This is a genomic window from Kribbella sp. NPDC051137 (genome assembly GCF_040682535.1).
Taxonomy (GTDB): Bacteria; Actinomycetota; Actinomycetes; order Propionibacteriales; family Kribbellaceae; genus Kribbella; species Kribbella karoonensis.
The window spans coordinates 678,477-909,162 of the sequence record NZ_JBFBBI010000004.1 but is presented as its reverse complement, the minus strand read 5'-3'; the positions used below and the strand labels follow the sequence as shown (position 1 = coordinate 909,162).

The 230,686-nt window shown below is 69.1% G+C and carries 207 protein-coding genes, 2 tRNA genes, 1 pseudogene and 2 riboswitches (1 of these 212 running past the window's edge); of the genes and pseudogenes, 136 read left to right on the top strand and 74 right to left on the bottom strand.

Annotation, left to right across the window (positions count from 1 at the left end; all coding sequences use genetic code 11):
• The 6 genes in view from AB0M51_RS25485 to AB0M51_RS25460 are tightly spaced (at most 60 nt apart) and all read left to right on the top strand, a layout consistent with a single transcriptional unit that may run on beyond the window.
• Positions 1-187 carry the end of a class I SAM-dependent methyltransferase gene (locus AB0M51_RS25485; RefSeq protein WP_344194701.1) on the top strand. The gene continues 407 nt to the left of window position 1, outside the view, so only the last 187 of its 594 coding nucleotides appear in the window; its start codon lies beyond the left edge, outside the window; its stop codon occupies positions 185-187.
• A gap of 10 nt (positions 188-197) precedes the next feature.
• Complete coding sequence (locus AB0M51_RS25480) at positions 198-773, top strand: TetR/AcrR family transcriptional regulator (protein ID WP_344194703.1); 576 nt, start codon at positions 198-200, stop codon at positions 771-773.
• Complete coding sequence (locus AB0M51_RS25475) at positions 770-1,129, top strand: DoxX family protein (protein WP_344194705.1); 360 nt, start codon at positions 770-772, stop codon at positions 1,127-1,129. The genes AB0M51_RS25480 and AB0M51_RS25475 overlap by 4 nt, the downstream gene beginning before the upstream one ends.
• Positions 1,130-1,173: 44 nt before the next feature.
• Positions 1,174-1,515 carry a GNAT family N-acetyltransferase gene (locus AB0M51_RS25470; protein WP_344194707.1) on the top strand — a complete coding sequence of 114 codons (342 nt, stop codon included), beginning with the start codon at positions 1,174-1,176 and terminating at the stop codon, positions 1,513-1,515.
• 60 nt (positions 1,516-1,575) lie between these two features.
• Complete coding sequence (locus tag AB0M51_RS25465) at positions 1,576-2,439, top strand: SDR family NAD(P)-dependent oxidoreductase (protein ID WP_363750715.1); 864 nt, start codon at positions 1,576-1,578, stop codon at positions 2,437-2,439.
• Positions 2,440-2,457: 18 nt separating this feature from the next.
• The gene (locus AB0M51_RS25460) at positions 2,458-2,931 is read left to right on the top strand and encodes a GNAT family N-acetyltransferase (RefSeq protein WP_344194713.1); all 474 of its coding nucleotides are present in this window, start codon (positions 2,458-2,460) and stop codon (positions 2,929-2,931) included.
• A gap of 15 nt (positions 2,932-2,946) precedes the next feature.
• Here AB0M51_RS25460 and AB0M51_RS25455 read toward each other — a convergent pair whose 3' ends face one another.
• A complete protein-coding gene (locus tag AB0M51_RS25455; RefSeq protein ID WP_344194715.1) occupies positions 2,947-3,759 on the bottom strand; it encodes a sigma-70 family RNA polymerase sigma factor in 813 nt (270 codons plus the stop codon).
• 120 nt (positions 3,760-3,879) lie between these two features.
• Here AB0M51_RS25455 and AB0M51_RS25450 point away from each other — a divergent pair, with 120 nt between their 5' ends.
• Positions 3,880-5,802: an aconitate hydratase gene (locus tag AB0M51_RS25450; protein WP_363750712.1), complete on the top strand. Its 1,923-nt coding sequence runs from the start codon at positions 3,880-3,882 to the stop codon at positions 5,800-5,802.
• Positions 5,803-5,825: 23 nt separating this feature from the next.
• Here AB0M51_RS25450 and AB0M51_RS25445 read toward each other — a convergent pair whose 3' ends face one another.
• Positions 5,826-6,266 (bottom strand): SRPBCC family protein, encoded by a 441-nt coding sequence (locus tag AB0M51_RS25445; protein ID WP_344194719.1) that lies wholly within the window; start codon positions 6,264-6,266, stop codon positions 5,826-5,828.
• A gap of 149 nt (positions 6,267-6,415) precedes the next feature.
• Between AB0M51_RS25445 and AB0M51_RS25440 the strand changes: the two genes are divergently transcribed.
• Positions 6,416-6,715 carry a DUF1360 domain-containing protein gene (locus AB0M51_RS25440; protein WP_344194721.1) on the top strand — a complete coding sequence of 100 codons (300 nt, stop codon included), beginning with the start codon at positions 6,416-6,418 and terminating at the stop codon, positions 6,713-6,715.
• Between the two features lie 10 nt (positions 6,716-6,725).
• On the opposite strand, the gene AB0M51_RS25435 is transcribed toward AB0M51_RS25440, so the two are convergent.
• Complete coding sequence (locus AB0M51_RS25435) at positions 6,726-6,977, bottom strand: hypothetical protein (protein WP_344194723.1); 252 nt, start codon at positions 6,975-6,977, stop codon at positions 6,726-6,728.
• Positions 6,978-7,098: 121 nt separating this feature from the next.
• Between AB0M51_RS25435 and AB0M51_RS25430 the strand changes: the two genes are divergently transcribed.
• Both AB0M51_RS25430 and AB0M51_RS25425 read left to right on the top strand, forming a co-directional pair.
• Positions 7,099-8,115: a DNA topoisomerase IB gene (locus tag AB0M51_RS25430; protein WP_344194725.1), complete on the top strand. Its 1,017-nt coding sequence runs from the start codon at positions 7,099-7,101 to the stop codon at positions 8,113-8,115.
• Positions 8,116-8,118: 3 nt separating this feature from the next.
• Positions 8,119-9,204, top strand: a complete 1,086-nt coding sequence (locus tag AB0M51_RS25425) for a YbdK family carboxylate-amine ligase (protein ID WP_344194727.1) — start codon at positions 8,119-8,121, stop codon at positions 9,202-9,204.
• Here the strand turns inward: AB0M51_RS25425 and AB0M51_RS25420 are convergent.
• On the bottom strand, positions 9,141-9,386 hold the full coding sequence (locus tag AB0M51_RS25420) for a CDGSH iron-sulfur domain-containing protein (protein WP_344194729.1): 246 nt from the start codon (positions 9,384-9,386) through the stop codon (positions 9,141-9,143). The genes AB0M51_RS25425 and AB0M51_RS25420 overlap by 64 nt on opposite strands.
• A gap of 42 nt (positions 9,387-9,428) precedes the next feature.
• Between AB0M51_RS25420 and AB0M51_RS25415 the strand changes: the two genes are divergently transcribed.
• Positions 9,429-10,394 (top strand): iron-containing redox enzyme family protein, encoded by a 966-nt coding sequence (locus AB0M51_RS25415; RefSeq protein WP_363750708.1) that lies wholly within the window; start codon positions 9,429-9,431, stop codon positions 10,392-10,394.
• 6 nt (positions 10,395-10,400) lie between these two features.
• Here AB0M51_RS25415 and AB0M51_RS25410 read toward each other — a convergent pair whose 3' ends face one another.
• The 3 genes from AB0M51_RS25410 to AB0M51_RS25400 form a co-directional block, all read right to left on the bottom strand.
• On the bottom strand, positions 10,401-10,913 hold the full coding sequence (locus AB0M51_RS25410) for a GAF domain-containing protein (RefSeq protein ID WP_344194733.1): 513 nt from the start codon (positions 10,911-10,913) through the stop codon (positions 10,401-10,403).
• A gap of 228 nt (positions 10,914-11,141) precedes the next feature.
• Positions 11,142-12,365: a divalent metal cation transporter gene (locus AB0M51_RS25405; protein ID WP_344194735.1), complete on the bottom strand. Its 1,224-nt coding sequence runs from the start codon at positions 12,363-12,365 to the stop codon at positions 11,142-11,144.
• Positions 12,362-12,745 (bottom strand): hypothetical protein, encoded by a 384-nt coding sequence (locus tag AB0M51_RS25400; RefSeq protein ID WP_344194738.1) that lies wholly within the window; start codon positions 12,743-12,745, stop codon positions 12,362-12,364. Before AB0M51_RS25400 ends, AB0M51_RS25405 begins: the two co-directional genes overlap by 4 nt.
• Here AB0M51_RS25400 and AB0M51_RS25395 point away from each other — a divergent pair.
• From AB0M51_RS25395 to AB0M51_RS25385, 3 genes are read left to right on the top strand one after another with little or no spacing between them, the layout of a single operon-like run.
• Positions 12,744-13,151, top strand: a complete 408-nt coding sequence (locus AB0M51_RS25395; protein ID WP_344194740.1) for a hypothetical protein — start codon at positions 12,744-12,746, stop codon at positions 13,149-13,151. The two genes, AB0M51_RS25400 and AB0M51_RS25395, sit on opposite strands and share 2 nt — an antisense overlap.
• Positions 13,152-13,184: 33 nt before the next feature.
• Positions 13,185-13,640 carry an SRPBCC family protein gene (locus AB0M51_RS25390; RefSeq protein WP_344194742.1) on the top strand — a complete coding sequence of 152 codons (456 nt, stop codon included), beginning with the start codon at positions 13,185-13,187 and terminating at the stop codon, positions 13,638-13,640.
• Positions 13,637-14,119, top strand: coding sequence for a PPC domain-containing DNA-binding protein (locus AB0M51_RS25385; RefSeq protein WP_363750704.1), 483 nt, complete (start codon positions 13,637-13,639; stop codon positions 14,117-14,119). Before AB0M51_RS25390 ends, AB0M51_RS25385 begins: the two co-directional genes overlap by 4 nt.
• Before the next feature lie 268 nt (positions 14,120-14,387).
• Here AB0M51_RS25385 and AB0M51_RS25380 read toward each other — a convergent pair whose 3' ends face one another.
• From AB0M51_RS25380 to AB0M51_RS25370, 3 genes are all read right to left on the bottom strand, one after another.
• The gene (locus AB0M51_RS25380; protein ID WP_344194750.1) at positions 14,388-15,131 is read right to left on the bottom strand and encodes a hypothetical protein; all 744 of its coding nucleotides are present in this window, start codon (positions 15,129-15,131) and stop codon (positions 14,388-14,390) included.
• Positions 15,132-15,203: 72 nt separating this feature from the next.
• The gene (locus AB0M51_RS25375; protein ID WP_344194752.1) at positions 15,204-16,340 is read right to left on the bottom strand and encodes a hypothetical protein; all 1,137 of its coding nucleotides are present in this window, start codon (positions 16,338-16,340) and stop codon (positions 15,204-15,206) included.
• A complete protein-coding gene (locus AB0M51_RS25370) occupies positions 16,337-17,866 on the bottom strand; it encodes an FAD-dependent oxidoreductase (protein ID WP_344194753.1) in 1,530 nt (509 codons plus the stop codon). The genes AB0M51_RS25375 and AB0M51_RS25370 overlap by 4 nt, the downstream gene beginning before the upstream one ends.
• A 36-nt stretch (positions 17,867-17,902) precedes the next feature.
• Between AB0M51_RS25370 and AB0M51_RS25365 the strand changes: the two genes are divergently transcribed.
• A complete protein-coding gene (locus tag AB0M51_RS25365; RefSeq protein WP_344194754.1) occupies positions 17,903-18,655 on the top strand; it encodes an AraC family transcriptional regulator in 753 nt (250 codons plus the stop codon).
• Positions 18,656-18,669: 14 nt separating this feature from the next.
• Here AB0M51_RS25365 and AB0M51_RS25360 read toward each other — a convergent pair whose 3' ends face one another.
• A complete protein-coding gene (locus AB0M51_RS25360) occupies positions 18,670-19,500 on the bottom strand; it encodes a ZIP family metal transporter (RefSeq protein ID WP_344194756.1) in 831 nt (276 codons plus the stop codon).
• 206 nt (positions 19,501-19,706) lie between these two features.
• Here AB0M51_RS25360 and AB0M51_RS25355 point away from each other — a divergent pair, with 206 nt between their 5' ends.
• The 5 genes from AB0M51_RS25355 to AB0M51_RS25335 all read left to right on the top strand — a co-directional run bounded on the left by AB0M51_RS25355 (position 19,707) and on the right by AB0M51_RS25335 (position 23,357).
• Complete coding sequence (locus tag AB0M51_RS25355) at positions 19,707-20,171, top strand: hypothetical protein (RefSeq protein ID WP_344194758.1); 465 nt, start codon at positions 19,707-19,709, stop codon at positions 20,169-20,171.
• 4 nt (positions 20,172-20,175) lie between these two features.
• Positions 20,176-20,264: riboswitch (ZMP/ZTP riboswitch) on the top strand.
• Positions 20,265-20,283: 19 nt separating this feature from the next.
• On the top strand, positions 20,284-21,114 hold the full coding sequence (gene folP, locus AB0M51_RS25350) for a dihydropteroate synthase (protein ID WP_344194760.1): 831 nt from the start codon (positions 20,284-20,286) through the stop codon (positions 21,112-21,114).
• A 32-nt stretch (positions 21,115-21,146) separates the two neighbouring features.
• The gene (locus AB0M51_RS25345; RefSeq protein ID WP_344194762.1) at positions 21,147-21,923 is read left to right on the top strand and encodes a phytanoyl-CoA dioxygenase family protein; all 777 of its coding nucleotides are present in this window, start codon (positions 21,147-21,149) and stop codon (positions 21,921-21,923) included.
• Positions 21,924-21,990: 67 nt separating this feature from the next.
• On the top strand, positions 21,991-22,485 hold the full coding sequence (locus AB0M51_RS25340) for a SigE family RNA polymerase sigma factor (protein ID WP_344194764.1): 495 nt from the start codon (positions 21,991-21,993) through the stop codon (positions 22,483-22,485).
• Positions 22,482-23,357, top strand: a complete 876-nt coding sequence (locus tag AB0M51_RS25335) for a hypothetical protein (protein WP_344194766.1) — start codon at positions 22,482-22,484, stop codon at positions 23,355-23,357. The genes AB0M51_RS25340 and AB0M51_RS25335 overlap by 4 nt, the downstream gene beginning before the upstream one ends.
• 14 nt (positions 23,358-23,371) lie before the next feature.
• On the opposite strand, the gene AB0M51_RS25330 is transcribed toward AB0M51_RS25335, so the two are convergent.
• Both AB0M51_RS25330 and AB0M51_RS25325 read right to left on the bottom strand, forming a co-directional pair.
• Positions 23,372-24,580 (bottom strand): MFS transporter, encoded by a 1,209-nt coding sequence (locus tag AB0M51_RS25330; RefSeq protein ID WP_344194768.1) that lies wholly within the window; start codon positions 24,578-24,580, stop codon positions 23,372-23,374.
• A 55-nt stretch (positions 24,581-24,635) separates the two neighbouring features.
• Positions 24,636-25,592, bottom strand: coding sequence for a VWA domain-containing protein (locus tag AB0M51_RS25325; protein WP_344194770.1), 957 nt, complete (start codon positions 25,590-25,592; stop codon positions 24,636-24,638).
• A 122-nt stretch (positions 25,593-25,714) separates the two neighbouring features.
• Here AB0M51_RS25325 and AB0M51_RS25320 point away from each other — a divergent pair, with 122 nt between their 5' ends.
• The 7 genes from AB0M51_RS25320 (at position 25,715) to AB0M51_RS25290 (ending at position 34,520) form a co-directional block, all read left to right on the top strand.
• Complete coding sequence (locus AB0M51_RS25320; RefSeq protein WP_363750697.1) at positions 25,715-26,725, top strand: LacI family DNA-binding transcriptional regulator; 1,011 nt, start codon at positions 25,715-25,717, stop codon at positions 26,723-26,725.
• A 119-nt stretch (positions 26,726-26,844) separates the two neighbouring features.
• Positions 26,845-27,765: a sugar ABC transporter permease gene (locus AB0M51_RS25315; RefSeq protein WP_363750695.1), complete on the top strand. Its 921-nt coding sequence runs from the start codon at positions 26,845-26,847 to the stop codon at positions 27,763-27,765.
• Between the two features lie 2 nt (positions 27,766-27,767).
• A complete protein-coding gene (locus tag AB0M51_RS25310; protein ID WP_363750693.1) occupies positions 27,768-28,631 on the top strand; it encodes a carbohydrate ABC transporter permease in 864 nt (287 codons plus the stop codon).
• A gap of 27 nt (positions 28,632-28,658) precedes the next feature.
• Positions 28,659-30,101: an extracellular solute-binding protein gene (locus tag AB0M51_RS25305; RefSeq protein ID WP_363750691.1), complete on the top strand. Its 1,443-nt coding sequence runs from the start codon at positions 28,659-28,661 to the stop codon at positions 30,099-30,101.
• The gene (locus AB0M51_RS25300; RefSeq protein WP_363750690.1) at positions 30,098-33,040 is read left to right on the top strand and encodes a DUF5722 domain-containing protein; all 2,943 of its coding nucleotides are present in this window, start codon (positions 30,098-30,100) and stop codon (positions 33,038-33,040) included. Before AB0M51_RS25305 ends, AB0M51_RS25300 begins: the two co-directional genes overlap by 4 nt.
• A gap of 140 nt (positions 33,041-33,180) precedes the next feature.
• Entirely contained in the window at positions 33,181-33,957 is a 777-nt protein-coding gene (locus AB0M51_RS25295; RefSeq protein WP_363750688.1) for an LLM class flavin-dependent oxidoreductase, read from the top strand.
• 71 nt (positions 33,958-34,028) lie between these two features.
• The gene (locus AB0M51_RS25290) at positions 34,029-34,520 is read left to right on the top strand and encodes a DUF2231 domain-containing protein (RefSeq protein ID WP_344194774.1); all 492 of its coding nucleotides are present in this window, start codon (positions 34,029-34,031) and stop codon (positions 34,518-34,520) included.
• Positions 34,521-34,574: 54 nt separating this feature from the next.
• Here AB0M51_RS25290 and AB0M51_RS25285 read toward each other — a convergent pair whose 3' ends face one another.
• Positions 34,575-35,105, bottom strand: coding sequence for a DinB family protein (locus AB0M51_RS25285; protein WP_363750685.1), 531 nt, complete (start codon positions 35,103-35,105; stop codon positions 34,575-34,577).
• A gap of 83 nt (positions 35,106-35,188) precedes the next feature.
• Here AB0M51_RS25285 and AB0M51_RS25280 point away from each other — a divergent pair, with 83 nt between their 5' ends.
• Positions 35,189-36,418 carry a hypothetical protein gene (locus AB0M51_RS25280; protein WP_344194776.1) on the top strand — a complete coding sequence of 410 codons (1,230 nt, stop codon included), beginning with the start codon at positions 35,189-35,191 and terminating at the stop codon, positions 36,416-36,418.
• Here the strand turns inward: AB0M51_RS25280 and AB0M51_RS25275 are convergent.
• Positions 36,405-37,328, bottom strand: a complete 924-nt coding sequence (locus tag AB0M51_RS25275; RefSeq protein ID WP_344194778.1) for a proline dehydrogenase family protein — start codon at positions 37,326-37,328, stop codon at positions 36,405-36,407. The genes AB0M51_RS25280 and AB0M51_RS25275 overlap by 14 nt on opposite strands.
• Before the next feature lie 120 nt (positions 37,329-37,448).
• On the opposite strand from AB0M51_RS25275, the gene AB0M51_RS25270 reads away from it, so the two are divergent.
• The 5 genes from AB0M51_RS25270 (at position 37,449) to AB0M51_RS25250 (ending at position 42,779) form a co-directional block, all read left to right on the top strand.
• Positions 37,449-38,609: a helix-turn-helix domain-containing protein gene (locus AB0M51_RS25270; RefSeq protein WP_344194780.1), complete on the top strand. Its 1,161-nt coding sequence runs from the start codon at positions 37,449-37,451 to the stop codon at positions 38,607-38,609.
• A gap of 21 nt (positions 38,610-38,630) precedes the next feature.
• The gene (locus AB0M51_RS25265) at positions 38,631-39,536 is read left to right on the top strand and encodes an ornithine cyclodeaminase family protein (RefSeq protein ID WP_344194782.1); all 906 of its coding nucleotides are present in this window, start codon (positions 38,631-38,633) and stop codon (positions 39,534-39,536) included.
• An 86-nt stretch (positions 39,537-39,622) separates the two neighbouring features.
• Complete coding sequence (locus AB0M51_RS25260; protein ID WP_344194784.1) at positions 39,623-40,252, top strand: TetR family transcriptional regulator; 630 nt, start codon at positions 39,623-39,625, stop codon at positions 40,250-40,252.
• The gene (locus tag AB0M51_RS25255; protein WP_344194786.1) at positions 40,249-41,181 is read left to right on the top strand and encodes an ABC transporter ATP-binding protein; all 933 of its coding nucleotides are present in this window, start codon (positions 40,249-40,251) and stop codon (positions 41,179-41,181) included. Before AB0M51_RS25260 ends, AB0M51_RS25255 begins: the two co-directional genes overlap by 4 nt.
• On the top strand, positions 41,178-42,779 hold the full coding sequence (locus AB0M51_RS25250; protein ID WP_344194788.1) for a hypothetical protein: 1,602 nt from the start codon (positions 41,178-41,180) through the stop codon (positions 42,777-42,779). The genes AB0M51_RS25255 and AB0M51_RS25250 overlap by 4 nt, the downstream gene beginning before the upstream one ends.
• Here AB0M51_RS25250 and AB0M51_RS25245 read toward each other — a convergent pair.
• Positions 42,751-43,377 carry a TetR/AcrR family transcriptional regulator gene (locus AB0M51_RS25245; protein WP_344194790.1) on the bottom strand — a complete coding sequence of 209 codons (627 nt, stop codon included), beginning with the start codon at positions 43,375-43,377 and terminating at the stop codon, positions 42,751-42,753. The genes AB0M51_RS25250 and AB0M51_RS25245 overlap by 29 nt on opposite strands.
• A 36-nt stretch (positions 43,378-43,413) precedes the next feature.
• On the opposite strand from AB0M51_RS25245, the gene AB0M51_RS25240 reads away from it, so the two are divergent.
• From AB0M51_RS25240 to AB0M51_RS25220, 5 genes are all read left to right on the top strand, one after another.
• On the top strand, positions 43,414-43,761 hold the full coding sequence (locus AB0M51_RS25240) for a hypothetical protein (RefSeq protein WP_344194792.1): 348 nt from the start codon (positions 43,414-43,416) through the stop codon (positions 43,759-43,761).
• A gap of 87 nt (positions 43,762-43,848) precedes the next feature.
• Complete coding sequence (locus AB0M51_RS25235; protein WP_344194794.1) at positions 43,849-45,612, top strand: chloride channel protein; 1,764 nt, start codon at positions 43,849-43,851, stop codon at positions 45,610-45,612.
• On the top strand, positions 45,609-46,073 hold the full coding sequence (locus AB0M51_RS25230; RefSeq protein WP_344194796.1) for a nitroreductase family deazaflavin-dependent oxidoreductase: 465 nt from the start codon (positions 45,609-45,611) through the stop codon (positions 46,071-46,073). Before AB0M51_RS25235 ends, AB0M51_RS25230 begins: the two co-directional genes overlap by 4 nt.
• A gap of 43 nt (positions 46,074-46,116) precedes the next feature.
• Positions 46,117-46,632: a MarR family transcriptional regulator gene (locus AB0M51_RS25225; protein WP_344194798.1), complete on the top strand. Its 516-nt coding sequence runs from the start codon at positions 46,117-46,119 to the stop codon at positions 46,630-46,632.
• 28 nt (positions 46,633-46,660) lie between these two features.
• Positions 46,661-47,185, top strand: coding sequence for a GNAT family N-acetyltransferase (locus AB0M51_RS25220; protein WP_344194800.1), 525 nt, complete (start codon positions 46,661-46,663; stop codon positions 47,183-47,185).
• A 73-nt stretch (positions 47,186-47,258) separates the two neighbouring features.
• Here the strand turns inward: AB0M51_RS25220 and AB0M51_RS25215 are convergent, their stop codons facing one another.
• A complete protein-coding gene (locus AB0M51_RS25215) occupies positions 47,259-47,759 on the bottom strand; it encodes a hypothetical protein (protein ID WP_344194802.1) in 501 nt (166 codons plus the stop codon).
• Positions 47,760-48,074: 315 nt separating this feature from the next.
• Here AB0M51_RS25215 and AB0M51_RS25210 point away from each other — a divergent pair, with 315 nt between their 5' ends.
• The 6 genes from AB0M51_RS25210 to AB0M51_RS25185 all read left to right on the top strand — a co-directional run bounded on the left by AB0M51_RS25210 (position 48,075) and on the right by AB0M51_RS25185 (position 60,267).
• Positions 48,075-53,015 (top strand): PKD domain-containing protein, encoded by a 4,941-nt coding sequence (locus tag AB0M51_RS25210; RefSeq protein ID WP_344194804.1) that lies wholly within the window; start codon positions 48,075-48,077, stop codon positions 53,013-53,015.
• Between the two features lie 219 nt (positions 53,016-53,234).
• Positions 53,235-53,324: a K(+)-transporting ATPase subunit F gene (gene kdpF, locus AB0M51_RS25205; RefSeq protein ID WP_344194806.1), complete on the top strand. Its 90-nt coding sequence runs from the start codon at positions 53,235-53,237 to the stop codon at positions 53,322-53,324.
• A complete protein-coding gene (gene kdpA / locus AB0M51_RS25200) occupies positions 53,324-54,985 on the top strand; it encodes a potassium-transporting ATPase subunit KdpA (protein ID WP_344194808.1) in 1,662 nt (553 codons plus the stop codon). Before kdpF ends, kdpA begins: the two co-directional genes overlap by 1 nt.
• Before the next feature lie 65 nt (positions 54,986-55,050).
• Positions 55,051-57,063, top strand: coding sequence for a potassium-transporting ATPase subunit KdpB (kdpB, locus tag AB0M51_RS25195; RefSeq protein ID WP_363750829.1), 2,013 nt, complete (start codon positions 55,051-55,053; stop codon positions 57,061-57,063).
• Positions 57,064-57,076: 13 nt separating this feature from the next.
• Complete coding sequence (kdpC, locus tag AB0M51_RS25190) at positions 57,077-57,709, top strand: K(+)-transporting ATPase subunit C (protein ID WP_344194810.1); 633 nt, start codon at positions 57,077-57,079, stop codon at positions 57,707-57,709.
• 17 nt (positions 57,710-57,726) lie between these two features.
• Positions 57,727-60,267, top strand: a complete 2,541-nt coding sequence (locus tag AB0M51_RS25185; protein ID WP_344194812.1) for a DUF4118 domain-containing protein — start codon at positions 57,727-57,729, stop codon at positions 60,265-60,267.
• A gap of 41 nt (positions 60,268-60,308) precedes the next feature.
• Here AB0M51_RS25185 and AB0M51_RS25180 read toward each other — a convergent pair whose 3' ends face one another.
• Entirely contained in the window at positions 60,309-61,070 is a 762-nt protein-coding gene (locus AB0M51_RS25180) for a DUF4118 domain-containing protein (protein ID WP_344194814.1), read from the bottom strand.
• A gap of 130 nt (positions 61,071-61,200) precedes the next feature.
• Between AB0M51_RS25180 and AB0M51_RS25175 the strand changes: the two genes are divergently transcribed.
• Positions 61,201-63,189, top strand: a complete 1,989-nt coding sequence (locus tag AB0M51_RS25175) for an APC family permease (protein ID WP_344194816.1) — start codon at positions 61,201-61,203, stop codon at positions 63,187-63,189.
• A 6-nt stretch (positions 63,190-63,195) separates the two neighbouring features.
• Here the strand turns inward: AB0M51_RS25175 and AB0M51_RS25170 are convergent, their stop codons facing one another.
• A complete protein-coding gene (locus AB0M51_RS25170) occupies positions 63,196-65,061 on the bottom strand; it encodes a hypothetical protein (RefSeq protein ID WP_344194818.1) in 1,866 nt (621 codons plus the stop codon).
• 172 nt (positions 65,062-65,233) lie between these two features.
• Here AB0M51_RS25170 and AB0M51_RS25165 point away from each other — a divergent pair, with 172 nt between their 5' ends.
• A complete protein-coding gene (locus AB0M51_RS25165; protein WP_344194820.1) occupies positions 65,234-66,472 on the top strand; it encodes a DegT/DnrJ/EryC1/StrS family aminotransferase in 1,239 nt (412 codons plus the stop codon).
• Entirely contained in the window at positions 66,469-67,230 is a 762-nt protein-coding gene (locus AB0M51_RS25160) for an SDR family oxidoreductase (RefSeq protein ID WP_344194822.1), read from the top strand. Before AB0M51_RS25165 ends, AB0M51_RS25160 begins: the two co-directional genes overlap by 4 nt.
• A 40-nt stretch (positions 67,231-67,270) precedes the next feature.
• Here the strand turns inward: AB0M51_RS25160 and AB0M51_RS25155 are convergent, their stop codons facing one another.
• Positions 67,271-68,311 (bottom strand): LacI family DNA-binding transcriptional regulator, encoded by a 1,041-nt coding sequence (locus tag AB0M51_RS25155; RefSeq protein ID WP_344194824.1) that lies wholly within the window; start codon positions 68,309-68,311, stop codon positions 67,271-67,273.
• A gap of 168 nt (positions 68,312-68,479) precedes the next feature.
• Here AB0M51_RS25155 and hrpB point away from each other — a divergent pair, with 168 nt between their 5' ends.
• Positions 68,480-71,065 carry an ATP-dependent helicase HrpB gene (gene hrpB, locus AB0M51_RS25150; protein ID WP_344194826.1) on the top strand — a complete coding sequence of 862 codons (2,586 nt, stop codon included), beginning with the start codon at positions 68,480-68,482 and terminating at the stop codon, positions 71,063-71,065.
• A 38-nt stretch (positions 71,066-71,103) separates the two neighbouring features.
• Here the strand turns inward: hrpB and AB0M51_RS25145 are convergent, their stop codons facing one another.
• The 7 genes from AB0M51_RS25145 to AB0M51_RS25115 form a co-directional block, all read right to left on the bottom strand.
• A complete protein-coding gene (locus AB0M51_RS25145; RefSeq protein ID WP_344194828.1) occupies positions 71,104-72,546 on the bottom strand; it encodes a glycoside hydrolase family 28 protein in 1,443 nt (480 codons plus the stop codon).
• Between the two features lie 31 nt (positions 72,547-72,577).
• Positions 72,578-75,034: a glycosyl hydrolase family 28 protein gene (locus tag AB0M51_RS25140; RefSeq protein ID WP_344194830.1), complete on the bottom strand. Its 2,457-nt coding sequence runs from the start codon at positions 75,032-75,034 to the stop codon at positions 72,578-72,580.
• 42 nt (positions 75,035-75,076) lie between these two features.
• On the bottom strand, positions 75,077-76,633 hold the full coding sequence (locus AB0M51_RS25135) for a family 43 glycosylhydrolase (protein ID WP_344194832.1): 1,557 nt from the start codon (positions 76,631-76,633) through the stop codon (positions 75,077-75,079).
• A gap of 32 nt (positions 76,634-76,665) precedes the next feature.
• Positions 76,666-77,988, bottom strand: a complete 1,323-nt coding sequence (locus AB0M51_RS25130) for an extracellular solute-binding protein (protein WP_344194834.1) — start codon at positions 77,986-77,988, stop codon at positions 76,666-76,668.
• A 75-nt stretch (positions 77,989-78,063) separates the two neighbouring features.
• Positions 78,064-78,642 carry a hypothetical protein gene (locus AB0M51_RS25125; protein WP_344194836.1) on the bottom strand — a complete coding sequence of 193 codons (579 nt, stop codon included), beginning with the start codon at positions 78,640-78,642 and terminating at the stop codon, positions 78,064-78,066.
• On the bottom strand, positions 78,639-79,499 hold the full coding sequence (locus tag AB0M51_RS25120) for a carbohydrate ABC transporter permease (RefSeq protein ID WP_344194838.1): 861 nt from the start codon (positions 79,497-79,499) through the stop codon (positions 78,639-78,641). The genes AB0M51_RS25125 and AB0M51_RS25120 overlap by 4 nt, the downstream gene beginning before the upstream one ends.
• Before the next feature lie 2 nt (positions 79,500-79,501).
• Positions 79,502-80,476 (bottom strand): sugar ABC transporter permease, encoded by a 975-nt coding sequence (locus AB0M51_RS25115; RefSeq protein ID WP_344194840.1) that lies wholly within the window; start codon positions 80,474-80,476, stop codon positions 79,502-79,504.
• Positions 80,477-80,686: 210 nt separating this feature from the next.
• Between AB0M51_RS25115 and AB0M51_RS25110 the strand changes: the two genes are divergently transcribed.
• Entirely contained in the window at positions 80,687-81,682 is a 996-nt protein-coding gene (locus tag AB0M51_RS25110) for a LacI family DNA-binding transcriptional regulator (RefSeq protein ID WP_344194842.1), read from the top strand.
• Entirely contained in the window at positions 81,679-82,665 is a 987-nt protein-coding gene (locus AB0M51_RS25105) for a LacI family DNA-binding transcriptional regulator (protein WP_344194844.1), read from the top strand. Before AB0M51_RS25110 ends, AB0M51_RS25105 begins: the two co-directional genes overlap by 4 nt.
• Before the next feature lie 39 nt (positions 82,666-82,704).
• Here AB0M51_RS25105 and AB0M51_RS25100 read toward each other — a convergent pair whose 3' ends face one another.
• The 3 genes from AB0M51_RS25100 to AB0M51_RS25090 form a co-directional block, all read right to left on the bottom strand.
• On the bottom strand, positions 82,705-83,238 hold the full coding sequence (locus AB0M51_RS25100; protein ID WP_344194846.1) for a hypothetical protein: 534 nt from the start codon (positions 83,236-83,238) through the stop codon (positions 82,705-82,707).
• Between the two features lie 233 nt (positions 83,239-83,471).
• On the bottom strand, positions 83,472-84,560 hold the full coding sequence (locus tag AB0M51_RS25095) for a beta-propeller fold lactonase family protein (protein ID WP_363750668.1): 1,089 nt from the start codon (positions 84,558-84,560) through the stop codon (positions 83,472-83,474).
• A gap of 55 nt (positions 84,561-84,615) precedes the next feature.
• Positions 84,616-84,846, bottom strand: a complete 231-nt coding sequence (locus tag AB0M51_RS25090) for a hypothetical protein (RefSeq protein WP_363750666.1) — start codon at positions 84,844-84,846, stop codon at positions 84,616-84,618.
• A gap of 266 nt (positions 84,847-85,112) precedes the next feature.
• On the opposite strand from AB0M51_RS25090, the gene AB0M51_RS25085 reads away from it, so the two are divergent.
• From AB0M51_RS25085 to AB0M51_RS25055, 7 genes and pseudogenes are all read left to right on the top strand, one after another.
• A complete protein-coding gene (locus AB0M51_RS25085; protein WP_363750664.1) occupies positions 85,113-86,339 on the top strand; it encodes a hypothetical protein in 1,227 nt (408 codons plus the stop codon).
• A gap of 55 nt (positions 86,340-86,394) precedes the next feature.
• Entirely contained in the window at positions 86,395-86,697 is a 303-nt protein-coding gene (locus tag AB0M51_RS25080) for an urease subunit gamma (protein ID WP_363750827.1), read from the top strand.
• Between the two features lie 8 nt (positions 86,698-86,705).
• Positions 86,706-87,002: pseudogene (locus AB0M51_RS25075) on the top strand (urease subunit beta); the annotation flags it as partial.
• 80 nt (positions 87,003-87,082) lie between these two features.
• On the top strand, positions 87,083-88,801 hold the full coding sequence (gene ureC / locus AB0M51_RS25070; RefSeq protein WP_363750662.1) for an urease subunit alpha: 1,719 nt from the start codon (positions 87,083-87,085) through the stop codon (positions 88,799-88,801).
• Complete coding sequence (locus AB0M51_RS25065; RefSeq protein ID WP_363750660.1) at positions 88,801-89,532, top strand: urease accessory UreF family protein; 732 nt, start codon at positions 88,801-88,803, stop codon at positions 89,530-89,532. The genes ureC and AB0M51_RS25065 overlap by 1 nt, the downstream gene beginning before the upstream one ends.
• A gap of 18 nt (positions 89,533-89,550) precedes the next feature.
• Positions 89,551-90,252, top strand: coding sequence for an urease accessory protein UreG (gene ureG / locus AB0M51_RS25060; protein ID WP_363750658.1), 702 nt, complete (start codon positions 89,551-89,553; stop codon positions 90,250-90,252).
• Between the two features lie 71 nt (positions 90,253-90,323).
• Complete coding sequence (locus tag AB0M51_RS25055) at positions 90,324-91,187, top strand: urease accessory protein UreD (protein ID WP_363750656.1); 864 nt, start codon at positions 90,324-90,326, stop codon at positions 91,185-91,187.
• An 18-nt stretch (positions 91,188-91,205) separates the two neighbouring features.
• Here AB0M51_RS25055 and AB0M51_RS25050 read toward each other — a convergent pair whose 3' ends face one another.
• Entirely contained in the window at positions 91,206-92,675 is a 1,470-nt protein-coding gene (locus AB0M51_RS25050; RefSeq protein WP_363750654.1) for an ATP-binding protein, read from the bottom strand.
• A 172-nt stretch (positions 92,676-92,847) separates the two neighbouring features.
• On the opposite strand from AB0M51_RS25050, the gene AB0M51_RS25045 reads away from it, so the two are divergent.
• From AB0M51_RS25045 to AB0M51_RS25035, 3 genes are all read left to right on the top strand, one after another.
• Positions 92,848-93,774, top strand: coding sequence for an alpha/beta hydrolase (locus tag AB0M51_RS25045; protein ID WP_363750652.1), 927 nt, complete (start codon positions 92,848-92,850; stop codon positions 93,772-93,774).
• Positions 93,771-94,544: an SDR family oxidoreductase gene (locus AB0M51_RS25040; RefSeq protein WP_363750650.1), complete on the top strand. Its 774-nt coding sequence runs from the start codon at positions 93,771-93,773 to the stop codon at positions 94,542-94,544. The genes AB0M51_RS25045 and AB0M51_RS25040 overlap by 4 nt, the downstream gene beginning before the upstream one ends.
• A gap of 165 nt (positions 94,545-94,709) precedes the next feature.
• Positions 94,710-97,430, top strand: coding sequence for an AAA family ATPase (locus AB0M51_RS25035; RefSeq protein WP_363750648.1), 2,721 nt, complete (start codon positions 94,710-94,712; stop codon positions 97,428-97,430).
• A 20-nt stretch (positions 97,431-97,450) separates the two neighbouring features.
• Here the strand turns inward: AB0M51_RS25035 and AB0M51_RS25030 are convergent, their stop codons facing one another.
• Positions 97,451-100,282, bottom strand: coding sequence for an AAA family ATPase (locus AB0M51_RS25030; protein ID WP_363750646.1), 2,832 nt, complete (start codon positions 100,280-100,282; stop codon positions 97,451-97,453).
• 273 nt (positions 100,283-100,555) lie between these two features.
• Between AB0M51_RS25030 and AB0M51_RS25025 the strand changes: the two genes are divergently transcribed.
• The 8 genes from AB0M51_RS25025 (at position 100,556) to AB0M51_RS24990 (ending at position 107,596) form a co-directional block, all read left to right on the top strand.
• Positions 100,556-100,882 (top strand): hypothetical protein, encoded by a 327-nt coding sequence (locus tag AB0M51_RS25025; RefSeq protein ID WP_363750644.1) that lies wholly within the window; start codon positions 100,556-100,558, stop codon positions 100,880-100,882.
• Positions 100,883-101,032: 150 nt separating this feature from the next.
• Positions 101,033-101,629 carry a sulfite oxidase-like oxidoreductase gene (locus AB0M51_RS25020; protein ID WP_363750642.1) on the top strand — a complete coding sequence of 199 codons (597 nt, stop codon included), beginning with the start codon at positions 101,033-101,035 and terminating at the stop codon, positions 101,627-101,629.
• A complete protein-coding gene (locus AB0M51_RS25015; protein ID WP_363750640.1) occupies positions 101,599-102,354 on the top strand; it encodes a ferredoxin reductase in 756 nt (251 codons plus the stop codon). Before AB0M51_RS25020 ends, AB0M51_RS25015 begins: the two co-directional genes overlap by 31 nt.
• Complete coding sequence (locus AB0M51_RS25010) at positions 102,351-102,587, top strand: DUF6510 family protein (protein WP_363750638.1); 237 nt, start codon at positions 102,351-102,353, stop codon at positions 102,585-102,587. The genes AB0M51_RS25015 and AB0M51_RS25010 overlap by 4 nt, the downstream gene beginning before the upstream one ends.
• A 144-nt stretch (positions 102,588-102,731) precedes the next feature.
• The gene (locus AB0M51_RS25005) at positions 102,732-105,461 is read left to right on the top strand and encodes an AAA family ATPase (protein ID WP_363750636.1); all 2,730 of its coding nucleotides are present in this window, start codon (positions 102,732-102,734) and stop codon (positions 105,459-105,461) included.
• 76 nt (positions 105,462-105,537) lie between these two features.
• Positions 105,538-106,983 carry an NAD(P)/FAD-dependent oxidoreductase gene (locus tag AB0M51_RS25000; protein ID WP_363750634.1) on the top strand — a complete coding sequence of 482 codons (1,446 nt, stop codon included), beginning with the start codon at positions 105,538-105,540 and terminating at the stop codon, positions 106,981-106,983.
• 14 nt (positions 106,984-106,997) lie between these two features.
• The gene (locus tag AB0M51_RS24995) at positions 106,998-107,285 is read left to right on the top strand and encodes a hypothetical protein (protein WP_363750632.1); all 288 of its coding nucleotides are present in this window, start codon (positions 106,998-107,000) and stop codon (positions 107,283-107,285) included.
• Positions 107,285-107,596: a hypothetical protein gene (locus AB0M51_RS24990; protein ID WP_363750630.1), complete on the top strand. Its 312-nt coding sequence runs from the start codon at positions 107,285-107,287 to the stop codon at positions 107,594-107,596. Before AB0M51_RS24995 ends, AB0M51_RS24990 begins: the two co-directional genes overlap by 1 nt.
• 39 nt (positions 107,597-107,635) lie before the next feature.
• Here the strand turns inward: AB0M51_RS24990 and AB0M51_RS24985 are convergent, their stop codons facing one another.
• Both AB0M51_RS24985 and AB0M51_RS24980 read right to left on the bottom strand, forming a co-directional pair.
• Complete coding sequence (locus AB0M51_RS24985; RefSeq protein WP_363750628.1) at positions 107,636-108,118, bottom strand: peroxiredoxin family protein; 483 nt, start codon at positions 108,116-108,118, stop codon at positions 107,636-107,638.
• Between the two features lie 331 nt (positions 108,119-108,449).
• Positions 108,450-111,158: a LuxR family transcriptional regulator gene (locus AB0M51_RS24980; RefSeq protein ID WP_363750626.1), complete on the bottom strand. Its 2,709-nt coding sequence runs from the start codon at positions 111,156-111,158 to the stop codon at positions 108,450-108,452.
• A 323-nt stretch (positions 111,159-111,481) separates the two neighbouring features.
• Between AB0M51_RS24980 and AB0M51_RS24975 the strand changes: the two genes are divergently transcribed.
• The 10 genes from AB0M51_RS24975 to AB0M51_RS24930 all read left to right on the top strand — a co-directional run bounded on the left by AB0M51_RS24975 (position 111,482) and on the right by AB0M51_RS24930 (position 132,268).
• Entirely contained in the window at positions 111,482-112,339 is an 858-nt protein-coding gene (locus AB0M51_RS24975; protein WP_363750624.1) for a DUF427 domain-containing protein, read from the top strand.
• Positions 112,336-114,003: an MOSC and FAD-binding oxidoreductase domain-containing protein gene (locus AB0M51_RS24970; protein WP_363750622.1), complete on the top strand. Its 1,668-nt coding sequence runs from the start codon at positions 112,336-112,338 to the stop codon at positions 114,001-114,003. Before AB0M51_RS24975 ends, AB0M51_RS24970 begins: the two co-directional genes overlap by 4 nt.
• Before the next feature lie 334 nt (positions 114,004-114,337).
• Complete coding sequence (locus AB0M51_RS24965; RefSeq protein ID WP_363750620.1) at positions 114,338-115,108, top strand: caspase family protein; 771 nt, start codon at positions 114,338-114,340, stop codon at positions 115,106-115,108.
• Between the two features lie 6 nt (positions 115,109-115,114).
• On the top strand, positions 115,115-119,002 hold the full coding sequence (locus AB0M51_RS24960; RefSeq protein ID WP_363750618.1) for a hypothetical protein: 3,888 nt from the start codon (positions 115,115-115,117) through the stop codon (positions 119,000-119,002).
• Positions 119,003-119,878: 876 nt separating this feature from the next.
• Complete coding sequence (locus AB0M51_RS24955; RefSeq protein WP_363750616.1) at positions 119,879-120,514, top strand: cation-translocating P-type ATPase C-terminal domain-containing protein; 636 nt, start codon at positions 119,879-119,881, stop codon at positions 120,512-120,514.
• 169 nt (positions 120,515-120,683) lie between these two features.
• Positions 120,684-126,020 (top strand): IPT/TIG domain-containing protein, encoded by a 5,337-nt coding sequence (locus AB0M51_RS24950; RefSeq protein ID WP_363750614.1) that lies wholly within the window; start codon positions 120,684-120,686, stop codon positions 126,018-126,020.
• Positions 126,021-126,205: 185 nt separating this feature from the next.
• Positions 126,206-127,372: a multicopper oxidase domain-containing protein gene (locus AB0M51_RS24945; protein ID WP_363750612.1), complete on the top strand. Its 1,167-nt coding sequence runs from the start codon at positions 126,206-126,208 to the stop codon at positions 127,370-127,372.
• An 11-nt stretch (positions 127,373-127,383) separates the two neighbouring features.
• On the top strand, positions 127,384-128,673 hold the full coding sequence (locus AB0M51_RS24940) for a multicopper oxidase domain-containing protein (protein ID WP_363750610.1): 1,290 nt from the start codon (positions 127,384-127,386) through the stop codon (positions 128,671-128,673).
• 11 nt (positions 128,674-128,684) lie between these two features.
• A complete protein-coding gene (locus AB0M51_RS24935) occupies positions 128,685-131,720 on the top strand; it encodes a multicopper oxidase domain-containing protein (RefSeq protein ID WP_363750608.1) in 3,036 nt (1,011 codons plus the stop codon).
• A 65-nt stretch (positions 131,721-131,785) separates the two neighbouring features.
• Positions 131,786-132,268 (top strand): hypothetical protein, encoded by a 483-nt coding sequence (locus tag AB0M51_RS24930; RefSeq protein WP_363750606.1) that lies wholly within the window; start codon positions 131,786-131,788, stop codon positions 132,266-132,268.
• A 5-nt stretch (positions 132,269-132,273) separates the two neighbouring features.
• Here AB0M51_RS24930 and AB0M51_RS24925 read toward each other — a convergent pair whose 3' ends face one another.
• Together AB0M51_RS24925 and AB0M51_RS24920 are read right to left on the bottom strand one after the other, a co-directional pair.
• A complete protein-coding gene (locus AB0M51_RS24925; protein WP_363750604.1) occupies positions 132,274-133,389 on the bottom strand; it encodes a HAMP domain-containing sensor histidine kinase in 1,116 nt (371 codons plus the stop codon).
• On the bottom strand, positions 133,361-134,017 hold the full coding sequence (locus tag AB0M51_RS24920) for a response regulator transcription factor (RefSeq protein ID WP_363750602.1): 657 nt from the start codon (positions 134,015-134,017) through the stop codon (positions 133,361-133,363). Before AB0M51_RS24920 ends, AB0M51_RS24925 begins: the two co-directional genes overlap by 29 nt.
• 280 nt (positions 134,018-134,297) lie before the next feature.
• Between AB0M51_RS24920 and AB0M51_RS24915 the strand changes: the two genes are divergently transcribed.
• The 4 genes from AB0M51_RS24915 (at position 134,298) to AB0M51_RS24900 (ending at position 138,267) form a co-directional block, all read left to right on the top strand.
• Positions 134,298-136,097, top strand: coding sequence for a copper resistance protein CopC (locus AB0M51_RS24915; protein WP_363750600.1), 1,800 nt, complete (start codon positions 134,298-134,300; stop codon positions 136,095-136,097).
• Between the two features lie 290 nt (positions 136,098-136,387).
• Entirely contained in the window at positions 136,388-136,699 is a 312-nt protein-coding gene (locus AB0M51_RS24910) for an FMN-binding protein (protein ID WP_363750598.1), read from the top strand.
• Between the two features lie 569 nt (positions 136,700-137,268).
• Positions 137,269-137,790, top strand: a complete 522-nt coding sequence (locus AB0M51_RS24905) for a recombinase family protein (protein ID WP_363750596.1) — start codon at positions 137,269-137,271, stop codon at positions 137,788-137,790.
• 111 nt (positions 137,791-137,901) lie between these two features.
• Entirely contained in the window at positions 137,902-138,267 is a 366-nt protein-coding gene (locus AB0M51_RS24900) for a hypothetical protein (RefSeq protein WP_363750594.1), read from the top strand.
• Between the two features lie 120 nt (positions 138,268-138,387).
• Here the strand turns inward: AB0M51_RS24900 and AB0M51_RS24895 are convergent.
• A tRNA-Leu gene (locus tag AB0M51_RS24895) sits at positions 138,388-138,476 on the bottom strand.
• 115 nt (positions 138,477-138,591) lie between these two features.
• Here AB0M51_RS24895 and AB0M51_RS24890 point away from each other — a divergent pair.
• Entirely contained in the window at positions 138,592-139,080 is a 489-nt protein-coding gene (locus AB0M51_RS24890) for a VOC family protein (RefSeq protein ID WP_363750592.1), read from the top strand.
• Between the two features lie 48 nt (positions 139,081-139,128).
• Here the strand turns inward: AB0M51_RS24890 and AB0M51_RS24885 are convergent, their stop codons facing one another.
• Positions 139,129-139,302, bottom strand: coding sequence for a CsbD family protein (locus tag AB0M51_RS24885; RefSeq protein WP_344194862.1), 174 nt, complete (start codon positions 139,300-139,302; stop codon positions 139,129-139,131).
• Between the two features lie 128 nt (positions 139,303-139,430).
• On the opposite strand from AB0M51_RS24885, the gene AB0M51_RS24880 reads away from it, so the two are divergent.
• Both AB0M51_RS24880 and AB0M51_RS24875 read left to right on the top strand, forming a co-directional pair.
• Complete coding sequence (locus AB0M51_RS24880) at positions 139,431-139,967, top strand: AAA family ATPase (RefSeq protein WP_344194864.1); 537 nt, start codon at positions 139,431-139,433, stop codon at positions 139,965-139,967.
• Entirely contained in the window at positions 139,964-141,289 is a 1,326-nt protein-coding gene (locus AB0M51_RS24875) for a M20/M25/M40 family metallo-hydrolase (protein WP_344194866.1), read from the top strand. Before AB0M51_RS24880 ends, AB0M51_RS24875 begins: the two co-directional genes overlap by 4 nt.
• On the opposite strand, the gene AB0M51_RS24870 is transcribed toward AB0M51_RS24875, so the two are convergent.
• The gene (locus AB0M51_RS24870) at positions 141,280-143,703 is read right to left on the bottom strand and encodes a glycosyl hydrolase (RefSeq protein ID WP_363750589.1); all 2,424 of its coding nucleotides are present in this window, start codon (positions 143,701-143,703) and stop codon (positions 141,280-141,282) included. The genes AB0M51_RS24875 and AB0M51_RS24870 overlap by 10 nt on opposite strands.
• 110 nt (positions 143,704-143,813) lie before the next feature.
• Complete coding sequence (locus AB0M51_RS24865; RefSeq protein ID WP_363750587.1) at positions 143,814-144,674, bottom strand: LysR family transcriptional regulator; 861 nt, start codon at positions 144,672-144,674, stop codon at positions 143,814-143,816.
• Positions 144,675-144,747: 73 nt separating this feature from the next.
• Here AB0M51_RS24865 and AB0M51_RS24860 point away from each other — a divergent pair, with 73 nt between their 5' ends.
• Positions 144,748-145,950, top strand: a complete 1,203-nt coding sequence (locus AB0M51_RS24860; protein WP_363750585.1) for an MFS transporter — start codon at positions 144,748-144,750, stop codon at positions 145,948-145,950.
• Positions 145,916-146,650, top strand: coding sequence for an N-acetyltransferase (locus AB0M51_RS24855; protein ID WP_363750583.1), 735 nt, complete (start codon positions 145,916-145,918; stop codon positions 146,648-146,650). The genes AB0M51_RS24860 and AB0M51_RS24855 overlap by 35 nt, the downstream gene beginning before the upstream one ends.
• On the opposite strand, the gene AB0M51_RS24850 is transcribed toward AB0M51_RS24855, so the two are convergent.
• The 5 genes from AB0M51_RS24850 to AB0M51_RS24830 form a co-directional block, all read right to left on the bottom strand.
• On the bottom strand, positions 146,647-147,456 hold the full coding sequence (locus tag AB0M51_RS24850; RefSeq protein ID WP_363750581.1) for an ABC transporter permease: 810 nt from the start codon (positions 147,454-147,456) through the stop codon (positions 146,647-146,649). The two genes, AB0M51_RS24855 and AB0M51_RS24850, sit on opposite strands and share 4 nt — an antisense overlap.
• Positions 147,416-148,225: an ATP-binding cassette domain-containing protein gene (locus AB0M51_RS24845; protein ID WP_363750579.1), complete on the bottom strand. Its 810-nt coding sequence runs from the start codon at positions 148,223-148,225 to the stop codon at positions 147,416-147,418. Before AB0M51_RS24845 ends, AB0M51_RS24850 begins: the two co-directional genes overlap by 41 nt.
• Positions 148,222-148,680 (bottom strand): MarR family transcriptional regulator, encoded by a 459-nt coding sequence (locus tag AB0M51_RS24840; protein WP_344194880.1) that lies wholly within the window; start codon positions 148,678-148,680, stop codon positions 148,222-148,224. Before AB0M51_RS24840 ends, AB0M51_RS24845 begins: the two co-directional genes overlap by 4 nt.
• 99 nt (positions 148,681-148,779) lie before the next feature.
• Positions 148,780-148,965 (bottom strand): DUF5703 family protein, encoded by a 186-nt coding sequence (locus tag AB0M51_RS24835; protein WP_130385444.1) that lies wholly within the window; start codon positions 148,963-148,965, stop codon positions 148,780-148,782.
• A 21-nt stretch (positions 148,966-148,986) separates the two neighbouring features.
• Positions 148,987-149,928, bottom strand: a complete 942-nt coding sequence (locus AB0M51_RS24830; protein ID WP_344194882.1) for an aldo/keto reductase — start codon at positions 149,926-149,928, stop codon at positions 148,987-148,989.
• Positions 149,929-149,979: 51 nt separating this feature from the next.
• Between AB0M51_RS24830 and AB0M51_RS24825 the strand changes: the two genes are divergently transcribed.
• Both AB0M51_RS24825 and AB0M51_RS24820 read left to right on the top strand, forming a co-directional pair.
• Positions 149,980-151,032, top strand: coding sequence for an LLM class F420-dependent oxidoreductase (locus tag AB0M51_RS24825; protein ID WP_344194884.1), 1,053 nt, complete (start codon positions 149,980-149,982; stop codon positions 151,030-151,032).
• Positions 151,032-151,859: an undecaprenyl-diphosphate phosphatase gene (locus AB0M51_RS24820; protein WP_344194886.1), complete on the top strand. Its 828-nt coding sequence runs from the start codon at positions 151,032-151,034 to the stop codon at positions 151,857-151,859. The genes AB0M51_RS24825 and AB0M51_RS24820 overlap by 1 nt, the downstream gene beginning before the upstream one ends.
• Here the strand turns inward: AB0M51_RS24820 and AB0M51_RS24815 are convergent.
• From AB0M51_RS24815 to AB0M51_RS24805, 3 genes are read right to left on the bottom strand one after another with little or no spacing between them, the layout of a single operon-like run.
• Positions 151,846-153,099, bottom strand: a complete 1,254-nt coding sequence (locus AB0M51_RS24815) for a vanadium-dependent haloperoxidase (RefSeq protein WP_363750575.1) — start codon at positions 153,097-153,099, stop codon at positions 151,846-151,848. The genes AB0M51_RS24820 and AB0M51_RS24815 overlap by 14 nt on opposite strands.
• 31 nt (positions 153,100-153,130) lie before the next feature.
• On the bottom strand, positions 153,131-153,577 hold the full coding sequence (locus AB0M51_RS24810) for a hypothetical protein (protein ID WP_363750573.1): 447 nt from the start codon (positions 153,575-153,577) through the stop codon (positions 153,131-153,133).
• Between the two features lie 29 nt (positions 153,578-153,606).
• Positions 153,607-154,155: a sigma-70 family RNA polymerase sigma factor gene (locus AB0M51_RS24805; protein ID WP_363750571.1), complete on the bottom strand. Its 549-nt coding sequence runs from the start codon at positions 154,153-154,155 to the stop codon at positions 153,607-153,609.
• Between the two features lie 112 nt (positions 154,156-154,267).
• Between AB0M51_RS24805 and AB0M51_RS24800 the strand changes: the two genes are divergently transcribed.
• Entirely contained in the window at positions 154,268-154,666 is a 399-nt protein-coding gene (locus AB0M51_RS24800; protein ID WP_363750569.1) for a BlaI/MecI/CopY family transcriptional regulator, read from the top strand.
• Positions 154,663-155,658, top strand: a complete 996-nt coding sequence (locus AB0M51_RS24795) for a M56 family metallopeptidase (protein WP_344194896.1) — start codon at positions 154,663-154,665, stop codon at positions 155,656-155,658. Before AB0M51_RS24800 ends, AB0M51_RS24795 begins: the two co-directional genes overlap by 4 nt.
• A gap of 6 nt (positions 155,659-155,664) precedes the next feature.
• On the opposite strand, the gene corA is transcribed toward AB0M51_RS24795, so the two are convergent.
• Positions 155,665-156,636: a magnesium/cobalt transporter CorA gene (gene corA, locus AB0M51_RS24790; RefSeq protein WP_363750567.1), complete on the bottom strand. Its 972-nt coding sequence runs from the start codon at positions 156,634-156,636 to the stop codon at positions 155,665-155,667.
• Positions 156,637-156,695: 59 nt separating this feature from the next.
• Between corA and AB0M51_RS24785 the strand changes: the two genes are divergently transcribed.
• The 3 genes from AB0M51_RS24785 to AB0M51_RS24775 are packed head-to-tail and all read left to right on the top strand — an operon-like array spanning position 156,696 to position 158,776.
• Positions 156,696-157,391, top strand: coding sequence for a histidine phosphatase family protein (locus AB0M51_RS24785; protein ID WP_344194900.1), 696 nt, complete (start codon positions 156,696-156,698; stop codon positions 157,389-157,391).
• Positions 157,392-157,403: 12 nt separating this feature from the next.
• On the top strand, positions 157,404-157,985 hold the full coding sequence (locus tag AB0M51_RS24780; RefSeq protein ID WP_363750564.1) for a DUF3090 family protein: 582 nt from the start codon (positions 157,404-157,406) through the stop codon (positions 157,983-157,985).
• Positions 157,982-158,776: an SCO1664 family protein gene (locus tag AB0M51_RS24775; protein WP_344194904.1), complete on the top strand. Its 795-nt coding sequence runs from the start codon at positions 157,982-157,984 to the stop codon at positions 158,774-158,776. The genes AB0M51_RS24780 and AB0M51_RS24775 overlap by 4 nt, the downstream gene beginning before the upstream one ends.
• A gap of 13 nt (positions 158,777-158,789) precedes the next feature.
• Here AB0M51_RS24775 and AB0M51_RS24770 read toward each other — a convergent pair whose 3' ends face one another.
• The gene (locus tag AB0M51_RS24770) at positions 158,790-159,482 is read right to left on the bottom strand and encodes a DUF6882 domain-containing protein (RefSeq protein WP_344194906.1); all 693 of its coding nucleotides are present in this window, start codon (positions 159,480-159,482) and stop codon (positions 158,790-158,792) included.
• Between the two features lie 102 nt (positions 159,483-159,584).
• Between AB0M51_RS24770 and mshC the strand changes: the two genes are divergently transcribed.
• Positions 159,585-160,805, top strand: coding sequence for a cysteine--1-D-myo-inosityl 2-amino-2-deoxy-alpha-D-glucopyranoside ligase (gene mshC / locus AB0M51_RS24765; protein WP_363750561.1), 1,221 nt, complete (start codon positions 159,585-159,587; stop codon positions 160,803-160,805).
• Between the two features lie 115 nt (positions 160,806-160,920).
• Here mshC and AB0M51_RS24760 read toward each other — a convergent pair whose 3' ends face one another.
• The 3 genes from AB0M51_RS24760 to AB0M51_RS24750 form a co-directional block, all read right to left on the bottom strand.
• Positions 160,921-161,814 carry a hypothetical protein gene (locus AB0M51_RS24760; protein WP_363750559.1) on the bottom strand — a complete coding sequence of 298 codons (894 nt, stop codon included), beginning with the start codon at positions 161,812-161,814 and terminating at the stop codon, positions 160,921-160,923.
• 10 nt (positions 161,815-161,824) lie between these two features.
• Entirely contained in the window at positions 161,825-162,601 is a 777-nt protein-coding gene (locus tag AB0M51_RS24755; RefSeq protein WP_363750557.1) for a L,D-transpeptidase, read from the bottom strand.
• Between the two features lie 158 nt (positions 162,602-162,759).
• A complete protein-coding gene (locus AB0M51_RS24750; protein WP_363750555.1) occupies positions 162,760-163,608 on the bottom strand; it encodes a PAC2 family protein in 849 nt (282 codons plus the stop codon).
• A gap of 186 nt (positions 163,609-163,794) precedes the next feature.
• Here AB0M51_RS24750 and AB0M51_RS24745 point away from each other — a divergent pair, with 186 nt between their 5' ends.
• From AB0M51_RS24745 to AB0M51_RS24715, 7 genes are all read left to right on the top strand, one after another.
• Positions 163,795-164,448, top strand: coding sequence for an HAD family phosphatase (locus AB0M51_RS24745; protein ID WP_363750553.1), 654 nt, complete (start codon positions 163,795-163,797; stop codon positions 164,446-164,448).
• Between the two features lie 75 nt (positions 164,449-164,523).
• Positions 164,524-166,092 carry an ABC transporter substrate-binding protein gene (locus AB0M51_RS24740; RefSeq protein ID WP_363750551.1) on the top strand — a complete coding sequence of 523 codons (1,569 nt, stop codon included), beginning with the start codon at positions 164,524-164,526 and terminating at the stop codon, positions 166,090-166,092.
• Between the two features lie 230 nt (positions 166,093-166,322).
• A complete protein-coding gene (locus AB0M51_RS24735) occupies positions 166,323-167,315 on the top strand; it encodes an ABC transporter permease (protein WP_344194922.1) in 993 nt (330 codons plus the stop codon).
• 56 nt (positions 167,316-167,371) lie between these two features.
• Positions 167,372-169,150, top strand: coding sequence for an ABC transporter substrate-binding protein (locus AB0M51_RS24730; RefSeq protein WP_344194924.1), 1,779 nt, complete (start codon positions 167,372-167,374; stop codon positions 169,148-169,150).
• 95 nt (positions 169,151-169,245) lie between these two features.
• Positions 169,246-170,259, top strand: a complete 1,014-nt coding sequence (locus tag AB0M51_RS24725; RefSeq protein ID WP_344194926.1) for an ABC transporter permease — start codon at positions 169,246-169,248, stop codon at positions 170,257-170,259.
• A complete protein-coding gene (locus tag AB0M51_RS24720; RefSeq protein ID WP_344194928.1) occupies positions 170,256-171,326 on the top strand; it encodes an ABC transporter ATP-binding protein in 1,071 nt (356 codons plus the stop codon). Before AB0M51_RS24725 ends, AB0M51_RS24720 begins: the two co-directional genes overlap by 4 nt.
• 12 nt (positions 171,327-171,338) lie before the next feature.
• Positions 171,339-172,388 carry a dipeptide ABC transporter ATP-binding protein gene (locus AB0M51_RS24715; protein WP_344194930.1) on the top strand — a complete coding sequence of 350 codons (1,050 nt, stop codon included), beginning with the start codon at positions 171,339-171,341 and terminating at the stop codon, positions 172,386-172,388.
• On the opposite strand, the gene AB0M51_RS24710 is transcribed toward AB0M51_RS24715, so the two are convergent.
• The 4 genes from AB0M51_RS24710 to AB0M51_RS24695 are packed head-to-tail and all read right to left on the bottom strand — an operon-like array spanning position 172,385 to position 176,134.
• Positions 172,385-173,515, bottom strand: coding sequence for a hypothetical protein (locus AB0M51_RS24710; RefSeq protein ID WP_363750547.1), 1,131 nt, complete (start codon positions 173,513-173,515; stop codon positions 172,385-172,387). The genes AB0M51_RS24715 and AB0M51_RS24710 overlap by 4 nt on opposite strands.
• On the bottom strand, positions 173,512-174,018 hold the full coding sequence (locus AB0M51_RS24705) for a SigE family RNA polymerase sigma factor (protein ID WP_344194934.1): 507 nt from the start codon (positions 174,016-174,018) through the stop codon (positions 173,512-173,514). Before AB0M51_RS24705 ends, AB0M51_RS24710 begins: the two co-directional genes overlap by 4 nt.
• A gap of 20 nt (positions 174,019-174,038) precedes the next feature.
• Positions 174,039-174,839: an SGNH/GDSL hydrolase family protein gene (locus AB0M51_RS24700; RefSeq protein WP_344194936.1), complete on the bottom strand. Its 801-nt coding sequence runs from the start codon at positions 174,837-174,839 to the stop codon at positions 174,039-174,041.
• Complete coding sequence (locus AB0M51_RS24695) at positions 174,836-176,134, bottom strand: alpha/beta hydrolase-fold protein (protein ID WP_363750544.1); 1,299 nt, start codon at positions 176,132-176,134, stop codon at positions 174,836-174,838. The genes AB0M51_RS24700 and AB0M51_RS24695 overlap by 4 nt, the downstream gene beginning before the upstream one ends.
• A 290-nt stretch (positions 176,135-176,424) precedes the next feature.
• Here AB0M51_RS24695 and AB0M51_RS24690 point away from each other — a divergent pair, with 290 nt between their 5' ends.
• From AB0M51_RS24690 to AB0M51_RS24680, 3 genes are read left to right on the top strand one after another with little or no spacing between them, the layout of a single operon-like run.
• Entirely contained in the window at positions 176,425-177,258 is an 834-nt protein-coding gene (locus tag AB0M51_RS24690; protein WP_344194940.1) for an MIP/aquaporin family protein, read from the top strand.
• A 39-nt stretch (positions 177,259-177,297) separates the two neighbouring features.
• On the top strand, positions 177,298-178,815 hold the full coding sequence (gene glpK / locus AB0M51_RS24685; protein WP_344194942.1) for a glycerol kinase GlpK: 1,518 nt from the start codon (positions 177,298-177,300) through the stop codon (positions 178,813-178,815).
• A 16-nt stretch (positions 178,816-178,831) separates the two neighbouring features.
• On the top strand, positions 178,832-180,544 hold the full coding sequence (locus AB0M51_RS24680; protein ID WP_344194944.1) for a glycerol-3-phosphate dehydrogenase/oxidase: 1,713 nt from the start codon (positions 178,832-178,834) through the stop codon (positions 180,542-180,544).
• A gap of 49 nt (positions 180,545-180,593) precedes the next feature.
• Here AB0M51_RS24680 and AB0M51_RS24675 read toward each other — a convergent pair whose 3' ends face one another.
• The 6 genes from AB0M51_RS24675 to AB0M51_RS24650 all read right to left on the bottom strand — a co-directional run bounded on the left by AB0M51_RS24675 (position 180,594) and on the right by AB0M51_RS24650 (position 187,770).
• A complete protein-coding gene (locus AB0M51_RS24675; protein WP_344194946.1) occupies positions 180,594-180,968 on the bottom strand; it encodes a hypothetical protein in 375 nt (124 codons plus the stop codon).
• 114 nt (positions 180,969-181,082) lie between these two features.
• Positions 181,083-182,588: a glycerol kinase GlpK gene (glpK, locus tag AB0M51_RS24670; RefSeq protein WP_344194948.1), complete on the bottom strand. Its 1,506-nt coding sequence runs from the start codon at positions 182,586-182,588 to the stop codon at positions 181,083-181,085.
• 165 nt (positions 182,589-182,753) lie between these two features.
• Positions 182,754-183,512 (bottom strand): IclR family transcriptional regulator, encoded by a 759-nt coding sequence (locus AB0M51_RS24665; protein WP_344194950.1) that lies wholly within the window; start codon positions 183,510-183,512, stop codon positions 182,754-182,756.
• Positions 183,513-183,561: 49 nt separating this feature from the next.
• The gene (locus tag AB0M51_RS24660) at positions 183,562-186,084 is read right to left on the bottom strand and encodes an FtsX-like permease family protein (RefSeq protein ID WP_344194952.1); all 2,523 of its coding nucleotides are present in this window, start codon (positions 186,082-186,084) and stop codon (positions 183,562-183,564) included.
• Positions 186,084-186,836, bottom strand: a complete 753-nt coding sequence (locus tag AB0M51_RS24655) for an ABC transporter ATP-binding protein (RefSeq protein WP_344194954.1) — start codon at positions 186,834-186,836, stop codon at positions 186,084-186,086. The genes AB0M51_RS24660 and AB0M51_RS24655 overlap by 1 nt, the downstream gene beginning before the upstream one ends.
• Positions 186,837-186,885: 49 nt before the next feature.
• On the bottom strand, positions 186,886-187,770 hold the full coding sequence (locus tag AB0M51_RS24650) for a PD-(D/E)XK nuclease family protein (protein WP_344194956.1): 885 nt from the start codon (positions 187,768-187,770) through the stop codon (positions 186,886-186,888).
• Between the two features lie 121 nt (positions 187,771-187,891).
• Here AB0M51_RS24650 and AB0M51_RS24645 point away from each other — a divergent pair, with 121 nt between their 5' ends.
• The 11 genes from AB0M51_RS24645 (at position 187,892) to AB0M51_RS24595 (ending at position 200,795) form a co-directional block, all read left to right on the top strand.
• Positions 187,892-189,046, top strand: a complete 1,155-nt coding sequence (locus AB0M51_RS24645; protein WP_344194958.1) for a M50 family metallopeptidase — start codon at positions 187,892-187,894, stop codon at positions 189,044-189,046.
• Positions 189,047-189,086: 40 nt separating this feature from the next.
• Positions 189,087-190,049 carry a tRNA (adenine-N1)-methyltransferase gene (locus tag AB0M51_RS24640; RefSeq protein WP_344194960.1) on the top strand — a complete coding sequence of 321 codons (963 nt, stop codon included), beginning with the start codon at positions 189,087-189,089 and terminating at the stop codon, positions 190,047-190,049.
• Between the two features lie 99 nt (positions 190,050-190,148).
• Positions 190,149-191,894: a proteasome ATPase gene (gene arc, locus AB0M51_RS24635; RefSeq protein ID WP_363750538.1), complete on the top strand. Its 1,746-nt coding sequence runs from the start codon at positions 190,149-190,151 to the stop codon at positions 191,892-191,894.
• A 110-nt stretch (positions 191,895-192,004) separates the two neighbouring features.
• The gene (locus tag AB0M51_RS24630; RefSeq protein ID WP_344194964.1) at positions 192,005-193,141 is read left to right on the top strand and encodes a hypothetical protein; all 1,137 of its coding nucleotides are present in this window, start codon (positions 192,005-192,007) and stop codon (positions 193,139-193,141) included.
• Positions 193,138-194,961: an AAA family ATPase gene (locus AB0M51_RS24625; protein WP_363750535.1), complete on the top strand. Its 1,824-nt coding sequence runs from the start codon at positions 193,138-193,140 to the stop codon at positions 194,959-194,961. The genes AB0M51_RS24630 and AB0M51_RS24625 overlap by 4 nt, the downstream gene beginning before the upstream one ends.
• Positions 194,937-195,599 (top strand): 4Fe-4S cluster-binding domain-containing protein, encoded by a 663-nt coding sequence (locus AB0M51_RS24620; RefSeq protein WP_363750533.1) that lies wholly within the window; start codon positions 194,937-194,939, stop codon positions 195,597-195,599. Before AB0M51_RS24625 ends, AB0M51_RS24620 begins: the two co-directional genes overlap by 25 nt.
• Positions 195,587-196,180 carry an FHA domain-containing protein gene (locus AB0M51_RS24615; RefSeq protein ID WP_363750531.1) on the top strand — a complete coding sequence of 198 codons (594 nt, stop codon included), beginning with the start codon at positions 195,587-195,589 and terminating at the stop codon, positions 196,178-196,180. The genes AB0M51_RS24620 and AB0M51_RS24615 overlap by 13 nt, the downstream gene beginning before the upstream one ends.
• Positions 196,177-196,947, top strand: coding sequence for a PP2C family serine/threonine-protein phosphatase (locus AB0M51_RS24610; RefSeq protein WP_363750529.1), 771 nt, complete (start codon positions 196,177-196,179; stop codon positions 196,945-196,947). Before AB0M51_RS24615 ends, AB0M51_RS24610 begins: the two co-directional genes overlap by 4 nt.
• Positions 196,944-197,714 (top strand): hypothetical protein, encoded by a 771-nt coding sequence (locus AB0M51_RS24605; protein WP_363750527.1) that lies wholly within the window; start codon positions 196,944-196,946, stop codon positions 197,712-197,714. The genes AB0M51_RS24610 and AB0M51_RS24605 overlap by 4 nt, the downstream gene beginning before the upstream one ends.
• Positions 197,711-200,377: a protein kinase gene (locus AB0M51_RS24600; protein ID WP_363750525.1), complete on the top strand. Its 2,667-nt coding sequence runs from the start codon at positions 197,711-197,713 to the stop codon at positions 200,375-200,377. The genes AB0M51_RS24605 and AB0M51_RS24600 overlap by 4 nt, the downstream gene beginning before the upstream one ends.
• Before the next feature lie 70 nt (positions 200,378-200,447).
• On the top strand, positions 200,448-200,795 hold the full coding sequence (locus AB0M51_RS24595; protein WP_344194978.1) for a hypothetical protein: 348 nt from the start codon (positions 200,448-200,450) through the stop codon (positions 200,793-200,795).
• Positions 200,796-200,824: 29 nt separating this feature from the next.
• On the opposite strand, the gene AB0M51_RS24590 is transcribed toward AB0M51_RS24595, so the two are convergent.
• The 3 genes from AB0M51_RS24590 to AB0M51_RS24580 form a co-directional block, all read right to left on the bottom strand.
• A complete protein-coding gene (locus tag AB0M51_RS24590; RefSeq protein WP_363750523.1) occupies positions 200,825-201,718 on the bottom strand; it encodes a hypothetical protein in 894 nt (297 codons plus the stop codon).
• Positions 201,715-202,299, bottom strand: coding sequence for an RNA polymerase sigma factor (locus AB0M51_RS24585; RefSeq protein ID WP_344194982.1), 585 nt, complete (start codon positions 202,297-202,299; stop codon positions 201,715-201,717). Before AB0M51_RS24585 ends, AB0M51_RS24590 begins: the two co-directional genes overlap by 4 nt.
• Positions 202,300-202,371: 72 nt before the next feature.
• Positions 202,372-203,598: a phosphotransferase gene (locus tag AB0M51_RS24580; RefSeq protein WP_344194984.1), complete on the bottom strand. Its 1,227-nt coding sequence runs from the start codon at positions 203,596-203,598 to the stop codon at positions 202,372-202,374.
• 73 nt (positions 203,599-203,671) lie between these two features.
• Here AB0M51_RS24580 and dop point away from each other — a divergent pair, with 73 nt between their 5' ends.
• The 13 genes from dop (at position 203,672) to AB0M51_RS24515 (ending at position 214,263) form a co-directional block, all read left to right on the top strand.
• Positions 203,672-205,192, top strand: coding sequence for a depupylase/deamidase Dop (dop, locus tag AB0M51_RS24575; RefSeq protein WP_344194986.1), 1,521 nt, complete (start codon positions 203,672-203,674; stop codon positions 205,190-205,192).
• 57 nt (positions 205,193-205,249) lie between these two features.
• Positions 205,250-205,459: a ubiquitin-like protein Pup gene (locus AB0M51_RS24570; protein ID WP_130448384.1), complete on the top strand. Its 210-nt coding sequence runs from the start codon at positions 205,250-205,252 to the stop codon at positions 205,457-205,459.
• 8 nt (positions 205,460-205,467) lie between these two features.
• Positions 205,468-206,310: a proteasome subunit beta gene (gene prcB, locus AB0M51_RS24565; RefSeq protein ID WP_344194988.1), complete on the top strand. Its 843-nt coding sequence runs from the start codon at positions 205,468-205,470 to the stop codon at positions 206,308-206,310.
• 25 nt (positions 206,311-206,335) lie between these two features.
• Positions 206,336-207,265 carry a proteasome subunit alpha gene (gene prcA, locus AB0M51_RS24560; protein ID WP_344194990.1) on the top strand — a complete coding sequence of 310 codons (930 nt, stop codon included), beginning with the start codon at positions 206,336-206,338 and terminating at the stop codon, positions 207,263-207,265.
• Positions 207,262-207,873, top strand: coding sequence for an NUDIX hydrolase (locus AB0M51_RS24555; RefSeq protein ID WP_344194992.1), 612 nt, complete (start codon positions 207,262-207,264; stop codon positions 207,871-207,873). Before prcA ends, AB0M51_RS24555 begins: the two co-directional genes overlap by 4 nt.
• 12 nt (positions 207,874-207,885) lie before the next feature.
• Positions 207,886-207,971: riboswitch (ZMP/ZTP riboswitch) on the top strand.
• A gap of 19 nt (positions 207,972-207,990) precedes the next feature.
• On the top strand, positions 207,991-208,851 hold the full coding sequence (locus AB0M51_RS24550; RefSeq protein ID WP_344194994.1) for a tetrahydrofolate dehydrogenase/cyclohydrolase catalytic domain-containing protein: 861 nt from the start codon (positions 207,991-207,993) through the stop codon (positions 208,849-208,851).
• A gap of 30 nt (positions 208,852-208,881) precedes the next feature.
• On the top strand, positions 208,882-209,250 hold the full coding sequence (gene aroH / locus AB0M51_RS24545) for a chorismate mutase (RefSeq protein WP_344194996.1): 369 nt from the start codon (positions 208,882-208,884) through the stop codon (positions 209,248-209,250).
• 10 nt (positions 209,251-209,260) lie between these two features.
• A complete protein-coding gene (locus AB0M51_RS24540; protein WP_344194998.1) occupies positions 209,261-210,325 on the top strand; it encodes a prephenate dehydrogenase in 1,065 nt (354 codons plus the stop codon).
• Positions 210,326-210,355: 30 nt separating this feature from the next.
• A complete protein-coding gene (gene cmk / locus AB0M51_RS24535) occupies positions 210,356-211,036 on the top strand; it encodes a (d)CMP kinase (protein ID WP_363750519.1) in 681 nt (226 codons plus the stop codon).
• A 34-nt stretch (positions 211,037-211,070) separates the two neighbouring features.
• Positions 211,071-211,796 carry a lysophospholipid acyltransferase family protein gene (locus AB0M51_RS24530; RefSeq protein ID WP_363750517.1) on the top strand — a complete coding sequence of 242 codons (726 nt, stop codon included), beginning with the start codon at positions 211,071-211,073 and terminating at the stop codon, positions 211,794-211,796.
• Entirely contained in the window at positions 211,793-213,160 is a 1,368-nt protein-coding gene (der, locus tag AB0M51_RS24525) for a ribosome biogenesis GTPase Der (RefSeq protein WP_344195004.1), read from the top strand. Before AB0M51_RS24530 ends, der begins: the two co-directional genes overlap by 4 nt.
• A gap of 71 nt (positions 213,161-213,231) precedes the next feature.
• Positions 213,232-213,305: transfer RNA gene (locus tag AB0M51_RS24520), tRNA-Pro, on the top strand.
• 49 nt (positions 213,306-213,354) lie between these two features.
• Complete coding sequence (locus tag AB0M51_RS24515; RefSeq protein WP_363750515.1) at positions 213,355-214,263, top strand: group I intron-associated PD-(D/E)XK endonuclease; 909 nt, start codon at positions 213,355-213,357, stop codon at positions 214,261-214,263.
• Here AB0M51_RS24515 and AB0M51_RS24510 read toward each other — a convergent pair.
• Both AB0M51_RS24510 and AB0M51_RS24505 read right to left on the bottom strand, forming a co-directional pair.
• Positions 214,171-216,345 (bottom strand): MMPL family transporter, encoded by a 2,175-nt coding sequence (locus AB0M51_RS24510; RefSeq protein WP_363750513.1) that lies wholly within the window; start codon positions 216,343-216,345, stop codon positions 214,171-214,173. The genes AB0M51_RS24515 and AB0M51_RS24510 overlap by 93 nt on opposite strands.
• Positions 216,346-216,427: 82 nt before the next feature.
• Positions 216,428-216,976 (bottom strand): TetR/AcrR family transcriptional regulator, encoded by a 549-nt coding sequence (locus AB0M51_RS24505; protein ID WP_363750511.1) that lies wholly within the window; start codon positions 216,974-216,976, stop codon positions 216,428-216,430.
• Between the two features lie 119 nt (positions 216,977-217,095).
• Between AB0M51_RS24505 and AB0M51_RS24500 the strand changes: the two genes are divergently transcribed.
• Positions 217,096-218,040 carry a trypsin-like peptidase domain-containing protein gene (locus tag AB0M51_RS24500; protein WP_363750509.1) on the top strand — a complete coding sequence of 315 codons (945 nt, stop codon included), beginning with the start codon at positions 217,096-217,098 and terminating at the stop codon, positions 218,038-218,040.
• Here AB0M51_RS24500 and AB0M51_RS24495 read toward each other — a convergent pair.
• The 5 genes from AB0M51_RS24495 to AB0M51_RS24475 all read right to left on the bottom strand — a co-directional run bounded on the left by AB0M51_RS24495 (position 218,027) and on the right by AB0M51_RS24475 (position 220,509).
• Complete coding sequence (locus AB0M51_RS24495; RefSeq protein WP_363750507.1) at positions 218,027-218,395, bottom strand: hypothetical protein; 369 nt, start codon at positions 218,393-218,395, stop codon at positions 218,027-218,029. The two genes, AB0M51_RS24500 and AB0M51_RS24495, sit on opposite strands and share 14 nt — an antisense overlap.
• Before the next feature lie 10 nt (positions 218,396-218,405).
• Entirely contained in the window at positions 218,406-218,939 is a 534-nt protein-coding gene (locus AB0M51_RS24490; RefSeq protein ID WP_363750505.1) for a GNAT family N-acetyltransferase, read from the bottom strand.
• A gap of 130 nt (positions 218,940-219,069) precedes the next feature.
• Positions 219,070-219,330 (bottom strand): VOC family protein, encoded by a 261-nt coding sequence (locus tag AB0M51_RS24485; RefSeq protein ID WP_363750503.1) that lies wholly within the window; start codon positions 219,328-219,330, stop codon positions 219,070-219,072.
• Between the two features lie 108 nt (positions 219,331-219,438).
• Positions 219,439-219,846 carry an Imm7 family immunity protein gene (locus tag AB0M51_RS24480; protein ID WP_363750501.1) on the bottom strand — a complete coding sequence of 136 codons (408 nt, stop codon included), beginning with the start codon at positions 219,844-219,846 and terminating at the stop codon, positions 219,439-219,441.
• A 3-nt stretch (positions 219,847-219,849) separates the two neighbouring features.
• Complete coding sequence (locus tag AB0M51_RS24475) at positions 219,850-220,509, bottom strand: MBL fold metallo-hydrolase (RefSeq protein ID WP_363750499.1); 660 nt, start codon at positions 220,507-220,509, stop codon at positions 219,850-219,852.
• 201 nt (positions 220,510-220,710) lie between these two features.
• Here AB0M51_RS24475 and uvrA point away from each other — a divergent pair, with 201 nt between their 5' ends.
• The 5 genes from uvrA to AB0M51_RS24450 all read left to right on the top strand — a co-directional run bounded on the left by uvrA (position 220,711) and on the right by AB0M51_RS24450 (position 225,373).
• Complete coding sequence (uvrA, locus tag AB0M51_RS24470; protein ID WP_344195024.1) at positions 220,711-223,719, top strand: excinuclease ABC subunit UvrA; 3,009 nt, start codon at positions 220,711-220,713, stop codon at positions 223,717-223,719.
• 247 nt (positions 223,720-223,966) lie between these two features.
• Positions 223,967-224,305 (top strand): hypothetical protein, encoded by a 339-nt coding sequence (locus AB0M51_RS24465; RefSeq protein ID WP_344195026.1) that lies wholly within the window; start codon positions 223,967-223,969, stop codon positions 224,303-224,305.
• Positions 224,306-224,319: 14 nt separating this feature from the next.
• Positions 224,320-224,625: a pore-forming ESAT-6 family protein gene (locus AB0M51_RS24460; RefSeq protein ID WP_344195028.1), complete on the top strand. Its 306-nt coding sequence runs from the start codon at positions 224,320-224,322 to the stop codon at positions 224,623-224,625.
• Between the two features lie 92 nt (positions 224,626-224,717).
• The gene (locus AB0M51_RS24455; protein ID WP_344195030.1) at positions 224,718-225,092 is read left to right on the top strand and encodes a DUF6507 family protein; all 375 of its coding nucleotides are present in this window, start codon (positions 224,718-224,720) and stop codon (positions 225,090-225,092) included.
• On the top strand, positions 225,089-225,373 hold the full coding sequence (locus tag AB0M51_RS24450) for a hypothetical protein (RefSeq protein WP_344195032.1): 285 nt from the start codon (positions 225,089-225,091) through the stop codon (positions 225,371-225,373). The genes AB0M51_RS24455 and AB0M51_RS24450 overlap by 4 nt, the downstream gene beginning before the upstream one ends.
• 214 nt (positions 225,374-225,587) lie before the next feature.
• On the opposite strand, the gene AB0M51_RS24445 is transcribed toward AB0M51_RS24450, so the two are convergent.
• Complete coding sequence (locus AB0M51_RS24445) at positions 225,588-226,364, bottom strand: hypothetical protein (protein ID WP_363750495.1); 777 nt, start codon at positions 226,362-226,364, stop codon at positions 225,588-225,590.
• Here AB0M51_RS24445 and AB0M51_RS24440 point away from each other — a divergent pair.
• Positions 226,363-230,686, top strand: a 4,324-nt coding sequence (locus AB0M51_RS24440) for a hypothetical protein (protein ID WP_363750493.1), incomplete at its 3' end; no start/stop codon positions are given. The genes AB0M51_RS24445 and AB0M51_RS24440 overlap by 2 nt on opposite strands.

Below are 230,686 nucleotides of genomic sequence, written 5' to 3'. Positions count from 1 at the left end.
CTCGTACTGGCCGGACCTCGTCCGCGTCCTCGAACCGGGCGGCCTGCTGGCCGTCGACAACGTCCTCTCGCACGCCGACCAGGTCGCCGACTTCCGCGCCCTCGTCACCGCCGACGCGCGCGTCAGCGAGGCGCTCGCACCGACCGGTGCCGGCGTACTGCTGATCGTCCGGGATCCCGTCTGCTAATCTGCTGAACATGTTCAGTGAACGTGTTCAGTCTCGCGCCGCCCAGCGGGAGACCACGCGGCAGCGGGTGCTGGCCACCGCCGAGCGGCTGTTCCGCGATCAAGGGTTCGCCGCGACGACGATCCGGCAGATCGCCGCCGCCGCGGGCGTCAGTTCCGGGACCGTGATGGCGGTCGGCGACAAGGACGCGCTGCTCGTCGCGATCTTCGACGGCTGGATCGGCGCCGCGCATCGCTCGCGTGCCGGATCGGCCCCGGCTCCGACGGTGGACGCGATCGTGGCCCTGTTCGAGCCGTTCATCCGGTACTTCGCTCTCGACAAGGGCCTGTCCCGCGAGTACGCGGCGATCATCGTCCGCGGCGCCCACGAGTCGGCGATCTTCGAGGACCTCGCGCGGTCCTTGCTCGGCGAGATCACCTCCGTACTGGAAAGCGCGGGCTCCGGCGACGCCGAACGGGCGGCGCGGGTCGTCTACTTCTCGTACCTCGGGATCCTGATGACGGTCTCGCACGGCACCCTCGGCGAGCCCGAGGCCGTCGACCGGCTGCGCGAGGTCGTCGCGTTCGTGATCGGAGCAGCCGCATGATCGACGTACCGCACGTCTGGTGGCCGACGGCTCTGCTCGCTCTCGCGCTGCTGAGCGACGCCGTGATGTCCGTACGACCGCCGGCCTTCATCCGGCGCTGCCTCGACGGGGTCGGGCTGCCCCGCGACTGGTGGTGGATCCTGATCGTGATCAAGTCCTTCGCGGTCGCCGGGTTGCTGGCCGGCCTCAAATACCCGGGCGTGGCGTTCGCCACGAACGTCGCGGTCATCGGGTACTTCGTGTGTGCGTCGTACGCGCACTACCGGGCGCGGTTCCTGAAGCAGGAGTTCTGGGTCAACTGCCTCGGGATGCTGACGCTCTCGGTCGCGACGCTCGTGCTGTCCAACGCGCTGTGACTACCATTCCAGGACGCGAAAGAGACCGGACAAGAAGGGCGACGATGACCGATCAACGCTTCGAAGTACAGAACCGGCCCGGGGAGTCCAGATACGTCCTGATCGACACTGAGTCCGGTGAGGTGATCGGTGAGGAGGACTACGTCGACGTCGAGAACCAGCGGGTCCTCTTCCACACCGGAGTCTCCGACGCCTACAGCGGCCAAGGCCTCGCCTCCCAACTCGTCCGCGCCGCAGTCGACGACGTCATCGCCAACGGCTACGCCATCGTCCCCGTCTGTCCGTACGTCGCCGCCTGGCTCCCCAAACACCCCGAGTACGCCGACCACGTCACCAAGCCCCGCCCGGAACACCTCAAGGCCGTCGCCGCCCACGAGAAGAAGTAGCGCCGCGGCATGGCGGGCTGGTCCGAGGGTGATATCGGGGATCAGGGTGGGCGTACGGTCGTGATCACTGGTGCCAATTCGGGGCTGGGGTTGCGGGCGGCGACTGTGCTGGCGGGTAAGGGGGCGCGGGTCGTGCTGGCCTGTCGGTCCCGGGAGCGGGGGGAGCGGGCGGCGGCTGCGGTTGGCGGGGAGCTCGTGGTGCTGGATCTTGCTGATCTGGCTTCGGTGCGTGCGGGGGCTGCGGAGATCCGGGAGCGTACGGGTGATCGGGTCGACGTGCTGATCGACAACGCGGGCATTCCGGCGGGGCGGTTGCGGCGTACCGTCGACGGGCACGAGTCGATCCTCGCGACCAACTACCTCGGGCACGCCGCGTTGACGTGGCTGCTGATGCCGGCGCTGCGTGCGGCGGGCGCGGCGCGTGTCGTGGCCGTGTCCAGCATTGCCCATCGTGGCAGGGGGTTCGACGTCGAGGATCTCAACTTCGAGCGGCGGCGGTTCCGGATGGCGTCCGCGTACTCGCAGTCCAAGCTGGCCGGGCTGATGTTCGCACTGGAACTGCAGGAACGTCTGCGCGGCGAGGGATCCGAGGTGATCAGCGTCGGCGCACACGCCGGCTTCACCGGCACCGAGATCGGCGCCGCGGGGGCCCGCAACCAGGGCCTCGGCGCTGTCGCGGGACCCCTCAACGCGCTGACGAAGGCGCTGTCCCAGTCGGTCCCCGAAGGCACGTTGCCGATCTTGTACGCCGCTACCGGCCCCGGCGTACAAGGTGGTGACTACTACGGCCCGCAGAAGTTCGGCGAGTTCTTCCGCGGCGTCGGCCCGGCCCGCCTCGACGCGCGGGTCCACGACCGCGACGTCCGCGCACGACTCTGGGACCGCACCGCCGAACTGACGGGCGTCCAGCCGGACCCCGCCTGACCGGCTATCGTCTCGTCGGTGACCCTGAGCGTGCGCACGTACGAACCCGACGACGCGGAACCGACCTGGGAGTCGTACTTCCACGCGGTCCGCGACACAGCCTCGAAGGACTACTCACCTGAGCAAGTCGCCGCCTGGGCGCCGGCCGAGGCCGACCTGGTGGAGTGGCACGAGCGCCGCGCCGCCGCGCACACCTTCGTCGCCGTACTCGACAGCCGTGTCGTCGGCTTCAGCGACGTCACCGACGACGGCCTGCTCGACATGCTGTTCGTGCACTCGGACGCCGCCGGCCGCGGAGTCGCCCGCGCTCTGGTCGAGGCAGTCGTCGCCAAGGCCCGCGAACTCGGTCTCTCCGAACTCCACACCCACGCGAGCCGAACGGCCCGCCCCGCCTTCGAACGCTTCGGCTTCGAAGTCACCCGCGCCAACGAACAGAACTGGATCCGCGGCCAGAACCTCCCCAACTACGACATGCGGCTGGAGCTGAGCTGAGTCCGGTGACGACACTCATCCGGCTCGTTCGCTGGTGTCGGTGGTCCAGGGGGAGAGGGCCAGTTGCAACTGGTTGAGGATCGCGCGCAGGCGGCGGGAGACCTGCATCTGGCTGACGCCGATCTCCGCGCCGATCTCCGCCTGGGTGCAGTGGTCGACGAACCGCCGGCGCAGGATGAGCTGATCGCGGTCCGGTAGCTTCTCGACCACCAGGCGGAGACTGCTCACCTGGTCGACCAGCTCGAAGGTGTCTCCCGGATCGGCGAGCGTGCGGCCGATGCTGACCACGCTGCCGTCGGCCGGCCGCGGTGCGTCCAGGGAGTCGGGCTGGAAGCAGCCGCGGGCCTGTTCCGCCTCGACCACCTCCGCCACCTCCACGCCGAGCGCTTCGGCGATCTCGCGGTGGCTCGGCCAGTGCCCGAGCTCGACGACGAGAGCGGTCTGGGCGGCGTTCACCCGGGTCTGGATCTCCTGCAACCGCCGAGGCAGCCGGATCGCCCAGGCCCGGTCGCGGAAGTGGTGCCGGATGCCGCCGCGGATCGTCGGTACGGCGTACGACCGGAAGTCGGAGCCGTCACTGGGGCGGTAGTTGCGGACGGCAATGATCAGGTGTTCGCAGGCGATCTGCTCGAGGTCCTCGTCGTCGACCCCGCGGCCGCGGTACCGCCGGGCCAGGGTCCGGGCGAGCGGCAGACCTGCCGCGATCGCCTGATCGAGAAGTTCTTCGCGCTGCCGTCCCCGGGCGGCGTGTGCGGAGCGGAGCAGCCGCTCCAGCCGGGCGGACTCGTCGGCGCGGGACTGGGACAGTGCGACCGGGCCACGTGACATGTGCGTTGTCCTGTCGAGCTCACCCCGGTCGACGCAGCACACTCTTGTACCACCACCGGGACGACGTTCGAGTACCCCGCCGTATGCGTCCTAACCCGGCGAGCGGGGTACTGGGGGGCCGTGAACGTCGCGCAGCAGCTGATCGCCTCGCACCTGGTCTCCGGTGATCCGGTACCGGGTGCCGGCATCGAGGTGCGGATCGACCAGACGCTGACGCAGGACGCGACCGGCACGATGGTGATGCTCGAGCTCGAGGCGATGGACCTCGACCGGGTCCGTACCGAGGTGAGCGTGCAGTACGTCGACCACAACCTCCTGCAGGCCGACGAACGCAACGCCGAGGACCACCGGTTCCTGCGCAGCGCCTGCGGGCGTTTCGGCGTGTGGTACTCCAAGCCGGGCAACGGTGTCTCGCACCCGACGCACATGCAGCGCTTCGGCCGTCCGGGCGCGACGCTGCTCGGCTCGGACTCGCACACCTGCGCGGCCGGTTCGCTCGGCATGCTGGCGATCGGGGCCGGCGGCATCGACGTCGCGCAGGCGATGGCCGGTGAGCCGTTCCGGTTCCGGATGCCGGAGATCTGGGGAGTCGAGCTGACCGGCGAGCTGCCGTCCTGCGTGTCGGCGAAGGACGTGATCCTGGAGATGCTGCGCAGGTACGGCGTCAGCGGCGGGGTCGGCCGGATCGTCGAGTACCACGGCCCGGGGCTGGCTTCGCTGTCCGCGATGGACCGGCACGTGATCGCGAACATGGGCGCCGAACTGGGCGCGACGACGACGGTGTTCCCGGCCGACGACGCGGTCCGCGAGTTCCTCCGGGCCGAGGGTCGGGAGGACGAGTTCACCGAGGTGGTGGCGGACCACGACGCGACGTACGACGTCTCGGACGCCATTGACCTGGCCGGCCTGGACCCCCTGGTTGCCACGCCGTCGTCGCCGGGCAACGTCGTACCGGTCCGGGAGGTCGCCGGGACCGAGGTCGGCCAGGTCGTGATCGGGTCCAGCGCGAATCCGGGACTGCGGGACTTCGCGATCGCCGGCGCGATGGTCCGCGGCCGGCAGACCGGTGCGGCGGTCAGTTTCGACGTCAACCCGACGTCGCGCAGCATCCTGGAAGACCTGACCCGGATGGGCGTGACGCTGGACCTGGTGCGGGCGGGGGCGCGGGTTCACCAGGCGGGTTGCCTCGGCTGCATCGGGATGGGGCAGGCACCGGCCGGCGGGACGAACAGCCTCCGGACGATGCCGCGGAACTTCCCCGGCCGCAGCGGCAGCGCGGACGACGCGGTGTACCTGTGTTCGCCGGAGACCGCGGCCGCGAGCGCGTTGAGCGGCGTCATCGTCGATCCGCGCGACTGGGCGCAACAGGATGCGGTCTCGTATCCGGCACTCGGGCTGCCCGCGCGGCACAGCGTCAACCGGGCGATGCTCGAGCCGCCGCCCGCGGACCCGGGCGAGCTGCAGAAGGGGCCCAACATCGGTACGTTGCCGGACTTCGACGGCCTGCCGGACCGGCTCGAGGTGCCGGTGGCGTTGAAGGTCGGCGACGACGTGTCGACGGACGAGATCTCCCCGGCAGGAGCGGCCGCGCTGCCGTACCGGTCGAACATCGCGAAGCTGGCCGAGTTCACCTTCCGGCCGGTCGATCCGGAGTACGCCGGCCGAGTACGTGACCTGGGCGACCACGCGGTTGTCGGCGGCACCAACTACGGCCAGGGGTCGTCGCGCGAGCATGCCGCGATCACGCCGAGATACCTCGGTCTGCGGCTGGTCGTCGCCCGCTCCTTCGCCCGGATCCACTGGCAGAACCTGGCGAACTTCGGCGTCCTGGCCTGTGAGTTCGCCGACGCCGCGGACTACGACCGGATCCAGGCCGGCGACGTGATCGTCGTCGACCGTTTGCACGACGTACTGCGGTCGTCCGAGGGGCTCGACGCCCGCGTCGGTGACCGGACCGTCCAGCTGCGCCATCAGCTGTCGGCTCGCCAGATCGACACGCTCCTGGCCGGCGGGGTGATCCCGCTGCTGCGCGGCCGACAGTGACCCGGTAGTGACCCGCTAGTGACTCAGGACTCGGTGGGCTGGTGGTGTTCGACGGTGGACTTGATCGTGGTCAGGGTGTGCTCGAGTTCGTCGTCGACCGGGGCGGCGGCGGTGGTGTGGACGCGGACGGTGAGTTTCGAGGTGCCGTCGGCGACGAAGCCGACGGTGAGCTCCCCGCCGTACTCGTGTGGGCCGTCGGTGCCCCAGCGCAGGGTGCGTTCTTCGTCCAGTACGTCGATCCAGCCGCCGCGGCGGCCGCCGCCGACGGTGACGTCGACGTCCTCGCGCACGGCCTGGTGCGGGCGCCGGGCCTCGGGTCCCTGAGCGGTGACGGGGGACTCCGCGGTCCGGTGGAGCGAGGTAAGCCACGGGAGGTACTCCGGCAGCCGGTCGACGTCGGACAGGCGGTCGAAGAGGATGTTCGGTGCGACGTCGATCGTGATCGAGGCTTCGTGCGCGTCCATGGAAGCACTCCTTCCCGAGACGGTTCCAGTACTGCTTCAGAACTCCTTCAGTACTCCGGGTGCCCGCTGCGACGGCCGGCAATCCCGCGTTTCCCGGGTGCGGGGGTGGGCACCGCGTCGGCGACAAGGGGTGATGCGCGACGACGAAGGTGTCCGAGTCGGTTCGTTCCGAGGCTGACGAGTATCGGCAGGGAGCGAAGCGGCCGCTGGGCGGCTACGCGGTCGTGATGGAGGACGTACGCGAGTCCGGATCGCTGCGGCACGCGGTGGGGGAACTGCTGAGCTGCCCGTTCTGCTTGGCGATCTGGGTGGCGACCGGGTTCAGCGCCGGGTTCCTGTTCGCGCCGAGCTTCACCCGTGTGATCGCGTCGGCTCTGACGGCGGTGGCCGGGGCCGACTACCTGCAACTGATCTACGCCTGCCTGCAACAGGCGGCCGAGAACGAATAGGCAAGCCTGATCAGCCGTCGGACGTGTCCTTCATGTGGCGCGCTCGCTGCTCAGCGCCGGTTTCGCCGGTGACGACGTCGTCATCACCTGCGACCCGTCCGACGAACTCCTCGTTGGTGCCCGTGCCGGTCGTGGTCGGCGTACCCAGGTCGGGATTCCCGCCCATCGCCCGGGTCATCGCCACGCTGCTGTCGGACGGCGCGTCCGCCTCGTTGACCTCGTGCGTCAGGCGCCACCGTTTGAACCTCTCCCAGATCCCCATAGCCCGCCCCAATCACTCGTAGGAGGTTCTGGTACCCGCCCACCTCCGGCCGAAAACGGCACGTTGCGCAGGTGTCCGCACGGGTACCGGTGAGCCGACCGACGAAGGGGGGACGAGGCCCATGCGACTGCGACGCAGTCATCCGGAGGCCGAAGGGTTCGGCCGCCGGCGATGCGGCCGCGGCTTCCGGTACGTCGATGCCGAGGGCAACGCGATCCACGACACCGACGTCGTCGAACGGATCCGGACGCTGGCGATCCCGCCGGCGTGGGAGGACGTGTGGATCTGTCCCTACCCGAACGGGCACATCCAGGCGGTCGGCACGGACCAGGCCGGTCGCCGGCAGTACCTGTACCACGACGACTGGCGTACGGCGCAGGACGCGGACAAGCACGACCGGGTGCGGCTGCTGTCCCGCAAGCTGCCGGCGTTCCGCGAGGCGGTCGACGCGGACCTGGACCGGAAAGGTCTCGACCGGCGGCGGGTACTGGCGGTCGCGTTGCGGATGCTCGACCACGGCGTGTTCCGGACCGGCAACACGCGGTACGCCGAGGAGAACGGCAGCCGCGGCGTGGCGACGTTGCTGCGCCGCGACGTCCGGGTCAGCCACGGCCGCCTGGTCTTCGACTTCCGCGCGAAGGGCGGGCAGCGCCGTACGGTCGAGCTCGACGACGACAAGCTGGTGACGGCGGTGCGGTCGCTGAAGCGGGGGCGGCACAAGAGCCCGCGGCTGCTGATGTTCCGCGACCGGGACGGCTACCACGAAATCGACGCCGTCCAGATCAACGAACGCTTCCAGGAGCTGGTGGGCGACGGCTTCACGGTGAAGGATCTGCGGACCTGGACCGCGACCGTGCACGCAGCGGTGGATCTGGCCGAGGCCGATCCGCCGGACACGAAACGCGAGCTGGACACGGCGGTGAAGGAGATGCTCGAGGACGTCTCGGAGCACCTCGGCAACACGCCGGCGGTGGCGCGTTCCTCGTACGTCGACCCGCGGGTCGTCGAGCAGTACGAGCGCGGCCGCACGATCGCCGGCACGGTACGGCGGGTCGGGGACGACCTGGAGGACGAGGAGACGCGCGCGGGCCTGGAACGGTCGGTGAACAAGGTGCTGGACGCGGACGCCCGGGAGTAGCTGATGGGTGCGGTCAACGATCTGTCGCTCGGGGCGGTCTTCGCCGGCACGGTTGCCGGAACCGTCGGGCTCGAAGAGGAACTGGTGCTGGTCGACCGCGGGAACTGGCTGCCGGTGGGAGCCGCCGACCTGCTGGCCGACGTCGACGATCCGCGGATCAAGCCGGAGCTGCCCGCCTGCCAGGTCGAGATCGCGACCGCGGTGCACCAGGATCCGTCCGCGGCCGTCGACGAACTGCGTCGGTGCCGATCCCTGCTGGCGAAGGCGTGTGACCCTGACCGGGCGGTGATCGCCGCACCGGTGCATCCGTTGATCGACGGACCGGTGGAGCTGTCGGCGACGGCGCGGGCCGGCGGCCTCGACCGGCGGTACCGGGAGGTGATCAGGCGACAGCTCGTGTCGTCGCTCCAGATCCACCTGGCGTTCGGCGACGCCGGCTGCACGCTGGCCGTCTACCACGCGCTACGCGACCTCTTGCCGGAGTTGGCGGCACTGGCGGCCGGCGCTCCGTTCGCCGGCGGGCGGGACACGGGCCTGTGCTCTGTTCGTCCGGTGATCGCGGGGCAGCTGCCACGTCAGGGCGTGCCGCCGATCATCGCGTCGTGGGCACAGCACGCCGACGACCTGGAGTGGGCGGCGCGCGGGGGTGCGGTGACGGATCCGTCGGAGTGGTGGTGGGAGCTGCGCCCGCACGTCCGTTTCGGGACGCTGGAACTGCGCGTTCTCGACGTACCGGCGACGACCGGTCGGACGGGGGCGATCGTTCGGTTCGTGTATGCGCTGGCGGCCGGACTGACCGAGCGGCATCACCTCGGAGAGCTGCCGGCACCGGCGCCTACCTGGCGGATCGCGGAGAACCGGTGGGCCGCGCTGCGCGACGGGGTCCACGGTGAGCTGTTGGACCTGCATACAGGAGTTGCGCGATCGACGCGGCGACGATTGCACGACCTCGTCGATGCCGCGGAGCCGTACGCACCAGGCGGGCTGGACGACGTACGAGGGCTACTGGACGACCCGCCGGTGGATCACTTCCGGGCGCTCGGCCCGCGCCGGCTGGTGCCGTGGCTCGCGGAGGCGTTCGGCGCCTGAGACGTTCCCCTGACCGGGAGGGTGTGCGTGCCGTCGCACAGCGGTGGGATCGCGCTCCGGCCGCAGCGGCAGAGCGCGATGGTACGGCGGTTGGCCGGCACCGGGTCGCCGTTCTCGTCCAGGAGTTCGAACTCGCCGCGGACCAGCAGCGGGCCGTCCGGGTAGGCGCGGATCTCTGTCATGTCCTCGCGGTACCCGCCTTTACGCGTGGGTACCGGTGCAGCATGCAGCTACCACCGGCCCGTGGGCCCCTCAGCGCCTGGATGGCCGACAGCCTCACGGGGGCGGATGCCGTTCCAGTCCCGGCCGTCGCGGCCACCGATCCGTATGACGACGACCTGCAGCTGGCGCTGTGGATCGCCTACGAGTTGCAGTACCGAGGTTTCGACGAGGTCGACCCCGACCGGCAATGGGATCCGGGAGTGATCGCCTTCCGATCGGAGTTGGAGCGGCCGTGGATCGACTGGCTCACGGCGAACTGCCCGGTCAGGCCGGGCACGCGACCCGTGGCCTCGCAACTGCGGTCGCTGATCGACAGCAACGACGGACCGCGGCTGGCGCCGTACCTGCGCCGGCATGCGACCCGCGAGCAGTTCCGGGAGTTCGTGCTGAACCGGTCCGTGTACCAGCTGAAGGAGGCCGACCCGCACAGTTTCGGGATTGCCCGCCTCGGCGGCGCGGCGAAGGCGGCGCTGGTCGAGATCGAGGCCGACGAGTACGGCGGAGGCCGGTGCGAGCGGATGCATTCGGAGCTGTTCCGGACGACGATGCGCTGGCTCGGCCTGGACGACGCCTACGGGCACTACGTTCCCGACGTTCCGGCGGTCACCCTGGCCGTGTCGAACGTGATGTCGCTGTTCGCGCTGCACAGCCGCTGGACGGGCGCGCTCATCGGCCATCTCGCGGCGCTGGAGATGACGTCCACGCGACCGAACCGGCAGTACGCCGCGGGTGCCCTCCGGCTGGGCGCCACCGAGGACCAGGCGCGGTACTTCACCGAGCACGTGGAGGCCGACGCGGTACACGAACAGATCGCGGCCCACGACCTGTGCGGGAGCTACGTCAAGGAACATCCGGAGGCGCTCGCAGACGTCCTCTTCGGAGCACGCTGCGCATTGACCGTCGACGACCTGTTCGCAGCACAGTTGCTGTCGAGCTGGACAGGTATGGAGGCGCAGAGATGCGGGTGAGCCGCCTCACCGCGCTGTGTGTTCGAGGGCGTGTGCGAGCGGAGCGGCGGCGTGCAGGGCGAGGACGTGGGCGGTTCTGATCGCTTCCGGGGCGAAGCCGTGCGGTGTGTCGGCGTACCAGGTCAGGAATCCGACGGTCCTGTCGACGGTGGCCAGGCGTGTGGTCAGGACGCTGCGTACGCCGAGTTCGGTGACCGGGCGGTTCCAGGCCGGCCAGCGGAGCTCGTCGGCCGTGTCGTCGACGAGGAGTTCGGGCGGGCCGTCGGGGCGGGCGAGGCAGGACCAGCACGGACCTTGCCGGACGGCGACCTGGACCTGGTCGGCTTCCGCTGCCTCGGCATCCGTCGACCGGCAGCGGCGCAGGGTCCGGCCGCGGCCGCAGACCAGGAGGCCGACATGGCCGCAACCGACCGCCGGGACCGCGAGGTCCACGATCGCGTCGAGGATCTTGGCCGGTTCGGCCCGGTCCTGTAGTCGTGCTGCCGTCTCCGCGAACTCCCGCGCGAGTTGACCGTGCATGGCGATGTTCCTCCCGATACCGGACGGTTGCCCGGTGCGCTGCTCGTACCGCCTGCAGGGCAGGACGAATCACCGATTGCGATGGGCAACGATGAACCGATGACGAGCGCGGGAACCCCGCGCTTCTGGAGGATTCGAGGTCCATCAGACGCCCTCTCCGGGCGTGTCGTCAAGCAGGAGTTCGTTGTCATCGGCACATCGTCCGCTTGACGGTGACCGGCACGCCCGTCAGTGTTTCAGTTCGCCGTTGTGGGTGACGAGCATCAGGATCGGGCCGGCGACCGCGACGACGCAGACGACGGCGTACGAGAGCCAGGCCATCGGCCGGGCGATGATGCCGCTGGCGTGTTCGCCCATCACCTCGCGGTCCTGCGAGGCCCGGACGATCGGGTAGAACGACAACGGCATCGCGACGGCCGACGCGATCACGGCGTACTCGGTGAGCTGGACCGGGTGGACGCGGGTCTGGACGATCGCGAAGCCGATCCCGGCCGCGGCCAGCATCGTCGCGAACCAGCGCGGAGCGCCGCGGATGCCCTTCGTCTCGCCCCACGGCCAGCGCTGGTGCTGGGCGAGTGCGTAGCCGCAGGAGAACGCGCTGTCGATGGTCGCGCCGGCGATCGCCGCGAAGGCGCCGACGACGGCGGCGTAGAAGGCGATCGGCCCGAGCTCGTGCAGTGCCTCCTGGAGGGTGGTCGCGAGGCTGTCGGGGGTCAGTCCGATCGGCATCAGTTGCTGCGCGGCGACGACGGTCAGGCTGGCCGCGATCAGACCGCCCAGCGGGAAGCCGAGACCGGAGTTGGCGCGGTTGACGGACAGGTCCTTGGTGGTCCATTTCTCCTCGATCGCGCCGGAGGAGTAGAAGTAGATCTCGTACGGCATGATGGCCGCCGCGATCATGCCGACCACGAAGTACCAGTACTGCGGCCCGCCGCCGCTGGGTACGAACCCGCGGCCGATGTCGTGCCAGGCCGGCCCGTGGTGGAACGCCGCGATCAGGTAGACGACCAGGCCGAGCCCGAGGTAGCCGAAGAGCCGCTCGATCGTGCTGAACGACAGCAGCAGGCTGGAGCCGACGATGATCAGCAGGCCGACCAGGGTGAAGAACCCCTCGTTCCAGCCGAGCACGTAGTGCAGGATCAGCCCGAGACCGCCGAGTTCGGCGGACAGCGTGATCAGGCAGACCGCGAGCCCGGCGACCAGGGTCGTCGTCGACAGCCAGCGCGGATAGCGGTCGCGGACCAGGTCGAAGTTGGCCTTCCGGGCGACGATCGCGACCCGGCCGCTCAGCTCCGCGAGCACGATGCTGACGATCACCCCGATCAGGATCGCCCAGAGGGTCCGGTAGCCGAAGAGAGCACCGGCCTGGCTGTTGAACACCAGTTCGCCGATGTCGACGAAGCCGCCGAGCGCGGCGATGATGCCGAGGGCAACGCTGAGGAGGCGTTTCATGAGGTCATCCGGGCTGCGTCGGCCGCGAGTCGCAGGAGCGTGGCGCGGGCGCTCTGCGCGAGCGAGGTGTCGTCGGGCCGGACGGCGATCGACCCGAGCGCGGCGCCGATCTGGTCGGCCAGCTGCTGCAGGTCGTTGTACCGGGGGAGCCGTTGGTCGTAGACGTTCTTCTCGATCTGGCTGGTGTCGTCCTGGAGTTCCTGGGCGTGCGTGCGGGCGAACGTCGGTCCGGCTCGGCCGGCCACGATCTCGCCGGCCAGCACCGCCCCGTCGACGGCGTCGCTCTGCAGGCTCTGCGCGTTCAGCTGCACGCGGTCGGCGGTCGACTCGCAACCGGTCAACGCGAGCAGGCAACCGAGGCCGATGGCAACGATCTTCATGAGCAGCCGGTTCCCTGCCGCCGGGCTGCGCAATCCGTTTGCCGCCGTGCGGCGCGGGCACCGGATCACGATGATGAGCAGAGCATGGCGAATGCTGGCCGCGGCGAGCCTGTTGGCGCTGGCGATGGCAACCGCGGCAACGGTGGGCGCGCAAGCAGCACCGTCACCGTCCCCGACGCTGGGCTCGACGAACTCACCCGCGCCGAACCCGCCGGGGTCGGCGGACTCCACTCCGCAGGACTACAACGGTGCCGTCTGGGTGGTCGTCGCCGTGGTGGCAGTGGCAGCCGTCGTCGGCCTCGGGACCCTGTTCCTGGCCCGCTCACGACGGATGGACCTCGAACCGCGCAGCCCACGCAACGAACGGCGGCGGGCCACCGGGGACCGGGCTTACCGGCGTGACTGACCGCGGCCGGTGGCAACGGGTACCGGGGGTTGCATGAGCGAGAACGAGTGTTTGATCGAAGCGAGCCCCGAGGACGTGTTCGCGGTGCTCATCGACGGCTGGTCGTACGCCGCGTGGGTGGTCGGCGCGTCCCGGATCCGCGAGGTCGACCCGTCGTTCCCGGAACCGGGCGGACGGATCCACCACTCGGTCGGGGCCTGGCCGTTGCTGGTGGACGACACGACGACGTCGCTGGAGTACGAGCCCGGCCGGCGGCTCCGGTTGAGCCTGCGGGTCTGGCCAGCCGGGCACGGCGAGGTCGAGTTCCGCGCCGACGAGACGCCGGACGGGTGCCGCCTGGTGATGACCGAGAAGGCGGTCAGCGGGCCGGTCGCGCTGCTACCGGCGGCCGTCGCCGACCTGATGCTGCATCCGCGCAACGCGGAGGCACTGCGACGGCTCAAGCTGCTCGCCGAGGGGCACCGACGGATGGATCGGAGGTCGACGTGAGCTGGAAGTTGCTGGAGCCGGCGGTCGGTGAACGGGTGTACGCCGTGATCGGCGAGCCGGGAGACGACGCGGTCGAGTTGCTCGGGCAGTTCGCGCGGGCCGAGGAGTTGACCGCGGCACAGTTGACGGCGGTCGGAGCGTTCAGTACGGCGACTGTCGGGTGGTTCGACCGCGAGGCGAAGGACTACCGGCGGATCGAGGTGGGGGAGCAGTGCGAGGTGCTGTCGCTGCTCGGCGACATCGCCCTCGGCCCGGACGGCCCCGCCGTACACCTGCATGCTGTGCTCGGTCTGGCGGACGGGCAGGTTCGCGGCGGGCATCTGCTCGCGGGCGAGGTCTGGCCGACGCTCGAGGTCATCGTGCGCGAGGCACCGGGATACCTCCGCAAGACCCAACGCCCGGACATCGGGCTGGCACTGGTCGACCTGGAGGTGTCCCGAGGAGGGCGGGCTGCGGGAGGCCGGGGGCGGCCCATTTGATGAACGACGACAGGACCAGCGGGATCGGGTAGACCGCGAGCCAGGTCAGCACGAACGACTTCCAGGTCGCAAACGCCCGGCTCAGACCGGTGCCGGCTCGGTGGGCGGTGGGGGTGGTTCTGTCGGTTCGGGCGGCTCGGTGGGATCCGGCCGGGTCGGGCTGGGCGGGACCGGAGGCTCGTACGGGTCCGGTGGGTCCGGTCGGGCCGGCGGGATCGTCTCCGGGTCGATGACCATGGCAAGCATCCGTACCTCCTGTCGATCGGGCTCAGGCGAGGTGGTAGAGGAGCGGCATCGCTCCGGTGCGGTTGACGAGCAGGTTGGTGAGGACGTAGCTGCGGAAGCTCGGCCTGGTGACCTGCCGCAGGAGCAACTGCGGTACGCCGTAGTCCCAGCGCGCGTGGTTGACGAAGACGTAGTCGGACTTGTCCGTCGGCTGGAGCAGGGTGGAGTTGTCCAGACCGGTGTTCTTCTTGTACCAGCTGGCCAGGTGTTCCCACAGCTCGAGCGCGACCTCGGTGTCCGCGGCGACGAAGTAGTTGAACAAGAACAACCCCGGGCGTGACTTGTCCACATCGCCGAGTGATCGCGTGCAGCGCGCCGGCATGACATGCAGGTCGGTCGACGCGGCGAGGAGAGCATCGTGGAGGGTGCGGTACTCCTCGGACTCCTGCACCTGCGCGATCACCTCGGGCAAGGTGGTCTCGACGAGTACGACGACGTCGTACCGAGCGTGGTGTACGCCGTGCCGGCGGGCGTACCCCGTCGGTGGCGGCACGACGATCGCGTCGTACACGGTGACCTTGGTGACGTCACCGCGCTCCTCGAGCTTTGCCGCCATCGTCTTCAGTTCCTCGAGCAGGCGTGTCTTGTTCTCGCTGGAGCGGGTGAACGGCGCCCGACCGCTCGGGGGTTCGACGGATGCGGCGAGGTGGAGGTAGCCACTCGACGGCGGTTCTGCCAACGCGGCTCGTGGGTACTTGCCGGTCGGGCCGATCAGTTCGAGGTCCATTGGGGTTCGCCTCCTGAATCATGGCGATCCTTTGGTACCCGTCGCCGCCGGATGCATGCGCCCGGCGAGTCGCTACCGCCCGGCGCGGGTGATCTCCGGGGGAATGCCGTCGGACCAGGCCGCGGCCCATTCGGTGGCGAACTCGAGGTCGGCGACCCCGTCCGGCGGCAGAGCGACGCTCGTCGGGGCGAGCCGCGGGGTCGGGGCGGCCTTGCGGAGGTCGGCGACGACTTCTGCGAAGCGGTGGCCGGCCGGTTTGACGTGGTTGTGAACGTCGAGGAGACCGAGTCCGTACTCGAGTGGCGCGAAACCGCCGTACTCGGGCCGGATGTCGTGGGAGGCCCACCAGGTGACGGCGCCGACGCCGGGGACCGACAGGGAGTGGCGGAGGAGGCGTTCGGTCGCGTGCTCGACGCTGACGTCGGTGACCCATTCGGGCGCGACGCCGATCTCCTGGATCCAGAGGGGCTTCGGCGCCGTCTGGTGCGCGGCGGCGACCTGGGCGAGAAAGGCGCCGATCGACCAGGCCAGGTCGTTCTGTTCGCCGAAGTGACCGATGAAGCCGCTGAAGTACGGCCAGGCGTGGACGGTCGTGAGGTCGGGCTCGTTGGCGAGCAACGCGGGGGTGAAGCCGGTCTGCGAGGTGGTCCACGGCTGGTGGTCGGCTCCGAGGACGACCGGTAGCCCGGGCGCCGCGGCATGCGCGGCGTCGATCAGCGTGCGCGCCCAGTCGTCGAGGTCCTGCGTGGTGACCTTCGAGGGCTCGAAGCCGACCAGCATGTTCGGTTCGTTGCCCAGGTCGATGCCGGCGCCGGCAGGATGAGCGGCGACCAGTTCGGCGACGGAGGCGATCAGGGTCTTGGCAGCGGCCAGCGCGAGGGTGTCGGTGAAGAGGTTCGCCTTCGGGATCCACGGCGGCCGGAAGACCCAGCCGGAGAGGAAGCCGTTGAGCACGGTGACCCAGACGTCGAGGCCGACGTCGTGCGCGCGGTCCAGCAGAACCGACAGCCGGGTCATCGCGGCGGCCGAGACGGTGGTGGGCGTCGGCTGGAAGACGGGCCAGAGACATTGGATGCGCACGTGGTCGCAGCCGAGGGCCGCGATCGCCGCCAGGTCTTCGGCGATCGAGCGTTCGTCGAAGTCCAGCCACGCGTTCCACCATTGCTGCCGCGGTACGTAGTTGACGCCGAATGCCGGGCGGTCCGTCATGGTCGGGTCTCCCAGGCGAGGACCTGGCCGCGCTCGGCGAGCCGGTCCCGCAACGCGGACATGTCGATGTCCTGTACGGCGGTTCCCGCCCGGACGGACTGAACCGCGGCGACCGCCGCCGACTCGGCCAGTACGCAGAAGACCGGCTCCATCCGGGTCGCCGCGTAGCCGATGTGCGTCGCGGACAGGCAGACCGGGACGAGCAGGTTGCCGCAGTCGTCCGGCTTCGGCGTGATGGCCCGGTAGGGGACGGGATACGGCCGGCCGGTCCCGAGATGGCCGCCGATGAACATGTCGCCTTCGGTCGCCACGCCGAGTTGCCCGGTGGTGGCGTCGCGCCGCGGAATCCGTCGTACCGGATAGACATCGACGCCGAAGAGCGCCAGGCCGATGCTGTCGGCAGGGTCCGTCAGGTTGGCCACGTCCGCTTGAGTGACGGTGTAGACGCCGTCGAGCCGGCGGGAGACCCGCACGTACAGCTGCGGGGGCCAGCCGTCGGTGTCCGGGAAGACGCTCGCATCCAGTCCGTACGCCGCGGTCTCCGCGCGGAACTCCGCTGGTACGGCGGGATCCGTCGAGAGGAAGTGGTGCAGCCCGCGCAGGTAGTCGATGTGCTGACGCCAGACTCGCGCCCGGGTGTCCCAGTCGCCGTCCTGGTACTCGCGGCTCACGCCGAGCGGGGCATTGGTGATCAAGGAGGCCCGCTGGTAGTTGTACTCGCCGGAGTTGAGCCAGCCGGGGAAGATCCCACGCAGCGCGTCGAGGTCGGATCCGAGCTGAGCGATGTACCGGCGTACCAGTTCGTAGTCGTCGGGCGAGTAGCCATCGGGCGGCGTGATCGGCCTGCGGGCCGCGGGGTCGGTCGTGACGTAGAAGCGGAAGTTGTACGCCTGGGCGTAGTCGTCCGCCGCGCCGAGCGGGAGACCGTGGTCCGGGTCGAGGAGCGGAAGCAGTCCGCTGGAGCTGTCGCCAGGACTGACGTACGGGTCGAGCGGCGTCCAGTTGGTGACGGGCCGGACACCGGCAAGGTCCTCGCCGAAGTCGTCCCGGGACTCCCGCCCGGTGCGGTAGGCGACCCCGGCCAGGGCCATCAGGTCGCCTTCGTACGACGCGTCGATGAAGACGTCGGCCTGTACGTCGATGTCCGGTGTGGACTCGCTCGCCGGCAGCGGGACACCCCACCGGTCGGGCGTCGAGGTCTCCAGCTGGATGCCGGTGATGCGGTTGCCGTCGCGCGTGACCGAGCGGACGCGGCGTTCGAAGTACACGTCGATCCCAGCGGTCCACTCGTGGAAGGCGCGCAGTACGTCGTGGGGGTGCTCGCCGAAGCCGAAGACCACGTCCCTCGTCAGGCCGCCGGCCGCGGCGGGGAGCGGGCAGTCCTGCCGGGGCTTGATGCCCGCGACGAGCATGCCGCCCAGCGATCGGCCCGGCTCGATCAGAACGACGGACGCACCTTCCTGCTGTGCCGTCATCGCGGCGACACAACCGGCGGGGGTGCCGCCGTACACACAGACATCGACCATGGCATGCACTCTGCCGTCTGTCGTGTTGTCGGTGACATGGCTGATTTGGACGTCGGCATGTACTTTTTTGACATGCTCACGCTCGACGGCTACCTGCTCGCGCCCCGCCGGAAGCAGTTCAGTCTGGCCGTCGACACCTATGAGACGTGGAGCCTGTTACTGCCCAGAACCGGCGCGTTCGCCTTCGAAGTCAGCGGCGTACCTCGTGGTGTGGCGACGTTCGGCGACGTCGTCATCTGTCCGCCGGGCGGTGTGCTGTGGCGCCGGATGCAGCGTCCGACTGCCTTCTTCCACGCCCGCTTCAGTACCGTGCTCGAGCCGCCGGTCGGCCGCACGCGACTGCTGGACCTCGACCGTCTGCGGGCGGACCTGACCATGCTCGACGACCACACCGAGCTGATCGCGACCCACGTCGTCACCGACCTCGTGCTGATGGCGTCCCGCGCGCAGCGGGCAGCGCCCGGCGACGAATTGGTGCTGCAGGCAACGGCCTACCTCCACGACCACTTCGACTCGCCGGATCTCTCGCTGGGCGACCTCGCCGACGAGCTGGGCATCAGTTCCGCCCAGTTCTCCCGCCGCTTCAAGACGACCCACGGCGTCACGCCGGCCGACTACCTGCGCCGTATCCGCCTCCGACGAGTCCGCGAACTCCTCACCGAAACCGACGCCACCCTCCAGACGATCGCCGAACGCACCGGCTACCGCAGCGCGTTCTACCTCAGCCGCGTCTTCAGCACCGAGACCGGCCGGTCCCCGTCGCAGTACCGGCAGACCGCCAGAGTTTGACGGGTTGCCGGCCTTCAGGCTCCGGCGGCGGTGACCACGGCGTCGGTGGCGAAACCGGCCAGGAGGCCGAGCAGGATGCACCAGGTGGTGAGTTCCTTGAGGCCGGCCCTGCGAGCGACTGCCAGTAGTTCGATGACGACGTACAGGATCGAACCCGCGGCGAGGCCGAGGAACGCCACCGACAACGTGTCGTTGACGAACCGCTGCCCGATGAGCGTCCCGACGAACGTCGGGCCGCCGCCGATCAGCCCGAGCAGCGCGAGGGTCAGCCAGGACGGCCGCTCGCCTGCGGCTGCGAGCGGTGCGACGATGCCGAAGCCCTCGGTGGCGTTGTGCAGGGCGAACCCGATGATCAGCAGCACGGCGAGCGACATCTCGCCGGTCGCCGCGGAGTTGCCGATCGCGAGACCCTCGGCGAAGTTGTGCAGGCCGATCCCGGTGGCGATCATCGTGGCCAGGCCGGCCGCGGCCGAGGCTGTCTGCGGCCTCAGCGCCGGATCGCCGGTCGCGGCCGCACCGGGGCCGGGTTTCGGTTGCGCCGTACGCCGCCGGGCCATCCAGCGGTCGTAGTACACCAGGCCGAGCAGCCCGATCCCCAGCCCGGCAGCCAGGACCAGGCCGTTGCCCAGCGTCGTACCCCAATGCTTGTCCGCGAGCGCGGTGTCGATCGGCTCCCAGGCGTGGGCGAGGACGTCCCAGAGCAGGAAGAGCAGGATGCCGATCGCGACCGCGTTCAGGCCTGCCTTGAGCCGAGGCGCGGGATTGCGCAGCCGGCCGATCGGGAGACCGAGATAGATGGTGAGGCCGGCGACAGCGCCGAGAACCGCGACCTGCGAGCTGGACATCAGAACTCTCCGGGAAAGGGGAACGCAGAAGTGCAGCTCGGACATTAGGTGAGGCAAGGCTGACCTCACAAGTCCTGAGCTGGAACTCCCGCTCCCACTGAGAATCCGCTGAGGAGCAAGGCGTCTGGATACGTCACCCGGAGCGGGGAGACGGTTCACCCGGACGGGGGATGGGCGGCGGTGCCGATGTCGTTACGTTCAGTCGCATGGATGAACCTGCGCGCGTCCGGCAGTGGCCGGCGTACCTGCTCGCTGTGCTGTTCGCCGGGTATGCCGCGGGGAAGGCTGTGCGTGCGTGGCAAGGGAGGCTGGGGTTTCCGGGCGGTCCGCCGGTGTCGGCTGCCGAGGCTGACCGCTACCCGTTGGATCCGGTGGTCGCCCAGTCGCTGGCTTCCGCGAGTGGCGTGCTCGCCGCCTGCATCGTGCTCGCGACCGTGACGTCGATCGGCCGGAGAATCCCGCGTCCCCTGATGCTGGTCGCGCTCACCGCCCTGGTGCTGCCCGTTGCCGCGGGCGGCGGAATCATGGCGCTGGACGGCTTCATCGGGTTGGGCGTCGGCTGGCGGTGGTACCACGGCGTACTGGGGATCGCCTGCACCGGCCTGTCGATCGACACAGCCCATTCGTACCTGCGGACGACAGGGGCCCGACGTCGACGCGTGTGCCGTTAGGCTGGGGCCGGACCGTGACTGGCGCGTGAGGTGGGGTACCACCGGGGAGCGGTCCCGTCTGGATGACGTGTGCCGTGCGCCTGGGCTTCTGGGATCGAGCTGGAGGCCTGCCATGGTTCGCCCGCGGTTGGTGGGGATCGTCAATGTCACGCGCGACTCGTTCTCGGACGGGGGACGCTACCTGTTGCCCGAGGCTGCGATCGCGCACGCCCGGGAGCTGGCCGCGGCCGGCGCCGACGTCGTGGAGCTCGGGCCGGCGTCGAGTCATCCGGACGCGGAGCGGGTGCCGCCGGAGGAGGAGATCGCGAGGCTGGACCGAGTGGTCGACGGGCTGGAAGGGATCCCGTGGGGCGTGGACTCGTTTCACCCCGAGGCTCAGCGGTGGGCGCTCGCGCGCGGGGCGTCGTACCTGAACGACATCGGCGGGTTCGCCCGGCCGTACGGCGAACTCGCCGACTCGTCGTGCCGGCTCGTGGTGATGCACTCCGTCCAGCGAACCGGACCGGCGACGCGGGTGGTGACCGACGCGGGCGCGATCTGGGGCCGGATCGAGGCGTTCTTCGACCGGCGGATCGCGGCGCTCGAGGGTGCCGGGATCGGGCCTGAGCGGTTGGTGTTGGATCCGGGGCTCGGCTACTTCCTCGGGAGCACACCGGAGCCGTCGATCGCGGTGCTGGCGGACCTCGCGCGGTTGAAGGAGCGGTACGGGCTGCCGATCCTGGTGTCGCCGTCGCGGAAGTCGTTCCTGCGGGCTATCACGGGAACGGACCTCGGGGGGATCGCAGCGGCCACCCTCGCGGCCGAGCTGTCCGCGGCCGACCAGGGCGCCGACTACATCCGGACACACGACCCCGCGGGTCTGAGGGACGCCTTGCTCGTTCGGGACGCCCTGGCCGAGTTCGATGTTTATCGGTACAGGCGCGGCATCAGAATTGGATGGTGACCGCCGTTTCACCAGGAAAAGAGGGCACAGTCATGCTCGATCCCGTCGTCGGCAAAGGTCCGCTGACCGAGACTGACCGCTTCATCTTCGAGTCGTGGGGCTACTTCCTGATTCCCGGCGTCCTGACGAAGGACGAGGCCGCCGAGGCGTACGACGTCTCGCAGCGGCTGCACGCGAGCCGCGAGCGCGAGTTCGGGCAGATCGGCCGGACCTACGAGAGCGAGCCGGTTCTCGAGCGGCTGATCGATCATCCCGACGTACTGCCGAAGGTGCAGGGCCTGCTCGGCGACCGGTTCGTGCTGCAGGCCGGCTGGAACACCATGCAGCCCGCGCACGCGGGGAACGGCGGCTGGCACCAGGACGGATCGTCGGCGTACGACTTCAAGGAAGTGGGCTACCCGGTTCCGTTGCTGCAGCTCCGCGTGTCGTACCTGCTCACCGACCAGACCGTGCCCGGCATGGGCAACATGGAACTGATTCCCGGCAGCCACCGCTCCCGGGTCGCGCTGCCGGAGTCGATCCGGAAGAACAAGGACGACATCGCGATCGGCCACGTCGTGTGCGCCGAGGCCGGCGCCGCTCTGGTGTTCCACAACGGTGTGTGGCACCGGACCTTCCGCCACGACGGCGACTACGACCGCTTCACGACCCACTACGTCTACAGCCCGCCGTGGGTGCGCCCGGCCGACCGTTTCGGCAACGACCCCGAGTTCCTCGAGCGCACCACGCCGCTGCGGCGCGCCCTGCTGGGAGAGTTCACCCGCCCGGACGCCCCGTTCGGCGCGAACTACGATCCGCTGCCGATCTGATCCGCCGATGCAACCAACTTCGCACTCGTAGGCGTGTCTAACCCGGTATCGAGGACCGGGAGGACAAATGAGTGACCGGGACGCCGCGTTCGAGGCGTACTTCGCCGCACGTTCCGACGCCATGCGCGGTACGGCGTACCTGCTGTGCGGCGACTGGCATCGAGCGGAGGACCTGGTTCAGCAGACGTTCACGAAGCTCTACCTGGTGTGGCGCCGGATCCAGCGGCACGAGGCGATGGACAGCTACACCAGGCGGACGCTCCTGCGGACGTTCCTGTCCGAGCGCCGCCGCGGGTGGTTCCGGCACGAGTCGGTCGGGTCTGCGGACACCGACCGGCCGGGGCCGTCGTCCGGCCTGGCCGACGAACGGCTCGTGTTGCTGGAGGCGCTCGCGAAGGTACCGCCGAGACAACGGGCCGTTCTGGTCCTGCGGTACTGGGAGGACCAGTCCGTCGAACAGACGGCCGAGTTGCTCGAATGCTCAACCGGAAACGTCAAGAGCCAGGCTGCGCGTGGGTTGGCGACGCTGCGCGGCCTGCTCGAAGAGGAGAGAGTGCGATGAAGGAAGAGGAACTCGGCGAGGCACTGCACGACCTCATGGTGCGGACGACTCCGCCGCCGTCGATGGACCCGGCGAGCGCCCTCGACCAGGGCCGCCGGGCGCTCAAGCGGCGCAGGATCGCGGTGACCGGCGCCGCCGCCGTCACGCTGGCGGTCGGCCTCGGAGCGGGTCCGGCACTGGTCGTGCATTACGCAGGCAGCCGGCCGGCGAGCCCGATGGTGGCCGGCGGTACCGGCACCAGCCGCCCGCTCGCCACGCCGCGGCCGGTCTCCACCGTGACCCCGAAGGCGCCCGCGACCCGGAAGTCCGGTGATCCGTGGCCGGAGGGCCAGACCGACCGTACGGCGACCGCGGGGCCGCGCGCCGATCGAGCCGTGACGCTGATGAACGAGCTGAGCTCGTCGGTGCCGGCGGGATTCACGAGTCCGAACCTGAAGTACCCGGACGGCCTGTCGATGAGGTGGCCGCAGGCGCAGTACGCGTCCAACGACGGGGAGCAGGACTACTGGCAGTACCAGGCCACGATTCCGGTGCAGAAGGGTGACCGGGTCGGCAAGTTGCTGGCGTCGTCGACCACACCTGACGGGAAACCGGCCCTGACTCCGTGCAAGCTGGCCCAGAAGTTCTGGGGCGGGACCGGCAGTTGCACAGTCGTGGACGTCGCCGGCAAGAAGGTCGGCGTACTGACCACGAACGGTCACGACAGCTACGACCAGTGGGCCGTCTACCGCTACGCCGACGGCACTGTCGTCTACGTCGCACAGGCCAAGAAGTCCGACAGCAACGACCGGCCGCCGTTGCAGCAACCCGTCTTCACCGCCCGCCAACTCGCCGAGCTGGCAACCTCACCGAACTTCAAGATCAGCACCTGACCCAGCAGCTCGGCTCAGGTCGCCGGGACTGGCCGGCGCGCCGTGGCGTAGCGCGTGATCGGGACGAACAACGCACCGCTCAGGGCGAACCATGCTCCGAGAATGAGCCATCCCGGTACGCCGAGGCCGAGGGGCAGCAACGCCATGACGGACGGGGCGAGCATCGAGCTGAGCGAGGTGCTGGTGTTCCAGACGCCCTGGTACTGGCCTTGGGCGTGCTCGGCGGCGAGGTCGAAGCCGAGGAGGAACGAGCCCGAGGACTGCAGGAGTTCACCGGCGGTCAGCACCATCGCGGCGACTGCCAGGACCGCGACGGCCAGGGCACCGTCGCCGGCCGAGGCCGTCGCGAACAGGCCCATGGATGCCAGTAGCAGGAATCCGGCGGTCCTGGTGGCGCGTGCGGCGGTGCCGGTGTCGACGATCCCCCTGGATGCTCGGACCTGGAGCACCGCGACGCCGGCAGCGTTCACGATCAACGGCAGCGCTGCCGCCCAGTGGGGTGCACGGGTGTGCTCGACGACCCAGAGCGGGATCGCGACGTCGATGACGGAGTAGTGGATCGAGATCGCGGCGTTCAGTGCCGACACGGCGAGATAGCCGCGGTCTCGGAGCACGATCCAGAGCGGACCGTCGGTGCGCGGTTGCGGCGGCACCCGCGGTACGGCGAGTACGACGAGAGCCGCGGTGACGCCGAGGACGACGTACAGGCAGAACATCAGCCGGTACGACGTCGACGTACCGAAGGACAGCGCGACGGCGCCGAGGCCCGCGCCGGCGGTCACGCCGATGTTGGTCGTCGCGCGCAGGTAGGCGCGGGCTCTGACCCGCTCGGCCGAGCCCCGGGTGACCCCGGCGATGAGCGCGAAGCGGACAGCGTTGGAGCCGCGGTCGAGGATCGTCACGGCGGTCGCCACCGCGAGGAACTGCCAGAACGTGTCGATGACGACGTACAGCAGGGCGATCAGCGACAGCATCAGGCTCATCAGCACGAACAGCAGGCGTGGTCCGCGCCGATCGGCGAGCTGACCGAACGGCAGGCCCGCCAGCAGCCCGAACAGCCCGGCGACCGTGAGCCCCAGGCCGAGCTGGGCGATCGACAGGCCGACGATCCGATGGAAGTAGAGCACGCTGATCGTCATCAGCAGGCCGTTGCCGACCCTGCTGAGCAACGTGGCCAGGGCGAGCGGCCGCAGTGGTCCTCGCGGCGGCAGAAGCTTCCTCACTCGCCCATCGTCAACCATATGCGACTAAGTCGCAACTAGTGTCGACGGGGAGGGGTCACGGGAAGCGAGTGGCGGTGGCGATCGCGGCTGCGCCGGCGACGAAGGTGAGGAGCATGGCGATCCCGGCGAAGCGCGAGGTGACCTCCTTGTCCTGCTTGTCGTAGCCGACCGAGGAGCCGATGTCCTTGTAGACGTTGTCGAGTTGGTCGGCGGACTCGGCGTTGTAGGCCTTGCCGCCGGTGATCCGGGCGATCTCCTGCATCTCGCCCGGATCGGGTGGGACGCGTTCGCGGATGCCGTCCATCTCGATGAAGCCGGACTGGGTGCCGATGGTGAGCGTGTAGACGGGGACGTTCTTGGCCTTGGCCGCGGCGGCAGCTTCCTGGATGGTGCGACCTACGGTGCGTTTGCCGTCGGACTCCAGGACGATCCGCGCGGGTGCCGGTTCGTTGGGGTGGCTCGGGTCCGGCGGCACCTGGGTGATGGCCTGGAGCGCCGCGAAGATCCCTTCGCCGGTTCCGGTGGACTCGGCGAGCTGCAGGCCGTCGATGGCACGCAGTACGACCGCTCGATCGGTCGTCGGTGGGACGACGATGGTCGCCGTTCCGGCGAAGGCGACCAGGGCGATGTTGAACTTGGCCGGCAACTGGCCGACGAACTGCTTGGCGGACTTCTTGGCGGCGCCGAGCCGGCTGGGGTCGATGTCGGTGGCCATCATCGACAACGACACGTCGATGGTCATCACGATGGTCGCGCGCTCCCGGGGGACCTTGACGACGGCCTTGGGGCGGGCGAACGCGACCACCGACGACGTCGCCGCCAGCAGCACCAGCGCGACCGTGAGGTGCCGGCGCCACTCGGGTCGCCGCGGCGCGACGCGGTCGAGCAGGGCGAGATTGGTGAAGCGCAGCGCGTACGCCGTTCGCCGGCGCTGCAGGATCAGATACGCCGCGACGGCGGCCAGAACGATGAGCAGAAGCCACAGGCGCCCCGGAGACAGGAAATGCGACAACTCGGCTCCACCAATCGCACTCGACGTTGAGATAGCGGGCGGCTGCGTCCGACAAACCAGCTTACGTCGGCCGGATCCACGACCCACCGGGGAGTGCGTGCCGTAGACCGTACGATGAGACGGTGCCTGCCAGTATTCGCGACGTCGCACGGGAAGCCGGTGTCTCCCTCGGTACGGCGTCGACGTACCTCAACGCCCCGGAGCGTGTCGGGCCGGAGACCTCGCGGCGGATCCAGAAGGCGATCGACGAGCTCGGCTACATCCGGAACGAGGCGGCCCGGCAGTTGCGCGCCGGGCACAGCCGGATGCTCGCGATGCTGAGCATGGAGCTGCGGAACCCGTTCTTCGGCGAGGTGGCCGAGGTGATCGAGCAGCGGGCGACCGACTTCGGGCTCTTCCTGATGCTGCTGTACGGCCACGGTGACGTCGACCGGGACCGGCGGTACGTCGATCTCGCCGTCCAGAAGCAGGTGTACGGGATGATCCTCGCGTCGGGCAGCGCCACGCCCGACGTACTGGACCTGCTCGACCGGCACAAGGTCCCGACGGTGCTGATGGACGGGCACGCCGACCGCGACGGGTTCGCGTCGGTCGCCATCGACGACGTGACCGGCGCGCGCCGGGCGGTCGAGCACCTGATCGAGCAGGGCTGCCGGCGGATCGCGGTGATCGGGGGAGAGGCGACACTGCCGCAGATCCAGGAGCGCGTCCTCGGCGCCCAGCAGGCGGCGGCCGGCCGGCGCGGCGTGACGCTGGAGATCGTGCCCACCAAGGAGCGCACAGTGGAGGCGGGCCGGGACGCCGGTGACGAGTTGGTACGCCGGTCCGCGCGCCGCCGCCCCGACGGCGTCTTCGCGATCAACGACCTGATCGCCGTCGGGCTGCTGCAGTCGCTCGTGATCTCGGCCGGCTGGCGGATCCCGCAGGACGTCGCGCTCGTCGGGTACGACGACATCGACTTCGCCTCGTCGTCCGTGGTGCCGCTGTCGACGGTACGGCGGCCGCGGGACATCTTCGGCTGGGCCGCCGTGGACTTCGTCCGGGAGCTCTCCCGGGCCAAGGTGCCCGGACCGCCGCGGCACGTCGAGATCCAGCCCGAACTGATCGTCCGGGCGAGTTCGCGCCGCCACTGAAACGATTACAATCCGCGCGCCGTCCGATCCTGGACACCTCGCTGTTCCGCCCTTGACAGGCAGATAGTGCTCCGCCACAGTTCCACTGAAACGTTTCGACTCGGCGAACGGAGCCTTTCATGTCGGTGGCCTCGACCGTGGCGCGACGGCGGCGGCGCCGGCCGTTCGCGGTGTACCTGACGCTGATACCGGTGCTGGCGACGCTCCTGGTGTTCCAGTACTACCCGGCGGCGAGCGGCGTCTGGCACTCCTTCTTCGACTGGAAGCCGGCCGGCCATTCGACGTTCGTTGGCCTGGGCAACTACCGGACGATGCTGCACGACGACCTGTGGTGGAGCTCGTTCCGCAATCTCGGGCTGATCTTCGTCTTCGGCGTCGTGATGTGGGCGATCCCGCTGCTCGCGGCCGAGCTGCTGATCTCGTTGCGGAACCGCAGACTGCAGTTCGTCTACCGCACTCTGCTGATCGTGCCGATGGCGTTCCCCGGCGTGGTGACCGCGCTGGTGTGGTCGTTCATGTACCACCCGAACCAGGGCGTCATCAACCAGGCGCTGAGCGCGGTCGGCCTTCCCGGGCTGCGGCAGAACTGGGTGGGCGACCCGGACCTCGCGCTGATCAGCCTGCTGTTCATCGGCTTCCCGTTCGTCGCGGGGCTGCCGTTCCTGATCATCTACTCGAGCCTGACGAACATTCCGGCGGAGGTCTTCGAGGCGGCCGAGCTCGACGGCGTCGGCCGCCTCCGCCGCGTCTGGACGATCGACCTGCCGCTGCTGGCGGCGCAGATCAAGCTGCTGTTCTTCCTCGCCGTCGTCGCCACGCTGCAGTACGGCTTCCTGGCGTACATCGTCACGTCGGGCGGCCCGGACGGTGCGACCACCGTCCCGGTGCTGCGCATGCTCGACGTCGCGTACCAGGGCGGTGACTGGGGTTATGCGGCGGCGCTGTCCACGACGATGTTCGTGATCACGCTCGTGCTGTCGTGCGTGATCGTCTTCGTCCGCCGCCGGAACACCGGCCTGTCCGACGCGAAGGGGATGTGACCATGTTCGACACGCGAGCGACCCGGCGCCGGACGGTCCACCGGACGCGGCGGAAGCGCGGCCAGGCAGGGGTGATCGCCGGGCTCACGATCCTCGTGCTGCTCAGCCTCGGGCCGTACGCCTTCATGCTGGGGACGTCGGTCAAGGACAACCTGCAGTTCGCGACGAACTACTGGTTGCCGTCCTGGCCACTGCACCTGGAGAACTACTCGACCGCCTGGCAGCAGATCAGCCCGTATCTGCTCACCTCGCTCCTGGTCGCCGCAGCGGCGATCGTCGGCATCCTGCTGCTGTCGTCGGTGGCCGGCTTCGTCCTGGCCCGGTACGCGTTTCCCGGACGCCGGTTCCTGTTCGCGATGATCGCCGCGCTGATGATGGTGCCGAGCATCTCGAGCCTGATCCCGCTGTTCGTGATGATGCGCGACTTCGGGCTGCTCAACACGTACGCGGTGCTGGTGATCCCGCACATCGCGGGCGGCGTCGTCCTCGGCACGATTCTGATGAAGACGTTCGTCGAGGGTATCCCGCAGTCGCTGTTCGACGCGGCCCGGACCGACGGCGCCGGGGGAGTCCGGATGTTCACCTCGATCATGCTGCCGCTGTCGACGCCGGTGATCGGCACGGTCGCGCTGGTGACCGTCAACGGCGTCTGGAACGACTTCTTCTGGCCGTTGCTGACGATCACCAAGGACCAGTACCGCACGGTGTCGGTCGGGCTGCTGTTCTTCCACGGCCAGACCGGCACGGCGTACGGCCCGATGTTCGCCGGCTACATGCTGGCGAGCGTGCCGCTGCTCGTGCTGTTCGTACTGCTCTCGAAGCACTTCCTGGCCGGGGTCCAAGGCGGTCTTCCGGGCAGTCACTGAAATCCCACCTGCAGAAGGGAAATCTCGATGGCGAGACCGCATCGCGCTGTCCGTGCACTGTCGTGCACCGCGTTGGCAGGGCTGCTGTTGCTGACCGCGGCCTGTAACGGCTCGGGGTCCGGATCCGGTGACCAGGTGACGATCACGATCGCCGGGCCGAACCAGTGGAACTCCGACCCGAAGAGCTTCGGCCCGGCCTGGGAGGACCTGGTCAAGCGGTTCGAGGAGAAGGAGCCGGGGATCAAGGTCGAGACGACCGTGCTGCCGATCCCGGACTTCGTGCAGACGCTGTCCACCCAGCTCACGGCCGGCACCGCGCCGGAGCTGGTCTTCAACCAGGCTCCGCACCAGCCCGACCAGGTCGTTGCCCTGGACGACTACCTGGACAAGCCGAACCCGTACGTCCCCGGCAACCAGCACTGGATCGACATCTTCAACCCGGACCAGTTCGGGCCGAAGTCCGGCAAGGTGCGCAACGCCGCGGGGCACTACGAATGGGTGCCGTTCAACCTGGTGACGATCGGCCTCTACTACAACGCCGACGCCTTCGCGAAGGCCGGCGTACAAGCACCGCTGAAGACGTACGGCGACTTCCTGGCGGCCTGCCCGAAGCTCAAGGAGGCCGGGTACGCACCCCTCGCGATGGACAACGGCTGGCTCGGCCAGGGCTGGACGTACAACGTCGTGATGGGCATGTTGATGGACAAGTACTACGCGAAGTGGAACCAGTTCGACGCCGACGGCAAGCCGGGCAAGGCGGCGCAGCTGACGGCCAAGTCGGTCGCGCACGCGATCCTGACCGGTGAGCTGGACCCGACCTCGACGCCGGAGGTGGCCGAGGGGCTACGGCTGATCAAGAAGCTGTTCGACGCCTGCGCGACACCGAACTGGTCCGGAATCGCCGGTGGTGCCTCGTTCGTCGGCGGCAACGACTTCGTCGGCGGGAAGGCCGCGATGGCGTGGGGGACGAACTTCGCCGACTCCAGCCTGGACCAGGTGACCTGGAAACACAGCACGATGCCGTTCCCGACCATCACCGCGGCGGACAGCCCGGTGTCGGACGGTACGCCGGCCCGATTCGGCGCGGAGGCCGGCGGGACGTCGTACATGATCCCGTCGACGACCAAGGGCAAGCAGCTCGATGCCGCGGTCAAGTTCCTGCAGTTCGCGAGCAGCACGCCGGGCGGTCAGGCGTGGCTGGACAAGTCGGGTGGCATTCCGGCGACGAGGGACGGCAAGGCGGCGCCCGGGTTGCAGGGGCTGATGAGCGGGGAGTGGTTCAACCATCCGCCCCGCGTGATGGGGCTCGATCTGCGACCGAAGGCGATGGCCGGCAAGCCCGTGTACGACGGCTACCTGCTCGGCACCAAGAGCGAGTCAGAGACGATGCAGAAGCTCAAGGAGGACTGGACGGCCGCGGTCAAGGAACAGGCCAAGGACGCCGGCTGGACGGAGGCGTGGGCGAAATGACGGCTATCCGACGCATGATCACCGCGGCGGTGGCGACCGCCCTCACCGCCGCGGCACTCGTCACTACGTCCGCGTCGGCCGCGCCGGCCGGCATCACCTCGGTCCGGGCCACCGATCAATCGATCCAGGTCAAAGGCACGGCCGGGCCTACTGCCGACGTGTCCATCTACGCGCTCGGGGCCGAGCAGGACGACTCCGCCTGGAACACCGGCACCCCCGCGGCGACCGTACGGTCCGACGCCTCCGGAGCCTTTACGGCAGCAGTCGCTCCAGGCTTGTACTACGACAAGTTCGTGGCCGTCGCCGATGGTGCGATCATCGGCACCGACCACCAGGTCGACGACGTCGCGATCACCCCGACGAATGAGTACCCGTACCCGACCAGCCCGACGAAGAAGGGCCTGCAGGTCCAGCTGACCGCCGACGCCGAGGAGCTCGGTGTCGGGCATGCCGCGATCAACGTCCCGTTCAACGAGATCATGCAGGTGTCCGACGCCGGGGCCGGCAAGTCGATCCCGTTCGTGTCGCAGGGCCGGACGTTCTACTTCGACGCCGCGGCCGTCGGCGGGATCGACCGGCAGATCAAGCCGTTGTCGGACAACCGCACCGTGGTCAACCTGATCCTGCTGCTCTACCGCGACGAGCGCCCGAACTCCAGTTGGCAGGTGCTCAAGCACCCGGACGCGGACCTGCGCGGCGGACCCGTCTTCGGCTTCAACACCAAGACCGCCGAAGGTATCGCGTACTACACCGCCGCGGTCGAGTTCCTCGCCCAGCGCTACACCCGCGCGGACCAGCAGTACGGCCGCGCCACCGGGTTCATCGTCGGCAACGAGATCGACGCGCCCTGGGACTGGCAGAACATGGGCCTCAAGACGATCGACGAGTTCCTGCCGTACTACGAACGCGCGCTGCGGATCACGTACCTCGCGACCCGCAAGGCGTACGGCGAGGCCCGTACCTACGTGTCGCTGACCCACGCCTGGGCGAAGTCGCTGGTGCCGGACCCGCTGCGGTACTACGCCGGCAAGGAGGTCGTGGACCGGCTCAACGCCATGACCAAGGCGCACGGCGACTACCCGTGGAACGTTGCCTACCACCCCTATCCGGACAACCTGGTCGACCCGCGCTTCTGGCGTGACGGCAACACCACGAGCGACCCGGACACCACCCCGAAGATCACCCTGCGCAACATCGAGGTGCTGCCGCAGTACCTCTCCCGCCCGGGGCTGACGTACGGCGGGCAGCAGCGGCGGATCATCCTGTCCGAGCAAGGCTGCAACACGCCGAACACGAGCGCCGAGTCGGAGCGCAACCAGGCCGCCTGCTACGCGCTGGCGTACTACAAGGTCGCGTTCCTGCCCGGGATCGACGCGTTCATCCTGCACCGGCACGTCGACCACCGGCAGGAGGGCGGGCTCCGGCTGGGCCTGTGGTGGTGGGACGACACCGTTGACGCGCCCGCGGCGCCGAAGACGCAGAAGCTCGTGTACAACGTGTTCCGCGACATCGACACCACTCGGTCGCAGGCGGCCACGAAGTTCGCGCTCGACGTCATCGGCATCAAGGACTGGTCGGAGCTGGTGCCCGGCTGGGATCCGGCGAAGCTCGCCGTACGGAGCAATCCGACGACGGTCGGAGCCAGCCGGACCGCGATGCCTCGGCAGGTCCGTACGTTGACGGACTTCACCAACGGTACTCAGGGCTGGCGCGTCTCGGACGCTTCCGACCAGGTGACCGCGGTGGACGGCGTGCTGCGTACCCACTTCACGTGGTCGGCGGGCAATGCTGCCCAACTCGCGCAGCTCTGGCGTGGTACCGACGTCGTACTGCCGCAGCCGGTCGACACCGCGGGCGCTCAGGCGCTCTCCGTCAGGATCAGGATCCCGGCGGACGCGGCGGTCGGTACCCGGTTCGTGAAGATCAAGGCGTACGGCGAGGACGGCCGCGTCGTCGAAGGCGCGACCCGCCTCGGTGACGGCGGTGACTGGCAGCGGGCGAGCATCGACCTGTCCGGATGGACCGGCCGGATCAGCCGCATCAAGGTCTGGGTGCGGGGGAGTACCCAGGCGGCGTGGAGCGGGTCCTTCGACCTGGACGACGTACAACTGGCCGGTGCGCTGGCCGAGGCGGACCGGACCGGCAATGTCTCTCTCGCGGCCGCGGCGCCGGAGGGAATTGGCGCCGGGAAACCGGTGCGGGTGAGCGTCCAGAACGACGACCTGCGGCCAGTGAGCGATCCGCTGGACGTCAAGCCGTGTGACGGCGTCACGCTCGATCCGGCGTCGTTCCCGGCGACGGGCATCGCGCCGGGGACGACGACGACCTTCGACGCGACGGTGGCGACCTCGGCGCCGGCGGATCCCTACAACCCTCGGATGTGCTTCCAGCTCGCCGGGTTCGAGTACGAGGTTGCGGTCACCGTGCCGCCGAAGCCGGTGCCGGTGGCGAAGCCGCTGTTCGACTTCGACGACGGAACGACGCAGGGCTGGCAGGCCGGGCCGGGGATGGCGTCGGTGACAGCGGCATCGTCCACGGCGAACGGTCCCGGCGTACCGCAGGCCGGCCCGTACATGCTCGACGGTGCCTCGCCGGTGGCGTCGTCCTTGCTGCCGAAGACGATGTACGCCGATCCGGCCCAACCGCTCGACCTGTCCGCGGCGAAGCGCGTCGTGGTGTGGGTCGACTCGTACGGCGGCGCTCCCAACTCGACCGGGTACGAGGTGACGTTCATATTGCGGTCAGGGTCGTCGGTGCAGACGATCACCCAGCCGTACAAGCCGGACCAGTGGAACGAGGTCAGCCTCGACGTCTCGAACTGGGCCGGCCGTTCGTCGGTCGACCATCTGGAGGTGACCATGCACGCCGTCGGCGGCGACTACCCGAACTGGGGCGCGCACTTCCAGATCGACTCGCTCGGCTGGTTCGACACACTGTGACGTCCGCCCGGCTCCGGATTTCGCGGTTCGGAGTCGGGTGTTGTCGAATCCGGGGTCGCCGGTTCGTGGAGACTGCAAGCGGACCTACAGACTCACGGAGGATCACGATGCCGGACTCGACCAGGCCATACCGTTTCGGGGTGGTTGCCCCGCTCATGACCGATCTGCGCACGTGGCGGGACCGCGTGCGCCGGATCGCCGACTTCGGCTACTCGACGTTGCTGATGCCCGACGTACCCACGTGGCAACCAGCGGTCGGCCCCACGCTGGCGACCGCGGCAGCGCTGACGGACCTGCGGGTCGGATCGTGGGTCTACGCCGCCGCGCTGCGTGAACCATGGAGCACGGCGTGGGAGGCCCATTCGCTCTCGGTGCTCACCGAGGGCCGCTTCGAGATGGGCATCGGCGCCGGCCGGCCCGGGATCGAGGTCGAGCTGGGACAGCCTGCCGTCCCGACGGCCGAGCGTCGTACCAGAATGCGGGAGACCGTGGCCGCGCTGCGGACGTTCGACGGCCCCGAGCTGCACACTCCGGTGGTGATGGCGGTGAGCGGGCCGAAGTCGCAGGCGCTGGCGCTCGAAGTCGCCGACGCGGTCACGTTCGTCCTCTCGGCCGACGACGACCGGGCCGAGACCACGAAGCGGGTCCGCGACTTCGCCGGCCGCGGGGACATCGAACTCGCCCAGCACGTCGCCGCCGTCGGGGACCGTGTCGCCCCGTTCATGGCGCCGCCCTCCCTCGACACCGCGGCGCTCCGCGCGGCCGACTCGCTCGTGATCCTTCCGGACGACCCCGCGGCAGCAGCGGAGGAAATCGAACGCCGACGCGCGGAGATCGGTCTCACCTACTTCGTGATCGGTGCCGACTTCGCCGAGACCCTCGCCCCGATGGTGGCCAAGCTCGCAGGACGGCGGTAGCGGCGTTCCAAGAATTTCCCAAGAACTGCTTGCCAGCGTGGGCGCATCAGTTCCGACACGAAGGAAGTCGCATGCAGACTGTCAACGGTCTCCCCGCCCACGTGCTACTCGTCCACGCCATCGTCGTACTCCTCCCGCTCGCGGCGGTCCTGCTCGCGCTCACCGCGCTCTGGCCCGCCGCGCGCCGACGACTCGCCGGTCCGAACCTGGTCCTGTCACTCGCCGTCGTCGTACTGGTGCCGATCACCACCAGCGCCGGCGAGTGGCTCGAACACAAACTCACCCCGAACCCGCTGATCCACAAACACACCGAGCTCGGTGACACCGCCATCTACGCGGCGATCGGCGTCGCTGTCCTGGCGCTGCTCGTGTGGTGGCGGCAGCGGGAGAGCACCGGGCGGAGCCCGCTCAAGCGCACACTCCTCGCACCGACGTCCGGCGGTGTCGCCGCCGCGTTGACCGTGGTTGCGGTCCTGGTCGCGGGTACGGCGGTGTACGACGTCGTCCGCATCGGCGACTCCGGCGCCAAGGCCAGCTGGAGCGACTGGGCCTCCCAGCCGTAAGCGTCATCCGGAGCCTGCGGGCAAGACAGCCCTGTCATGCCCGCAGGCGGCCGGTCATCGAGCCGGTGGCAGGTCGGTGAGCGTGAGCTGGCGACGGTGAAAGTCGTAGTGCTCGGTGGGGAAGTGGTAGACATCGGCCAGCGTCATGTAGTCGTCGAAGAACGGATCCCACTTGTCGGGGTAATGCATGCCCCGGGCAAGATCGGCGTCCGACTCGGCATCCAGGCGCTGATGGAGTCGCGCGGCGGTGCGGTCGAACATGGCGACCATGCGCCGTGGGCTGACGGTGTGACCGGCCGCCCACGATCCGAGGAAGTTCATCGTGTCGAACGGGCGGGTCCCGGCGTTGAGGATCCGTGCGTACCCGCGGCCGACCGCCGGGGGCAGCCGCCCGAACAGTCTCACCAGGCGCAGCAGCGCCCGCATGATCAGATAGCCGAGCAGCATGTGGAAGAGCAGCTGCCGGTTGTTCCAGCGGGTGCCGTCGGACGCCCGGCGCAGGTCCGCCGGATCAGCCCTCTCGACGAGCTCCCGGAAGTCGGCGCGAACCCGCTCGAGCTCTTCGTGCACCGCGGCTCTGTCCACGATTCATGATCGTCCAGAACCTGGTGCCGGCCAAGTGATGGCGCTTCTCGACGGGTGTCAGGGCTTGGTGTTGTGATGGTTGTGTGGATGAGGACGAGGAACTCGTCGAGCTCGGTGGTCCACGATTTCCGCGCTGGGTGAGGCTCGGTGGGCTGCTCGTGGTCGCTGTCGCCGTGCTCGCGCTCATCGTCGTGAGAGCGTGGCCCGGGCAGGGGGCCACGCCACTCGTCACGGTCAGCCCGTCACCACCGGCGCAGGTGGTCGGCGCCTGGCCCACGGCGCCGGGGTCTTGTGGAGCGCGGCACGAGTTGGCGATCGTGTCGAGCACTCCGCGGAAGGAGAAGACCGGGCTGACGATGCTGATGGGCGGGGACCGGCTCCGTGCGGTGGACTTCGACGACAACTCGGTCACCGTGATCGACGGACTGCGGCCGGGGGAGTTCGGCGACGTGCGGACCGGGTCGACCGGGCCCTTGGTGACGACGAGCACCTGCCGGCCCGGAGGCTCGAGGATTCTGCACGTCGGGTCCGGTCGGAAGGCGGGTGTTGCCGGCTCGCTCGGTTCCTTGGAGGTGTTGCTGACCGGCGGTGATGGTGCCTGGGTGGTGTTGTCGCCGCCGGATCCGGATCAAGGAGCCGGTTTCGTCAGACGGCTGGACGCCGATCATTGGACCCGGCTGCCCGTCGGCTTCTCGCCGTACGCGGCGAGCGACGACCAGATGGTCGGCTTTCTGGAGCCGAGCCAGTCCGGGCCGTCGAGCCGGCTGGTGCTGGTGAGCGCGACCACCGGGCGGCAACTCGCCGATCTCGGTCAGGACGCGCAGCCGGTCGCAACCGGTGCCGGTGAGGTCCTCTGGACGACTGGCTGCAACCCGAGCAGCGCGAGTCCGTGCGACCTGCACCGTCGCCGGCTGGCGACGGGCTCCACCGCCACGTACCGCTTGCCCCACCCGGCGTGCTGCGGCGGCCCGGGCGTTGTCAGTCCCGATGGGCGGGAGGTCGCGTTCCTGCTCGAACGGGCCGCGGTCGATTCACGGTACGAAGGCCATCCGATGCGACCGAGCAACCTTGCGGTCCTGCAGTTGGCCAGTGGCCGGTTGGAGATCGTGCCGGGGATCGAACTGCCCCCGAAGAGTTCGCCCGGGTTGGCGTTCTCGGCCGACGGGCGGTGGCTGGCGATCGCCCTCGACGCAGGTCCGCGGATCCGGCTGCTGGCGTGGCGATCCGGCGTACAGCATCCCTACGAGGCGAAGCCGATTCGCGGTCAGGTGCTCTGGGCGGCGACGGTCGCCACGGTGGCTAACGGGTGGTGAGGGCGCGCAGCAGGAAGGCCACGTTGGCGGGGCGTTCGGCGAGGCGGCGCATGAAGTAGCCGTACCAGTCGTCGCCGTACGGGACGTAGATGCGCATCCGGTTGCCTTGGGCACGCAGTTGCTCCTGGACGCCGGTGCGGATGCCGTAGAGCATCTGGAACTCGAAGTCCTCGGGGCTCTTGCCGCGCTGTACGGCGAGTCGCTGGGCGATCGCGATCATCCGGGGGTCGTGGGTCGCGACCATCGGGTGGCCGAGTCCGGACATCAGGATGTCGAGGCAGCGCACGTAGGCGCGGTCGACGTCGGCCTTCGCCGGGTACGCGACCGACTTCGGTTCGGCGTACGCGCCCTTGACCAGGCGGACCCTGGAGCCAGTGGTGGCGAGGTCGCGGCAGTCGGCCTCGGTGCGGTACAGCATCGCCTGCACCGCGACGCCGACCCACGGATGTTCCTTGCGCAGTCCGGCCAGGATGCCGAGGGTCGAGTCGACCGTGGTGTGGTCCTCCATGTCGAGGGTGACCGTCATGCCGGCACCGGCGGCCGCGGCGCAGATCGCGGCGGCGTTGTCGGCGGCCAGCGACGCGCCGCCGGGCAGCGCCTGGCCCATCGCGGACAACTTGAGCGACGCTTCGGCGCCGGTGGACAGACCCTGGTCCGCGAGCACCTTGATCAGCGTCAGGTACGCGTCCCTGGTGGCCTCGGCCTGGCCTCGGTCGAAGGTGTCCTCGCCGAGATGGTCGAGTGTCACGTCGAAGCCGCCGGAGGTGAGCCGGCGGGTGATGCCGACGGCTGCGGTCACGTCGTCGCCGGCGATGAAACGGGTGACGACCCGGCGGGTGAGGGGGGACTTGGTGACCACGGTCCGGACGCGACGGTTACGGGATGCGGCGAGCAGCGCAGTACCGAGCACGGCGGTCTCCTTCGACGGCGGGTAGGTGAGTGCACCTTAAGGAGTCGGGTGGCGGATCGACTTCATTCACTTGTCAGAGGCTGACGGGACGATCTTCAGACAAATGGATAAACTGAGAGGGTGGATCTGGACGAGCTGGTCGGTGCGCTGTCGGACGTGTTCGGCACGCCGGCCGTGCTCGAGGACCGGGACTTCAACCTGGTCGCGTTCAACACCCAGCCCGACGAGATCGACGCGGTCCGGGCCGGTTCGATCCTGCGGCGCCGGTCGACTGCCGAGGTGCGGAGCTGGTTCGAGCAGTTCGGCATCGCGAGCGCCACCGGCCCGGTCCGGACACCGGCCGAGCAGGCGCTCGGGATCCTCCCGCGGCTGTGCCTGCCGGTGCGGTGGAACGGTGTCACGTACGGGTACTTCTGGCTGCTCGACCCGAGCAGCGGGCTCGGTACGCCGGATCAGCTGGAGGCGGCCGCGGCGATCGCGCGGGACGCCGGTGCGCTACTGGCACAGCAGGCCCGCGGCAGCCGCGACACGTCCCTGCTGCTGACGAATCTGCTGGCCCCCGACAACGCGGCATCGACGCGCGCGGTCGAGGAGCTCGACAGCCGAGGGCTCGTCGGGCGTTCGGCGTACGTCGTCGTCGTGCACGCCGAGCAGCCGCCCGAGCAACCGCGGGACCTGGTCCCGCTCAACCTCTGGTCGCTGCCGCGGCACGTGCTCGCCACGTCGGGCGACGGGTTCACCACGTTGCTGGTCGACCTCGCGGACGACCGGTTGTCCAGGATCGATCACGCGATCGAGCGACTTCGCCAGCTGCACGCCCAGCGTCTCGGCGACCAGGCCGCGGCCCGCCTGCTCGTCGGTGTCGGCGATCCCCAGCGCGGGGTGGTCCACGCCCGGACCAGCCACGAACAGGCCCGCCGTACGACACAGATCCTCGCCGCCGAGCCCCGCCTCGGAGTCGTCGCGCACTGGTCGCGGCTCGGCGTCCGCCGGCTGATCTCGTGCGGACCTCGTGCGGCCCTGGTGGACGCCGTCATCGACCCACGCGCCCAGCGGCTGCTCGAGGCCGGCGGCGACCTCGTCCGGACGGCCCAGGTCTTCCTCGACCGGGCCGGCAACATCCAGGACCTCGCGAACGAACTCGCCATCCACCGGCAAACCGCGTACTACCGCCTCCGCCGCATCGAGTCCGTCACCGGCTTCGACCTACGTAACGGCGAGGACCGCCTGACTCTGCACCTCGCCTTGACGCTGGCCCCACTGCTTCCGGCCCAACCTTAGATCCCGTCAGCTAGGAGAATCGTGCTCAGATTCATCGACAAGGCCACCCTCGAGAGCACCCTCGGCTGGGTCGCCGCGATCGACGCGCTCGAGGAGGCGTTGGTCTCGGGGGCCGCGCCCGGGAACACGCCGCCGCGGACGTTCGCCGAGGTATCGGCGGGCCAGTTGATCCTGATGCCCGGCGAGGTCGGTGCGCAGGTCGGTGTGAAGGTCGTGTCGGTGAACCCCGGCCACGTGCCGCGGATCCAGGGCCTGCACATCGCGTTCGACGGTACGACGCTGCGCCCGACGGCGGTGATCGACGCCGAGTCGCTGACGCTGCGGCGTACCGCGAGCCTCTCGGCGCTCGCCGTACGCCGGCTGGCCACGGCATCCTCCGGGTCACTGCTGGTCTTCGGGACAGGCCCGCAGGCGTTGAGTCATGCGCTGGCGATCAACGCCGTCCGCCCGCTCGGCGAGGTGGTCGTCGTCGGCCGCCGGGCCGAGGCGACCGCCGCACTCGTCGACGACCTGGAGGCTCTCGGTCTGCCGGCCCGGTCCGGGACTCCCGCGGATGTCGCGGCCGTCGACCTGGTGGCCTGTTGTACGACGGCGACGGAGCCGCTGTTCGACTCCGGCCTGCTCCGGCCGGAGGCCACGGTGGTCGCGGTCGGGTCGCACGAGCCGAACGTCCGCGAGGTCGACACGAACCTCGTCCGCCGGGCCACCGTCGTGGTCGAGTCCCGTGCCTCCGCACTCGGCCAGGCCGGCGACATCGTCCTGGCCATCGAGGACGGCGTACCAGAATCCGACGCGATCACGGGCGACCTCGCCGAACTCGCCCGCGGCGAACTCGAGCCCGCCCCGGGCACACCACGCTTCTTCAAGAGCGTCGGCGAAGCCTGGTGCGACGTCGTCGTCGCCTCCGCCGCGATCCAGGGCGGATAGGCGCCGGACCGGTCGGTTGCAGTAGCCAATGATTGCAGAGGACAACTCATTGACTGCCGGCTGTTCACGTGTTTAGTCTGCTGAACATGAGTTCAGCCGACGATCTCACCGCTAAGGCGGCGATCCGCAACGCTGCGCTCGGGCTGTTCGCCGAGCACGGGCATGACGCCGTCACCGTGCGGGAGATCGCGTCGGCGGCCGGTGTTTCGCCGGCGCTGGTCGTGCATCATTTCGGCAGCAAGGACGGGTTGCGGTCCGTGGTGGACGAGTATGCCGGGCGGGCCTTCGACTCGCTGTTCGCGATGGACGAGCACGACCTCGTCGACGCGATGAGCGGGGACAACTGGACCTCGGTTGCGGAGATGTTCGCGCGCGCGTTCCCGCCGGGTTCGCCGTTGCCGGCGTACCTGCGGCGGCTGCTGCTGACCAACGACCCGGCGGGCGCGGCGTTGTTCGGACGCTGGTTCGCGCAGACACGGCAGTTGCTGGACACCATGGCCGAACTCGGTGCCACGCGGCCGGGTGAGGACCCGGCGGTTCGAGCGGCCTTCCTGCTGGCGAACGATCTGGCGGTGCTGCTGCTGCGGAACCACGTCGCCGCCGCGATCGGGGTCGACCCGCTCACGCCGGAGGGGATGTCCCGCTGGGCCCGGGAGGCCGCCGCCGTTTACCAGGAGGGCGTGTTCCTGGCCGTACCCGAGAAGGAGGAGCCGTGACCGATGTCATCAAGGTCCGCGAACTGACCAAGACCTTCGGGAAGGTGCGTGCTCTCGACGGCCTGGACCTGGCCGTCCGGCCGGGGGAGGTGCATGGCTTCCTCGGCCCGAACGGGGCGGGCAAGTCGACGACGATCCGGATCCTGCTCGGCCTGATCCGGGCAACCAGCGGCAGGGTCGAACTGTTCGGCGCTGATCCTTGGCGCGGAGCTGCCGGCCTTCATCAGCGCCTTGCGTACGTCGCCGGAGACGTCGCGCTGTGGCCGGGACTGACCGGGGGCCAGTGCCTGGACGTGATCGGGACGACGTACGGCGGCGTCGACCTGAAGCGCCGCGAACAGTTGATCGAGCGCTTCGAGCTCGATCCGACCAAGCGGATCCGCGACTACTCCAAAGGCAACCGGCAGAAGGTCGCCCTGGTGGCCGCGCTGTCGGCGCAGGCTGAACTGCTCGTCCTCGACGAACCGACGTCCGGGCTGGATCCGCTGATGGAGCAGGCCTTCCAGCAGTGCGTGCGTGAGCGGAGAGCGGCCGGCGTGACCGTTCTGCTGTCCAGCCACATCCTCGGTGAAGTCGAGGCGCTGGCCGACCGGGTCAGCATCGTCCGTCGTGGGCGTACGGTCACCACCGGCAGTCTCGCGGACCTGCGCCGTCACACCCGTACGGCGGTCCACGCGGTCACCGGCGCTCAACCCGAGGGGCTGGCCCACGCGACCGGGGTGGCCGACTGCGTATCGGAGCGGGTGGACCAACAGACCGACACACGGTTCACGATCGACGCCGATCACCTGGACGCGGCGATCGGCCTGCTGCACACCGCGCGCATCCACACGTTGACCGTCACGCCGCCGAGCCTGGACGCGCTGTTCCTGCGGAACTACGCGGACACTGCGGACGCCGGCGAGAAGCTCGCCGGGGCCGCGCAATGAACGGCACGGGCCGGAAGGCACGTCGCGGCGGCCTGGGCGTGATGATCGCGATCGTCTGGCGCACGCGCCGGCGAAGCATCCTCGTGTGGGTGATCTCCTTGGCGGCCGGCATGGTCGCGACAGCCGCGGCGGTCGCAGGCATGTACGACTCCCCGGCCAAGATCCACACCTACGCCGCGGCGGTGACCTCGGGCAGTGCACTGGCGGCGATCAACGGGCACGTCGAGGGTATCGACAGCCTGGGCGGCGTCATTCAGGACGAGTTCGGGTTCCTGGCGTCGTTGCTGCTGCCGCTGCTGGGAATCGGGCTGGTCGTCGGCTCGACACGGCGTGAGGAGGAGTCCGGCCGGTCGGAGACCGCACTCGGTGGCCGGATCGCGCGCTACCAGCCGACGCTCGCAGCGCTTGCGGTCGCGACCGGCGCGATCCTGGCGACGACGGTGCTGTTCGCGGGCGGGCTGGTTGCCGCTGGAGTGCAGGAGTCCGGCGCGATCCTGTATGCCGCGGCGCTCGGCGGGCTGGCCTTCGTTTTCGCAGGCTTCGCCGCACTGATGGCGCAGCTCGTACTGCATTCGCGTGGGGTCTATCTCTGGAGCTTGATCGTGCTGGCCGTCGCGTATGTGCTCCGGGGTATCGGTGACGTGACGAAGAGCCGGCTGACCTGGTTGTCTCCGCTGGGGTGGGCGGAGAAGACGGCGCCGTTCGGGGTCCAGCGGTGGTGGGCGCTCGCGATTCCTCTCGTTGTGGGTGTCGTGCTCGGTGGTGTGGCGGTGTGGCTGGCAGCCGGACGCGACCTCGGTAGCGCCCTGCTGCGCGGAGGTGTCGGGCCTGCACGAGCGACCTGGTCGCGCCGGCCGCTCGGTCTCGCGATCTGGATCCATCGCCCGGCGGCGCTGGGCTGGCTGGCCGGCGGTGTCCTGCTGGCAGCGATGATGGGCTCCCTGGCCAATCAGTTGCTCGAAGCAATGGCCGGGAATCCGGCATTGGCGGAGTCCATGGGTATCCAAGACGGCCGCCCGCTCGACGGTGTAGTCGCGGTGACCCAGCTGTACCTTGCCGTCCTCGCCGGCGGGTACGTGATCCAGGCGATCGGCACGCTCCGTGCCGAGGAGGCTGACGGGCGTCTGGAGACGCGTCTCGCCGGCACGCTGTCCAGGATCCGCTGGCTGACGGTCCACACCGCCGTCGTTGCGGCCGGACTCGTTCTCATCGTCGTCGTCTCGTCCTGCGTGCTCGCGATCACGACTGCCTGGTCTGTTGGCGACGCCCACGATGTCGGCGCCATCATCACGGCCGGCCTCGACTACCTGCCGGCCGAACTCGTCCTCGCGGGTCTCGCACTGTTCCTGTTCGGATCCTGGCCCCGGCGCTTCGGGCTCGCCTGGGCGGCGTACGCCGTCGTCACCTTCATCGCGTTCCTGGGCCCGGGACTGAAGCTCTCCCAGTGGGTGCTCGACATCGCACCGACAACCCACGTCGGAAACCCGCCGCTCGGCACGATCGGCGCCGGCAGCATGTCCGCCCTGGCCGTCGTCGCCGCGGCACTCCTGTTCCTCGGCTTCATCGCCTTCAACCGCCGGGACGTGCCACAGGCGTAGGGGGTGTCCGGTCCGGACGCAGCGCGTCGCGGAGCAGGGCGCGAGCTGAACGGCGCATCACGGCGGCGGCCCCGGAGCGGGACAAGCCGGCAACATCGGTGAGCCAGACGAGGGCTTCGATACCGGTGGCGGACCTGATGGCAACTGCGAGCTGATGCGGGTCGAGATCCGGATGGGTGTCTCGCAAGGGCCTGAGTGCGTCTTCGATCCAGCCGATCGCCCGGCCTGCGCGCAGGACAGGTTGCTCGGCATCCGGTTCGAGTGAGAGCCGGAGCTGGGTGCGGAGTTGCGGTTCCCAATCCAGCGTGATCCGGGTGAACTCGCGCATCACCGCCTCGAGCCGCTGCTCAGGATCGTCCGGTGCGCCGTCGTCCAGCAGGCTCTTCGCCTCGATCTCGGGATGAGCGGCCAGGAGGAGCGCGCGCTGGTTCGGGAAGTACCGGTAGGCGGTCGTCCTGGAGATTCCGGCCTCGTTCGCGGCGTCGGCGACGCTCGGCGAGGCGCCCCGGGCGAGCAGAGCGCGCGCGGCGGCGGTCAGTGCCTGCCGGGTCCGGAGTTTCTGGCTGCTGCGACCTGTGGCTTCATATGGGACTTGCATGCCATTATGGTACTCAAATACCACGAAGGGGGCGCCATGAGCGATGATCCGGTGGTCGCGAACCCGGAGTTCTACTCGGTGGTCTTCGAGAACGACCGCGTACGCGTGCTCGAGTACCTCGACGGTCCGGGCGACAGGACGGCTCAGCACTCGCATCCGGACAGCGTGATGATCACGCTCAGTTCGTTCGTCCGGCGGATCTCCGCCGACGGGCGGGAGGTGCGGGTGGAGCTGCCGGCCGGCCAGGTGCGCTGGCTCGATGCACAGCGGCATGCGGGGGAGAACATCGGCGGCACCGAGACGCATTCGTTCTTCGTCGAGCTCAAGGAACCGCGTCCGGCCGCCGACGGGGAGCCTTCGGCCGTTCTGGGTCCACGGACCTGACGGCCGGGGCCGCGGTTCGATCGCACCGCCCGGCCAGGTAGCGAGACAGTTGGAGTTGGCGAGGCCAACTGTTGCATAATGCAATTCATGTCCGCCGATATGTTGCCCGTTGCCCGTGGTGCGTCGTACCGGACCGGCCTGCGCCGGCTGCTGCGGGGCGCGAGCGCCGGGCTGCTGGTGCTCGCGCTGGTGGTGGGTGCGGGATCCGCGGGCTTCGCGGTCCTGTTCCGTTGGTTGATCACGATCTTCACGACGCTGGCGACCGGGCACACCGATTACGCGGCGTCACCGGGTGCCGCGCATCCGGGGTTGCTCGGGTTGGGGCGTTGGTTCCTGCTCGGTGTACCGGTGCTGGCCGGGCTTCTGTACGGGCCGTTGGTGCACTTCTTCGCCCGGGAGGCGCGCGGCCACGGCGTACCGGAGGTCATGTACGCGGTCAGCCGGAACGGCGCCCGGATCCCGCCCCAGGTGGCGGCGGTGAAGGCGCTGGCGTCGGCGTTGTGCATCGGCGGCGGGGGATCGGTGGGCCGGGAAGGACCGATCGTGCAGATCGGTTCGGCGCTCGGGTCGACGATCGGCCGGCTGGTGCGGGTGCCGGAGCCACGGTTGCGGGTGCTGGTCGCCTGCGGTGCGGCGGGCGGGATCGCGGCGACCTTCAACGCGCCGCTGGCGGGCGTCTTCTTCGCGATGGAGCTGATCCTGGCCGACTTCACCGCGCAGTCGTTCGGGATGGTGGTCATCGCCGCGGTCACCTCGGCTGCGATCGGCCGGGCGGTGCTGGGTGACGTGCCGTTCCTCGTGCTGCCGCAGTTCTCCGTGGATCACGTCGGCCAGTACGCGCTGTTCGCCGTACTCGGGATGCTCGCGGGCGTTGTCGGCGTTATCTTCACCCGGGTGCTCTATCAGATCGAGGACGTCTGCGATGCGCTGTGGCGCGGTCCGGAGTGGCTGCGGCCGGCGGTCGGCGGTGTGCTGCTGGGGCTGTTGCTGATCGCACTGCCCGAGATGTACGGCGTGGGCTACCCGGTGCTCGGGCACGCAATCGTGGGCGTGTACGGCGTGGCGTTCCTGCTGCTGCTGGCGGTCGGGAAGATGGTCGCCACCAGCTTGACGATCGGGATCGGCGGGTCCGGCGGTGTGTTCGCGCCGAGCCTGTTCGTCGGCGCCATGGTCGGATCGGCGTTCGGGGCGATCGCGCACCAGGTGCTGCCGGGCGCGGCCGGGGCAGCCGGCGCGTACGGGCTGATCGGGATGGGTGCGGTCTTCGCGGGTGCGGCGCGGGCCCCGATCACCGCGGTGGTGATCATGTTCGAGCTGACCGGCGAGTACTCGATCATCCTGCCGCTGATGACCGCGATCGTGCTGGCGACCGGCGTCAGCCATCTGCTGTCGGGCGACACGATCTACACCCTCAAGCTGCGCCGCCGGGGTGTCGACCTCGGTCGCCCGGAGACCATCGCCACGGCCGCGCGGATCTCGGTCGCCGACGTGATGACCGACGTACCCGACGCTGTCCGCGGCGACAGTCCGCTGCGAGACGTCGCGGCAGTGCTGGCGCGTTCCGCGTCCGGTGTGCTTCCCGTTGTCGACGACGGTGGTGAGTACGTCGGCGTCGTGACGGCGCGTGTGGTCGCCGAAGCGCTGGCCGACGGGCGCCACGACACCGCGCCTGCGTCGCTTGTGCTCGAGCTGCCGGTCGTGGTCACCCCGGACGATCACCTCGACCAGGCGATCGAGGCGCTCGACGGTAGCGGATGTGCTGCTGTTCCGGTGCTCAAGGACCGCCGGATCGCCGGGTGGATCAGCTATCGGACCGCCCTGCCGGCGATCCGGACCGGAGTGATCACATGACACGACGGATTCCCCGCGCACTCACGCGGTCGCCGATCCCGGTGTTCCGGGCCGGGTTCGGTTTCCTGTTCGGGCGGCGGCTCATGATGCTGGAGCACGTCGGACGGAGCAGCGGCTTGCGGCGGTACGTCGTACTCGAAGTGCTGGAACGCGATGCGCACGTGCTGGTGATCGTGTCCGGGTACGGCCGCGGCTCGCAGTGGTACCGCAACGTCCTGGCGCATCCGGAGGTGCGGGTGTGGACGGGCCGGCTGCGCGGCGGCCGGGCGACCGCCGAGCCGGTGCCGGCCGATCAGGTCCCGGCGCGGCTCGAGCACTATCGCGACCGTCATCGCCGCGCAGCCAGGGCGCTGGGCCGGACGCTGAACCTTCCGGACCTCACCGGGGACGGACCGGTGCGGGCCGACGTCGGTGAGCGACTTCCGTTGGTGCGGATCGAGCTCGACCGGTCGATCGATTAGCCTGTGCAAGGATCAGCCGGATCAAGGGTGTGGAGGTGGAGCCGTGACCGGTGCAGGCGGCCGGGCCGCCCGGGGCAGCATCGCGTCGACCGAGGAGACGGTCGACGAGGTGGTGGCCGCTGTGCTGACGGCGTCCCGGGTGCTCGTCGGTGTGTCGGCCAGGTCGCTGGCCCAGGTCGAAGAGTCCGTGACGCTCACGCAGTTCCGTACTCTCGTCGTCCTGGACGGTCACGGACCGAGCCGGCTCAACCTGCTCGCGGAACGGCTCGACGTGACCGCGTCGACCGCGCTGCGCATGGTCGACCGGCTGATCGCGGCCGGTCTGGTCGACCGACGGGAGAACGCACAGGACCGCCGCGAGGTCGTCATCGACCTGACTGCCGAGGGCCGGAAGCTGGTCCGCAAGGTCACCAGGAAACGCCAGGCGGAAATCGAGCGGATCGTCCTGGCGATGCCTGTCGGAAGACGGCGCGAACTGGTCCGGGCGCTGGTTGCGTTCGCAGACGCCGCGGACGAGCCGGCCGCCGTACCAGAAGCCGCGAGCCGCCTCGGCTGGTGAGCCGGCCAACGCGCCCTAGGGTACATACATGCAGGCCTCGTCGATGTTCCTCCGCCCGATCGATAGGTCGGACCTGCCGACCTGCGTGTCCTGGGGCCGTGATCGGACCTTTTGCGAGCATGCCGGCTGGACCGTAGACCTGCCGGAACCCGCCCACGAGGCACACTGGCGCGCACTCGTCGAACGGCCGAAACCGGACTTGATACGCCTGGCGGCAGTCGCCGGAGACGACGTGGTCGGCTATGTGGACCTGGCCGGTGAAGGGCCGGATCGGCGCGAACTGGGCTACGCCATCGGTCCTTCCAGCCGTTGGGGACAAGGCCTCGGACGAACCGCTGCGGGGCTCGGTCTCCAATACGGATTCCGTGAGGTGGGGCTTCGCGAGGTCTGCGCAGAAGCCCTCGATGCAAATCAGGCGTCGGTTCGCATCCTGATCGGTCTCGGCATGACCGAGACCGGCAGAGGGCATGACGAGCCGTTCCTGGGGGCGCCGAGCTACTACAGACAATTCACGATCGACGCGGCGAACTGGAAACGCCAAGCGGCCCGCTGAAGATGTCGAGTACGCCGTGAAGTCCAGCAGGCCGAGGTGGTGGGTGCCTCGGCCTGCTGGATTCCTGGGTGGGCTAGTCCTGAGGCGGCTGGCAGGTGCCCGACTCCTTGTCGAAGGAGACTGTGACGTCACCGTTGGCGTTGACGGTGAAGTGCGTCACGATCGACACGTCGTCGACCGTGCCGCCGGAGGCTGCGCGGATCTGGAAGTGCTCGGTGTCTGTCATCTCACCGCCGCCCGCGCCGAAGTTGCCGCCGAACCAGGACGCGCCGGCGAGGTAATAGGTCTTCGCGTCGCCGCTGAAGGCGAGTGTCACCTGTCGCGGTGCGACCGTGCCGGTGACGTGGAAGCCGCCGTTCGCGTCGGTCGACTCGTGGTTCAGGAACAACGCGTCGCCGCTCGTGACTGTGTAGTACGAGCCATCGGTGCAGCTGAAGACCGCGCCGGTGACGTCGACGCGTGCCGTCTGGCCCGGGCTCGCTGAGGCTGTCAGGCTGCCGGCGGCGAGCATCGCACCGGTAGCGAGGAAAGCCGCCGCCAAGCTGCGCGGACGGTGCTGTGGTCTGCTGGACATCGAATCCTCCCCTGGATATGAACGCGAGCGCAGGCTGGTCGGCCGTTGAACCCGACGCCTGCGCCCAGGCGATCCCATTCGATAGGAACCGCGCCGGTTCCTGCATCCCGCGAATGACGTACTCGAACTCAGCCGATCGACGGGATCGGTCGCGGTCGGCCCGTGGAGCCTGCATCGATCCGGGCGAACGCCGGTACGTCGTTTGGGTGATTCGATCGCGGGTGCGGCATCTTACGGTGATCACATCCCTAGGTGGTGGGGGGCATCGTGGGCGGACGGATGCGGCGTGGGCGTCGGCGACTCCTTGCTGTCGTGGTGGCAGCGGTGCTGGGGCTGGCCGGGCCGGCCGCCGTTCCCGGTGTGAGCTTTGCGGCGCAGGCGGTCGACGAGGTGCACTACACCTTCACCTCGGAGACGTCGGTGGCGATCGACTGGCGCGGGGATGCGAACGACGTCCGGTGGGGCCTGACGTCGGACTACGGCAACACCGCACAGGGTGTCGCGCCGGCCTGGACGCCGTGGTCGTCGCCGGGCCCGTTCTGGCAGGTGGAGCTCGGCGGGCTGGCGCGTGGTACGACGTACCACTACTCGATCGCCGGCGGTCCGGACTACACGTTCCACACGCCGCCGACCGGGAACTTCCGGTTCGACGCGATCGGCGACATCGGCGACACGGTGAGCTTCTCGAAGCTGGGCGCGACGTTGTCGGCGATCGCGAACGACGATCCGTCGTTCGTGCTGACGGTGGGCGACCTGACGTACGCGAACGCGACCGGCGCGAGCATCAGCGTGGTCGACCAGCATTTCAACGACGCGATGAACTCGTTCGCGACGTCGGCCGCGTACATGCCTGCCTGGGGCAACCACGAGTACGACGTACCCGGGTCGGACGACCTGCGCAACTACAAGGGCCGGCTGCTGATGCCGAACGCGCAGACGTCGCCGGGGTCGCCCGCGATCTCGTGCTGTGGCGACGACTGGGGCTGGTTCGACGCAGGGCCGGTGCGCTTCATCACCTACCCGGAGCCGTGGACCGGCGCGTGGGCCGACTGGCAGACCAAGGCCAACGTGTTGATGAACCAGGCGCAGAACGATCCGTCGATCAAGTACATCATCACCGACGGGCACCGGCCGGCGTACTCGACCGGCTACCACCCGGGGGAGGCGCAGCTGGCGAGCATCCTGGACGGGTTCGGCAGCTCGTACAGCAAGTACGTGCTGAACATCAACGGGCACTCGCACGACTACGAGCGCTTCCAGCCGATCCAGGGTGTCACGCACATCACGGTCGGTGCGCCGAGCTCGCTCGAGGAGCCCTGGTCCAGCACGGACCCGCGGACCGCGTTCCGTGCGATGCACCTGTCGCACCTGCGGGTGGACGTGTCCGATACCGGGCTGCGGATCCAGTCGGTGTGCGATCTCGCGACCAGCAAGGACGACACCACCTGTGTGCAGGGGAGTGTGCTGGACGAGTACACGATCGGCACTCCGCCGACGACTCCGCCGAAGACGCAGTACTACGTGGACAAGACGGTGCCGTGTTCGGACACCGGCCCGGGGACCGCGGACACGCCGTACTGCACGATCACCAAGGGGGTGTCGCGGCTGCAGGCCGGCTACACGCTCTACATCGGCGACGGCACGTACGCCGAGAGCGTCAAGCCGGCCGTCTCCGGCACGTCGACGGCGCCGATCCTGATCACCGCCTGGCCAGGGCGAAGTCCGGTGATCACCGGGGTTACGAACGGCGCGTACCTGTCGACGAAGAGCTACATCACGCTGTCGAACCTGACCATCACCGGGACCGTCACCGACGGCGTCTATGTCACCAAGAGCGACCACCTAGTTGTCAGTGGCAACCGTGTGTCCGGTTCCGGGCGCCCGGCACAGGGTCAGACCGCGCCCGGCATCAGTATTCGCGCGACGGCCTCTTCGCAGGTGCTGAGCAACACCGTCGACCACAACAACGGCACCGGGATCTACATCACGAACACCAGCACCGACACGCTGGTGGCCGACAACGAGGCGAGCTTCAACGCCGAGGGGTGGGAGCGGAACGCCAACGGGATCAACGTCACCAGCCCCGGCAACACCGTGCTGCGCAATGTCACGCACGACAACGAAGACTCCGGCATCCAGTTCTACACCGGCGCGAACAACAGCCTGGCTGCGCTGAACGTGACGTACGACAACGGCGACCACGGGATCGACGACCTCAACGTGACCGGCGGCCGGCTCATCTCGAACACCGTGTACCGCAACTGCACGAGCGGCATCAACGTCGAGGGGACGTCCGGCAGTTACATCGTGGAGAACAACATCGCTGTCGACAACGCGGTCTACCCGGCATACAACGGCATCGCGTGTGCGCGCCGGGCCGGGAACATCGGGATCTGGGACTCCGCGCCGCCGACCACGACCGTCGACCACAACCTGGTCTGGCTCACGAAGTCGGGAACGCTGTACGTGTTCGGTTCGGCGTACACGTCGCTCGCGGCGATGCAGAAGGCCACCGGGCAGGAGGCGGCCGGGGTGCAGAGCGACCCGCTGTTCTTCGACGCGCCGACGTGGAACCTGCAGTTGAAGGACGGATCCGCGGCCATCGACAGAGGGGACTCGGGAGTCTCGGGCGCGCAGGCAACGGACATTCTCGGGAACGCCCGGGTGCGCGATCCGAAGGTCGCCAGCACGTTCGCCTCGGGGCCGCGGCTGTACGACGACCTCGGTGCGTACGAGTTCCAGCCGGACGTCGCGCCCGCCCCGACACCGCCGACCGCACGGCTGAGCGTGTCGCCGGCGAGCGGCACCGCACCGATGGACATCACCGCGAACGCCGGTACGTCGACCGACCCGCAGGGCCAGCCGCTGAGCTACGCGTTCGACTTCGGCGACGGCACACGCTCCGGACAGCAGACGTCGAGCACTGCGACGCACACCTATCCCATCGCCGGCAGTTACACCGTCTCGGTGACTGTCACGGACACCAGCGGGCTGTACGACACGGCCACGCAGACCGTCACGGTGACCGCGACCACGCCGACCGCCCCCACTGCGCGTCTCCTGCTCACCCCTGCAACTGGGCTGACCCCGTTGCAGGTCACCGCGGACGCCGGCACGTCGACCGATCCGCAGGGGCAGACGCTCAGCTACAGCTTCGACTTCGGCGACGGTACGACGACTGGTCCGCAGGCCACGGCTACCGCGATGCATACGTATACAGCGGCCGGCGCCTACACGGTGTCCGTGACCGTCACGAATACCAGCGGTCTGTCCGATACGACGACGGCCGGCGTCACGGCCACCGCACCGTCGCCGCCGACAGCAGTTCTGAACGTGACGCCCACGTCCGGCCTGCCACCGATGCAGATCACCGCGGATGCCGGCGCCTCGACGGACCCGCAGGGGCAGACGCTCAGCTACAGCTTCGACTTCGGTGACGGTACGGCGGCCGGTCCGCAGGCGGCGGCGTCGATCACGCACCTCTACGTGAACTCCGGGAGTTACACGGTGAAGGTCACGGTCACCGACACGAGCGGTCTCAGCGACAGTACGACGCAGCTCGTCACAGTCGCCGTACCGGCAGCTTCACCGACAGCCGCGCTGACGGTCACGCCGACGTCGGGCCAGGTGCCGCTGCCGGTCACCGCGGACGCGAGCGGCTCGACCGATCCGCAGGGCCAGGCACTCAGCTACACCTACGACTTCGGCGACGGCAGTCCGATCGTCGGTCCCCAGAGCACCGCCACGGCACCACACACCTACGCCGCCGGCGGCACGTACACCATCCGCGTCACTGTCACCGATACCAGCGGCCTTTCCGACACGGCCACGACGACCGTCACCGCGCTCGCCCCGCCGAGCGCGCAGCTGACCGTCTCGCCGTCCGCCGGCCTGGCACCGCTGCACGTCACTGCGGACGCCACCGGGTCGAGCGACCCGCAGAACCAGACACTTACGTACGCCTTCGACTTCGGCGACGGCACTACTACCGGCGCTCAGGCGACCGCCACCGCTACGCACGCCTTCACCACAGCAGGCACGTACACAGTTGGCGTCACGGTGACCGACACGAGTGGCCTGTCGGACTCCAGGACGGCAACCGTCACAGTCACACAGCCCGCAGCGCCAACCGCGGGTCTCACGGTCAGCCCAGCCTCCGGTCTGACTCCGCTACAGGTCACCGCGGACGCCACCACCTCTACGGACCCGCAGGGCGAAGCGCTGAGCTACACCTTCGACTTCGGTGACGGCACCACCGTCGGGCCGCAGTCCGCAGCGACGACGACGCACACCTACACGACCGCGGGCACTTACACCGTGAAGGTCACAGTGACCGACACCAGCGGTCTCTCCGACTCAACGACCGCGACCGTCACGACCACACGGCCCGCAGCGCCAACAGCGGTGCTCGCGGTCACGCCTGCCTCCGGTCTGACTCCGCTACAGGTCACCGCCGACGCCAGCGGTTCTACCGACCCGCAGGGCCAGTCGCTGACGTACAAGTTCGACTTCGGGGACGGCACCGTGGTGCAAGGTGCCGCGACTGCTGCCCACACCTACAGTGTGGCCGGTGCGTACACGGTCACCGTGACAGTCACGAACACGAGCGGTCTGACGGCAACCGCCACGAAGCCCGTCACCGTAGCGGCGGCTCCGGCGTACGTCGGTCAGGTCGGTACGGCGTCATCGAACAGGAACCAGGCGTCCGCCGTCATCACCACGACCCGCGCAGTCAAGGTCGGCGACCTCATCGTCCTCACCAGCCAGAACAACGCCGGCACCGTCACGGCGACCGACGACGCCGGCAACACCTACACGGCCGTGGCGACCCGGACCGACGCCACCGGCGTCCGGCAGACCGTCCTGTACGCGGTCGCGACGAAGAGCCTCGCGCTCGGAGCACACATCACCGCGAAGTTCGCTGCCGCCGGCGCGTCCCTTGTCGCGGCCGACGAGCTGACCGGTGTCAGCACGCCCGACCGTGCCGTCGGCACGACAGGCAGTACGGCGACGTTCTCGTCAGGTCCGACCGGCACCCTGGGCGACACGCACGAACTCGCCGTCAGCGTCGTCAGCCTCACCAGCGGCAAGAAGGCACCCACCTGGGCGTCCGGCTGGACAGTGGCCGGAAGCAACAACACCGGCAGCAACTACCTCGCGCGTGCGTACCTCACGACCACCACGACCACCAGCATCACCGCCACCGGAACCGCCACCGGCACCTGGACAGCCACGACGGCGACCTTCAGGCCCTGAATCGGCCGCACCCGGAGGGTGTGAGAGGTCCGTCAGAGATGCTCACGAGCCTGTTAGAGCCCTGTGAGAGGTCCTCTGAGCGGGCAACGACGGGTGTCAGGTAGAGGCATGAGCATTCCTGCCGTGAGGTGGTGCCGTCGTGGCTGACGTGGGCTATCTCGCTCTCATCGTCGTTGTGTTCGCAGCTGTCTGGATCGCGTTGCGCGGGGTGGAGAAGCTGTGAGCGCGGAGAACATTGCCGGCCTGGTGGTTGCGGTGGCGCTGGTTCTCTACCTGATCGCCGCCCTGATCTTTCCCGAGAGGTTCTGATGTCGGACACTGCGGCCGGCCTGTTACAGGTCGGCCTTCTCATCGTGCTCCTGGCGGCGTGCTATCGCCCGTTCGGTGGGTACATGGCCCGGGTCTACACGTCCACCAAGGACCTGGGGGTCGAGCGGGCGACCTACCGGCTCTTCGGTGTCGACGCGAAGGCCGACCAGACGTGGGGCGTGTACGCCCGGTCGGTGATCGCGTTCTCCGCGGTCAGCGTCGTGCTGCTGTACCTGCTACAGCGCCTCCAGCACTGGTTGCCGTTGTCGCTCGGGCTCCCGAACGTGCCGTCCGGCCTGGCCTTCAACACCGCGGCGTCGTTCGTGTCGAATACCAACTGGCAGAACTACTCGCCCGAGCTGGTGATGGGCCACCTGGTCCAGATGCTCGGTCTCGCGGTGCAGAACTTCGTCTCGGCGGCCGTAGGAATCGCGGTCGCGATCGCGCTCGTCCGGGGATTCGCACGGTCGAAGACCGACCGGCTGGGCAACTTCTGGGTCGACCTGACCCGGACCGTACTGCGGATCCTGTTGCCGATCTGCGTGCTCGGCGCGCTGCTCCTGATCGCGATGGGCGCCGTACAGAACTTCTCCGGCGGCCACGAGGTCACGTCGGTGATCGGTCAGACGCAGACCGTGCCGGGCGGGCCGTTGGCGTCCCAGGAGGTCATCAAGGAGTTGGGGACGAACGGCGGCGGCTTCTACAACGCGAACTCCGCGCACCCGTTCGAGAACCCGAACCCGCTGTCGAACCTGTTCACGACCTTCCTGCTGCTGGTGATCCCGGTCTGCCTCACCCGGACCTTCGGTGTGATGGTGAAGGACAAGCGACAGGGCTACGCGATCCTCGCGGTGATGGCGGCGTTCTGGGTCGCGTTCGTGATCATCGCGAGCATCTTCGAGTCGCAGGGCACGAGTTCGGCGGCGGCGCACGCGGCCGGCGGCGCGATGGAGGGCAAGGAGACCCGGTTCGGGGTCTGGGCCACCGCGTTGTGGGCGATTTCGACGACGGGTACGTCGACCGGCGCGGTCAACGGTGCGCACGACTCGCTCACGCCGTTGGGCGGTGGTATGGCGCTGTTCAACATGATGTTCGGCGAGGTGACGCCGGGCGGCACCGGGTCGGGCTTGTACGGCATGCTCGTACTGGCCGTGCTCGCGGTGTTCGTGGCCGGACTGATGGTCGGGCGGACACCGGAGTACCTCGGCAAGAAGATCACCGCGCGCGAGATGAAGCTAGTGTCGCTGTACATCCTGACCACGCCGTCGCTGGTACTGATCGGCAGTTCGATCGCCATGGGCCTGGCGAGCGCCCGGAGCTCGATGCTGAACACCGGCCCGCACGGTTTCTCGGAAGTCGTGTACGCGTTCACCTCGGCGTCCAACAACAACGGCAGCGCCTTCGGAGGGCTGAGCGGTGACACGCCCTTCTACAACACGGCGTTGGGTATCGCGATGCTGCTCGGCCGGTTCGTGCCGATGATCCTGGTCCTGGCTCTGGCCGGCTCGTTCGCGAAGCAGCAGCCGGTACCGGTGAACCAGGGCACGCTTCCAACCCACAAAGCACTGTTCGTCACGATGCTGATCGGCATCGTCCTGATCGTGACGGGTCTGACCTACTTCCCGGCCCTCACACTTGGACCCCTCGCGGAGGGATTGTGAGTACCCCAGTCAAGACACCCACCCGGACCGAGCGGCCGGACGCCCCCAAGAAGGCGCCTTCGGGCCTGTTCGACCCGAAGATGCTGCTGACGTCGTTGCCGGGCGCGCTGACGAAGCTCGACCCGCGGGTGATGGTGAAGAACCCGGTGATGTTCGTGGTCGAGGTCGGCGCAGCGGCCGCCACGATCAAGGCGATCACCGACCCCAGTGTGTTCGTGTGGTGGATCGTGGTCTGGCTCTGGCTGACGGTGATCTTCGCGAACCTCGCGGAGGCGGTCGCGGAGGGCCGGGGCAAGGCGCAGGCGGCGACGTTGCGCCGGGCGAAGACCGAGACCACCGCGCGCAGGCTGGTCGGTGACCAGGAGGAGCAGGTCCCGGCGACGCAGTTGCGGCTGGGCGATCTGGTGGTTGTCGAGGCCGGTCAGATCATTCCGGGCGACGGCGACGTCGTCGAGGGTGTGGCGTCGGTGGACGAGTCGGCGATCACGGGTGAGTCGGCTCCGGTGATCCGGGAGTCCGGTGGCGACCGGAGCGCGGTGACCGGCGGTACGAAGGTGCTGTCGGACCGGATCGTCGTGAAGATCATGACGAAGCCCGGCGAGAGCTTCATCGACCGGATGATCGCGCTGGTCGAGGGAGCCTCGCGGCAGAAGACGCCGAACGAGATCGCGCTGAACATCCTGCTGGCGAGCCTGACGATCGTGTTCCTGATCGCGACGGTGACCTTGCCGCCTTTTGCGAGGTACGCACACACGGACCTGAGCATCGTGATCCTCGTGGCGTTGCTGGTAGCGCTGATTCCCACGACGATAGGCGCGCTGCTGTCGGCGGTCGGGATCGCGGGCATGGACCGGCTGGTGCAGCGCAACGTGCTGGCGATGTCGGGCCGTGCGGTCGAGGCCGCGGGCGACGTGAACACGCTGCTGCTGGACAAGACCGGCACGATCACGCTCGGGAACCGCCAGGCCGCCGAGTTCATCCCGGTCCAGGGCGTGTCGGACACCGAGCTGGCGGACGCGGCGCAGTTGTCCAGCCTCGCCGACGAGACCCCGGAGGGCCGGTCGATCGTCGTACTGGCGAAGACCGGGTACGGGCTGCGTGAGCGGCACACCGGCGAACTCCCGCACGCGCACTTCGTGGAGTTCACCGCGCAGACCCGGATGAGTGGCGTCGACGTGGACGGCCGGCAGGTCCGGAAGGGCGCCGCGGGTGCGGTGAACGCCTGGATCGCTCAGCAGGGCGGGACCACGGACGCACAGCTCGGCGAGATCGTCGACGGGATCTCGGCCTCCGGTGGTACGCCGCTCGTCGTCGCGGAGAGCGGTCCCGGGGCGGCTCGTGCGCTCGGCGTGATCCACCTGAAGGACGTCGTCAAGGAGGGCATGCGGGAGCGGTTCGACCAGATGCGCGCGATGGGCATCCGGACCGTGATGATCACCGGCGACAACGCGCTGACCGCGAAGGCGATCGCCGACGAGGCCGGGGTCGACGACTTCCTGGCCGAGGCGACGCCCGAGGACAAGATGGCGCTGATCAAGAAGGAGCAGGAGGGCGGCCGGCTGGTCGCGATGACCGGTGACGGCACCAACGACGCGCCGGCGCTCGCACAGGCCGACGTCGGCGTCGCGATGAATACCGGTACGTCGGCCGCGAAGGAGGCCGGCAACATGGTCGACCTGGACTCGAATCCGACCAAGCTGATCGAGATCGTCGAGATCGGCAAGCAGTTGCTGATCACCCGCGGCTCACTGACCACGTTCTCGATCGCGAACGACGTCGCGAAGTACTTCGCGATCCTGCCGGCGCTGTTCGCCTCGGCGTACCCGGGCCTGGACAAGCTGAACATCATGGGCCTGCACTCGCCGCAGTCGGCGATCGTGTCCGCGATCGTGTTCAACGCGCTGGTGATCATCGCGCTCGTGCCGCTGGCCCTGCGGGGCGTGCGGTACAAGCCGTCCTCAGCGTCGGCGATGCTCGGCCGGAACCTGCTGATCTACGGCGTCGGCGGCCTCGTCGCTCCGTTCATCGGCATCAAACTGCTCGACCTGCTGATCGCGCTCATCCCCGGCATCGGCTGAAAGGTAACTGGACATGGCAAGCAATCTCCCTGGCTCCGTGCGGCAGTTCGGGGTCGCGATCCGGGCGGTCGTGATCTTCACGATCGCGCTCGGCCTCGCGTACCCGCTACTCGTCACCGGAATCGGGCAAGCACTGTTCCACGGCAACGCGAACGGATCGATCGTCACGGTGAACGGCAAGGACGTCGCTTCCGACCTGATCGGCCAGGGGTACACGACGGACAGCGGCAAGAAGGACGCGGACGGCAAGGCGATCATGGTCGCCGATCCGAAGTGGTTCCAGACCCGGCCGTCCGCCGCGGACTACGACGGCAAGGGCAGCTCCGCCTCACAACTCGGGCCGAACTCCGAGGAGCTGGTGAAGGCGATCGACGAACGCCGGCAGCAGGTCGCCACGCTGAACGGCGTCGACCCGGCACAGGTCCCGCCGGACGCGGTCACCGCGAGCGGCAGCGGTCTCGACCCGGCGATCAGCCCGGCGTACGCCGCCATCCAGGTCGACCGGGTCGCCCGTGAGCGCGGGCTGTCCGTGGACAAGGTGAAGCAGTTGGTGAAGCAGAACACGAAGGGCCGCACCTTGGGCTTCCTGGGCGAACCTCGGGTCAACGTAGTAACCCTCAACGCGGCCCTCGCCGCCCTGGGCTGACCGGAGGGCGTGACGGGATGATCAAGAGCGGCCGCGGGCATCTGCGGGTCTATCTCGGCGCCGCGCCCGGTGTCGGCAAGACGTACAAGATGCTGGGCGAGGGACAACGCAGGCGTGAGCGCGGGACCGATGTGGTGGTCGGTTTCGTGGAGACCCATGGCCGCAAACAGACCGAGCCGATGCTCGACGGGCTGGAGCTCGTGGCGCGGAAGATCATGGACTACCGCGGCGCGAGCTTCACCGAGCTCGATCTGGACGCGGTGCTGGCCCGGCGGCCCGACGTCGCACTCGTGGACGAGTTGGCGCACACGAACATCCCGGGCAGCCGGAACGAGAAGCGCTGGCAGGACATCGAGGAGCTGCTGGCTGCCGGGATCGACGTGATCTCGGCGGTGAACATCCAGCATCTGGAGTCGATCAACGACGTGGTCGAGAAGATCACGGGTGTTCCGCAGCAGGAGACGGTCCCGGATCGGGTGGTCCGGGCGGCGGACCAGATCGAGTTGGTCGACATGACGCCGGAGGCGCTGCGGCGGCGGATGGCGCACGGCAACATCTACGCCGCCGACAAGGTGGATGCTGCCTTGGGCAACTACTTCCGGGTCGGCAATCTGTCGGCGCTGCGGGAGCTCGCGCTGTTGTGGCTGGCGGACCGGGTGGACGCGGGTCTGCAGCAGTACCGGGCGGAACACGACATCGACTCCACGTGGGAGGCCCGGGAGCGGGTCGTGGTCGCGCTCACCGGCGGCCCGGAGGGCGAGACCCTGATCCGGCGCGCGGCCCGGATCGCGGCGAGGTCGTCAGGTGGGGACCTGCTCGCGGTGCACGTGGCGCGGTCGGACGGGCTGACCGGGGCGAATCCGGGCAAGCTCGCGCAGCAGCGCGAACTGGTCGAAAAGCTCGGCGGCACCTATCACCAGGTGGTCGGCGACGACGTTCCGAACGCGCTGCTGACCTTCGCCCGTGCCGAGAACGCAACGCAACTCGTCCTGGGCGGCAGTCGGCGTTCGCGGTTCGGATCCATGTTCAGTGGGCCGGGGATCGGTGCCACCACCATCCGTGACTCCGGTGACATCGACGTACACATCGTCACGCATCCGGAGATGGGCCGGGGACGATTGCCCAGGACACGTGGCAGCTTGTCGGTCCGGAGGAAAGTCCAGGGATTCCTGCTCGGGATCGTCCTGCTGCCCGTCCTGGCGTTCCTGCTCGACCGCGGTGGCGACACACTCAACCTGACCAGCAACGTCCTGGCCTTTCTCCTGGCCGTCGTCGTGGTGGCGCTGGTCGGCGGGATGTGGCCGGCGATGCTGACCGCTGTCGGCGGGTCGTTCGTACTGAACTACTTCTTCACCCCGCCTACGGGAACGTTCACGATCGGCGAGTTCAACAATGCGCTCGCCCTGGCGATCTTCGTGCTGGTCGCGGCGATGGTCAGCTCGGTCGTCGATCGGGCGGCCCGGCGGACCAGACAAGCGGCCCGGGCGGCCGCGGAATCGGAGACGCTGGCGACCTTGGCCGGTTCGGTACTGCGCGGCGAGACCGCGCTGCCCGCCCTGCTGGAGCGGGTGCGCGAGGCGTTCGGGATGACCGGCGCGTGCCTGATGGAACTGGTCGACAACGAGTTGCCCGAGCTGTGGCAACCGGTGTCGTCGGCCGGCACCCTGACCTGTACACGTCCCGAGGAGGCCGACGCCGAGATCCCGGCCCGCGACGACCTGGTGCTGGTGCTGCAGGGGCGGCAGTTGGCTGCGGATGAGCGTCGTTTGGTGGGTGCGTTCGCGGCCCACGCGGCGGCACTGGTCGATCGGGCCCGGCTGAGCGAGGCGGCCGCGGAGGCGAAGCCGCTGGCCGAGGCCGACAAGCTGCGTACGGCGTTGCTCCGGGCGGTCGGGCACGACCTGCGCTCCCCGTTGGCGTCGGCGAAGGCCTCTGTCACGTCGCTGCGCAGCGACGACGTGGAGTGGAGTGACTCCGAGCGGGCCGAGCTGCTGGAGACCGCGGACGAGTCGCTGGACCGGTTGTCGCGGCTGGTGGACAACCTGCTGGACCTGAGTCGCCTGCAGGCCGGCGTACTCCCGGTCTTCACACGGCCGACGGCGGTGGCCGAGGTCATGCCGGGAGTGCTGGAGGAACTGGGCGACGACGCGGACCGGATCGTTGTCGAGATCCCCGAGGCGCTGCCGCTGGTCGAGGCGGATCCGGCACTGCTGGAGCGCGTGGTCGCGAACCTGCTGGCGAACGCGATCCGCTACTCACCGCCCGGACTCCCGCCGCTCCTGACCGCCAGCGCGCTCCGCGACACGGTCGAAGTGCGCGTGATCGACCGCGGGCCCGGAATTCCTCAGGCCGAACGCGATCAGGTCTTCGCGCCGTTCCAGCGGCTCGGCGACACCGACAACACGGTCGGTGTCGGGCTCGGGCTGGCGCTGTCCCGCGGACTCGCCGAGGCCATGGACGGGACGCTGCAGCCCGACGAGACGCCCGGCGGTGGCCTGACCATGGTCGTGGCATTGCCCACAGCGGCGACGGCCTCGGGGGGAGGTGATGCCGGGTGACCAGGGTTCTGGTGGTCGACGCCGCGCCGCGCTCGAGGTGGCTAGTGCAGTTGGTCGTGAGTGGCCAATGCGGCGCCGACGTAGTCGGTGAGAGCCACCGCTACCTGCAGTTGGGTGCGGGACGGGCGGACGACGCGGGTCGACGCGATCAGGAGAAAGCGGCCGTACGTGACGCCGGCATGCTGCACGCGCAGTTCGATCTCGGAGTCGGTCGGCAGCCCGGATCGCCGTACGTCGATCTCACGGCCGAGGCGTAAGACGGTTCCGCTGTGCAGTAGAGCCGTGGGCGCGACTTCCTGCGTCTCGCGGTCGAACAGACAGTCGTCGATGTCCAGGACGTCGACGATCTGGCCGGCGACGTACTCGATCAGCCGCCCGGTCGCGGATCCGCCCGCGGCCACGATTCCGCCGGTGCGAGATACGCCGTCGAGGTATCCGTGTTGCCGGCTGGCCTCTGCTTGGTGCCGGCGACCCCACAACGCGATCTCTGTGACGGCAACCCCGACGAGGACCAGGAGCACGGCGGTCTCGATGTCGGCGCGTGCTGTGATGGCCAGCCGCTCGTACGGCTGGGTCAGGAAGAAGTCGTAGCAGATCGCACTCGACAGGGCGGCGACCAGACCGGCCGCCCGAATGCCGGTCGCGGCCGCGGCGACGACAAGGAGAACGAGGACGAGCGCCGCGTTCGTGTGTTCGAAGGCTGTGCGGAACGGCAGGATCGCGGCGCAGGCGAGGGCAGGTACCACAGCGGCGACAGCAACGACAGCAGTCCTGTTCCGCAGGATGACATCTACCCGGGTCATCGAACCATCATCACGCCGAGGCAATGTTCCTGGATCGCTTCTAACAGAACTCTGACAGCATTTCGCGAGGCGGCGTTAGAAAGGTGTTAGGAAAAGCGGTTCAGGCAGCCGGCGGTGGTTGAGTTTGATTGTGAAGGCGCTTGAACTGCCCAAGCGGTTCCTGGTCGGCCGGCCGTTGCGCAGCGAGCGGCTGGGCGAGACGTTGCTGCCCAAGAAGCTCGCTCTGCCGGTGTTCTGCAGTGACCCGTTGTCCTCGAACGCCTACGCGACCGAGGAAATCCTCCTCATGCTCAGCCTGGGTGGGCTGACTCTGCTGCATCTCACACCGTGGGTCGCCGCGGTGGTGGTCGCCCTTCTGATCGTGGTCGTGTTGTCGTACCGGCAGACTTGCCACGCCTACCCCAATGGTGGCGGGGCGTACGCCGTCAGCCGGGCCAACCTCGGCACGAACGCGTCGCTGGTCGCGGCCAGCGCGCTCCTCGTCGACTACGTCTTGACGGTGGCTGTTTCGGTAGCGGCCGGTGTGCAGAACATCATCTCCGCGGTACCGCCGCTCGGGCCGCATGCGGTCCTGGTGTCGATCGGCATGATCGCGATCCTCGCCGTGGTGAACCTGCGGGGCATCAAGGAGTCCGGTACGGCGTTCGCGATCCCGACGTACGGCTTCATCGTGGTCGTCCTGACGATGATCGCCCTCGGCCTGTTCCGGATCTTGACCGGCAGTACCCCGCGCGCCGAGTCGGCGTCGTACGGGATCGCGCCCGCGGGGAACGCGGGCGGTCTGCTCGTCGTGCTGATCGCGATGCGGGCGTTCGCTTCCGGGTGTACGGCGCTGACCGGAGTTGAGGCCGTGAGCAACGGCGTACCGAACTTCAAGCCGCCGAAGAGCAGGAACGCGGCCGCCACGCTCGCCATCATGGGCACCATCACCGTCGTGATGTTCGCGGGCATCACGGCGCTGGCGCTGACGTCCCATGTGCACGTCGCCGACGACCCGGCGCGCATCACCGGGGCACCGGCCGGCTATCAGCAGCGGACGGTCATCGCGCAGGTTGCCGGATCGGTGTTCGGGGGATACCACTCGATCGGGTTCTTCGCGGTGCAGTTGTTCACGGCGGCGATCCTGGTGCTGGCGGCGAACACCGCGTTCAACGGGTTCCCGATCCTGGCGTCGCTGCTCGGGCACGACGGGTTCCTGCCGCGGCAGTTCTCCCGCCGCGGGGACCGGCTCGTGTTCAGCAACGGCATCGTGATCCTGTCGGCGCTGGCCGGCCTGCTGATCTGGGTCTTCCACGCGAGTACGACCCGGCTGATCCAGCTGTACATCATCGGCGTCTTCGTGTCGTTCACGCTCAGCCAGGCCGGCATGGTCGTGCACTGGTCCCGGAAGCTGCAGGAAGCCCCGCTGTCCGTGGTGCGCAGGGCGATCATGCGGTCGCGCGCGATCAACGCTCTGGGCGCGGTGTTCACGGCTGTCGTGCTGGTCGTCGTACTGATCACGAAGTTCACCCACGGCGCGTGGATCGTCGTTCTCGCGATGCCGTCGGTCTTCCTGCTGATGAAGGGGATCCGGCGGCACTACGACCGGGTCGCCGCGGAACTGCGGCCGTCTCCGGGCGGAGTCACGCTGCCGGCGCGGGTCTTCGCGATCGTCCTGGTGTCGAAGCTCCACGAGCCGACCCTGCGGGCGCTCGCCTACGCGCGGGCGACCCGCCCTACCTCGCTGACCGCGGTGACGGTCGCCACCGATCAGGAAGCCTCGGACGGGTTGCTCCTGGAGTGGACCGAGCGGGACATTCCGGTCCCGTTGAAGGTGCTGAGTTCGCCGTACCGCGACGTCACCGGCCCGGTGCTCGGTTATGTGAAGGACATCCGGCGGACGAGCCCACGTGATCTGGTCGCGGTGTTCATTCCGGAGTACGTCGTCGGACATTGGTGGGAGGCGCTCCTTCACAATCAGAGCGCGCTGCGGTTGAAGGCCCGGCTGCTGTTCCAGCCGGGGGTGATGGTCATCAATGTCCCGTGGCAACTGGGATCGGCCGCAAGCCTCGAGGCTCGCCGCGTCGACGGCCTCCTGCCCGGCCACCCCACGGGCCCGCGGCTCGACCGGTCGGCGTGACTCTCGTCAGTCCTCGGCGAGGACGATTACCAGGTCCCGGTCGGTGAGGGTCAGCGGCTCGTGTTTCGGTGGATTGAGGACTACGCCGTACGACGGTGGCTGGTAGAACTCCTCGCGGATCCGGTAACCGAGCGCGGTTTCGCCGTGGCGCGCGGCGGCCTCGACGACGGTCGCGAAGTTCCCCGGCCGGCCGGGGAGAAGGTATCCGGCCGCGGGCTTGAGGTAGATCTCGGCACCGGTGGGGTTGAAGAGGTCCTCGAAGACGGCGGCGAGGTGGCGATTCTCGGTCAGTTGGGTCAGCAGCAGGCTGACGAGCTTGTCGCTGACCACGAAGTCGTCGGCGCGGATGACCTCGGCGAGTTCACGGTTGGAGTCGTCGTCGATCTCGCTGACGATCGAGTACGGGCGTTCGAGGGACGCGGCGAGGTCGCGCAGGTGCAGCAGCGTGATGAGCGTGCGTGCGTCGGACTCCTGAGCGCTGAGGCCGTCGGTGGACAGCACGATGGCGTGCCGGCAGGACTGCGCATCCAGGCGTTCGAGATCGACGCGGCTGGTCGGATCGCAGCGCTTCGTCTCGATGACGAGATTGGTGGTGGCGCGGATCAGGTCGTCGACCGGGCCGGGGCAGGCGACGCGGAGTACCGACCCGGGGAGCGCGAACGCGTCGAGTAGCTCGATGACCTGCGGTGCGCGTTTGTTCCAGCCGAGCAGCAGAGTGGTTTCGGGCTCCGGGTTGCTGCGTCGGTGTGGCGAGATCGCGGACTCGACGATGCGCGGGGAAGTCCCGGTCAGCTCGATCAGGGTGTCGTCCTCGGCGAGCACGATGACCTCGTCGGTCGCGACGATCGGCTGGTCGGCGGACGGGTTCAGGGTGATCGATCCGTCGGTATGCCGCAGCCCGACCGGTACGCCGAGTTCGTACGCGTGGGTGGCGGCGCCGAACGTCTTGCCGGCCAGGGTCGGTTCAGGGCGAAGGTAGAACTCGTTGCCGGCGAAGGCGAGCAGGTCGGCGCACACGGACGACAGCCCGGACTGGCGATGCGCGTTCACGATCAGCCGGACCGCCAGTTCGTCGGCGTCGACCAGTTGCGTTCGTGACCCGCCGGCCAGCCGTGCGGCGGGGAGGTTGGCGGAGTCGGTGACGGCGGCAACGACATGCGGTCCGGGGTTCGCCGTCTGGTGGCTGCCGATCGACAAGAGGGTCTTGACGACATGGATGTCCGCATCGGGCCTGGCCGGCGGCAGCACCATCACCGAACGTGCGGAGGCCAGGCTGACCAGACCGAGGTCCGCCGGGTGCAGGGGATCGCCGGACCGGCAGACGACCCGGGTCTTGCCGAGGTCGTGCACCCGGGCGCGGATGGCGTCCTCCATCTCGGCCTTGTCCTTGTTCGCGAGGATCGCGACGCATGAGCGACGGTTGCTCCGGTTGGCGTTCACAAGTTCCGCGACCACGGTAAAGATCTGCTCGGACCAGCCGAGTACGACGGTGTGGTCGCGCTCGACGATGCGGGACCGGCCTTTCCGCAGCACGGCGATCCTGCTCTCGAGGCCGGTGGTGAGGACACCGATGAACGAGCTGACGATGAAGATGCCGCCGACTGTGACCGCAAGCATCAGACCGAGGAAGACGAGACCGCCTTGGTCGCCGCCCATCGTGCCTGGGTCGAGGGTTCGCAGCAGGCTCATCCACAGCACGCCGTGCCAGTTGCCGTGCCCGCCGACGTCTCCGGGAGCCAACAGCAACGCCAGACCGGAGACCACCAGCACCAAGGCGACCGAAGCAAGCCCGAGCCAACCGATCAGTGCGGGTGTCCCACGCGACATCGTGCCGTCGAACCAGTACCGCAACTTGTCGCGCCAACTGCCCACGAAGCACCCCACCATCTCGCTGAACGGCCCCAGGGCACTATGCCATCCGGCCGGCTTCCCCGTTGTGTCCAGGGTGCCGGCCGGGCGGCGGCGCAGGCTTGCGAGGTCTTGCGCAGGTCCTTCTTGAACCTTACAGTAGCGGCTGTCTTGAACGTTTGAGAAGGGAGTGCCGATGAGCCGGTTCGTGGTTCCGTATGCGGGTGTTTCCAACGAGCTGGGGGCGGACGAGGTGGCTGCGGTGACGCGCGCGCTCGGGCAGCAGACGCTGTCGATGGGGCCACTGGGCAGGCAGTTCGAGGACGGCTTCGCCGAGATGCTCGGCGCGCGGCACGCGCAGGCGACGAGTTCCTGTACGACGGCGTTGTTCCTGGCAGCTCAGACGCTCAGGCTGGAAGCGGGGGACGAGGTGATCACCACTCCGCAGACGTTCTGGGTGACCACCTGGCCGTTGCAGGCGCGCGGCTGCACGATCCGGTTCGCGGACATCGATCCGGACAGCCTGAACATCGACCCGGCGTCGGTCGCGGCGCTGATCACGCCCCGGACCAAGTCCATCTGGGTGGTGCACCACGGTGGTCGCGCGGTCGACATGGATCCGATCATGGCGCTGGCCCGGGAGCACGGTCTGACCGTCGTCGAGGACTGCGCCCACGCACCGGGCGCGACGTACAAGGGTCGCAAGGTCGGCACGATCGGCGACATCGGTTGCTTCAGCTTCCATTCGCTGAAGAACATGACGACCGGCGAGGGTGGGGCGTTCGTGACGAACGACGACGACATCGCCGGGAAGGCGCGCGAACTGGGCACCATCCACACCTGGGGGCCGCTGGTCGACCGGCAGTCCGACCGGATCGGGCCGTACGGACAGCCGGCGTACTACCGGGACCCGCACGTGCGCTCGGCGTTCACGAAGAGCTATCGCGACAACCGGTACCTGATCGGCAACAACTACCGGATGAGCGAGGTCGCGGCGGCGCTCGGCCTGGCACAGCTGGGCAAGCTCGACCGGTTGAACAAGCGGCGGCAGGAGATCGCCCGGCACCTCGACGACGGCCTGGCCGGTACCCCGGGAATCACAGTGCAGCGTGAACGGAGCGAAGCGCCGAGCATCTACCACCTGTACACGATCTTCTACGACGAGGCCGTCGTCGGGCGGTCGAAGGACGACTTCATCAAACTGCTCGAGCAGGTCGAAGGTATCGAGATCGTGCTGCGGTACTTCCCGATCCACCTGCTGCCGGAGTTCCGTGCCCTCGGTCACGAGTTCGGGGAGTGTCCGGTGGCCGAGCAGACCTACTTCGAGCGCCAGGTCCAGCTGCCGATCTACACGCAGCTCACCGATGCACAGATCGGTCACCTGATCGGCGGCGTCCAGCGCACGGTCGAGGCGCTGTCGGGGAGTCGGACATGAACGCGACCGGCGACTCCGCAGGCCGGACCGTCGCACTCGTGACCGGCGGCTCGAAGGGTCTCGGAGCCGCGATCGCGAAGACGCTTGCCGCCGACGGCATGAGTGTCGCGATCAACTACCACTCCGATCACGCTGCCGCCCGGCAGGTGCGGACGCAGATCCGCGAGGCCGGGCACGTTGCGGAGATCTTCCAGGCCGACGTCACGGACCCGGACCAGGTCGCGGAACTCAACGCCGGCATCTTCTCGGCCCTCGGCTCGGTCGACGTGCTCGTCCTCAACGCCACCGGCCCGCAACCGGATGCCGAGATCGAGGACCTGAGCTGGGACGAGATGCTCCGCCAGTTCGAGTACTTCGCCCGGAGCCCGCTGCTGCTCGCGCAGGCGACGATCCCTCGGATGCGACGGCAAGGCTACGGCCGGATCATCTCGATCGGCTCCGAGGCCTTCGAACTCGGTACACCAGGAAGCAGCGCGTACGTCGCCGCGAAAGGCGCGCAGCTGGGTCTGACCCGATCGTGGGCGCGTGAACTCGGACCGACGGGCATCACGGTCAACCTGGTCGCGCCCGGCTTCATCCCGACCGAGCGGCACGCCGCGGTCTCCGAGCAGGACCGGGACACCTACGGCGCCGGCGTACCGATGCACCGCCTCGGGCATCCTGACGACGTCGCGGCAGCGGTGTCGTTCCTGGCGTCGCCGTACGCCGGATTCGTGACCGGTCAGCGCATCGCCGTGAACGGCGGTCATACGCTCTGAATCCACCACGAGCACGGTCATGCACGAGTCGGGCTGGGCCCTACTCGGAGCGGGGTGGCGCACCGGTCGTCACGCGGACTCGCAGTGTGGTCGCCAGTTCTTGGTGTCGCGGTGGACTTGTCCGGCCGGCCAGGAGGGACAGCAACTGCTCTGCCGCGCGACGGCCCTTCTCCTCGTGGGGCTGACTGACCGTGGTGAGAACCCGTGCTGCCGGGATGTCGTCGTACCCGGCGATCGAGACGTCGTCCGGAACGATGAACCCGCGCCTCTCCGCGGCACGCAGCGCGCCGAGCGCCAGCTGGTCGGTCATCGCCAGGATCGCCGTGGGCCGGTTCTTGACCCTGAGGAGCGCTGTGGCCAACCGGTAGCCGTTGTCCTCGGAGTTCTCCCGGGCCTCGACGACCGGGACACCCTGCCAGGACAGACCGGCCTTCTCGACGGCGGCGCGGTACCCGCGCAGCCGGGCTGCCGTCGTACTGAAGGTGATCGCCTCCTGCCGCGCCTTCGTAGCGCGGCCGCCGGCCCGGTCGCGGTCGAACTCGGTCGCGATCACGGCGAGCCGGCGATGACCGAGCGACACCACGTGCTCGGCGAGTGCCCGGCACGCCTTCTCGTCGTCGACCCCGATCCACGGGAGCGAGTCGATCCGCGGCTGATCCACCAGGACGAGCGGCATCCGCCGATCGATCGCCGCGGCCAGGACCGGGTCGTCGTCGGCTACGGAGTACACGATCAGCCCGTCGATCGTCGACCGACCGACCGCGGTCGCGGCAGCGTCGGCCGAGGAGGTGCTCGGGATCAGCACGAGTTGCTGGCCGTTGGCCTCGCAGACGCGACTGACCCCCTGCAGGAACAGCACCGCGCCGGGGTCCGAGAACGCGTACGACAGCCGGTCGGTGTACATCACACCGATCGAAGCGGACCGGCCGAGCCGCAGACTCCGCGCGGCCGCGTCGGGGCTGCTCAGCCCGAGCCGGGCGGCTTCCGCCAGCACTCGTTCGCGGAGCGCCTCGGACAGCTGGTCCGGCCGGCTGAAGGCGTTCGACACCGTGGTGATCGAGACCCCTAGCGACTCGGCCACCAGTTTCAGGGTGGCTCGACGCTGCGGTTGAGCCGACGGTGGGTCCGCCTCGGGAGTCTGGCGGCCTTGGCGCGGCGACATGACTTGAACCTTACAGTACGGACCCGCGGTCACGTCTGGCTCGACGCGGCGGCTTGGGCTCCGATCTTGGTCGGATAGCGTCGGGGTGTGTTGCTGCCTGAGTCGTCGGTGCCAGGGGCTGATCTACCGGTCCGGGCGGTCTTGCCCGCCACGGTCGATGCGGTGCGTTCGGGCGGTACTGCGGTGTTGGTTGCGCCGCCCGGGTCGGGAAAGACCTCGCTGCTGCCGCTTGCCTTGGGCGACGCCCTCGGGGGCACGATCATCGTGGCCGAGCCGCGAAGGTTGGCCACCCGCGCGGCCGCGGCCCGGCTGGCGATGCTGGTCGGTGAACCGCTCGGACAACGGATCGGCTACGCGATGCGTGGCGAACGCACCGGCGGACAGGGACTACGTGTCGAGGTGGTGACGACAGGGCTGCTCGTACGGCGTCTGCAGCAGAACCCCGAGCTGCCCGGTGTGTCGGCGATTGTGATCGACGAGTGCCATGAGCGGCATCTGGATGCCGATCTGCTGCTGGCGTTCTGCGTCGACATCCGGGCGAACCTTCGGGAGGACCTGGCGATCGTCGCGACCTCGGCCACGCCGGACACGGTCAGGTTGAGTCGTGCACTGGGCACGGACGTTCCGGCACCGGTGATCACCGCGTCTGCTGCGCTGTTCGAGGTGGCCGTCGAATGGGTCCCGCCACCGGTCGCCGTACCGCTGCTTCCTGGCGGGCGGGTCGATCCGCGGCTGCTGGATCACGTCGCGGCCGTGGTCCAGCGTGCATGGACCGAGAACGACGGCGACATCCTCGTGTTCGTCCCGGGGGAGGCGGAGATCGACGGTGTGACCCGCCGGTTGGCCGGTTGGAACGTGCTGCCGTTGTTCGGTCGCCAGTCGAAGGCTGAACAGGACCGCGCGTTGGCCGCTACCGCCACTCGGCGGATCGTGGTCACGACGTCGGTCGCGGAGAGTTCGCTGACCGTGCCCGGGATCAGGGTCGTGGTCGACGCGGGTCTTGCCCGGGAGCCGCGGACCGATCAGTCCCGTGGGCTCGGTGCGTTGGTCACCTGCCGGGTGTCGAGATCGTCGGCCGACCAGCGGGCGGGTCGCGCCGGGCGGGAGGCGCCCGGCCGGGTCTATCGGTGCTGGTCGGCCGTCGACCACACACATCTCGACGAGCATCCGGCGCCGGAGATCGCGACAGCTGATCTGGCTGGTTTCGCTCTCGACCTTGCGGCCTGGGGTGCGCCCGCCGGCGCAGGTCTGACCTTGCTGGAGGCGCCGCCGGCTGTGGCGATGACCGCGGCCACCGAATTGCTGCGTCGCCTCGAGGCCGTTGACGACAGCGGCCGGATCACCGAACGGGGACGGCGGATGGGGGCGATCGGGGCGCATCCCCGGTTGGCTCGCGCGCTGATGGACGCGACGCCGCGGATCGGCGCCGACCGGGCCCGCGAGATCGTCGCGATGCTCTCGGACGACGCCGGCCGCGACTTCGGCGACGATCTACCGGCTCGCTGGCGAGCCCTCCGCCGCGGCGCCGACCGCGGAGCCACGGCCCGCTGGCGGGAGGAAACGAAGCGCCTCAGCCGAGGCACGACGGCGGGCACGGCCCTGGCGCCACCAGCCGGCGGAGCTTCGCCGGGTGCCGCCGCGGGGGCACAGGCGGGCGGCGCGTCGGCGGGGTCCTCGCGGCCGGCGGCCGTCGTACCGGATGATCTGGCGGTGGGGGTTGTGGTGGGGCTGGCGTATCCGGATCGGATCGGGAGGGTTCGGGGAGTCGGGTCGGCGACGTACCAGATGTCCGGTGGGACGGGGGCCGCGCTGGATCCGCAGTCGCCGTTGCGGAACACGACCTGGCTGGCGATCGCCGTTGCCGACCGGGCGCCCGGTCGCGCCGACGCCAGGATCCGTTCCGCGGCACCGATCGACGAGCAGACCGCGCGAGACCTCGCGGGCGAGCTGGTCTCGACCACCGACCAGATCCGCTGGGACGACGGCCGGATCGTGACGCGGCGCGTGGAGGCACTCGGCGCGATCGTGCTCAACGACGTACCGCTGGCAAACCCCGATCCACTGCTCGTCCAAGCGGCCGTTCGCGACGGTATCCGACGCAGCGGTCTGTCCGTACTGCGTTGGTCGGAGGCCGCTCTCGCCCTTCGCCAGCGGCTCGCGTTCTGCCACGCCTACCTGGGAGCCCCGTGGCCCGCGGTCGACGACGAAGCCCTGCTGACCGGTCTCGACGAATGGCTGGGTACCGAGCTCGCCGCGGTGCGAGGCGCGCGGGATCTCTCCCACATTGACGTGACTTCGGCACTCCGGCGACTACTGCCATGGCCCGCCGCGAGTCGGTTCGGCGAACTCGCACCGGAACGGCTGGAGGTCCCCTCAGGTTCACAGGTGCGACTCACGTACGACGGTGCTGAGCCGCCGGTGCTCGCAGTCAAGCTGCAGGAAGTATTCGGCTGGACTGCCACTCCGGCCGTCGCGGACGGTCGTGTGCCCGTCGTTCTGCATCTACTGTCGCCTGCACGGCGCCCGGTCGCGATCACGAGCGATCTCGCCTCTTTCTGGAGGCAGGGCTATCCGCAGGTCCGAGCCGACCTGCGAGCCCGCTACCCCCGCCATGCGTGGCCGGAAGATCCACTCACGGCCACGCCGACCAAGCGACCGAAACCTCGCCAGTGAACGCAGCTCGGACGAGCTGACAGCCCACCGGTCAGGCCTCAGCTGATCGTCACGGGTGTTCCGTTGACGACCACGTTCTCGAACGTCACGTTGTCGCAGTTCTCGATGACGCTCGGATTGGCGGCGTTGGCGACCCGGATGTCGCGCAGGGAGATGCCGCTGATGTGGTCGTCGGCGTACCCCACGGCATACACGGGGTACTTCGCCTTGCCGACCGTCACGTTCTCCAGGGTCACGTTCCGGACCACGGGGTTGAACCCGTGTCCGGCACCCTCTCCGTAGAAGAAGTCCACCAGCAGCATGGCGTCGCCGACCTGCTTCATGGTGACGTTCTTGATGTGGACGTCCTCGATGAAGCCGCCGCGCAACGAGTTCGTCTTCAGCCGGATGCCCTCGTTGAGCTCGGTGCTGTCGACCGTGCAGTCGCGGGCGAACAGGTTCCGCACGCCGCCGGTCATCTCGCTGCCGATGGTGATCGCGCCGTGTCCCTTGAGGAACTCGCAGTCCTGGATCACGATGTTCTCCGACGGGGCGTTCAGCCGGCGCCCGTCGGTGTTCTTGCCGGCCTTGACCGCTATGCAGTCGTCGCCGGTGTCGAACGTACAGCCCTGGATCAGCACCATCGTGCACGACTCGGGGTCACAGCCGTCGTTGTTCGGACCGTGGCTGCTGGCAACGACGTCCTCGACGATCACGTCGGTGCACAGCACCGGGTGGAGCTGCCAGTTCGGCGTGTTGTGCAGCGTGATGCCGGAGATCAGCACCCGCTCGCAGTTGTACGGCTCGATGAACGACGGGCGGAGGTAGTGCCCGTCGCCCATGATCCGCTGCTCGACGGGCACGCCCCGGTTGGCCATGTCCTCGAGCGCCGCGCCGTCCGCGGTCGCGGTCGGCATCCCGGGCTTCCACCCGAACTGCGTCTTCCCCGTCCACGGCCACCAGTGCTCGTTGCTCGCCTGGCCGTCGAGTACGCCCTTGCCGGTGATCGCGATGTCGTGCTTGCCGTACGCGTAGACGAACGGCGAGTAGTTCATGCACTCGATACCGCCGTCGCGAGTGAACACGACAGGCAGGTAGGCGGCGGTGTCGGTCGAGAAGAGGATGGTCGCGCCTTCCTCGACGTGCAACTCGATCCGGCTCTCGAGGTGGATCGCGCCGGTCAGGTAGCGACCCGGCGGGACGACCACCCGGCCGCCGCTCTCGGCGGCGAGTCCGGTGATCGCGTCCTTGAAGGCTTGCGTGCAATCGGTCACGCCGTCACCAGCGGCGCCGAAGTCGGTCACGCTGACGGTACGCGCGGGGATCCGGGGCCGGTTGATCGACCGGACGATGCGGTCGGCCCGGTCCCACGGGTCCTCGGAGCTGCCGTTCGCGAGGCCGTCGACGGCGTCGGCGAACGCCGGTGTTCCCGGCAACGCGACGGCAGCGGCGGCCAGTCCGCCGATCGCAAGGAACCGGCGCCGGCTCGGTTGGATGTCCATCTCTCGCTCTCCTTCGGATGTGAACGGTGGCCTAGTGCGTACCGGCGGCGGCCGGCAGGACAGTGAAGGTGGTCTCGGCCGTGCCGTTCTGGAACTGGATGGTGAGGTGGTGCGCGCCTGTCGTGAGGCCAGAGATCAGCGGCTTCCGCAAGGTCACGACGGTGTTGACGTTCGACACGTACTGCGGAGAGATCGCGACCTGGGCGTCCGTCCCCGGCAGTACGGCGAAGTCGTCCGCCTTGGTGGCGAAGCGCGGGTACTGGTCGTCGGCCAGCGGTACGCCGTCGATCGCGATCGTGCCGACCCGCGCCAGGCTCTCGTCCGGCAGGACGTTGGTGTAGAAGCGCTCGAACGACCCGGTGGTGACGACGGTGAGACCCGCGTCGTCCGGACTCACGCGCCCGCCGGCGCCCGAGGTGACCGCGAACGTACGGTTGCCCGACGGGATCGGCCGACCGTCGGCCGTGACTCCGTCGGCCTGGTTCGTGCTGGTCCACGGGTCGGTGATCGCCCGCCCGTCGGCGGTCTCGAACGTCACGTCGTCGAACGTGCTGTCGCGCAGGTAGTCGATCCGCGGTACGCCGGTGCCGCGAAAGTGCACGTCGCGGAAATGAAGGTTGTTCGAGGCAATGAAAGCGAGCCCGGCCGCCGCGAGCTTGGCGTCGTCGTGCAAGCCGTCGACGATGATGCCGGCGGTCCGGCTGCCGTCCACCGACACCTGTGAGATGTCCCAGTCGTGGTACGACGGCCAGCGGACGTTGCTGTAGTCACCCGGGTAGTGGGTGGTGAAGATGAACGGGGCGCCGTCCATCTGGTAGCCGAGTACCAGCGGGTCGACCTTGCCGTCCACGAGGTTGGTGAGGTCGCGCATCGCGAGCCGGCGTACCGTCACGAACCGGACGCCGCCACCGGCGCCGGGCTTCGACTTGGCGCGGATCGCGTCGCTGGTGCCGACGTACACGTTGTCCTCGATCACCACGTTGTCGATCCAGCCGCTGGTCCCGCTGCCGAACGCCGTACCGCCGTGCCCGCGGGCCAGGTAGTTGTCGAACACCCAGGCCGACCCGGCGACGGCGGCGGCGCCGCCACGCTCGTACTCGGAGGAGCTGTAGGAGTTCATCACGACGTTGTCGTCGCCCGAGTTGATCACGTTGTTCAGGACCGTGAAGCCCTTGAACCGCGAGACGTTGATCGAGTCGCCGTTGTTCGTGTTGAACGTCTGCGCGGTGATGCCGTTCACGACGTAGTTGGTGACGTAGCTGAACCCGCTGAGGCTGTTCGCCGGGTTCTGCGCGCGGATGCCGCCGATGTACAGGTTGTCGACCTGGGTGCCCGCGATCAGGTTCGGGCGCTTGCCGTAGCAGGTGCCGTTGCCGCCCTGGCCGCCGGCCGACGTGCAGTACTGGTAGACCGCCTTGGCGAGCAGGCCGTTCTGCTCGATCGTGTCCCAGCCGCTCCGCTTCGACTCGGTCAGCCCGAGCTTGCCGGCGTACTCGACGTTCGGGGCCCCGTCGGTGCGGTACTGCCAGCCTTGCCCGTCCACGGTGCCGGTGCCGACGATGCGTACGTCATGCAGATGCGTCTTCGACGTACCGTTGACGTTGATCAGGTTGAGGAACTTGTTCCCGTTGGTCGCGGTGAAGCCGCTCCCGGTCGGGACGAACTGGCTGATGTCGAGGGTGGCCTCGAGGGTGCCGTCGACGCGGAGCGTGACACCGCTGCGGAGGTTGATCGCGCCGGATCGCAGTACGGTGCCGGCCGGGATGTCGACCTCGGCCGAACGCCCGGTGCCGGTCGCCGCGAAGGATCCGGCGTCGTCGATCGCCTTCTGGAGCGCCTGCGTGAAGACGAGGTTGCCGCCGTCGGCCGGCGACGGCGTACCGGGGATACCCGCGTAGCCGTCGGCGGTGACGACGAAACGCTGGGGCGCGTCCGCGGGCATGGCGAGCAACGGCACGGTGTACGCCGTACCGAGGGCGCGCTGCGTGCCGTCCCGGTGGACTCCGCGAACCTCGAAGCGGTAATCGGTGCCGCGGTGCAGGTCCGTCGCGACGAAGTTGTGGTTGACGGCCTTTACGGCATGGGCGTTGGCCGGGTCGGAGTAGAAGACACCGAACGCGCGGTTCGCCGGCGACCCGGGATTCCGGCTGGCCAGCCCGACCTGGGTGGCCGGCGAGAACGTGCTGGTGCCGTGGTCCTTCTGGCTGCGCCAGATCGCGTAGTCGGTGTACTGGGCGCTGCCCGTCGGCAGGCTCCACACGAGCGTGACGCTGAGCCGGTCGCCGGAGCCGTCGTCGGTCGTGGCGTACTGATCGATCGACTGCGGAAGATAGGTGAGCCCGTCAGGCGTTCGGTCCACGTTCACCGGAGCGGTGGCCTGGGGCTCGTCCTTCTGGGCGGCGGCCGCGGGCACGGCCGTCAGTACCCCGATGACGAGGGGCAGGGCGGCGGCCAGGGCGGCGAGGCGCCGTCGTCGTACTGCGTTCACGATCTCCTCCTTGCACGTGTACGGGTCGGACAGGACTGCGGGTCAGATCAGGGGCGGCTCCGTACCGTCGACGACGACCTCGAGCGGGCCGAAGGTGGCTGCGGCACCGGCCGCGGTGCTCCCCAGCGGCGACGACGCGAAGAGGCCGACGCGGGTACCGACCCACCGACCGGCCGTGAGCGCCAGCTCGCCGTCGAGCTCGTGCCATGGGCCGCCGTCATCGAGAGCCCAGGACGCGTGGGCGGTCGACTCGCCGTCGGTACGCAGGCACAGCCGGACTGCGCCGGACACCGGCGGGCCGACGGCCAGGACGACCTCCGGGGTGCCGGGGGCGCCGGACCGGCGCAGCGTGAGCAGGGTGGTGCCGCCGGTGCGGATGACGCCGAGCCAGACGTAGCCGGATCCCAGCAGGACGACGCCGGCCCGGCTTCCGTCGACCGACATCCGGTCCGGGTACAGCGTCGTACGTAAGGACGCCGGTTGACCCGGCAGCCGTTGCCCGAGGATGTGTCCGAGTTCGCGCAGGTCGCCGGCGTCGTCGGCGACCGCGTGGAGCGTGAGTAGCCCGTCGGCGGGACCCGCGGACCAGGCCGTGTCGGGGTTTGCGTACCAGGCCCACTGCGGGGCGAGCGGGCCGCCGAAGTCGTCGGTCCCGTACGGCAGACGGCGTACCGGACCGTCCTGCTCGGCGACGTCCGGGCTCGCGCCGACGACCACGGGCTGCCCGACGCCGTCCGGTCCCCGCTCGCCCAGCTCGGGCCATCCGTCGGCGTCCCAGGTCATCGGCTGCAGGTGCACGACGCGCCCGATCGGTCCGCGATCCTGGAAGTGCAGGAACCAGTCCTGCCCGGTCGGCGTGTCGACCCAGGCACCCTGGTGCGGGCCGTTGACCTCTGTGTTGCCCTGGGCAAGCACTGTCCGGTGCTCGTACGGACCGTGGAGGTGCCGCGACCGGAAGACGAGCTGCCAGCCGGTGGCGACGCCGCCCGCGGGGGCAAAGATCCAGTACCAGCCGTCCCGCTTGTAGAGCTTCGGGCCCTCGAGCGTCGCGAACTCGGACAGGTGGCCGCCGTCGACGATGTCGACCGCCGGACCCACGACGCCGGACAGATCGGCGCTGACCTCGATGACCGTGAGGCGGTTCTTGAACCCCGCCCGGCTCTCGGCCCAGCCGTGGACGAGCTGGACGCGTCCGTCGTCGTCCCACAGCAGGCACGGGTCGATACGGCCGCGCCCCGGCAGGACCGCGGTCGGCGCGGTCCACGGACCACGGGGATCCGTGGCGGTGACGACGAAGATGCCGTGGTCCGGGTCGGGGTACACGATCACGAACCTGCCGTCGTGATACCGGATGCTCGGTGCCCACACACCGCCGCCCGGGCGCGTCAGGGCGAAGTGCCCGGCGGGCTCGAGCCGGGGGAGTGCGTTGGCCACGTGCTTCCAGTGCACCAGGTCGGTCGAGTGCAGGATCGGCAGGCCCGGAGCCATGGTGAAGCTCGACGCGACCATCCAGAAGTCGTCGCCGACGCGGACGGCGTCCGGGTCCGAGTAGTCCGCGTCGATGATCGGGTTCCGGTAGGTCGCTGTGGTTCCGGGCATCCGGGGGCTCCTGTCTCGAGGTGGGCGGGCGATCAGGAGATGTTCGACTGGAACTTCGCGAACATCGCCTTGGCGGCGTCCGCGACGGATTCCTTGCCGAAGATCACCTTGTCGTACTCGTTCTTGAAGTCGGTGAGGCTCTGCGAGCCGCCCTCGGGGGCGACCGGCGGGCGCGAGACGATCTTGTCCGCCATCGCCTGCTCGAAGTCGTACGTCGCCTTGTCGCCGGCCTTGAAGGTCGGCGACAGCGCCGTCAGCACTGTCTGGTTCGCCGGCATGCCACGGGTGAGGCCGAGGATCTTGCCGGCCTGCGGATCGTTCAGGAAGAAGTCGATGAACTTCACGGCTTCCTTCTGGTGCGTGCTCTTGTTCGACACCGTGAGCAGTTGCGTGACACCGGCGAACGACCCGGAAGTCTTGGCGTCCGGCGCCGACGGCAGCGGTGCGAGCGCGACGTCGCCGAACCCGTCGAAGTACGACGACGCGAGTGACACGTCGTTGATCTCCGCGAGCGCGGCGCGCTTGACCAGCGGGGAGTTCGCGACCGTACGGTCGTTGGCGGTGGTCACCTTCGCGGGGGTGAGTACGCCCTCGGCGGCGAGGCCCGACGTGAAGGTCCAGAAGTCCCGCAGGTCCGTCTCGGTGAAGTTCAGCTTGCCGTCGTCGGTGTACAGGCTCTTGCCGTGCTGGAGGAGCCACGCCTCGAACCACGGGGCCTCGTCACCGAAGTCGGCCATCACGGCCTTGGTGCCTTTGGTGGCGGCTTTGACCTTCGCGCCGTCGGCCTTCAGATCGTCCCAGGTCCAGCCGGGTGCGGGCTTGGTGAGGCCGAGGGCCGTCCACGCCTTGGGGTCGTAGAACAACGCCTGGGTGGCCTGACCGGTGGGAAGCCCGTACGTCTTGTCGCCGATCTGCCCGGCGGCCAGGTACTGCTTGGGCATCGACGCGGTGTGCAGCGCAGCGTCGGAGCCTGTCGTGTACGGCGTCAGGTCGGCGATGACGCCGCGGGCCTGGTACTCCTTGAAGTACTCGAGCTTCATCTGGAAGATGTCCGGGGTGTTCCCGCCGGCGACCTGCGTCGCCATCTTCTCCCAGTAGTTGGCGTCCGGGGCGTACGACGTCTCGATCTTGACGCCCGGGTTCTTCGACTCGTACAGGTCGACCACCTGCTGGGTCGCCTTCGCGCGGTCGTCGTTGCCCCACCACTGGAACGTCAGCGTGACGTCGCTGCCGGTGCCGCCACCGGACGAGCCGGCGTCGCCACCCACTCCGCACGCCGCCGCGCCGAGCAGTGTGGCCAGTGTCGCGGTCAACGCCGCGAAGCGCCGTCCGCGTGAGCTCAGCTGTGAACTCATCATAGTGACCTCCTGAATGCTGCCCGCGGGCGCGGGCCGGATCGAATCCGTCCGGCGGCTGCCGGACGGCGAGACTCAGTGCTGGCGCACCAGGGCCGCGCCGGCCAGCGCCAGCAGCCCGGGGACGACCAGCCCGATCGGCGGTACCGACACCACCAGCAGGCCGCCGACCAGGACGGCTCCGGCGAGGAGCGCCGTACCGCGAACGTCGTCGCGTGCCGCACGCAGCGCGTCCTCGACGCAGACGCGCCAGGTACGGCCCGGGCGCCACGCGGCGGCACAACGCAACGCCAGGGCTCCGGCGACGACGGCAGCCACGGTGAGCGGTACGACGACCTGCGGTCGGTCGAGCCCGGCACCGACCGCGAACGCGTCGATCACCAGAACCAGCAGGCCGGCCGTCGGGACCACGACGCCTCCCCATCCCGTACGGAGCGCGGCCTTCCAGCGCGCCGCATAAGTACGCACGCTGACGGTCACGTCGTGGGTCTCACGCTGCCGCGCCAGGTCGGCACCCGCCGCGAGCGCGACGAACCATGTGACGATCCCGAGGCTGCCGACCGTGACGAGCAGCCCGAGGAACAGCATGTCGGCGAAAGCCGTGAAGCGACCCGCGTAGAGCCGCCCGGCGTCGGGCCGCCGTCGCGCGCTCATCCTTTCAGTCCCGACGTCGCGACGCCGTCGACCAGGTAGCGCTGGAAGGCGAGGAAGAACAGCAGCACGGGGACCAGCGCCAGGACGGACATCGCGAACATCGCGCCGTACGACGAATTGCTCGACTGGTCGATGAACAGCCGCAGCCCGAGTTGCAGCGTGTAGGTAGCGGGGTTGTTGAGGAAGATCAACTGGCCGAAGAAGTCGTTCCACGACCAGATGAAGCTGAAGATCGCCGTGGTGATGATCGCCGGGCGGATCAGCGGCAGCATCACCGAGACGAACGTGCGGTACGGCCCGGCGCCGTCGACTGTCGCCGCCTCGTCCAGCTCACGCGGTATGCCGCGGACGAACTGCACCACGAGGAAGACGAAGAACCCCTGTGTGGCCAGGAACTTCGGCAGCACGAGTGGCAGGAACGTCCCGATCAGGCCGAGCCGGTGGAAGATGATGTACTGCGGGATCAGCACCACGTGCATCGGCAGCATCAGCGTGATGATCGTGAACGCGAAGAACGGACCCTGGAGCCGGAACCGCAGCCGGGCCAGCGCATAACCGGCGAGCGTGCACGAGAACACGTTGCCGACGACGGTCAGCACCGACAGGATCAGCGAGTTCGCCAGCAACTGCCACAGTGTCAGCGATCCCGCGCCGTGCAGCGCGACCGTCCAGTTGTGCGGCGTGAAGACCTTCGGCAGCAGGGCGTCGCTCGTGAAGATCTCGCCGCTCGACTTGAACGACGCGGCGACGACCCAGGCGACCGGATACAGCAGCACCACGACGATGGCGATCATCAGTACCTGCCAGCCGACGGAGCGGCGACGACGGACAGCGGTGGGGGCCTCGGCGACCGTCATGACTACTTCTCCTCCGCGGTGTAGAAGACCCAGAAGTTCGCCGTACGGAAGACGATCAGCGTGGCGACGCCGATCACCGCGAGCAGCACCCAGGCGAGCGCGGAGGCGTAGCCCATGTGGAAGTCGGTGAAGCCTTGCTGGTACAGGTACAGCGTGTAGAACAGCGTCGAGTTGGCCGGTCCGCCGCGGCCGCCGCTGATGATGAACGCGCCGGTGAAGGCCTGGAACGCGTTGATGATCTCCAGCACGAGATTGAAGAACAGGACCGGCGACAGCATCGGCAGCGTGATACTCGTGAAGCTGCGCCAGCGGCCGGCGCCGTCCAGCGCCGCCGCCTCGTACAGCTCCTGCGGGATCTGCTTCAGGCCGGCCAGGAAGATCACCATCGGAGCGCCGAACTGCCAGACCGCGAGGATCACCAGCACCAGCAGTGCGTAGTCGGGGTTGTCGATCCAGCCTCCGGTGTGGATGCCGATCGCACCGAGACCGCGGTCCACCGCGCCGTGGTCGGTGAACAACGCGCGCCAGACGAGCGCGATCGACACCGAGGCACCCAGCAGGGACGGGGCGTAGTACGCGGACCGGTAGAAGCCGAGTCCGCGGCGGGGCTTGACCAGTAGCAGCGCGACGACGAGCGCCAGCGCCAGCTTCAGCGGGGACGACAGGAAGACGTACCGGAGCGTGACCCAGGCCGATGCCCAGAGTTCGGAGTCGCCGGCCATCCGCCGGTAGTTGCCCAGGCCGATCCAGTGCGGCGCACTGAACAAGTCGTAGTCGGTGAACGAGAGGTAGAGCGAGTACAGCATCGGGCCGATGGTCAGCAGGGCGGCACCGGCCATCCACGGCGACATGAAGACGTAGGCGGCGATGTTCGGCCGCGCCTTCCGGTGGTGCGCGGGCTCCGCGGAAGCCGGCATCTGGTCCGGCGCGCGGTCGACGGAACCGCGCGCCGATCGCGGCGGGGTGGACAGCACCACGTGATCAACTCCCGATCGAGTCGGCTGGCAGCACTGCGGGGAACCCCGCCGGCTGATTGGTGGAAAGGGTTGCATTAGTTCCACTGATGTTGCAACCCCTCATCGAGCTGTGTCCCAAATTCCCAGTTCACGGGTGATAGTTATGCTTGGAATCGATGCCAGGCGATCACGACCTGTCACCGACAGGGCAGAATGCGCGAGGGAGGCTCGATGACAGTCACGATCCGCGAGGTGGCACGCCGTGCCGGCGTGGCGGTTTCGACCGCGTCGCGCGCGCTGAGCGGGGGAGGGCCGGTCGGCGAGGCGACAGCCGAGCGCGTCCACGCCGCGGCGACGGCACTCGGCTACGAACCCAACCGCTGGGCCGCGAGCCTGCGCGGCGGGGCGACGAAGCGGATCGCGATGATCGTGCCCGACCTGCGCAACCCGTTCTTCGCGGACCTGGTCAAGGGCGCGCAGGCACGCGCCCGCGAGTTCGGGTACATGCTGTTCGTTGCCGACACCGATGACGATCCGCGCGAGGAGTCGCGGATGGTGCGCACCGTGTCCGACCGCGTCGACGGGGCCCTGTTGTGTACGCCGCGCACCGATGCCGAGCACCTCGACGTTCTCACCGGGCTGGCCCCGACCGTCCTGCTGCACCGAACGAGTGACACGACCGCGTACGTGATCAGCGACGTCGCCGACGGCGTGGCGCAGGCGGTGGCCAACCTGACCGCCCTCGGGCATCGCCGGATCGGCTACGTCGACGGTCCGCCGGAGTCGTGGTCGGCCGCCCTGCGGCGGCAGGCGATCGCCAAGGCCGGCGAGCGAGCGGGCATCGAGATCACGACCGTCGCGCAGGTCGCCGCCCGGTTCGACGGCGGGGTGGTGGCCGGCGACCTCGCCATCGCTTCAGGCGTCACGGCGGTGCTGGCGTTCAACGACATCGTGGCCTTCGGGCTGATGCACCGGCTCAGCGACCGCGGGATCGCCGTACCCGAGGACATCAGCATCATCGGCTTCGACGACGTCGCCGAAGCGCGGATGTCGACACCGGCCCTGACCACCGTCGCGCAACCGCTCAACCTGTCCGGCCGCCGGGGTGTCGAGATGCTCGTCGACCTGCTCGCCGGGCGGGAGCTCAGCGAGCGCGCGCTCGTCCTGCCCGCGCATCTCGTCGTCCGCGAAACGACCGCCGTACCGCGTCCGGAGGCGCGCCGGTGAGCGGCACGCGCGCGGCCCGGGTGACGATCCACGACATCGCCCGCGAACTGGGCATCTCCCCGTCGACCGTCTCCCGCGCACTGTCCGAGGGCGGCGTGGTCAGCCCCGCGACCCGGCAGGCCGTGCAAGACGCCGCCCAGCAACTCGGCTACGAGACGAACCGCGCGGCCCGCAGTATGTCGCTGGGCCGGATGCACGGTCTCGGCCTCATCGTGCCGGACCTCCGGGACCCGTTCTTCGCCGAGATCGCCAAGGACACCCAGTCCCGGGCGCGGGTGCTGGACACCGCCGTCTACATCGCCGACACCGACCGCGACCCGGCGGCGGAGCTCGACGTCATCCGCTCGATGCGTCGCGAGGTCGACGGATTCGTGGTGTGCGCGCCGCGGTCCGCGGACGACGCGCTGACCGCTGCACTCGACGGAGCGCCGTCGGTCATCGTGCACCGGTCCGTCGACGGTTTCGCCTGTATCACGGCCGATCTGGTCGACGGCATGCGCCAGGCGATCGCCCACCTGCGGGCGATCGGGCATCGCCGGATAGCCCACGTGACCGGCCCGGCCGGCTCGTGGAGCACTGCCGAACGGCTGCGCGGTTACGAACTCGAGGTCGAGCCGCGGGACCGCATCGTCATCGGCCCGAACGCCGACGCCTTCGAGGGCGGCGTCGCCGCTGCTGAACGCCTCCTCGCGGCCGGTGCGACCGCCGTCGTCACCTACAACGACTTCTCGGCGCTGGGTCTGCTGTCGAGGCTGACGGCCCTGCAGGTGCGGATCCCGCAGGACCTGAGCATCGTGGGGTTCGACGGGCTCGACGTCGCCTCGGTGGCACGTCCCCTGACCAGCGTCGACGTCCCCCGCGCCCGCGCCGCCCGGATGGCAGTCGACGTCCTGCTCCGGGAAGCCCCTGGCCCGCAGTCGTCGGTGGTCCTCCCCACCCAACTCATCGTCCGCGCAACAACCGGCCCGGCCCCCAGCCAGTAATCTCCGGCCGCCTTGTCGAACCTCCCTGTGAGGTCTGTGCTACTTCTTGTTGCCGGAGGCACCGCCGAGTACGGCTCCGATCAGTGTGACGAGCAGGACAGCCGCAACCGCGATCAGCGCCGCCCGCGTCCGATCGGCCGCGGCGACGGGCACCGCCGACAAGTCGATGTTCGCCACGAGTTCCCGGTTCCGGACCGCCAGGTAACCCAGTCCGGCCAGGACGGCAGCCGCGCACCAACTGAAGACCCAGACCTCGACCCCTTGACGTGCGCCGTGCGCCGGCGCCATCCGTCCACCGGCGTACCCACCCGAGAAGGCACCGATGCCCAACGACAGAACGAGAAGAGCCCACAGGCCGACGAAGAACCAGCCGCTCGCCCAATCCTGGAGCCTCGCCCAGCCGATCCACGCGCAGACGGCGCCAACCAGCGCCATCAGGAGTACCGACGTACCACTGGCCACCAGCCAGCCGAAATACGCGACCCCGAACGTTGCGCCCCGCGGCTCAGGCTCGTCCTCGTTCTCGTCGGCGTCCTCGGGGACTTCCACGTCGCCCTCGTCGACCGTGCTCACGCCGGGCCACAACAGCTCATCCAGCCCGACCTGAACCTGCTCGGACCTTCTGTCTCGGTGAACCGTGTCTCGCCGACGCAACATGGCGACTCCCTGCCAAGCGCACCCGACCGCGCCGATGCACTCAACCTCCCGGTACCCCGGCGTACTCCTCCCCCCGGCAATCTCGGCCGAGCGCAGCGGTGCACAGTCTGGTGTGCCGCGGTGGCACGAGCAGGCGGTCGGCTATGGCGTCAGTCAGTCGCGAGGCCGGCGGTTCCGCTCGTCGCGGTGCCTGACGTGTCCTGTAGGCGTGTCAGGGTTGCGTTGTGCGATACGGCGTACGAGGCGACGTCGCCGTTGCCGAGGCGAACCTGCAGCGTCGTGCCGTCGGGACTGAGGGCCGCGTCCGTGCCACCAGCCGAGGTGCGACCGGCGACAGCATCGAGAAGGGTGAGCCGACCGTCGGGGCTGATGAGGTACGACGAGATGGTGGAGCTCGTCGCGTTGACCGTGAAGGCGTGGCGCCCGTCGCGGGTGGTGACGAGCCAGCATGCGGCGGCCTGCGTGTCGCTCACGGACGGGCTGATTGTGCGAAGCCGGCCGAAACGGACGGCGTACGACGACACAGCGCTCGGCCCCGCCTCAGAGACGATGGCGTGGCCATTCCGGTCGAAGTCGAATCCGTACGGCGTGGAGCCTGCGGAGCGACCAGGAACTGCACGGCCCGCGTACCGGCCGTAGACGGCGAACGTGTCGATGGTCTGGTCGCCCTTGTGTGTGACGAGGAGATGACGCCCGTCCGGAGTGAAGGAGACCTGCGCGGCTGCCGCGGCCACGCCGTCGACTTTGCTGAGTTCTCTGGTTGACTGTGGAAGCGGGCTCAGCCGACCGTCCGGACCGACGCGAAGGCCGCTGATCGTTCCGCCGGCCTGGTTGAGGACGTACACGGTGCTTCCGTGGACCGTGACGCTCACGGGTCGGTCGCCGCCTGTCGGCTCGACGTCGCGTTTGACCAGGCCTCGCTGGGTGATTGCCAGGGTGGAGAGCGTGTCGTCGCCGGCGTTGACCACGAAGAGCAGATCGCCGTGACGGACCAGCGCGTTCTGTGATGCCAGCGACACTCCCAGCCCCAATCCTCCGGTGGCGACGGTGCTCTGCGGGCGCAACTGCCCGTTGCGCAGCCGATCGAAGACCTGGACGGCGTTGCCGGTCGGCGAGTTGGTGGCTTCATAGACGTGGCCGACGACGCGCACGCCGGTGGTGTCCGGTGCCGGCACCTGGGCACTGGCGATACCGGCAGCGCCGGCGGTAGCGGCCGCGGCCGCGAGCAGCGGCGGCAAGGAACGGACGAACAGGTTGTGCATGATGACTCCTTTGAGAGCTCGGGTTCGACGGTCAGCCGTGGTCGTGTGGCGTCACGACCGGGAGGTCTGCGTCGGTGTCGGCGACGATGTTGAAGTAGTTGGTGAGGATGTTCAGCGCGAGGTTGCCGACGACCTCGCTGATCTCCGTGTCGGTCACCCCGGCAGCGCGGGCGGTCTTCAACGCCACCTCGTCGACGGCCCCCCGGTTGCGGGCGATCTCGTCCGCGGCGAGTTGGGATTGAGGGTCATCGCGTCGAGCCAAGCAAGTGGGTTGTTCTGATCGCATCCGTGTTCGCCTAGGGCATCGCCGAGTCGCACCGCCAAGTACCCCTCGGTGGGGTGGTGCCGCAGCGGGTGACTGGGGTTGCAGGCTCGGGTGTTCCCCGATGCGACGCGTCCAGGTGCGCTCGCAGGATTGCGACGTATTGCCCCGGCCAGCGGATCGTGGTCGTCGGGCGCCGTCGTACGGACAGACGAGCCCCGGGCCCGGTCAGATCAAGAATTGGAGACACACTGATGGAGCAAGGCATGCGTGCCCCGGGTCACCTGTACATCCAGACGAACGAGGTCAGGAACTTCGTCATTCACTACGCCCGGGCCACGGACGGGACGATCAATGAGGTGGAGCGGATCCCCACTGGGGGTGCCGGATCCGGCGTCTACAAGCCGATCAGCGGCCAGGAGAGCGCGCCGAACGCGTTCGAGGCCGCGGGCAGCGTGATCCTCACCGCTGACAAGCGCTTCCTGTTCGCGACCAACGGCGGCGACAACTCCGTCTCGAGCTTCGGTGTGAGCGAAGACGGCAAGCTGATGCTGATCGACGTCAAGCGGACCGGCAACATTGTGACCGGCCGCAGCGGTACGGCGAAGTCGCTGGCTTACCTGCCGTCGACCGGCACGCTCTACGTGTTGCACTCCTTCGGGCCCGACCACGTCCGACTGATGTCGGTAGATGCCGACGGCAAATTGAAGGCACGGCCGGAGGGGTACACGGTGAACACGCCGGACAAGTCGCTGCGGGTGTCGACCATGGTCGTCTTGTCGCCGGACGAGAGATTCCTCGTTGTCGGCACGACCTTCGACGAGCCGGCGAAGCCGAACCCGGACGGGTCGCCGATCCTCTGGGCCGACCAGCCCGACGGCTCGAAGAAGTCCGTTGCCTCCAACGCTCCCGACCCGGACGGCATCGTCGTGTTCCATGTGCGGCCGGACGGTTCGCTGGGCGAGGGAATGTTCCAGGACGGCGGCGGCGGTTCGCCGTTCTATCCTGCCTTCCTTCACCGCCGGCCGAACCAATTCGTGATCGGCTATGCCGTGGCGGACGGGGTCGCGCTGGCGACTCTCGGTGAGGACGGCAAGATCGGCACCGGCCCGGTGGTGAAGATCGACACCAGCGCCGGCCTCCCGTCGGAGCTGTGCTGGCTCGCGGTGTCGCCGGACGACCGGTGGGTCTTCGCGACGAACTTCGGCTACAGCAACATCAGCAGCTTCCGTATCGACGGCGACGTGGTATCGCTGGTCCACGACTCGGCCTGCCCCAAGGTGCCGGGTGACGGGACGTTCCGGGCGCTGAACGGCACGGTCAGCAGCGGACCGAGCGACAACCTGATGACTCCGGACGGCAGCTACCTGTACCAGATCTACGCCAACGCCTCCAAGCTGATCGGGTACGCCGTCCAGCCTGACGGCTCGCTCAGCGAGATCACCAGCGTTGAGATCCCTTACAACAGCCCACAGGGCCTAGCCGGGTTCTGACGAGATGACCGAGGCTGGTCCCGGGGATCCGCGCATCGAGACGTGGGTGTCGTCGATGATGCTGAGCCCCCGGGAGATCGAGAAGCTGGTGATCTACCAGGTCGCCGAGCTGGCCCGCCGGCGCAAAGAGCGCGGCGTGAAGCTGAACTTCCCCGAGTCGATCGCGCTGATCACCGAGGCGCTGCTCGAAGCTGCTCGGGACGGGCGGTCGGTCGCCGAGGTGACCGAGTTGGGTAAGCAGGTGCTTTCCCGCGACGACGTGATGCCGGGGGTGCCGGAGATGGTCAACGTGGTACAGGTCGAGGCGACGTTCCGGACGGGGACCCAGCTCGTCGCCGTCGCCAACCCGATTCCGTAGGGGACAAGATGATTCCAGGCGAGTGGTTGCTGTCCGACGAGCCCATCGAGATCAACGCCGGTCGGCGCACTGTGCGTCTGCCGGTGCGGAACACCGGCGACCGGCCGATCCAGGTCGGCTCGCACTACCACTTCTTCGAGATCAACCGGGCGCTGGACTTCGATCGGGCGGCGGCCCTGGGAATGCGGCTCGATGTGCCGTCGGGGCAGTCGATCCGCTTCGAGCCGGGTCACGAGCGCGAGGTGGGCCTGGTCGAGTTCGGGGGTTCGCTCCGGGTGGTCGGCTTCAGCGCGCTGCTCGACGGCGCAGCGTCAAACCCCCGTTCGCGGGCCCGCGCGATCACCCGGGCACGCGAACGTGGGTTCTCCGGAGCGGAGGATCAGTCGTGACGACGATCTCGAGAAGGCAGTACGCCTCGCTGTACGGTCCGACCGCCGGCGATCGTTTCCGGCTCGCGGACACAGAGCTGCTGGCTCGGGTCGAACGCAGTCTGATCCTTCCCGGCGAGGAGGCGATCTATGGCGGCGGGAAGTCGATCCGCGACGGCATGGCGCAGATACCGGGCCTGCGCACCGCCGACGGGGCGCTGGACCTGGTGATCACCTCCGTCATCGTGCTGGACGCGGTGATCGGCATCGTGAAGGCCGACATCGGCGTGCGGAACGGGCGGATCGTCGGAATTGGTCAGGCCGGGAATCCGCAGGTGCAGGACGGAGTGTCCGCCGACCTGCTCATCGGTCCCGGCACCGAAGTGATCTCCGGCGAGGGTCTGATCGCGACGGCGGGAGCGATCGACTCGCACGTTCACTTCCTGACACCGGCGCAGGTCCCGCACGCCGTGTCCAGTGGGGTGACCACCATGATCGGCGGCGGCACGGGTCCGGCTGACGGTTCGAAGGGTACGACGTGTACACCCGGCCCGTGGAACCTGGCCAGGATGTTCGAGGCCACGGCGAACCTGCCGGTCAACGTTGGCTTCATGGGCAAGGGCAACAGCAGCCGTCCGGAGGGTCTGCGTGAGCAGGTCGAGGCAGGCGCGTGCGGACTCAAGGTCCATGAGGACTGGGGCGCGACGCCGGCGGCCCTGGACTGTGCGCTGACGGTGGCCGACGAGTACGACGTACAGGTCGCGCTGCACGCCGACACGCTCAACGAGGGCGGGTATCTCGGGGACACGCTCGACGCGATCGACGGCCGGACGATCCACAGCTATCACACCGAGGGTGCGGGCGGTGGACATGCACCGGACATGATGGCGATCGCCTCACTTCCGAACGTGCTGCCGTCGTCGACCAATCCGACCCGTCCGTACACCACGGACACGACGGACAACCTGTTCTACATGACCATCGTGACGCACCACCTCAACCCCGACAATCCCGAGGACGTCGCGTTCGCCCAATCCCGGATTCGCGCCGAGACCGAGGCGGCAGAAGATGTTCTGCACGACATGGGTGTGCTCAGCATGTACTCGTCGGACTCGCAGGCGATGGGGCGCGTCGGCGACACCGTGTCGACCTGCTGGCGCACCGCAGACAAGATGAAGAAGCTGACCGGGAGCCTACCCGGGGAGACCGCGGGTGACGACAACCAGCGGATCCTGCGATACCTCGCAAAGCTGACGATCAACCCGGCGCGCACGCACGGGATCGGCCACGTGGTCGGGTCGCTGGAGCCGGGCAAGCTTGCCGACATCGTGTTGTGGCCGACGAACACCTTCGGGGTGAAACCGAAGTGTGTGATCAAGGGCGGAATGGTGGCCTGGTCGGTGATGGGTGACGCGAACGCATCGATTCCGACGCCGGAGCCGGTGTTGCTCCAACCTATGTTCGGCGGGCTCGGTAAGGCGGCGGGGCGTACGTCGGTCACGTTCGTCTCGCAGGCGGCGGCAACGACGGGCGTGATGGAGCGGCTTGGAATCGACCGATCGATCGAAGCGGTGCGTGGCTGCCGCACTGTCGGGAAGGCGCAGATGGCACGCAACCATCTGACGCCGGACATCGCGATCGACACCGAGACGTACCAGGTAGCGGTGGACGGTCGACCGGCCGTCGTGCCCGCGTCGGAGGAGGTCTCCATGTCCCAGCTGTACTACATCGTCTGATGCCCGGTGACTTGCCGGGTCCCGACCGGCTGACCGGGCTTCTGTCCGTGCTGCAGCTGAGCGACTCGGCCTTTCCGAGTGGTCGTTACACACTGTCCTACGGCTTGGAGACCTTGGCACAGTCCGGTCGACTCACGATGCCGAGCGACCCCGCGCTTCTCTCAGCCCTGCTACGCGATCAGGTCCGGCTGTCGGTCGGCCCGTCGGAAGGCGTTGGCCTGGCGTGTGCGCATCGCGCGACAACCGGTCCGGAGTCGCTCGAGTTGGACCTGGTCAGCCGCGCCGACGAAAGGTTGACCGCCGTCAAGCTGTCGCGGGAGGCGCGGGAGACGTCGACCCGTACCGGGCGCGCGCTCCTGCGCGTCGCGACGGCGGCTCTTGGAACCGGAGCGCTCGCGCTGTACGCACAAGAAGTCGCGGCGAGACGATCACCGGGCAACCATGCGGTAGTCCTCGGAGTGCTCAGCGCATCCCTCGGCGTACCACGTCTGGAGTCGGTCGCCGGCGAGTTGTTCGCGTTCGCGGCCAGTTGGACCGCGGCCGCGGTGCGGCTCGCGCTCACCGATCACGGCACGGCGCAGGCGGTGCTGTTCGACGTACGCGCGGCTCTGGCCGCCGCGGCTCGGCATGCGGCCGACAAGGACATTCCCGACATCACCAGCTGCACACCGCTGCTGGACGTGATGGCGATGCGGCACGAGGAGACCGAGCTTCGGCTGTTCGCCAGCTAGCTGAGAGGAAGTGGCTTCATGGATACACACGCGCACGGCCATGGACATGGGCACGATCACGATCACGACCTGGTGTCCCGGCTCGCCTCGGTGCGGGCGCCTGGGATCCCGCGGATCGGTATCGGAGGCCCGGTCGGCTCCGGCAAGACGGCGTTGATCGAGGCGCTGGTCCCGATGCTGATTGCCGCCGGCCATCGGCCGCTGGTCGTCACCAACGACATCTTCACCAGTGAGGACGCCTTGCATGTACGACGAACTCTGGCGGGCGTCCTGGCGCCGGACCGAGTGGTGGGCGTCGAGACCGGTTCCTGTCCGCACACCGCGGTGCGCGACGACCCGAGCATGAACCTCGAAGCGGTCGCCGAGCTGACCGACCGCTTCGCCGACGCCGACGTCGTTCTCGTCGAGTCCGGCGGCGACAATCTGACACTGACTTTCAGTGCTGCCCTGGCCGACTACTTCGTGTTCGTGATCGACGTTGCTCAGGGCGACAAGATCCCCCGCAAGCGTGGTCCCGGTGTGACGCACTCGGATCTCCTGGTCATCAACAAGGTGGACCTGGCCGATCTGGCCCGGTCCGACCTGTCGGTGATGGACCGGGACGCCCGCGCAGTGCGAGCCGGCCGTCCGTTCGTGTTCACCAACTGCTTCACGGGTGACGGTCTCGACGAGGTCGCCGACCGGATCCGTGCGGTGATCGGCGAACTCGCTCCAGCATGACGGAACGGGACGATCAGGCCTGGTGCGCACCTCCGGCGGTTCCCGCCGAAGTGCGCGCATTCGGCGTTGACGTGAAGGACGCGCTGGGTGTCGGCGCCGCGGGAAAGCTCGGGGTGCTGGATCTGGCGCTGGCGTCGCGGGCCGGTAGTACCAGGGTCGTCCGGCAGTACCAGCGGTCTCCGCTCTACGTGTACCGGCCGATCTATCTGGATCCGCTACGGCCCGACATGGCGTTCGTGTTCCTGCAGCAACAGGGTGATGGCTTTGTCCAGGGCGATCGGTACCGGATCGACGTGGACTGCGGGCCTGGTTCCGCCGTCCACCTGACGACGCAGGCCGCCACGAAGGTCTTCCGGGCGCACGACAGCTTCTCGACGCAATTGGTCAACCTCCGAGTCGGAGCAGGCGCCGTGCTCGAGTACCTGCCTGACCCCGTCATCCCGTTCCGCGGGTCGCGGCTGTACCAGCGGACCTGCCTGACCGTGGCGGAAGACGCGACGGTGATCCTCGGGGAGACTCTCCTGCCGGGGCGGGTGGCGCACGACGAGGCACACGTGTACGACCTGTTCTGGGCCGACACCGAGGTCCGGGGAGTGGACGGTTCATTGTGGTTCGCCGACACACTGCGGCTCCGGCCCGGTGAGTTCGACGGTCCGGACTCGCCGGGAGTACTCGGTGACTACGACGTTCTGGCGAGCTTCTACGTGCTCTGCTCCCGCACGCCTCCATCTGAGCTGGTCGCCTTCCTTCGTGACGCGCTCGCCGGCGTACCGGAGGTGCTGGCCGGGGCGACGGAGCTGCCTGCGGGCCGTGGCGCCGCTGTGCGGATTCTTGGTTACTCATCCAAGGCGGTCCAGGCCGCCATGCATGCCGCGTGGGATCGCGCGCGCCTCGACCTCCTCGGTGCGCCCGCTCCCGACCTTCGCAAGGCCTGACAGATCAGCCACACCAGCTCAGCGACCACTGGGGCCATCACTTGCCGCGTCTGTGGATCGCCCTGGGCTGCGCTCGCCGAGCGGCAGACGGACCGTGAAGCGCGTGTCTCCTGGTGAGGACTCGACTGACAGGTCTCCGTGGTGTTTGCCGACCACGATCCGCCAGGAGATGTCGAGGCCCAGGCCCGGACCCGCACCGACCGGTTTGGTGGTGAAGAACGGTTCGAAGATGCGGCTTCTGATCTCCTCCGGCACACCCGGTCCGGTGTCGCCGATCTCGACCACGACCTGATTGTCGTCACGAGCGGTGCGGACGGTCAGCCGGCCGCGGCCGTTCATCGCGTAGACGGCGTTCTCGACGAGATTCGTCCACACCTGGTTGAGCTCGGCCGCGTACACCGGGACGGGCGGCAGGCTGCGATCGAGATCGGTGACCACCGTGACGGTGTCGCCGATCGTGTGAGCGAGCATCATCAGAGTGCTCTCCAGCAGCTGGTTCAGGTCGACCTCCCGGTACGGCGTACGGTCCACCTGCGAGTACTGCTGGGCTGCCGTCACCAGGGTGGAGATTCGGGACGTCGAGTCATCGATCTCGTTCAGTGAGAGTTCGAGGTCGACAGTCTGATGCAGCCAGTCGAAGGCGTCCTCGAGGCCCGGGCCGTCGCCGACCACGTCGGCGACTGTTTCCAGCCACTCGACGTCCCACCCGGCCTGCACAAAGGTGGGAGCCGTCCGCCAGCCGTTGGTGAGTCCGTGGGCCTCGAACCAGTCGGTCAGTTCGTCCTCACGGTCGGTCGTATCGAGCGGGCTCAGCGCCGGAGCGTCCGGTAGGTGCTGAAGGGCCTTCGCCTGAAGTGTTTCCAACGACCGCCAGACCGATCGGTCGACGTCGTGCCCGATGCCCGACTCGGTCCGTCTCAGTCCGGCGAGTCGTTCCCGCAGTGCGGCCGTGGCACGCATCGCCGCCGCGGTGGGGTTGTTCAGCTCGTGCATGAGGCTCGCCGACAAGGAGCCCAGGGCAAGTAGCCGTTCGTGTTCACTGATCGCGCGCTGTGTGTTCTTCATGCCGAGGAACAACCCCTCCAGCAGGTGCAGCGGCATCGGGAACCACTCGCGCATGATCGCGGCGAACCGGTCCGCGGCCAGGACGTACAGCCGCGACTTCCGGGTCGCCCGCAAGGTGTTGTCCAGCGTCTGGCTCACGCCGTCGCCGAAGAACGGCCGCCAGGCTCCGGCGTACGCGCCGACCTGGCTGGTCCGGTTGATCTCGGCGTCCTCGTGGCCGACCCGGCGGGAGATCACCAGCTCGCCCTCGAGCAGTACGTAGAACGAGGTCGCGACGTCGTTCTCCCGGTAGATGTAGCCGGCCTCGAACACCTCCACGCGCCCATTGCGGCACAGCCAGTCCAGTTGTTCGTCGTCGAGCCTCTCGAACAGGAACAGCGCTCTGAGCTCGGTCACGTCACACGGCACGCTTCGGGTCACCATGCCGACATCGTCGGGGCTCTGCTGTCCGGCCGCATCCGGGAGGACACCAGGCGCACCCCGGTCGAGAACCCTCGCGTCGGAGCAGACCGGGGTACTGCCGGAGGCGAGCGGGGAGAGCGCGCCGCCATGGTGAACAGATCCGGTCCGCACCGGCTATTCCAAGGAGATCGAGATGGCACCTGTTCACCACCGGTACGTCGACGTAGCCGGACGACAGCTGTTCTACCGTGAGGCCGGGCCGCCGGACGCGCCGGTCGTCGTCCTCCTGCACGGGTTCCCGACCAGTTCGTTCATGTTCCGCAACCTGATCCCGGTGCTGGCTGCGGACTACCGGGTCATCGCTCCCGATCACCTCGGTTTCGGTCTGTCGGACGCTCCACCGGCAGGCGACTTCGGCTACACCTTCGACGCGCTCGCCGACCTGACTGCCGGACTGCTCGCGGCTCTGCACGTCGAGCGGTACGCGCTCTACGTCCAGGACTACGGAGCGCCGATCGGTTGGCGGCTGGCGCTGCGCGCGCCCGAAGCGGTCACCGCCATCGTCACCCAGAGCGGAAACGGGTACGACGAAGGGTTCGTGGAGAGCTTCTGGCGCACGGTCTGGGACTACCAGCGTGAGCAGACACCGGAGACCGAGACGGCCATCCGGCAGGCACTGACCCTCGAGGTCACGCGCTGGCAGTACGTGACCGGCGTCCCCGACGAGACTCTCGTGAGTCCGGATACCTGGCATCACGACTACAACCTGCTGACCCGGCCCGGCAACGACCAGATTCAGCTGGCGCTGTTCCGGGACTACGAGACGAACCCGGCCATGTACCCGCACCTGCACGAGTACCTGCGCTCCAGCGGGGTGCCGGTGCTGGCTGTGTGGGGCCGTGGTGACGAGATCTTCGGCCCGGCCGGCGCAGAGGCCTTCACGCAGGACGCCGTCGACGCCGAGATCCACCTGCTCGACGGAGGGCATTTCCTTCTCGAGAGCGCGGGGCCGGAAGTGGCCGCACTGATGAAGGACTTCCTCGGCCGCAGGCTGGCACCCGTGGGCATCGACCAGAACAAGTTCGAGATGGAAATGACAGGGATGGGAGAGCACTCATGACGTACAACTTCGACGGTCGCAAACTCGTCGTCATCGGAGGAAGCAGCGGGCTGGGACGGCAGACAGCCATCGACGTCGTGCACGGCGGCGGTACAGCTGTCATCGTCGGCCGCGACCAGGAGCACGTCGACGAGACCGTGAAGACATTGTCCGGTGCGGGCCAGGCGTGGGGCATCGTGGCCGACCTGACCGACCGCGACGAGGTCGCACGGACACAGCACCAGTTGGCAACCGAGCACGCGGACGCCACACTCCTGGTCAACGCGGCCGGCGTCTTCGTCCCGAAGCCGTTCCTCGACCACGACGGGGGAGACTACGACTCGTACCTCGAGCTGAGCCGCGCCATCTACTTCCTGACACAGACGGTGGTACGCGGGATGGTTGCGGCCGGTAGCGGGGGTGCGATCGTCAACATCGGCAGCATGTGGGCACACCAGGCCGTCGCGGCAACGCCGTCCAGTGCTTACTCGATGGGCAAAGCCGGGCTGCACGCATTGACTCACAATCTGGCGGTTGAGCTCGGCGCCCAGCAGATCCGGGTCAACGCCGTGGCACCAGCAGTCGTGGCGACGCCCATCTACCGTGCGTTCGTCCCGCCGGAGCAGATCGAGGCGACCATCGAGAGCTTCAACGGCTTCCATCCGTTGGGTCGCGTCGGTTCAGCTCAGGATGTTTCGTCGGCGATCACGTACCTGCTCTCGGACGACGCCAGTTGGGTGACAGGCGCGATCCTCAATGTCGACGGCGGGGTCATGGCCGGGCGCAACTAGACGTCTGCGAGCCGAAACACTGCTACTCCTCGCGTCGCGGCACCTATGAGCGAGAATAGGATGCTCTGACAGACTGCCGACACAGCGTAGGAGGTCTCGCGATGACGGGCAGGTCGACGCACCCGGGGCGTCGGGTGCTGCCGGACCCGAAGCGCTAGTCCTGTGATGCAGTTCCGGCGCGACGAGTGCGATCTGTTCGATCGGCTCGTCGACGACGTGGGGTCGGGTGAGAGCAAGGCTCTGGTCCTCCGCGGCGAATCGGGGATCGGCAAGACCGTCCTGCTCGAGTACGTGGCGGGTCAGGCGGCCGGCTGGCGCTCGGTGCGCGCCAGTGGAGTCGAGTCCGAGCAGGAGCTTGCCTTCGCCGGCCTCCACCAGGTGTGCTGGCCGGTGCTCGAGGCTGTCGAAAGACTGCCTGGCCCACAGCAGGAGGCGTTGCGCACGGCTTTCGGCCTCGCCCCGGGCAAGCCGCCGGACCGGTTCGTCGTCGGCCTGGCGGTACTGGGTCTGCTCAGCGAGGCAGCGCGGGACCGTCCCTTGCTGTGCCTGATCGACGACGCCCAATGGCTGGATCGCGCATCGGCCCAGGTCCTCGGCTTCGTAGCGCGGCGGCTGCGTGCCGAGTCGGTCGCCATGATCTTCGCGGTCCGTGAGCCGACGGACGGCGGCGAGGTCACCGAGCTGAAGGGCCTACCGGATGCCCGGGTCCGTGGGCTGTCCGACGCCCAGGCGCGGACGCTGCTCGGATCGGTCTACCCCGGACCGGCGGACAAGCGGCTACTCGATCGCGTGGTGGCCGAGAGCCGTGGCAACCCCCTGGCTCTGCTCGAGCTCCCACGCGGCTTCACTCGGGCCGAGCTGGAAGGCGGATTCGGTATGTTCGGGCCCGTCGTGCTGCCCGGCCGTATCGAGGAGAGCTTCCGGCGACAGATCGCCATGCTGTCGCCCATGACGCGGCAGGTGCTCCTGGTCGCGGCGGCTGAACCGCTTGGCGATCCGGCACTCGTGTGGCGCGCGGTCGAGCGCCTCGGAATCGCGGTGGATGTCGAGACAGCGACGCGCGAGGCAGCGGAACGGTTTGTGGACTTCGGCGCGCGAGTGCGTTTCCGGCACCCGCTGCTGCGGTCGGCGATCTATCGCGCCGCCACGAGCGAGGAACGGCGCCGCACCCACCAGGTTTTGGGCCAGGTGACCGATCCGGGTACGGATCCTGATCGCCGAGCCTGGCATCGCGCCGCGGCCGCGGAGGAGCCTGACGAAGCCATCGCCGCTGATCTGGAGCTCTGTGCCCGGCGTGCGCACGCGCGTGGCGCAGCAGCCGCCGCGGCAGCGTTTCTGGAGCGCGCGGCAGGGCTGACGCCTGACGCGAGGCGGCGCGGTCAGCGGCTGCTCGCAGCAGCGAACGCTACCTACGAGGGAGGCATGCCGACCGAGGCGCCGCGACTGGTCGCGCTGGCCGAGGCCACCCCCTTGGACGCCCTCGAGAAAGCACAGGCCGACGTGCTCTATGCACGCAGCGCCTTCGCCCTCGGACGGGGGCGAGATGCGACTGAATCGCTGTTCCAGGCGGCGAAACGACTCCAGGTGATCGACGCGGAGACGGCGCGCCTCACCTATTTGGAGGCCATCCGGGCGAGCTGGTTCCTCGCCGACGTCGCCCCTGGACTCACGCTGCGTGAGATGGCCGAAGCGGCCGACGATCTTGCTGATCCGGGGCCTGAAACGACCAATGACGTGCTCATCCACGGTCTCGCCATCCGATACCGCGACGGCTACCCAGCAGCTGCCGCGGTCCTGAAGAGGGCCGTAGCCGAGTTCTGCGACACCACGCCGACCGGTGGCTCCGACTTCCTCTTGGAGTGGTTCTTCGGCATGGTCGCGGTGGACCTGTGGGACGACGAAGCCTGGGACCTGATCAGCCGCCGCTACGAGCAGCGTGCACGGGACGAGAGTCGCGCCTCGCTGCCGATCGCGCTGACGATGCAGATCGTCAACCTGGTGGTCCAGGGAGAGCTGTCCAAAGCAGAGTCGTTGGTGGAAGACTTCGATGCCGCTCGTCAGGCGACCGGCATTTTCGATGCCTCTTACGGAGGAGTGCTGCTGGCGATCTGGCGCGGACATGTTCAACAGGCGACCGAGATGATCGACGCGATGGCCGACGATGCGGCCAAGCGCGGCGAGGGAGTCACACTGATCGCCGTGGCGTGGCTGCGGGCCGTCTTGTCGAACAGCTTGGGCCGCTATCAGGAGGCGGCGACCGCAGCGCTCGAAGCGACCGAGTCGCAGCGTGAGATGGGCTACGTCACGCTGTGTTCCCTCGCCGAGCTGGTCACCGCCGCGGCCCATGCCGGCCGGCCTGAAACGGGCGCAGAGGCCCTGGCGCAGCTGACGAGCATGACGGAGGCCAGCGGCACCGACTGGGCACTGGGTGTGACGGCCAGTTGCCGGGCGATGCTCGCGGACGACGACTGCGCTGAATCGCACTTCCGAGAAGCGATCATGCGACTCGAGCGGACCCGGATCCGCGGCGAGCTGGCCCGCGCCCACCTGTACTACGGAGAGTGGTTGCGGCGGCGCGGCAGGCGCAACGATGCGCGCCGCGAGTTGCGTACCGCGCACTCCCTGTTCACCGATCGCGGAATGGCTTCCTTCGCCGCGCTCGCCGTACGCGAGCTCGGTGCCACCGGCGAGAAGGTGCGCGAGGCAACGAACTCGGAAGCCGGCACCCTCACGTCGCAGGAAACGCAGATCGTGCGACTGGTCCGCGACGGTTTGACCAACGCGGAGATCGCCGACCGCTTGTTCATCAGCCCGCGCACCGTCGAGTGGCATCTGGGAAAGGTCTTCGCGAAGCTCGGCGTCACGTCCAGGCGACAGCTGCGCTGACGCTCGGAAGCGGTCTGCCCTCAGCGGCCGGTGGCCAGGATGCCAGGCCCGTCGTCGGTCAGGGCGTCGACAGCCGGCTGCAGCACGAGGTGCAGCTCGGTCCTGGACGTGATCGCGAGCTTCGCGAAGATCTTGTGCAGGTGGTACTCGACCGTTCGTGGGCTGAGGAACAGACGGGCGCCGATCTCGGAGTTGCTGAGCCCGTCGCGCGCCAGGTAACCGATCCGGGACTCCTGGGTAGTGAGTTCGCGGCCGGTCTCGACGCTTCGTCTGCGGACCCGCTCACCGGTGGCCAGCAGCTCGGCGTCCGCACGCGCGGCGAACCCGTCGGCGCCGATCGTTGCGAAGGTCTGCTGGGCAGCTCGCAGCGGCAGGCGGGCGTCGACGCGTCTGTTCTGCCGGCGCAGCCACTCGCCGTAGAGGAGCTGGGTCCTGGCGAGTTGGACGCGGATGCCGGTCCCGGACAATCGGTCGATTGCCTCCTGGTAGAGACGCTCGGCCGCTGTTGCGTCGGCGAGCAACGCGCGGGCGGCTGCTCTCACGCCGAGTGCCCAGGGAGTCGCGGCGGTGCGGGTATCTGCATCGAGCCGAGCCAGGGCTGCGGTCGCCACGTCGCGTCGCCCGCAGCGCGTCCCCGCTTCGATCAGCTCGGCGCGCGCCCAGCCGGACAGCGCGAGTTGATCGGCCTCTTCCGCTTCGTAGGCGGCCGCCAGGGCTTGCTCGTAGTCTCCCGAGCCGTTGTGCAGCACCGCCTCGGCCAATTGTGTGGCAGTGAGCGTCAATGCGTCGCCGCGCTGCCGGGCTCGTCTACGCGCTGTCGGCAGGCCTGGCAGGATGTCCTGTCTTCCTTGCCAGGCGGCGAGTACCAAGGCCGCGGGCGTTGGCAGCGGGGGACCTGCGCTCAAGGCACGTGTGTTTCCGCGAGCGATGGTGTCTTGCGCGACCTGAAAGCGGCCACGGAACAGATCCAGCAGCGCGATCTCCGTCAGCCGGTGACCGAATGGTGACCCCTCTTGCCCTGCGCCGTCGCCGAGGCCCCGAGGGGGCCGGTTCTGAGCGCTCAGCGCCGCCCAGGCATCCTCGTTCCATCGGTCGGCGGCGGCCCAGCCGGCCAGCCACGTCCATCCGCGGGCCACGGAGTCCAGGGCGTCTCCGCCGAATGCGGTGAGTGCTTGGTCGAGTGCGGCGGTCGCAGCTCCAGGGCCGTCGAGCACCTTGGCTACGAGCGCGTCGAGCAGCAGATCGATCGGCCCCGTCGAGCCCGCGGTCGTCGTGTCGCGTGCGGCCTGTGCGACGTCGCGGAGGTGCGGGGCGGCCGGGATACGGCAGGAGAGCATCGCTGCGACCAGGGCCTCGAGGTATGCGTGCCGGGCCAACGCCGGCGAGTGCACGCGGAGGCGACGGGCCGCATCCAGCAGCAACTGCGGCGTTGCGTCATCGCGACGAACGGCGAACTCGATGCGTGCCCGCTGAAGCCCGATGTGGGCTTCGCGTACCGGATCGGGCGGTCCACTCTCAGCTATCGTCAGAAGCTGCTGTGCGGCGTCGAGGCTGCCTGCCGCATGCTTTGCACCTGTGGCGGCCAGAGCGCGCCGAGCGCGGGCGATCGAGTCGGCCGTCAAGAGGGCGGACCGTTCCAGGAAGGCCGCGCGAGCTGCGATTCCGCCGCGTTCCTCAGCCCGCGCAGCATTCTGCTCGAGGTCGCCTGCAATCCGATCGTCGAGCCCGCTTGTGGACAGCGCGAGATGCCATGCTCGGCGGTCGGCGTCCGTCTCACTCGTTGTGGCCTCGGCCAGCGCCCGGTGGGCGAGGCGAACCTCGGACGGCGTCGCGCCGGCGTAGACAGTTGCTCGCAGCGTGGCGCAGCCGAACACCACCCGTCGCCCGAAGGTCAGCAAGTTCTCTGCCTCAAGTACTTCGGTGGCCTGTGTGTCCAGACCCAGCCTGTCGGCTGCCCGCGAGGCGAGCGCCGGGTCTCCGGTCGGGTCGGCAGCGATCGTGAGCAACAGCTGACGGGCCTCGGCGGGCAGGCGCCCCGCACGCCGCACGCAGTCATGATCCTGGTCCCGGGAATCGGGAGGTGGCGCCGGAATCGCGTAGCCCCCGGCGAACTCGGCCGCGGTCATGCCTTCGACGGCCTGTAGGAGTGAGCGCGGATTGCCGCGCGCCTCGAGAAGCACCCGGTCGGTCACAGCAGCGTCGATCTTGGCCGGTGCGCCGGCCAGGAGTACCGAGCGTGCGTCGCCCCATCGCAACCCTTCGAGCCGCATTTCGGCAACCCCGTCGAGCTCCGGCACGCCTTGTTTCCCGCGTTCTCCGAATACGAACAGCAGCCGGCTGCGCTCGGCGCGACGGACCACGAACGCCAGTGTCAGCAAGGAGGCGGTGTCGAGCCAGTGTGCGTCATCGACAAGACAGCACACGGGGTCACGGCCGGCGACGGCGCTGAGCAGGTTGAAGGCGGCGACGCTCACGAGCAGGCGGTCCGCTGGTTCGCCGCCGCTGAGCCCGATGGCTGTGGAGAGCGCGGATCGCTGAGCGGGCTCGAGTTGCTGTAGTTCGTCGACCACAGGAGCGCACAATCGGTGAAGGCCGGCGTAGGGGAGCTCACGCTCGTCCTCCACACCGCGTGTCCGCAGAACCCGGTAGCCGTCCGCGCGCCGAGCGAGGTAGTCCAGCATCGAGCTCTTGCCGATACCTCGGTCGCCGAGCACGCGCAATGCCACAGCTCGTCCGGTCGACGCCTCCTGCAGCAACTGGTCCATTCGGGCACACTCCGCAGTACGCCCGTACAGCCGGGGCTCGTCGCACGGGGCCAACAGTTGTTCGGTGTCGAGCAGGAAGGTCGTCACGCCATCAGCGTGCCGTGACGACACCTGCCTTGTAGCCCGAGTTGAGCACGGGTGGAACCCCGGGTCCGGGGATCGAGCACACCCCGGGGTCACCCGGGCAGGCTGGTGCCGCCTAGGCGATCTACGGACTCGAACGACGGCTCGGTGGTGTTGATATCGGTGCTTCACGGGCTGACGCGGCGCGAGGCCTTGCGCGTGGGACTGGCGGGATAGCTGGCGTCGACTCGTGGCGGACATCGAGTCAGGCCATCGCGGGCGAGGAGGAACGGGTAGGTGGTGAGCCGACGGGCGTTGCGACCGTTCCAGGTCCGGCTCCAGGTCGAGGACGCGATGGTCACGGTCGTAGTCAGCGGTGTACTCGAAACGCAGGCCATCTCCGTGGCGCTCAGTGAGCTGCTGACCGTCTGGGGGCTGACGAAGGCTGTCACCGTCGATCTGTGCGCGGTGTCCGAGCTGGCAACGGACGGCTGCCTGTCGCCCCTTCTTGACGAGGTGCGCTCGCGGTGCGAGCGGACAGGCTGCCGCCTGCTTGTGATCGCGACGCATCCCCGTGTGCTGCATCTGCTGAACTCCTGGGGAACGGGACGAGCAGCTGTTTGACAGAACTGCGCACCCGATCGGCCGATCGGCGTGCCCGGGGTGGGACTGGGGAGTTCACCGAGGCGAGCCGGGTGCGCTGGGTGGTCGAATCGAGGTCGGTAGGTGTCCTGACCTTGGAGGAGATCCGGTGTTCGAGAAGGTGAACGTTTGATGCCGGTCACGCGAGGCTTTCACGGTCGGCGAAGTGGCGCGGACGGATCCCGGGTGCCGCCAGGGCAGTACGTGACCCCGGACTTCCCGGTGCTGTCTGCGGGGCCGACGCCGCGGACCCCGCTGGACGCGTGGCGGTTCACGATCCGCGGAGCGGTGGAGGCGCCGGTGTCGTGGTCGTGGGAGGAGTTCCAGGCGCTGCCGCGGGAGACGTTCACCGTTGACATCCACTGCGTGACGAAGTGGAGCAAGCTCGGTACGACGTGGTCAGGTGTCGCGGTGGACACCTTGCTCGCGGAAGTGACGACGGAGGCGCCGTACGCACTGGCGTTCTCCGACGGTGGCTACACGACCAACGTTCCGCTGGCGGACCTCCGCGGGCGGGCCTGGGTCGTCGACGAGTACGACGGTCGCCCGCTCGATCCCGAGCATGGTGGACCGGCCCGGCTGCTGGTACCGCACCTCTATTTCTGGAAGAGCGCCAAGTGGGTGCGAGGCCTGGAGTTGCGTGCGGACGACGAGCCCGGGTTCTGGGAGAGGTTCGGCTACCACAACTACGGAGATCCGTGGAAAGAACAGCGTTACAACGGCGATTGAGCTGGCAGACCGGGACTGTGGTCGAGACGGTCCGGGAGACCGCGCGCGCCCGCACGATCAAGCTCGCGGTCCCCGGCTGGACGACCCATCGCGCCGGGCAGCACGTCGACGTGCGGCTCACCGCGCCTGACGGGTACCAAGCCGAAAGGAGCTACTCGATCGCGTCGGCGCCGGAGGACGAGTACGTCGCGCTGACCGTCGAACGGATCGAGAACGGGGAGGTTTCGCCGTACCTGGTCGACGAGCTGCGGGTGGGGGACGAACTGGAGCTCCGCGGACCGGTCGGCGGGTACTTCGTCTGGGGTGACGAGCTGGGCGGTCCGCTGTTCCTGGTAGCAGGCGGGTCGGGGCTCGTTCCGCTTCGGTCGATGTTGCGGCACCACCGCGCTGCGGGCAGCCGGGTCCAGGTGCGGGTGCTGTGCTCGGCCCGGTGCCTGGACCTGTTGATCTATCGCGATGAGTTGATGGAGATCGCGGCGTACGACCTGTTCGACATATCGGTCACGTTGACGAGGGAGCCGGCGGACAGCTGGCGGGGGTACCGGCGGCGGATCGACGGCGACCTGCTGGCGGAGACCGGCTGGGCGGCCACGGACCGGCCGTTGAGCTACATCTGCGGACCGACCGGCTTCGTCGAAGCCGCCGCGAACGATTTGGTTGCGCTAGGCCACGACCCGCTCCGGATCCGGACCGAACGCTTCGGCGGAACAGGGGTAGCGCGATGACGCCGCTGGACGGGAACGCTATCGCCGCGGTACTCCACGAGCTGTTCGGCCGCGAGGTCACCGCGAGCGGTTATGCCTGCCAGACCTGCGGCAGCACGGGGTACGTCGCCGAACTCGCGGTCTACCCGAACGGTCCGGGGATCGTCGGCCGGTGCCGCAGCTGCGACACGATCCTGCTGATGATCACCGAGCGTAAGGGCCGGTACTGCGTCGACTCTGGAGGACTGTCATGAGACAGGTCGGGCAGCGCGGACGTCAGGCTGACCCGGGTCTGCATCGGGTGCTTATCGGCCAGTGGCTAGCCATCTGGCTGGTCCCCGCAGCAGGACGCTGTTCACCCAGGAACGCGGGCCAGTACGCGACATACACTCCGCAGCGTGTTGCACGATCGCCGGGATGAGATGCGGCTGCTGAGCAGCCTTCTCGATGCTGTCCGCGCGGGTCGTAGCCGCAGCTTGGTCGTGTGCGGGGAGGCGGGCGTCGGCAAGACGACGTTGCTCGAGCACTTCGTGGGAGTGGCCACCGACTGCCGGGTGGTGTCGGCTTCCGGCGTCGAGGCCGAGCAAGAACTCGCTTTCGCAGGCCTGCACCAGATCTGCCGACCGTTGCTGGACAGCCTCGATGTCTTGCCCGAACCACAACGCAACGCCCTGTCGACCGCCTTCGGGCTGCGTTCTGGTTCGGCTCCAGACCCGTTCCTGATCGGCCTGGGCACCTTGGGCTTGCTGGCCGAGGCGGCGGCCAGACAGCCGCTTGTCTGTATCGTCGACGACGCGCAGTGGCTCGACACCGCGTCTCTGCAGGCGCTCACGTTCGCTGCCCGGCGGATGGTGGCCGAGCGGATTGCGATGGTGTTCGCGGCGCGTGACTGCGCCGATGCCAAGGACTTCGGCGGCATCCCGGAGTTGGCGCTCGGAGGTCTCGCCGCTGACGACGCCCGCGACCTGTTGCGCACAGTGCTGCCTGGTCCTGCGGACCAGCGGGTGCTCGACCAGATCGTCGCCGAGTCACGAGGGATTCCGCTCGCGCTGATCGAGGCGCCGCGGACGCTGGACCTGGCGCAGCTGTCCGGCGGGTTCGGCCCGCCGGGGTCGCAGCTCGTGCCACGCTCGGTCGAGGAAACCTACGTTCGCGCCCTGGACGAGCTTCCCGCGGACTCCCGGCGGCTGCTGGTGATCGCTGCGGCGGAGCCATTGGGCGATCCGTTGCGGACGTGGCGTGCCGCCGAGTCGCTCGGCATCGGTCTGTCTGCAGCCGGCCCAGCGGAGGCGTCGGGTCTGATACTGCTCGGGACGCGGTTCCAGTTCCGGCACTCGCTGGTCCGGTCGGCTGTCTACCGCTCGGCCGCACCGGACGAGGTCCGCCAGGCACACGCGGCGCTCGCTGCGGCCACCGATCCCAGCACCGACCCCGAGCGGCGCGCCTGGCACCGGTCGCAATCGGTAGTCGGGCCGGACGAGGCTGTCGCGAGTGAGCTTGCGGAATCGGCGGTCCGGGCACAGCGCCGCGGTGGGCTGGTCGCCGCAGCAGCCTTCCTGTCGCGTTCCGTCGAGCTGACCGGTTCGGCGCCGCGCCGTAGCGAGCGGGCGATGGCCGCCGCTCGGGCCTATCACCAGGCCGGTCACGCCGAGGACGCGTTGCGGTTGCTGCTGATCGCCGAGACAGGCCGGCTGGACGACGCGAAACGGGCGGAGGTCGATCTGCTCCGGGCTCAGATCGCGTTCACCGCCAACCGTGGTGTCGACGCGCCGCCGCTGCTGCTGGGTGCGGCGCGGAGGCTGGAGAAGATCGACGCGGCGAAGGCCCGGGAGACCTACCTGGACGCGGTGTTCGCGGCGATGTTCGCCGACGACCGGGCGTCCTCGAAGAGCCTCGCCGAGGTCGCCGGGGCAGCCCGGAACGCGGTCCGGCCGAACTCTCCGGCCGCGACAGACCTGCTGCTGGACGGCCTGGCAGTGCGCTTCACGGAAGGCTATGTGGCCGCGGTGCCGCTACTGACCGAGGCGCTGGCGGCCTTCCAGGAGTTGGAGCTGACGACCGAGTCGATGCGGTGGTTCTGGCTCGCGCACGTCGTTGCCGGCAATCTCTGGAACGAGCAGACGCTCGACAACGAGCGCCACCTCGAGTTGGCGCGAGAACTCGGGGCGATGGCGACGCTCCCGCTCGCGCTCAGCGTGCGGATGGGCGCACATGTCCTGACCGGCGAGCTCCGGCGGGCCGCGGGACTGCAGACCGAGCTCGATGCGGTGAAGGAGGTCACCGGCCTGCCGACGGCTCCGTACGGCGCCTTGCTGCTGGCCGCCTGGCAAGGACACGAGCAGCGCGCCCGCGCGCTGATCGCGCAGGCGGGTCTCGAGGCCAACCGGCGCGGCGAGAGTTTCGGACTCATTCTGACCGGGACGGCCGCCGCTGTCCTGAACAACAGCCTCGGGCGGTACAGCGATGCGTTGACGGAGGCGACGGAAGCCGCGCGACGTCCGCCGGTCATGGGCGTCGAGCCGTGGGCCGTCTTGGCCGAGCTGGTGGAAGCTGCGGTGCGGCTAGGATTTCGTGTCGAAGCCGAAGCGGCATGGGATCGCCTGGCTGAGACGACCCAGGCCACGCGCACCTCTTGGGGACTCGGTATCGAGGCGAGATGCCGGGCGCTACTGGCGGGCGAGAACGAGGCGGAAGCGCAGTACCGGATCGCGATCGAGCACCTGTCGCAGACGCGGATCCACGGCGAACTTGCCCGCAGTCATCTCTTGTACGGCGAGTGGCTTCGCCGGGCGAACCGCGTGACCGAGGCGCGGCTGGAGCTGCGGACGGCGTACGAGCAGTTCGATCGGATGGGGATGCGGGCGTTCGCGGAGCGATCGGCGGGCGAACTGCGGGCAGCGGGTGACTCGGTGCCGACCAACACGGGCGGGGAGGCGTCGGACCTGCTGACCTCGCAGGAGGCGCAGATCGCGCGGCTGGTCGCGGACGGCCTGTCCAACGCCGAGATCGCCGCTCGGCTCTTCCTCAGCCCACGGACGGTGGAGTGGCATCTCGGCAAGGTGTTCGCGAAGCTCCAGCTGACGTCGCGGCGTCAGCTGAGGCATCAGCGGTTGCCTGGCTCCGGCTGAGCCCGGGGGCTACCGGTACCGCACACCGGGGATCTCACGGACGCGGCACCGGGTGAGGTGGCGCACAGTCGGTGTCGTGACCAGTGCAGAGGAAACGCAGGAGTTCGATGTCGTTGTGATCGGTGCCGGGCCGATCGGCCAGAGCCTGGCCGATCGCGCCCGGGCCGGTGGTTTGACGGTAGCTGTCGTCGAGCGTGAGCTCGTCGGTGGCGAGTGCTCGTACTGGGCCTGCATCCCGAGCAAGGCGATGCTGCGGCCGGTGGTCGCGATCGCCGAGGCGATGGAGGTCGACGGCGCGCGGGAGGCGGTAACGGGCTCGATCGACGCGAAGGGTGTCTTCGGCCGTCGCGACCGGTACGTCACCGGCTGGGACGACTCTGGTCAGGCCGACTGGGTCGGGAGCATCGGCGCGACGCTGATTCGCGGCCACGGCCGGCTCGACGGTCCGCGCCGGGTTGCGGTGACCACGGCCGACGATCGAGTGGTCGTGCTGTCGGCGCGGCAGGCGGTAGTCATCTGTACGGGCAGCATCGCCGCGGCTCCGGACCTCCCGGGGATCGCCGAGGCACGGCCCTGGACGAACCGGCATGCAACCGACAGCAGCGTGGTCCCGGGCCGGCTGGTGGTCGTCGGTGGCGGCCCGGTGGGTGTCGAGATGGCGACCGCGTGGAACGGTCTGGGGTCCGAGGTCACCTTGATCGCACGCGAGCACCGACTGCTCACGCAGTTGGAGCCGTTCGCGGGCGAACTGGTGGCCGAAGGGCTGATCGCCGAGGGCGTGACGGTGCGGACGGCGTCGATCGTCGAGTCGCTGCGCCGCCCTGTCGAGAGCGGGCCGGTGACGGTCGTGCTCGACAACGGTGACAAGGTCGAGGCCGACGAGGTTCTCTTCGCGATCGGGCGGATCCCACTGACCGGTGACATCGGTCTGGACACGGTCGGGCTGCCGTCCGGGACCTGGCTCGACGTCGACGACACGTGCCGGGTCCGCGGCGTCGAGGACGGCTGGCTGTACGCGCTCGGGGACGTGAACCACCGGGCGCTGCTCACTCACCAGGGCAAGTACCAGGCCCGGATCGCCGGCCAGGCCATCGTCGACCAGGCTGCCGACCGGCCCCTCGAGCTCAGCAGTTGGGGGCGGCACGTCACCAGCGCGGACGCTGCCGCCGTACCGCAGGTTGTTTTCAGCACCCCGGAGGCGGCATCAGTCGGACGGACGGCGAGCCGGGCCGAGGCAGACGGCTTCCGGACCCGCGTGGTCGATGTCGAGATCGGTGACGTGGTGGTCGGGGCGAAGCTCTACGCCGATGGGTACCGCGGCCGCGCCCGGATGGTCGTGGACGAGGAAACCCGGACACTGCTCGGGGTCACGTTCGTCGGCCCGGGGGTCACCGAGCTCCTGCACTCGGCGACGGTGGCGGTCGCGGGTGAGGTGACCATCGACCGGTTGTGGCACGCGGTCCCGTCGTTCCCGACCATCAGCGAGGTGTGGTTGCGCCTGCTGGAAGCGTATCGAGGCTGAAGGAGCGTGCGACCATGATCGACTGGGGACCGGTGACGCCGGCGGTGGTCGAGCGCGCGCTGGACGAGTACGACCGGCTGGGCGCGGAGCCGTTCTTCGCCGTGCACGGGTTCGCGCCGACGACGACGTACGAGCTGATCCGTGACGGGCGGACGTATCCGCCGAAGGCGATTCTGGGGACCGCGTTCGAGTTCGCGACCGGACACCGGCTGGCGTCCGCCGACTTCGAAGGCGGCAAGGCGGGTGCGGTCAAGGTGCTCGGTCAGCTGGGCTTCACCGTCCAGCGTAAGGGGGAGCGGTGATGGAGGCGCTGAGCCACGGGCAGGTCGTCGACCGCGCGGAGATCGCGCGGGCGGTGACCGCGGCTCCGCTCCGGTACGGCGATGGCGCGCGGCAGGTGTTCGAGGCGTCGGGCAAGACGACGTACACCGAGGCTGGTAGCTCCACACACGGAACGTGGTCGGTGCAGGACGGCAGGTTCAGCTCGTTCTGGCCGCCGTCTTACCGGGCCTGGTACGACCTGCGGTGGATCGTCGAGGACGGCGCAGCGGTCGGGCTGACGTTCGTCGACCAGGCGCGGGGTTCGCGCTTCGACGGACGGTACGAGCGGTAGCAGGCGACGGCCCCGGCCGCCGGACCGGGGCCGTCGGCCTCAGGCGGTGGGACGCTCCCGCAGATAGCGGATCAACCCGGCGACGTCCTCCGGAACGAGCCGGCCGATCGCGCCGCTGGAGTAGACACTGACGACCACCTTGCCGTCCGGGTCGAGGACGAAGCCGGTGGATTGCAGATAGACGGGGTCCGCGTTGACGAACGCTCCGGTCAAGTCGGCCACCGATGCCGCGTCGGCGCCGAAGCCGACCGGGAAGGTGAGCTTGTGGCTCGCGACCAGCTCGGCAGTCGTCGCCTCGTCGTCGACCGAGAGGGCCGCCACCTGGGCCCCGAGCTCGTTCAGCGAGGTCGCCGCACGCTGGAACGCCCGCAGTTGCGCGTTGCAGTACGGGCACCAGGAGCCCCGGTAGAACAGCATCACGCCGAATCCGCCGTCGAACCTTTCCGGGACGGTGACGTTTTCACCACCGGGCACAGCGAAAGTCAGTTCCGGGAAACGATCACCGGGATAAAGCAAGGGCATCAGCAGGTCTCCTGTCGAGTGGCGGTTGTACGTCGTACGCCATCAGTCTTCGAACCGCCGGCATGCCGTCGCTTCCGGCAGTGCCCCGGTCTTGACCCCGGTCAGGCGAAGCGCCAGGCACCGGCCGGCGGAGGAGCGGGCCCTGCACGCTCCTCGTCGTCGCAGCCGGCTACAAGACGACGATCAACCTGCTCGACTCGGCGATCTACGCCTTGCTCGTCAACCCGGCGCAATTCGAGCTCGTGCGGATGGGCAAGATCGGGTGGTCCGACCTGCTCCCACTGCCCAGCATCATGGGCATCGGCCACCGGACGCTCCCGGCACTGCCGCATCAGCGCGGCAGCACCTGGTCGAGCTGACTGCGCGAGCTGATCTCCAGCTTCGAGAACACCTTGCGCAGGTGGTATTGGACGGTGCGGGCGCTGATGAACAGCCTCGTAGCGATCTCGGGGTTGGACAGCCCGTCCCGGGCCATCCGGGCGATCTGCGCCTCCTGCGCGGTGAGCTCGCTCCTGGGCGTCACCACCCGCTGCCGGGCCGTGCCACCGGCTGCCTGCAGCTCGCGGCGCGCACGCTCCGCGAAACCGGCAAGGCCCATGGCCTCGAAGCCGGTGTACGCCGTCCGGAGCCAGTCTCGACCGTCTGTACGACGTCGTTCGCGGCGCAGCCACTCGCCGTACAGCAGCTCGGTCCGCGCCAACTCGACCTTGAACCCGGTCTTCTCGAGATGCCCGATCGCGTTCTGGTAGAGCCGTTCCGCGGTTTCGCCGGTGCTGATCAGCGCTCGGGATCGGGTGTATACGCCGAGAGCCCAGTCGGTGCCGGTTGCGTCGGCCATTCCACGCAGGACCTGGCAGGCGCGATGCGCGGCGTCGAGCGCACCGACCCGGACCGCTGCCTCCACGAGTTCGCCTGGCGCAAGCATCATCGACAGATGGTCTCGCGGGTCGTGCAGTGCCCGTTCAGCCGCATCCAGCGCGTCCTGGTACCGGCCGAGACCGTTGCCCAGGACCGCGCTTGCCCAGTCGGCGAACGCGAGCCCGATCCCTTCGCCGCGCCGCATGCCGTCCTGCTCCGTCGCCCGGACCAGAGCCAGCGTCTCTTCGCGCTCACCGCGGAAGGCGGCCAAGGCCAACCGGCCGTACGGCGTCAACTGTCCACCGGTCACCTCGTTCGCAGCCTGTACCTCGTCGCTCAGCATGGCCGCGGCCGACAAATCCCCCTTGAACAAGCTGACGTATGCCAGTGAGGTCAGCGCCAGCGCAACGTTGCTGAGAATGCCTGTCTCTCGCACGAGCTGGAGATGGCGCCGGGACAACCGCTCCCACCGGTCCGCGTCCCACAATCGCAGCGCTGAAGTCGTTGCCATCCACAACAACTGCAGCTCCTCCTCGACGGTGACCTGACTGCCGAATCCGGCCAGTGCCCGGTGCAACGTGGCGGCGCCGGCGGCGTAACCGTCCCGATAGTGCAGCGCGTTCCCGTCGAGGAGTAGGTCGGCGGGGCGCTCCACCACCGCCCGGGGAGCGCTCGCGGCGGCCCGGGCGACAGCCACCACGTCGCCACCCGGTTTGGCCAGCCGGCCGGCGAAGATCGCGGCGGACAAGGCGTCCAGATAGGTCTCCCGCGCCAACATGACATCGACTGTCTCCAGCCGCTTCGCCGCCTGCAGCATAAGTTGAGGTGCGTCGTTGCCGCGGTTCGTCAGGAAGGCGAGTTGGGCGCGGACCTGGTCGGCGCGAGCACGTTGCAGGTCGCTCAGCTGTTCCGCTTCGGCCAGGGTCACCAGGTCTGCCGCCGATTCGAACGCACCGGTCCGCAGCTCGGCCTGCGCAGCTGCCAGCGCGCGGCCGGCCCGCTTCGCCGGGTCGACGGTCAGTGCAGCCGACCGGAGCAGAAAGGCGGCAGTCGCGGCATAGCCGCTGCGCGCCTGCGCCCGGCCGGCCGACCGTTCGAGCTCGTCGGCGATCTCCTCGTCGGGGCCCGCCGAGCCCTGCGCCCGGTGCCAGGCGCGACGATCCGGATCCGCCGCGGCGTCGGTCACATCGGCCAGCACCCGGTGCACCTCACGTCGCTCAGCAGGCGAAGCGGAGCAATATACCGCCGTGCGTACCAGCGGGTGCCGGAATCGGATGCGGGGCGAGAACTCGGCCAGGCCGGCGTCAGTCGCAGGAACAGCTACCTCCAGGCCCAGGCCGAGCAGTACGGCGGCCCGCCGCACGAGCCCGTCGTTGCCGGAAGGCTCGGCAGCCGCCAGCAGCAGAAGCCGACGCGTCTCGTCGGGCATGGCGTTCACCCGCTGTGCGAAGTTGTCCTCGATACCGCCTGCGCCAGGCAGCCCGAATCCGCCGGCCAGCTGAGCAGCCGTCAGACCGCGCGGCAGCTCCAGCAACGCCAGTGGATTGCCGTGTGCCTCGGCCACCAGCTGATCCCGTACCTGCGCGTCGATCGGACCTGCGAGTACCCCGTCCAGCAGGTCGTGTGCATCGGCATCGCGCAGCCCACTGAGCGGGTATTCCGGCAGCCCCGCGAGCATCTGTCCAACCTGCCGGGTGGCGAACACGAGTCCGACCGACTCGGCATCCAGCCGCCGTGCGACGAAGGACAGAATCTGCGCCGAGCAGCGGTCGAGCCACTGCTGGTCGTCGACCAGGCAGAGCAGCGGCTGGTCGACGGCAGCTTCGGCCAGCAGGCTCAACACACCCAAACCGATCATGAACATGTCCGGCGGCGGCCCGGCACTGATGCCGAAGACCGTCCGCAACGCTGTGAGCTGCGGGGCCGGCAGCCTGTCGAGCAGGTCGAGCAACGGTGCGCACAACTGGTGCAGTCCGGCGAAGGCCAGCTCCATCTCGGACTGAACCGCGGCGACTCGTGTCACCCGGCACCCGTCCGCTTGGACTGCCAGGTAGTCCAGCAGCGCCGTCTTGCCGAGACCGGCCTCTCCGGACAGCACCAGCGCACGGCTGTCTCCAGTACGTACCGCCGCGACCAAGTCGTCGAGCGTGCCGCACTCCGCGTGCCGGCCGGTCAGTTGCACGGCACCACGCTAGCCGTTGAGCCAGCCATTGGCGGATGCGAACGACCAGCCTGTTCGTATTCCGTAAGCGGTATGACACTGGAGGACAGAACGATCCTGGTCGTCGGCCGCACGGGCGGCATTGCCCAGGCTGTCACGTTGGCCGCTCGGGACGCGGGCGCGAGGGTCGTGTCCGAGGTGGGCTCGCCGATCTCGACCGGGACGCCGTACGCCTGTCGTTCGACACCAAGGTCATCGGCCCACTGATGCTCGCCAAACACCTGGCCCCCGGCACGACGTTGCACGTCGACGGTGGCGAACCGCTGATCTGACGGGAGAGGGAAATGGGACTGGCATGGCAACAGGGCCCACTCGGGACGGGTGCGATCGGGCGGTTTCTCGTTCCCGCCGAACTGCCCGAGCGAATGCTGTTCGCGGAGCCGCTGCGTCGCCGGATGCGGGTACGGCTGGGAGACATGTGGATCGCCGACAGCGAGGACGTGGTGGCGCTGCACGAGCCCGGGCGCTACCCGGTGGCGTACTTCCCGCTGGTGGACATCGTGGCCGACATACTCGAGGGCGATGGACGCACGACGCAGCACAAGGACCTCGGCGCGACCGCATGGTTCACGGTGACCGCGGGTGAGACGACCAAGCCACGAGCGGCGTGGCAGCACGTTGATCTGCCGCGGCACGCGAGTGAGCTGGAGGGGCGGGTCGCGTTCGCCTGGCGAGCGATGGACGCGTTCTACGAGGAGGACGAGCGGATCGTCGGGCACGCGGCGGACGCCTATCACCGCATCGACATCCGGCAGACCAGCCGGCGGCTGGTGGTCCGCAACGACGACGGTGTGGTCGCGGACTCGTCCCAGCCGCTGGTGTTGTTCGAATCCGGCTTCGCGCCACGCTGGTACGTGCCGCGCGAAGATGTCGTGCAGGATGCACTGACACCGGTCGAGGGCCAGACGTTCTGCCCGTACAAGGGGTTGTGCAGCTACTACGACATCGGCGGCAGCCATCGCGCAGCCTGGTCGTACGAGGACGCCTGGACCGAGGTACGGCGGATCTCGGGCATGGTGTCGTTCGAGGCGGACAAGGTCGAGGTGGAGCTGGATGGCAAGCGGCTGCGGCTGGAGCCTGGCCAAGGAGTCGTGTCACACGGTGTCGACCGCGACCTCACGGTCGAGGAGCTGGCCGGATGAGTGCATCCCGGGTTCTGTCGGTGAACGTTGGCCTACCCAAGAGTGTGGAGTGGAACGGCAAGACGGTCTACACCGGCGTCTGGAAGCAGTCAGTGGTCGGCCCGGTGATGCTGCGGCGGCTGAACCTGGACGGGGACGGACAGGGAGATACCGCAGGGCACGGTGGTGAGCAGCGTGCTGTTCTCGTCTACCAGATCGACTCGTATCGGTACTGGGAGAAGCACTTCGGACGGAACGACTTCGTCTTTGGGCAGTTCGGCGAGAACCTGACGGTCGACGGACTGGCCGATGACGAGGTGTGTATCGGCGATCGCTATCAGATCGGCAGCGCCGTACTGGAGGTGACACAGCCGCGGGTCACCTGCTACCGCGTCGGTTTGCGGATGGGTGAGCCCGAACTGCCGGCGCTGTTGGTCAGCCACCACCGTCCGGGCTTCTACTGTCGCGTCATCACCGAGGGCGAGGTGGCCGCGGGCGACGGGATCGTCAAGACGTCGACAGGGCCGTGCGCACTCAGCGTCGCAGACACCGATGCGTTGCTCTACCTTCCACACAAGGACCGGGCGAAGCTGCGGATCGCTGTGGACATCCCGGCACTCAGCCCGGGGTGGCGGGGTTCGTTCGAGGAGCTACTGACCGACACTGCGACGAGGCCCGCGTGGGACGGCTTCCGGCTACTGGAGGTCACGGATGTGGTCGCCGAGAGCGGAAACGTGTTCTCGATCCATCTGGCGTCCGCGGACGGTGGGCAACTGCCGCCGGCGCGCGCAGGTCAGTATCTGACCTTCCGGCTCCCGAATGCGGGTACGCCGATTCCGGTACGGAGCTACTCCTTGTCGTCCTGTCCCGCGACCGGTAGCTACCGCGTGAGCGTGAAGCATGAGCCGCATGGGGTCGGCAGCGGTTATATGACGAGCCGACTCACGAAGGGCGACGTACTCGAGGTCGCCGCGCCACGTGGTGACTTCGTACTGGATGACCGCGCTGGTCCGGTGGTGCTGGTCTCTGCAGGTATCGGAGTGACGCCGGTGTTGTCGATGCTGTACTCGCTGGTGGCTGAGCGCAGCACCCGGGAGGTGTGGTGGATCAACGCGTCCCGTGGGCCGGAGGAGCAGCCGTTGGCTGCCGAGGCTCATGACCTTTTGGCTCAGCTGCCGAACGCGCATGAGCACGTCTATTACAGCTCGAGAGACGGCCGGCTCTCGCCGGAGAAGCTGGCGGAGCTGGCACTGCCCAGTGAGGCGTCGGCCTACATCTGCGGCCCGCGGTCCTTCATGACCGACATCGGCGCAGCACTCACCGCTGTCGGTATGACCCGCATCCACACTGAGCTGTTCGGTGCCCTGCCGGCTACGAACCCGGGCATCGCGGGTGAATCGATCCGGCCCCCGCACCAGCCTGCTGCTCTCGGCACCGGCCCGCTGGTGACGTTCGCCCGTAGTGGTATCGCGACGCCGATGGGCGGCGACAACATTCTCGAGCTGGCCGAGGCCTGCGACGTGCCCTCTCGCTGGAGCTGCCGCACGGGCGTCTGCCAGACCTGCATGACCCCGTTGTTGTCGGGGGAGATCTCCTACTCGCCTCCACCGCTGGAGCTCCCACCGAGCGGCCAGATCTACGTCTGCTGCGCTCGCCCGACTACAGACCTGGTTGTGGACATGTGATGGATGACAAACTCGAAGTCGCCACCCTGCATGTCACCGACGTCGACGCGGCGCCGACGCGGACTGTCACCCTTGCGGCGGGTACCGAGTCGTACAGCTGACGCCGCCCGGAGCTCAGCCCGGTCGTGGAGCCGGACCGCCGCGCACTCAGGAATCACGAAGTCCTCAACACTCTGAACACATCGACCTCGATCCGCCAGCCCTAACCTCGTAGCCGCTGTACGGCCGAGGCTGATCGTCATCCGCCGCGAGTGAGCGCAGGTTCGTCACAGCGGTGAGCGTGGTGCTCACTTTCTGGCACACTCGACTTTCCGAGGTCGGTGAGGAGTGGACTATGGTTCTGCGGGCCGTCATTGCGGGAGTCGACCGCTACCACGACAGCAGCATCGGCAATCTGTCGTTCTGCCGTTCTGATGCATTGGGCGTCGCGGAACTGCTCGAGCGGGTCCACCCGGACGAGGTCGACACCGAGATCCTGCTCGACGGGGACGCGACCCGGCGGAACCTGATGGTCTCGATCGGCGAGCGACTGCCGCGGGTCACCTCCGAAGGCGATGTCGTCCTGCTGTACTTCGCCGGGCACGGCAGCCGGGAGACGACCGCCGGGATCGACGACGCGGCGCGCTACCTGGTCACGCACGACACCGAGTACGAGAGCGTCTACGCGACCGGGCTCGACATGGAACGCGAGCTGCCCCGCCTGTTCGAACGCATCCACCGCCCGCAGCTGATCCTGATGCTGATCGACGCCTGCTTCAGCGGACGCGCCGGCGGTCGGACGTTCGAAGGGCCCCGGCTTCGGGCTGAACGCGCTCACGTCCGAGGCGGCCAGGTGTCCCTGAAGGGCCTCGACCTCGGCGAGGGCCGGCTGATGATCGGTGCGTGCGACGAGGACCAGGTCGCCCGGGAGGAAGCTGCTCTGGGTCATGGCGTGTTCACCAACTACCTGCTCAACGGTCCGGCCCCGCGCGACGACAGCGACACGGTCGGGATCCTCCAGTTGTACGAGGAGATCGCGGCTGCTGTCAGTGCCCACACCCGCGGCAAGCAAACGCCCGTGCTCAACGGCCGCAGCACGCTCGCCCGCTTTCCGCGGATCTGGTGACCGGTGGTGCACATCGGGGATCACAACGGGATCTCCTTCATCGAGGGCCCAGGTGGCATCACGGGGGTGTGCGACCGGTATCACCGCAAGGAGGTGGTCGGCTTCCGCGAGGACGGGCTGATCGATCTGGCCGATCCGCCGCGTCCGGTCTCGGAGTACGTCATCGGCGGAGCTCTGCCAGGAAGCGACGGGAAACCGTTCCACCTCTACACCCCGACCGGGTTCGGGCGCTCGGTGTCGTACGAGGCGCTGGAGCACGACGAGCCAGGTGTCCTGGCCGTCCGGTTGACGATCGGCCTGCCGGACCGAACGCTGTACCGTGTCCATTGGCAGACGTTCAGCCAGGACGACGACGTGTTCACTCTCGCCGACGGAATCTCGGTGACTGTCTCGTCGTCGCTGCCGTGGGTGTACCAAGGTTCCACCTTGCAGGTGCACGCCGGACCCCACCCCGGCAAGGTGGTCTTCGTGGTGGAAAGCCGACCGCCGTCCGCGCTGGCCAGAGACGTCGCGATCGTCGTCTGCGAGGGGTATGAACGCGAGGCCCTCGTGGTCCGGGCCGGGTGCGGTCGTGGTTTCGTGCCGTGCTTCGTCCTGCCCGAGCAGCAGTGGTCGCAGCGCGTTGCCGAGCCGGGCGACGTACTGGTCGGCCCGGGTGCGCGGCCTGACATCGACCTGCTACCGCCCGGTGCCCCGACACTGCTCGCCCCGGACGACGAAGCGGCGTACGGGCCCGCGCTAGCCCTGGCCGTCGCTCATCAGGCCCGGCTCGTGCTGACCGGCGAGGGCGCTGTCATCACGCTGACCGGCGACTCTCCGGCGCAATGGCACCTCGCGGACATCCTCAGTCAACCGCTCGAGGTCTTCGGAACCAGCCGGGAAGTGGTCGTTGCCGAGAGCACCCTCACCGATCTCGTGATCTGCCAAGCGGTCGGGTACGCCGACCTCAAGCAGTGCGGGCTCGCCTTTGTGCCGGCCATCACCGACGGAACCAGCAGTGACGCAACCGTCCTGGCGCGCGAGTGCGCCGCGGCCGTCCCATCCGGGCTGCGGGAGCTGAACGCGGACGTACTGGTGGTCATCACCCGTGCTCAGGCCCTACACCTGACACCGCTGCCTGATGGTCGGCACTGGGCTGATCGCTACCTGGTCGCCCATCTGCCCGGACAGGTCGCGAGCATCCTGCTCAGGCGGCCACGCGAACCGACACCGCCGGTGCTCTTCGGCGTCGTCTTCGACGCCCTACGGGCCTTCACCTCGACCGAGGGCGACCTCTATCAGGACAAGCTCGCGACCGGTCTGTCCGCCCCGCTGGTGTTGTCCCGCGGGAACGCGCGGCTCGACGTACTGCGTGAGGTCCTGCAGCGGGTCGACGTGGACCTGCTGCTGGTCATCGCGCACGGAGAGCAGGACCACTTTGCCGACTCTGCCAACGACGAGATCAGCGACAGCCTTATCCGGACCTGGCAGCTGCGGGGTGCGCCGGTAGTGTTCAACAACTCCTGCTCGAGTTGGACCACGACTGGCGAAGCGTTCCTGGCCGCCGGGGCGCGGGCCGTGGCGGGGACGCTGTGGCCGGTCACCAACGACCTTGCTGCCGGGATCGGCACGTCCGTCGCGGAGTCGTTGCACGACCAGGATCTCCTGACGCTGATGCACCAGGCCGTCCGCGAGGCCGCCGATCCGGACGCAGCCGCCTACGTGTACGTCGGCCTGCCGGGTACCCGCTTCCTGGCTCGGGAGATCCTCGACGAGGACGAGATGGTCGCCCTACTGAGCCAGGCGATGGATTCGCTCTTCCGCTGCCTGAACGGGCTTGCGGCTGAGGGCAAGGTCGCGGTGGCGACCGCGCTGCACGACGCCACGGTCCCTGCGCTGCGAGCCCGGTTCGGAGCCCTGGCGACGCCCGGGGAGCTCCCTGCGCATCTTCCGCCCCCGTCGGCCCAGGCGACCGTGATCGACGTCGACTACCTGCTGGCGAACGCGAGTCTGAGCTTCTACCGCGCCATCCTGCCCACCGTCTCGCCCCAGCGATCGGCGGCGGTCGTGGAGCAGATCCGTCGGCATCTCGGGATCGCCCACCACGAGCTCGTCACCTGGCCCGAGCGGCACCGAGCGTGGCTCGCCGCGAGCCAGGCGCGTCGCCCAGCGGCATCGGACATCCTGCTGACCGCCCGCTTCGCGGGAGCTCAGGTGCTGCCGTTCGCGAGTCTGTGCGCTGAGCTGCGCCGGCCGGACGAGGCCCGTCACTGGCTCGGCGTCGCCGCCGAGCTGATCGGTGCCTCGGGCAACCAAATGGTGCTCGACCGGATCCGCTCCGGCGTCGTCGAGCATTACAGCGGCCAGAGCCCCTCGGATCCGGTCACCATCGACTGGCTCGCCGAGGCGCTGGACAGGTCGTTGCTGGCGCAGCAGTTCGGCCTGATCAGTGAGCAGCTGGGAGACACCTCCGAGGCAATCGCCTTTTACCAGGCCGCTGTCGAGCTCAGCCCGGCCGGCTCCGCCGCCGAGACTCAGGTTCAGGCCAGGCTGCGGAATCTGCGGGGGCCGCAGGGCGACCCGCTCATCGAGTACGTCGCCGCGTTCGAGACCGCCGTAGGGGGTGACGACTACTGCACCGTCGGCGACGCTGCTACGGACCTGCTGAAGTACGCCGCCGGGAACAGTCGGTCCCTGAGCGACGAACTGGTCCGTCGTGCCCTCGCGCACGACGTCCCCCACGGCGGCTCCCACCACCAAGTGGTCCACCGGCTCAAGATCCTCGGCGCCGCGCTGACCTACTTCGCCGCCCACAATGATCCGGCCGGGGTCGAGGCCGCGGTCAGTGAGGTCTTCAGCTACGTCGGTGCGTACGAGTCCAGCGCCGTGGTTCCGCTGAACGAGCTCGCCGCCTGGCACTACGGCAGGGGTGATCTCACCGCGGCGATTGCGACCGGTCTCGCCTTCGGCACCCGGCTTCGGGAGGCGCGCTGCTTCGAGTCCGCGGCCAGAATGCTGAGCTTCACGGCACGGGTCATTCCCCGGGCATACAGTGCCGCGCCGGATCCGAAACTCCTGGAGCAGCTGTTCGACGTGTCCGCGACGATCGGCCGGTTGCTGACCGAGCACGTCGAGGTCGGCACAAGCATTGGCGACCGAGTGGACGACGTACTGGAGCAGACGGAGTCTGTCTGGCGGCAGCTGGCCGACCGCGACAACTGGCGGCTCGCGTTGCGCGGCTACCAGGCGTCGACCCGGTGGCCCGGCGTACGACGGATCGACGATTGGGAGCTGCTGGCCAAGGCCAACCATCCCCGCAATCTCGACGCCGTCCGGACCACCTTCCTCGTGCGCGACTGCCGGCTGAGGATCGAGGCGGACCTCACTGTCACGCGGACCACCTCGACGACCCGCGAAGGATCCTCCGGTCCCGGAACGATCTACGCCCTGTGCCCGCTGGCCGATCGCCCGGCCGAACTGCGCGGGCCGGGCGCGACCTTCGTCGCGGGGACGGCCGTCTTCGCGCTCACGGCGCACGAGACGGTGACGATCGAGGAGATCGGCGTGCAGGTCCTCAGCACCGCGGACGGCTGGTCGACTTACCGCGGTCGGTGGGGAAGCAACACGGTTCCTCATCGGCTGCGGATCGACCTGGCGCCGGGGCTGATCCCGGCGGTGATCCGGTGCGAGCAGCGGGGACGGCGTTCCAGCAGGGCGACCGTTCGGTTCGACGAAACCGGCGGCCACATCGACGTCCGCGGGGAGTATTCCGACGAGGCCTGGGTCGCCGACGTCACCGTGGTCTTCGCCAGATCCCCGGAACTGGGCCGGCTGATCACTTCCCCCGACCTGCCGTTCAGCCAGGAACTGCCGGCCGAGCTCTACACGCTGATGATGGCCGACCCGCCGCGCTGACGATCATTCCTTGTCTCCCGCCATCTGCTGGACCGCAGGATGGGATGGGTTCGAGGCGACGCCGGACAGCATTGATGGAGGCGAAACTGCGCAGAATGGTCCAGGAGCTGGGAGACATGACCGTGGCTTTCGATCAGGCCGGCGCGAGCGACATGCGAGCGCTGTACGAAGCGCTGGGTCTGTAAGTGAGTTACAACGACGAGGCCAGATCGGCTGAAGTCGCCGTAAGCCCCGCTCTGTGTGGCTTTCACGTTGGTGTCCGAGGAGGAACCGCTATCTCCGTCCGACGCTAGTCATCGCTTGTCGAGGATTGCGGGCAGGCAACCTGCCGACCGAACGACCGTTGCCGGTCAGTCGGTGGGTCGATCGGTCGTTCACGAGCACCTCCTGCCTGACGCGGCGCCGAGGCTCGAATCCTTAGGTCACCGTGAGGTGGCAGTGGTACCCCCGGATGCCGTGGTTCAGCCGTCGAAGTCGGGCACTCCGGAACACCAGGCAGGCCCAACACCGAGTGCACCGACGGCTGGGATACGACCGGCTGGCTGAGGGTCGTGCGTGCTGACTGAGACTGGGTCCGCCCAACGGATGTCGCCAACGACCGTCGCGGCGGGCTCCAACGTCGACCACAGGGTCGGCGTCACCGAAGCGAGGGTGTGGAGCTTCAGTCCGGCAGCGACGATGACGTTCGGGTTATGGGAGCGGCGCCAGCCGTTCTTGGTGCGCCAGTGCCCGTCGGACTGGAGATCGGCGGAGTCCGTGACGCTGGCGGGTGGCAGTGCGGTGAGGCCGTATAGAGCCGAGGACACGTCGTAGTTGCGCCTTGGGAACTCTGTGTAGTTCATCGTCTACATCTTCGCGCACGCCACGCCCGAGGTGGTGCCGTTCCTGATCTACGCGCTGTCCGGCGGGCGGGTACCGCTACCGCTGACCGTGCTGCGGATCCTCGCGATCGACCTGGGCATCGAGACTTTGCCCGCACTCGCTCTCGGCCGTGAGCCGGCCGAGCCCGGGCTGATGGACCGTCCGCCGCGACGCCGTACCGACGGTGTGATCGACGGGCCGATGCTTGCCCGGTCCTGGGCGCTGCTTGGTGGACTGTCGGCTGCGCTCGTCGTCGGGACGTTCTTCTGGACGCTGCTCGCCGGCGGCTGGCGCCCCGGCGACCCGACCGGGAGCGGCGCCCAGTTCCACCACTTGTGGCTCCAGGCAACCACGATGTCCTTCCTCGGGATTGTCGCCTGCCAGCTCGGCAGGGCCTTCGCGTCCCGTACGCAGTACGCGTCCCTGCGCTCGATCGGTCTGACCACGAACCGTCTGCTCCTGTGGGGCATCCTGTTCGAAATCGCCTTCGCCGCCGCCGTGGTCGTCCTGCCCCCGCTGCAGTCCGTCTTCGGCACCGCCATCCCTCCCGCCCGTCATCTCCTGGTCCTCCTGTGTTCCCGCTCGCAGTCTGGGGAGCGGACGAACTCTGGCGTCTACTTCGCCGCCGTCGGGTCCACTGAGGGCAGATGACAGCCGGATGGCGTCCGGCGCTCGTCCGACGGCTGCGTGCATGAGAAGCGGATGAGAACTCTGTCATTCGCGGCCGCCACCGGTACCCCTGCTCCACTGTTGCGCTGACGGCGTGGCGCCCAATCGGCGCGCGAGTGGGGGAGGGATCGTGACACAGCAGTGGAGATCCATGCCGCGGCGATGGCTGCGGGTGGCGGTCGCGCTCGGTCTGATCGCGGCGTTGATGTCCGCCGGGCAGGTGGGCCGCAACGCGGTGCCGGCGATGGCAGCGGGGCCGGGGAGCCTGACGCTGCACGTGGCCAGCGCGCGATCGGTCAACTCAGGTCCCGGATTCGTGCACGAGAACGATCCGGTGACGCAGTACAAATGGCTGATCAACGTCGACGACACCGGTAACCCGGGCTCGGCCGCCAACCAGCTGACCGACCAATGCCTGCCGGCGACCGCCCCCGGCGGATCGAGCAACCCGGACTACGCAGACACCTGTCCGTGGCCGTCGACCCGGCCGACCTCCGGTTTCGCGCCGATCGTTGCGCAGGGCACCGAGGCGGACCTGAACGACACCAAGGCGCTGGACAACCTGCCGGCCGGCAAGTACCTGATCTCGGTCACCGCCGACGGGTTCAAGATCGACGGTCAGCATTTCACGATCAGCTCCGGGGCGACCACACACGCGGTCGTACGGATGAATCCCACCCCGCTGCCGCTGACCACCCTGCGCCTGCAGGTCTTCAACGACAACGTCCCGGTGGACGGTACCTACGAGGTCGACGCGGAGCGTGGGCTGGCCGGGTTCACCGCCAGCCTGGCCGACGTACTCGGCCTGGTGAGCACCGACTACTACGGCAACCCACTCTGCACGATCTACAAGCACTCCAACGCCAACGGGTCGGGCCCGATGCTGTTCGACGACAACAACCGGCCGATCATCGACACCGCCCGGTCGACCGGCCGGTGTGTCAGCGACGCGACCGGCGCGATAGTGATCCCGAACCTCGGCCCCAACCGGTACGCCGCCACCGTGACACCGCCGGCAGGACAGGACGGCTGGGTCCAGACGACGACACTCGAGGGCGGCCACGACCACGACATCTGGCAGCAGGAAGGCGAGACCGGCTACGACACCGAGCAGGTACGTGGTGCCGAGCTCGTGTCCGCGGTGCAGTTCGGCTTCGTCCGGACCCAGAGCCTGACCAGCACGACGCCCACCGGTGAGGTCAAGGGCGTCGTGATCGCGGGTCTGCCGTACATCGGTGGCCAGAACGGTCAGGTCGTACCGGAGACCGGGTTCGCCGGCGCGAAGTCCGACGGCCCGATCCCGTATCCGTGGGTCGCGCTGTCCGATCTGGACACGGGTGACGCCGCCGTGTACGTCGGACGCGGGGCGGCCGACGGCAGCTTCGACATCACTCACGTGCCGGACGGCACCTACCAGTTGACGGTCTGGGACGACGACCAGGACTACATCCTGTGGAGCTTCAACGTCGAGGTGCACGACGGCGGCGTGACCGACGTCGGCAACAAGATGATCGTCGGGTGGTTCACCCACATCAACGGCAGCGTGTTCATCGACTCCAACGGCAACGGCAAACGCGACACCGGTGAACGCGCCGTGCCGAGTTTCACGCTGACCGTCCGCGAGCGCGACAACTCGCTGATGGACCAGTACACCAACACCGCGGTGACGGATGCGGCCGGCAACTACGACATCAGGGAGACATACCCGCTTGGCAAGTGGCTGGTGCTGGAGGGCTTCAACACCAGGTACAAGACCACCGGTGTCACCTATCAGGCCGCCAACGAGCCCAAGCCGACGACGCAGCTGGGCAGCCTGGTCGACCTCGACTTCCTGCCGATCATCGGTCTGCGCGGCCGGATCGACTGGGGAGTGCAGCCGTACGACGCCGGCACGAACGGCGGCATCGTCGGCACGGTCACCTACGACACCACCCGCAACGAACTGGACCCCGCGATGGCCGCGACCGAGCCGTACCAGCCCGGCATCCCCGGCATCCCGGTGCGGCTGTACGTGCCGAAGGCCTGCACCGACACCACTCCGCCCGACCTGTGCCGCCAGGGCTACGAGACCGAACCGAAGCAGGTCCAGGACGGCGGCGGCAACCTCGTCGACAACCCGAACTACGGCGCGTTCGTCAAGGGTCCCGAGGTCCAGGAGGCCTACACCTCGGAGGAGTGGGCACCGCCACGCGGCTGTACGGCGCGCATGTACAACGGTCAGCCGCTGACCGATCAGCAGGCGCTGCCGGCCTTCGGAACGACCGAGAACCGGTTGTGCGTCGAGGCACCGATGATGGGTGTCGCCGTCGGCGCGAGCGATCGTGAGGGCGGCAGCCAGACCGTCAACGGCAACTACGGTTTCGCGACCTCGAAGATCAACCTGTACCCGCCGACGGACACCGTCCACAACCCCGACGGGCTGGCGCTCTACGCACAGCTCCCGGCGGGGCAGGAGCAGGACCTGCCCGCCCGCGATTACATCGTGTCGGTCGACATTCCGAACGACCCGGTCGACGGCAAGCCGATGTACAAGGTGACGCGTGAAGAGGACGTCAACGTCTTCGACGGCGACACCTACCTTCCGCAGGAGAACTACCCGCCGGCCACTCCGGACCAGGCCGCCGACCCGGCCGGTCCGCCGGACGCGACGCCGACACCGCCGCAGCAGCCGCCGTCCCAGCAGGCCGGCATCATCTCGCCGTGCGCAGGTCCGCTGCACACGGTCAACGTGATGAATCCGAACTTCAACGCCGGCGGTGGCAGCCCGTTCCAGGGCTACGAGCGCCCGCTCTGCGGTGACAAGCTGATCAGCCTCCGGGCGAACCAGGCGACCGCACCGAACTTCAATCTGTTCACCGACGTACCGATCCCGACGCACTTTTGGGGTCTAACACTCAACGACCTCGGTCTGACGCTGGACAAGCGCAGCGTGAACTACGGCGAGGCGCAGGGCCTGCCGTTCGTCCCGGTCGGCCTGTACGACTGGTCGGGGCGGCTGGTCGACACCGTACACACGGACTTCAACGGCCTGTACGAGGCCCTCGAGCCGTCGACGAGTACGTACAACTGTCCGCTCCCGGCCGGCCCGTGCCCGAACATGTACCGGTTCGTCGGGAACGATCCGGGTCAGCCCGGCGCACTGAATCCGGACTACAACCCACGATTCCGAACGATCGCGACCAACTTCCAGGCGTGGCCGGGGCTCTACACGGTCACCGATACTGCCCCGACCCAGGTAGCGGCCACCGTACTGGCGCCAGGATCGACGACGGTCAACCCGACCATGTGCGACCTCGGATCGTCCGTACCGCAACTGCTCGCCGTGGACCGGCCGTACATCCGCCGCGGCGACACCAACCGCACCATCACGGTCACGGGCTTCGGTTTCGGCGATGCCGGTGCGCCCAGCAAGGTGACGCTCAACGGTACTGCGATGGCGGTGACGAGCTGGACCGACAAGAAGATCACGTTCACCGTGCCGGCGCTGTTCGCGTTGGGTGCGGCGACGTTGGAGATCACCGGACACAACGGCAGGACGAGCGTGAACGGTCTGACGCTGCAGGTTCTCGCCGCGAACGTCCCGATCCTGGCCGGTATGACGGCGACCAGTCCGCTGATCGCGGAGGTCGGCCCGACGAAGCAGTACAAGACCGTCCAGGCGGCGCTCGAGGCGGCCGTACCGACCAGGTTGCGTCCGTACTGGCTCGTGGTGATCTGGCCGAACGCCCAGACGGCCGCGAATCCCCGCGGTGACTACAACGAGAACGTCATCGTGCATCACCAGGTGCGGATCCAGGGCGTCGGTCCGGGCGGATTCGACTCCGCCGGAACCTGGGTACCCGGCTCGATCCTCGACGGCTCCGGCTTCAACCTGGACAACCCCAACGGGACTGCCTGGATCAATCTCCTCGGCAGCCTGGTGCACTCGGGTAACCCAGCGGTACCGGATGCGGCCGTGGTGACGATCCTGGATGACCCGGCACGCACGGGCTTCACGCCGGCCAGTTGGCCGGTCACGCTGGACGGCCTCGACATCACCGGCGGAGCCCAGGCGGACCTGCCGGCCAACATCAACACCCTCGACGGTGTCGTCCACACACCGTACGGCGCGGACGGCGCACTGATCACCCAAGGCGGCGGCGTGTACGCGCACGCCAACGTCCGCGGCTTGCAGCTGACCGACAACGTGATCAACGGCAACGGCGGCTCGTACGGCGGCGGCATCCGGATCGGTACGCCGTACGTCGGTGACAACCGCAACTACGACCCGGTGATCGCCCGCAACCAGATCCGCGACAACGGTGGTACGAACCTCGCCGGCGGCATCGGGCTGTTCACCGGAAGCGACGGCTACCGAGTGCAGGACAATGCCATCTGCGGCAACTTCTCCGCGGAGTACGGGGGTGCGCTCACGGCGTTCGGCTACATGGCGAACCCGGGCGGCAGCACCGGTGGCCAGATCAGCGGCAACCGGATCTGGTTCAACGAGTCGTACGACGAGGGCGGCGGGGTGATGGTCGCAGGCGAGTTGCCGGCGACTCCGACGGCGCTCTCGCCGGGCACCGGACCGGTGACGATCAACGCCAACGTCATCCAGGCGAACCTGGCCAACGACGACGGCGGCGGGATCCGGCTGCTGCAGACCAGTGGATCGCACATCTCCCGGTCCGATCCACAGACCATCAACATCACCAACAACACGATCGCCGACAACGTCTCGGCCCACGAGGGCGGTGGTCTCGCGCTCGACGACGCGGTCTTCGTGAACGTCGTAAACAACACGGTGACGAAGAACCTGACCACGGCCTCGGCCGTGACCAGCGACGGTCAGCCCGCACCGGCCGGGTTGTCGACCGCGGCGAACAGTGACCCGTTGCAGGCGCGGCTGCGCAACACGACGCTGTTCCCCAGCTCGCAGGCCTTGGCGGCCACGACGTTCAGCAAGCCGACACTGTTCAACGACGTCTTCTGGGACAACCGGGCCGGCTCCTTCAGCGGCGGGTACGTCTACGGCATCGGCGGACAGCTTCCCGACGGTACGACGAACTCGGTCAACAACTGGGACATGGGCGTGGCCGATCTCCCGGATGCCCTGCTGACACCGACCCACACGGTGCTACAGGACGTGACCGGTACCGCCGCGGACGCGTCGAACTCCACGGTGGATCCGGGATTCGTCTCGCCGTACGAGGTGACGGTCAACATCCTGGCGGTCCGGTCCTACCCGGCCTTCCGGGAGGCCGCGATCGTCGCGGAGTTGTTGCCGCCGGACCTGATGGGCGACTTCCACCTGGCGACCGCCACGCCGCCGTCATCGGCCCGCGGTCTGGGCGCCGCGAGCACCGTCGTTCGATGGGGCACTGCTACCACGGGCTTCAGTTACACCGTGACAGCGCCGACCCCGGACATCGACGGCCAGCCTCGGCCGACGGTCACCGGCATCCTCTCGCGCCGGTACGACGCAGGATCGGACCAGATGACGCCGTGAATCCGTGCGGCCCGCCGCGTTACCCCTCCCGGCGGGCCGCACACCCCGCCCACTTCGAATCACCAACGGGAGACACAGTGACTGACAATTCTGCGTCGCGTCTCACGCGGCGTTCCTTACTCACCGGCGCCGGGGCGGTTGCAGGCGCTGCCCTCGGCGGCCGGCTTCTGACCAGCAGCGCCGTCATGGCCGCGCCGGTCCGGCCCGTGGCGGCAGCCAGTAGAACGGCCGCCGCGGCGCATCCGGTCAAGCAGATGCACCTGGTCGGTACCGACGGCTGGGTCGCGATGCCTGGCGATGCTCCACCGGACCCGCCGTTCTTCCCCGATCCGCTGGCACCGAGTCCCTTCAACACCTATGTGTTCGGTTTCCGTGACGTCACCGGGATGACTTCGAACCTGGTCGCAGCACAGCGTGGCAAGGCGCAGATCAGTGCGCCGATGATGGCGTTCGACGAGGACGACGACATCTACCTCACGCTGACCAACCTCGGTCTGTCGCAGCGACCGGACCTGTTCGACGGCCACACCCTGCACTGGCACGGATTCGTCAACGCGATCCCGCTGTTCGACGGCGTACCGGAACTGTCGCTCGCAGTGCCGATCGGGCGGGACCTGACGTACTTCTACCGGCCGCACGACGCCGGGACGTACATGTACCACTGCCACTTCGAGGACGTCGAACACGTGCAGATGGGCATGACCGGCATGGTGTTCGTGCGGCCGGCGCAGAACCGTACGCCGCTGCACCCGGGCGAGCGGTACGCGTACAACGACGGCGACGGCTCGACGGCCTACGACCGGGAGTTCGCGTTCATGATCACCGAGCTGTGGTCGGCCGCGCACTACCGGGACGCGCACATCCAGGTGAACGACTGGACCGACTACGACCCGAGCTTCTGGCTGCTCAACGGCCGGGCGTACCCGGACACGATCGCCGCCAACGGCGATCCGCTGAGCACGGGCGCGGGCCGGCTGCAGTACCAGCCGATCTCGTCGCTGATCAGGTGCAACGCCGGCGATCGGGTGTTGCTACGGATGTCGAACCTCGGCTACCAGAACCACGCGATGACAGCGGACAACATCGATCTGACAGTGATCGCGAAGGATGCGGCGTTGCTGAAGGGGCGCGACGGTACGACGAACTACCTGACGTCGAACGTGGTCGAGGTGGGCCCGGGGGAGAGCCGGGACGCGATCTTCGTCGCGCCGGGTCCGGGGGAGTACCTGCTGTACGACCGCAAGTACGCGTATCTGGAGAACGGCGGCGGGCCGGGCTACGGCGGCATGATGACGAAGATCGTCGTCGGGGCGCCCGGTACGTATCCGCCACAGACCGCGGCGAATGCGTGAGGGGGAATCCGATGAAACGACTGACTGTCCAGCGAATGCTGGCGCTGGCCGCCGCCGCGCTGCTGGTGACATGTCCGCTGGTGGTTCGTGCTCAGGCCTCGACGGCCGAGATGTCCGAAGGGGTGTTGTGTGACACCGACCCGAACCAGACGTTCTCGCTGACCGCGAGCGACGGCTACATCTCGACGCCGGACGGCAACTCGATCTACATGTGGAGCTACGGCAACAGCAAGCGCGGATTCCAGCTCCCCGGTCCGACCCTGTGTGTCGAATCCGGACGCCAGGTGACAGTGATCCTGCACAACACGTTGCCAGAAGCAACTTCGATGGTGTTTCCGGGCCAGTCGGGCGTCAAGGCGAACGGGAACCCGGCGCAGCCGCAGTTCGATTCCGGCGGCTCGCTGACGTCGCTGGTGCAGACCGCCGCGGCGAGCGACGGCTCGGTGACCTACACCTTCACCGCGGGCAGCCCGGGCAGCTACTTGTACGAGACCGGAACCGACGTCGACAAGCAACTGCAGATGGGTCTGTACGGCGCTCTGGTGGTGCGTCCGGCCGGCCATCCGAATCAGGTCAACGACCGCGCCGACTCGGCGTTCGCCAACGGCAAGGAATACGTCTACCTGCTGTCCGAGATCGACCCCGACGTACACCTGGCCGTCGAGCGCGACCAACCGGTTGACGTGAACGCATCGAAGTCCCGGTACTTCATGATCAACGGCCGCAGCATGCCGGACACGCTGGCGCCGAACAACGCGCCCTGGCTGCCCGGCCAACCGTACGGCGCACTGGTTCACATCAAGCCCTACGACGCTGCGACAAACCCGCTCCCGGCCACGATTCACTATTTGAACGCGGGCAGCGTCAACTACCCGTTCCACCCGCACGGCAGCGACGAGCGGGTGATCAACCGCGACGGTCACGCACTGCAGGGGCCGGCCGGTCAGGACTTGTCGTACCAGAAGTACGACCTCGACGTAGGGCCCGGGCAGACCCTTGACGTGCTGATGGACTGGCGTGACGTCGAGCACTGGAACGCGACGACCAACCCGATCCCGACCCAGCTGCCGGCCATCACCGACCAGCTGCTCGTCGGCTCGGACACCTGGTTCTCGGAGAGCGGCTATCTCGGTACCAAGAACGCGGTGCCGTCGAACATGACGCAGAACAACGAGTGCGGCGAGTACTACCACATCGCACACAGCCACGCGCTCGAGCAGGCGACCAACTACGGCGCGGCGTTCGGCGGCATGATGACGGTCTTCCGCATCGATCCGCCCGCCGGCTGTGTGAGCCAGTGAGGACGACGACGATGACGAACAGATTCCGGGTCGCCGCCGTCGGCGCCGCGACCGCAGCCCTGGTCTCCGCGCTGCTCGCACCGATCCACGCGGCGGCCGCTCCAGCGGTCCAGGACTCTCCGGCCCGTGCGTCGGTTGCTCTGGGCAAGCTCACGCCACGTGGCTGCAGCTTCGGCGCGGCGACCGCGGCGTGCGACCTCTACGCGATGGCCGGGACCGCGAGTGTGTTGGGAACCAACGTGCCGATCTGGGGATTCTCATTGACCGGCGCGGCCGGCTCGGCCACCACACCCGGTCCGGTACTCGTCGTCCATCAGGGCGACCAGGTAACCGTGACACTGCACAACCAGCTCGCCGGACAGTCGGTCTCGTTGGCCTTCCCGGGTCAGTCGGTGCCGACCGGTGGCGAGGACACGGCGGGAATCGGCTCGGGCACCCGCGCCTACACCTTCACCGCGAGCCACCCTGGGACGTTCCTGTACGAGGCCGGTCACACGCCAGGAGGCGCGCGGCAGGTGGCGATGGGCCTGGCGGGTGCGTTCGTCGTACTGCCCTCCGACGGTTCGGCGTACGGGACGCAACCGGCCGGGTATCCGGCGAGCCAGTACGACGACGACGCGCTGGTCGTACTCAGTGAGATCGATCCGGCGTTCAACGCGAACCCGACCGGATTCGACCTACGCGACTTCGCGCCGAAGTACCGGATGATCAACGGCAAGCCGTTCCCGGCCAGCGATCCGATCGCGACCGACCAGGGCCACAAGGTCCTGCTGCGTTACGTGAACGTGGGCTCCCTCACGCATCCGATGACGGTATTGGGCGGCGTGCAGACCGAGATCGCGAATGGCGGCCACCCGGCGCACTACGCCACCACGGTCGCCGCGGAGAGCATCGATCCCGGGCAGACGCTGGACGCGCTGGTGACGATGCCGACCGGTCCGGAAGCCAAGCTGGCGCTGTACGAGCCGGCGCGGCATCTCGACAACAACGGTCAGCACACCGCGGATCCGGCGCAGTTCGCGTTCGGCGGCATGCTGACGTTCCTCGACACCAACGCGCCGCCACCGGCCACCGACGGTGTCGGGCCAGTCTCGAGCCACGTCAGGCTGGCTCCCAACCCGGCGACCGGGCAGGTACCGGTCACGGTGACGGCCGATCTCAGCGACGCGACCACCGGCGGATCCGGCGTCAGCCAGGCGGAGTTCGTCCTCGACGACGCGGTCACCGTCGGCCCGGGATTCGGTACGCCGATGAGCCTGCCGAGCAACGGCGTGACGGTCGTGGGGGCGACCGGGACGATCACGACGGCGATGATGGCCGCCCTGGACGCCGGACGGCACACGGTCTTCGTCCGCGGACTCGATGCCGCGGGCAATTGGGGTGTCGTCGGCTCGGTCATTCTGAACCTACCGAAGACCGGGCCGCAGACAACGAACGGGTCGATCGCCGACGTACCGGCCAACGGTTCGGTCGCGGTGAGCGTGTCCGCCACGGGTGACGACTCGGACGCGGGCGGGGTGATCACCGCGGCGGAGTACTTCCTCGACACGGCCGGAGCGAACGGTGCCGGCACGCCGCTGGCGCTGAACCGCAGCGCGACCGTGGTGTCCGAGGACGCGGATCTCTCGCCGTCGTTGCTGCAGACGCTCGCCGAGGGCACGCACCACGTGCTCGTGCACAGCAAGGACTCGTTGGGGCTGTGGGGTCCGCCGTTGGACATTCCGCTGCCGATCGACGTGACCGGCCCCGCCGTCGACGCGGCTGCGGTCGGCCCGAACCCGACGAACGGCGTACTGGCCGACAAGAGCCACCCGGGAAACCTGCTGATCTCCGCCGAGATCACCGACAAGGACGCCGGTGGCGCGCTCCAGAGCAACCTGGTCGACGCCGAGGCGTTCCTCGACCCGACCGTGCCGAACCCACCCGGCGGAACAGGGTTGCAGTTGCTCCCGGTCGACGCGAAACTCGACTCGTCCAGTGAGGCGTTCTATGGGATGATCCCGCTGACGCAGATCAAGGCGCTTGCCGATGGCACCCATCACGTCTACGTACGTGGTCAGGACGCCGCCGGCAACTGGGGACCGTTGTTCGCGGTCAACCTGGTCGTGGACAAGACCGCGCCCGTCCTGGGTGCGCTGACGGCCGCGCCGAACCCGACCAACGGGGCAGACACGCTGACGCTCACCGCGCCGGTCACCGACGCCTCGCTGATCGCGAAGGCGGAGTACTGGCTCGGGAGTACCGATCCTGGCATCGGCAAGGGCATCTCGGTGCCGGTCAGCGTGGTCGCGGGCAAGGTCCAGGTGACCGTACCGCTAGCCTCCGTGTCGCCGGGCAACCAGCTGTTCAACCTGCGCGTGCAGGACCTTGCCGGCAACTGGAGCAAGCCGGTCGGCACGACCGTCTCGGTCCAGCGACCGAACCGGATCTTCTCCGACGACTTCGAGTCGGGCGGGTTCGGATTCTGGAGCGGCCGGACCGGTGGTGTCGCGAACACGACAACTGCGGCGCGGCCTGGCGCACTGGAGCCCGGAAGCCTTCGCGGTCTGCAGGTCACCCTGCCGGGCGCGGGGTACCTGACCGACAGCACCCCGACGGCGGAGACGTCGTACCACGCGCGGTTCGTCTTCAACCGGAACACGCTCACCTCCGGGACGAGCGCTACGACCGCCCTGAGTGTGCTGCAGGCGCGGACAGCGGCCAATGGTCAGGTGTTCGCACTCGAGTACCGGTACGCGGCCGGCTCGGCCCAGGTTCGGACGGTTCTCGACCGTAGCGGCGCAGGTGCCCTGACCGGCGCCTGGGTGACGCTGACGCCCGGCGACCACACCCTGCAGCTCGACTGGACGTCCGGACCGGCGACGGGCACCTCCGCGGGCTCGGTGCGGCTGCTGGTCGACGGGGTCAGCCGTTCGCTGCAGACGGGCAACACCAGCACGCTGCGGATCGAGACAGCCTGGCTCGGGGTGTCGGCCGGTTTGAGCTCCAGCTCGGCCGGACAGGCGTACTTCGACACCTTCAACTCGACCAGGTACACGATGCCGTAGCGGCAGCGGGAAGCCGGGGACCCACCCACCGGGTCCCCGGCTTCCCTTCAGGGGAGGGGACCTCCATGCTCGAAGCAACAATTGACCGTCCCACCAAGCGGGGCCGTGGTCTCAGCCGGCTGGTAGTGCTGAGCGCGGTTCTCGCCGTCGCACTGGTCGTCGGCGTGCTCGTCGGCCTGAAGATCTGGTCGTCGTCCGACGGCGCCGGATCGTTCCCGCAGAGTGCGGCGATCGAGCAGCAGTACGGTGTGCGTTTCAGCCGGATCGCCGTGGTCGGGGACGGTGGACTCGTCACGCTGACGTACGTCGTGCTGGACAGCGAGAAGGCCGGCCGGTTCCAGTCCGACGTACAGCACCCGCCGGAGCTACGCAGCGAGGTTCGGGACGGCGGTACCAAGCGGGTGTCGGTGATGAAGCAAGGGCATACCTTGCGTGCCGGGCAGACGTACTATCTCGTCTACCAGAACACGAAGGGCGCACTGCGGCACGGTGAGAAGGCGTCGATCGAGCTGGGCGGGCTCAGCCTGCGCCATGTACCGGTGCTGTGAGCGCGTCAGCCGTCGGTGGAATCGCTGTCGCGAGCGGGCAGCATCACCTGGAACAGGGCGCCACCCTCGGGAGCCCGCTCGGCGACGATCTGACCGCCGTGTGCTTGCACGGTGGCTTGCGCCATCGCCAGACCGAGGCCGCTGCCGGGCGCCTTCGACGGCGGACGTCGATGCCAGAAGCGTTCGAAGACGTGCGGCAGGTCCTTGGGCCGAATACCAGGACCGGCGTCGGCGACGCTGATCAGGTACCACGGACCGGAGCGCTCACACGACAGGCGTATCCGGTCGCCCGGCGAGGTGAAGTGTACGGCGTTCTCGATCAGCGCATCGAGGGCCAGCTCGAGCCAAGACCTGTCCGCCGCGACCACCGCGGCCCCCACCGGGCGGTCGAACTGCCAGTCCCGGTCCGCGCTCTCGCGCCAGTTGCGCGCGATGTCGTCGAGGAACTCGCCGAGGTCGAGATCGTGGTAGCGCAGCGCGCGGCCGGAATCGAGTTTGGCCAGCGCCAGCAGGCGGGTGGACAGCGCGGACAGCCGGTCCATCTGGCGTACGACGATCCCGTAATCCTCGGTGGACTCGGGAGTGTCGACGATCGGTTCGAGCAGTTCGAGGTGGCCGAGCGCGATCGTCACCGGCGTACGCATCGCATGCGACGCCTCCCGGAAGAACTCGCGTTCGCGCTCGAACACGGCCAGCCGTTCCTCGGACATCAACTCGAGCTGGTCCTGTGCCGCCTTCCGGCGGCGCGCGTGCCAGACCATCGCGAGGAAGAGCATCGGCATCAGCGGAATCTCCGCCCACTCCGCCCGGCTGCTGCCGTCCTGGAGTTGGTGGGCGACCAGGATCCATCCCGTGCTGGTGGTCACGAGAAACGTGACGATCAGCGTCGGCACCATCGGCCAGACGCGGAAGCCGTACACGAGCGTCAGACCCAGGAACAGCAGGTGGTACGGGATGACCTCGCGCTCGATCATCACACTCATCAGCGCCAGCATCGCGAGGATGAACAGCGCGAGCAGGCCGTCGACCACGCGGTACGTCTGCTGACTCAGCCGGCCCGAGATCAGCCGGGTGGTCAGGCCAGGCGCCGCGTCACGCGCTTTGAAGCTGATAGCCGACATTGCGCACGGTCTCGATCACGTCGCGGGTCATCTTGCCCCGCAGCCGACGGACGTAGACGTCGACGATGTTGGTCGCGGGATCGAAGTCGTATCCCCAGACCGCGGACAGCAGTTCGCTGCGGGAGCAGACCTTGTCGGGTCTCCGCATGAGGTGCTGCATGAGCAGGAACTCGCGTTCCGACAGGCCCGCCTCGATGCCGTCGATGCGCAGCTTGCGGGTACGGATGTCGAGGGTGATCCGGCCGACCCGCAGTACGAGCTCCTCGGTCGTCTTGCCGGTCGCGTCACGCAGGCCGAACCGTACTCTGGCCAGCAGCTCGCGGATCGTGAAGGGCTTCGGCAGGATGTCGACGCCTTGCTCCAGGCAACGAACCCGGGCCTCCGCGTCGGCGGCCGCCGAGAGGACCAGGACGCGGGTGTTCGGGCTGCTGACGAGCACCGCCGCGATCACTGCCTGGCCGTCGACCTCGGGCATCCGCAGGTCGACCACCATCAGATCCGGTTGCTTCGTCAGCGCCATCCGGAGACCGTCACCACCGTCGGTAGCGGTCAGGACCCGGTACCCCTCAGCCTCGAGCCCGCGGCGTACGAAGCGGACCACCTCTGGCTCGTCATCGATTACCAGCACTGTTGTCATGTTCTCCCCCCAGCCGGACGGCGCCGTTGGGCGTGCCCGCTGCACTGGACTCTCCCCCGAGCCCTAGGACATCTTGACTCGCTGTGACGCCCGAGGGAAGCCCGAATCGCATCTTCGGGAGCCGCTGGAGCGTGAGAACGAAATGAGAACTTTGTCATTTAGGCCCTCCGGATCGCCCGGTGGGGGATCGTCGCGCGTAGCACCGTTGGGGGAGGCGACTGTGGGGATCTGGGGTGCGCGAGGGCTTGTCAGGGCGGTTGCGCTGCTGCTCGTGGCCGCCGTTTTCTGGCTGAGCAGCGGCCTGGCCGCGGAGGCTCACCCGGTGCTGCTGCGGTCCACGCCGTCCGACGGCCAGACGGTCCGTACGGCGCCGCGCCAGCTCGATCTGTGGTTCTCCGAGCCGCCGACGGCCGCCGGTATGGACATCGCGCTGACTGATCGAGACGGCAAGTCGTATCCGGTGGTCGCGCGAATCGCAGATCAGGGCATTCACGTGGTCTTGACGGGCTTTCCGGAGTTGCCTCGGTCGGTGTACGAGCTGCGGTGGAGCGTGGTGTCGAAGTACGACCTCCATCGGCTGCAAGGCACGGTGGTCTTCGGAGTCGGGCTGGCCGCTACTTCGACCGGTCAGCCCGCCGAATCCGTGACCGGGCCGGCCGGAACGGTGGCAGACGACCTGCTGGGCTGGTTCGATCTGGCTGCGACGGCCGTCGTCTGCGGCTGGGTGCTCGTGGTCGCGGCGGGTTCTCGCCGTCGGGGGTTCACGCTGCCTGCGGACTCAGTGGGCACCATGCGCGGGCTGGTGGCCGCGTTCGGGATGCTCTCGGTGTTCGCGTCGCTCGCACGGGGTGCCAGGCAGTGGTCGGAGGCGGCCGGATCCGACTCCGGCCTGGCGGTGGTCAAGGATTCCGGTCAGCTGCTCCGGTGGTCGCTGCGTGAGGTCGTACTGGTCATCATCTGCACGCTCTTGGTGCGACAGTCGCGCCGCGGCGCCTCGGGCAGCGCGGCGACGCTGCCACTGGTCTGCCTGCTGCTCGCAGATCTGGTCCTGCGCGCGGCGACCAGCCATGCTCGTGGCGGGCCGCTCTCGCTCGTGGTGCTCGCCGTGCACCAGGTCGCGGCCCTCGCGTGGGTCGGCGGGCTCGTCGTACTCGGCATCCTGACTGCTCGGTTGCGCGGAGAGCGGAGCTTGACCTTGGATCTGTGGAGGTCCTTCGGTCCAGTCGCGGCGTGCTCCGTGGCGGTGCTCACGATCACGGGGCTCTTGCTGACCGGGCGCCAGGTGGCCTCTGTCGACGCCGCGATCAGCACGGCGTACGGGCGGGCCTTGCTGATCAAGCTGGCTCTGGCAGGTGTGCTGATGCTGCTCGGCCTGCGCCACGCGGCACGCCTCCACCCGTGGCTGCGGCGACGGATCGGCCCGCCCGTGCTGCCGTCGTCCCGAGCGCGGGCGATCTCGCCGCTGCTGGGAGTCGGCGTCGCCTTGATGGCTGTCGTGCTGGCAGGAACGCCGCCGGCTCGCGGGCCGCAGTTCGACAAGCCCGAAGTGACCGCCTCGCGGGCCAACTATCAGGTGGACGATCTGCTGGTCACCGTCTCGCTCGGCCCCAACCAACCCGGCAGGAGCCTCCTGCTGGTCGATGTGGTCAGCAGCAGGCGTCCGTCCCCCGGGCCGATCACGGCTGTGACGGCCGACCTGGGATCGACCTCGGGGATCGTCCTGCGGCGTACGTCGGGCGCCGCACAGGGCGGCAGCGGACAGGGTGGCGGACAGTGGCAAGCGGCTGTCGACGTCGAGGCGACCGGACCCGTGCCGCTGCGGATCGTGGCCGCGCGCAACCACCCTGGTCCGGCTGTCGTCACGACGACCTGGATCGTACCGACCGGCCTGCCGCCGCGGCCCGTCCTGGTGTCGAACAGCCCGCTCGCGCCGTGGACAACAGCCCTTGCGCTGGCGTTCGCGTTGGCCGCGTCGGCCGTCGGGTTCGCGCTCCTGCGCAGGTGCCGCCGTACCCGGAATCCCGTCGTTGCTGCAGAGCCGGTGCAATGCGTACCCTCGGGCGCTCGCTGACCGCCGCACGGTCTCAATGTTGCGACAGGCCCGGCTAGTCCAAGGAAGGACCAAGAATCCCCAGGCATCGTCGGAGACATGACGTCCCGCGAAGCAGCAGTGGATGCCGCGCACCAAGCGAGCGCGCTGTGACCAGGCACTCCGAGCGGTTGCGTCGCAACCTTCTCGTTGGCGGGAGTACCGGCGTGCTGCTGGTTCTGTTGTTTCTCTATCCGACCAGCCGGAATCACCTCTCCTCGCCGCCGGTGGCCGCGGCGCCGCCGGGTGTCGTGCGAACGTCGCCAGGTGTCGTGAAACCCTCTTCGAAGACCAGCGATGTGACGGTGAACGGGACGTCCGAAGACACGCAGTACGGGCCGGTGCAGGTCCGGATCACGGTTCGAGGCAAGCGGCTGGTGAAGGCGACCGCTGTGGTGTATCCGTCGTCCGGCGGGCGTGACCAGGAGATCAGCTCGTTCGCGCTGCCGCAGTTGGAGCAGGAGGCGATCGCCGCACAGAGCGCCCGGATCGACACGGTGTCGGGAGCGACGTTCACATCGGACGGCTACCGCCGTTCGCTGCAGTCCGCCCTCGACGCGGCGCACTTTCGTACCGCTGGATGAGCGGCTCCAAGATTCCCCAAGAACTCGCTTCAAGCCCGGGCACTCCGTACCGGTCATGGCTGTTCCAGGTTTGTACTCGAAGCGCGGCGGCTGACCGTGATGTCTGGTGCAGGCTGAGACGAATCGTTGTAAGACTGGCGCAGAAGAGGCGTAGAAACGATGGCGCCTCCCAATCGGAGGAGAAGGCATCTTGAGTAGCGCCGGGCAGGACGAGTCGGCGACGCTGGACGAGCTGCTTGGGATGGAGGCGCCTACTGGTCGTCCGGTCAGTGGTGATGGGATCGGGCGGCTTGCTTTCTACGGGCGATGTTCGACGGAGGACAACCAGGATCCGAAGTCGTCGCTGGCGTGGCAGCTGGGTGAGGCCGCGCGGTTTGTCGAGCCGCGTGCTCCACGAGTTGAAGAATCCGCGCCGCGGCTGGGACGGCCTTGTCGTAGGGGAGGCGACGAGGTGCTGGTATGGCAACCAGTGTGGATCCCGAGTCTGGGTGGGCTGTTCGATTCCGAGAACACCGTGCACGACATGGCGATGACGATCACGGGTGGGTTGTCGAAGTCGGAGCGTCAGCATGTGCAGCGACGAGTGCGGGCGGCGATGGCGGCGCAGGTCGTGGAAGGCCCAGGAGGGCTATCGGCTTCGAGTGCTTGCCATCGACAACGAAGCAGCCGTCGTGGTCGAGTGCATCTTTCAGCTGTACCTTGACGGGCTGGGGCTGAAGTCGATCGCCGAAACGCTGAACGTCGAGGGTGTCCCGTGGCCGTCGGCTCACACTCCTCAGCAGAATCGGCATCGCCGGGGCGATGGATGGCAGCACACCACGGTCAAGGCGATTCTGGAGAATCCGCGACACACCGGGTTCGCGATCTACGGACGGTGGCAGAAGATCGAAGAGTTGCTGGATCCGGAGGACGTGGCTGCCGGGCACGTCGTGCGCTTCCGGCGGTCGCCGCACTCGAAGATCGTGCGGTCGCGGGAGCCTGCCCACCCGGCGATCGTGTCGGTCGATACGTTCACGTGCGTCCAGCTGGAGCTGCGCGTGCGTCGGGGAGCAGACCCGCGGATCAGGCGACGCGGGAGCGGACTCGAGTGACGACGCGCGTGTACCGGCTTCGTGGCCGCGTGAGGTGTGAGTTGTGCGGGCGGAAGATGCAGGGCGCGGCGCGGAAGCACGCGGTGTTTTACCGGTGCAGCGCGGACGTTGGTGCCAGGTTCGCCGATCGCGGACCTGCATCCGGCGAACGTGTACCTTCGCGAGGACATGCTGACGCGGAAGCTCAACGCCTGGATCGTGACCGTGTTCAGCCCCGAGAATCTCGACCAGACCGCGGAGGCGCTGGCGGCTGTTGACGATGATCGCGAGTCGGCATCAGTTGCCGTCAGGCTGGCGCAGAGGGTGCAGGCCGCGGAGTCCGCGATGGCGCGATTGCCTCGGGCGCTCGAGGCCGGCCGGGATCCAGCGGCGTTGACGGAGCAGTACAACGCCGCGGTGGCCGAAAAGCGGTCTGCGGAGGCTGAGCTCAGCGTGGTGAAGGTGTCAGGAGTTGGGCGACATGACGGCGGCGCTTGAACAGGCCGATGCAACCGACATGCAGGCGCCGTACGGGGCGTTAGGTCTGTAAGTGAGTTACAACCACGAGACCAGATCGACTGAAGTCGCCGTAAGCCCCGCTCTGCGTGGCTTTCACGTTGGTGTCCGAGGGGGGACTTGAACCCCCACGCCCCGCGAAGGGCACTAGCACCTCAAGCTAGCGCGTCTGCCTATTCCGCCACCCGGACGAGTGGTCTGACCGCTTGCGCGGTGCCGACCGGAGAACAGTAGCAAACTCCAGGGGTGGAATTCACATCGGGCGGATCGGGGTGTCTGATGGGGGTGAGGGAAGGGTGGGTGGAGATGGCGGAGATCGATCTCGGCGCGGTGGAGGCGGAGCGGGAACGGCTCCGGGCGGCGTATCTGAAAGCGGGCGCGCCGTCGTCGGCGCGTGGGCTTCATCACACAGCGTTACTGTGCGCGGACGTCGAGCGGACGGTGCGGTTCTACCAGGAGGTGCTCGGGTTTCCGTTGACCGAAATGGTGGGGAACCGGGACTACGAAGGGTCCACGCACTTCTTCTTCGACATCGGGAACGGGAACCTGCTGGCGTTCTTCGACTTCCCGGGTCTCGAGCTCGGGCCGTACGCCGAAGTCCTCGGCGGGCTGCACCACCTGGCGATCTCGGTGGAGCCGGCGCGCTGGGACGAACTGACGGGGCGGCTGACCGAGCACGGCGTGGAGTTCCTGGAGGAGAGCGGTACGTCGATCTACTTCCGCGACCCCGACGGCGCCCGGATCGAACTGATCGCGGATCCGCTCGGGGAGATGTACGGGCTGAAGGTGCTCTGAGCACTGCCGCCGGATCCGTCCGGAAGCGGCGGCAGTCGAGGGCCTGGGTCAGTCCTTGAAGGCGTCCTTGACCTTCTCGCCGGCCTGCTTCAGGTCTTCCTTGCTCTTCTCGGCCTGGCCTTCCGCCTGCAGGTCCCGGTTGTCCGTCGCGTCGCCGGCCATCTCCTTGGCCTTGCCCTTGGCGGCCTTGGCAGCGTGCTTCGCCTTGTCTCCGGCATTCATCCGCGATCACTCCTTCGCGTCGTTCGACGCGTCCCCGGTACCCCGGGCCGGGGCCCACATGCACGACCTGAAATACCGCGACCTGAAATACATTGCCGCGCCGGACGGCGGGCGGCAGGATCGCGGGCGTGGACTGCGTACTCGTGACCGGGATGCCCGGCGCCGGCAAGTCGACCGTGACCCGCCTCGTGGCCGAACGGCTGCCGCGGTCGGCGCGGCTCGGCGGTGACGAGGTGAACGCGATGATCGTGAACGGATTCGTCTGGGCGCTCGGTGAGCCGGCGGACGAGGCGGCGCGGCAGGTCGAGTTGCTGCACCGGAACCTGTGCGCGCTGGCGAACAACTTCGTGGACGCCGGCTTCACCCCGCTGATCGACGCGATGATCCCGTCGCGGGCGAAGCTCGACTTCTTCGTGGAGCACCTGAGTCCGCGGCGGATGCTGTTCGTCGTACTGGCGCCCGGGATCGAGGTGTGCCGGTACCGGAACACGATCCGCGACCCGGCGGAGCGGTTCGACTTCGACGGGTACGAGCGGCTCGAGGCCGACATGCGACGGGAGTTCGGCGACACCGGATGGTGGCTCGACACCTCCGGCCTGACCGCCGGGGAAACCGCCGACCGGATCGTCGACGAGGCAGCACGCACACCTAGGATGGGCGCATGACGACCTCGACCGACAGTACGTCGTACGCCGCCGACGCCGAGGTGGTGGAGCTCTGCAGCGAGCTGATCCGCATCGACACGACGAACTACGGGAACGGCAAGAGCAACGGCGAGCGGGTCGCGGCGGAGTACGTCGCGGCGAAGCTGGCCGAGGTCGGGATCGAGTCGACCATCTACGAGTCCGAGCCGGGCCGGGCGACGCTGGTCGCCCACTGGGACGGCGAGGACCAGAGTGCGGACCCGCTGCTCGTGCACGGGCACCTGGACGTGGTGCCCGCCGACCCGAAGGACTGGAAGGTCGACCCGTTCGCGGGGGAGATCTTCGACGGGTGCGTGTGGGGCCGCGGCGCGGTCGACATGAAGGACTTCGACGCGATGGTGCTGTCCGTCGTCCGGGCGCGGCAGCGGGCCGGGGTGAAGCCGCGGCGGCCCGTCCGGCTGGTGTTCACCGCCGACGAGGAGGCCGGCGGCGTGTACGGCGCCCAGTGGCTGATCGACAACCATCCGGACACGATCGCCGACTGCACCGAGGGGATCGGCGAGGTCGGCGGGTTCTCGGTCACGGTCAAGGACGACCTGCGGCTGTACCTGATCGAGACCGCCGAGAAGGGCATGAACTGGATGCGCCTCAAGGCCCGCGGTACGGCGGGTCACGGGTCGATGGTGAACACCGACAACGCGGTCACCAACCTGGTCGAGGCGGTCACCCGGATCGGTTCGCACGAGTGGCCGCTGCGGGTCACACCGACGGTCCGCGAGTTCCTCAAGACGCTCGAGGACCTGCTCGGCACCGAGCTCGACCCGGACGACATGAGCACCACGCTGGCGAAGCTCGGCAGCTTCAGCCGGATGTTCGGCGCGACGATCCGGAACACCGCGAACCCGACGATGCTGAACGCCGGCTACAAGGTGAACGTGATCCCCGGCGACGCCGAGGCGCACATCGACGGGCGGTTCCTGCCCGGGTACGAGGACGAGTTCTACGCGACCATCGACGAGCTGCTCGGCGACAAGGTGCAGCGCGAGACCGTGGTCACCGACATCGCGCTGGAGACCGAGTTCAGCGGCGGGCTCGTGGACGCGATGAAAGCGTGCGTGCAGGCCGAGGACGCGCAGGCCCGGTTCGCGCCGCTGCTGATGTCGGGCGGTACGGACGCGAAGTCGTGGAGCCGGCTCGGCGTCCGGTGCTTCGGCTTCGTGCCGTTGCAGCTGCCGCCGGACCTGGACTTCATGGGCATGTTCCACGGTATCGACGAGCGGGTGCCGACGTCGGCGCTGGAGTTCGGCTCGCGGGTGCTGGATCGATTCCTGACTCAGGCCTGACGCAGGATCCGCGGTACGGCGAGCAGCCCGGAGTTCAGGTACTCCGTCGCGTGTTCGACGTGCTGCAGGTCGAAGCGCCGGCCGTAGGTGACGGCGGATTCGGCGGCCACGTCGAGCAGGTGCTGGTCGGCGGAGAGCGCGTTGGCGGCGGTGTTGTGGACGACGATGCGCAGGTCGTTGGCTCCTGGGCGAGCGGCCGCGGTGAGGTCGACCTGGTACGGCGGGGCCCAGAGGGTGGCGCAGTGCACGCCGTTCAGGTAGATGTCGGCGGCCACGCCTACCGGCGGGGTGATGAGCGCTCGGTAGGAGTTGCCTGGTACGTAGGGCTCGGCGTCGGGTGGGACCGGGGTGCCAGGGCCCAGGTCGAGGAGCAGCCGGTCGGTTGTCGCCGGTAGGTCCACCTCGGTTCGGTAGGTGGCGGAGCCGGAGTACGTCGTACGCGCCGGGTCGTCCTCCCAGCGGTGGGGGAGCCGCACCGCCGCAACCTCCTTGCCAAAGGCAACCGTCCAGCCGCCTTCGACCGCACAGACGAGGTGGCTGGACGGCTCAGCACCAGGCACATCCGTCGTCGCCACCAGCACAGCTGATTCGTAGGGGTGGAGTGTGGTGGAGTGGATGGTCTGGGATTCAGCGCTCAGGGGGTTCCAGCGTTCCATCGCGGCGGGGAAGGTGAGCGTGCGAGGCTCGGCCGCGGTGTTGGCGACGAAGTAGAGGTCGGCGTCGTCGAGGCGGCGGTGTACGACGCCGACGTCCTCGACCGGGGTGAAAGCCGCGGGCGGGAGACTGTCGGCGAGGGTGGACAGATCGGTGACGACCGTCCCGCCGGCCGCGGTGACCGCGTCGAGCCACGCGCGGGTCCGAGTCGGCAGCGTCGTTCCGGACGGTACGACGATCACCGGGACGTCGGCCGGATCGACCGTCGTGATGGCGTCGTCGTCGATCAGGTCGAAGTCGAGGCCCGCGTCGCGGATCGTCCGCGGGACGGCCTCAGGGATCAACCGACGGACGACCCGATACAAGTTGCGCGGTTCGGTGCCGCCGGCAACGTACGCGTCCGACGCCGGGATGTAGATCTTGACCGGCCGCACCGGCGTACCCTGCCGCAGCACCCACGACAACCGTTGCAGCGAGCCGAACAGAGCCGTTGCCGCCGGCCACCAGGGGTTGCGGTCGTCGAGGGCGCCGGCGGCGTAGAAGATCCACCCGAGTCCGGGCCTGTCGGACGGCGAGTACGGCCAGCCGTGCCCGATCAGGTGGTTGACGCCGGACAGGAAATGCTCGTGCGCCTCACCCCGGAGATCCAGCGGCGTCGCCCGGAACGACGGTGAGTGCACCCACGTCCACACCTCGGCCGACACGACCGACTGGCCGTAGATATTCGCCGCCGACGACGCCCACCGGGTCTCGGGGATGCCCCTCCACGCCCACCCCTCACCCTCGGAGATGTCCGCGAACCGGTAGCTGCTCATCGTCGCCGGCGGTTCGCCGTAGCTCTGGATCCGGAACGGTACGCCGTGCTCCGCGGCCCAGGCCTGGAACACCTTGAGGAAGTTGTCCTCGTACAGCTCCGACAACGTCCGGCCGAAGTCGATCCGCAACTCCCGCGCGCCGTCGACGTCGACCAGCAGCTCGTACAACCGCGGCCGGAGGTCGTACCCGCGCCGCTCCAGGAACTCGGAGAAGATCGCCGGCGTCCAGTCCGCGCCGTACACCTCGAGGCTGTCGCAGAACACCGACCCGACCGGCATCGCTGCCTTGAGCAACGGTTCCGCGACGGCGCGGATGTGTTCCCGCGCCGCGGCCGCCGAGTAGTGGTCGAGTGTGTGCCCCTCGGCGCCGGCCGCCGCCCGCTTCACGTTCTGCCCGGTGACCCGCGACGTCGCGATCAGCACCTCGCGCGGCTGCCCGCCCGCCGGTACGTGGATGGTCCCGTCGCTCACCGGCACCTCGACGTACGACGTCGGTGCGCCGGCCGAGCCGTCACCGACGTACGCGGCGACGAACTCGTCACCGGGCCACGCGGCCGCGATCGGTACGTCGTACGCCGCCGCGCCGATCTCGCGCCGGTCCCAGTGCAGCTGCCGCGCCGCGTGCGCGGTCCCGACATGCGGGCCGCCGTACGACCAGCCGCTTCCGAGCGTCACGTCGAACCGCAGGCCGAGCGCCTGCGCCGTCCGCGACGCGTGCCCGACCAGTTCGAGGAATTCCGGCGATCCGAAGGGCGCGGTCACCGGCGCCATCGGATACACGAACGACACCTCGGCCCCGCCGAGCCCGGCCGCCGCCATCGCGTTCAGCTCGCGATCGATCTCGTCCCGGTCGACGGACGGTCCGAACCACCACCACCGCATCATCGGCCGCGCCTCGGGCGGCGGGTTCCGGAACTGTCGTCGTACGTCGTCGACGGTCGCCATACGCTCCACCCCATCGTGGCGGCGGCCACGGGTCAACGCGGATGACCAGATTTGGTCACATCCGAGACCAGGAACAACGTGCCGCCGTCACCGCGACGACTCACCGCTGTTCACGACAAGTTCAAGGTCGCGCGGAGCTGGGGGAGGTGGGCGATCAGCGGCTTGGGCGGTGTGGGGGTGGTGACGACCGAGAGGGTGAGGCGGTAGCGGAACGGCGCGGGCATCAGGTGTTCGCCGGGACGAAGCTCCGTGGCCAGGGCGGTGCGGGGGACGAGGGCCAGGTGGGCGCGGCGGCGGGCCATCGCGACGGTGGTGCTGAGCGTGACGCCGCGGCGGGGGATCGCGCCGAGGGCGGCGAGCCGGTCGTGGACGTCCTCGCTGCCGCGGTCGTACGTCGAGAACACCATCGGGCGGTCCTTCAGCGGCTGCCGGCCGCGACCTGGCGGGCGCGCGCCCGGCGGGACGAACAGGACGAGCTCGTCGTGGCCGACCCGGCGGGAGACGGTGCCGTGCGGGAGCGCCATCTGCTCGGCGATCGCGATGAAGGCGGCGTCCATGGTGCCCTCGGCGACGCGTTCGACCAGGAAGTGGCCGTGGTCGACCTGCTGCTGGATCTCGACGTCGGGGAGGTCGGCGTCCAGGATCGGGAACAGGATCGGGGCGATGCTGTTGAACGTGCCGATCACGAGCCGCTGACCGGCGGCGGCCGCGCGGGTGGCGGCGTACACCTCCTCGAGGTGACCGAGGATGTGGTCGGCGCGGCGGCTGAGCTCGGCCCCGGCCGGCGTCGGGCGGGCGCCCCGGGTGTCGCGCTCGAACAGCTTGGTACCGCAGAGGCGTTCTAGGCGGGACAGTCGCTGGGACGCGGACGGCTGCGAGATGCGCAGCTCACGCGCCGCGGTGCCGACCGCGCCGGTTCGGGCGACGGCCTGGACCAGCCGCAGGTCCTCGACCGAGGGTAATGAGGCCATAGGTGCAGCCTATGGCAAGCACGCAAGCCCGGCCGGCTACCTGAGAACCGCCGGAACGCCAAGAATTCAAGGCATGCGGGCAAGACGTGAGGCGCTGGCACTGCTGGCGGGAAGCGGTACGGCGGACTTCGCGTTCCGGCTCGCGCAGGTCGCGTTGCCGTTGGTGATCCTCCGGGAGACGGGCTCGGTCGCCGCGACGGGACTGGTCGGCGGCGCAGCCGGCGTACCGGTGCTGCTGTCGCCGTGGTGGGCCCGCAAGGCGCGGCAGTGGATCGACTCCGGCCCGCGGCTGGCGGTGGTCGCGCTGGTGTCCGCGATCGCGCTGGCGTCCGTCCCGACGGCTGCCGCTCTCGGCGTGCTGTCACCGGCGCTGCTCGTGCTGAGCGGACTGCTGCTCGGCTGTGGCGATGCCTTGGCGCAACCGGGCCGAGCGGCGTTGCTCGCGGACACCGGCGACCGGTGGGGCGACGGCCGTGCGGTGATGTTGCTGACCTGGCAGGACGGCCTGCGCCGCGTCGGCATGCTGGTCGGCCCGTCCGTCGGAGCGCTCGCGGTCGGGTTCGGCTTCACGAACGAGTTGCTCTGGACGGAGGCTGCCGCCGTACTCGCCGCCGGCCTGCTGGCGTGCACGGTCCAACCCGAGCGGACCGTCGGCGTCGCAACCGAGCCGCCGTCGATCCGAGGCAGCCTGCAAGGGCGGCGCGACGTGTTGTACGGCTGGATCGTGCGGGGGACCGGCTGCGTCACGTGGTTCGCCTTCACCCTCGGGTTGTCGGTCCTCGGCGAGGAACGCGGCCGCCCCGGCGTCTACCTTGCGGCTGGGATGACGGGGTACGGCGTGGGCTCGCTCCTCGGTACGGCGATCTCGCTGCCCGTCGTACGGCGGACCAACCCGGTGCTGACCGCGGTCGCCGCGTGGGGCTGGTCCGGGCTGTGCTGGGTCGGGATGGGACTGTGGACCACGCCGCCCGTGGTCGCGTTGATGGGAGCGTTGTCCGGTGTGGCAGTGGTGATCGGGATCGCCGCGATCTCCGTCCTCATCACCCGGTCCTCGGCCGGCGCCGAGCGGAGAGCACTCCTCGCCGGGCAGAGCGTCGTCGTCAACGCAGGCAGTGCGGCGGGACTGCTGGCGGGCGGCCCGATCATCGGCGCGGTCGGCGCGGCCCCGTCTTTGGTCGGCGCCGGACTGGTCACGTCCGGGGTCGCCGTACTGATCCTGGTCAGGTGCCAGACTGCGGGACATGCTGGAGATCACCACGTTGGCCGAGCGGCCTGAGTACCTGGAGCGGATGTACGAGTTCGCGGACGTCTGGCCGAGGTTCATGCACAACGACCCGATCGGCAACGCGTTCATGGGCCAGGTCCCGGTGCACTTCCCGGACCAGTGCGTGGTCGCCACCGAGGACGGCGTATTGGTCGCACACGGCCGAAGCATCCCGTTCGTCTTCCCGGACGAGAACCGCACGGACCTCCCCTCCGGCGGCTGGGACCGCGTGCTGCACTGGGGCTTCCAGGATCTGCGCACCGGCCGTACGCCGAACGTCTCGAGCGCCCTGGAGATCCTCGTCCGCCCCAGTCACCTCGGCCGCGGCCTCTCCCACGAGATGCTCGCCGCGATGCGCGAGGCCGTGAAGGCGAAGGGCCACGCCGCCCTCTACGCGCCCGTCCGCCCGAACGGCAAGACCGACCCGCACCAACCGATGACGCAGTACGTCGAGCAACGCCGGCCCGACGGTCTGCCCGTCGACCCGTGGCTGCGCGTCCATGTCAAGGCCGGGGCAACCGTCCTCCAGGTAGCACCCCGCTCGATGGTGATCGCCGGCACGCTCGACGAGTGGCGTACCTGGACCGGCCTGCCGTTCGACCGGTCCGGCGATGTCGTCGTACCGAAGGCCCTCGTTCCGGTCCACGTCGACGTACCGCACAACCACGCCGTCTATGTGGAGCCGAACGTCTGGGTCCGGCACGACCTCTAACGTGCCAGCCGTCCCAGCAACGCGGAGGCGGCGCAGATGCCCGCGACGGCCGCGACGATCAACACGGTGAAGTCGAGCCAATACGTCGTCGGCTGGCCGATGAGCAACCCCCGCAACGCGCTGACCTCGTACGTCAACGGGTTGACGTGGGAGACCGCGCGCAGCCAGCCAGGCATCAACGAGACCGGGTACAGCGCGTTCGATGCGAAGAACAGCGGCATCGTGATCGCCTGTCCGATGCCCATCAGGCGGTCCCGACGGAGCACCAGGCCGGCGATCGTCATCGACAGACAGGAGAAGAACGCCGCGCCGAGCACCACCACGACCAGGACCGCGAGCAGTTTCAGCGGATTCCACGTCATGCTGACGCCGAGCAGGGCGGCGACGACGAGTACGACGATGGCCTGCGAGATCGTCCGTACGCCGGCCGCGAACGCCTTGCCCGCGACCAGTGCGGACCGCGGCGACGGTGTGACCAGGAGCTTGGTCAGGATGCCGGCGTCACGTTCCCAGATGATCTGGATGCCGTAGAAGATCGAGACGAACAGTGCCGACTGCGCGATGATCCCGGGCGCCAGGTAGTCGAGGTACGGGACGTTGCCGGTCGGGATCGCGCGGATCCGGCTGAACGTCTGGCCGAAGATCACCAGCCAGAGCACCGGCTGGATCGCCCGGGTGACCAGCTCGGTCCGGTCGTGCCGCAGCTTCTGCAGCTCGACCAGGCAGAACGTGCCGATCCGCGACAGATACCGGAGCGGACGCGACTCAGCCCATACGCTGGGCGGTGCGGCGGGTACCACGGACATCGCGCAGGCCTCCCTTCTCCTGGCCCTCCAGGCTCTCGCCGGTGTGATGCCGGAACACGTCCTCGAGGCTCGCGTCCGGTCCCAGTTCGGCCTTGAGCTCCGCCGGCGTACCGACGGCGCGCAGCCGCCCCAGGTGCATCAGGGCGACCCGGTCGCAGAGGATGTCGGCCTCTTCCATGTAGTGCGTGGTCAGCAGCACGGTCATCCCGTACCGCTCCTGCATCTCCTGCACCCGCGCCCACACCGAGTCCCGCGCGACCGGGTCCAGCCCGACCGTCGGCTCGTCGAGCACCAGCAGCGCGGGCCGGTTGACCAGCGCCTGCGCCAGCTCCAGCCGGCGCACCATGCCGCCGGAGTACGTCGCCGCGAGCCGGTCGGCCGCGTCCGTCAGGTCGACGATCTCCAGTACTTCGGCCACCCGCGCGGCCCGCTCCCGGCGTGGTACGTCGAAGAGCCGCGCGAACCAGGACACGTTCTCGCGGCCGGACAGCGCGCCCTCGATCGACAGCTGCTGCGGGACGTAGCCGAGCATCCGGCGAACCGGCATCGCGTCGGTGTGCACGTCGCGCCCGAAGATCCGGACGCTGCCGGTCTGCGGCGGGTACAGCGTGTTCAGCACGCGCAATGTCGTCGTCTTGCCCGCGCCGTTCGGGCCGAGCAGACCGAAGCACTCACCGGGGGAGACGGTCAGGTCGAGGCTGTCGACCGCGAGCTGATCCCCGAAACGGTGACTCAACCGGGCGACGTCGACCGCAGGTTCCGCACTCATACAGGCTCCTTCTGCTCCTCGGGATGCAGGCGGTCGGCCAGCACCGAGAGCACCGGCAACGCGGCCTGCAGCGCGTCCCGGCCGGCCGGGTCGAGGTCGTCGAGGGCCCGGGTGACCAGCGCCGTACGGCGGTCGCGCCAGGCCTCGACCTGTTCGCGCGCCGGGTCGGTCAGCGTCAGCCGGGCGATCCGGCGGTCGGCCGGGTCGGGGGTGCGTTGCAGGAGGCCGCGCTCGGTGAGCTGGCCGACGAGGGTCGAGACTGTGTTCGCCACCAGCCCGAGCTCGGCGGCCGCCTCCGCGACCGAGATGCCCGGGTTGCGCCGGACGGTGCGGATCAGCTCGGACTGCGAGTCCGACAGCGACGACATCGGGAACGGGCGGCCGACGGATCGGCGCAGGTGCCGGCGCACCAGCCCGAGCGCGGCCAGCAGTTCTTCGGCGAGGACCTCGGTCATGGCTCGAGAATACCTCTGTCGCAGAGATATTGCGCCGGCAGAACGGCCCGGAAATCCCGGGCCGTGTCAGATCCGTGTCATATCCGTGTCAGAGGGGCCTCAGAGGGTCCGCATCACCCGGATGATCCGGCGCCGCAACCACACCCGGCGGGAACCGTCCGGATAGCGACGCAGTCTGGCCAGCTCCCAGCCGCCGTACTCCGCGTGCTCGGTGAGCAGTTTGCGCACCGCGCCGCGGGACTCCGTCCTGGACACCTCGAACTGCTGCAGTTCGTACTCGGCCATCCACACCTCCACCTGCAGACTTCAGGAAACATCCTCCAGTGCCGCGACGATGGCGGGCGGCAATGTGAGCTCCTCCACACCCAGGACCGACTTCAATTGCAGCGCAGTCCGGGCCCCGACGATCGCCGCCGACACGCCGGGCCGGTCCCGCACCCAGGTGAGCGCCACCTCGAGCGGGGTCCAGCCGAGCCCGTCGGCGGCTCGCGCGACCGCTTCCACGATGCCCGATGACCGGGCGTCGAGGTAGGGGTCGACGAATCTGGACAGATGCTGGGACGCCGCGCGGGAGTCCGCCGGGATGCCGGTCCGGTACTTCCCGGTCAGCACCCCGCGGCCGAGCGGCGACCAGGCGAGGATGCCGATCCCGAGCCCGGCGGCGGCCCGGATCGCGTCCACCTCGGCGTCCCGGGCGAGCAGCGAGTACTCCACCTGGTTGGCGACCGGGACCGCGCGGCCCGGCCACGCCTGCTGCCAGGTGACCGCCCGCGCGGACTTCCAGCCGGCGTAGTTCGAGACGCCGACATACCGCACCTTGCCGGCGCTGACCGCGTGGTCGAGCGCCGAGAGCGTCTCCTCGAGCGGCACGTCGTCGGACCAGGTGTGCAGCTGCCAGAGGTCGATGTAGTCGGTGTTCAGCCGGCGCAGCGAGCCGTCCAGGTCGCGGAGCAGCGCGCCGCGCGAGGTGTCGGTGATCCGCTCGCCGCGCCGGACGCTGAACCCGGCCTTGGTCGCGATCACCACGTCGTCGCGGTCCACCACGTCGCCGAGCAGCGACCCGATCAGCTGCTCGCTGTCGCCGTCGCCGTACGCCGCCGCGGTGTCGATCAGCGTGCCGCCCGCGGACACGAAGGCGGCCAGCTGCTCGCGCGCCTCGTGCTCGTCGGTGTCGCGGCCCCACGACATGGTGCCCAGGCCGAGCCTGCTCACCGCGAGTCCACTGTGACCGAGATAGCGCTGCTGCATGACCCGAGCCTATTGCGGCCCACCGACAACCTCTCGCTAGGCTCGCCAGTCATGCGACTCGGACTCAACATCGGCTTCGTCTTCGGCGGCGACGACCATCTGGACCATTTGAGGCTGGTGAAGGAGGCCGAGGCACTCGGGTTCTCGGTCACCTGGGCGGCGGAGGCGTACGGCTCGGACGCCGCCACGCTGCTCAGCTGGATCGCCGCCCAGACCACGACGATCGACGTCGGCGCGGCCGTCTTCCAGATCCCGGCCCGGACGCCGGCGATGACCGCGATGACCGCGGCCACCCTGGACCGGCTCTCGAACGGCCGGTTCCGGCTCGGCCTCGGAGTGTCCGGACCCCAGGTCTCGGAAGGCTGGCACGGCGTCCGGTTCTCTCAGCCTCTGCTCAGGACCCGCGAGTACGTTGACATCGTGAACGCGGCCCTCCGGCGTGAGACGGTCGCGTACGAGGGGAAATACTTCACGCTGCCGCTGCCCGACGGTCCGGGCAAGGCGCTGAAACTGACCGTGCGGCCGATCCGTGACCATGTTCCGGTGTACCTTGCCGCGGTCGGCCCGAAGAACCTCGAGCTGGCGGGGGAGATCGCCGACGGCTGGCTCGGGATCCTGAACGACCCAGGCTTCCTTGGAGAGCAGTTGACGCACATCACGACGGGCCGGGCGGTTCGTCAGAAGGACCTCGACGGCTTCGACGTCGTCGTGACCACCCCGCTGATGACCGGGGACGACATCCAGGCCGCGGCGGACCCGGTCCGTGGGTACGCCGCGCTGTACATCGGCGGCATGGGCAGCCGGGAGAAGAACTTCTACAACGACCTCGCGGTCCGGATGGGCTACGCCGACGAGGCGAAGCAGATCCAGGACCTGTACCTGGACAAGAAGCACCGCGAGGCGATGGCCGCCGTACCGTTCGGGCTGCTGGACGGCATCTCGCTGCTCGGCGGCAAGGAGCGGATGGCCGAGAAGCTCACCGCGTACGCCGAGGCCGGGGCCACCACCGTCGCGCTGACGCCGTTCGCGTCGACTGTCGAGCAGCGGATCGCCGACCTGCGGGTCGCCGCCGAGGCACTCGAGCTCTCCGGGGTCGGCCACTGATGACGATCTGGGACTCCATCATCCTCGGCATCGTCGAGGGCCTGACCGAATTCCTGCCGGTCTCCAGCACCGGCCACCTGACGATCGTGTCGAAGATGCTCGGGCTGAAGATCGACGACCCGTCGATCACCGGGTTCACCGCGGTGATCCAGGTCGGCGCGATCATCGCGGTCGTCCTGTACTTCTGGAAGGACATCGTCCGGATCATCGGCGCCTGGGTCGGCGGCCTCGCGAAGCCGGAGCGGCGCGACGAGTTCGACTACCGGATGGGCTGGTACGTGATCGTCGGCTCGCTGCCGATCGGGATCGTCGGCTTCCTCGCCAAGGACCTGATCTCCGGGCCGCTGCGGAGCCTGTGGTGGGTGGCCGGCGCGCTGATCGTCTGGTCGGTCGTGATGGTCGCGGCGGAAAGGGTGAGCAGCAAGGAGCGGCCGCTGACCCGGATCACCTTCCTGGACTCGCTGGTGATGGGCCTGATCCAGTGCCTGGCGCTGATCCCCGGCGTGTCCCGGTCCGGCGCGACGATCTCGGCCGGCCTGTTCCGCGGCCTCGACCGGGTCGCGGCGACCAGGGTCTCGTTCCTGTTCGGCATCCCGGCGCTGGCCGGGGCCGGCGTCTACGAGTTGAAGGACGCCCTCAGCGGCACCGTCGGCGCGGTGCCGCTGCTCGTGGGCACTGTCGTCAGCTTCGTCGTCGCGTACGCCTCGATCGCCTGGCTGCTCCGCTTCGTCGCCAAGCACTCGATCGAGCTGTTCGCCTTCTACCGCGTGCTCCTCGGCATCGTCCTGCTGATCCTGCTGTCGACCAGCACGATCACCGCCACCTGAGGACGTACGACCCGACGCGGGTGCCGAGGACGAAACCTGCCCGATGGTCGACGCGGGTGTGGACGCCGGCGTAGATGCGGCTCAGCCCGGCCTCGACGGCGGCGTCGCGGAAGGACCGGAACGATCGAGTCACACCGGGCAGGGTCGGCGACGTGACGGTGAAGTCCACGTCGCCGTACAGCGTCGTCAGCACTTCGGCCGCGGCCGCGCTGAGGGCGCTGTGCGCTCCCGGGTACGACGGATCGGCGGGCGTCACGGCGAGCGGTGCCCAGGTCGGATCCGCCGTGGTCAGGCGGTTCCGATCGGTGTCGCCGAGGCGGATCGCGGTGATCGGCCGCCACAGCCGGTACGCGTACTTCGCGTCGTACAGCGCGATCGTCGAGTCGGCGAGGGCGAGGTCCAGCAGCGCGAGGGCACGGGCCGATGCCTCGGTGCCACTGTGCCGGGAGAGCAGCACCTGGTCGGCGATCTCGTTCCAGTAGTTCTGGATCGGCGCCGACCAGAAGTTGCCGATCGTGGTCTGCTCGGCCGTTCGGGTGCTGCTGTGGTCCCGGCCGAGGCTCTCCACCTCGTTCAGCGCGGTGGCGTACGCCCGGCTGGACAGGGCGGGTGGAGGAGTCGGCCGGAACTGGTCGGCGCTGCGCAGTACGAACGGCGTGACAGCGCCCCAGTGCGTGAAGACCGGTGCGGCGAAGCCGGGCGGTGTCGGCCGGAAGTCGCCCGGCTGTCCGGTGGTCCGGTACTCCGGCGGCGTCGCGGCGGAGCCGTCACCGGCACGGGCCGCCAGGATGCCCGCGGCCGCTCGCGTGCCCTCCCGGACACCCTCGTCCCGTGCGTGGTGGGACGGGATTCCGGCGAGATCGTCGGCGAGCTGCTTGTCGAGCCCGTTGGCGGAGGCGGGAAACATTGCGGCCAGTACGTCGTGTGCGGCCTGGGCGGCGGCCGCGCGCTGCTCGGACGTACGCCGTACTCCGATGACGTGGCTGGACGAGCTGACCGCGTCGTACACGGCCTTGCTCATGATCGCGAAGTCGCGGGTCGGCTGTACGGTCGCGGGCTGGGCGCCGGGTGCCCGTACGAGCGAGAGCAGGGTGCGGTTCCACTCCACGATCACGTTGGTCCCGGTAGTTGCCTTGGGCGCCGATGCGTGCGCGGTGAGGGCGGTCGCGCCGAGGGCGACCGCCGTCAGCGCCGCGGTCAGCGCCCGGCGGCGGGGCAGGACGGAGAGGTAGTTGGGCATGACGAAGCTCCTGTCGTTCGAGATAGCGCGGTCAGAGTTCGGCGTCTTCGGCAACGGCGGTCGCGGACGGCTCCGCCGCGGTGCGGCGCCGCCACAGCTGCCAGGTCACGATCGAGAGCACGAGCGTCTCGGTGGTGAGGGCGGCGATGCCGAGCGTGCAGTTCCAGTTGCCGACCTCGAGGCTGTCGGTCGGCAGACCGGTCGTGCGGCTCAGCAGGTACGCCGCGAGCGCCCCGGCGGCGAGGACGCCGACCGGACCCCAGACCCGAGGGCTGGGGACCGCGATCAGCGCGGCGGCGGCGATCACCGCGGCTGCGATGAGGGCGATGAACGCGTAGCCGACGAGCTTGTTCTCGGCGAGTTGGTCTCCGAGCTCGAGGATGTGGACGACGGCGACGGCTCCGAGCAGGACAGCTGCGGCGGCGCGGGCGAGACGTTCTGTCGTGCGGCGGCGGTAGGTCGTACCGGCGTTGGGCATGGTGGCTCCCGGGATGGCTGGGATGGTGGTCAGGCGGCGAGTGCGGATTCCAGTTGGCGGCGCAGCCGGCCGAGGGCGTAGTGCAGCCGGGAGCGGGCGGTCCCGGGCGGGACTCCGAGCTGCTCGGCGGCGACGTGCATCGGGCAACCGAGGAAGAACGTGGCGACGACGATCTGCCGATGCTGCGGCGACAGGTCGCGGAGTGCGTCGACGAGGACCCGCCGGTCCATCAACTGCTCGAAACCGCCGTCGGCGAACGGCTCCTGGGCGTAGCTGTCCGCGGCGAACTGCGGGCGCACACTGGCCGAGCGGGCCGCGTCGATGAGCAGCCGCCGGGCAACCTGGAAGAGCCAGTGCCGGACCGGGCGGTCGTCGTCGAGCAGCCGGGGCAGCTGTCGCCAGGCGCGCAGGAACGTCTCCTGCACGATGTCCTCGGCACGCCCGCGATCGCCGGTGAAACGCTCCGCGAAGCCGAGCAGGGCCTTCGCGTGGTCGGCGTACAGGAGTGCCAGTGCGTGGTCGGCGGCAGTGCCGTCCGTCGTGGGTGGCGGATCGTTCCGCCGTGGTTCGATCGGCATGGCTACTAACACGCTTAGTAGATCGGATCCGTTCAGTGCCCCGGCGGATTGAACGTTTCGCGGTCGCGGTGCGTGTTAGCCCGCAGGACGACTCTCGGAAGGAGTGTTGCTCGTGGCCGGATCCCGGCGGTTGCGTCCGTTCGGCGAGCTCGAAGCAGCGATCATGGAGCGGCTCTGGGAAGCCGGCGCGCAGCGGTCGGTCCGGGAGGTCGCGGACGCCCTGCAGACACGCCGGCCACTCGCGTACACGACCGTGATGACGGTGCTGGACAACTTGTTCCGCAAGGGCTGGGTGACCCGAGAACTCGACGGGCGGGCCTGGCGGTACGAGGCCGCGGTGAGTCGCCAGGAGTACGCCGCCGCGCTGATGAACGACGCGCTCGCGGGCACCAGCGACCGCGCCGGCGCGCTGGCGAAGTTCGTCGAGGAGATCGACGCCGAGGACGCCGACGTACTGTCGCGGGCCCTCGCCGACGCCCTGGCCCAGCGGCGCCGGGAGGCCGGACGGTGACTGTCGGCGCCGTGTTGCTGGCCTACGCGCTGGCCCTGGGCGTAGGGGGCGGATCGTTGTGCCGGCGAAGCGGATGGCTGGAACGCGCTCCGCGTCTCGGGGTCGCCCTGCTGCTGTCTGTGGCCTGGTCGGTCCCAGTGGCGCTGTTCCTTGCGGGGTTGACGATCGCGGTTCCGCACACAGCCTTGTCGAGTGGCGTCAGCGAACTGCTCGGAGCCTGCATCGTCCGCATCCGCTCGGCCTACAGCACGCCCGGCGGAACCGTGGTCGCGGTCGCCGGCCTGTGTCTGTCGGCCGTCATCGTCGTCAGGGTGAGCTGGGTGGCCGCTCAGGTCGTCCAGCTCCGCCGGACGGAACGTCGCACCCAGCAGACGCTGATCGCCGTCGCCGGACGGCGGACGCCGGCGTGGCCGGCCGTGATCGTGGACGAGGTGCGGCCGGCTGCCTACAGCCTGGCCGGCCCGCCGAGCACCGTGGTGTTGACCAGTGGTCTCCTCGCGGCGCTCACGCGGGCACAGGTCGCTGCCGTGATCGCTCACGAACGAGCCCACGTGCGGTGCAGGCATCACAGGCTGCTGGCGAGCGCGGCGGTGGTCGTGGGTACGCTCCCAGGCCTGCCGCTGATGGGCGAGCTGCGATCGGTGGTGCGGCGATTGATCGAGATGCAGGCCGACGACGTCGCCGCGCGTACGCACGCGCCGGAGACGATCGCGACCGCGCTGTTCACCGTCGCGACCGGACAACCGCCCGGCAGCGTGCCGATCACCCCGACGAGCGCCCTCGCTGCCGGGGACTCCGACGCGGTGGCGCGGGTCCGGCGGCTGCTGCTACCACCCGCGACGTTCAGCCGGCGGGTTCGCGGCGCGGTGCGGGCCGGTATCGCCGCGGCTGTGCTGGTCCCGGTACTGACCGCGTTCGCACCGGCCGCCGTCGCCGCGAACCAGCCACCGGTCGTCACCTCGCAGGCGGCAGCGCCGGCCCCGCCGGGCTGACGAAGCTCAGAGCCAGCCGACCTTGCGGAAGAAGCGGTACATCGTGACGCAGACGAGCGCCATCACGATCAGGATCGCGTAGTACCCGAAGTGCCACCGGAGCTCGGGCATGTTGTCGAAGTTCATCCCGTAGATGCCGGCCAGCATCGTCGGCACGGCGGCGATGGCGACCCAGGCAGAGATCTTCCGCATGTCGTCGTTCTGCTGCACCGAGACCCGCGCGAGGTGCGCGTTCAGCGCGGACGTCAGCAGGGTGTCGATCGCCTCGGCCTGGTCGGAGACCCGGCTGAGGTGGTCGGCCACGTCGCGGAAGAACGGGCTCGCCTTCGGGCCGAGACCGGCCACACCGTGGGCGAACTGTTCCATCGGTTCGCGCAGCGGGTCGATCGCGCGGCGCATCTCCAGCACCTCGCGCTTGAGCCGGTAGATCCGCTCCGCGTCGCTGGTCCGGTCGGGGGAGAACACCGACGCCTCGATCTCGTCGACGTCGATCTCGACCTGCCCCGCGACGGACTCGTAGTCGTCCACGATCGCGTCACAGATCGCCCACAGGACAGCGGCCGGTCCGTGGCCGAGCATCGAGGCGCGGGCCTCCAGCTGGTGCCGGGTGGTGGCGAGCTCGCCGCCTTCGCCGTGCCGGACGGTCACCACGTACCGCGGGCCGATGAACGCGGTGACCTGCCCGGTCTCGACCGCGTCGCCCTCGTCGACGTACCAGAGGGTCCGCAGTACGACGAGGATCGTGTCGCCGAACCGCTCCACCTTGGGGCGCTGGTGGATCTGCAGCGCGTCCTCGACGGCCAGGTCGTGCAGGTCGAACAGCCCCTGCACGCGCTGCATCTCGGAGTCCGACGGGTCGTGCAGGCCGATCCAGCCGAAGCTCTCGACGTCTTCGTCGAGGGCCTGGGCAACGGTCTCGGGGTCCTTGGGCAGCTGCTGACGCTCCCCGGCGGCGTACACCCCGCAGTCCACGATCACCCCACCATGATGACACCGGCATGCTTCACCGCTTGGTGAGACCCGCTAACGTGCAGTGCATGCCCACGGTGATCCTGGTCCGCCACGGCCGCAGTTCCGCGAACACTTCCGGCACGCTGGCCGGCCGCACGCCCGGCGTGAAACTCGACGAGACCGGCGCCCAGCAGGCCGCCGCGGTGGCCCAGCGGCTGGCCGAGCTGCCGCTGGCCGCGCTCGTCACGTCACCGCTCGAGCGCTGCAAGCAGACCGCGGCCGCGATCGCGAAGCACCACGACGGGTTGCGTCCGGCAACGGATCGGCGGCTGACCGAGTGCGGGTACGGCGACTGGACCGGGAAGAAGATCTCCGCGCTGGCCAAGGACCCGTTGTGGGCCGTCGTACAGCAGCACCCGTCGGCCGTCACGTTCCCCGGCGGGGAGTCGATGCGGGGGATGCAGCAACGCGCCGTCGACGCGGTCCGCGCGCACGACGCGGAGCTGGCGAAAAGCCATGGCGACAACGCGATCTGGGTCGCGGTCTCGCACGGCGACGTGATCAAGGCCATCGTCGCGGACGCGCTCGGTCAGCACCTGGACACGTTCCAGCGGATCGTGGTGGACACCGCCTCGACGACGATCATCACCTACACCGCGACCCGGCCGTTCCTGGTCCGGCTGAACGACTCCGGCAGCGAACTGGCCTCGCTGATCCCTAAGCCGTCAGCGAAAGCGAAGCCGAAGAAGCAGTCCTCGGACGCAGTAGTCGGCGGACGGTAATAGGGTCGGAGTATGGCGCGAGTTGTGCACTCCTACGACGACCCCGAGCGGTTCGTCGCCGGCACCGTGGGCGAGCCCGGTGCGAGGACCTTCTTCCTGCAGGCCAGGGCCGGGCACCGGCTGACCTCGGTGGCGTGTGAGAAGGAACAGGTGATGGCGCTCGCGGAGCGGCTCGACGTGATGCTGGACGAGGTCGCCCGCCGCTTCGACCGGGACCCGGTCCCGCAGACCGGCGCGGACGACAACGCCCCGCTCGAGCAGCCGATCGAGGAGGAGTTCCGGGCCGGCACCATGACGCTGGCCTGGGAGGCCGACGCCGAGCGGGTGGTGATCGAGGTGTTCGCGGTGGTGGCGGTCGACCCGGCCGAGCTCGAGGACGAGGAGTCCGACCCGGTCACCGCGGCGATGGAGTCAGACGACGCCGAGGTCTTCGTGGTCCGGATCACCGAGGAGCAGGCCCGGGCGTTCGCCCGCCGCGCGGTCGCCCTGGTCGCGTCGGGCCGCCCGAGCTGCCCGTTCTGCGGCCGGCCGATCGATGCGGACGGCCACATCTGCCCGCGCGCCAACGGCTACCGCAGGCACCTGCCGGAATGACGGTCGACCCGGAGCTGCTCGCCCTCGGTGAGCTCTCGCTGCACGGCCGCCTGGTGGCGGCCTCGAACGGTACGTACCAGGGCTCGGTGAGCCTGTCCGGCGCGACCGCGACCGTCGTCTACAAGCCGGTCGAGGGCGAGCGCCCGCTGTGGGACTTCCCGGACGGCACGCTCGCCCAGCGCGAGTTCGCGGCGTACGTCGTGTCCGAGGCGCTCGGGTGGCACGTCGTACCGCCGACTCTGCTGCGGGACGGACCGCTCGGCGTGGGCATGGTGCAGCTGTGGATCGACGAGGCCGAGCCGGGGCCGGGGGAGACCGAGCTGGTCGACATCGTCCCGCAGGGCCGGGTGCCGGCCGGGTGGGTCGGCGTACTGGACGCGCTCGACGGGCGGCACAACCCGGTGACGCTCGTGCACGCGGACAACGACGCGCTGCGGCGGATGGCCGTGTTCGATGCCGTGGTCAACAATGCCGACCGCAAGGGCGGCCACGTGCTGAACCCGGGGGACGGGCACGTGTACGGCGTGGACCACGGCGTGACGTTCAACGCCGACGACAAGCTCCGGACGGTCCTCTGGGGCTGGGCCGGCGACCCGATTCCGGACGAGCTGCTGGAGGACGTACGGCGGCTCTCGGGCGAGCTGGCCGGTGCCCTCGGGCAGCAGTTGTCGGAGCTGATCACCACGGTCGAGCTGACCGCGACCCGGGAGCGCTGCGCGACGCTGCTGAAGACCGGAACCTTCCCTTACCCCAGCGACGAGTGGCCCGCGATTCCCTGGCCCGCCTTCTAGGGCCGCACCGAGACTAGGGCTGCACCGAGACGTTGCCGATCCGGCCGTGGTCGTCGAAGTCGACGGTGATCGTGCTGCCGGTGGGCGACGTACCGCGGAGCAGGTTCGGGCCCTCGTCGGACGTCAGGCCGAAGTGCTGGAAGTAGCCGCGGACGACCTGGCGGTGGTCGCCGGGGAACACGCTCACCGCGGTCATCAGCAGCCGCGGAGTGGCGATCGCGTCGAAGCCCGCCCGCGGCAGTTGCTCGTCGGCGACGTGCAGGTACACGTGCCCGCGGCCCTCGTTGATCGCGGTCGACCAGACGCCGCGGCCGCCGAGGACCGTACCGGCCGTGATCGCGAGCATGATCGCGGCCTGCGCCGGCTGCGCGAAGTCGCCGAGCTCCAGGCTCTCGGTGGTGAACTCGGCGATCGCGTGCCGCTCGCCGAACTCCCGGATCGCGCTGGTCGGCGCGACCGCGGGCGCGTCCGGACCGAAGCCCGGGTTCGCCCAGCCCCACAGCCAGGTGCGGTCGAGCTCGGAGAAGCTGCCGAGCAGCGTGATGCCGCTCAGTACGCCGCGGTCGCTGCTGAGGGTGCGCTCGTTCAGGTCGGCCTGCAGGGAGTCCGGCCCGACGACGTCGTTGAACAGGTCCTGCTGCTGGATCGCGGCGGCGGCGGTCCAGCCGCCGTACGCGCGAAACTCGGCACTGAAGTCGGCAGTCATCGCCCGTGAGGCTATCCGGCGCGGGGGTGCAGGCCACGATCCGGACCACGGATTGGAACCGTGTCGCGTCATTGAAAATCGGACTGGCATAAGCTCCGACACATGCAGGCGTGGACGAAACCAGACATCCCGGTCGTACCCGGGCCGGCCCGGCGGCTACGCCTCTACGACACCGCCTCGGGCGGGCTGGTCGAGGTGGAGGCCGCCGACGGAAAGACGGCCCGGATGTACGTGTGCGGCATCACGCCGTACGACGCGACGCACATGGGGCACGCGGCGACGTACGTCACGTTCGACCTGATCAACCGGCTGTGGCGGGACGCCGGGTACGACGTGGTGTACACGCAGAACATCACCGACGTCGACGACCCGCTGCTGGAGCGCGCGACCGCGACCGGGGTCGAGTGGACCGACCTCGCGGCGCAGGAGATCCAGCTGTTCCGCGACGACATGACCGCGCTGCGGGTGATCCCGCCGCAGCACTACATCGGCGTGGTCGAGTCGATCGACCTGGTCTCGGACGCGGTCGAGGACCTGCGGCGGGCGGGCGCGGTGTACTCGGTCGACGGCGACCTGTACTTCGCGGTGAAGACGGACCCGGCGTTCGGCGGGGTGTCGGGGTACGACCGCGAGACGATGACGGCGCTGTTCGCGGAGCGTGGCGGGGATCCGGAGCGGGAAGGGAAACAGGACCCGCTGGACAGCCTGCTCTGGCGGCACGAGCGGCCGGGGGAGCCGGCCTGGGACTCGGCGCTCGGGCGCGGGCGGCCGGGCTGGCATGTCGAGTGTTCGGCGATCGCGCTGAAGTACCTCGGGATGTCGTTCGACGTGCAGGGCGGCGGCTCGGACCTGATCTTCCCGCATCACGAGATGTCGGCGAGCGGTGCCCAGGTGGCGACGGGGGAGCATCCGTTCGCGCGGGCGTACGTGCACCAGGCGATGGTCGGGCTGGACGGCGAGAAGATGTCCAAGTCCAAGGGCAACCTGGTGCTCGTCTCGAAGGAGCGGCAGTCCGGGGCGGACCCGATGGCGATCCGGCTCGCGCTGCTCACCCATCACTACCGCACCGACTGGTTCTGGATGCCGTCCGACCTGCCGGCGGCGGAAGCTCGCCTCGCCCGGTGGCGCGAAGCCGTCAAGCGCCCGTCGGGTCCGGACGGCGCGGCCGTCGTGGACGCCGTACGCGCGGCCCTCAGCAACGACCTCGACGCCGCCTCCGCGCTGGCCGCCGTCGACGCGTGGGCAGCCGGCGAAGGCGAGGACGCTGAAGCGCCCGCTCTGGTCGCCCAGGCCTGTGACGCCTTGCTGGGCGTGAAGATCTAGCCCGGGGGTGGTGGCCGGGCCCGCGCGCCGGGGGCGTTGAACAGGTTATTGCCGGTGCTCAGGCACCAGTTCCTGTTCAAGGCCCCGGCGCAGGGGCAGCAGGCGGTGCGCGGGGTTAGCCGGTGACCGCTTGGTGGGTCTTCACCGGGGTGGGGACCGGGGCTGCCGGTGGGGTGTTCACCTGGGGCGGGGCCGGGTGGTCCACCGGGGGCTTGGGGGTGGGCTTGGGCTTGGCGGCCGGCTTGGCACAGGTGGCGGAGGCCAGGTTGATGGTCTCGGCGCCGGCCAGGTTGATGCTCAGGCCGGTGACCGTGAACGCACCGTCCGCGTGCTTCGCCTGGCTGTTGACCTTGATCGAGGCCAGCGGGTTCGACGGCAGGCTCGCGCCCTGCTTCGTGGTCGGCACCTTGACCGTCTGGCCGAGCAGCGTCAGCGAGCCGACGTCGATGCCGCCGGTGTCGCCGGAGCACCACACGTTCAGCGAGTCGATCGCGAGCAGCGACTTCGGCGGTGTGAGCAGCAGGTTGCACAGGTCCGGCAGGTTCTTCACCGGCAGGTCCTTCGTGCTCAGCGCCGGCAGACCGGGCAGCCCGAGGTCCGGCAGCGCGAGGTCGGGCAGCGGCAGGTCGGAGGCGCCGGTCTTCGGCAGGCTCGCGCACTGCTGCTTCAGCTCCGGCGGGATCTTCACCTGGCTCAGGATGTCCGGCCCGATCACGATGTCGAACAGCTCCACCGACGCGGAGTCGTTGCCCGCGGTCGCCGTCCCGGCCCGGACCGAGATCAGCGGGTTCTTCGGCAGTTCGAGCGCGGACGTCGTCTGCCGCTTGCCGTCCAGCGACTCGGCGTACGGCGTCTTCGCGATCGGCACCTGCCCCTCGGCGCTCACGGCGTACGCCGAGGACGGCCGGGCCGCGGCGTTGCCGACCGGGGCGCTCGCGACCAGGCTGAACGTCACGACGCCCGCCACGGCCGCAGCCGTCAGCGCCGTCGGAGCCAACTGTCGTCGCATCGGATTCTCCTTATTTGCTGTCGATCAGGACGAGCGTCCCGAGCGGAACCTTCTGCAGGTCGGCGAGTGCGGCCTTCGGCACCCGGACGCAGCCCGCGCTGATCGCCGCACCGAACACGTGCGGATTCGGCCAGCCGTGGATCGCGACGGTACCAGGTCCGCCACCGAACGTGTCCAAGGTGGGACTGTGCGCACCCAACGGGAGCACGATCGGCGACGCCGAGCGTTTGTGGTCGATGATCGAGCCGAGCAGGAACGTCCGGCCGGGCGGCGTCGGCGTCTTCTTCGCGCCGACCCCGGCCTTCCAGGTTCCGAGGCTCTTGTTGTCCAGGAACAGCTCCAGCGACCGCGAGCTGGTGTGCACGCGGATCAGGTACGACGAACTGGCCCGGTCGAGGTCCGTGTCCTGGAGCCAGCCGGTGGACCGGTTCGGCTTGGACGGCAGCAGCACCCGGACCCAGCCGTCGGTCTGGTCCACCACCGGCAGCCAGGTCGGCCCGAACTGGGTGGGCCCGATCTTCCCGAAGGCATCGTCCGCATCGGGCGACGCGAACAACGCGGCCTCGTGGCGGGGGTGCACGACGACACCGCCGGTCCCGGCGTACGGCGAGGTGTCGAGCGGCGCGGTGGGGATCGTGGTCGCGGTCGTCGACGCGGTCAGCGTGCTGAGGTCGACCGTCTTCGCGCTGCTCGCCTTGTTGCCGAAGATCCCGATCGCGGCGACCACGCCGAGCAGGACGAGCACAGCCAGCGCAGGGACCGAGCTACCTCCCCGCTCGTTGCGCATCCTGTTGCTCCCAGTGATCCCGGTGACGGCACGCCGTCACCCCCCAGCTGACCGGTCGAATATAAACCCACTGGTAACAACGCGCCACACCCCGAGCTGGTTACGTTTCTCGGGCGGCAAGGCCGCCCGAGCGGGGGAGGCGGGGTGGGTAGGGCTGCTTACTCTCCCGGGTGGTTCTTGTTCCGCCGCTTCAGGTAGCGCTCGAACTCGGCCGCGATCGCGTCGCCGGTGGCCTCCGGCAGGTCGGCGGTGTCGCGCTGCTCCTCGAGCGACTGCACGTACTCCGCGACCTCCGGGTCCTCCTCGCTGAGCTCGTCGGCGCCGCGCTGCCAGGCCCGCGCCAGCTCGGGCAGCTCGCCCTCGGGGACGGTCAGGTCGAGCAGCTCCTCGACCTTGCCGAGCAGCGCCAGCGACGCCTTCGGGCACGGCGTACCGGCGATGTAGTGCGGGATCGCGGACCAGATCGACACCGACGGAACGCCGAGCGTGGTGCACAGGTCGGCGAAGACGCCGGTGATCCCGGTCGGCCCCTCGTACGTCGACGGCTCCAGGCTCCAGGCCGCCGACAGCTCCTCGTCCGACGAGGTCGCCGAGACCGGGATCGGCCGGGTGTGCGGGGCGTCCGCGAGCAGCGCGCCGAGCACGACGACGACCTGCGCGTTCGACTCGTCGACCAGCTCCAGCAGCTCCCGGGAGAACGCCCGCCAGCGCATGTTCGGCTCGACGCCGCGGATCAGCAGCACGTCCCGGCCGGTGTCGTCCGGGCGGGCCAGGTAGATCCGGGTGGTCGGCCAGGTCAGCTGCCGGACGCCGTCGTCGTCGATCGACACCCGCGGCCGGTTCACCTGGTAGTCGTAGTAGTCCTCGGGGTCGATGGCCGTGACGAGCTCCGCGTCCCACTCGTCGATCAAGTGGTCGACCGCTCCGGTGGCCGCCTCGGCCGCGTCGTTCCAGCCCTCGAACGCGGCGATCACGACCGGGTCCCTCAGGTTCGCGAGGTCAACCACTCGCAGGCCCCCTGTCGTCTCTGTAGCCACACCGGCCCTGTCTCGTCAGCAGCCGGAATCCGGACTGCCAGCCTACGTGCTGAGACGGGGTCATGTGCCCGGTTTCACCCCAGGCGGAACGTGTCGCGACCGACCAGGGAGAATGGAGCGGACGTGATCTCGGGAGACGACGTAGAGGAGCGGTAGTTGCCGGCCCTGCAAGCGGTGTTGTGGGACATGGACGGGACGTTGGTCGACTCCGAGAAGGTCTGGGCGGAGGTGCAGCTGGCGCTGCTCGCGGACCTCGGCGCGACCTGGACGCTCGACGACTGCATGACGTTGATCGGCAGCGACCTACGGGACGCCGTCAAGGTCTGGATGGCACGGATCCCGGACGGCGTGATCAGCGGCGACGAACTCGCGGACCGGATGTTCTCCGAGGTGGTCGAGGCGCTCCGCCGCGAGGTCAGCTTCCAGCCCGGGGCGCTCGAGCTGCTGCAGGCGCTGCGCAAGGAGGACGTCCCGTGCGGGCTGGTGTCGGCGTCGTACCGGACGATGATCGACGCGGTGCTCGGGCACCTGCCGCCGGATCCGTTCGACGTGATCGTGGCCGGCGACGAGGTGACGCTCGGCAAGCCGAACCCGGAGCCGTACCTGACCGCGGCCGAGCGGCTCGGTGTGGACCCGGCGTACTGCGTGGTGATCGAGGACTCGATGACCGGCACCCAGGCCGGTACGGCGGCCGGCATGTACGTCGTCGCCGTACCGCAGTGGATCAGCATCCCCGACGCACCGCGGCGGCTCGTGGTGAAGTCGCTGGAGCCGCTCACACCCGAGTCCTTGCGCGCGCTGCTCCGTTGACGAGCTACCGTCACTTGGTGCCCTCGGGGGCGTTGATTACGCAGTTGGGGTAACGGGCTGGGGAAAGGTGAGACGGTGAGCGAGTGGGTGCGCCGGGTGTCGGCGGCCGTGACGGTCGGTGCGCTGGGGATCTGCCTGGCGGCCTGCGGCGAACCGGACGACAACGCCCCGCACCCTGGGGAGCAGACGCCGAAGCAGATGCTGCTGCGGCTCGCGACCACCGACTCGGTCACGTCGCTGGACCCGGCCGGCCCGTACGACGAGGCGTCGCGCACCGTCCAGGCGAACCTCTACCAGACGCTGCTGACGATCCTCCCGGACAAGCCGACGCCGGTGCCGGACGCGGCGGACTGCCAGTTCGACTCGCCGACGACGTACACCTGCAGCCTGAAGGAGAAGCTCACCTTCCCGAACGGGCACCAGCTGACCTCGTCGGATGTGAAGTTCAGCTTCGACCGGCTGGTGAGGCTGCGGGCGCCCGGGGGACTGGCACCGCTGTTCGCGTCGGTGAAGTCGGTGAGTACGCCGGACCCGCTGACGGCGGTGTTCAACCTGACGAACCCGGACGCCCGGCTGCCGTACCTGCTGACCACCACCGCGGCGTCGATCGTCGACGAACAGACGTACCCGGCGGACTCGCTGCTCGAGGGCAAGGCGATCGGCAGCGGTCCGTACCAGCTCGCCGGGTTCAAGCCGGACGAGGTCACGCTGGCCAAGTTCGCGAACTACCACGGTCCGCGCGCGGCGCAGAACGACGGCGTCACGATCTCCACGGTCGCGAACGCGCAGGACCTGTACCGGCAGATCTCGACCGGGAAGGCCGACCTCGCGTTCCACGGGCTCGGCCCGGCGCTGCTCGACAAGCTCCGGACGGCGAGCGGCGTGCAGGTCGTCGACACGGGCGGCGCGGAGATCCGGCTGTACGCGTTCCAGATGAAGTCGCTGCTGTCCCGCAACGCGGCGATCCGGCGCGCCGTCGCCCAGGTCGTCGACCGGTCCGCGATCGCGAAGACGGCGTACGCCGACCACGTGTCGCCGCTGTACTCCGTCGTACCGCCGGGCTTCGGCGGACAGGTGGACGCCTTCCGCGCCGAGTTCAAGCAGCCGAGCAGGACGGCGGCCGCGGCGATCCTCAAGAACGCGAACATCGCCGTACCGGTGCCGCTCACCGTCGGCTGGACGCCGTCGCAGTACGGCGTGGGCGCGAAGGCGGAGGTACTGGAGCTGAAACGGCAGCTGGAGGCATCCGGGCTGTTCCGGGTGACGCTGCGGAGCGCGGAGTGGCCGCAGTACCAGGTGGCGACGGCGGCCGGGGCGTACGACCTGTTCATGACCGGCTGGACGCCGGCCTACCCGGACGCCGACGACTACCTGCGGCCGTTCGTCGCGACCGACGGCGCCTTCGCCTCGAACGGGTACCGGTCGGCGGCGGCCACGAAGCTGCTGCAGCAGCAACGCGGCGAGCAGAACGGCCTGCAGCGCGACGAGCTGATCGGCCAGCTACAGGGAGTGATCGCCCGGGACGCGCCGGTGATCCCGATCTGGCAGGGACACGTCACCGCGGTGGCCGGCAAAGACCTCGAAGGCGTGAAAACCGCTCTCGATCCGCTGGCGTTCCTGTATTTGTCCGGATTACGGCACTGACACAAAAATGCCATGGCAGTAACGGTTCGCGAGGCTCCCGCGACCGTCGGTGCGACAGCGTGGTTTACTGCGGAATGTCCACGATACGGGACGATTTCCTGACGATCACGATCGGGCAACGCAGCACTTTCCGCGTTTGACTCCGGGCTGTAATGGCGGCAGGTTAAGGCGGCAGCCATACCGGATTTCGTTCCGGTTCATCCGACGAACGAGGCAGGGGTACAGATCGCGTGAGCGCGCCACTCGAGGTCGATCCCGGATCAGCGTCAGCCCAGCCCGAGGCGCTGCTGGAAGGCGCCGGCAAGATCGAGGGCCGGTCGCTCTGGCAGATCTCCTGGATGCGGCTAAAGCGCGACAAGGTCGCGATCGCCGGCGGCTGCATCGTGTTCTTCCTGATCCTGGTCGCGATCTTCGCGCCGCTGATCACCAAGCTCGTCGGGGTCACCCCGAACGACTTCCACCAGGACCTCGTGGACGCCTCGCTGCAGACCCCGATCGGCAAGTTCGGCGGGGTCAGCGGCGCGCACCCACTGGGCGTCGAGCCGGTCAACGGCCGCGACATCTTCGCCCGGATCGTGTACGGCGCCCGGATCTCGCTGCTGATCGCGTTCCTCGCGACGCTGCTGTCGGTGGTCATCGGGGTCGTGATGGGCATCGTCGCCGGCTACTTCGGCGGCTGGGTCGACACCCTGATCAGCCGGCTGATGGACATCTTCCTGGCGTTCCCGCTGGTGCTGTTCGCGCTCGCGCTGGTCGGCGCCGTACCGGACTCGATCCTCGGCCTCAGCGGTGACGCGCTCCGGGTCGCGCTGATCGTCTTCATCATCGGCTTCTTCAGCTGGCCGTACATCGGCCGGATCATCCGCGGCCAGACGCTCTCGCTGCGCGAGCGGGAGTTCGTCGACGCGGCCCGGAGCCTCGGGGCGCGGCGTCCGTACATCCTGTTCACCGAGCTGCTGCCGAACCTGATCGCGCCGATCCTGGTCTACTCCACGCTGCTGATCCCGACCAACGTGCTCTTCGAGGCCGGTCTGTCGTACCTGGGTGTCGGTGTCCGCCCCCCGACCGCCAGCTGGGGCGACATGCTGTCGATCGCGGCGAAGTGGTACTCCGTCGACCCGTGGTACATGATCTCGCCCGGTCTGGCGATCTTCATCACGGTGCTGGCCTTCAACCTGTTCGGCGACGGGCTGCGCGACGCGCTCGACCCGCGGTCGCGGTAGGACTTCTCTCCAACCAGGGAGCCTGGGCTCTCACGAATAAAGGGGTGCAAGTAGAGATGAGATGGAATCGCATCACGACGGCCACCGCCGTCAGTGCGGCCGTCGCCCTGAGCCTGGTGGCTTGTGGGGGACCGAAGGCGAAGCCGGGCGGCTCCGCCTCCGAGGGCGGCGGGGCGACGCCGGAGTTCAACGCCGCGGTCGGGAAGATCTTCAACCCGAGCGACAAGAAGGGCGGCACGCTCCGGATGGCGATCACCCAGAACTGGGACTCGACCGACCCGGGCGACACCTACTACGGCCTGTCCTGGAACCTGGTCCGGAACTACGTCCGGCCGCTGATGACGTTCGCGGCCAAGCCGGGCGCCGAGGGCGCGAAGCCCGTGCCGGACCTGGCCGAGGCCCCTGGTGTGCCGAGCGACGACGCCAAGACGTGGACCTACAAGATCCGCAAGGGCATCAAGTTCGAGGACGGCACGCCGGTCACCTCGAAGGACGTGAAGTACGCCGTCGCACGGTCGCTGGACAAGGTCACGCTGCCGAACGGCCCGACCTACTTCAACGACTTCCTGCTGGGCATCCCGGCGAACTACAGCGTCTACAAGGACCCGACGCTCGCCGGGGTCGCGAAGGCGATCGAGACGCCGGACGACAACACGATCGTCTTCCACCTGAACAAGCCGTTCGCGTCCTTCGACTACTTCGCGCAGCTGCCGTCGACGGCTCCGGTGCCGCAGAAGAAGGACACCGGCGCGAAGTACAAGGAACACCCGATCGCGACCGGTCCGTACAAGTTCGAGAGCTACAACGCGAACACCGGGATCAGCCTGGTCCGCAACGACCAGTACGACCCGTCCACCGACCCGGACTCGGGCCGTAAGGCGCTGCCGGACAAGATCACCGTCGCGTTCAACGTCGAGGGCACCGACATCGACAACCGGCTGCTCGCCGGTGACCTGGACGTCGACATCGCGGGGACCGGCGTGCAGCCGGAGACCCAGGCGAAGATCCTCGCCGACCCGAAGCTGAAGGCGCACGCCGACAACGTGCCGGCGCCGCGGCTGAACTTCACCGTCATCAACAGCCAGGTCGCGCCGCTGGACAACGTGCACTGCCGCAAGGCCGTGCTGTACGCCGCTGACCACGAGGGCTACCAGCGTGCGTACGGCGGTCCGATCGGCGGCGACATCGCCACCAACCTGATGCCGCCGGGAATCACCGGCTCGGAGCAGTTCGACGACTACGGCTTCAAGACCGACAAGAACGGCAACGTCGACAAGGCCAAGCAGGAACTGCAGCAGTGCGGCCAGCCGAACGGCTTCGCGATGAACATCGCCTACCGCACGGACCGGGCCAAGGAGAAGGCGGTCGCCGAGACGCTGCAGCAGTCGCTGAAGCGGGTCGGGATCAACCTGACCACGAAGCCGTACCCGACCGGTGACTACACCAAGCTGTACGCCGGCAAGCCGGCCTTCGCGAAGGCGAACAAGCTCGGCCTGATCGTCTACAGCTGGGGCGCGGACTGGAACGACGGCTTCGGCTTCCTGAGCCAGATCGTCGACAGCCGGGTGATCCGGGAGGCCGGTGGTAACACCAACCTCGGTATCCGTATCCCGGAGGTCGACACGATGATCGACCAGGCGCTGAAGACGACCGACGAGACCGCCCGGAACAAGATCTGGGTGGACATCGACAAGAAGGTCATGGAGCAGGCGGCGGCGCTGCCGGGCATCTGGGCCAAGGGCCTGCTGTACCGTCCGGACACGCTGGCCAACGTCTTCACCAACGACGGTCAGAACATGTACGACTACGCGGCGATCGGACTCGCCCAGAAGTAGTTGCTCTGACCAACCATCATTTCGCCAGCAGAGGTAGGTGAAGGCTGACGGTGGCCGGTGATCGCAGCTGATCATCGGCCACCAGGCCGCGAACGGTGCTCGCATATCTGGTCCGCCGGGTGATCGGGGCAGTGATCCTGCTCTTCATCGTCACGGCAGTCACGTTCTCGATCTTCTTCCTGGTCCCGCGACTCGGCGGTGCCACGGCGGACGACCTGGCCTCGCGGTACGTCGGCCGGAGCGTCGGCGCGGAGCAGATCCACGAGACGGCGGTACGGCTCGGCTTCACCGATCCGCTCTACGTGCAGTACGGCCGGTTCGTGAAAGGACTGGTCGCCGGTACGGACTACAACTACGGCGCGGGCGTGGAGCGCTGCCCGGCGCCGTGTTTCGGGTACTCGTACCTGACCCAGACACCGGTCTGGCCGGACCTGGTCGCGCGAATACCGGTCACCGCCTCGCTGGCGGGCGGCGCGGCCTTCATCTGGCTGGTCACCGGTGTCGGCACCGGCATCATCTCCGCACTGAAACGCGGATCGATCCTGGACCGATCACTGATGTCGGTGGCGCTGGCCGGTGTCTCACTGCCGATCTTCTTCACCGGCCTGCTCTCGTTGTCGATCTTCAGTTACGGCCTCGGCTGGACGGTGCAGGGCGGTACCAACCCACTCGACGAGACCAACCCGTTGTGGTGGGCGTACGACCTGATCCTGCCGTGGGTGACGCTCGCGTTCCTGTACGCCGCGGCGTACGCACGACTCACCCGGGCCGGCATGCTCGAGACGATGAACGAGGACTTCGTCCGCACCGCGAGAGCCAAGGGCCTGACCGAGCGGGACGTGGTGATCAAGCACGGGCTGCGCTCCGCGCTGACCCCGATCCTGACGATCTTCGGCCTGGACCTCGGTCTGCTGATGGGTGGCGCGATCCTCACCGAGACCACGTTCTCGCTACCGGGCATCGGCCAGTACGCCGTCATCGCGCTGCAGGCGAACGACCTGCCGAAGGTGCTCGGTGTGACGCTGGTGGCCGCGTTCTTCATCGTGCTGGCCAACCTGATCGTTGACCTGTTGTACGCCGTCGTCGACCCGAGGGTGCGGATCTCGTGAGTGAGCCCATCGAAGAAGTCCAAGACGCCCCGCAGCGGGTCGAGCGCGGTGAGGCGTTCCTCGACGTCCGTGACCTGAGGGTGCACTTCCCGACCGACGACGGTGTGGTGAAGTCCGTCGACGGGATCTCGTTCAAGCTGGAGCGGGGCAAGACGCTCGGCATCGTCGGCGAGTCCGGCTCGGGGAAGAGTGTCACCAGCCTGTCGATCATGGGCCTGCACAAGCCCGGCGTCGCGAAGATCAGCGGCCAGGTCTTCCTGGACGGCCAGGACCTGATCTCGTCGTCGCGCGAAGAGGTCCGGCTGCTGCGCGGCAAGCGGATGGCGATGATCTTCCAGGACCCGCTGTCCGCGATGCACCCGTTCTACACGGTCGGCCACCAGATCATCGAGGCCTACCGGGTGCACAACCAGGTCAGCAAGCAGGTCGCCCGCAAGCACGCGATCGAGATGCTCGACCGGGTCGGCATCCCGCAGCCCGACCGGCGGGTGGACGCGTACCCGCACCAGTTCTCCGGCGGCATGCGGCAGCGCGCGATGATCGCGATGGCGTTGTCCTGCGACCCGGACCTGCTGATCGCGGACGAGCCGACCACGGCGCTGGACGTCACCGTGCAGGCGCAGATCCTGGACCTGATCCGGGACCTGCAGCGCGAGTTCAACTCCGCGGTGATCATCATCACCCACGACCTCGGCGTGGTCGCCGAGCTGGCCGACGACATCCAGGTGATGTACGCCGGCCGCGCGATCGAGTACGGCACCGCCGAGGACATCTTCGACCGGCCGCAACACCCGTACACCTGGGGGCTGCTCGGTTCGATGCCGCGGATCGACCGGGAGCGCAGCGAGCGGCTGATCCCGATCAAGGGCACGCCGCCGAGCCTGATCAACGTGCCGAAGGGCTGCGCGTTCAACCCGCGCTGCAACTACGCGCACCTGAACAACGGCCTCAGTGAGACCGAGCGGCCGGAGCTCCTGGACACCGGCGACGGCCACCTGGTGGCCTGCCATCTCTCCCCGCAGAACCGCCGCGAGGCGTGGGAGACCGACATCAAGCCGAAGCTCTGAACGGGACGACTTGTGACTACTACTGACGCCGAATCGACTCCGAAGCCAGTGAAGGACGGCGAGGAGCTGCTCTCGGTCGACGGCCTCGTCAAGCACTTCCCGATCCGCAAAGGGCTGTTGCAGCGCCAGGTCGGTGCCGTCCAGGCGGTCGACGGCCTGACCTTCAGCGTGCGGCAGGGCGAGACGCTGTCGCTGGTCGGGGAGTCGGGTTGTGGCAAGACCACGACCGGCCGCCTGCTGACCCGGCTGGAGACGCCGACGGCCGGCAAGATCGTGTTCGAGGGCCGCGACATCAGCCACCTCAGCGAGGGGCGGATGCGTCCGATGCGGCGCGACGTACAGATGATCTTCCAGGACCCGTACGGCTCGCTGAACCCGCGGCACACCGTCGGCAAGATCGTCGGGGCGCCGTTCAAGCTGCAGAACGTGAAGACCGAGCACGGCGTGAAGAAGGCCGTGCAGGAGCTGCTCGAACTGGTCGGCCTGTCGCCGGAGCACTACAACCGCTACCCGCACGAGTTCTCCGGCGGCCAGCGGCAGCGGATCGGGATCGCCCGGACGCTTGCGCTGCGCCCGAAGCTGATCGTCGCGGACGAGCCCGTGTCGGCGCTGGACGTGTCGATCCAGGCGCAGGTGGTGAACCTGCTCGAGGACCTGCAGGACGAGTTCGACCTGACGTACGTGATGATCGCCCACGACCTGTCCGTCGTACGGCACGTGTCCGACCGGGTCGCGGTCATGTACCTCGGCAAGATCGTCGAACTGGCGGACCGCGTCAGCCTGTACGAGCGCCCGATGCACCCGTACACGGTCGCCCTGCTGTCCGCCGTCCCGGTCCCCGACACGAAGCGCAAGGCCAAGCGGGAACGCATCCGCCTCCAGGGTGACGTCCCCAGCCCGATCAACCCGCCGCCGGCCTGCCGCTTCCACACCCGCTGCTGGAAGGCCCAGGAGATCTGCAAGACCCAGGAACCACCCCTGGTCGAGCTAGCCCCGGGCCACCAAACCGCCTGCCACTTCCCGGAAAACGTGGAAACACCGGCGGCCAAGGTGGCCGACTAGAGGTCGATGATCGGCGCGCCTGTCGGTAGCGCGATGGACGCGGTGCGCGGCGGGGTCCTGCTGAAGCTCAGCTTGGTGAACTTCGGTACGGCGGTTCTGACTGCTCCGGTGCGGGCGTCGACGACGAGCAGGTCGACGTCGCGGTTCGGGCGTTGGCCTGCGAGCGTGCAGGTGGTGTCGTCGAGCCACTGGCCGAAGTACTTGGTGACGTAGGTGTTCGGCAGGGCGATCCGGCTGCCCGACGCCACCTCGTAGAGCTGGAGGTCTGCCCAGAGCGGCTGGATGCCCGGCTGGGCGTCGTCCAGTTGCGTGACGAGGTAGGTCGCGGCCGGCGACAGGAACGCCTGCTCGCCGGTGAACCTGGCGGGTGCCGTGGCGTTCACGGTCCTCGCGGCCGCGAGGGTGTGGGGCCGGAACTTGTTGAGTGGTTGCTGGAAGACGAACTCACCGGCGGTCACGGCGCGGACGACGTCGGGACTGAGCTTCGCGACGAGCTCGCCCTGATTGGTGATCAGGTCCCAGCGGTACAGGCCTTGAAGGGTGCCGAAATACGCGTGGTTGCCGTCGAGTGCGGCGACTCGGGGGGAGACTGCGAGGCTCAGGTTGGGCGGGATCTTGTTGCCGATCCCGGTACGGACGAGTTCGCGGCGGGCGGCGACGTCGTACACGACCGACTCGACGTGGTCGTTGAAACTTTCCACCCACGCGACCCGGTTGCCGTCGCCGACCAGGCGCCACGTGCTCTTGCCCAGGGAGCGTACGCCGGAGCGGTCGACGACGTGGATGGCGTTCTCCGCGTTGAGGAAGACGAAGCCGGCGTCGGTCTGTACGAACGCGATCACAGCTTGCGGAGCAACAGAGATCACTTCGTCGCCGTAGTGGATCTCGGAGCCGACGGCGTACGTCACCCGCCGCTCGGCGAAAGGCGGCGGCAGGTGGCGTTTGCGGGACGCGGCGACCGCGAGGCCGCCGCCGGCGAGGGCGACGGCGGTGCCGCCGAAGATCGTCAGGGCACGGCGGCGGGTGAGGCGGCGGTCGCCGGCCGCGATGATCTCGTCGAGGTCGAACGGCGGCGGTTCGACGCTGTCGGCGCGTTCGGTGAGCGTGTCCTTGAGCAGGTCGGTCATTCGGTCAGCCCCGCCTTCTGTACGACGTCGGCGCCCAGCCGGGCACGGAGCTTCTTCAGTGCGTCCGAGACCTGGCTCTTCACGGTCCCGACGCTGCACCCCAGGACCTCGGCGGTCTGCACCTCGGTGAGGTCCTCGTAGTACCGCAGCACCAGCGCCGCCCGCTGCCGCGGCGGCAACTGCTGCAGCTCGTGCCACAGCCAGATTCGCGCGGTCGAGTCGTCCGCGTGCACGGCACGGTCCGGTACGTCGTCATGAGGCCGCTCGGCGTGCCAGGACTTCCGGCGCCACCAGGCGATCGCGGTGTTCGTGATCGCGCGCCGCGTGTACGCCTCGGCGTTCTGCGGGTCGCGCAGGCGGTGCCAGCTGACGTACGTCTTCACGAGGCCCTCCTGGACGAGGTCCTCGGCCAGACCGCGGTCGCCGGCCAGCAGGTACGCGTACCGGAACAGCGCCGCGTGCCTGCCGGTCGCGAACTCGGCGAACGCCGTCGTATCGGCCACCACGTCCCCCTAGGGTCTGTCTACCCTCCTTGATGCGAGGACGTGGGCAAAGGGTTGGGTGTTGCGGAGAGCAGCACGCTGGCGATCAGCGCGTGCCCGGCCGCGTTCGGGTGGTCGCCGTCGGCGGCGAGCAGCGATGTGATGTTCGAGCTGTCCTTGAACGGCGTGTAGATGTCGACGTACGTCGCGTCGTCCGCGGCTGCCGCGTCGTTGATCGCGCCGTTGGTCCGGAGTGTGAGCTGGTCGCTGGCGACCCGGCCGCTGGCGGGGTACTGGCGGGCCGCGACGTCGCCGTCCTCGAACACGTTCCAGTAGCCGGTCATCAGGATCGTGGTCGGCTTGTTGTCCCGGAGCGCGTGGATCCGGGTCAGGATCTTGTCCAGGTTCACCGTCAGCTGCTCGAACTCGTCGGAGACGCAGTCGCCCGTGCACTGACCGCTGGTGACGTCGTCGTGGTGGTCGCCGAAGTCGTTCGCCCCGATCGTCAGCAGTACGACGTTGGCCGCGGCAGTGGCGACCTCGGTGGGGGAGTTGGGCTGGTTCAGCGTCTGCAGCAGACCGGACGAGTCCAGTCCGCCGACGCCCAGGTTCGTGACCCCGACGGTGGAGCCGCGCTCCTGGAGCAGGTCGCCGTACATCTGGGGGAACGCCGAGCAGTTGCAGTTGGAGCCGGAGGTGACCGAGTCGCCGAGGGCCACGACGTGGATCTGACCGGCCGGCGGCGGGCTGAAGACCTCACTCACCGTGTCGGCGCCGCTGATCACGGTGACGACGATGAGTACGACCAGGCCGACGGAGAGCCGTCGAAGTGTCTGGATCACGCGGTTTTCGTGCGCCTCGTTTCGTGGTGCCCGGGAAGGGCGAGCTGACTCGTCGCAGGGTGGTGCGCGAGCCCCGGGAGGGCTAGTTGTTTCGCCAGCCAAGGATAGGCCGACGCGAAGGCGGGTGCCGCGAACTGCCACACATGCGTGCCGGGCGAGATCTCGACCCGGGACCAGATCCCGACCTTGGCCGCGGCCTTCGACAGTTCCTCCGCCTCGTGCTGGTGGCGGCGCTCCGCGGTGCTGGTCAGGAACAGGCCGTTCACGCCCGTGTACTTGCCGTGCGCCTTCATCACCAGAAGTGCCTCGTTCTGGTGCTCGAGGGTCACGTTGCCGCCGTACAGGTCGTGCAGGCTCGCGGCCGGCGTGCTCGTGTACGGCGCGAGGTCGCCGGAGATGTCGATGAAGTGCGTGAACACGTCCGGGTGCTCGACGACCAGGTCGAGCGAGCAGGTCCCGCCCATCGAGAACCCGGCGACCGCCCACTGCTCCGGGTTGGTGGAGGCACCGAACGTCTTCTCGATGTACTTCGGGATGTCCTGGTCGAGGTGGTCCGCGGAGTTGCCGCGCGGGCCGTTCACGCACTCGGTGTCGTTGTCGAATTTCCGGGTCGCGTCGACGAACACCAGGATCGGCGCGTACCCGTGGTGCTCGCGCGCGTACTGGTCGGACACCTGGACCGCGTTGCCGAGCCGGACCCAGTCGCCGGGCCCGCCGCGCTCACCGCCGACCAGTTCGACGACGGGCAGCGGGTGCCGGTGCTCGCTGCGGACGAACCAGATCGGCGGCAGGTAGACCAGCTCCGGCCGGTGCTTGAAGTGGCTGTACGTCGCCGGGATGGTGACCTGGACGAGCTTGCCGACGCCCGGCGGCTTCGTCGCGTTGGCCTCGCGGCGGAGCCCCGACATCGACACCTGTCCCGGTAGCGGGGTGTTGGTCCAGTCGCTCACCGCGGAGTCGATGGTCGGGTAGTACCCGACGAACTGGTTCACGCCGTTCGCGCAGACCAGCGCGGCGAGGGCCGCGGCCACGACCGCCATACCCCGTCGCCACCACCGCGCGGTCCGCCACCCGGCGGCCAGCACGAGCAGGGCGGCGATGGCGAGGCCCAGCCACAGCCACACCGAGAACGGCAGCGGATCGGTCACACCGACCGCCTTGGCGCCGGGAGTCCACGCCAGGACGGTCAGCAGCACCGTGACGCCCGCGATCAGCGGGACCATCCGCCAGTGCCATTTGTAGTCCCGCCACCCGACGGCCGCGATCAGCGCGCCGGCGGCGAGCACGTCGAGCATCGCCGGAAACCATCCCCCCAGCAGCGATACGTTCATCCACAACCCTCCGAAGTCACTGGACCCAACCCCCAGACGCCTCACCACGGTAGATGGTTGGCACGGCGTTTCCGGGCGTACTCAGCGTCCCCTCAGATTCGTGATGCTGAGTGATCAAGCAATCACCGAGTGTCGCAACCCCTGGTCCGGTGGTCCGCGTTCGACAATGTCGAACGGCGGGCGTTGTTCCGCGCGACGTTCGCTCTTACATTCCAGCCAGCCGTGGTCGTCACGGCGACGAAGGGAGGTTCGGTATGGCTACGACCGAAACGGTCAAGGCGAAGACCCTTCTGGGGGAGTGTTCCGCCGAGTTGCTGGGAACGTTCATCCTGATCCTGTTCGGCGTCGGCGTGGTCGCGCAGGTGGTGGCCGGCGGGATCGGCAACCACGACTCGATCGCGTGGGCGTGGGGTCTCGGCGTCACGCTCGGCGTCTACGTGGCGGGCCGGATGACCGGCGCGCACCTCAATCCGGCGGTCACGATCGCGCTGGCCGCGTTCCGCGGGTTCAGCTGGAAGAAGGTGCTGCCGTACTCGGTGGCACAGTTCCTCGGGGCGTTCCTGGCGGCGCTGGTGGTCCGGTGGAACTACACGGAGGCACTGAACAAGTTCGACCCGGGGCTGACCCGGAAGAGCCAGATCGTGTTCTCGACGCTGCCGGGCAACGGCGCGGACATCGGCGTACATCTCTGGGGCGGCTTCCGCGACCAGATCATCGGTACGGCGATCCTGATGCTGCTGATCCTGGCCATCACCGACCTGCGGAACACCGCCCCGGCGGCGAATCTGGCCCCGTTCATCATCGGCCTCGCGGTGGTCGGCATCGGCATGGCGTGGGGTACGAACGCCGGCTACGCGATCAACCCCGCCCGTGACTTCGGCCCACGGCTGGCATCCTTCATCACCGGGTACGGTGGCGCGTTCAAGGACCAGTTCGGCGAGGTCTACTTCTGGGTGCCGATCGTGGCGCCGATCCTGGGCGCGCTGCTCGGCGCCCTGATCTACGACCAACTGGTCGGCCGCTTCCTGCCGATCTCGGACGAGGACGAGGAACCCGGCCGGATCCCGGAGGAGGACACGACCGCATGAAACCCCTGGGCAATTCGTTGTGTGAGGAGAGGACCTTCCATGGCTGACTTCGTCGGTGCCGTCGACCAAGGCACCACGAGCACCCGCTTCATGATCTTCGACCACTCCGGCAACGAGGTGGGCAAGCACCAGCTCGAGCACGAGCAGATCCTGCCGCGGGCGGGCTGGGTCGAGCACAACCCGCTCGAGATCTGGGAGCGGACCAGTTCGGTGATCCGGACGGCGATGAACGCGCAGGGCCTGCAGGCGAGCGACCTGGCGGCGCTCGGCATCACCAACCAGCGCGAGACCGCGGTGGTCTGGAACCGGAAGACCGGCCGGCCGTACTACAACGCGATCGTCTGGCAGGACACCCGGACCGACCGGATCGCCTCCGCGCTGGAACGCGAGGGTAAGGGCGACGTGATCCGGCAGAAGGCCGGCCTGCCGCCGGCGACCTACTTCTCGGCCGGCAAGGTGCAGTGGATCCTCGAGAACGTCGACGGTGTCCGCGAGGCCGCCGAGGCCGGGGACGCGGTCTTCGGCAACACCGACACCTGGCTGCTGTGGAACCTGACCGGCGGCACCGACGGCGGCGTACACGTCACCGACGTCACGAACGCCAGCCGGACCATGCTGATGAACCTCGAGACGCTCGACTGGGACGACGAGCTGATCAGCTTCTTCAACATCCCGCGCTCGATGCTGCCGGAGATCCGGCCGTCGTCGGACCCGAACAAGTACGGCGAAACGCTGGCCAACGGCCCGCTCGGCGGCGTCATCCCGCTGACCGGCGACCTCGGCGACCAGCAGGCGGCGACCGTCGGGCAGGTGTGCTTCAACCCTGGTGAAGCGAAGAACACCTACGGCACCGGCAACTTCATGCTGCTGAACACCGGCACCGAACTGGTCCGCTCGAAGGCCGGCCTGCTCAGCACGATGTGCTACAAGTTCGGCGACGAGGCGCCGGTGTACGCGCTGGAGGGTTCGATCGCGGTCACCGGCTCCGCGGTGCAGTGGCTGCGCGACCAGCTCGGCATCATCTCCGGCGCCGCCGAGATCGAGACACTGGCCAAGCAGGTCGAGGACAACGGCGGTGTGTACTTCGTACCGGCGTTCTCCGGCCTGTTCGCCCCGTACTGGCGCTCCGACGCCCGCGGCGCGATCGTCGGGCTGTCCCGGTTCAACACCAACGCCCACCTGGCGCGCGCGACACTGGAAGCGATCTGCTACCAGAGCAAGGACGTCGCGGACGCGATGGAGAAGGACTCCGGCGTGAAGCTCGACGTCCTGAAGGTGGACGGCGGCGTGACCGCGAACGAGCTGGCCATGCAGATGCAGGCCGACATCCTCGGCGTACCGGTGAGCAAGCCGGTCGTCGCGGAGACCACCGCGCTCGGCGCGGCGTACGCGGCCGGGCTCGCCGTGGGCTTCTGGAAGAACAAGGACGAGCTCGTGCAGAACTGGAACGAGGACAAGCGGTGGGAGCCGCACTGGACCGACGAGCAGCGGGCTCAGGGGTATGCCGGATGGCACAAGGCCGTCCAGCGCACGCTCGACTGGGTCGACGTCGACTGATCAGGAGGAAACAACTGTGGCTGTAGTGGCTCTGTCACCGCAAGCAAGGGCCGACGCGATCGACGCGCTGGCGGACGGACGCGAACTGGACGTCCTGGTGATCGGTGGCGGGGTGGTCGGCACCGGGTCGGCGCTCGATGCCGCCACCCGGGGCCTGACCACCGGACTGCTGGAGGCCCGCGACTTCGCGAGCGGCACCTCCAGCAGGTCCAGCAAGCTGATCCACGGCGGCCTGCGCTACCTCGAGATGCTCGACTTCCGGCTCGTGCACGAGGCCCTGCAGGAGCGCGGCCTGCTCCTGCAGCGGCTGGCACCGCACCTGGTGAAGCCGGTGCCGTTCCTGTACCCGCTGCAGCACCGGTGGTGGGAGCGGTTCTACGCCGGCGCCGGCGTCGCGCTGTACGACGGGATGGCGGTCAGCTCGGGGCTCGGCGCCGGGCTGCCGATCCACCGGCACCTGACCCGGCGCGGGGCGATGCGGCTGGTCCCGTCGCTGAAGAAGTCCGCGTTGGTCGGCGCGCTGCAGTACTACGACGCGCAGGTCGACGACGCGCGGCACACGATGGAGCTCGCCCGGACGGCAGCGTCGTACGGCGCTCTCGTCGCGAACCGGGTGAAGGTGACCGGCTTCCTGCGTCAGGGGGAGCGGGTCACCGGCGTCCAGGCGAAGGACCTGGAGAGCGGGCGTGAGTTCGAGGTCCGCGCGAAGCAGGTCGTGAACGCGACCGGCGTGTGGACCGACGACACCCAGGCGATGGTGGGGGAGCGCGGGCAGTACCACGTGCGCGCGTCGAAGGGCATCCACCTCGTCGTACCGAAGGACCGGATCCAGTCCAGCACCGGGATGATCCTGCGGACCGAGAAGTCCGTGCTGTTCATCATCCCCTGGGGCCGGCACTGGCTGATCGGTACCACCGACACCGACTGGCACCTGGACAAGGCGCATCCGGCGGCGACGAGCAAGGACATCGAGTACCTGCTCGACCACGTGAACGCCGTACTGACGACGCCGCTCACCCGGGAGGACGTCGAGGGCGTGTACGCCGGCCTGCGTCCGCTGCTGGCGGGGGAGTCGGAGAGTACGTCGAAACTGTCCCGCGAGCACGTCGTCGCGCACAGCGCACCCGGTCTCGTGGTAGTTGCCGGCGGCAAGTACACGACGTACCGGGTGATGGCGAAGGACGCCATCGACGCGGTCGCGGACGCGCTCGACGGGCGGGTGCCGCGCAGTGTCACGAAGAACATCCCGCTGGTCGGCGCCGACGGGTACCAGGCGCTGTGGAACCAGCGCCAGCTGATCGCGCAGCGCTCGGGGCTGCACGTGGCCCGGATCGAGCACCTGCTGAACCGGTACGGCGCGCTGGTCGACGAAGTACTCGACCTGGTCGCGGAAGACCCGTCGCTCGGCGAGCAGCTGCCCGGCACCCAGGACTACCTGAAGGCCGAGATCGTGTACGGCGCCAAGGCCGAAGGCGCCCGGCATCTCGACGACATCCTGGCCCGCCGGACCCGGATCTCGATCGAGGCGTGGGACCGCGGCGTCGGTGCCGCCGAGGCCGCCGCCCGGCTGATCGCCCCGATCCTCGGCTGGGACGAACAGACCGTCGAACGCGAGGTCTCGTTCTACCTGAAGCGCGTCCAGTCCGAGCGCGACTCCCAGGACCAGCCCGACGACGAGTCCGCCGACAAGGTCCGCCTGGAGGCCCCCGACATCGTCTCACCCGCCTGACCCGGAGGGGTGCCGGGGAGGGCCGTCGCGCCGGCCCTCCCCGGCATGCTCAGCCGTTGGCGACCGTCACGACGTAGTTGGCGCCGTCGTCGGTGAAGCTGTAGTCACCGGGACCGTTGACCGTCTTCGCTCCGAGGTTGTCGTCGTCGTCCGGCCAGTCGCCCTCCATCAGCGTCAGCACCTTGCCCTGCGGTACGGCGACGTTCTGGATGTCCTTGCTGTCCCCGGTGGTCATCTGCACCGGCCCCCAGATCGTGCTGCCGTCGACCACGAGGTACGCGTCGTCGGCACCGGTGTTGTCCTCCTGCTCGTTGCACTTGATGTGCGTGATCACCAGCCCGGCCTGCGGGGCCGCGTGTGCGGCGACCGGAGCGACCGTGACGGTGCTGAGCCCGAGTGCGGCAGCGGCGAGAATCCTGAACATGAGCGTCGTCCTCCCGTGGTGGTTGCGTGTGTTCAGGACGTTAGGCAGCTTCTGTGTCAAGCGTTTGACAGTCGCATCACGGCCGACGCTCTTCGGATCTGACCGAAGGGGTTGCTAAATCTCCTGGTCCTCCGGGCGGATCCAGTTGAAGGTGCGCTGGACCGCGGCCTGCCAGTTCGCGTACTCGGTGGCGCGGCGGGCCGGCTCCATGTGCGGCATCCACTGGCCGGCCCGGTGCCAGTTGCTGCGGAGGCCTTCGAGATCGGGCCAGTACCCGACCGCGAGACCGGCGGCGTACGCGGCGCCCAGCGACACCGTCTCGGTGACCATCGGCCGGACCACGCGGACGTCCAGCAGGTCGGCGAGGAACTGCATCAGCAGGTTGTTCGCCGTCATCCCGCCGTCGACCTTGAGCGCGGTCAGCGCGATCCCGGAGTCGGCGTTCATCGCGTCCACCACCTCGAGCGTCTGGAACCCGGTCGCCTCCAGCACCGCGCGGGCCAGGTGCCCCTTGGTGATGTACCCGGTCAGCCCGGCGATCACCCCGCGGGCCTCGCTGCGCCAGTGCGGCGCGAACAGACCCGAGAAGGCCGGCACGATGTACGCGCCGCCGTTGTCGTCGACCGTCCGCGCGAGCGTCTCGATCTCGGCAGCGGTGTGGATCATCCCGAGCCCGTCGCGGAACCACTGCACCAACGACCCGGTGACCGCCATCGACCCTTCGAGCGCGTACGACGCCGGCTGGTCGCCGATCCGGTACGCGACCGTCGTCAGCATCCCGTGCTTCGACCGGACGATCTCCTGCCCGGTGTTCATCAGCAGGAACGATCCCGTGCCGTACGTGCACTTCGCCTCACCCGCGCTGAAACACGTCTGCCCGAACAGCGCCGCCTGCTGGTCCCCGAGCGCGGCCCCGATGCGGACACCCGGGAGCACCTCGGTCGCGGTCGCGAACACCCCCGACGAGGGCCGGATCTCCGGCAGGATCGCCCGCGGTACGTCGAACGCCGCGAGCAGCTCGTCGTCCCAGTCGAGCGTCTCGATGTTCATCAGCATGGTCCGGCTGGCGTTCGTCACGTCGGTGACGTGCAACCCTCGCGTGAAGTTCCAGATCAGCCAGGTCTCCATCGTGCCGAACAGGATCTCTCCGCGCTCGGCCCGTTGCCGCAGACCCGGCGTGTGGTCGAGCATCCAGCGGATCCGCGGCGCCGAGAAGTACGTCGTCAGCGGCAGCCCACAGCGGTCCGCGAACCGGTCCGGGCCGGCGTCGCCCGCCAGTTCCGTGACCAGCCGGTCCGTCCGGGTGTCCTGCCAGACCACCGCGTGCCCGATCGGCCGGCCGGTGGCGCGGTCCCAGAGCAGGCTGGTCTCCCGCTGATTGGTGATGCCGATGGCAACGACCTGCGCCGGGTCGGCCCCGATCTGCCGGACCGCTGCCGGGACCACCCGGCTGACGTTCCGCCAGATCTCCTCGGCGTCGTGCTCCACCCATCCCGGTCGCGGGAACAGCTGCCGATGCTCCCGCTGCGCCACCGACACCAGCCGCCCACGCCGATCGAACAGGATGCACCGACTCGAGTTCGTCCCCTGATCCACCGCCGCCACATACTGCTCAGCCATCCCCCCACCCCCCACTCACCCAGCCTACGCACGCTCCCGCCCCCACTGCCTCCGCGCACGCGAACGGACATCCCCTGGTCTTGCCGGTTCTCCGGCCTTGACAAGAGGGGAGAACGGGCAGCCCGAGGGGATATCCGTTCGCGTGGCCGAGGGCCGGGGGAGCGGTCATGCGTCGTCCCGGAGATCGCGGGCGATGGCCTCGGCGGTGGCGCGGACCATCGTGACCAGGTCGTCGCGGTGCCGGAGACGGCTGTCGCAGATGCGTTCGATGCGTCCGGTGAGGCCGACGGCGCCGACGACCAGGCCACCGAGGCCGCGGATCGGGGCCGCGATACTCGCCAGCTCGACGGTGTGCTCCTCGAACTCGGCCGCCCACCCGCGCGCCCGGACCCCCGCCAGTTCCTCGCCGAGCCGGGACGGGTCGGTGATCGTGCGCGTGGTGAACGCCTCCAGCACCCGCGGACGCGCCGCCCCACTGGTGTCGTACGCGAGCACCGCCTTGCCGAGTGCGGTCGCGTGCGGCGGCAACGTCGTACCCACGTCCAGGTCCTGGTCACTGTCGTCCGGCCGGAAGACGTGATGCACGACCACGACCTTCCCTTCGACGAGCCGGCCGACCCGGACCACCTCGCCGCTCCGCGACGCCAGCGAGTCCGCCCAGTTGATCGCCCGGCTGCGCAGCTCGTTCGGATCCAGATAGCTCTCACCGAGCCGCCCGAACGCGTCGCTCAGGTGGTAGTGCGCCCCGCTCCGGTCCTGGTCGACGAACCCGACCTGATGCAGCGTCCGGAGGATCCCGTGCACGGTCGGCTTCGCCAGCCCGAGCGCGTTCGCGAGATCGGCGACCCCCAGCCCTTCAGGTGCGGCGGCGAGCAGTCGCAGCACCGCCGCGGCCCGCTCGATCGACTGCACGGTGCCCGGCACACCGGCAGGCTACCGGTGAATCACCGGTCTGGCTCCACCTCACGGAACCTCACTCCGACGCGATCGCCCGCAACACATCCAACCGAGCCGCCCGCCGCGCCGGCCAAACCGCCGCCAGCACCCCGAACGCTGCTGCGACGACAACCGCCGCGATCAACTGGAGGACCGGGACGTCGCGCACCGGGAGACCGTCGTTCACCATCGTTGCCTGGATCGCCACCGCGAATCCCACCCCGATCAGCATCCCGAGCAGCGCGCCCAGCAACGTGATCGCGATCGATTCGACCTGCAGCATGCGACGCAGTTGTGGGCGGTCCATGCCGATGGACCGCAGCAGCCCGATCTCCCGCGTGCGTTCGATGACGCCGAGCGCCAGCGTGTTCACGATCCCGAGGAGTGCGATCAGGATCGCCATCGCGAGAAGGAATCCGAGGGCCGCCAGCACCCCGTTCACCGGGGTCAGCGCGCTCGCGGCGTACGCCTGCTGGTCGCGGACCTCGACCGACGGGTAGTCCTTGGTCAGCTGGGCCAGGATACCGGTTCGGACTTGTGCGACCTGCTTGCCCTGGGCCACATCGACGTACAGCAGGCTGTCGCTCGGCGGCCCGCCGATCCGCTCGTACGTCGCAAGCGACAGCACGACTCCGTTGAGCTGCCGGTTCGGTGCGAGGATGCCGCCGACCGTCAGCCGGGTGGTTCCGGTCGTCGTCTTCAGTTCGAAGCTCTTGCCGACCGTAACCTTCAGTGTCTTGGCCAGGTTCCGCGGGAGGATTGCCTGACCTGCGTCGAGCGCGTCGGCGGAACCGGAGTCGAACTTCGTCACGATCGGGCCGGTGAGGGTGCCGTCGCTGACGCCCATGACCTGGATGGTGTTGCTGCCGACCTGTCCGGGCTCCTGGCGGACCCGGTGGACGCCGGTGACCCCGTCGACCTTGGCGGTCCGGTCGCCGACCTGGCTGCTGAAGTTCTGGCTTCCGTTGTTCGTGATCAGGATGTTGGACGTGCCGAGCGCCTGCAGGACGGTCTGGTGGATGGAGGCCTTCGCGGTCGCGGCGATCACCAGCAGTCCGCAGATCAGCGAGACCGAGATCATCAGCGCGGACGCGGTCGCCGACGTACGGCGTGGGTTCCGCTCGGCGTTGCGACGGCCGAGGGTGACAGGTGCCTTGCGACCGAACGGGTACATCAGCCCGCGAACGACGTACCTGCTGATCAGGGGGCCGACCATGACGACGGACAGCGTGGCGATCCCGGCGGCGAGGGTCAGCAGGACCGCGCCCGCGAGGCCGGTGGTGGACACGCCCAGGCCGGTCAGGACCAGGCTCATCAACAGTATGAAACCGCCCGTCAGCGCGCGCTTGAGGGCCGGCTGCTCCGGGATCTGGGCATCGTCGCGCATCGCGGCGATCGGCGGCAGCTTGCCGGCCCGGCGGGCCGCCGGCGCGGCGGCGGCGACCGTGACGCCGATCCCGAGGAGATAACACACGATGATCGTGGTCGGGGTGACCTGGAGGCTCGCGGTCGGGATGCGCAGGTGCAGCACTTGATAGCCGAACCGGATGCCGACCGCCACCAGGATGCCGATCAGGAGTCCGAGGGAGGCGCCGAGGAAGCCGATGATCACACTCTCGGTCAAGATCGTCCGGGTCACCTGCGCGCGCGACGCGCCGATCGCCCGGAGCATCGCGAGCTCCTTCGAGCGCTGGGCCACGACCATCGAGAACGTGTTGACGATCAGGAACGTGCCGACGAACAACGCGAGGCCGGCGAACAGCGCCATGACGATGCTGAAGCCGCCGAAGGTGTTGTCGAGGTCGTGCTTACCGTCCGCGGCGACCTGCTCGGCGGTACGGACCTTCACCGAAGCGCCGAGGGTCGAGCTGATCGTCTTGCTGACGGCGGACGGGTCGGAGCCCGGTGCGACGACGACCGCGATGGACGTCCAGCCGGCCTTGCCGAGCAGCAGGCGCTGCGCGGTTGCTCCGTCGAAGGTGACCAGCGGCGCTCCCGCAGCGGCACCCGACGACGGGGAGGTGGTGATCGCGGTCAAGGTCGCCGTGACGGCTTGGGCCGGCGTGACGACCCGCACCTGGTCGCCGACGGAGTAGCCCGCTCGGGTGGCGGTGCCTTGGTCAAGGGCGAGCTGGTGCTCGCCCCACGGTGCCGTGCCGGTGATGGCCAGGAACGGCGCGGCCTGGCTCGTCCGCGGCCAGGCGGCGCCGAACGTGGTCAGTCCGTAGTCCTCGACCTCCTTGCCACTGGGATCGAGGACCTGGACGTCACCGACCAGGAGTTGGGGTATGGCGGCTGCGACGCCCGGTACGGTCCGGAGCCGGTCGGCGACATCACTCTGGAAGGTCGGCGGTGTGCCCGTGGTGCTCGTGATCGGCGAGGACGGTGTGACGGTGATGTCGGCCGTGCTGACCTCGAAGTTCTTCTTCAGGGCGGTGGACAGGGTGTCGGTGAAAACCATCGCGCCGCCGGCGAACGCCACGCCCAGGGTGACGGCGACGGTGCAGAGGACGAAGCGGAGGCGGTGGGCGAGGACGGAGCGGAGGCCTAGTTTGAACATCAGCCGGCCGGCTCGGTGGCGGGGTCCAGTTGCTTCATCCGGTCCAGGACCGATTCGGCGGTCGGGTCGAGGAGCTCGGACTGCAGTTCGCCGTCGGCGAGGAACAGGACGCGGTCGGCGTACGACGCGGCGGTCGGGTCGTGGGTGACCATCACCACGGTCTGCTGGAAGTCGCGGACGGAGCGGTGCAGGAAGGCGAGGACGTCGCCCGAGGAGCGGGAGTCGAGGTTGCCGGTGGGCTCGTCGGCGAACACCACGTCGGGGCGGGAGACCAGCGCGCGGGCGCAGGCGACGCGCTGCTGCTGGCCGCCGGACAGCTCGGACGGGCGGTGGCCGAGGCGGTCGCCGAGGCCGATCGTGTCGACGACCGTGGCCAGCCAGTCCTGGTCGGGTTTGCGGCCGGCCAGGTCGAGCGGGAGCGTGATGTTCTCCAGCGCGGACAGCGTCGGGACCAGGTTGAACGCCTGGAACACGAACCCGATCCGGTCCCGGCGCAGGTGCGTGAGCTGCTTCTCCGGGAGCGTGGTCAGGTCGACGTCGCCGAGCAGCACCTTGCCGTCGGACGGCTTGTCGAGGCCCGCGAGACAGTGCAGCAGCGTGGACTTCCCGGAACCGGACGGTCCCATGATCGCGGTGAACCGGCCCTTGCCGAACTCCGCGCTGACACCGGCCAGTGCGTCCACCTGCGTCGAGCCGCCGCCGTACCGCTTCCAGACCTCGACCGCCTGGACCGCCAGATCGCCCACACTCATGCGACGAACCGTATCCACCCGGGGTTCCTCGCCCGGGCAGCGCCCGGGGCTAGCCGTCGACGGTGATCAGATCGATGCCGGCGGACTCGGCCGCCACCTCCTCGACCGAGCGGGTCGGGAGCGGCGGCGGGGTGCCGCCCCAGGCAGGGCAGAGCGGCTTGTGGTCGCACCAGTCGCAGAGCGGCCCGGGACTCGGGCGCCAGTCGCCGGAGTCGAGCGCGCGGGTGATCGCGACCCAGAGCGCGGACACCTTCCGCTCGCAGGCGCGCAGGTCGGCCTCGTCGGGGACGTACCGGACGATCTCACCGTTGCCCAGGTACACCAACTGCAGCATCGCGGGCACCACGCCGCGGAGCTTCCACAGCACGAGCGCGTAGAACTTCATCTGGAAGAGCGCCTTCGCCTCGAAGAACTCCGAGGGCGACCGGCCGGTTTTGTAGTCGACCACCCGGATCTCACCGGTCGGCGCGACGTCCAGCCGGTCAACGTACCCGCGAAGAACCAGGCCGGAGTCCAGCGCGGTCTCGACGTACAGCTCCCGCTCGGCGGGCTCCAGTGCGTTCGGGTCCTCGAGCGTGAAGTACTTGCCGAGCAGCTGGTGTGCCTCGGCCAGCCACTTGGCCAGCTCCTCGCCGCTCGCGTCCTCCGCGAACAGCTCGCCGACCTCCGGCTCGTCCTCGAGCAGCCGCTGCCACTGCGGCTCGAGCATCGTCGCCGCCTGCTCCAGCGTCCGCTGCCCGCGGGGCAGGTCGAACAACCGCTCCAGCACGGCATGGACGACGGTCCCGCGGACGGCGGCCGGCGACGGCTTCTCCGGCAACCGGTCGACCACTCGGAACCGGTACTTGAGCGGACAGCTCATGAAGTCCGCGGCCCGGGACGGCGACAGGGCACCCCGCGGATGCGGATCGGCTTCGGTTGCTGCAGCGCTCATGCCCCAAACCCTAGGCACAACCACCGACACTTCGCGCGCACCCCACCCCGGCCTGTGGAAAACCAGGTCTCATCACAGGGCCGTCGCACGTAGTTACCGGCAGCCAAGTAGCGTTGCCCTGATGCCTGACTCGCGCGACCCCGACAACCCGGCCCAGCCGGCCGGCCCCCCGCCGCCCGGAACGTGGGTGCTCGGACGTGTCCGCGGGATCCGGCTGACGATGCGGTTCACCTGGCTGCCGGTGGCGATGCTGCTGGCGCTCGGTTTCGCGACGATCATCGGCCAGCAGTTCCCGTCGCTCGGCGGCTGGCGGTACGTCGCCGCGTTCGCGTTCGTGGTGGCGTTCACGTTCTCGATCCTGGTGCACGAGCTCGCGCACGCGCTGATGGCGCTGCGGTTCGGGATCGGGGTCACCGAGATCAACCTCGGCTTCTTCGCGGCCGGCACGCATATCGAGGGCGAGCGGAAGTCGCCGCTCGAGGAGTTCGCGGTGTCGGTCGTCGGCCCGATCGCGTCACTGGTCGTCGGCGGCCTCGCGTACTTCGCCTCGCGCGCGTTCGACGAGGGCGTCGGGTACGTCGCGCTCTGGGAGCTCGGCATCGCCAACCTGATCGTCGGCGTGACGAACCTGCTGCCCGGCCTGCCGCTCGACGGCGGCTGGGTGCTGCGGGCGATCGTCTGGAAGCTCACCGGCAACATGCACACCGGCACCGTGGCGGCCGCCTGGGCGGGCCGGGCGCTCGCGATCCTGGTGCTGGCCGGACCGGTGATCGCCGAGCAACTCTGGGGCTGGCAGCCGTCGATCATCGACTTCGTGATCGCGCTGCTGATCGGGTTCTTCCTCTGGTCGGGCTCGACCGCGTCGTTGATGCAGGCGCGGTTGCGGCGCAAGCTGCCCGCGCTGCAGGTGCGCACCCTGGCCCGGCGCGCCATCGCCGTACATTCCGGTACGCCGATCTCGGAGGCCGTCCGGATGGCCGCGGACGTCCAGGCGGGGGCGGTCGTGGTGATCGACGGCGACGGCAGGCCGCACGCGCTGGTGTCGGAGTCCGCGGTCTCGGCGGTCGCACCGAACCAGCGACCGTGGACCACGGTGAGCGAGGTTTCCACCCGGATCGGCGCGGGCCACATCATCGGCGTGAACGACACCGGCGAGGAGATCCTCGCCACACTGCGTGAGCACCCGGCGTCTGAGTACCTGGTGCTGGACGCCGCCGGCGGCGTGTACGGCGTGCTCGCGACGGCGGACGTCGAACGGGCGTTCCGGGCCCGCTGATTAGAGGGTTGCGGTGACCGAAAGTTAAGGTGAGCGCCTTATGGCTGACTTGCGCGACTTCCCCGACCAGGCGTACTCCGGCGTCCACCACGGACCGCTGCAGGAGGGCGAGTGGATCACCCTGCAGGACTCGAAGGGCCGCCGGCACTCGGTGAAGCTGGAGCGCGGCAAGATCTTCCACACCACCAAGGGCGGGATCGCGCACGACGACCTGATCGACGGCCCGGACGCGGTCACGATCCGCTCCAAGGGCAACGTCGAGTACCTGGCGCTGCGCCCGCTGATGGCCGACTACTCGGTGTCGATGCCGCGCGGCGCCGCGGTGATCTACCCGAAGGACACCGCGCAGATCGTCACGATGGCCGACATCTTCCCGGGCGCGAAGGTGGTCGAGGCCGGCGCCGGCTCCGGTGCGCTGACCACCGCGCTGCTGCGCGCGGTCGGGATCCACGGACAGGTGATCTCGTTCGAGCGCCGGGAGGACTTCGCCGAGGTCGCGCGGAAGAACGTCACCGGCTTCTTCGGCGCTGAGCACCCGGCCTGGCGGCTCGAGGTCGGCGACCTGGTCGAGAAGCTGAACGAGCAGGACGTGGACCGGGTGGTCCTCGACATGCTCGCCCCGTGGGAGTGCGTGGACGTCGTTGCCGAGGCGCTGTCACCCGGCGGGGTGTTCTGCGCTTACGTCGCCACCACGACGCAGCTGAGCCGGGTCGTGGAGACGCTCAGGGCACACGGCGAGTTCACGGAGCCGCGCGCGTGGGAGTCGCTCGTGCGAGACTGGCACGTAGAGGGTCTCGCCGTACGTCCAGGTCACCGGATGCAGGGGCACACGGCGTTCCTCGTGACCGCCCGGAGGATGGCCCACGGCGTCCAGGCGCCGCGGAAGAAGCGCCGTCCGGCACCGGGCGCGTACGGCGACGACTACGCCGGCCCGCGGCGCGCGGAGCCGGGCACCGGAGCGTCGGCGGAACAACCGGTGCAAACTTCCGGCGACATGCCGTAGGCAACCTGCTCATCCGCAACCGACACGTGATGGGATTCAGCTTGCCCGGCGAGGTTTTCTGGGTAAGGTCCATAGGGTCGAGCCCCACATGGTGAGGTGATGATCGTGGCTGGAGACGAGAGTCCTACCGCGGCAGAACTGCGTAACCAGGTCCGGTACCTGGAGGCCGAAGTCGCGGCGTTGCGACGTCGGCTGCTCGAGCACCCGGCAGACAGCCGGTCGCTCGAGAGCAGGCTGTCCGAAACCCAGGCCTCCTTGGCGAGTGTCACCGCTCAGAACGAGCGGCTGGCCGACACGCTGCGGGAGGCGCGAGAGAAGATCATCGCCCTGAAGGAGGAAGTCGACCGGCTGGCGCAACCGCCGTCCGGGTTCGGCACCTTCCTCGGACGGAACGAAGACGACACGCTCGACGTGTTCACCGGCGGCCGGAAGCTCCGGGTCGCGGCGAGCCCGTCGGTGGACCTGGACGAGCTCAAGCTCGGCCAGGAACTGATGCTGAACGAAGCACTCAACGTGGTCGAGGCCTGCGAGTACGAGGTCGTCGGCGACGTGGTGATGCTCAAGGAGCTGCTCGCCGACGGCGAGCGGGCGCTGGTGATCGCGCAGGCGGACGAGGAGCGGGTGGTGCGGCTCGCGTCGCCGCTGCTCGACGTACCGCTGCGAGCCGGCGACTCGCTGCTGCTGGAGCCGCGCTCCGGGTATGTCTACGAGAAGATCCCGAAGTCCGAGGTCGAGGAGCTGATCCTCGAAGAGGTCCCGGACATCGACTACACGCACATCGGCGGTCTCGGCGGTCAGATCGACCAGATCCGGGACGCCGTGGAGCTGCCGTACCTGCACAAGGAGCTGTTCCTCGAGCACGAGCTCAAACCGCCGAAGGGTGTGCTGCTGTACGGCCCGCCCGGCTGCGGCAAGACGCTGATCGCGAAGGCAGTGGCGAACTCGCTGGCCAAGAAGGTCGCCGAGAAGACCGGTGCCGCCGGGCAGAAGTCGTTCTTCCTGAACATCAAGGGCCCGGAGCTGCTGAACAAGTACGTCGGCGAGACCGAGCGGCACATCCGCCTGGTCTTCCAGAGGGCCCGCGAGAAGGCGTCCGAGGGCGTGCCGGTGATCGTGTTCTTCGACGAGATGGACTCGCTGTTCCGGACCCGTGGCTCCGGTGTGTCGTCCGACGTCGAGAACACCATCGTTCCGCAGCTGCTGAGCGAGATCGACGGCGTCGAGGGCCTGGAGAACGTGATCGTCATCGGTGCCTCGAACCGTGAGGACATGATCGACCCGGCGATCCTGCGACCCGGCCGGCTGGACGTGAAGATCAAGATCGAGCGCCCGGACGCCGAGGCGGCCCGGGACATCTTCTCGAAGTACCTGACCGCCGGACTGCCGCTGCACACCGACGACGTGAACGAGTTCGGCGGCGACAAGCAGGCCTGCGTGGACGGGATGATCCAGCGCACCGTCGAGCGGATGTACACCGAGGCCGACGAGAACCGGTTCCTCGAGGTGACGTACGCGAACGGTGACAAGGAGGTCCTGTACTTCAAGGACTTCAACTCGGGCGCGATGATCCAGAACATCGTCGACCGGGCGAAGAAGATGGCGATCAAGGCATTCCTCGACGAGAACCAGAAGGGCCTGCGGGTGCAGCACCTGCTGCAGGCGTGCGTGGACGAGTTCAAGGAGAACGAGGACCTGCCGAACACCACCAACCCGGACGACTGGGCCCGGATCTCCGGCAAGAAGGGCGAGCGGATCGTCTACATCCGCACGCTCATCTCCGGCAAGCAGGGCACCGAGCCGGGCCGGTCGATCGACACCGCGACCAACACCGGTCAGTACCTGTAAGCAGCTCTACGCCGAACGCCCCCGGACCACATGGTCCGGGGGCGTTTCGCTGCGTCGGTCGACCGCTGTCCGTCAGATGACGGTGTGGGCGGGCGTCGGATGGGGGCTGGATGAGCGGGTCGACAGGTTTCGAGTACCGGGTTGTCAGCGCAGAGGAGTTGCGGCGCCGGGCGATCGAGGCGGCCACGGCGCGGGTGATCGCGCGGCAGACGGCGGTCCGGGTACTGCGGGCTTCGGTCGAGAAGACCGTGGCGGCCGGGGTGCCGGCTACCCGGACCGGGCGGCTGACGGGGCTTGCTCTCGAGCGGCTGACCGAGCTCGAGGGCGCTCTGGCGGCCGAAGAGGAGGCCATCGGGGCTGCCACGGTGCAGGCGCGGGCGGAACGGGCCCGGCAGACTCTCGCCTCCGAGATCGAGGCTCTGCAGGTCGCGCTACCGAGCATCCGGTTCCGGAGCACGACCCCGGCGCGGCGGCCGAGCGTGCGCACCGAGCCGTCCGAGCGGCTCGCTCGCCGGGTCGAGGCAGTACTCGAGCTGGCGCTCGGCCTGGACGATTCGGTCCGCGCCGACGTCCAGAAGCTGGCGGCAGTGGTCACGGACAGCGACTCGGGGCCGGCCAGGGCGATGAGCTTCCTGACCGAGATGGAGGCCAAGGTGACGCAGGCGGTCCGGCGTCAAAGGGCCGAGGAGCGGCGCCGACGGCGGGCGCACGAGCTCACTTACGAGTACGCCGTACTACTGGCTGACGACGGCGAGGCGGGCCGGCGAGCGCGAGCAGCCGTCGCACGCCTGGACGGAACGGACCCCGACGCCACCGCTCGCGAGCTCCGGGAACTCGACGCGCGGCGCGCCCAGGCGGCTGATCGACGGTTCGTCCTGGACCAGGCGACTGCGGTGCTGCATGACATGGGGTACGTCGTGGACGTCGAGCCGACGGACGGGACGACTGTGGCGGTGGCCGCGGACCCCGACTGGCCGCACCACGGGCTCAAAGTGGTGTTCCCCTCCGATGCCGGCGGGATGCACACGATCCCGGTCGCGTTCGACGAGACCGACGTCCGTGACGACCTGGCGTTCGAGGAATCGTCGTGTGACGTGGTGGACCGGTTGCGCGTCGGCCTCGACGGTCGCGGTGTGCCGACGGACCTGACCTATCGGCGGACGCCGGGTGAGCTTCCGGTGCAGCATCAGACGCGCCGGACGGCCGTCGGGAGAACCGAGACGAAGGTTAGGAGGCGGCAGCGATGAGTCCGCGCGGGCTGGACGACCACCCGGCGTGGTTGCGCGAGATCGACGCGTCGCTGACGGTGGCACCGGCGTACGTGCTGCACGGCAATCTCCGCGACCGCTATCTGGTACCGGGGGAGGGCGGCCGGTGGACGCCGCTCGATCTGCACCCGGCGTTGTGGGACACACTGCGGCGTAGTGGCTTCGCTGCCGTGCTGCGGCACACGCCGGTGGGGCTTCAGGTGCTGCCGAACGAGCCGGAGGCGACCCGGCTGGTGGCCCGCGTGACCGGGTTGAACGGTGAGCTGAACGGCAGGCCGATCGGACCGGACCAATTGACCGGCGTCCTGCGCGCCGTCACGTCGTGCCGGGACGCGCGACTCGCCCTGACCATCGACTACGTGTCCCAGTGGCGGCCGGCCGGGATCCCACCGACGGACGCCGAGCACGCGTTCATGCAGGCCGCGCTCGCGGTGGTTCACGACGCGCGGCCGATCGTCGTGGGCAGCCAGCGGACCAGCGGCTTGTTCAATCCGCTGATCTGGCTGGTGGACCGGCCTGCCGACCTGCCGCCGTGGCTGACCGGCGGGTCCGAAGGCATCCGGCAGATCTCGGTGCCCCAGCCGGAGCTGGGCGCGCGGCTGCGGCTCGCGCGCGGGCTGGTCGCGTCCATGCCCGGCGGCGACCGGCTGCCCGAGGAGGACCTGGAGAATGCCGCGGCGCGGTTCGCGGAGCGATCCGTCGGTATGTCGTTGCACGCGATGATCGCGACCACCCAGCTCGCCCTGGACCAGAGCCTCGGACCGGAGCGGATCGACGACGCGGTCCGCGCATACCGGATCGGGATGACCGAGAACCCCTGGGCTCATCCGGAGTTGCGGGCCCGTATCCGCAACGGCGAGGCGGTGCTGTCGGCGAAGGTGAAGGGACAGCGGCGCGCTGTCCGGCACGCGCTCGACATCCTGATCCGCTCGAACACCGGGATGACCGGCGCCGAGCGGGGCGGTGACGCGACCGGTCCGCGCGGAATCCTGTTCTTCGCCGGGCCGACCGGCGTCGGCAAGACCGAGCTCGCCAAGCGCATCACGCACCTCGTGTTCGGCGACGAGAACGCGTACGTGCGGTTCGACATGTCCGAGTTCGCCGCCGACCACTCAGAGGCTCGGCTGATCGGGTCGCCACCCGGGTACGAAGGACATGGCGAGGGCGGTGAGCTGACCAACGCCGTCCGGCAGCGGCCGTTCTGCGTGGTTCTGTTCGACGAGGTGGAGAAGGCACATCCGCGCATCCTGGACAAGTTCCTGCAGATCTTGTCCGACGGCCGGCTGACCGACGGCAGCGGCGACACGGTGCACTTCGGCGAGGCGATCATCGTGTTCACCTCGAACCTCGGCGTACCGGAGTTGCGGCCCGGCGAGGCCGTGCCGGTCGGTGCGGAGCTCGAGACCGCGGTGAAGAAGGCGATCGAGCACGAGTTCTCGGTGACGATCCACCGGCCCGAGCTGCTCGGCCGGATCGGCGACAACATCGTGGTGTTCGACTACATCGACCCGGTGACCGCCGTCGAACTGGCCGGGGAGTTCATCGGCAACGTCGTCCGGCGGGCCGCCGAGCAGCACCGTCTGGAGCTCACCGTGTCCGACGAGGTACGCCGGGATGTCGTCGAGCTGGCGGTGGCGGACCTGTCCAAGGGTGGCCGCGGCATCGGCCGCGTCGTCGAGTCGACGCTGGTGAATCCGCTGGCCCGAGCCTTGTTCGATCTGCCGGCCGGAACGACGGCTGTCACGGTCAAGGAGCTTGTCCGGGAGGAGGGCGGATGGTTCACGGTGAAGCTGGTCTGAGTCTCCGGATCGCCAGGGTTCTCGCGCCGGTCACGGTCCTGGGCCCCGGCCGGCGAGTGGTGCTCTGGGTCCAGGGCTGCGAGATCGGCTGCGCCGGTTGCGCCTCCGTGGATACCTGGGATCCGTCCGGTGGCGTCGAGGTGTCGACCGACGACGCCGCCGCGCTGCTCGCGGACCAGATCAGGGAGGCAGACCTGGACGGTCTGACGATCACCGGTGGTGAGCCGACAAGCCAGCCGCGGGCCGTGGCGGACGTCGTCGGCAGGGTGCGTGCGCACCTCGAGCCGGCGGCGGTCGACGTCCTCGTGTTCACAGGTCGCGCATACCCGGCAGCCGCCCGACTGGCCCCGGAACTCGTGGAGTCCGCGGAGTGCGTCGTGGCCGGCCCGTTTCGGCGGGAGCTGCCGGCCGTTGGGCGACTGGTGGCCTCGAGCAACCAGACCGTGCACTACCGGTCGGCGGTCGCGCGTGAACGCTACGAAGCCTGGCTGGCAGCACAGGGCGCCCGGCTCGAAGTGACCGTCGACCAAGGATCGGTGTTCCTGATCGGCCTACCGGGGCGCGACGACCTCGGGACCTTCGAGAGCCGCCTGCAGCGTCGCGGTGTCGACCTGACGGAGGTGTCGTGGCGACTGTGACCTGCCCGAACTGCGGAAGCAGCGTGGACGCGGACCGCTGGATCTGTCCGAGGTGTTTCTCCAACCTGACCAGTGCACCTACCGCCCCGGTCGCGACGGTCAGGCCCGCGACTCCGGTCCAGGAGGCGCCGGCGCCCCGAGCGACCGGCGTCTGCCCGCGTGACTGGTGTGGCGAGACCTACCCCGCGGGTGCGACCACCTGCCCCCGGTGTGCGCAGCCGGTGCCACCTCTCGACGTGCTGGCTACATCGCTCGGCGTCTCCGCCGTACGGATGCTGCTGCCGGACGGCGGCACCGTCGGCATCCGGCCGTACGCGATCGTCGTACTCGGCCGCGAGAGCCCCGATGCGAGGATCGCCGACAGCCTGGTGGCGTACGACGGTGTGTCGAGACTGCACGCCGAGCTGGTCGTGCGGGACACCGATGTGACCTTGGCGGACAGCGAGTCGACGAACGGCACCTGGGTCGACGGCCGCAAGGTCTCTCTCGACCCGGTGCCGCTCGAACTCGGGCAGCATCAGGTCCGCCTCGGTCAGGCGGCCCTCGTGGTGATCGACGTCGTCGCGGGAGGCAGCCGATGACGATCCTGCGGGTCGCTGCGAAGACACACGTCGGACGAGTACGGACCGAGAACCAGGACTGCCTGCTGCTCGACGCGTGGATCTCGGCCCGGGACGGCGCGTACGCCCGCAACCACACGCTCCGGGCCGGAGAGGCGCCGTACGTCGCGGCGGTGTGTGACGGGATGGGCGGACATGCCGGCGGGTCGGTGGCCTCGCGCCTGGCCGCGGCGAGCCTGGGCTCTCGTCCGTGGCCGGGCATCGACAGCGAGGTGGTGATCGAGCAGGTGGGGGCGGCGGCGCGGGCGATCCGGACGGTGTCGGACGACGTTCACGGACTGCGCGGACTGGGTTCGACGGTGGCCGGGGTTGCTGTGACGGCCACGCGGTTCAGCGTGTTCAGTGTCGGAGACAGCGCGGTTTTCCGGATCGCGGAAGGCTCGGTGGGTGAGCTCACGGTGCCGGACCGTCGGCCGGACCCGCACCGCGCCGGGGCGATGGTGCTGACCCAGAGCCTGTCGATGTTCACATCGTGCCCGGATCCGGCGGTGGAGACCTATCCGATCGTGCGACCGGTCCGGCTGCTCATCTGCAGCGACGGCCTGACCGACGTGGTCGCCCCGGACGTCTTGCGATCCCTGCTCAGCGGCCCGGTGGGCAGGGCCGGAGAAGCCGAGCGGGCGGTGACCGACCTGATCGCCGCCGCTCTGGGCAACAATGCTCCGGACAACGTGTCGGTCATCGTCGTGGACCTGGTCCCGAGCGAGCCCGCGGGGCCTGTCCGATGATCCCTGAACTCGTGCTCGCGCTGGTGTTCATGGTCGCCGTCATGGCGCTGATCATGAAGGACGCTGCGCCGTGGCGCGGCGGCACACGACTGCACGCCCGGCGCTGGTCGTTCCTCAGACGGTACGACGACGACACCAAGCTCTGGCCGTCTCTCGTACTTGGCGCCATCGCGGTCGGCGCACTCCTGGAGGTGGACCAGCTGCAAGGCTCTGCGGCCGGCTGCGGCGCCTTCCTCGGCCTGTTGTGCGGTCTTCTCTGGCGCTTCGGCCTGGACAAGCCCGGAGGGATCATCCTCGCGGGCATCTGTTTGGCCGGCTCGTCGGCCGATATCGCCGAGCTCGGCGAGACACATCCGGCCAACAGGCTGTATCCCTATGTGCTGCTCGGACTGCTGACCGCCTGCTATCTCGGCGGCGCTGTGTTCGGCGGCGTCCGCAATCTGCTCTCGGCACGCCGTGCACAGGCGTACTTCGCGATCGTCGACGTCGTGGTGTTCATGGTCAGCCCGGGTGGTGCCGACCTCTACTCGCTCGGGTTGTGGCGTCACCTGGGCTATCTCGCCGTGACCTGTCTGACCTGCGCCGCGCTCGGCTTCGTCGACGTGGGCATCGTCGTCGTTCTGATGGCGGCGGCCGCGGCCGTGACGAATTTCGTGCTGAGCAGCGGGAGCTCGTTGGACACGCCACTGGCAATCATCGCCGCGCTGGTCGCGGCCCGCGTGGCGCTGTATCGCCGGAGATCTTCCAACAGTGGGGTGGCACGATGACGGAACGACCTGTGTCCTGGAACGAGTCCGCGGACGAGAAGCCAACGCCGGTGACCAGGCACGAGGCTGAGCGACCCGCAGCGCCGGCGACCCGGCACGAGAGCGCGGGCGGGGCACCCGCGACCCGGCACGAGAGCGTCGACGGGCCGCCCGCGACCAGACACGAGGATGCGGGCGGCGCGCCCGCTACCCGGCACGAGGGGGAGCAGCAGCCGGTGCGGTCGCGCCGTCGATTGGTGTTCCCTCCGGCGGTGGAGGAGAAGTACGAGTACCTACGAGAGCTCTCGTCCGGTGGCGCGCAGGCCGACGTCGTACTGTTCCGCGACCTCGCCGACGGCACCGAGGTCGCGATCAAGATCTACCGCCCGGACGCGTCGAAGGTCCTCGACCGGGACGCGATCGAGCCGCTGACCGAAGCCGACGAGGAACACGTCCTGCGCTTCCGGCTCGAGTCCGACGAGTACCAGATCTGGGAGGTGCAGGAGTACTTCCCACTCGGCAGCCTGGAGGATCTCGTCAACCGGCGTGGCGGCGGAGCTCAGTCACCGGACTTCGTCCTCGACGTACTGCGCGAGATCGGCCAGGCGCTCGACCACGTGCACTCGCTCGGCGTCTGCCACCGCGACCTGAAGCCGCAGAACATCCTGATCCGCTCCGAGGACCCGCTCGACTGCGTGCTGGCGGACTTCGGCCTGGCACGCATGGGTGTGCTGTCCAACGCGATCGGCTCAGTCGCCGGAACGTACATCTACACCTCGCCCGAGGGCAGTATCGGGAAGGGCAACAAGGCCAACGACTGGTGGGGGCTCGGCGTCATCGCCCACGAGCTGCTGACCGGCCGCCACCTGCATGCGATCCCCGGTGGCGACGGGGTGCTCAGCGAGCTCCGGGTACGTGCCGCTTTCATGGAGCAGTCGTGGTCGTACGACGACGTGACCGATCCGCGCTGGCGTCTCCTGCTCGACGGTCTGCTGTCGCCGGCCGAAGGGCGCTGGGCCTGGACCGACGTCGACGAGTGGCTGGCGGGCGGCTCGCCCGCGGTCACCGCGATGTGGCCGAACCGGATCCCGACCAGCCAGCGGCGCGCCCGCAAGGCGTACCACTTCGCGGGGACGGAGTGCACCGAACCCGAGCAACTGGCGCGGGCGATCCGGGAGAACTTCATGATCGCCCGGGACCATCTGGCCGGAGTCCGCGTCGGTGACCTGCGGTCGTGGCTGCACGAGACCTGGGTCGGCGACGGCGCCGACGAGATCCTCGACGCCGCCCGCAGCGGGGCGACCTCGCCCGGCCGGGCGGCGGTCGAACTTCAGCTGCTGCTCGATCCGGATCACGAGCCGTCGTTCCGCGACCGAGAGCTCTCCAGTGCCGGGATCGCCGCCGCGATCACGGCTGCCAAGAAGGCGGACGCTGCGGCCGCCGAGTGGACGCGCGAGCTGCGCGGATCGTCGGTGCTGTCGGTCGTCGGCCGCCATGCGGAGGAGCCGCTGCTGTCCCGTGCCGACGAGCTCCTGACGATGTGGTGGCGCGATATCGACGCGGGCTCCCTGGCCGGCGGGCTGTGGGGATTGCCTGACCTCCGCGAGTTCACGGCTCCCGCGCGGCAGATGCTGGAGGGGATTCTGCTGGACTCGGCGTTGAACGCCGAGGCCCGTGGGCGCATCTGGAGCCGGGCCCGGGAACTGCTGGGCAAGGTGCCGGCGTCCGAGCGGTCGCGCACCGAGTTCCTGCACGCGCTGATCCCGGCCGGCCTGAAGCTGGAGTCGTTCCCGCAAGCCGCCTTCGTCTCACTCGTCTTCCCGCCGTGGTTCGAGCGCATCGCGGCGACGAAGCGCGAGGCCGAGGTGCGGGCGAAGGCCCAGCTCGAGGAGGAGCGGGCAGAGGCCCGTGCCAGGGCGAAAGCGGAGACGGCGCGCCTGAAGGAGGAGGCGCGCCGCGGGGTGGACGCCCGGGCCCGGCAACGGAGAGGCTCTGACTGGATGGCTGTGTGGGCTGGTGTGATCGCCTGCGCGACCGTGCTGGTCCCGTGGCTGGCCGGCCGCTACCTGCTCCGCGGGAGTTGGCCGCGGCGCGACTCCCCGGCCGTCTACGACTTCGACGCTCGACGGGGCGGTGCGTACTTCCTGACCGACTGGGTGACCGGTTGTCTCCTGGTCGGGGTCCTGGTCGCGGCGTTCATCCTGTTGCGTCCGTGGCGTCGGCGCGTCGCAATGGTGGTCGTTGCCGCACTCGGACTGGGCGCGATGTGGCACTGGGGCGTTGCCTACGTGCAGCGCGAGTGGAACAAACAGGAACTGGTGACGGCCGACATCCTGAGGTCCACGCCGTACCCCTTCGACTCGAAGTACTACACCTGCGGGTCGGCCAGCATGACCGCCGAGCGGCGCAACGCGGACGGGCACGATGAGACGACGGCCTACTCACTGTTCACCGCCCGGACCAAGGGCAGTACGTCGCAGGCGTGTGACCGGGTCGAGTTCTGGGAGGGCTGGCACCGAGTCAGGACCTTCACCCTCCGAGCACCCCAGTACGTCGACAGCAATGCCTTCTCCGGCGCCGTCAACGTCACCCAGAACACGACTGTGGCGAAGACCGTCTTCACAGTGCAGACGCGTTCGGGAAAAGTCACCTACAAGCTGCCGGCGCTTTTGGCCCGGGGGTAGAGATAACCCCCCGCGGGATCGGGGGGTTTTCCCGATTGGTGGGGTGGGGTGGTGGGCCTAGCGTGCTGGTATGGCGACGGACGATTTGCGCAAGGATCTGCGGGCCGCGGTGGCGGCGCGGCAGGAGCTCGGGGTGGAGTACGAGGCCGAGATCATCGACGGCTTCCTGGAGAAGCTCGACCAGCGGGACTTCCAGAGGCGCGCCGGGCTGCTGCCCGAGCCGGTGCCGGGCCGGGCGGTCAGGGCACCGAGCCGGGAGACCGACCCGGGTGGGCTGGCGCTGGCGATCGTCTCGATCGTCGCCGCCATCCCGATCACCGCGATCGCGGCCAACATGATGGGCAAGTCCGGCGTGCTGATCTGCTGGCTCGGCCTCGTCGGCATCAACCTCGCCCGCACCATGGCCCGCCGCCGGTAGCCCCCGCCGTCCGACGTGCCCGGCCGGGCTCAGCGGATCGGGATCTGCTTGTCCTGGTCGTCGAAGGCTCGGACCTCCATGGTGAGTCTCTGGCCGACGGTGAACTTTCCGGAGGCCTGGACCTCTGTGTAGGCGAAGCCGTCCTGGACGACGCCTCTGGTCCACGGGCCGGGCTTTCCGTTCAGGATGTAGCGGGCCTCGACGATGGCGACGTCCGGGTGCGCCCGGTACAGCCGCCACGCCTGCAGTGTGTGCAGGTCGTTCGTGAAGTCACCGTCCGTACTGCCGAGAGCCACCAGAGCACGCTGCGCCGTGGGCTCCGTCCGCCACGCCCGGTCATCCACCCGGCCGACGGCCCCGATCGCGCCGAGCTTGGCGCTCGCGGGAATGCGCGTCATGCAGAAGCGGTACCCGAGCTGCGCGCTGGACGGCCCGCCTCCCTTCCCAGGCGTACGGCCCTTCCCTGGCGTGCGGCCGGTGGGTGTCCCGGTCGGCCGTGCGCTGGACCCCTTCGTGTCGAGGGCCAGCGCCACCAACGTGGTGCTGTCCTTGGAGATGCCCCGGACGTGCCGGCTCCAGACGAGCTGTGCGGGACCCGCCTCGCCCGGGAACTGGCACTCGGCGACGAGCTTGGCCACGTCGGCCTGCGGCACTGCCCCGAGATCGACGCCCACCTTCGCTCCGGGCGAGACAAGCGGGGCCGAAGTACCGGCCACGCCGGCGCCGTCGGGTGACTTGTGCGTGACGGCGAGCGTGCCGGCGACCACCGCCGCGACTGCTCCGACGCTGACGACGGGAGCGATCCAGCGGCGGGCGTGGTGCCGGGTCTCGGGCCGGGTCCGCTCCAGCAGGTGGTTGCGCATCCGGGCGCGTTCGGCGGCGGTCAGCGGCGGGACGCGCGGCGGTTCGAGATCGGTGGTCATGAGAGCTCCTCGTTGAGGGCGACCCGGGTGAGCAGGTCGGGGAAACGGCGACGGGTGCGGTGCAGGCGGGCCTTGACGGTGCCTACCGGTACGCCGAGCGCGTCCGCGGTCTCGGCGACGGTGAGTCCGGACCAGACGACGAGTTCGAGCGTCTCGCGTTCGTGCCGGGGGAGTTTGGCGACGGCGCGACGGATCGCCGACATCTGCCGCTCGTCGTCGAGGCGACGGGCGACGTCGGGCGCGTGGTCGTCGGACGGGTCGGGACGCGGGATCCGGTCGACCAGTCCGCGCAGGCGGTTGGCGGTCCGGGCCAGCGCGCGGCACTCGTTGCCGGCCACGACGAGCAGCCAGCCGCGAGCGGTCGGCCCGGTGAGCGGTCCTGGTGGATTGCGCTGGAACCGTCGCCACGTGCTCAGGAACGTCGCCTGAACGACGTCGTCCGCCGTACTCCACGAAGCTGTCCGGCGGAACGCGAACGCCCGTATGTCGTCCGCGTACCGGTCGAACAGCTCTCCGAGGGCGAAGTGGTCGCCCACGCGCAACCGCTCCCAGAGCTCCTGGTCGGCTGATCCCGTAGCCATCGACGGCTCCGTATCGTCAGTCAGGATGATCTTCACATCAGCTAGTGACCGGCAACGGGCCGGATGGTTGCATCACAGGTGATGGACGATCTCGCGGATGCCGTTCCCGACCTCGTCGGGCAGATCGAGCCGCAGGCCGCGGTGTACGCCGTACCACGGGGAGAGCCGAGCCCAGTCGCGCGACCGCTCGATCAGGTCCGCGGCGGGCCGGTAACTGTCCAGGATCCCGGAGCGGACTGCGTCCGGCGCGCCGTTGAGCGGCCAGCAGAGGTCCAGCGCGGGGTCGCCGATCACCGCGTCGGTCCAGTCGATGACGCCGGTGATCCGCCCGTCGAGGGCGAGGATGTGTTCCGGTCCGAAGTCGCAGTGCACCAAGGAGGTCCGGACCTCTGCGACCCGGTCGAGCAGTCGCTCGGCGCGTTCGTGGACCTCGGCCGGCAGGAGCGGCACGATCTGCGCCCGGAACTCCGCCAGTTCGGCCGTCTTCGCCGCTCTGGAGGTCGCAGCGTCGAGTGCGCCGTACGCGACGGCTTCCACCGGGTCGACGCTGTGCAGGGCCTTCAGGAAGGCGCCCAGGGCGCGTCCGGTCGCCTCGTCCCCGCCCGCGAGTGGCTCGCCGAGGATGAGCCGGTGACGAACGCCGTCCGTTGTCGGCTCAGGTACCGGCACCGGCAGGGGGAGTTGCGGCGCGAGCCAGGGGAGGAGCGTGGCTTCGGCTGCCAGCCGTGGGCCGACCTCCGGGCGGCGGGCAGCCCGGTAGAGCCACGGCCCGTCGATCCAGGCGGCGCTGTCCCAGCCCTCGTTGATCGTCAGACTGCGGACGTACGCACCCAGCAGGCCGACGCTGTCCGGCATGAACTCCCACTCGTCGAACTTCGCCACCAGCTCCGCGGGCGACATCCACGCACCCCACGCGACCTCTTCCGGCTGATGCCGCACCGGACCGTCCCAGACGCAGGTGTACAGGTAGGCGTGGTACTGCGTGTTCTCGTCCGCGTAGTCGCCCTCCGGCAGCTGTGTCAGCTCCACGCCTGCGATCCCGAGCTCCTCCTCGAGCTCCCGTACGACGGCGTCGAACGGGTCCTCGCCCGCCGCCACGACACCTCCGGCGGCGAAGTCGTACCGGCTCGGGTAGACGTCCTTGGTCGGTGTCCGCCGGTGCACGTAGATCTCACCGGCCGGATTCCGGACGAGTACGCCGGTGGCCGAGTGCCGCAGGTTGTCACGCCGCATCACCGAGCGCGGCGCCGACCCGATCACCTGGTCATGGTCGTCCAGGATCGCCACCATCTCGTCCATCGAGGCAGTCTCACATGTAACCCTGTGGACACAGCAACACCTTTGGTCGCCGGTACCGCGTAGGCTCGTTCGCATGAGTGTTCGGCGGATCATGGGTACCGAGACCGAGTTCGGGATCTCGGTGCCGGGCCAGCCCGGGGCGAACCCGATGCTGACCTCGAGCCAGGTGGTGAACGGCTACGCCCAGACGCAGCCGCTCGCGCGCAAGACCCGGTGGGACTTCGACGAGGAGCACCCGTTACGGGACGCGCGCGGGTTCGACCTCAGCCGGGAGGTGGCGGACTCCAGCCAGCTCACCGACGAGGAGACCGGCCTGGCGAACGTGATCCTCACCAACGGCGCCCGGCTGTACGTCGACCACGCCCACCCGGAGTACTCCGCGCCCGAGACCACGAATCCGCGGGACGCGGTCGTCTGGGACAAGGCCGGCGAGCTGGTGATCATGGAGGGCGCCCGCCAGGCCCGGCTGATCCCGGGCGCGCCGCAGCTGAACCTCTACAAGAACAACGTCGACAACAAGGGCGCGTCGTACGGCGCCCACGAGAACTACCTGATGCGCCGGTCCACGCCGTTCGCGTCGATCGTCCGGCACCTGACGCCGTTCTTCGTGAGCCGTCAGGTGGTGACCGGCGCCGGCCGCGTCGGGATCGGCCAGGACGGCGCCACGCACGGGTTCCAGATCAGCCAGCGCGCGGACTACTTCGAGGTCGAGGTCGGCCTGGAGACCACGCTGAAGCGGCCGATCATCAACACCCGCGACGAGCCGCACGCGAACCCGGACCGCTACCGGCGGCTGCACGTGATCATCGGCGACGCGAACCTGTCCGAGATCTCGTCGTACCTGAAGGTCGGCACCACCTCGCTGGTGCTGGCGATGATCGAGGACGGCTGGCTGACCGACGACCTCGGCGTCGACCGGCCGGTGACAGCGCTGCACGAGGTCAGCCACGACCCGACGTGCACGCACCTGCTGACGCTGAAGGACGGCCGCAAGATCACCGCTGTCCAGTTGCAGGCGGAGTACCTCGAGCAGGCCCGGAAGTACGTCGAGGACAAGTACGGCGACGACGCGGACCGGCAGACCAAGGACGTGCTGCACCGCTGGGAGCAGATCCTGGACCAGCTGGCACTGGACCCGATGAAGTTGTCGGATCAACTGGACTGGGTGGCGAAGTACAAGCTGCTCCAGTCCTACCGCGACCGCGACGGCCTGGACTGGGACGACCCGAAGCTGCACCTGGTCGACCTGCAGTACGCCGACCTGCGCCCGGACAAGGGGCTCTATTACAAGTTGGTGAAATCCGGCCGGATGCAGCGGATCGTCACCGACGAGGAGATCCGGATGGCGGTCGCACACCCGCCGACGGACACCCGGGCGTACTTCCGGGGCCGCTGCATGCAGCAGTACGCGCCGCAGGTCGCGGCCGCCTCGTGGGACTCGGTGATCTTCGATCTGCCGGGCAAGGAATCGCTCCAGCGCATCCCCACCCTGGACCCGCTGCGGGGCACCAAAGCGCATGTCGGGGCACTTCTTGACCAATGCGACACCGCGAGTGACCTGGTTCGCACCATTACTGGGGGCGGCGCCGGGTAGGGTCGCTAGTGAAGGCCGATTTGGGCGGCCTTCCCAGCGGTTCTAGGAGGTGGCCATATGGCGAAGGACGGCGGTCAGCAGCACAAGCAGCCGAAGCGTTCGTCGACCGAGGAAGAGGTCGAGCAGGTCGAGGCGTCGGAGGATGTCCAGGAGCGCAAGGAGCGGCTCGACGAGGACGTCGACTCGATCCTGGACGAGATCGACGAGGTCCTCGAGGAGAACGCCGAGGAGTTCGTCCGCGGATTCGTGCAAAAGGGTGGGGAGTGAACCGCTCGATGACATCTGATGCCTCCGGCCGGCTGCCGGAAGCCTTCCTGACCCCGGGCGGCTCGTCGTTCATGGACTTCCTGGCCGGGCACGCGCCCGACCTGTTGCCCGGACGGCGGTCGCTCGGGCAGGGCGACCTGTCCAGTGAGGTCCCGCACGGCACGACCATCGTCGCCGCCACCTTCCCCGGTGGCGTGATCATGGCCGGCGACCGGCGGGCCACGATGGGCAACATCATTGCCCAGCGTGACATCGAGAAGGTGTTCCCGGCCGACGAGTACTCGGCGGTCGCCTTCGCCGGCTCGGCCGGTTTCGGGATCGAGATGGTCCGGCTGTTCCAGGTCGAGCTGGAGCACTACGAGAAGCTCGAGGGCGCGACGCTGAGCCTGGACGGCAAGGCGAACCGGCTCAGCGCGCTGATCCGGGGCAACCTGCCGATGGCGATGCAGGGCCTCACCGTGGTGCCGCTGTTCGCGGGGTACGACGAGGACATCAAGGGCGGGCGGATCTTCTCCTACGACCCGACCGGCGGGCGGTACGAGGAGACCCACTTCTACAGCGTCGGATCGGGCTCGCTGTTCGCCCGCGGCGCGCTGAAGAAGCTCTACCGCGAGGACCTGTCCGAGACCGACTGCGTGACGGTGGCGATCCAGTCCCTGATCGACGCCGCCGACGACGACTCGGCGACCGGTGGCCCGGACATGCTGCGGCGGATCTTCCCGGTGGTCGGCGTGGTCACCGCGGACGGTTACCGGCGGCTGCCCGAGGACGAGGTGGCCTCCCTGGTCGACGCGGCCTGGGAGCAGCGGCACCAGCGTCCCGACGGCCCGGCCGCGCCGTCCCTGACCTGATCACCCCGAACTCACAGAGGACTCGATGAGCGTTCCTTTCTACGTCTCGCCCGAGCAGCTGATGCGGGACCGGGCGGACTTCGCCCGGAAGGGCATCAGCAAGGGCCGCAGCGCGATCGCGCTGCAGTATGCCGACGGCATCCTGTTCGTCGCGGAGAACCGGTCGCCCGCGTTGCACAAGGTGGCCGAGATCTACGACCGGATGGCCTTCGCCGCCGTCGGCCGGTACAACGAGTTCGAGAACCTGCGGATCGCCGGCGTCCGGCTCGCCGACATGCGCGGGTACTCGTACGACCGCCGTGACGTGACCGGCCGCGCGCTCGCCAACGCGTACGCGCAGACCCTCGGCGCGATCTTCTCCTCCGGCGGCGAGAAGCCGCTCGAGGTGGAGATCCTGGTCGCGGAGGTCGGCGCGAGCGCCGGCGACGACCAGATCTACCGGCTCACGTACGACGGTTCGATCGCCGACGTGCAGGGGTACGCCGTGATGGGCGGCCCGGCCGACCAGGTCGCGGACTACGTCGGCGAGCACTACCAGGAAGGCATCTCGCTGGCGGGTGCGCTCCGGCTCGCGGTCGACGCCCTGGCCCACGACGGCACCGAGGTCCGGCAGTTGACGCCGGACCAGCTCGAGGTCGCTGTGCTGGACCGGACCCGGTCACAGGTGCGCAAGTTCAAGCGGATCTCCGAGGAGACGCTGGAACGGATCCTGTCCGAGTCCCGCCCGGCCACCGCCCCCTCCGACGCCGACTCCTCCGACGCCGACTCCTCCGACGGCGACTCCTCCGAGGAGGCGTCCGACGGCGGGAACGGTGCCGGCGCCGGCTCGGCCGGTGAGTCTTCGGCGAAGGCCGAGGACGCCGGATCCACCGAGGCCCCGGTCGCCCCGCCGTCCGACGATGACGACGCACCGGTGGCCCCGCCGGAAGACCCCGACGACAACCGTCCGCTGTGACGGACCAGATCGAGAGCTCAGCCGCCACGGAAAACGTGGCGGCTGAGCTGTCTACGGCACCCGCCGACCCGGCTCCGTGGGAGTTGCTGGGGGAGGAGGTCGGGTTCGAGCGCTTCCTGTCGGTGCGCCTCCGGCGGTACCGGATGCCCGACGGGCGCGAGGTCGAGTGGGATGTGTCCGGGCGCGAGGCCGGGGTGGACGCCGGCGTGACGGTGTTGCCGTTGACGCCGGAGGGGCGGATCGTGACGATCCGGATGTTCCGCGCCGGACCCGATACCGTGGTCACGAACCTTCCGGGCGGTCTCGTCGAGCCCGGCGAGGAGGTCGCGGTGGCGGGCGCCCGCGAGCTCGAGGAGGAGACCGGGTACACCTGCGAGACCCTCGACGTGGTCGGCTGGCAATGGTCCGGTGCGTCCTCGACGTTCCGCAAGTACGTCGCGATCGCCCGTGGCTGCCGTCCCGACGGCAAACAGCAACTCGACGAGACCGAGGACTGCGTCCCGGTCGAACTCACCGTCGACGCTTTCCGCGCCGAACTCCGCAACCCCGGCGCGATGACCGGCATCGACGCCGCCTACCTCGCCCTCGACCACGCCGGCCTGCTCTGACCCGGTACTCTGAAGCCGGACCGCGACTGGCGTTGAGGTGGATGAACCACCGGGGAACGGTCTGCCATCCGGCTTCGCCGCGCGCCTGGGCACCTTCGAACGTCGAGGAGTGCGCGCATGAGTGCTGAGCTGATGATCGGGACCGACCTCGCCGCCGAGATGGTGGCCAAGGCGGCGGAGCGGGCGAGCGCCCTGCAGGAGAAGTACGGCGTACAGCCGTGCCTGGCGACCGTGCTGGTCGGCGACGACCCGGCGTCCGCGACCTACGTACGGATGAAGCAGAACCGGTCGAAGAAGGCGGGCATCGCGTCCCGCAGCGTCGTCCTGCCGGCCACCACGACCACGGAGGAGCTGGTCGCGGAGCTCACCAAGCTGTCGGAGGACCCGGCGGTGCACGGGATCCTGCTGCAGCACCCGGTGCCCGCGCAGATCGACGAGCGGGCCGCCTTCGAGGCGATCGACCCGGCCAAGGACGTGGACGGCGTGACGATGCGATCGTTCGCGGCGATGGCCTTCGGGGATCCCGGGTTCCGGTCCGCGACGCCCGGCGGGATCATGCGGCTGCTGGCGGCGTACGACGTACCGCTCGAGGGCGCGCACGCGGTCGTGATCGGCCGCAGCCCGATCCTCGGCAAGCCGGCCGGCATGTTGCTGCTGGCATCGAACGCGACCGTCACGTACGCGCACTCCCGGACCCGCGACCTCGCCGACCTGGTGCGGACCGCCGACGTGGTGATCGCCGCCGTCGGCAAGCCGAACTTCGTCCGCGGCGACTGGCTGAAGCCGGGCGCGGTGGTGGTCGACGCCGGGTACAACGAGGGCAACGTCGGCGACGTGCACTTCGCCGAGGCGGCCGAGGTCGCGCGGCTGATCACCCCGGTGCCGGGCGGTGTCGGCCCGATGACGATCGCGCTGCTGCTGGAGCAGACGGTCGACGCGGCTGAGACGGCTGTCCACGCCTTGACTACCCTGAACTAGGGTTGGGGGAGACGAACTAGGAGGCGACACGTGGCGGTACGCGCGATCCGGGGGGCCACCCAGCTGGACGTGGACGAGCGCGAGCATCTGCTCGAGCGGACCGCGGAGCTGGTGAAGGCGGTCCTGGAGGCGAACGATCTGGAGAACGAGGATCTGATCAGCATCCTGTTCACGGTCACGTCGGACCTCCGCTCGGAGTTCCCGGCGGTCGCGGGCCGCCAGATCGGGCTCACCGACGTACCGCTGATCTGCATGCAGGAGATCCCGGTGCCGCACGCGTTGCCGCGCGTCGTCCGGCTGATGCTGCACACCGAGACACCGCGTTCGCGGGACAAGATCCAGCACGTGTACCTGCACGGCGCGGTCGCTCTGCGCCCAGACCTGACCGGCGCCCAGTGAAGGCGACACGGTGACCGAACTGCGCGGCCCGGTCCGCATTGTCGGGACCGGGTTGATCGGGACGTCGATCGGGCTGGCGCTGGCCCGGCTGGGGGTGGTTGTCGAGCTCGTCGACGGCAACCCCGACAACGCGTTGATGGCCGAGCGGATCGGCGCCGGCTCGCGGCAGGTGGAGATCGAGCCGCAGCTCGTCGTGGTCGCCGTACCGCCGGATCATGTCGGCGCGGTCGTCGCCGCGCAGCTCGACCAGACCACAGCGGTCGTGACGGACGCGGCCAGCGTGAAGAGCAAGCCGCTCGCGGACGCACGCAAGCTGGCGGAGGACGTCAGCAGGTACGTCGGAAGCCACCCGATGGCCGGCTCGGAACGCAACGGCCCGCTGGCCGCGCGCGCCGACCTGTTCGACGGGGCCACCTGGGCGATCACCCCGCACGAGACCAGCGATCCGCAGGCCGTGGATCTGGTACGGCGGCTGGCCGAGGCGTGCGGTGCCCGGACGGTCGAGATGTCCGTGGCGGACCACGACCTCGGCGTCGCACGGGTCTCCCACCTGCCGCACCTGATGTCCGCGCTCGCCGCCGGGACGCTGGCCGACGCGCCGTCGTCGCACCTCGAACTGTCCGGCCAGGGCGTCCGCGACGTCACCCGGATCGCGGCCGGCGACCCCCGGCTGTGGACCCAGATCGTGTCCGCGAACTCGACCGCGCTGACCGGCCTGCTGGAGCAGATCCGCGGCGAGCTCGACCGGCTACTGGTTGCCCTCGGCAAGGAAGAGGCGGGCGAGGAGCTGACCGCGATCCTCGGCCAGGGGGTGTCCGGCGCGATCCGGGTACCGGGCAAGCACGGTGCCCCGCACATCGACCTGGTCACGGTCCTGGTGACGATCCCGGACCGCCCCGGCCAGCTGGCGAAACTGTTCGCCGACGCCGCCGAGTCCGGAGCCAACGTCGAGGACCTGCGGATCGATCACAGCCCCGGCCGGCCGGTCGGTGAGGTCGAACTCTCGGTCAAACCCGGCACCGTCGACCAACTGGTCGACGCCCTGACCACCCGCGGGTGGGTAGTCCACGTCTGAGTGTCCCCGCCCGAAGGTAATCTTCGGGGCATGATCATCGCTGTGGACGGGCCGAGCGGCTCCGGTAAGTCGAGCACCGCCCGCGGAGTGGCCACCCGGCTCGGTCTGCGGTACCTGGACACCGGCGCGACGTACCGCGCGGTGACCTGGTCGGCGGTCGAACGCGGGCTGGACCTGGACGACACGGCGGCGGTCGCGCAGCGCGCCCGGGATCTGGAGCTGGAGGTCAGCACCGACCCGGGACGGCAGTTCGTGATCGCCGACGGGACCGACATCACGACCGCGATCCGGGAGCCCCGGATCAGCGAGGTGGTCTCGAAGGTCGCCACCAACCTGGATGTCCGCGCGGAGCTGATCCGGCGCCAGCGGGCGATCATCGACGACGCGCAGGCGAGCGGCGGGATCGTCGTCGAGGGCCGCGACATCGCCACCGTGGTCGCCACGGACGCGGAGCTGAAGGTGCTGCTGACCGCGGACCAGGACGCCCGGATGGCGCGCCGCGGTGCCGAGTTGGCGGCCGGCTCCGTGACCGCGGCGGAGCTCCGCGACCAGATCGTCCGGCGGGACGCGGACGACTCGACGGTGTCGGAGTTCCAGGTCGCCTCCGACGGAGCGGTCACGATCGACTCCACGGACCTGACGCTAGAGGAGGTCGTCGACGTGATCAGCCGGCTCGCCATGGAGACCGTCCCTCGAGGCCGGGGGCTATGACCGTACTTCTGACCGCGCCGCCGGCACCGGCGTCGTGACGGCGGAGATCACGGGGCACCGGGAGTTGCCCCGAACCGACGATCTGCCGCCGCTGCCGTACCGGCTCGCGCTGCCGCTGCGCGCAGTGGCCAAGGTGTACTTCCGGCACAAGTACGACCTCACAGTGCATCACCAGGACCGGTTCCCGCTGACCGGTCCGTTGCTGATGACACCGAACCACCTGAGCCTGCTGGACGCCCCGCTGCTCGGCGCGATCGCGCCGCGGATGCTGCACCAGCTCGGCAAGATCGAGGTTTTCGGCGGGCTGCAGGGCAAGTTCCTGCACCGGATCGGGCAGATCCCCGTCGACCGCTCGTCGTACGACATGCTCGCGGTCCGGAAGTCGATCCAGGTGCTGCGGGACGGCCGGGTGCTGAACATCTACCCGGAGGGCACCCGCGGGCCGGGCGACTTCAGCCGGATCCGGATCGGGACGGCGTACCTGGCGATGGTCACCGGGGCGCCGATCCTGCCGGTGGCGCTGATGGGTACGCGGTTGCCGGACGGCGGCGTGGAGGGTCATCCGCCGGCCGGAAGCCGGATCGACGTGGTGTACGGCGAGCCCTTCTCGGTCGACCGCGTACCCTTTCCCAGGAGACATTCCGACGTACAGGCGGTCGCCGACCACATCGGTGACGTGCTGCGCGCCCATGTGAAGGCGGCCGTCGACGAAACCGGCCACCCACTTCCGGGCTGGCGAGACCAGAGGGACCCTGAATGACTGACCTGCCCACCGAAGTACCGACGCACGAGCGCGACGACGCCGGCCCGCTGCCGGTGCTCGCGATCGTCGGGCGGCCGAACGTGGGCAAGTCCACGCTGGTCAACCGCATCATCGGCCGCCGCGAGGCGGTCGTCGAGGACACTCCGGGCGTCACCCGGGACCGGGTGTCGTACGACGCCAACTGGGCCGGTCGCGAGTTCACCGTCGTCGACACCGGCGGCTGGGACCCGGACGCGGTCGGGATGGCCGCCCTGGTCGCGGCGCAGGCCGAGGTCGCGATCAACGCGGCCGACGCGGTGCTGTTCGTGGTCGACGCGGTGGTCGGCATCACGGACGCCGACGAGGCCGTGGTCCGGGTGCTGCGGAAGTCCGGGAAGCCCGTCGTACTGGCCGCCAACAAGGTCGACGACCAGCGCATCGAGGCCGAGGCGATGAACCTCTGGGCGCTCGGCATCGGCGAGCCGTTCCCGATCTCGGCCATGCACGGCCGCGGTACCGGCGACATGCTGGACGCGGTCCTGGCCGCGCTGCCCGAGGCGCCGCCAGAGCGGGACGCGGAGCTCGGCGGCCCGCGGCGGGTGGCGATCGTCGGCAAGCCGAACGTCGGCAAGTCGTCGCTGCTGAACAAGGTCGCCAAGGAGGACCGGGTCGTCGTCAGCGACGTCGCCGGGACGACGGTGGACCCGGTCGACGAGCTGATCACGCTGAGCGGCACGGATTACCGGTTCATCGACACCGCCGGCATCCGGCGCAAGGTCAAGAACTCCCAGGGCCACGAGTACTACGCCTCGCTGCGGACCAACGCCGCGATCGAGCGGGCCGAGGTCGTCGTGGTCGTGATCGACTCGTCGGAGTCGATCACCGAGCAGGACCTGCGGATCATGAACGCGGTCGAGGAGGCCGGCAAGGCGCTGGTGATCGCGTACAACAAGTGGGACCTGATGGACGACGAGCGCCGGTACTACCTGGAGCGCGAGATCGACCGCGACCTGGTGCAGTTCCGCTGGGCGCCGCGGGTGAACATCAGCGCGCTCACCGGCTGGCACATGGACAAACTCGTCCCGGCGATCGAGGCCGCCCTCGAGGGCTGGCAGACCCGCGTCCCGACCGGCCAGCTGAACGCGTTCCTGGGCCGCCTGGTGGCCGCGCACCCGCACCCGGTGCGGTCCGGCAAGCAGCCGAAGATCCTGTTCGGCACCCAGGCCACCACGATGCCCCCGACCTTCGCGATCTTCACCTCCGGCCAGATCGAGGCGTCCTACCAACGCTTCATCGAACGCCGCCTCCGCGAGGACTTCGGCTTCGTCGGCAGCCCCGTCCACGTCCAGATCCGAGCCCGCCAAAAGAACAAGAAACGCTGACCAGACCCTGGTAAGAATTGGCCACTCGGATGCTGTAGGGTTTACCTCGGTTCGCTCTTCGGAGCTGCCATCGGGCTGTGGCGTAGGTTGGTAACGCGTTCGGCTGGGGGCCGAAAGATCGCAGGTTCAAATCCTGTCAGCCCGACATCAAGAGGGGCACCGAAACTGTCGGTGCCCCTCTCTATGTTTGTCCCATGACCGCCTGGGACGACAGACGAACCTGGAACGACGAAGACCTCCGCCAGGCGGTGGCGGCGAACCATTCCTGGCGGGGTGTCGCTCGCGAGCTGGGATTGAAGGGGACGTCCGCGGGGACTGTCCGCTCGCTGAAGAAGCACGCCGAGCGGCTTGCGCTGGACACCGCGCATTTCACCGGCCAGCGGCAATGGTCGGACCAGAAGTTGCGCGATGTCATACGCGACGCGACCTCCTGGGCGGATGTGATCGCCGGCCTGGGGGTCAGCGACGGTAAGGAGTCTCGCGTCCGGCTCAAGGGGCATGCCGTCAGGCTGGGCCTGGACTGCAGCCATTTGAAGTGGCCACGTACTCAGGCGGCCCCAGCCGAGGTGTTCGACCAGCCGGTCCAGCCGGAGATGCTCCGCTACTCCGCAGCTGCGTTGGCGATGGCGTGGTTCACCTTGCGTGGATGTGCGGCCGCGTTGCCGATCGAGCCGCAAGCGTACGACCTGCTGGTGACGACTTCCAAAGGCATTCAACGTGTTCAGGTGAAGTCCTGCGCCGCCCGGGACAAGCGCGGCTACTGGCACGTCGGCATCGGTCGGCGTCCGTACGTACTGGACAAGTCCGCGAGCAAAATGCCGTACGACCCCGAGTCGATCGATCTGTTCTTCATCGTTCTGGGCGACGGCAGCATCTATGTCATTCCGAGTGCGATCCTGGCGGGGCGCACCAGCATCTCGGCGGACAGCTACGCGCCGTACCGGGTCGGTGATGCGTCGAGCTTGCTGCGCAGCGGAGCGCCGGCGGTGGCCGGCGCGCCGCGGCGGGTGTCAGCGTACGCCCGCGAGTTCGTCGGTTCGCGGTTCCTCGTCAACCCGAAGGTTTTCGCCTTCGATGTCTACCCGGGGGGTCAGGCGGTCTAGCCACTTCGGGAACCACCAGGCGCGGTCGCCGAGGAGGCTGAGGATGGCGGGGACGAGCGTCATCCGGACCACGAAGGCGTCGATGAGTACGCCGATCGTGAGGCCGAAGCCGATCGCCTTGATGATCGGGTCGTGGACGAGGATGAAGCCGGCGAAGACGGACGCCATGATCAGGGCGGCGGCGGTGACGACGCGGGCGCCGTGGCCGAGGCCCTGGACGGTGGCGTCGTTCGCGTGCCGGCCGTGCACGAACTCCTCGCGGACCCGGGACACGATGAACACCTCGTAGTCCATCGCCAGCCCGAACAGGATGCCCATCATGATGATCGGCAGGAAGCTGACCAGCGGACCGGGGGAGTCGACCCCGACGAGTTTCGCCAGGTGACCCTCCTGGAACACCGCGATCGTGATCCCGAAGGTCGCCCCGATGGTCAGCACGAACCCGAGCGTCGCCTTCAACGGCACCAGCACTGACCTGAAGGCCAGCAGGAGCAGCAGGAACGACAACCCGATCACGACGAACAGGTACGTCGGCAACGCGTCGGACAGCTTGTTCGAGACGTCGACGCCGACCGCGGTGTTGCCGGTGACCGAGATCTCGGTACCGCCGGTGGCCAGCGGGTGCACCGTCGAACGGAGGTTCTTCACCAGGTCAGCGGTCTGCTCGCTGGCCGGCCCGCTCTTCGGTATCACCTGCAGCAGCCGCGTCGTACCGTCCTGGCTGGCCGCGGCCGGTTGGGCCGCCACCACGTCGGGCAGCGCCTGCGCCTTACCCAGCACCTGCTGGACGACGGCGCCGGACGTCGCCGCATCGTTGCTCTTCACAACGACCACGAGCGGCCCGTTGGCGCCCGGCCCGAACGCCGCTGCCGTCAGGTCGTACGCGACCCGCTGGTTCGTCCCGGCGGCCGCTGACGCACCGTCCGGCAACGCGAGCTGCATGTTCTTCGCCGGGATCGCCAGCAACCCGAGACCGATGATGCCGACAGCAACGATCGGTACCCGGAACCGGGTCACCAGCCGGCCCCACCGGAAACCGAACCCTTCTTTCTGCGGAGTGGCCGTCGGCGACTTGCGCAACTTCCGCGGCAGCACCCGGTTCCCGACGAAGCCGAGCAGCGCCGGCAGCAGCGTCAGCGCGACCAGTACGGCGGTCAGCACGGTCGCCGCCGCGGCCAGCCCCATCGCGGTCAGGAACGGTACGCCGACCACCGACAGCCCGGCCAGCGCGATCACCACGGTCGCCCCGGCGAACAGCACCGCCGACCCGGCCGTCGCCGTCGCCCGCGCGACCGACTCCTCCGGATCCATGCCCGCACCCAGCTGCGACCGGTGCCGCGAGCTGATGAACAGCGAGTAGTCGATGCCTACCGCGAGGCCGAGCATCAGCGCCAGGATCGGCGCCGTCGACGACACGTCGGTGAACGCGGTCACGATGAACAGCCCGGCCATCCCGGCGAGTACGCCGAGCAGCGCCGTCACGAGCGTCATCCCGGCCGCGACCAGCGACCCGAACGTGATCACCAGGACGACGGCCGCGACCGCGACACCGATCACCTCGGTCGCGCCGATCTCCGGGATCCCGGCCTTGATCTGGCCGCCCGGCACCACCTGCAGGTCGCCGGAGCTGAGCGCGCTGAGTCCGTCGTACCCGTCGCTGCTCTCGTGCGACAGTTCGTCGGCCGGCTTGTCGAACTGGACGCTGATCAGTCCGGTCGTACCGTCCGGGCTGATCGCCTTGCTGGTGAACGGGTCGATCGCGGCGATCACCTCGGGAACCTTCGCGACCTTTGCGACGGTGGTGCCGACCGCGGCCTTCACGGCCGGGTCGGCGAGCGTCCTGCCCGCCGGGGCCTTGACGACGACGGTCGCGGACGCACCGCTGGCGGCCGGCAGTTCGTGCTTGAGGGCGTCCAGCGCGCGCTGTGACTCGGTGCCCGGGATCGAGAACGTGTTCGCGGTCTTGCCGCCCAGCGTCAGCGCGCCGACACCGAGCACCACGAGGAACAGCGCCCACAGCGCGGCGACCAGACGCCGGCGCTGGTACGAGAACCGGCCGAGCCGGTAGAGCAGATTGGCCATCGGGGAGTGCGTCCGTTTCGGGTCAGCGGGCAGAAATGTTCGCCCCGCCGCGGCGGGGGACAGGCGGGGGACAGCTGTCGGTTCAGTCGCGCCGGAGCAGTCGGCGCAGGGCGGTGTCGCAGAGTCTTCGGAGTTCGTCGTCCGTGCGTTCGCCCGGATAGCGGCACTCGCCGAGCAGGCCGTTCACGGCGAACTTGGCGAGATCGCGATCGAGGGTGTCGTCGGAGCCGGCGAGGTACTCGGTGAGCCGGATGCCGTCGGCGACCAGCCCGGCGATCTCCGGCACGTTCTCGATCACCGGGATGACGTCCTGGATCACGTCCATCACGCCGCGGTGCAGGACGGCCAGGTCGGTGAAGCGCCGGATGGCGAACTCCTGCGTCTCGGCCGCGGGCAGCGCCGTCAGTTGCCTGACCAGTTCGGCGACGTCGGCGGCGGCGGGTTCGAGGACGGCGGCGAGCACGGCGGGCTTGCCGCTGAAGTGGTACAGCACGGTCGCCTTCGAGCAGCCGGCCGCGGTGGCGATGTCCTGCAGCGACGTCGCGTTGTAGCCGGCGGCCTGGAACAGGTCCATCGCCTGGCGCACGATCTCGCGCCTGGTCCGCTCCCGGGCGGGGGTGGTGACTGCCATGTCATGCATCCTGACTGACCGATCGGCCAGTTTTCAACCGATCGGTCAGGTTTGTGGTCGGGTTCACGCCGTGGCCAGCCCTTGCTTGCGGTGTAATGATGTAATTCAGGAGGCGTGAGATGGCTGACGAGCTGGCTGGGGACGACGTTCTGGATGCTTACTCCCGGGTGGTCTCGGGAGTGGCCGAACACCTGATCCCGCGGGTCGCGAGCCTGCGGATCCACAGCCGGCGCGGTGACTCGTCCGGCTCCGCCGTCGTGCTCACCGGTGACGGCCACCTGCTCACCAACGCCCACGTCGTCGGCGACGGCAGCGAGGCGGCGGCGGAGTTCGCGGACGGTACGACGGCGCAGGCCCGGGTGGTCGGCGTCGACCGGCTGTCGGATCTCGCCGTACTGCGCGCCGACCGGGAGATCCCGGATCCGCCGGAGTACGGCGACGCGGACCACCTGAAGGTCGGCAACCTCGTCGTCGCGGTGGGCAACCCGCTGGGGCTGGCCGGGAGCGTCACGGCCGGCGTGGTGAGTGCGCTCGGCCGGTCGTTGCCGGTTCGCAGCGGTTCGGCCAACCGGATCATCGAGGATGTCATCCAGACCGACGCCGCGCTGAACCCGGGCAACTCCGGCGGCGCGCTCGCCGACGGCAACGGCCGGGTGATCGGCATCAACACCGCGGTCGCCGGGATCGGGCTCGGCCTGGCGGTCCCGATGAACCCGACGACGCGGCGGATCATCTACTCGCTGCTCCACGACGGCCGGGTGCGCCGGGCGTACCTCGGTCTGGTGACCACGCCTGCTCCGCTGCATCCGGCGCTGGCGGAGCGGTTCGACCAACGTACGGCGTTACGTGTCGTCGAGGTGATCCCGGCGAGCCCGGCCGCCGCCGCGGGCCTTCGGCAGGGCGACCTGGTGCTGGCGGTGAACGGCGTACCGCTGCGGGACGCGCAGTCGCTGCAGCGGCAGTTGTTCGAGGACGCGATCGCCCGCCGGACCGAGATCACCGCGATCCGGAACAACGCCCTCGTGGATGGGATCGCGTACCCGGCCGAGCTCACCGACCGCTGAGGAACTGCTCCACGTCGACGTACTGACGGCGTCTCGGGCCGCCGCGGATGCCGTACGAGTCGAGGAGCAGTTCGGCGAGCTCGCGCTGCTCGATCCGGTCGAGGTATCCCCAGCAGGTGACCCGGTACTGGAACGTGTGCACGACCGGAAACACGTCGCGCCGGGCGGCCAGGGCGGGGCCGAGGTCCAGGTCGCCGGTCCAGACCTGGACGAGTTCGCGGTCGTCCTCGTCCCAGCGCAGGCGGGCGAACTGGTGGCGGCCCGCGTACCAGGCCGGCGATCCTTCGTGCGCCTCGCCGAGCCGGGCGTCGGGGAGCCGCTCGGACAGCTCGCAGACGTCCTGCCACGTCGCCATACCGGCGATGCTAACTCCGCAGCCGAGCCCGGAGGAGTACGCAGCTGCCAGGCTCGAGTGGAGCGTTCGGGAAGGTGAAGTCCCGGGTGACCTCGGTGAACCCGAACCTCTGGTGGAGGTCGAGGGTTGGGCCGTTCCGGAGGTTGGCGAAGTAGTAGGCATCGTCGGCCCGCTCGGCCACCCAACGCATCCGTTCCGTCGTCAGCAGGTCGCCGATCCCGTGCCGCCGCCACGCGGGCGCGACGATCAACCCGATCAGGTAGTACCCGTCCGGCGCTGTCGTCGGCGGGTCAGCGGGGGAGATCTTGTGCCCGAGCACCAGCGCGTACCCGGCAATCTCGCCGCCCACCTCCGCGACCACCGTGTACTTGTCCGGATCCCGCAGATCCGCCTCCAGCCGAAGCCGCCGCGCCTCCGCCGACCCACCGGTCCGCGTCACGATCAGCTCGGCGCAGGCCGGCAGATCAGCGTTCACCGCCGGCCGCACCTGCACGTCGACGGCACGCCGTGCAACCCCGGGCCGATACTCCGCGAAACCAGTCATGCCATCACCCTAGGATCCGCCGGTCCGGCCGGCCCTCGGTGGTCCGCTCATCTTTGGGAAGCCACCAACCATTTCGAGGCTCCCGGAGTGGTCGGTGGCTTCTCAAAGTCTGCGCCCGGGCGCAGCACGCCTAGCGGCCGAGAGCGGGTTTGAGCGTGTAGTCGGTGAAGCCGATGACGTTGCCCCACGGGTCGCGGAGCTCGAAGGCCCAGCCGGTCGGAATCTCGAACGGCGGGGAGCTCAGCCGGACGCCTTTCGAGGACAACTCGTCCGCTGCCGCCCGGGCGTCCGGGACTTCGAACCACACTTTCTGCCCGCCGGCGACGGGTGCCTGGGTGACCCCGATCCCGAGCCCCGGCGTCTCGTCGCCGACTCGGAAGAGCACCTTCATCGCCGACTCCTTACAGGATCACCGCATCCGAACTTCCACCGTCGACGGTCGCGGGCGCGCCCGGACAGGGCCGAAGGTCACTCGTCCGAGCGCGGGGGCTCCGGCCTGTCAGGCGAGCTCGTCCTCCACAACCCCAACGTGCGGCGAGAGCCAGGAGTCGGCCTCCGGGGTGACCGAGCCGCGTTTCAGCACCCAGATGACCCAGCGATTCGCGTCCTCGCCCTGTGCTTCGTCGTCGTACACGTGCAGCAGGCCGTACGACCACGGCGCCAGCCGGGCGATACGTCGGAACACCTCGATGACCGGCTCCTGGCGATGGTTTCGCAGCCCGGCGAGCCAGAGGTGGGCCGAGCCGTTCACCACGCGCAGGTCCGCCACCTGCAGATCGCTCCGTACGTCGGCGATCGCCGCGGCGACGGCGTCGTACGCGCTCTGGCTCAGGTCGTCCGCCGGGCCGCTCCGGTCCCAGTCGTCCTGGGTGTCCCGGAGCGTGGCCCAGCCGTGGTACTCGAACACGGGCTACCAGCCGCGTTCGCGCCATTCGGCGACGTGGGGGCGTTCGGTGCCGAGGGTGGTGTCGGCACCGTGGCCGGGGTAGACCCAGGTCTCGTCGGGGAGGGTGCCGAACAGCTTGGCGTCCACGTCGTTGAGGAGCGACGTGAAGCGGGCCTTGTCGCCCTGGGTGTTGCCGACGCCGCCGGGGAACAGGGAGTCGCCGGTGAACAGGTGCGGTGCGCCGTCCGGGTCGTCGTACACCAGGGCGATCGAGCCGGGGGTGTGGCCGACCAGGTGGATGACGCGCAGGCTGCAGCTGCCGACCGCGATGTGGTCGCCGTCGTCGACGAGCTGGTCGGTCGGGACCGGGATGCCCTCGGCGTCGTGGCGGCCGGCGACCGTGGTGGCACCGGTCCGGGCGACGACCTCGGCCAGCGCCTCCCAGTGGTCCTGGTGGCGGTGCGTGGTGACGACCCGGGCGAGGCCCGCCTCGCCGATCAGCCGGAGCAGGGTGTCCGCCTCGTTCGCGGCGTCGATCAGGACCTGCTCGTCGGTCTGCCGGCAGCGCAGCAGGTAGGCGTTGTTGTCCATCGGTCCGACGGCGACCTTGGTGATCATCAGCTTGGCCAGCTCGTGGGTCTGTGCCGGTCCGCCGACCTTGACGTTCCCGTGGTACTCGGGCATCTCGCCTCTCCCTGATCTAGGTGACACGCAGATCCTTGCACCTCCGGCGGGGTTGGATCGAGCACGGTCCGCGATCGAATATACTTTCGAAGCCGGACCGCGGTTGCGGCGGCGGAAGTTTTTGTCGGTGGGCTTCGTTAGCATGACCGGGCAGGCCGGAGAACCGTCCGGAAACCCTCGAGAGCGGCTGAGAGTGAGCTTGTGTCTGACCGTTTGATCGTGCGCGGAGCACGTGAGCACAACCTGAAGGACGTCTCGGTCGACCTGCCGCGGGACGCCATGATCGTCTTCACCGGACTGAGCGGCTCCGGGAAGTCCAGCCTGGCCTTCGACACGATCTTCGCTGAGGGGCAGCGCCGCTACGTCGAGTCGCTGTCGGCGTACGCGCGCCAGTTCCTTGGCCAGATGGACAAACCGGACGTCGACTTCATCGAGGGCCTGTCCCCGGCGGTCTCGATCGACCAGAAGTCCACCTCGCGGAACCCGCGCTCCACCGTGGGCACGATCACCGAGGTGTACGACTATCTCCGGCTGCTGTTCGCCCGGGCCGGCCGCCCGCACTGTCCCGAGTGCGGCGAGCCGATCGCGCGGCAGACCCCGCAGCAGATCGTCGACCGGGTGCTGGAGCTCGACGAGGGCACCCGGTTCCAGGTGCTCGCCCCGGTGGTCCGCGGCCGCAAGGGGGAGTACGTCGACCTGTTCCGGCAGCTGACCGGTCAGGGCTTCTCGCGGGCCCGGGTGGACGGCGAGACGATCCAGCTGACCGAGCCGCCGAAGCTCGACAAGCAGAAGAAGCACAGCATCGACGTAGTTGTCGACCGGCTCGCGGTGAAGGGTTCCGCGAAGCAGCGGCTGACCGACTCGGTCGAGACCGCGCTCGGCCTGGCCGGCGGTCTCGTGGTGCTGGACTTCGTCGACCTCCCGGAGGACGACCCGCACCGCGAGCGCCGGTTCTCCGAGAAGCTCGCCTGCCCGAACGATCATCCGCTCGCGATCGACGAGCTCGAGCCGCGGTCGTTCTCGTTCAACTCGCCGTACGGCGCCTGCCCGGTCTGCACCGGCCTCGGGACCCGGATGGAGGTGGACCCGGAGCTGCTCGTCCCGGATCCGTCGAAGTCCCTCGACGAGGGCGCGATCCAGCCGTGGTCGGGGCAGAACGTCACGCAGTACTTCGAGCGGTTGCTCGAGGCGCTGGCGAAGGACCTGAAGTTCAAGACCAGCACGCCGTTCGGCGAGCTGCCGGCGAAGGCGAAGAAGGCGCTGCTCACCGGCCACGACAAGCAGGTGCACGTCTCGTACCAGAACCGCTACGGCCGCGAGCGGTCGTACTACACGAGCTTCGAGGGCGTGATCCCGTATGTCGAGCGCCGGCACGCGGAGGCGTCCAGCGACACCGGGCGGGAGCGCTTCGAGGAGTACATGCGCGAGGTGCCGTGCCTGGCCTGCAACGGCGCGCGCCTGAAGCCGATCTCGCTGGCGGTCACGCTCGGCGGGAAGAACATCGCCGAGATCAGTGCGATGTCGATCGACGAGGTGCACGACTTCCTCGCCCAGATGGAGCTCACCCCGCGCGAGAAGCAGATCGCCGAGCGGGTGGTGAAGGAGATCGGCGAGCGGCTGCGCTTCCTGCTCGACGTCGGCCTGGACTACCTGGCGCTCAGCCGGCCGGCGGGTTCGCTGTCCGGCGGCGAGGCGCAGCGGATCCGGCTCGCGACGCAGATCGGCTCCGGCCTGGTCGGCGTGCTGTACGTGCTGGACGAGCCGTCCATCGGCCTGCACCAGCGGGACAACCGGCGGCTGATCGACACGCTGGTCCGGCTCAAGGAGCTGGGTAACACGCTGATCGTCGTCGAGCACGACGAGGACACCATCGACCACGCGGACTGGGTCGTCGACATCGGCCCGGGCGCCGGCGAGCACGGCGGCCAGGTGGTCGTGTCGGGCACGGTCGAGGACCTGCGCAACCACCCGGACTCGATCACCGGCGCGTACGTGTCCGGCCGCAAGGAGATCCCGATCCCGGCGGTCCGGCGGCCGCTGACCGAGGGCCGCGAGCTGACCGTGTACGGCGCCCGGCAGAACAACCTCAAGGACCTCGACGTGACCATCCCGCTCGGGGTGTTCGTCGCGGTCACCGGCGTGTCCGGCTCCGGCAAGTCGACGCTGGTCAACGACATCCTCTACACGTCGCTGGCCCGCCAGATCTACGGCGCCCGCGCGGTGCCCGGACGGCACACGAAGATCTCCGGCATGGAGCTGGTGGACAAGGTCATCCACGTCGACCAGTCGCCGATCGGCCGGACGCCGCGGTCGAACCCGGCGACGTACACCGGGGTCTGGGACCACGTCCGCAAGCTCTTCGCGGAGACGCCCGAGGCGAAGGTGCGCGGGTACCAGCAGGGTCGCTTCTCGTTCAACGTGAAGGGCGGTCGCTGCGAGGCGTGCTCGGGTGACGGCACGCTGAAGATCGAGATGAACTTCCTGCCGGACGTGTACGTCCCGTGTGAGGTGTGCCACGGCGCGCGGTACAACCGCGAGACGCTCGAGGTGCACTACAAGGGCAAGACCGTCGCGGACGTGCTGGACATGCCGATCGAGGAGGCGTCGGAGTTCTTCCAGGCGATCCCGGCGATCTCGCGGCACCTGAAGACACTGGTCGAGGTCGGCCTCGGATACGTCCGCCTCGGTCAGCCGGCGCCGACGCTGTCCGGTGGTGAGGCGCAGCGCGTGAAGCTGGCGTCCGAGCTGCAGCGGCGTTCGACCGGCCGCACGGTGTATGTGCTGGACGAGCCGACCACGGGTCTGCACTTCGAGGACATCAGCAAACTGCTCGGCGTGCTGAGCGGGCTGGTGGACAAGGGCAACTCGGTGCTGGTGATCGAGCACAACCTCGACGTGATCAAGACCGCCGACTGGCTGATCGACCTCGGCCCGGACGGTGGCCGCCGCGGTGGCACGCTGGTCGCGGAGGGGACGCCGGAGGAGGTCGCGGCCAACCCGGCGTCGTACACCGGGCAGTTCCTCGCCGAGATCCTGGAGGGACGGGCGGCGAAGCCGAGTGCGAGGAAGGCGGCAGCGAAGGCGCTGCCCGCCAAGAAGACCGCCGCGAAGAAGGCTCCGGCCAAGAAGGCGGTCACCAAGAAGGCCGTTGCGAAGAAGGCTGCGCCGGCCAAGAAGGTGTCTGCTGCCAGGAAGCGCGCAGCCGGCTGAGTTTGTGAGCTGGAAACAGGCCCCGGAGCGCTGAGCGCCCGGGGCCTGTTGCTGCAGTCGGCGGACAACGAAGGTCGAGTGGTTGCCTCGTCACGGTTTCTGGTTGCCGCGGGCAATCACAGTCGTGTCACACGTACCTTTCGATCCTGATCGAAAGGTACCTGCCCGGGACCGGCAATTGCGGTACTGACCTGTACCTCCCACTATCGTTGCCGTGCGGCGCAACCACACTGTCGAAGGAGAAACCGTGACCGGACGCTGGGACATGGGTCAGGACACCCTGAGCCAACTGGCCAAGAAGACCTCGACCGGAACCCAGGACCTGGGCGGCCTGGTGAAGCGGCTGGTCGCGGCCGCGCAGCCGCTCGAGGGCAAGATGAACGGTGCCGGAAAGCAGATGTTCGACGCGTTCAAGTCGAACGTGGACGGTATCGCGGCCGATCTCAACGCCGGCCTCGCGGCGATCAACCAGGGTCAGTCCGGGATGGACACCGCGTTCCGTACCGGTGACACCGAGATGGCCGACACCGCGAAGAAGAACCAGGGTGCGGCCGACTTCAACGCCGCCAAGTTCGGCAAGCGCTGAGAGAGGAGCAGGCAATGGGAAACCGCAACAGCTACGACACCGCGGCCTCGGGTGAGGTCCAGGGCACGATCAACAGCCTCTCCGGCCAGATCACGAGCCTGATCGCGACCCACAAGCAGAACGTGTCCGCCGCACTGGCCGACGCGTCCGCCAGTGGGGTGACCGAGAACTACCGCGCCGTCGAGGACCGCTTCAACAAGGCGGCCGAGCAGACGCTCGCGATCATCCAGTCGCTGAAGGAAACCCTGTCGCAGAACGACTCGACCGCCGCCGCGACCCTGAAGAAGGCGTCGGCCGCGGTCGACAACATCGGCGGCTGACCGCCGGCGCCTAGCGGTACCGTCCCGGACGTACCCCTGAGCGGGGCGCGTCCGGGCTCGTTGTGCACAAGGTCCGAACGGGAGGAGCAACGGTGGACTGGGACATCGACATCCAGGGCGTGAACGGCGTACTCCAGAAGACGGCGACCGCCGTGGAGCCCTTCGACGGCTACGCGAAGACGTACGGCGAGTCGGTCAAAGGACTCGCGGACGGTCTGAACTGGCAGATGTTCGCGGTCGTCTCGGCGTCGCTGGGGGAGTTCGCCCAGCACTGGAACCCGAACCTGGAAGCCGCCGCCAAGCAGGTCGGCGCGTCGCTGACCGGTTGCCAGAACGCGGTGAAGGCGTACATGGCCGGGCAGGAAGAGATGGCACTGCGTGCGCAGCAGCAGGCCCAGAACGGCGTCATTCCGGACGTTCCGGGATCCACGTCGCGCACCAACCCGGGAAGGAACCGAGCGCTGTGACCGACCAGAACGAGGCATCGTCCGTGCCGCAGGACGTGGCCGACGCCGGCCGCGTACGGCTCGCCGACTGGCTGAACGCCAACGCCGCGGCGCCCGAGCTCCGGACGACCCCGGAGGAACTGTCGGAATGGGCGGCGTACCAGGTCGAGGAGTACCTGGTCTTCGTTCCGCCGGGCTACGCGAACCTGATGTTCCTGGTCGCCGACCACGGCATCTCGTCGTTCCAGCCGAGCCAGTTGCCGCTCGAGCAGGCGATGATCGCGGCCCGTCCGCAGGCCTGATCGCCGCCGTACGCCGTACCCGAAGCACCTGTCGACCCCCGCGCGTGACCGAGGACTGAGCTGTCATGATCAAACCCGAAGGCATCCCGATCGACGACGTCGCCCGGATGATCAGCACGATCGACAAGTACGACCAGTCGCTGCGGACCCTCGGCCCCCAGTTCACCCAGCTCGGGCAGGGCGTGAACAGTGCGTTCAAGGGTCTCGACCCTGTCTACCAGGCGCCGGAGAAGTACAAGCTGGTCAGCTCGATGCAGATCGTCGAGACGAAGCTCAACGAGTTCGGCCCCACGCTGCCGCAGGTTGCGAACCATCTGCGCAACCTGGCCGGTGCGACGCAGGAGAAGCTCACCCAGCTGAAGAACATCCGCACCGAGGCGTACGACTGGCACCGCCGGAAGAACGGCAACCCGGAGTGGCAGAACGACCAGGCGATGATCGACGACAACAACCGCATGGTCAAGGACGTCACGAAGATCATGCAGGAGGAGTTGCCGGCGATCGCGATCAACGCCGCGAACGCGATCGCGAAGCTGTACGGCGGCAAGGCCTGGGACCCGAAGACCGGGCAGCGCGACGGAGATCCGGCGCCGCCGAAGCAGGACTCGGACAAGGAACCGGATCCGCCCGCGTGGGGTACCGAGGAAGAGCGCGACAAGCCGTGGTGGCAGGACTGCCTGGAGTTCCCGCAGAACGTTGTCATCGGTGTGCTCACCGTCGTCGGCGAGACGGTACAGAGCATCCTGACGTTGGTTCCCGTACTTCCGGCGCTCGGGTCGATCCCGGGACTTCGGGACTTCATGAAGGACACGCTCGGCTGGGACATGCCGACCTGGAAGGACGCCGGCAACGCGTGGGTCGGGCTGGGCAAGATGGTCGCGGCGGCCACGACAGCGCCCATACAAGCGCTGTGGGCGGGATTCGACGCGGTCACCGGGCTGAACACCCGGCCGGACGTCGTGAAGGAGTTCGGCAAGGAAAGCCTCGACATGGGCAAGAACATGCTCAAGGGGTTCGTGGCCTGGGACGAGTGGAGCAAGAACCCGGGCAAGGCGTTCGGCATGGCGCTGACCAACGTGGTCGCGACCGTCGCCAGCGGCGGCGCGGCCGGCGGGATCAAGGCGGCGGCGATGGCCGGCAAGTTCGGTGCCGCGAGTGTGACCGTGGCGAAGGTCGCCGGGGTCGCCGAGAAGCTGCAGGTGGCGCGGTCCGCCATCCATGACGCGACCCTCGGCGCGGTGACGAAGATCCCGAAGGTCGGCCAGGTGGTGACCGGGATGTCGAAGATCCCGATCGTCGGCGAGAACTTCAAGATGCAGAACCTGACCAAGGTCGAAGTACCGAAGGTCGAAACACCGCACACCGGTCACGCCTCGGCCGAGACCCCGCACGCGTCGGTGGACACTCCGTCGGTCCACACCGCGTCGGTCGACACGCCTACTGTCCACACGCCGACTGTCGACAATCCGACGGTCCACACGTCAGGCGCCGACGGCTCGCCGGTAGCGCACGCAGGTCCGTCACACACAGACCCTGGTACGTCGCCTGTGTCCCATTCGGACCCTGGTACGCCGTCGGTGTCGCACGCCGACCCCGGTACGCCGAACACGCCCGGCGCGACCACGCACACCCCGGACCCGGGAACCCCCGCGACACACACCCCCGAGCCGGGTGCACCTACTCCGGCCGCGACGCACACGCCCGACCCGGGCACCCACACGCCGGAGTCCCTGACCCACACCCCAGACCCCGGTACTCACACACCCGGCGCGACCCACACGCCAGACCCGAACACACCGGGCACCACGCACACACCGGACCCGAACACACCGGGCACCACGCACACACCGGACCCGAACACACCGGGCGCGACGCATACGCCGGACCCGAACACGCCGGGCGCGACGCACACGCCGACCCACACCCCGGAGCCGGGGACGCGTACGCCTGAGTCGACCCATACGCCCGAGGCGACGACGCGTACTCCGGAGTCCACGCACACCCCGGACTCGACCCATACGCCCGAGTCCACGCACACACCTGAGTCGACAACGCATACGCCGGAGTCCACGACCCACACGCCGGACTCCACGACCCACACGCCCGAGTCCACGCACACACCTGAGCCCACGACGCATACGCCGGAAGCCAGGACCCACACCCCGGACTCGACCCACACCCCGGACTCGACCCACACCCCGGACTCGACCCACACCCCGGAGAACACGCGGACTCCCGAGTCAACGCATACACCTGAGAGCACCCGTACTCCGGAGTCGCACACCCCCGACGGGACGCGGACGCCGGATCCGGTGGCGGCGCCCATCGCGCCGATGCATCCCGGCGTGTCCGGTCACAGCACCCCGTCCGGCGGACACCACGATGCGTCGCACGAGCCGAACCAGCCCCATCGACCGGCGCAGGAGTCCCGTTCCGACGTACCGCGGCGGGAACACGACGGCGGCAACGACCCGAAGTACGACGACCCCAAGGCCCGGCAGGCCGAGATCGACCGGCTGAAGCCGGACTACCTGAAGGACCGGACCCCCGCGGAGCGGCAGTATCCGCCGCACTCTGACCCGAACCGTCCCCAGGACCCGAACGCGGACCCGAACGACACCCAGGTCGACCGCAACAACTTCCTGCACCGGGATCCGCACGACCCGCGCCGGCAGACGCTGCGTTCGACGATCGGCGACCCGCCCGAGGGTTCGATGAGGGACTGGGTCCGGCACGTGAACCCGGATCACGGGCGGGGCCCGGAGTTCGGAATGAACTGCGCGGACTGCTCGCGCAAGACCGCCGCGATCCTGAACGGCGACGTCCCCGAACTCGCCAACGGCCGGCGGCTCGCGCATGGCGAGCCGCTCGAACCGACCCTCGAGTGGATGGGCCTGAAGGACTTCTCGCCCGGCAACAAGCTGAACATCAGCCGGACGAGCCTGAGCCCGGGCGAGTTCACCGAGGCGGCGTTCCGGCGGGTCCACGAGGCGCTCGAGGGGCGCCCGCCGGGTACGCACGCGAACCTGTTCGTCCGCTGGCACTCGGGGCACGCGAACATCCCCGGCGCCGGCCACGTGCTGAACGCGGTCGTGGACGACACCGGGGTCGTGCGGATCGTGGACAGCCAGCCGACCGGCGGGATGATCCACGAGCCGGTCCGGCCGGACGGGTCGTTCGACAACCCGTACAAGCACGTCGACGCGAACGGCGACGTGCATGACGTCAACATCACCGAGATGCAGTTCGCCGTCCGCGAACGCGGCGGCCACTGGGAAGGCGTCCCCGCCGAGCCGAACACTCCGGCGCGCTACGTCCCACCCCCGCGGCCCGCCAACGCCCCACACACCCCGGCGCCGAGCACCTCCCACACCCCAGCCGCTCCCACAACCCACACTCCCAACCCACCGGACCCACACGCCCCCAACACCTCCGGCTCCCACCCCCCGGAGCCGGACATCCCAGGCACACCTGCCTCCCGACCCCCCGAGACCCACTCACCAGAGGCCCACCAGCCAGCCTCCGCTACGCCGGAGCCGCACACGCCGGGGTCCCACGATCCCCGAACGCATGCGCCGGAGTCGGGTACGCCGGAGTCGCACGATCCGCGGAGTCACGCCCCGGGAACGCACGATCCACGGACGCATGCGCCGGAGTCGCGTACGCCGGAGTCCCACGATCCGCAGACGCACGCGCCGGAGTCAGGTACGCCGCAGTCGCACGATCCGCGGACGCACGCGCCGGAGACGCGGTCCGCAGATGGTCACATGCCGGGTTCTCGTACGCCGGACGCACATGCGCCCGACGGGCACGCTCGCGAGCCGCACGCCGCTGACGGGAACACGCGGGACGCGACAGAATCTGCTGCGCATACACCCGAAGGGCACGCCCGGGACCCGCATACCCCGGAAGCACGTACGCCTGAAGCACAGGCTCGCGACGGGCACGTACCCGAGGCACATGCTCGTGACGGGCGTACGCCTGAAGCGCAGGCTCATGACGGACGTACGCCCGAGGCGCACGCGCACGACGGCCGTACGCCTGAAGCAACCGCTCGTGACGGGCACGCGCCTGAACAGCACGCACCCGAAGCGCGCCCCAAGGACGGGCAGGCGGCTGGCTCGCACGCCGACGACGCGCACACGCCTGGCCAACACACGCCCGAGACGCACGCGCCGGACGGGCATGCTCCCGGGACGCACGCGCCGGGCGGGCATGCTCCCGGGACGCACGCGCCGGGCGGGCATGGTCCCGAGACGCACGCGCCCGACGGGCGAGCTCCTGAAGGCCGTACGTCTGAGGTGCGTGGTGGGGAGTACGGGAGCCACCAGGGAGCGCAGCACGATCCGTTTGCGGGGTCTGAGCTCGCGGACCGGCGGTTCCGGGCTTCGGAGCGGGATCTGCAGGACCTGAGGGCCCAGGGCGGGATGGAGCCCCGCAAGCTCGCGGAGATCCGCGGGCGGCTGGCGCAGCAGGTCGGCGACGCGAACGCGCTGTCCGACATCGAGGTGACCTCGCTCGAACGGATGCTGATCGGGCACGACCACCAGGACGTCAACACCGCGTTCCGTGAAGGCGACCGGCTGGTCGAGCAGAAGCCCGTCGTACGCGTCGCCACGTCCGCGCTGAACAAGCTGCCCGACTACCACGGTGAGCTGCAGCGCGGGCTGAGCTTCTACTCGGCGGACGAGTTCGAGGCGTTCCTGAACAGGTACCGCCCGGGGCAGACCGCGCGGGAACCTGCGTTCACGCACTCCGCGAAGGGGCGCGAGGGCGCGGAGGACTTCAGCGGCGGGCGGTACTCGGTCGGCCGCGTCGTACTCCACATCGACGCGCAGCACGGCAAGGACCTGTCGTTCATGCGCGACCCGGCCGTCGGCATCGACGAGGTCATGCACGGGCCGCACACGCCGTTCTACCCGACCAGGATGGACCCGCCCGGCGAGGACGGGGTCTGGCACATCCACGTCCGCGACCACGGCGGCCCGGTGGACCCGACGCCCCGTGACCTGGAACCGATCAGCGTCGACGGCGCGTCCCCACGTACGCCGAGTTCGCCGACGCCGCCCTGGTCGCCGCAGACGCCGCAACCACCGGCAAACCCGTTCGGCCCAGGCGGCCGCGACCAGTGGACCCCGCCTCAACCACATACGCCAACCCCACCCCGGGATCCCCAACCGACGTACAACCCGGGCCAGCAGCACAACCCCACGCAGCCGCAGTACAGCCCGGGACAGCCGGCGTACAACCCGGGGCAGCAGCACAACCCGGGGCAACCGGCGTACAACCCGGGGCAGCAGCACAACCCGGGCC

Bases quoted from the DNA above. Each gene is read 5' to 3' on its own strand.
- AB0M51_RS25380 (WP_344194750.1), bottom strand. From the start codon at position 15,131: ATGGACCTCGAACTGATCGGCCCGACCGGCAAGTACCCACGAGCCGCG.
- AB0M51_RS24930 (WP_363750606.1), top strand. From the start codon at position 131,786: ATGCTCGAAGCAACAATTGACCGTCCCACCAAGCGGGGCCGTGGTCTC.
- AB0M51_RS24905 (WP_363750596.1), top strand. From the start codon at position 137,269: ATGTGCAGCGACGAGTGCGGGCGGCGATGGCGGCGCAGGTCGTGGAAG.
- AB0M51_RS24970 (WP_363750622.1), top strand. From the start codon at position 112,336: ATGAGTGCATCCCGGGTTCTGTCGGTGAACGTTGGCCTACCCAAGAGT.
- AB0M51_RS24855 (WP_363750583.1), top strand. From the start codon at position 145,916: ATGCTGGAGATCACCACGTTGGCCGAGCGGCCTGAGTACCTGGAGCGG.
- AB0M51_RS24950 (WP_363750614.1), top strand. From the start codon at position 120,684: ATGCCGCGGCGATGGCTGCGGGTGGCGGTCGCGCTCGGTCTGATCGCG.
- AB0M51_RS24845 (WP_363750579.1), bottom strand. From the start codon at position 148,225: ATGAGTGCGGAACCTGCGGTCGACGTCGCCCGGTTGAGTCACCGTTTC.
- mshC (WP_363750561.1), top strand. From the start codon at position 159,585: ATGCAGGCGTGGACGAAACCAGACATCCCGGTCGTACCCGGGCCGGCC.
- AB0M51_RS24810 (WP_363750573.1), bottom strand. From the start codon at position 153,577: ATGCCCAACGCCGGTACGACCTACCGCCGCCGCACGACAGAACGTCTC.
- AB0M51_RS24965 (WP_363750620.1), top strand. From the start codon at position 114,338: ATGGTTCTGCGGGCCGTCATTGCGGGAGTCGACCGCTACCACGACAGC.
- AB0M51_RS25080 (WP_363750827.1), top strand. From the start codon at position 86,395: ATGATGCTGAGCCCCCGGGAGATCGAGAAGCTGGTGATCTACCAGGTC.
- AB0M51_RS24870 (WP_363750589.1), bottom strand. From the start codon at position 143,703: ATGGCGACCGTCGACGACGTACGACGACAGTTCCGGAACCCGCCGCCC.
- AB0M51_RS25260 (WP_344194784.1), top strand. From the start codon at position 39,623: ATGAGTTCAGCCGACGATCTCACCGCTAAGGCGGCGATCCGCAACGCT.
- AB0M51_RS24570 (WP_130448384.1), top strand. From the start codon at position 205,250: ATGGCGAAGGACGGCGGTCAGCAGCACAAGCAGCCGAAGCGTTCGTCG.
- AB0M51_RS25430 (WP_344194725.1), top strand. From the start codon at position 7,099: ATGCGACTGCGACGCAGTCATCCGGAGGCCGAAGGGTTCGGCCGCCGG.
- AB0M51_RS24865 (WP_363750587.1), bottom strand. From the start codon at position 144,674: ATGGCCTCATTACCCTCGGTCGAGGACCTGCGGCTGGTCCAGGCCGTC.
- AB0M51_RS24940 (WP_363750610.1), top strand. From the start codon at position 127,384: ATGAAACGACTGACTGTCCAGCGAATGCTGGCGCTGGCCGCCGCCGCG.
- AB0M51_RS24500 (WP_363750509.1), top strand. From the start codon at position 217,096: ATGGCTGACGAGCTGGCTGGGGACGACGTTCTGGATGCTTACTCCCGG.
- AB0M51_RS25360 (WP_344194756.1), bottom strand. From the start codon at position 19,500: ATGTCCAGCTCGCAGGTCGCGGTTCTCGGCGCTGTCGCCGGCCTCACC.
- AB0M51_RS24690 (WP_344194940.1), top strand. From the start codon at position 176,425: ATGGCTACGACCGAAACGGTCAAGGCGAAGACCCTTCTGGGGGAGTGT.
- AB0M51_RS24770 (WP_344194906.1), bottom strand. From the start codon at position 159,482: ATGACTGCCGACTTCAGTGCCGAGTTTCGCGCGTACGGCGGCTGGACC.
- AB0M51_RS25480 (WP_344194703.1), top strand. From the start codon at position 198: ATGTTCAGTGAACGTGTTCAGTCTCGCGCCGCCCAGCGGGAGACCACG.
- AB0M51_RS24695 (WP_363750544.1), bottom strand. From the start codon at position 176,134: ATGCTCGACGTGCTCGCCGCCGGCGCGCTGATCGCGGCCGTCGGGTGG.
- cmk (WP_363750519.1), top strand. From the start codon at position 210,356: ATGATCATCGCTGTGGACGGGCCGAGCGGCTCCGGTAAGTCGAGCACC.
- AB0M51_RS24630 (WP_344194964.1), top strand. From the start codon at position 192,005: ATGAGCGGGTCGACAGGTTTCGAGTACCGGGTTGTCAGCGCAGAGGAG.
- AB0M51_RS25345 (WP_344194762.1), top strand. From the start codon at position 21,147: ATGCTCGATCCCGTCGTCGGCAAAGGTCCGCTGACCGAGACTGACCGC.
- AB0M51_RS24755 (WP_363750557.1), bottom strand. From the start codon at position 162,601: ATGCGCAACGAGCGGGGAGGTAGCTCGGTCCCTGCGCTGGCTGTGCTC.
- AB0M51_RS25220 (WP_344194800.1), top strand. From the start codon at position 46,661: ATGCAGGCCTCGTCGATGTTCCTCCGCCCGATCGATAGGTCGGACCTG.
- AB0M51_RS24505 (WP_363750511.1), bottom strand. From the start codon at position 216,976: ATGGCAGTCACCACCCCCGCCCGGGAGCGGACCAGGCGCGAGATCGTG.
- AB0M51_RS25065 (WP_363750660.1), top strand. From the start codon at position 88,801: ATGCCCGGTGACTTGCCGGGTCCCGACCGGCTGACCGGGCTTCTGTCC.
- AB0M51_RS25410 (WP_344194733.1), bottom strand. From the start codon at position 10,913: ATGCACGGTCAACTCGCGCGGGAGTTCGCGGAGACGGCAGCACGACTA.
- AB0M51_RS24675 (WP_344194946.1), bottom strand. From the start codon at position 180,968: ATGTTCAGGATTCTCGCCGCTGCCGCACTCGGGCTCAGCACCGTCACG.
- AB0M51_RS24645 (WP_344194958.1), top strand. From the start codon at position 187,892: ATGCCTGACTCGCGCGACCCCGACAACCCGGCCCAGCCGGCCGGCCCC.
- AB0M51_RS25425 (WP_344194727.1), top strand. From the start codon at position 8,119: ATGGGTGCGGTCAACGATCTGTCGCTCGGGGCGGTCTTCGCCGGCACG.
- AB0M51_RS24605 (WP_363750527.1), top strand. From the start codon at position 196,944: ATGATCCCTGAACTCGTGCTCGCGCTGGTGTTCATGGTCGCCGTCATG.
- AB0M51_RS24985 (WP_363750628.1), bottom strand. From the start codon at position 108,118: ATGCCCTTGCTTTATCCCGGTGATCGTTTCCCGGAACTGACTTTCGCT.
- AB0M51_RS24935 (WP_363750608.1), top strand. From the start codon at position 128,685: ATGACGAACAGATTCCGGGTCGCCGCCGTCGGCGCCGCGACCGCAGCC.
- dop (WP_344194986.1), top strand. From the start codon at position 203,672: ATGAGTGTTCGGCGGATCATGGGTACCGAGACCGAGTTCGGGATCTCG.
- AB0M51_RS24495 (WP_363750507.1), bottom strand. From the start codon at position 218,395: ATGGCGACGTGGCAGGACGTCTGCGAGCTGTCCGAGCGGCTCCCCGAC.
- folP (WP_344194760.1), top strand. From the start codon at position 20,284: ATGGTTCGCCCGCGGTTGGTGGGGATCGTCAATGTCACGCGCGACTCG.
- AB0M51_RS24650 (WP_344194956.1), bottom strand. From the start codon at position 187,770: ATGAGCGCTGCAGCAACCGAAGCCGATCCGCATCCGCGGGGTGCCCTG.
- AB0M51_RS25445 (WP_344194719.1), bottom strand. From the start codon at position 6,266: ATGGACGCGCACGAAGCCTCGATCACGATCGACGTCGCACCGAACATC.
- AB0M51_RS24490 (WP_363750505.1), bottom strand. From the start codon at position 218,939: ATGACTGGTTTCGCGGAGTATCGGCCCGGGGTTGCACGGCGTGCCGTC.
- AB0M51_RS25470 (WP_344194707.1), top strand. From the start codon at position 1,174: ATGACCGATCAACGCTTCGAAGTACAGAACCGGCCCGGGGAGTCCAGA.
- glpK (WP_344194942.1), top strand. From the start codon at position 177,298: ATGGCTGACTTCGTCGGTGCCGTCGACCAAGGCACCACGAGCACCCGC.
- AB0M51_RS24890 (WP_363750592.1), top strand. From the start codon at position 138,592: ATGGCGGAGATCGATCTCGGCGCGGTGGAGGCGGAGCGGGAACGGCTC.
- AB0M51_RS24780 (WP_363750564.1), top strand. From the start codon at position 157,404: ATGGCGCGAGTTGTGCACTCCTACGACGACCCCGAGCGGTTCGTCGCC.
- AB0M51_RS25415 (WP_363750708.1), top strand. From the start codon at position 9,429: ATGCAGCTACCACCGGCCCGTGGGCCCCTCAGCGCCTGGATGGCCGAC.
- ureG (WP_363750658.1), top strand. From the start codon at position 89,551: ATGGATACACACGCGCACGGCCATGGACATGGGCACGATCACGATCAC.
- AB0M51_RS24815 (WP_363750575.1), bottom strand. From the start codon at position 153,099: ATGCCCAACTACCTCTCCGTCCTGCCCCGCCGCCGGGCGCTGACCGCG.
- AB0M51_RS24730 (WP_344194924.1), top strand. From the start codon at position 167,372: ATGAGATGGAATCGCATCACGACGGCCACCGCCGTCAGTGCGGCCGTC.
- AB0M51_RS25050 (WP_363750654.1), bottom strand. From the start codon at position 92,675: ATGGTGACCCGAAGCGTGCCGTGTGACGTGACCGAGCTCAGAGCGCTG.
- AB0M51_RS24825 (WP_344194884.1), top strand. From the start codon at position 149,980: ATGCGACTCGGACTCAACATCGGCTTCGTCTTCGGCGGCGACGACCAT.
- AB0M51_RS24580 (WP_344194984.1), bottom strand. From the start codon at position 203,598: ATGGACGAGATGGTGGCGATCCTGGACGACCATGACCAGGTGATCGGG.
- AB0M51_RS25250 (WP_344194788.1), top strand. From the start codon at position 41,178: ATGAACGGCACGGGCCGGAAGGCACGTCGCGGCGGCCTGGGCGTGATG.
- AB0M51_RS25405 (WP_344194735.1), bottom strand. From the start codon at position 12,365: ATGAAACGCCTCCTCAGCGTTGCCCTCGGCATCATCGCCGCGCTCGGC.
- AB0M51_RS25185 (WP_344194812.1), top strand. From the start codon at position 57,727: ATGATCAAGAGCGGCCGCGGGCATCTGCGGGTCTATCTCGGCGCCGCG.
- AB0M51_RS25365 (WP_344194754.1), top strand. From the start codon at position 17,903: ATGGCTGATTTGGACGTCGGCATGTACTTTTTTGACATGCTCACGCTC.
- arc (WP_363750538.1), top strand. From the start codon at position 190,149: ATGATCGTGGCTGGAGACGAGAGTCCTACCGCGGCAGAACTGCGTAAC.
- AB0M51_RS24610 (WP_363750529.1), top strand. From the start codon at position 196,177: ATGACGATCCTGCGGGTCGCTGCGAAGACACACGTCGGACGAGTACGG.
- AB0M51_RS25475 (WP_344194705.1), top strand. From the start codon at position 770: ATGATCGACGTACCGCACGTCTGGTGGCCGACGGCTCTGCTCGCTCTC.
- AB0M51_RS24585 (WP_344194982.1), bottom strand. From the start codon at position 202,299: ATGGCTACGGGATCAGCCGACCAGGAGCTCTGGGAGCGGTTGCGCGTG.
- AB0M51_RS25040 (WP_363750650.1), top strand. From the start codon at position 93,771: ATGACGTACAACTTCGACGGTCGCAAACTCGTCGTCATCGGAGGAAGC.
- AB0M51_RS25245 (WP_344194790.1), bottom strand. From the start codon at position 43,377: ATGCAAGTCCCATATGAAGCCACAGGTCGCAGCAGCCAGAAACTCCGG.
- AB0M51_RS25110 (WP_344194842.1), top strand. From the start codon at position 80,687: ATGACAGTCACGATCCGCGAGGTGGCACGCCGTGCCGGCGTGGCGGTT.
- AB0M51_RS25145 (WP_344194828.1), bottom strand. From the start codon at position 72,546: ATGGACATCCAACCGAGCCGGCGCCGGTTCCTTGCGATCGGCGGACTG.
- AB0M51_RS25215 (WP_344194802.1), bottom strand. From the start codon at position 47,759: ATGTCCAGCAGACCACAGCACCGTCCGCGCAGCTTGGCGGCGGCTTTC.
- prcA (WP_344194990.1), top strand. From the start codon at position 206,336: ATGAGCGTTCCTTTCTACGTCTCGCCCGAGCAGCTGATGCGGGACCGG.
- AB0M51_RS24620 (WP_363750533.1), top strand. From the start codon at position 194,937: ATGGTTCACGGTGAAGCTGGTCTGAGTCTCCGGATCGCCAGGGTTCTC.
- AB0M51_RS24925 (WP_363750604.1), bottom strand. From the start codon at position 133,389: ATGTCGGCTATCAGCTTCAAAGCGCGTGACGCGGCGCCTGGCCTGACC.
- AB0M51_RS25395 (WP_344194740.1), top strand. From the start codon at position 12,744: ATGAGCAGCCGGTTCCCTGCCGCCGGGCTGCGCAATCCGTTTGCCGCC.
- AB0M51_RS24875 (WP_344194866.1), top strand. From the start codon at position 139,964: ATGACGACCTCGACCGACAGTACGTCGTACGCCGCCGACGCCGAGGTG.
- AB0M51_RS25335 (WP_344194766.1), top strand. From the start codon at position 22,482: ATGAAGGAAGAGGAACTCGGCGAGGCACTGCACGACCTCATGGTGCGG.
- AB0M51_RS25045 (WP_363750652.1), top strand. From the start codon at position 92,848: ATGGCACCTGTTCACCACCGGTACGTCGACGTAGCCGGACGACAGCTG.
- AB0M51_RS25125 (WP_344194836.1), bottom strand. From the start codon at position 78,642: ATGAGCGCGCGACGGCGGCCCGACGCCGGGCGGCTCTACGCGGGTCGC.
- AB0M51_RS25020 (WP_363750642.1), top strand. From the start codon at position 101,033: ATGCCGGTCACGCGAGGCTTTCACGGTCGGCGAAGTGGCGCGGACGGA.
- AB0M51_RS24805 (WP_363750571.1), bottom strand. From the start codon at position 154,155: ATGCCGATCGAACCACGGCGGAACGATCCGCCACCCACGACGGACGGC.
- AB0M51_RS25120 (WP_344194838.1), bottom strand. From the start codon at position 79,499: ATGACGGTCGCCGAGGCCCCCACCGCTGTCCGTCGTCGCCGCTCCGTC.
- AB0M51_RS24660 (WP_344194952.1), bottom strand. From the start codon at position 186,084: ATGTTCAAACTAGGCCTCCGCTCCGTCCTCGCCCACCGCCTCCGCTTC.
- AB0M51_RS24945 (WP_363750612.1), top strand. From the start codon at position 126,206: ATGGCCGCGCCGGTCCGGCCCGTGGCGGCAGCCAGTAGAACGGCCGCC.
- AB0M51_RS25375 (WP_344194752.1), bottom strand. From the start codon at position 16,340: ATGACGGACCGCCCGGCATTCGGCGTCAACTACGTACCGCGGCAGCAA.
- AB0M51_RS25310 (WP_363750693.1), top strand. From the start codon at position 27,768: ATGTTCGACACGCGAGCGACCCGGCGCCGGACGGTCCACCGGACGCGG.
- AB0M51_RS25010 (WP_363750638.1), top strand. From the start codon at position 102,351: ATGACGCCGCTGGACGGGAACGCTATCGCCGCGGTACTCCACGAGCTG.
- AB0M51_RS24640 (WP_344194960.1), top strand. From the start codon at position 189,087: ATGGCTGACTTGCGCGACTTCCCCGACCAGGCGTACTCCGGCGTCCAC.
- AB0M51_RS24445 (WP_363750495.1), bottom strand. From the start codon at position 226,364: ATGTCGAGGCTTTCCTTGCCGAACTCCTTCACGACGTCCGGCCGGGTG.
- AB0M51_RS24485 (WP_363750503.1), bottom strand. From the start codon at position 219,330: ATGAAGGTGCTCTTCCGAGTCGGCGACGAGACGCCGGGGCTCGGGATC.
- AB0M51_RS25390 (WP_344194742.1), top strand. From the start codon at position 13,185: ATGAGCGAGAACGAGTGTTTGATCGAAGCGAGCCCCGAGGACGTGTTC.
- AB0M51_RS24510 (WP_363750513.1), bottom strand. From the start codon at position 216,345: ATGGCCAATCTGCTCTACCGGCTCGGCCGGTTCTCGTACCAGCGCCGG.
- kdpC (WP_344194810.1), top strand. From the start codon at position 57,077: ATGGCAAGCAATCTCCCTGGCTCCGTGCGGCAGTTCGGGGTCGCGATC.
- AB0M51_RS25085 (WP_363750664.1), top strand. From the start codon at position 85,113: ATGCGTGCCCCGGGTCACCTGTACATCCAGACGAACGAGGTCAGGAAC.
- AB0M51_RS25235 (WP_344194794.1), top strand. From the start codon at position 43,849: ATGTCCGCCGATATGTTGCCCGTTGCCCGTGGTGCGTCGTACCGGACC.
- AB0M51_RS24850 (WP_363750581.1), bottom strand. From the start codon at position 147,456: ATGTCCGTGGTACCCGCCGCACCGCCCAGCGTATGGGCTGAGTCGCGT.
- AB0M51_RS24775 (WP_344194904.1), top strand. From the start codon at position 157,982: ATGACGGTCGACCCGGAGCTGCTCGCCCTCGGTGAGCTCTCGCTGCAC.
- AB0M51_RS25180 (WP_344194814.1), bottom strand. From the start codon at position 61,070: ATGACCCGGGTAGATGTCATCCTGCGGAACAGGACTGCTGTCGTTGCT.
- AB0M51_RS25290 (WP_344194774.1), top strand. From the start codon at position 34,029: ATGCAGACTGTCAACGGTCTCCCCGCCCACGTGCTACTCGTCCACGCC.
- AB0M51_RS25340 (WP_344194764.1), top strand. From the start codon at position 21,991: ATGAGTGACCGGGACGCCGCGTTCGAGGCGTACTTCGCCGCACGTTCC.
- AB0M51_RS24860 (WP_363750585.1), top strand. From the start codon at position 144,748: ATGCGGGCAAGACGTGAGGCGCTGGCACTGCTGGCGGGAAGCGGTACG.
- AB0M51_RS25305 (WP_363750691.1), top strand. From the start codon at position 28,659: ATGGCGAGACCGCATCGCGCTGTCCGTGCACTGTCGTGCACCGCGTTG.
- AB0M51_RS24475 (WP_363750499.1), bottom strand. From the start codon at position 220,509: ATGCCCGAGTACCACGGGAACGTCAAGGTCGGCGGACCGGCACAGACC.
- AB0M51_RS24625 (WP_363750535.1), top strand. From the start codon at position 193,138: ATGAGTCCGCGCGGGCTGGACGACCACCCGGCGTGGTTGCGCGAGATC.
- AB0M51_RS25135 (WP_344194832.1), bottom strand. From the start codon at position 76,633: ATGCCCGGAACCACAGCGACCTACCGGAACCCGATCATCGACGCGGAC.
- AB0M51_RS25355 (WP_344194758.1), top strand. From the start codon at position 19,707: ATGGATGAACCTGCGCGCGTCCGGCAGTGGCCGGCGTACCTGCTCGCT.
- AB0M51_RS24785 (WP_344194900.1), top strand. From the start codon at position 156,696: ATGCCCACGGTGATCCTGGTCCGCCACGGCCGCAGTTCCGCGAACACT.
- AB0M51_RS24995 (WP_363750632.1), top strand. From the start codon at position 106,998: ATGATCGACTGGGGACCGGTGACGCCGGCGGTGGTCGAGCGCGCGCTG.
- prcB (WP_344194988.1), top strand. From the start codon at position 205,468: ATGACATCTGATGCCTCCGGCCGGCTGCCGGAAGCCTTCCTGACCCCG.
- der (WP_344195004.1), top strand. From the start codon at position 211,793: ATGACTGACCTGCCCACCGAAGTACCGACGCACGAGCGCGACGACGCC.
- AB0M51_RS24595 (WP_344194978.1), top strand. From the start codon at position 200,448: ATGGCGACGGACGATTTGCGCAAGGATCTGCGGGCCGCGGTGGCGGCG.
- AB0M51_RS25130 (WP_344194834.1), bottom strand. From the start codon at position 77,988: ATGAGTTCACAGCTGAGCTCACGCGGACGGCGCTTCGCGGCGTTGACC.
- AB0M51_RS24820 (WP_344194886.1), top strand. From the start codon at position 151,032: ATGACGATCTGGGACTCCATCATCCTCGGCATCGTCGAGGGCCTGACC.
- AB0M51_RS25230 (WP_344194796.1), top strand. From the start codon at position 45,609: ATGACACGACGGATTCCCCGCGCACTCACGCGGTCGCCGATCCCGGTG.
- AB0M51_RS24840 (WP_344194880.1), bottom strand. From the start codon at position 148,680: ATGACCGAGGTCCTCGCCGAAGAACTGCTGGCCGCGCTCGGGCTGGTG.
- AB0M51_RS25420 (WP_344194729.1), bottom strand. From the start codon at position 9,386: ATGACAGAGATCCGCGCCTACCCGGACGGCCCGCTGCTGGTCCGCGGC.
- AB0M51_RS24830 (WP_344194882.1), bottom strand. From the start codon at position 149,928: ATGCAGCAGCGCTATCTCGGTCACAGTGGACTCGCGGTGAGCAGGCTC.
- AB0M51_RS24835 (WP_130385444.1), bottom strand. From the start codon at position 148,965: ATGGCCGAGTACGAACTGCAGCAGTTCGAGGTGTCCAGGACGGAGTCC.
- AB0M51_RS25400 (WP_344194738.1), bottom strand. From the start codon at position 12,745: ATGAAGATCGTTGCCATCGGCCTCGGTTGCCTGCTCGCGTTGACCGGT.
- AB0M51_RS24990 (WP_363750630.1), top strand. From the start codon at position 107,285: ATGGAGGCGCTGAGCCACGGGCAGGTCGTCGACCGCGCGGAGATCGCG.
- AB0M51_RS24590 (WP_363750523.1), bottom strand. From the start codon at position 201,718: ATGACCACCGATCTCGAACCGCCGCGCGTCCCGCCGCTGACCGCCGCC.
- AB0M51_RS25240 (WP_344194792.1), top strand. From the start codon at position 43,414: ATGAGCGATGATCCGGTGGTCGCGAACCCGGAGTTCTACTCGGTGGTC.
- kdpA (WP_344194808.1), top strand. From the start codon at position 53,324: ATGTCGGACACTGCGGCCGGCCTGTTACAGGTCGGCCTTCTCATCGTG.
- AB0M51_RS25315 (WP_363750695.1), top strand. From the start codon at position 26,845: ATGTCGGTGGCCTCGACCGTGGCGCGACGGCGGCGGCGCCGGCCGTTC.
- AB0M51_RS24460 (WP_344195028.1), top strand. From the start codon at position 224,320: ATGGGAAACCGCAACAGCTACGACACCGCGGCCTCGGGTGAGGTCCAG.
- AB0M51_RS24655 (WP_344194954.1), bottom strand. From the start codon at position 186,836: ATGAGTGTGGGCGATCTGGCGGTCCAGGCGGTCGAGGTCTGGAAGCGG.
- AB0M51_RS24550 (WP_344194994.1), top strand. From the start codon at position 207,991: ATGAGTGCTGAGCTGATGATCGGGACCGACCTCGCCGCCGAGATGGTG.
- AB0M51_RS25435 (WP_344194723.1), bottom strand. From the start codon at position 6,977: ATGGGGATCTGGGAGAGGTTCAAACGGTGGCGCCTGACGCACGAGGTC.
- AB0M51_RS25370 (WP_344194753.1), bottom strand. From the start codon at position 17,866: ATGGTCGATGTCTGTGTGTACGGCGGCACCCCCGCCGGTTGTGTCGCC.
- AB0M51_RS24885 (WP_344194862.1), bottom strand. From the start codon at position 139,302: ATGAATGCCGGAGACAAGGCGAAGCACGCTGCCAAGGCCGCCAAGGGC.
- AB0M51_RS25300 (WP_363750690.1), top strand. From the start codon at position 30,098: ATGACGGCTATCCGACGCATGATCACCGCGGCGGTGGCGACCGCCCTC.
- AB0M51_RS24710 (WP_363750547.1), bottom strand. From the start codon at position 173,515: ATGACCGACCTGCTCAAGGACACGCTCACCGAACGCGCCGACAGCGTC.
- AB0M51_RS24975 (WP_363750624.1), top strand. From the start codon at position 111,482: ATGGGACTGGCATGGCAACAGGGCCCACTCGGGACGGGTGCGATCGGG.
- AB0M51_RS24760 (WP_363750559.1), bottom strand. From the start codon at position 161,814: ATGCGACGACAGTTGGCTCCGACGGCGCTGACGGCTGCGGCCGTGGCG.
- AB0M51_RS25165 (WP_344194820.1), top strand. From the start codon at position 65,234: ATGAGCCGGTTCGTGGTTCCGTATGCGGGTGTTTCCAACGAGCTGGGG.
- AB0M51_RS24515 (WP_363750515.1), top strand. From the start codon at position 213,355: ATGACCGCCTGGGACGACAGACGAACCTGGAACGACGAAGACCTCCGC.
- AB0M51_RS24600 (WP_363750525.1), top strand. From the start codon at position 197,711: ATGACGGAACGACCTGTGTCCTGGAACGAGTCCGCGGACGAGAAGCCA.
- glpK (WP_344194948.1), bottom strand. From the start codon at position 182,588: ATGGCTGAGCAGTATGTGGCGGCGGTGGATCAGGGGACGAACTCGAGT.
- AB0M51_RS25035 (WP_363750648.1), top strand. From the start codon at position 94,710: ATGCAGTTCCGGCGCGACGAGTGCGATCTGTTCGATCGGCTCGTCGAC.
- AB0M51_RS25455 (WP_344194715.1), bottom strand. From the start codon at position 3,759: ATGTCACGTGGCCCGGTCGCACTGTCCCAGTCCCGCGCCGACGAGTCC.
- AB0M51_RS25160 (WP_344194822.1), top strand. From the start codon at position 66,469: ATGAACGCGACCGGCGACTCCGCAGGCCGGACCGTCGCACTCGTGACC.